The following is a 224,739-nucleotide window of genomic DNA, read 5'->3' on the forward strand; positions in this document are numbered from 1 at the left end:
TTTTGTGCACCCAAAAATGTACGCCTATAGCGCCCTCACCCCTCCGCCCCCATCACCGTGCCGAACGCCGCCCGCGCCTCGAGCTTGGCCTTGGCCAGCCGGGTCTTCAACGCCGTGAAGGTGCGCGCGTGACCGGCCCTCGCCAGCAGGGCCTTGAAGGCCTTGGGCTCGGCGTCCGGATCGCCGCCGTCCTCCAGCGCCACCTTGATCAGTTGCGACAGGTCCTGCTCCAGCCGCCAGGCGGTTTCCAGACAGGCCAGGGCGGCGTCATCTCCCAGGCCCGCCTTGCGCAGCGCGGCCAGGGCGTCGCCGGTGTTTTGGGCCAGCGGCCCGCCCTCGGCGGCGTGTTTCAGCTGCAGAAACTGGGCGACGAACTCGATATCGACCAGCCCGCCAGGGGTCAGCTTCAGGTCCCAGACGCCCTGGCCGGGGCGTTCCTGCTCCATCAGCGCGCGCATCTCCAGCACGTCGGCGGCGGTCTTGATCGGGTCGCGCGGCCGGCGCAGGGCCGCAGCGATCGCCGCCTCGGCCCGGATCTGGAAGGCCGGCGAACTGGCCCACATCACCCGGGCTCGGGTCAGGGCCAGGAGCTCCCAGGTCTCGGCCTCGGTGGCGTAATAGTCCTCGAAGGCGGCGAAACTGACCGCCACCGGCCCCTTGGTGCCCGAGGGCCGCAGCTTCAAGTCCACCTCGTACAGCGTCCCCTCCCCGGTCGGCGCGGACAGGGCCGAGGTCAGGCGCTGGGTGAAGCGGGCATAGAAGCTCTCGGCGCTCCAGGCCTTGATCGACGACATCCCCGCCGGATCTTCGGCTGCGTAGAGGGTCATCAGGTCAAGGTCCGACTTGGCGGTCATCTCGCGCGAGCCGGCCTTGCCCAGGGCCACCACGGCGACCTGACCGGGGAAGGCGCCGCCCAGGCGCTCGGTCTCGGCCAGGGCGGCAGGGGCCAGGCCGCCGACGATCAGATCGCCCAGACCCGCAAAGGCCGCGCCCACGTCGCGCGCGCCGGCCGTGCCGCTCATCACCCGCACCCCGATGCGAAAGCTCTGGTCGCGAAACAGCCGCCGGGCGGCGTTCATCGCGCCCTCATAGTCAGCCGGATCCCAGGCCGCGATCTCGGGAACCGCCATCGGGCCGAAGAAGGCCGGGTCCAACAGGGCGTCCAAGGCCGTCGGCCGCCGGGCCAGGGTGGCGGCCAGGCGCGGAGCGAAGGCCATCACCTCGACGATCAGCTCGAACAGGCGGGGCTGGGCCAGGAACAGCGACTGGATCTGCACGCCGGAACTCAAGGAGGCGAAGAAGTCGGCGAAACGGTTGAAGGCCGTGTCGGGGGCGCCCGTGGCGTTGGCGGCGTCCAGCAGGCGTGGGGCCAGGCGGGTGAACAGCTCGCGCCCGCGCTCGGTGCGGGTGGCGGCGATGCGGCCATGGTGCCAGCTGCGGATGGTGGCGGCTACACGCTCGGGGCTGGGAAAGCCCATGCGTTTCAGCGTGGCCAGGGTCTCGGGATCATCCTCGACCCCGGTGAACACCAGGCTGCCAAAGCGCGAGGACAGTTCCTCTTCGCCGGCGAACAGGCGACCATAGCGGACATTGACGCCCTTCAGGATCCTGCCGACGGCGGCGTCGAACACGCGCAGATGACCCTCGCCCCACAGAGCCGCGACCTTCTTGCGATCGGCGTCGGACTCCGGAAGCTTGTGGGTCTGCTCGTCGGCGATCATCTGAGCGCGATGCTCCAGGGCCCGCAGATCCTGATAGGCGCGGGACAGCCAGGCCGCGTCCTCGGCGGTGACATGGCCGGCCGCCGCCAGGGCCGCCAGGGCGTCCAGGGTGCGCGGGCTGCGCAGATCACTCTGACGCCCACCCAGGATCAATTGCTGGGTCTGGACGAAGAACTCGATCTCGCGGATGCCGCCCCGGCCCAGTTTCAGGTCCGCGCCCTTGGCGGTCAGTCGGTCATCGACCTTGTAGGTATGGATCTGGCGCTTGATCGAATGGATGTCGGCGATGGCCGCGAAATCCAGATTCTTGCGCCAGATGAATGGCTGAAGTTCGGCCAGGAACGCTTCGCCCTGGGCGATGTCGCCGGCCGCGATCCGCGCCTTGATATGGGCGGCGCGCTCCCAGTTCTGGCCGACGGTCTCGTAATATTCCAGGGCCGCGTCGACGGGCATGGCCGGCGGGGTCGAGGACGGGTCGGGGCGCAGGCGTAGGTCGATGCGGAACACATAGCCGTCGGCGGTGCGCTCCTGCAGGATCCGGCCCAGATGGTTGGCGATGCGCACCGCCACGCCCTGGGGCTCGATCCCCTCGGCCACGGGCAGTTTCTCAGGCGCGTAGAAGATCGAAAAATCGATATCGCTGGAATAGTTCAGCTCGAACGCGCCATGCTTGCCCATGGCGATGCAGAACAGGCCCATAGCCGGGCCGGCTTCGGTCTCGCCGATCGCCGTCAGGGCGCCGCGATCCACCTCCAGCCGCACGGCCTGGGCCAGGGCGGCGCGTAAGGACGCGTCGGCGAAGCGGGTCAGGGCCCCGGTCACCGCGTCCAGGTCCCAGACCCCGCCCAGGTCACACAGGGCGGTCAGCAGGTGCAGGTCGGCCTTCAACTCGCGCAAGGCTTTGCGAGCGGTCTCGAAGTCCGGCTCGGCGGCGACCGAGTCAGCGGCGGCCAGGATCGTGGCCAGGCGGTCAAGCGGGTCCGCGTTCAGGATCGAGGGCAGCCGCGCCGCGTCGCGTCTCGCCAGGCCGGCCAGATAGGACGAGGCCGCGAACACCGGGGCCAGGGCCGGCCACGCCGCCTCGACATCGACCGCCGCCGCCTCGCCGACCTTGCGCAGGAGGGTCTCATGGGCCCGTTCGGCCGCCTTGGCGTCAACGATCGGACCACAGCGGGCGAGGCGTTCAAGCAGACGAGTCATGGGCCGCACCGTGGCCCGGCGCGGCCAAGCGAGCAAGGCAGGCGCTTGACGGCTCATTTTACAATTGTAAGCATAGTAATATCGGCGACGACCAACTTGGGTGGGGAAACGCGTGATGCTAGCTGAACTGCTCGCCATGACCCTGATGCGGGCCCAGATCGCGGCGGCGGCGGCGGTCGTGCTGGTCCTGGCCCTGCGGCTGCCCGTCCGGCGCCTGTTTGGCCCGCGCCTGGCCTATGGCCTGTGGGCGATCGTGCCGGCGGCGGCGGCGGCCAGCGCCTTTCCCAGCCTGGCCGAAACACTGGAAGTCGGCGCGCCCGCTGCGCCTCTCGGCTCGGACCTGGCGATGCGACTGCTGATCCTTTGGCTCGGCGGCGCGGCGGCGGCGACCGCTCTTGTCGCCTGGCAGGAGCACGCCTTTCGGCGCCGCGCTGCGCGCGGTCAGGCCGGCCCGGCGGTCATGGGCGTACTGTGGCCCAGGATCGTTCTGCCCGCCGACTTCGCCCAGCGCTTCGAAGCCCGCGAGCGCGAGCTGATTCAACTTCACGAACGGACCCACATCCATCGCGGCGACCCGGTGGCCAATCTGGCTATCGTCGGGTGCCAGCTGCTGGGCTGGTTCAACCCGTTGATCCAGTTGGGCGCGGCCTTCGTCCGCATCGACCAGGAACTGGCCTGCGACGCCACGGTTCTGGCCCTGCGTCGACATATCCGCGTGGACTATGCCAGGGCCCTTTTGAAGGCGCAGATGGCGCAGGGCTCCTCGCCTCTGGCCTGCGGCTGGGCGACCCATCCGCTGGTCTTGCGCGTCAGCCTGCTGAGCCGACGCGAACCCAGCCGCCGCCGCGAGATCGCCGGATTCCTGACCCTGACCGCCCTGGCGGTCGCTGCATTCCTGACGGTGTGGACCGTCGCGCCGCGCGGACTGGACCAGTATGAACTGGCCCCGGTCGCGCCAGAAGGGCCCGCCAAGCTTTAGCCAGCCCGAGCGGCCGCCCGTCCGTAGAGCCCGGCGATCGTCGCGATGGCCGCCTCGGCCTCGGACCGGCTGGCGGTCTCGTTGTCGTCGTTATAGCCCCAGCCCTCGGTCTCGCCGACATACTGCACGACGACACCGTCACGCCGGGGCAAGATCGAGACGTGCTTGTAATAGAGGCCGTAGGTCAACTCGGGCTGCGGCATCAGCCAGGCGATCTGGCCGCGCACCGGCACGATGCTCTCGTCCTTCCACAGCGCCCGCGCGCCATAGCCGGTGCAGTTGACCACCACCGCCTGCTTGAGCACCGCAAGATCGGCAGGAGTATTGAAGGTCATGGTCTCGATCTTGCCGCCGGCCAGCAGATAGTCGGTCATCAGCAGGTGGCCGTATTCGGCGACATTGAACTGCATCGATGAGGCGCGCCGCACATAGGGGGTCGGGAAGGGATGGCTGCCCGGCGCCAGATCTACACCGCGCGGGGTGATGTCACGCACCCGCTCCACATAGTCGACGAACTGCACGCCATTGGGATCATGCGGCGTGGTGCGGCCGGGACCAGGGGCGGTGTCGAACAGGTTGTAGCGGTCGGTCCAGCTCACCGGATCGCCGGCCAGGCCAAGATAGGTCTGATAGGCCTTGTAGGAGGTGCGGCACATCTCCTCCCACTGCGCCTCGAAACCGGGCGCAGTGGCGCCGACGGCCGCGATGCGCGAGTCGGGCGACCAGGTGCCGGTGGCCCGCGCCGAACGCGTATAGGGCAAGCGTTCGCTGGCATAGATGGTGACATTGGCCCCGGCCCGCCGCAGCAGGGTGGCCGTGGTCAGGCCCAGGGCGCCGCAGCCGATCACGGCGATGTCGCGCGCGCCGGTCGACATGGCGTTCTTGGCCGCGATGGTTCCCGAACCCCACGACAGCGACCAGCCGCTGCCGCCATGGCCGTAGTTGTGGACCACCGTCTTGTCGCCGACCGTCTCGACATCCAGGCGCGGGCCAGCCTTGCGGAACGGCCGCAGACAGACGGTGATCTTGGAGATCCGGTCGGGGCGCATGCGGATCGGCGGCAGCGACGGCACGGCGTCGAACGATCCAAGGCCGTTGGACAACGGGCCCGGCCGCATCATCTGGCCCGGCGCGCAGCCGGCCACGCCCATCAACCCCAAGCCGCCCAGACTAGCCAGCAGCCGCCGCCGACTGGTCATCGGATCGATTTGCAAAGTCATGCCGGGCCCCCGCATCTGTATCACCGAACGATATCCTGGACCGCGCCAGCCCAGCGTTCGACCCCTGACGGGCGCGTCATCCGCTGTTGGGCTCGCCGCGCCACTTAAGTGGGCGCCGTGCCTGGCGGAAAGGGTCAGCGGGCGCTCTGACCTCATGCGGTATGAATTTTTAACGCGCCACCTCTAGTGGTGGAGGAACGGGTTCGCCCCATGATCAAAAGAACACTACGGGCGCGGCGTCTGCGATGCTTATGAAAAACGCGGATCTCATCCATTCCAGGTTCGACGATCGGGCTCGCCTGACGCCAGGGGCCCTCGCGATCGCCGGCGGCGAGCGAGCCATCACCTACGGCCAACTGGACGTCCTATCGAACCGGCTCGCCGTCCGGATCAGCCGCAAGGCCGACGGCGGCCTGGTGGCGATCCTCGCCGAGCGCGGTGCGCATGTGGTGGTCGCGGCCCTCGCGTGCGCGCGAGCGGGCAGCCCCTTCGTGATCCTCGACCTGGCCTATCCGGCCGCACGCCTTGGCGAGATGCTCGAGCTCTGCCAGCCCCGGCTGCTGCTCGCGGCCAAGGACGAGGTCCTGGAGGATCTGTCGCAGCTTGGCCTGCCGGGCATCCTCGTCGGTCTGGACCAAGGCCTGCAGGGCAGTTCAGACGTCGAGGGCCTCATCCGAGAGATCTCGCCCGACGACGCCGCCTATCTGCTCTTCACCTCGGGCAGCACTGGCGCGCCCAAGTGTGTGGTCGTGTCACATCGGCCGCTGATCAATTTCGTCGACTGGCAAGCCCGCACCTTCGATCTGGACCAGCGGGACCGCTTCACCCTGCTGTCTGGCCTGTCGCACGACCCGATCCTGCGAGACATCTTCACGCCGCTCAGCCTGGGCGCCTCGATCCACATTCCGACCCAGGCGACCCTGACGGCGCCGGGCGGCCTACACGACTGGTTCCTGAGAACGCGCCCCACCGTCGCCCATATGACGCCTGCGCTAGGTCATCTGCTGACCTCGGTTCGCGACCGAAGCCGGCCGCTGAAAGACCTGCGCTACGTCTTCTGGGGCGGCGATGTGCTGAGACGCGTCACGGTCGAAAGCCTGGCGCGGATCGCGCCCGCCTGTGAGAGCGTCAACTTTTACGGCGCCACCGAAACGCCCCAGGCCGTCAGCGTCTTCCGGACCGCGTCAGCGCCTTGGGACGACAAGGCCCCAATCGGTCAGGCCGTCGATGGCTTTGAAGTCGACATCCGCGCGCCCTCCGGAGCGCGCGCAGGCGACGAGGAGATCGGCGAGATCGTTGTCCGATCCGCCCTGCTGCCGCTGGGCTATGTCGCCAAAGGCCAAAGGCTGTCGACGCGAACCGGTGAACTGCAGACTTACGCAACCGGCGACCTGGGCTATCGCCGCTCTGACGGCCAGATCATGATCCAGGGTCGTGGCGATGATCAGGTCAAGGTCCGCGGCTATCGCGTCGAAATGGCGGAGATCACCGCCGCCGCCCTGAAACTCCCCTATGTCGCCCAGGCGATCACGCTCAATCTCGGCACAACGGATACTCCGCGACTGGGCTGTTTCGTCCAACCCCTGGACGGCGGAGGCGCACTGGACCCCGAGGCGGTCCGCGCCCTGGTGGGGGCCAGCCTCCCCGGCTACATGACGCCGGACGTTGTCACAGTCCTGCCGGCCCTGCCGCTACTGCCCAATGGCAAGATCGACCGCCAGGCCCTGATCGCCGACGAACGTGAAAAACGGATCTCCCCGCCGCTGCCGACGCCCCCTCTGACGCGCGTCGAGGCGACCCTGGTCAAGGACTGGCAAGAGCTGTTTGGGCGTCAGGCCGTCGGCCCCGAAAGCAGCTTCGCTTCATTGGGCGGCGACAGTCTCTCCTATGTGACAGCCTACCTCTCGATTGAGCAGACCTTGGGCGACGTCCCCGATGGCTGGACCACGATGACAATCGCTCAGTTGGCCGCCACCCGGCAAGGTGACGCAAAGCACGGCGTCTTCGCCTGGATCGAGACCGCGATCCTGCTGCGCGCGCTGGCGATCTGCGCCGTGGTGGCCAGCCATTTTCAACTGATCTTCACCGGCGGCAGCGCCACCAGCGCCCTGCTCTGGGTGTCCGGCTACATCTTCGGGACCTTGCAACTCCACGAGATGGAGCACCAGTCGAGCTCAAGGCCGATAGGCCGTCTGCTCAAGGGATTGCTGGCCCCGCTCCTGGCCTATGAGGCCGCCACAGCTCTCCTGAAGCTGATCACCCACGATCCAATCCGCCTCTCCGGCCCGCTGCTCTATACGGATCTGATCGACTATGTCGGGATGCCCACGGCGGGCCCGAACGCCTTTGGCGGGCACGATCTGATCATGTGGTACGTCCATTGCATCGTCCACATCATCCTCATCTATGCGGCGCTGTTCCTGATTTTCAAATACGGGATCAAGGCTGCGCGGCCTGCGCGGGCCGCCGCCGTCGCAGCCGTGGTTCTGGGGCTTATGGGTCGTTTCCTGCTGCCGTTCTTCTTCATCGAAGATTTCGGAAGGGTCGCGCTGAATCCGCTGTCATTCTTCAACCATGCGCCAACAACGCACCTGGCCACCTTCGCCTTGGCGGCGCTCACCGGGCTGACGAGCGATCGCTGGAAGCTCCCCGCCCTGGTCGCGACCGTGGCCTATGCGGCGGTGAGCAGCATCTTCTATGGCGCGGCGGACGCCCTCGCTGTCGCCCCCATCGCCGCGGTGCTGTTCGTCGCTCCAAAGCTGCCCCTGCCCCGCATTCTGTTGACGCCCATCTATCTGGTGGCCGGCGCGTCGTTCTTTATCTACCTGCTCCATTTCAAGCTCTTGGCTGTCTTCACCCACCTCACCAACGCCCATCTGGTCTGGGCCTGGGTCGGCGCGCTGGCGTTCGGCGTGGCCGCCTGGAGCGCGTGGAACTGGGGGCTAAAGACTGTCGGCGGACTGTGGGCGTCCCTTCGAGATGGCAGCGCCCGACGCCCCTTGCCGAACATGAGAACGGGCAAGGCCCAGGCGAGCCGCTAGACCTTAGAGGCTACTCCACCCGCGGCAGCACCAACGCCACCCGTAGCCCCGGCCCAAAGCCGTTATACTCGCCCGGCCCTTCGGCCAGCTCCAACCGACCGCCGTGCGAGGCGGCCACGGCCTGGACCAGCGACAGACCCAGGCCCGCGCCCGGCTCGCTGCGGCTGTTTTCCAGGCGCACGAAGCGTTGGACGACGCGGGCGCGGTCCTCGTCGGGCACGCCGGGGCCTGTGTCGGTGACCGAAAACTCCAGCTCGCCGGAAGAACGGCGCCGAGCGCGCAGCATCACCGCCCCGCCTTCCGGCGTATATTTGATGGCGTTGTCGAGGATATTGGCCAGAGCTTGGGCGATGAACTCGCGATTGCCACGAATATGGAGCGCGGGGGTGATCTCGGCCTTGAAGTCCAGCCCCTTGTCCTCACAGCTGGCCTCGTACAGCTCGGCCATGTCGCTGGCCAGCTCGCTGGAGTCGAAGCTCTTCTGGTCCGGCGCCTGGCCAGCGGCCTGCAGACGCGCAATGGCCAGGACTGCGTTGAAGGTCTTGAGCACCCCGTCAGCGTCCTGCAGGGCGGTTTCCAGCGCCGCCACCGGATCGCCCTTGCCGTTCTCGGCGTCGATGAGGGCCACTTCCATGCGGGCGCGCAGGCGGGTGAGCGGCGAGCGCAGGTCGTGGGCGATGGCGTCGCCAGCGTGGCGCAGCCCCCCCATCAGCCGCTCGATGCGGTCGAGCATGTCGTTGAGGCCCTCGGCCAGCTCGTCATACTCGTCACGGGCCCCGCGCACCTTGGCCCGGGCCTGCAGGTCGCCGGCCTGGACGGCGGCCACCAGATCGACGAGGCCCTGCATGCTGCGCGAGACATTGCGGCTGATCAGCACCCCACCGACCAGACCCAGCAGGATCACAAGCGCCCCCGCACCCCACAGGGCCCGGACGATCTTGCGGACATAGCCCTCGGAGGCGGCCACGTCGGCGCCGACGAACAGCACCTCGCCGCCCTTCAGCCGCTCCTGAACGCCGCGCGCGGCGTTGCGCATCTCGGCGCCGTCCAGATCGACCTCGGTGACCTTGAAACTGGCCCAGCTGGGACCATCGCCCTCGAAATCGTCGAGCGGCGAAGCCTCGATCGAGCCGGAGATCCGCTTTCCGCTCTTGTCGGCCAGGAAGTACAGGAAAGGCCGGTCGCCGGTGGCCCGCTCGACAATGGCCTGGTTCAGCGCATTGATCCCGCCCAGACGATAGGCGGCCTCCAGGCTCTCCATCTCGCGACTGATCTCGGCGTCCGCGCGGCGGTTCACCTCGCCGGCCGTGGCGATGTAGATATAGCCCAGGAACGCACTGGCGGCGGCCGCGAACAGGGCCAGGAACAGCAGGGTCAGCCGGAACGGCGTGGTGCGGAGAAGGCGCGGCAGGCGCATGGGTTAGCTCTTCTGGCCCAACAGGGCGGCGATGTCGCGCCGCCTACGGATCGAGGCGGTAGCCGGCGCCGCGCACGGTTTGCAGCATCGCGCGGTCGAAGCCCTTGTCGATCTTGCTGCGCAGGCGCGAGACGTGCACGTCGATGACATTGGTCTGCGGGTCGAAATGGTATTCCCAGACCTTTTCCAGCAGCATGGTGCGGGTCACCGACTGGCCGGCGTGACGCATCATGAATTCCAGCAGCTGGAACTCACGCGGCTGGAGGTCGATCTCCTTGCCCGCCCGATGGACCGTGCGGTTGATGAGGTTCATTTCCAGCTCGCCGACCTTCAGGGTCGTGGCCACGGCGCCGGTCTCGCGGCGGCGCGACAGGGCTTCAACGCGAGCCATCAGTTCGGGAAAGGCGTAGGGCTTGACCAGATAGTCGTCGGCGCCGGCCTTCAGGCCCACGACGCGGTCGCTGACCTCACCCAGAGCCGACAGGAACAGCACCGGGGTGTTGTCGCCTTCGCGGCGCAGGGTCTCGACCACCTCGACGCCGTCCTTCTTGGGCATCATGCGATCGACGATCAGCACGTCGAAACCGCCCTTGCCGGCCGCTGTCAGACCCGCTTCGCCATCGGCGGCGTGGACGCACTCGTAGCCGGCCTCGGTGAGACCGTGGCTCATCGCGCCGGCGGCCTCGATATCATCTTCGATGATCAGAATACGCATCAGCTACCCCCTCATGCGTCAAACGGACAGAGACGCGACGTTCTCTCGATTCTGTCCGATCGCGCGAACCTTGGCGAGTGGATAGCGTTTTTGCCCCTACCCGTCCCTTAAACCTTCGACAGATATGAAAAGTCCCGCCCCGGAAGCTCCGAAGCGGGACTGATCTTGCTCAAAAGTCAGACGGTCTAGCGTTCGATCTTCAGCGGCACGAACACCGGACGACCCTGGCGGACGATCTTGGCCAGGATGCTGGTGCGGCCTTCCTTGCGGGCCGCCGCGATCGCCGTGGCGACATCACCGGTCGATTTCACCGCCGCGCCATTGACGCTGGACAGCACGTCCCCCTTCACGAGGCCCTTCTCGCCCGCATCGGAGTCCGTCGTGACCCCGGCGATCAGCAAGCCCTTGACGTCGGAGTCGATCTTGTAGGTCGCGCGCGCCGCAGCATCCAGCGGGGCCAGGGTCAGGCCCATAGCCTCGAACTTCTGGGTCTGGGGCTTGTCGGGATTGGCCTGAGCGCCGTCATCCTCTTTGTCGTTGTCATTGGCGTTCAGCGCGCCCTCGGCGGGACGGACGCCAGACTTGACCTCGATCGCACGAGGCTTGCCGCCGCGCAGGATCGACAGGCGGATGGACTCGCCCGGCTTGGCCTTGGCCACTTCGCGGGTCAGCTCCGAGCTGCTCTTGACGTTGACGCCGTTGACGGCGGTGATGATGTCTTCCGGCATCAGGCCAGCCTTGGCGGCCGGGGCGCCCGGCACCAGCTCGGCGATGATCGCGCCCTTGACGTCAGGCATGCCCTGAGCCTCGGCCATCTCTTGCGAGAAGTCCTGGATATTGGCGCCGATATAGCCGCGCACGATCTTGCCGCCGGCGATCAGCTCCTTGGCGGTGGCTTCAGCGACATCGGCCGGAATGGCAAAGCCGATGCCGACCGAACCGCCCGTCGGCGAGAAGATCGCCGTGTTGACGCCGATCACCCGGCCATAGATGTCGAAGCTGGGGCCGCCCGAATTGCCGCGGTTGATGGGGGCGTCGATCTGGATGTAGTCGACAAAGCGCGACGAGCTGTCGCCCAGGTCGCGATTATAGGCCGAGATGATGCCGGCCGTGGCGGTGCCGCCCAGGCCAAAAGGATTACCGATTGTGATCACCCAGTCGCCGACGCGCGCCCGCGCCTGGTTCTCGAAGCTCACGAACGGGAAGTCGGCGCCCTTGGCCTTGGGGTCGATGACCTTGATCACCGCCAGATCGGTGCCTTCGTCGCGACCGACCACGGTGGCCTTCAGCTCGCGACCGTCCTTCATCACCACATTGATCTCGTCAGCGTCGGCGACGACATGGTTGTTGGTGACGATGTAGCCGTCGGCCGAGATGAAGAAGCCCGAGCCGGAGGACTGCTGCTTGGGACCAGTCGGAGCGTCGTCCTCGCCTTCAGCGCCCGGCTTCTGGCCGCGCGGCACGATGTCGAAGCCTTCAAGCCCGGGGATGCGCAGGCGCGGCGCGGCGGCCTTGGACGTCACATTGATCTGGACGACGGCCGGGGACACCTTCTCGAAGATGTCGGCGAAGGACATCGGCGCGCCAGGCGGCGGCGCGAAGGCGGGAACGCCCAGGGTCGCAACCCGGGTCACCGCGGGGGTCTCGGCCGCGCCGGCCGTCCCCATGCGCATGCCCATGCCCGCCAGCGCGGCGGCGGCGACACCAGCGCCCGCGATGGCGCCCACAACGAAACCCGACTTCCTAGCGGTCATCTCTTGTCTTTCCTCATCCACGGCGCCGGGCGCCGGGATCTGTTATCTCAGAACCTAGCGGCGATGACATATCGCGCAATGGTTCTCGAATGCTCTTTTCGTCAAACAGAAGGTGCTTCTTGCGGCGGCTTTTCGGCGCAATCGTGACCATCGCCCTTCAGCAAAGCCGCCAGCCTTCGCTCTTCCTCGGAAGACAGACCCTCAGCTTCGTCGAATTCGACCGCTCCATTGTCGCGCCGTCTGCGCAGCAGCGCCACCATCAGACCGCCGCCAACGGCCAAAATCCCCACGGGAGCCAGCCAGAGCGCCGCATTACCCGCCGAAAACGGCGGCTTCAGCAGCACGAATTCACCATAACGCGATACCAGAAACGCGCGGACCTCGCGATCGCTCCGACCCTGGGCGATTTCCTGACGGACGATTCGCCGCAGGTCGCCGGCCAGATCGGCCTGGGAATCGTCAATCGACTCGTTCTGGCAGACCAGGCAGCGCACCTCGCGGAACAGCGATCGGGCGCGGGCCTCCTGCGCGGGATCGGGCAGACGTTCGCCCGGTTCGGACGCAGCAGCCATGCAGGCGACGGCCGCCAGGGCGGCCAGGGCCGCGCGAAACCCCCTTTGGCCCGAGGATAAACTCCGCGACCGAGGGGACTTCACGACGAAGCCTCCGAAGCCTTGCGCCCGACACCCAGGCGTAGTCGGCGGTCCGACAGCGACACCGCGCCGCCAATCGCCATCAGCAACGGACCCAGGAAGATCAACCGCACCCACGGATTGACATAGGCGCGCACCAGCCAGGCGGGCTTGCCATTTTCACCGGCCCGGCGCTCGCCCAGCACGATATAGAGGTCGTCCAGGCCTTTGGGGCAGATATGCACCTCGGAGGTCGTCTGGCCGCCGGTGGGGTAGAACCGGCGCTCGGGCTGGGCGGCGCAGACCAGACGTCCGGCCTTGTCGGTGATCCGCACCATCCCCCGCTCGGCAAGATAGTTGGGCCCTTCGACCGTGCCGACCTCTGTGAGGGTCAACTCATAGGCGCCCAGTTGAAAGTGCGCGTTCAGGCTCAGGGCCTGGGCCTGCTCGACCCGCCAGGCGGTCTCGAACGACGCGCCCAGAACGAAGACGCCCAGGCCGGCATGGGCCAGGGTCGTGCCCCAGCCGCCGCGCGGCAGACCGACAGCCCGGCGCCACATCTCGGCCAGCGGCGCACCGGGGAACTTCAGACGCTGTGCCAACTCGGTCAGGGCCCCGCAGATCAGCCAGACGCCAAGCGCGACGCCGGCGCTTGCGAGGGCCTTGCGCGGGACGATCAGGCCGTAGGTCACCAGGCCCAGCACGGCGGCGGCGGCCAGGGCCACCCACAGACGGCGGGCCACAGCCGAGGCGTCGCCGCGCTTCCAGGCCAGCAGCGGTCCGGCCGGCAGGATGGCCAGGGCCAGCAGCATCAACGGGGTGAAGGTCAGGTTGAAGAACGGCGGGCCCACCGACACGGCCTCGCCGTCGATGGCCTCGCGGATCAACGGGTAGAGCGTGCCCAGCAGCACAGTGGCCGTGGCGGTCGACAGCACGATGTTGTTGAGCACGATGGCGCTCTCGCGGCTGACCGGCGCGAACAGGCCGCCGGAATTGAGCGACGGGGCGCGGATCGCGAACAGCAGGAAGCCCGCCCCCGCCGCCACGCCCATCATGATCAGCAGCAGCACGCCGCGGGTCGGATCCACAGCAAACGCATGGACGCTGGTCAGCACGCCCGAGCGCACCAGGAAGGCGCCCAGCATCGAGAAGGTGAAGGCCGCCAGGGCCAGGAAGGCGGTCCAGCCCGGCAGGGCGCCGCGCTTTTCCATGACGATGGCCGAGTGCAGCAGGGCCGCGCCGATCAGCCAAGGCATGAACGAGGCGTTCTCGACCGGATCCCAGAACCACCAGCCGCCCCAGCCCAACTCGTAATAGGCCCAGAAGGCGCCCAGGGTGATGCCGATGGTCAGCAGGCTCCAGGCCGCCAGGGTCCAGGGCCGCACCCAGCGGGCCCAGGCCGCGTCGATGCGGCCATCGATCAGGGCCCCCATGGCGAGGCTGTAGACCACCGAGAAACCGACATAGCCGGCGTAGAGGAAGGGCGGATGCACCGCCAGGGCCCAGTCCTGCAGCAGCGGATTGAGCGAGCGGCCCTCGACCGGCGGATCCAGCAGGCGGGTCATCGGGTTGGAGGCGAACACCGTATAGGCCAGGAACATCACGCCCAGCGCACCCTGCACGGCCACCGCATAGGCCCGCAGGCGCGGGGGCAGGCTGGCCCCGAACAGGGCCATGGCCGCGCCATAGCCGGTCAGGACCAGGCACCACAGCAGCATCGAGCCTTCGTGGCTGCCCCAGGCCCCGGCCACCTTAAACAGCATCGGCTTGGCGGTGTGGGAATTGGCCGCCACATTGGCCACCGAGAAGTCCGAGGTTACGAAGGCCCAGACCAGGGCGAGAAAGGTGACCGCCGTCGCCAGAAAAGCGCCGACGGCCGCGCCGCGCCCGGCCCCGGCCAGCATCGGCGAGCGCCGCGCGCCGCCCACTGCCGACAGACCTGTCTGCAGCACCGACAGCATCAGGGCCAGGACCAGGGCGAAGGCGCCCAGTTCAACGGTCATGGCTTGGGCCCCTTGGGCGCATCATAGGTCGGCGGCGCCGCGCCACCCCCGCGCCATTCGCCCTGCTCCTTGAGCGCCTTGGAGACTTCGCGCGGCATGTAGCGCTCATCGTGCTTGGCCAGGACCTGCTTGGCGATGAAGACGCCGCTCTCGTCGAACGATCCCTGGGCCACGATCCCCTGCCCTTCGCGGAACAGGTCGGGCAGGTCGCCGTGGAACTTCACCTTCGCGGTCGCCTTGTGGTCGGCCACCACGAACTCGACATCGCCCCCGGGATGCTTGACGACGCTGCCGGCCTGAACCAGGCCGCCCAGTTGCACCTTGCGGCCGGCCTTGACGTGGGCCTCCAGCGCCTGGGCGGGGGTGTAGAACAGCGAGATGGCGTCGCGCATGCCGTACAGGGCCAGACCCACGGCCAAAGCCAGCACCGGGGCTATGGCCAGCAGGATGGTCAGGCGGCGTCGCGCCTTGCGGGATTTCGGCCAGAAGCTCATTGGCCCATCTTCTTCTGCGGAGGCGTATCGGCGGCCTGGCGCAGGGCGGCCAGGACCTTGGGCTGGCCGGCATAGCGCTGGGTGGCGCTGGCGAGGGCGGCGTCGCGCTTGCCGGTCTCGCCCAGCACAGCATAGGCCCGCACCAGCCGCACCCAGCCGTCGGGGTCATCAGGCGAGGTCGCCAGCCGTGCGGCCAGGCCCTCGACCATGCCCGCGATCATGTTTTGAACCTGGGCGTTGTCCTCCGGCGCGGCGACCGGGGCCGGCAGGCCGCCGGCCTGCTCGACAGCGTCAATCTCGTTGACCAGGGCCACATGACGCGGGTCAGCGGGCGGCAGTTCGGCGGCGATGGCGCGCCAGTCGGCCAGACCGCGCACAACATCGCCATCAGCGATCTTGCCGCGTCCAAGGTGATAGCGGGCGCTGAGGCTGGTGGGGTCGATCTTCAGGGTCTCGCCGAAGGCCAGGCGAGCGTCGGGGCCGATCTGGCCTTTGGCTTCGGCCACGAAGGTCTCGCCCAAAGCGGTCCAGAGATCGGCGCGCCCGGGGGCCAGACGCACGGCGCGCCGCAGAGCCTGCTCGGCGCCGGCCATGTCGCCCGACGCGGCGCGGGCCATGGCCAGGTGTTTCAGCGGCTCGGCGTCCTGGGGCCGCTGGGCGGCGATACTCTCCAGCACTGCGGCGATACGCGGCGGATCCAGTTGGGCCGGATCAGTGTTGCGCCACGCCGCCACCCGGGCGGCGAAGGCCTGGTCGAAAAGACCCGGAGAGCCGATGAAAACATACGCCGCCAGCGCCGCCAGCGGCGCGACGACGGCAGAGGCGACGATGGCCCGGCGCGGTCCTCGACCGTCCTTGGCCCAGGTCTCGCCGGCGTCGGCGGCGGCCAGCAGCCGGCGTCCGGCCTCGGCGCGCGCGGCCTCGCGTTCAGCCTCGTCCAGCAGCCCCTCCTGGGCCAGCCGGTCAATCTCGCCCAGTTGGCGCTTATGGGCGTCAAGTTTTGTCGATGCGCCGTCAGCGGCGCCGGCCCGCGCGGCGCCGCGCAGGATCAGCGCGCCGACCGCGGCCGACAGTCCCGCCGCCGAGATCCAGAACATGATCATGCGCCGCGTGTTAGCCGGAAAGCCGGTCCGCCGTTAGCGAAAAAAGCGCTTAAGGGGCCTGGATGAAAGCTTCGGCCGCACGGGCGCTCCCGCAGCCGTCGCGCGCCAGGGCCGATCGATGAAAGTTGCATAGCCGCAGCCTCCGGATTGAAGGCAGGGTCAACGTCAAGCATGGCCAAATTAGGGGACGGATCAGGCGGCGATCGCTGCGGCCATGCGTCGGCGGACGATCTCGGCTGTCTTGCCGTCACGCGTATAGCCGATGAAGCGCGCGGCCACGTCCAGATATTGCTGGGCGACGGCAGGGTCGCAGTCCTCGCCGGTGCGAGCGGCGTAGAGAACATCCTCGATATATTGGTCCAGCCGACCATTGAGCTTTTCAAGTACCTTGGCCCGCGTCGCGCCGTATCCGCTCTGCGCGGCGCAGGGACGCAGGTGTTCGATAAAGACCAGGATGGCGGTCGCTCGGCCTACCCGCTTCAGGTCCGGCGCCTCGACCAGCTTGGCGACGCCCTTGCCGCCTTTCTTGCCCAGGATCGAGATCGGCCGGGTGGGCAGCGCATCACCCAGCTCCTTGTCGGCGGTGTTCATCCGCAGCTCGACCGCCTGGGCGATCTGCGGCTTGTAGCGGAGCAGTCGCCGGCCCCAGGGACCATCCTTGGCGAGATTGACGGACTGCTCGAACTCGGTGATCTGCAAGGCTGCGCGCTGAGCGGCCCGGGCCGCTTCCAGACCCTTGGCTTCCCCCTTGTCGAGGTCGAAATCCCGGATCAGGTCGATCGTAGCCTGGATATCGACCAGGACCCGCTCGCCAAAGGCGCTGACCTCCGACGAGGCCAGATAGCGATCATTGGGCCGCTCCATGACCGCCGAGATCACCCGCAGGATCCGCCAGTCCTCAGGCAGGTGCGCGGAAAGCATGTCGAACAGGCGTGATCCGGAATCCTCGCGGATGGCGCAGGCGTCGCGATAGGCCAGCCGCGCGGCGGCCCCCCGTTCTTCGCTCATCCGGCTGACCCACTCCGACAGCTTGGGCAGGGCGCTGCGGACGATGTGCGAGATCTCGAGGCAGCGGGTGAGTTCGTCGGTCACGCCCAGCCCCCGGGTAGCGTCGAAAGCTTCCTGCTGGGGATCGCGCAGCCCGTCGGCGGCCAAGCGGAAGAGTTCGTCGAACACTTCGGGCGCCCCCTGTTCGAGGTCCCAGGGATTACATTTGGCGGCGGCTTCTTTGACCTTGTGCGGCGCAACAGCCTTCAGCGCCTTCCAGATCAACGGCAATACGCGGGAGGGAAAGCTGATCTGGGCCACCCCACGCGGGGCGCACAGGGGCACGATCGGTCCCAGCACCGTGTTGCGGACGAACCGCTCGGTGGTTTCGTCCTCGACCAGACCGCGCACCTGCGCCAGCCCGCCTGGACCGCTGACTCCAGACAGCGCCAATTCAAGGCTGCGCAAGGCAGAGTCCGGCGCGGTTTCCACCAGCATCCGAACGATCTGCAATTTATGCGCTGCGATTGCGGCCATGGTCCCCCGCCGGGTCGAAACGACCGACAGCGTCAACCATGTTGCCAACGAGGTTAAAACTTTCCGAAACCCGGCGAAAAAGCCCGCCCGCGCGCGTCAGCTACGGGGCCCGGAAAGATCAAAAACGCCAGAGGTTTAGCGGTCACCGGATCGGTGGCGCTCAACCCGACGGCGCTGCAAGAGCCGCGCCTGACCCGATCCGGACGGAAGATCCCCGCCAAAACGGATACAAAAGATTTAAAAATCAATAGTTTGGAGTATTTTAGATCTGACACGCATAGCCCAGCCGGGAAAAGGCGCTAGGTTTCCGATTGCGGCAGATCCAGCGAAACGCGCAGGCCACCCAGAGCCGATTCACCAAGCGTCACCGAGCCGCCATAGGCGCGCGCCAGTTCGTCGACGATGGAGAGGCCCAGTCCCGAGCCCGGCGTGTGCTCGTCCATCCGCTGTCCGCGTTTGAGGGCGTCACTCCAGCGATCAGGCGGCAGGCCGGGGCCGTCGTCCTCGACTACCAGCGTCCAGCGCCCCGCCTCGGCCGGCGTGGCGACCACCCGCACCTTGCCCTTGCACCACTTGCCGGCGTTTTCCATGACATTGCCGGCCAACTCGGTCAGGTCCTGACGCTCGCCCTGGAAGCACAGGTCCTCGGGACAGCGCCAGTCGATCTCGATGCCCTTGTCCTGAAAGATCCGCTCCAGGGTCACGGCCAGTTCGTCCAGGATCGGCTCGACCGGCGTGCGCTCGCCCACGGTCTGGGAGCGGGCCGCGGCGCGGGCCCGGCGCAGATGGTGGTCGACCTGCTCGCGCATCACCTCGGCCTGGCGGGTCACCACCTCGGCCAGCGGGCCCGGCCGCTGGCTGGCCTCGGTCAGCATCACCGACAGCGGCGTCTTCAGGGCGTGAGCCAGGTTGCCGACATGGGTGCGCTGGCGCTCGACCACTTCCTGGTTGTGGGCCAGCAAAGCGTTCAGCTCGACGGCCAGCGGTTCCAACTCCTCGGGATAGACCCCGGCCAGCCGCTCGGTCTTGCCACGCCGGACCGACGCCACTTCGCGCCGCAGGCTGAACAGCGGCGCCAGACCGAACTGCACCTGCACCACCACCGCCAGGATCAGACCGCCGCCCAGGATCAGCAGCACGATCGCCGTGATGCGCACGAAGCGGTTGGCGTCGGCGTCGATCGGAGAGCGATCCTCGGCCGCGATGAACACGATCGGCGTGGCATGGCCCGGCAGGCGGGCCAGGATCGCCGCCGCCCGCAAGGGCTTGTCCTGCGGACCGGCCATGTCGAAAAACAAGGTCTTACCCGGCGCCGCCACCAGCCGGTCGACCTGCTCGGACGACAGCATCAGGTCGCTATCGAACAGAGAGCGCGAGCGGGCGATCGCCTTCAGGCCGCCCTGATCCAGGGTGTCAAAGATGGTCCAATAGCGCCCGGAATAGACCCGTGTCGCGCGAATATCGGTCAGGAACGGGGCTTTGACCCCGCCCTCCTCGACGCTGGATCCGGCATAGAGATCGTCGGTCAGCATCGACAGCGACTGGTCGAACCGCCGGATACCGGCGTCGCGGAACTGGGCGTTGACGAAGATGCCGGCGGCGATGACGACCATCAGGGTCCAGATCGTCGCCAGCAGGACCAGCCGGAAAACCAGGGAGCTTCGGCGGAGGTTCAACAGCCCCCAGAGGCGCCCCCCGCGCTTCACTCGGTCGCCTCGCCCTCCAGCGGGGTCAGGCGGTAGCCGAGGCCGCGCACGGTCTCGATACGGTCCGAACCCAGCTTCTTGCGCAGCCGGCCGATAAACACCTCGATGGTGTTGGAGTCGCGGTCGAAGTCCTGATCGTACAGATGCTCGACCAGCTCGGTGCGGCCGATCACCCGGCCCTGATGCATCATCATGTAGTGCAGCAGGCGGTATTCCAGCGAGGTCAGGCGCAGGGGCTCGCCATTGACGCTGGCCCGGGCGGCGCGTGGGTCCAGCCGCAGGGCCCCGCACGACAGGCTTGGCGCAGCGTGGCCGGCCGAGCGGCGCAGCAGCGCCCGCAGCCGGGCCAACAGTTCTTCGGTGTGGAAGGGCTTGGCCAGATAGTCGTCGGCCCCGGCGTCGAAGCCGGCGACCTTGTCGCTCCAGGCGGCGCGGGCGGTGAGGATCAGCACCGGCGTGGCGACATTGCCGCGGCGCCAGCGCTCCAGCACAGACACCCCGTCCACCTTGGGCAGGCCCAGATCCAGGATCACGGCGTCATAGGGTTCGGTCTCACCCAGGAACTGGGCCTCTTCGCCGTCACCGGCGTGGTCGACGGCATAACCCGCGTCGCCCAGAGCCAATTTCAGCTGGCGCGACAGGTCGGGATCGTCCTCGACGAGCAGGATACGCATGCAACGAAGCCCTTAATTGGCGCTGAGAATCTGGCCGGTCTCGGCGTCGACGATGTAGTCGATGCGGCGGCCGTCGGTGGTGGCCCACCGGACCCTGTAGTTTCGGCCTTCCAGCCCGGCGTCCAGAACCCGTCCCGGCGTGCGACGGGCGATCTGCTCGATCACCCGCGACAACGGCACCAGGCGGCCGGACTGCACGCCACCGCGCGCCTGATCCGACTGGGCGCGCCAGTCGGCCCCCAGAGAATCCTGACGACGCTGGGCCGACGCCGCGCCCGGCAGGGCGGCGGCGATCGCGGCGGCGACGAGAAGGGCGCGGATCGGTTTCATGCTCTCCGGTCTAAGGGGGCGCGGCTGAATGGAGACTGAACGGCCAGTATATGAACGGGGTGTGGCGTTCTGTCACGTCGCAAGGGACGACGGCGACTTTGTCGGCTCCGTCCAGTCGCCCGCAAAGCAGGCGCGTCTAAACGTCACACCTTCCCCGCCCCTCAGCAATCATCAAGCCACAATTCGACCTTCAAACCCCGTATTTTCAATATATACCCATTTTGGGCATGCGATTTATAGCGCTTTTTTACTCAAGCTTTCAGACCAGATCCGCAAACCTTAACGCCAGCAGATCAATCTATGCTGTACAAATTGCGATATAGGGAAAATAGTATCCTGCGAGCAATACGTTGATCGCAGGATCATCACGCGCCGAACGTCATGTCTCGGCGTCGCCATCTTGGGCGACCTGTTCAGTCTGAACAGCGTGAAACCATCACTCGACGTGCGGGGGCGTCGAAATATTCAAGCCCCCGGGGCCCCGCGGATCGCGCGGCCCGGAGGATCGCGGAGATGAAATTGGAAAATTTCGACGCCAGCCCCGATGACGAAACCTACGAGCCTCTGCCGGAGTTTTCGTCGGCGGACATCGTCAAACTCTACGCCGCCACCTTCCTGCCGCTGTGCGAAGTGATGGTCGGCTCAGGCCTGACCAGCCACGCCCGGATCGCCCAGATGATTTCAACCCATGTCCCCCCTACAGAAAACGGGGCCTGGGCGCAGTTGGCTCGGGCGCTGATGGGGGTTCTTGAACGCGCGCCCGTCGCGCCTCAGAGCGAAAACCTTTCCCAGGCAGAGGCAGAGGCCGAGGCCAGGATGGCGGTCGCCCCGCGCCGCACGCCGCCCCTGATCGTCGTCCCGGGCGGGCGTTCGTGATCACACAGCCGGCGGCCAACGACAACTTCACTCCCCCTGTCGATGAAACGCCGGAAAGCACCCAACGCTTCTGGGCCGCGCGCGACGACCTGCGGCGAGCCACCGCCCACATCCTGGGCTGGATCGACGTCGTCGACACGGGCCGCCGCCAGTCGGTCATCGATGGGCTGGTGTTCTTCACCCTTTGGTCCAGCAACATCGCGCATCTGCCGGTCGAGCCCGCCAGCCGCGACCATGAGTTGGTCGACGACTCTGAACGCCGCCCGGTAACAGCGTCGCAGATCGCCGCCGCGCTGGGCCTGACCTATGAGACCGTCCGGCGCCGGGTTCTGGATCTGGTCACTGAAGGCTTGGTCGACCGGGTGACGGACGGCTTCATCGTGCCCCGCCGCGTCATTCTGCGTCCGGGCATCCTCACCAGCGTGAGGCGGTCGCACGACACCCTGGTGGATATGCTGCGCCAAGCCGATGAAGCGAGCCGCCGCGCCTGAAGACGCGGACTGGCGCTAGACTTGAATAGCGCCTCCTCTGCGGACTCAACTGTCCGCCAGCCAGCGCCCTAGATCGGCATCCGCATGATTTCCTGGTAGGCCGAGATCACCTGATCGCGCACGGCCATCACGGTTTCGAGGCTGGCCTCGGCCGAGGAGATAGCGGTGACCACGTCGACCAGGTCGGCCTTGCCGGCCACCTGCTGGGCGACCTTGGTTTCGGCGGCCCTGGAGGCCTGGGTGACGTCGGTCATGGCTGATTTCAGCAATTGGCCGAAGTCGACGCCCTTGGAGGCCCCGCCTCCGCCAATCGAGCCGATACTGCCGACCGACATGGCGCCTTGCGAGGCGTAGGCCTTGGCGGCGGCGAGCGCGGTGATCATCGGTCAGCCCCTATTTGCGCAGCAGGTCGAGGGTGCGCGATTCCATGGCGCGCGCCGTCTCGATGACATTGAGATTGGCTTCGTAGGCGCGCTGCGCCTCCTTCATGTCCAGGGCTTCGACCAGCGAATTGACGTTGGGCAATTTGACATAGCCCTTGGCGTCGGCGGCCGGATTGCCCGGGTCATATTCGGTCTTGAAGTCGCTCTGGTCGGGATCGACGCGCAGCATCTGTACGCCCTCGGCGCCCTGCACCTTGGTCGGCTTGAACACTGGCACCTGCCGACGATACGGATCGCCGCCCGGGGTGCGCGAGGTGGAGTTGGCGTTGGCCAGGTTCTCGGCGATGACCCGCATGCGCCCTTGCTGGGCGCGCAGGGCCGAGGCCGCCACCGCCATGGTCGCCATTGGATTGGACTTGATCTCGGGCATCGCGGTCGTCCTCAGCTATTGGGCTTGCGCGACGCCATGCGCAGCAGAGAAAGGGACTTCTGGTAGAAACCGACGGCGGCGTCATAGTTCATGCGCGCGTCGGTCATCTTGAGCATCTGGTCCTCGAGGGTCACGGCGTTGCCGTCGAGGGTGGTTTCCGAATCGGCGCCCGCCGTCGCCCGCCAGGCGCTGGGCGGATTGGACGGCGCCATGTGCCCGCTCGATGTGGCCATCATCGGGACGCCATTGGTCGGGGCGATCCGACCACCGCGATAAGGCTGCTGATCCGAGCCCTGGTTCATCAATGAGGCCTGAAAGCTGTAGGGCTTCAGATCGCGCGGCTGATAGCCGGGCGAGTCGGCGTTGGCCACGTTCTGGGCGATGACCTTCTGCCGCTGGGACAGATAGCCAAGCCGGCTCTTGAGCATGCCGAAAAGGGGAATGTCGTCGGGACCCATAACCAACATGGTGAAGAAACAGGGTTAATCGGCCATTAAGGAGCATCAGGCACACCAGTGTCAGCGGGGCTATTCGCCTGCGCCATCTTGTCTCGCTGAACTGGTCGATCCGGGCGTCATGGACATCCTCGAATTCATCCGCGCCATCGCCGCCCTGGCCGTCACCCTGGGCTTGATTGGTCTGGCCGCCTACGCCCTGCGGCGCTTTGGCCCCGACGCCCTGTCGCGCCTGGTCACCTCGCGCCAGATCCGCCGCCTGAAGGTGGTCGAGAGCCTGGCCCTGGACCCCACCCGCCGCTTGGTGATCTTCAGCCTCGACGGCGAAGAGCGCCTGATGCTGCTGGGCGAGGGCAAACTGCTGGACTGGGGTCCCAAGGCCTCGGTTCCTGTCCCCGCCCCGCCCCCGAAGTCCGTTCGCCCTGCCCCGGAGCCCGTGGTCTGATGATCCGCGATCTGTTCAAGACCCTGACCGGCGCCAATCCCGCGGATCTGCGCCGCGCCACCGCGATCTCGCTGCTGGCGGCCCTGGCCACCGTGGTGCTGCCCAATGTCGCCCTCGCCCAATCGGCGATCAATGTGAACCTGGGCACCGGAGCTGGCCTGTCCGAACGTGTCGTCCAGATGGTCGGCCTGCTGACCGTGCTGTCCCTGGCTCCGTCGATCGTGATCATGACCACCTCGTTCGTGCGGATCGTGGTGGTGCTGGGCCTGCTTCGCACCGCCATCGGCATCCAGCAGAGCCCGCCCAACCCGGTGATCATCAGCCTGGCCCTGTTCCTGACCGCCATCGTCATGGGCCCCACCTTCGAGCGGTCTTACGATCTGGGCGTCAAGCCGCTGCTGGACCAACAGATGGAGCTGCCCGAGGCCTTCGAGGCCGCCGGCGGCCCGGTGAAGGCCTTCATGCTCAAGCAGGTCGATCGCGACGACCTGGCGCTGTTCGTGCGCCTGTCCAAGATTCCCAAGCCGAAGACCGCCCAGGACACCCCGCTGAAGGTGGTGACCCCGGCCTTCATGATCTCGGAACTGAAGCGCGCCTTCGAGATCGGGTTTCTGCTGTTCATCCCGTTCCTGGTCATCGACCTGGTGGTGGCCAGCGTGCTGATGAGCATGGGTATGATGATGTTGCCGCCGGCGACCATCAGCCTGCCCTTCAAACTGATCTTCTTCGTGCTGGTCGACGGCTGGCGACTCGTTGCAGGCAGTCTGGTCGAAAGTTTCCAGCGCGGCGCTGCGGGATAAACGTGAAAGCCGAAAGCCGTCGCCATTTTTGGCGTCAGTCACGCATCAAAAAAAGGGGCGAGTCTGCTCAGCACGAGCGGACCGTTAGGGTTGGACGATGAGCGTTTTTGTCCTGGGGTCGATCAATCTGGACGCCGTCGCGCGGGTCGATGACCTGCCGCGCCCCGGCGAGACCGTGTCGGGCCTGTCGCTGGAACTGCTTCCCGGCGGCAAGGGCGCCAACCAGGCCGTGGCCGCCGCGCGCATGGGCGCCCCCACCCGGCTGATGGGGGCGGTGGGTCGCGAAGACAGCGGCCCCGGCCTGAAGAGCACGCTGGCAGGCTACGGCGTGCAGGTGTCCGATGTCGGCGAATTGCAAGGCGTGCCCACCGGCCAGGCCCATGTCTGGGTTGCGTCGAGCGGCGAGAATATGATCGTGGTCACCAGCGGCGCCAACGCCGCGATCACCCCCCAGCATGTCTCCGCCACGCCGCTGGAGGGTCAACGCGTCCTGCTCAGCCAGCTTGAAACACCGCCTCAGGCGGTCGAGGCCCTGTTCCGGGCGGGCGCGGCCAAGGGAGCCTTGCGCATCCTCAACGCGGCCCCGGCCCTGCCCCAGGGCGCGGCGCTGTTCCCGCTGACTGACATCCTCATTCTCAACCAGACCGAACTGGCGACCTATGCCAAGCTCGACCACGAGCCGGTCAAGCTGGAAGACGTGTCGCGGGCCTCGCGCAAGCTGATGAGCCGCCCCGACCAGACGGTGATCGTCACCCTGGGCTCGGCCGGCGTGGCCACTGTGCGCCGCGACGAGGCCTTCCTGATCGAGGGCCGCAAGGTCAAGGCGATCGACACCACCGGGGCCGGCGACTGCTTCTGCGGCGCCCTGGCCGCGGCCCTGGCGTCGCACATGGAGTTGCGCGAGGCGGTCGAGACCGCCAACGCCGCCGCCGCCCTGTCCGTGCAGAAGAACGGCGCCGCGCCGTCGATGCCCAGCCGCAGCGAGGTCGAGGCGTTTCTGGAGGGGTGAGTACTACGTCGCTCTCCCAGGGAGAGCGGGACTTCAGGATCAGGCCGCGCGGATGCCGCTGAAGCCGTGCTCCGAGATCTGTGAGCCGATCACCGCGTCATAGCCCAGGATCATGTCGACATCCTTGCCGTTGCTGGCCAAGGGCAGGCGAAGCCACAGGATCGAGGTATGGGGCGCGCCGCGCCAGGCCATGCTGTGGACCCCAACGCCCGGACGGCGGCCGTCGACAACCTTGTCCAGTTCCTTGCGCCAGTAGTCGGCGGCGGCGGTGTTGTAGACGTCCGACAGGCTCTTGCCGGTGATCTCGCGACCATAGACGCCGTAGAGGCCGGTCCCGGCCAGACGCAGCCGATAATCGCGAGGCTCTCCGACCACATCGATCAGGCTGACCGTGGGCAGCATGCGCTTCATGCCCACGGGGCTCAGATCAGCGCGCGCAGGAAGGCTAGCCCCCCGGCGGAGGGACGCCCAATAGGCGAACATCTCCTGGTGAGCGCGGGCCGCCGTGGCCGATGCGCTCAGCTGCGCGTTCATCTTCAGATTCCTTAACAAGCCGTTGGAATCACGACGATTCACTATCGCTTAAGGAACGAATCGCGGGCAAGTGAAAACAACGTCGCAGCCCCAGAAACCGGTGAAGAGTCAAGCGTGTGACAAATCGGCCGATGGCGCGTCGCTGAGGCAAGCGTTTGATCAGACTCGGCTATTTGCCCGCGCGAGCCGGTTTGCGGCCGCCCTGGCCCAGACCCATCTGCTTGGCCAGTTCCGAGCGCGCCTTGGCATAGTTGGGCGCGACCATCGGGTAATCCTTGGGCAGCCCCCATTTGGCGCGGTAGGCTTCGGGGCTCAGATCGTACTTGGAGCGCAGGTGCCGCTTCAACGACTTGAACTTGAGGCCGTCTTCCAGACAGACCAGATGGTCGGGCGCGATCGAACGCTTGATCGAGACCGCCGGCGCCTTGGCCGCCGCCGGCTCGGCCTCGGCCGCCCCGCCGACTGTCGCCATGGCGCTGTGCACAACCCGGATGAGAGCAGGCAGGTCCGCAGCCGGCACCGAATTGTTGAAGACATAGGCCGACACGATGTCCGCCGTCATCTCAAGCAGGTCCGATTGCTCATCCATGGTGATCCAGCCCGTCGTGATTGTGAATTTTATCTTTCGACCTGATTCCGAAATCAGTCGTGGCGTGGATAACCATAATCGCTGACCACGGCAATATCCGGGAGTTCAGCAAACGCCCGAATTAAACCAAAACAGCGTTCGATCGAGGTCCGAACACATCAAGGGTGAAGGGTTTTTCGCGAAAAGTGCACGGTGATATTTGAACTAGCGTCCAAAATCCCGTGATAGCGCTAGCATGGCTGCGCGCTGCGGCACTGAATATTCGTCCACACCGTCTTCGTCGCCGTCCCGGATCGCCTTCAGCAAAGCAGGAGTCAGGGCCGAGGACAGCGACCAGTTCCAGTATCGCAGCACCGTCTGGGCGCGATCGACGGCGATCATGTCAAACACCGCCATCACCCGCTCCAGCGCTGGCGACAGGGCGCCGTTCGCATCCGTCTCGGGTCGCCTCAGGCCGCGCCAAAGCGCCTTGATGGCGGCGCGGGGCAGGCCCGTGGCCTTGCACAGAATGGCCAGGGGCTCGCCGCCCGGATCGGTGAAGATCTTGGCGCCGGTCATCGGCTTGAGGCCCGACAGATAGGAGATCTCCTCAGCGACATCGCGGGTCATGCCGTTCTGGGCGGCGGCGACGGCGTCGTCGAGACTGTCGAACGGGCTCTTGGCGATAGCGGCGCGATTGCGCTGACGCCGCTCGATGAACTGGAGAGCCTTGCGCGACATCGGGTCCTGCCAGCCCTCCTCCGAGGCCAGGGCGAACAGATCACCTACGGCGTCCTGCAGGATTTCCCGCGAGACGGCGAAGCGTTGCAGGATCAGCTTGCGGGCTTCGAAATCAGCCCACCAGAACATCACATAGGCATGGCTGGGACGCAGCTCGGCACGGCGCAGCAGCAGCGGGACCAGGCGCGGGTTGTCACGCGACATCGCCACCACGGTCTCGGTGGTTTGATGGTTGAAGCGCGCCATTTCATTGCGCAGCAGGGTCTCCACGACCGGCGCCTCGCCCGCCTCCACCAGCGCATCCGTCACCATCTCGCCGACGCCGCGGCGCTGGGCGATCATGCGGCGATGCTCGGTGGTGGCGTGGCGAACGCAGTCGATCAGATCGGCGTCGCCCAAGGTCGGTGAATTTTCCAGAAGGGCGCGCGACACCGAAAGCTCGTCGCGAAGGATCAGGCGCACCAGGGTTCCGGGCATGTCGGCCAGGTTGGCCAGCCGGCGCGCGACCTTCTCACGCTCCTCGGTCACGGCGTCGCGCAGCATTTCGACCAGCAGATCCGCCGTCATCGACCGCTCAAAAGCGTTGACGCGACTGGCCGGCAGGCAAACCACGTCGGCCAGGCGCTTGAGCAGGGCCGCACGCGAACGCCCCAGCGGCTTGGGGGCCCCCAGGTCTTGATGGGCGTCAATCGGCGCGGGTTCGCTCATGGTGCTCCTGGCGCTCAAATCGGTCGCCCTCCCCACCTGATCAGAACGTCCTTAACGTCCGATGAGCGAAAGGGCGACCATGCCAGGATATGGGGACGCCAAGGCGCGATCCAAAGCGCTACCGGAACGGATGCTCGCCCCATTGCGGCCAGATGTCGGGCAGATCGGTAGAGACCTTGTCGGGATAGACCGGCGTTCGCTTCTCCAGGAAGGAGGTCACCCCTTCCTTGGCGTCGGCCGAGGCGCCGCGCGCCTGGATAGCCCGGCTGTCGGCCTTGTGGGCCTCCATAGGGTGATCGGCGCCGGCCATGCGCCACAGCAGCTGACGGGTCAGGGCCACCGACACCGGAGCGCTGTTGTCGGCGATCTCGCGGGCCAGGGCGCGGGCGGCGGGCAGCAGGTCCTCGGGCGCATGCAGCGAGCGGACCAGCCCTCGGTCGAGCGCTTCCTGGGCCCCGAACACCCGGCCGGTGTAGCACCATTCCAGCGCCGTCTGCAGGCCGACCAGACGCGGCAGGAACCAGGACGACGCCGCCTCGGGATTGATGCCCCGGCGAGCGAACACAAAGCCGAACTTGGCGTCGGTCGAGGCCAGGCGAATGTCCATGGGCAGTTGCATGGTCACACCCACGCCCACGGCCGCGCCGTTCACGGCGGCGATGATCGGCTTGAGGCTGTCATACATGCGCAGGGTGCAGCGGCCGCCGCCGTCGCGATAGATGTCGCCGACCTTGCCCTCTTCCCGCTCCAGGGCCTGGGGCGAGGTGCGGTCGAAGGTGGCCCCGCCGGCGCCCAGGTCAGCCCCGGCGCAGAACGCGCGCCCTGCCCCTGTGACGATCACCACCTTGACCGCGTCATCGGCGTCGGTGACGTCGAACACCTCGATCAGGTCCTTCATCATCCGGGCGGTGAAGGCGTTCATCCGCTCGGGCCGGTTCAGGGTGATCGTCGCGATCCCGTCCTCGACGTCGTAGAGCAAGGTCTCGAAGGTGGGCTGCGACATGGGACGGTTCCTCCTGATTTTCACGCAGTCAAACATGCGTTTGAGTCAGGAGCAACGCTCATCGCGACCTATCCGGCGATGCGTGGCAGCCACATCCCCATGAAGGCCCCGAAGATCCCGACGGCGGTGCACAGCGTCAGGATCAGCAGGAAGCCCGCCGTCGCCCAGCGCATCGGCTCGCCCTTCTGGTCGCCGGCCCGCAGATACAGCTCCAGCCCCGCCAGCGGGATCAGATAGCAGCCAAAGGCCAGGAACCGCACGAACGGCCCGTCGAAGTCCTTGCCGATACCGACCGGGGCCTGGTGGATCAGGATCCAGAACATCAGGCTGATCCGGAAGAACCACACGCCGCTGACCAGCAGGAACAGGCGCAGCGCCCAGCGGCGGTGGGCGTCAATGCGCCGGGCCAGGGCCGCGCGCCAGGCCACGACCGCGCAGGCGATGATCAGCAGGCCATTGAGACTGATGCCGACCCGCATCGCCGTCCCGCCGGCCGTACCTCGCGTCCACACCGCATAGAGCCCAGCCATGCTGACGACGATGGCGGTGACCATGTAGATCCGGCCATTCCAGCGATGCAGCCAGGCCGCCCGCCTGCGCAACCAGGGCAGCAGTTGCACCGGTCCGGCCAGGGTGATCAGGACAGCCAGCAACAGGTGGACGCCCAGCACCAGATTTCCCACCGTCCCGCCCGGCCGATAGCCGCCGACCAGAACGTCGTTCCAGGCCTCGAACCGTCCGCCGACCGCAGCCCCGCCATAAAAGGCCGTGACATAGAGCGCGAAGGCCAATTGGCCGATCAGGGCGGTGAAGACCCAGAGCCGGGCCGACAGACGCAAGGCCCGTTCGGCGGCGGGCCCTTGTGCTGGAGCGGTTTGCGTCATGCCTTTTTCCTGGCCCGTCGCCCGGCGACCTGTTGCCAACAGGCTTAGTTGGCGGCCAAGACTTGGGCCATGACGGTTGCGATCGGAAAACATGACCCTGGGATTCAGGCGGATCGGAGCGCGATGAACGGCACGGTCTCGGCGGGCTTCGCCGACCATCTCTGGCGCTTCGCGGTCGCCAACGGCGCCGATCCGAAGGCCCTGGCCGAACGCTCCGGGATCCGGGCGGACGATCTGCGCGACCTCGACCGCCGTGTACCGGTCCGATCCTATGTCGCCCTGATGGGCGCGGCCAAGGCCCTGTGCGACGCGCCGGACCTGGCGCTGCGGCTGGGCGCGACCAGCGACTTTCGCGAGATCTCGGTGGTCGGACTGATCTGCTACGCCGCCCCCACCATGGGCGAGGCGTTGCGAGAGCTGAACCGCTATGGACGACTGGCCATGGAGGTCGACGTCCCGGCCGGCGCCCAACGCTTCCAGGTCACGCCGCGGGACGGCGAACTGTGGATGGTCGACACTCGCACCGATCCGAACGCCTTCCCCGAACTGACCGAGTCCACCTGGTCGCGCTTCATCTGCGAGACGGCGCGGCACTTCCCCGATGCGCCCTTCGCCAAGGCCGTCCATGTCACACATGCCCGCCCGCCCCACGGCGCAGACTATGAGGCCTTGTGGAAGGCGCCGGTCACATTCGACGCCGCCTGGAACGCCATCAGGATAGATCCGTCCTGGCTGGACATCCCGCTGCACAATCCCAGCGGCTACGCCTTTGGCGTGCTCAGCGAGCATGCTGACAGGTTGCTGGCCCAGCTGGAGGGGTCGCGTACCGCGCGGGGGCGGGTCGAGTCCGTCCTCCTACCCATTCTGCACAAGGGCGCGCCGGGCATGGCGCAGGTGGCCGCGCGGCTGGGCCTCAATCGCCAGGCGCTGTACCGCCAGTTGCGCCAGGAAGGCTTGACCTATGAGACCGTGGTCGACGCCTTGCGCCACACGATGGCGCTGCACTATCTGAACGGACGCAAGGTTTCGGTGAACGAGACCGCCTATCTGGTCGGCTTCTCCGACCCCAGCGCCTTCTCGCGCGCCTTCAAGCGCTGGACGGGCGCCAGCCCTCGCGCTGCGAAGGCCGGCTGAAGCGCCTAGCCCCGCTTGACCATCAGCTTGCTGATCGCGTGGACGAAGTTGTTGGGCGCGATCTCCATCTCGCCCGTCGCCTTCAGGTCCGGGAAGCGCGCCAGGATCTGGCGATAGGCTTCTTCCAGCTGGATCTGGGCCACGCGCTTGCCGATGCAGGTGTGGGGGCCGTAGCCGAAGGCGATGTGCTTGGCCGCATTGGGACGGCGCACGTCCAGCTGGTCGGGATTGGGAAACACCTCCGGATCGCGGTTGGCCGCGCCGTAATACATGATCACCTTCTCGCCTTCGCGGATCATCTGGCCATTCAGCTCGGTGTCGGCCGTCGCCGTGCGGCGCATATAGATCACCGGGCTGACCATGCGGATGAACTCGTCGACCGCCCCGCCCATCAGGCTGGGATCGTCGATCAGCAGCTGCTTCTGGTCGGGGAACTCGGTCAGCAGCTTCATCGCGCCCGACAGGGTGTTGCGGGTGGTGTCATTGCCCGCGAACACGATCAGCAGCCACGAGCCGTCCAGATATTCGTCGGCCAGCAGCGCGCCGTCGACCTGGGCCCGGGCGATGGCGGTCATCAGATCCTCCTTGGGATCCTCGCGGCGCTTGAGCAGCATCATCCGGCCGTAGTCGAACATCTCCTCGACGTTGTTGTTGAAGTCCATGACGAACTGCATGAGCTCCAGCGTCGGGGTGATCGGCGCGGCGGCCTGCTGCACGGCCAGGTCCTGGGCCCGCTCCAGATAGTGCATCCAGGTCAGGAACTTGGGGCGGTCCTCAGGCGGCACGCCCAGGATCTCGCACAGGGTGAACAGCGGCAGCACGCTGGAGAAGTGCTCGACCATGTCGATGGTCGCCCCGCCCTCCAGCAGCGGCTCCATGGCGTCCAGCAGCCGGGTGACCTCGCCCTTCACCGCCTCGGTGATCCCGCGCAGATAGGACGGGGTGAAATAGGGCATGTGCTCGCGACGCAGCTGCAGGTGATGCGGCGCGTCCAGATTGATCATGGTGTCCATCGACGCCCGGAACAGCAGGGCGTGACGGCGATCCGGCGCGCCGATGGCCATCAGGATGCCGCCGCGCTGCGAGGAATAGGTGGCCGGATCGCCGTTGACGGCCATCACGTCCTCATGGCGCGTGACCGCCCAAAAGCCCGGCCCGTCCAGGGGCTCGGCGTGCCACATCACCGGCGCCTGCTGCCGCATCCGGGCATAGTCGGCGAAGGGCTGGCCCTTGGTGAAGCGGAAGATGTCGGCCAGGTCCACATCAGGCAGGGTCGGGTAGGTGGTCGCAGCGCCCGGTCCGGCCTTGCCGTCCACCACTGTCTGACTGATCAGGTCCATGCGTCTCTCCCGGGCGCGTTCTTGTTGGACCCGACGATAGCCGAGAAAAACGCCACGCCAACGGCGCCGCGACGGTAACTGACGCAAGGTGACCCTTTGCGTTCGGGCCAGACCCGCGCATGGTGAGTGAACGTCGATCACGCGGAGACACGCGGACGGCCAAAGGGAGGTTGCGATGACCCAGATCATCGAGGCGGATTATATCGTCGTGGGCGCCGGCTCGGCCGGCTGCGTGCTGGCGGCGCGACTGTCGGAAGACGGCCGCTACAAGGTGCTGTTGCTGGAAGCCGGCGGCGATGACCGGCCGACCAAGAACCTCTCGCAGTTCGCCTCCAACCTGATGATCCACATCCCGGTCGGCTACGCCCAGACCCTGAAGGATCCCAAGGTCAACTGGCTCTACACCACCGAGCCCGATCCCGGCACCGGCGGGCGCCAGCACGTCTGGCCGCGCGGCAAGGTGCTGGGCGGCTCGTCCTCGATCAACGCCATGCTGTATGTGCGCGGCCAGCAGGCCGACTATGACGGCTGGCGGCAACTGGGCTGCGAGGGCTGGGCGTGGGACGACGTCCTGCCCTGGTTCCGCAAGTCGCAGAACCAGGAGCGCGGCGGCTGCGACCTGCACGCCACCGGCGGTCCGCTCAATGTCGCCGACATGCGCGACGGCAACGTGATCTCCGACGCCCTGATCGAAGCCTGCGACCAGGCCGGCATCCCGCGCTATGCCGACCTGAACGGCAAGGATCAGGAGGGCGCCACCTGGTATCAGGTGACCCAGAAGAACGGCGCGCGCTGCTCGGCCGCCGTCGCCTATCTGCACCCGGCCATGAGCCGTCCCAACCTGCGGGTCGAGACCAACGCGCTGGCCAGCCAGGTGGTGTTCGAGGGCCAGCGCGCCGTGGGCGTCGAATTTGTCCAGAACGGCCAGAAGCATGTCGCCATGGCCCAGGCCGAGGTGATCCTGGCCGGCGGGGCGATCAACTCACCGCAACTGCTGCAGCTGTCCGGGGTCGGCGCGGGCGAGCTTCTGCGCCAACACGGCATCGCGGTCGTGGCCGATGTCCCCGGCGTCGGCGAGAACCTGCAGGATCACTATCTGACCGGCGTCCGCTATCGCCTCAAGGCCGGGGCCAAGTCGATCAACGCCATGAGCAAGGGTAGCCGGCTGGCCGCCGAGGCGCTGAAATACGTGCTGTTCCGCAAGGGCCTGCTGACCCTGTCGGCGGCGCACGTCGCCGCGTTCTGCAAGTCCCGGCCCGATCTGGCGGGACCCGACATCCAGTTCCACATCCTGCCGGCCACCATGGATCTGGAAAAGCTGTTCAACCAGCAGAAGATGGAACTGGAAGACGCGCCGGGCATGACCATTGCGCCGTGCCAGCTGCGCCCCGAAAGCCGCGGCTGGATCCGCATCAAGTCGGCCGATCCTTCGGTGTATCCGGCCATCTTCGCCAATTACCTGTCCGATCCGCTGGACCAGGAAGTCGCCATCGCCGGACTGAAATGGGCCCGCAAGATCGGCGAGCAGCCGGCCATCGCCCAGTATGTCGATCACGAGATGAACCCCGGTCCGGGCTTCGAGACCGACGAGATGCTGCTGGAATATGCCCGCGCGTCGGGCTCGACCCTCTATCACCCGGTCGGCAGCTGCCAGATGGGGACCGGGCCGATGGCCGTGGTCGACGCCCGGCTGCGGGTGCGCGGCGTCGAGGGCCTGCGGGTGGTCGACGCCTCGATCATGCCACGCCTGGTCTCGGGCAACACCAACGCCCCCACCATCATGATCGGCGAAAAGGGCGCGGCGATGATCCTGCAGGACGCCAGGGCGCTGGTCGCGGCCGCCTAGTTCAATCCGTCAGCTCGAAAGACCTTCCGCATGCACCCCTACCACCACGCCCGCACGCAAGCCGACAAGCCCGCCTACATCATGGCCGGCTCGGGCGAGGTCGTGACCTATGGCCAGCTGGACGCGCGGTCCAACCAGGGCGCCCGGCTGTTTCGCGCCCTGGGCCTGAAGGCCGGCGACGTCATCGCCATCCTGATGGAGAACAACGCCCGGTTCTTCGAGATCGCCTGGGCGGCGCAGCGGGCCGGGCTCTACTATGTCTGTGTTTCGACCAAGCTGACGGCGGCCGAGGCCCAGTACATCCTCGAGGATTGCGGGGCCAAGGTGTTCATCACCTCCACCGCCATGGGGTCGCTGATCGACGAGATCGCGGTGCTGGTTCCAGACCTGACGCTCTACGCCGTCGGCGGCGCCCACGGCCCGTATGCCGATTTCGAGGCGGCGCGGGCGGCCATGCCGGAAACGCCGATCGCCGACGAGAGCGCCGGCTCGGACATGCTCTATTCGTCGGGCACCACCGGCCGGCCCAAGGGGGTCAAGCCGGCCCTGAACGGCGGCCCGATCGACCAGCCCAACGCCCTGCAGATGATGGCCCAGGGCCTGTTCGGCTTCAGCGGCGACAGCGTCTACCTGTCCCCCGCCCCGCTCTATCACGCCGCGCCGCTGCGCTGGTGCATGAGCGTCCACAAGCTGGGCGGCACGGTGATCGTGATGGAGAAGTTCGATCCGGAAGCCGCCCTGGCCCTGATCGAGAAATACAAGGTGACCTGCGGCCAGTTCGTGCCGACCCACTTCGTGCGGATGCTGAAACTGCCCGAAGCGGTCCGCGCCCAGTATGACGTCTCGTCGATGAGGTCGGCCGTCCACGCCGCCGCCCCCTGCCCGGTTCCGGTCAAGGAACAAATGATCGCCTGGTGGGGCCCGGTGATCTTCGAATACTATGCCGGCACCGAGGGCAACGGCTTCTGCTGGATCAATTCCGAGAACTGGCTGAGCCACAAGGGCAGCGTCGGCCAGGCGGTGCTGGGCGAACTGCGCATCTGCGACGAGAACGGCGACCCCGTGCCGCCCCGCACCGAGGGCGGCGTCTATTTCGCCAACGGCCCGGCGGTGAACTATCACAACGCCCCCGACAAGACCGCCGAGAGCTATAACCAGCACGGCTGGACCACCTTGGGCGACGTGGGCTGGGTCGACGAGGATGGCTTCCTCTACCTGACCGACCGCAAGAGCTTCATGATCATCTCGGGTGGGGTGAACATCTATCCGCAGGAGATCGAGAACCTGCTGATCACCCACCCCAAGGTCGCCGACGCGGCCGTGGTCGGCGCCCCGCATGAGGAGATGGGCGAGCAGGTCGTGGCGGTGATCCAGCCCCTGGCCTGGGCCGAGGACCACACGGACCTGGCCGAGGAGCTGATGGCCTTCGCCCGCGCCAACCTCAGCCACGTCAAGTCGCCACGCCGCATCGACTTCATGGCCGAGCTGCCCCGCCATGCCACGGGCAAGCTCTACAAGCGGCTGATCCGGGATGCTTACTGGGCCAAGGACGGCGGCCGGATCACCTGAAGAACCAGGCGCTTCTGGACGCGGTTCTCAATTTTCAGTAGAGCTTGGCCTTGGTTAATCAGCAGACGCCGAATGGACTGCGTTGTATCTGAGGAACCCAAAGTCTCCGGATCGGTTTCCCTAGTCCCAAAGTCACAGTGGTTCCCATGGCAAGTCGTATTCTGGTCGTCGAAGATGAAATCCTGGTCGCCATGGAGCTTGAAGCCACGGCGCAGGATTGCGGCCACCAGGTGATCGGCATCGCACCTGACAGCGCTTCGGCGTTCCGCCTCGCTGATCAGGCCGACATCGCCCTTGTCGACGTGAACCTGCGCGATGGCGAGACGGGACCGGAAATCGGCCGCCGACTGGCCAGCGAATTTGGCGTCACGGTGGTCTTCATGACCGCCAATCCTGATCGCCTGGGACGCGATGTGCCTGGAGCCCTTGGCGTGGTCAGCAAGCCAGTGACTGAAGAAATGACGGCGAATGTCCTGGCCTTCGCCAGCCTGCGTCGCAGCCTGTTCGCCGACACACCCGTGCCGCAACACGTCATGCTTTTCCCGCGCCTCGAAGCCTGCCGGCCCCTGGCCTCGGCGGTCAGAGTCTGGCCCGGCTCAAGACCTTGAACGGGAGACGGATCGTCACGATCAGGCCTGAAGCACGCCAGTCATAGGTGATCTGCCCCCCCAACTGCCCCTCCACGCTGATGCGCGCCAGGTTGGAGCCGAAGCTCAGATGGGTGGGTTCGACAGCCGGCGGACCGCCGCTTTCCGTCCAGATCATTTCATAAAAGTCGCCGGCGTGGCTGGCCACGATTAACACCCGTCCCTCAAGGGTTTTCAGCGCTCCGTACTTTGCAGCATTGGTCGCCAGTTCATGGAAGACCAGAGCCAGGGGCGTCGCGGCGCGATCGTCGATCATCACATCCGCGCCGCCGATCTCGATACGCTCGCCGTCCTTATAGGGGGCGAGCAGATCGTTCAGCATCGCAAACAGCGTCGTCTGGTCACTGTGAGGCCGCGACAGCGCGCTGTGGGGTCGGACATAGTCGTGGGCCCGGCCCAGCGCCGTCACCCGCTCGCGCAGCGCCGTCGCGAAAGCCTTGGCCTCGGGGTAAGAGCGGGTCGACAGATGGATCAGACCCGAGATCACCGAGAAGATGTTCTTGATCCGGTGACTGAGTTCGTTGGCGACGAGTGAACGCTCATCTTCGAGACGCTTGGCGTCATCGATATCGGTGCAGGTGCCGAACCAGCGGACGATCTTTCCCTCAGCATCCCTCAGAGGCAGGGCGCGACCGAGGGCCCAGCGATAGTCGCCGGAATGGTGGCGAAGGCGATATTCGATATCGTAGGGCTCACCACTTTCGAGGGCCTGCCGCCAACGCGCCCAAGCACGCTCCTGGTCATCTGGGTGGAACACCCCCACCCAGCCATCGCCATGGGTGGAGCCCTCGGGAACGCCGGTGAACTCGTACCAGCGGGCGTTGAAATAGTCGGGATCCCCGTTGGGCAGGGTCGACCAGACCATCTGCGGCATGGTGTCGGTCAGCACGGCGAAACTGGCCTGGCTCTTCACCAGCGCCTTCTCGGCGTTGACCTGGTCAGAGATGTCGGCGTTGACGCCGAACCAGCGCTTAACCGCGCCGTTCTCGTCGAAGGTCGGGTTGATGCGTGTCAGAAACGGCCGGAACTCACCCGTCGCCGATCGCAATGGAAAGACCATCTCGAAGGGCTGAGCGGAGGCGATGCTGGCCTGCCAGCGCTCCAGGACCGTCGGCAGAACCTCAGGATCATGGACGGACTGCCAGCCCCACCCCTCCATCTGCTCAGGCGTCGTGCCGGTGTAGTCGTACCAGCGCCGATTGTACCAGATGATGTAGCCATCCGCGTTGGCGGCCCAACACAGCGTCGGCATGTTCTCGGCAAGTGCGCGAAACTCGCTGTGTTCAAAGGGCAAGCGATCGGGGCTTTCTACGGAACGACAGGGCCTAAAATCTGAGTCTACGTCTCAGCCTGGGGACCAGCAAGCAACGCGGGCATGAGCGCAGCACGAGACCTCAAAATGAGTATCCATGGCAAAGGTTCCTCAAACGCGATCTACGCCCCTTCCGGCCATCCCCTGAACGCCCGAGCTTGCCCAACGCGCCCGACCATGGGATCAATCAAACAACTGTTTGCAAAAGATGTGTTTGGGAGAACGCCATGAAACAAGTCGCCTATGCGGATATCGCCGGCCTGGTCGGCCAGGAGATCGGCGTGTCGGACTGGGTCGAGATCAGCCAGGAGCGGGTCAACCAGTTCGCTGAAGCCACCGGCGACCACCAGTGGATCCATGTCGATGTCGAGCGCGCCACCAAGGAGATCGGCGGCCCGATCGCCCATGGCTATCTGACCCTGTCCCTGATCCCCATGCTGGGGGCCGGCATCCTGCACGTCACCGGCGTGACCCGCGGCATCAACTATGGCTGCGACAAGGTCCGCTTCACCGGCATGGTCCGGGTGGGCAAGAAGGTGCGCATGCGCCAGAAGCTGCTGAGCGTCGAGCCCAAGTCCGGCGGCCTGCAGATGAAGAACGAGTGCACCATCGAGATCGAGGGCGAGGACCGCCCCGCCTGCGTGGCCGAGACGATCTCGATCATCTACGGGGCTTGAGGATCGCCGCTCCCCGCCGGGGAAGGACCTGAAACACGATACGGCCGCCGGATCACTCCGGCGGCCGTCTTCAGTTCAGCGGTGGCGGTCAATCAATGCTTGATTGCGTCGCCGACCTTGTCCTGGGCTTGGCCGACCTTGTTCTGGATGTCGCCCTTGGTCTTCTGAAGGGCGCCTTCGGCTTCCATCTTTTCATTGTCCGTGGCCTTGCCGACGGCTTCCTTCACAGCGCCAGCGCCCTTGTCGATAGCGCCTTCCACACGATTGGTGCTCATGGCTCGCTCCTGTTTGAGGTGAATGTCCCCACAAGAACGGAAGCCCACGCCCTAAGGTTCCGGACTTTCTATTGAGACGCGGCCATGGCCGTGGCCGACGCTGCCACAGACTCATCCGCTGCGGCGGGCGCGCTCGACGCGTTCGCGCGTATCCGGGAAACCGGCGCTCTTGGCCGGTCGAGCAGGGCGATGGTTTCGCGGATGAACTTGGCGTGGGTGACGATGCCGATCTCCAGCCGCTCGCCCGACAGTTCAACCTGCTGGGTCAGGATGCCGGCCACGAACTGCACGTCCTGACTCTCGGTCGCGCCGGGCCGGCGATGCGCGGCCTGGGACATGAACACCGGCCCGCCCGAATTGCCGGGGAACACCGAGAAGTCCAGCAGGAAGGTCGGAAAGGCGGCGGCCGGGGCCAGCGGATAGGACGCCACCCGTCCCGACCGCAGGATCGGGAATCCGGCCGGATTGGCCGCCAGGCCGCGCGGAAAGCCCAGGGCCATCATCTCGTCGCCGGGCCCCAGGGCATATTTGCCGAAGGTGTCGTCCTGAGCCAGCCAGGCCAGCGGAATGGCGGCCTTGGCGAACTCCGGCGGGGCGGTGATCACGATGGCCGCGACATCGCGGCCGGGGTGCTGCACCCACAGCGGATGATCGCCGTCGCGGATTTTCAGGGTCTGGGGATCATAGCGCCAGACGCCGTCCGTGGACTGGATGCGATAGCCGATCCTGGCCGAGACCGACGGCATGCGATCAAAGACATGACCGGCGGTGATCAGCAGGGTGCGGGGCTTGCCGGCGGGATCGGTGTCGGCCACCAGAAAGCCCGTGCCGACCGTGCGCGAGCCATCGGCCTGCGGCTGTTCCAACTGAACGGTCGCCTGGATCAGATCGACGGACAGATCCCACGCCATCGTCGCCCCCAATATCGTTACGCGCACCAGCCCTCGCAGGGAACCTCGCCCCGGCGCGCCGTCAGTTTGACCAGACGCGCAATGCCTCGCAAGCTGTCGTTCTGACGCATGCCGCCTGAGGGCGCTTCGTAGGAAAAACGACCATGAACCGCCGTGGGATGATGACGAGCACCGCCGCAATGCTTACTTCCGGCGCAGCCCTCAGTCCTGGAAACTCCATGTCAGCTCCTGCCAGCGCCCGTCCCGTCCCGCCCGTCGCCAAGAAAGAGCCCCAGCGCATCGAACAGCTGGGCCGGGTGCGGACCGACGACTATGCCTGGATGAAGGACGACAACTGGCAAAAGGTGCTGCGCGACCCCAGCCTGATCAAGGCCGACGTCAAGGAGCATCTGACCGCCGAGAACGCCTACACCAAGGCCATGCTGACCTCGACCGAGGCCCTGCAGACGGCGATGTTCGAGGAGATGAAGGGCCGCATCAAGCAGGACGACGCCTCTGTCCCCGCCCCCGATGGCGCGTGGGAATATTACACCCGCTTCGAGACCGGCGCGCAGCATCCGATCCATGCCCGCAAGCCGCGGGCGGGCGGGCCTGAAGAGATCCTGCTCAACGAGGAAGCCGAGTCCAAGGGCAAGGCCTTCTATCAGGTCGGCGCGGCCAGCCATTCGCCCGACCACAAGCTCTATGCCTTCGCCGTCGATGAGCAGGGCTCGGAGGTCTATCGCATTCACGTCAAGGACCTGGCGACCGGCGCGGTGCTGGACAGCCCGGTGGGCAGCACCACCGGCGACTTCTGCTTCTCGCCCGACAGCCAGTGGCTGTTCTGGACCTTCCGCGATGACAACGGCCGCCCGGCGAAAATCTATCGCCGCCCCGCGCGCGGCGGCGCCCAGGATGACGTGCTGATCTATGACGAGCCTGACGAAGGCTTCTTCATCGGTGTGGGCGTGGTCTCGTCCGAAAAGTTCATCGTCATCAGTGGCGGCAATCAGGAGACCAGCGAGAACCTGCTGATCCCGGCCAGCGACCCCACCGCCGCACCCGTGGTGGTCGAACCGCGCCAGGTGGGCGTGCGCTATGAGCTGGACCACTGGAACGATCACTTCGTGATCCGCACCAACGCCGACGGCGCGGTGGACTGGAAGCTGGTCACCGCCCCCGAAGCGACGCCCGGCAAGGCCCACTGGAAGGACTGGATCGCCCACAAGCCCGGCACGCTGATCGTCGGCATGATCGCCTTCAAGAACCATTTCGCGCGACTTGAGAAGGTCGACGCGGTCAATCGTATCGTGGTCACCGCAACAGGCGGCGACGAGCATGTGGTCGGCTTCGACGAGGCCGCCTATGCGCTGAGCCTGGAGGGCGGCTACGAGTACGACACCCCCACCATGCGCTTCGTCTACAACTCGATGACCACGCCCCGGCAGTGGTTCGACTACGACATGGCGGCGCGTCAGCGCACCCTGCGCAAGACCCAGGAAATTCCGTCGGGTCACAATCCCAGCCAGTATGAAACCCGTCGTCTGAACGCCACGGCCAGCGACGGTACAGAGGTGCCGATCTTCATCCTGATGAAGAAAGGCACACCGCTGGACGGCTCGGCGCCGCTGCTGCTGTACGGCTATGGCAGCTATGGGATCTCGATGGAGGCCAGCTTCTCGATCCGGAATTTTTCACTCGTGGATCGCGGCTGGATCTGGGCGACGGCCTGCCCGCGCGGCGGCTCGGAAAAGGGCTGGAGCTGGTTCCTGGACGGCAAGAAAGACAGGAAGAAGAACACCTTCACCGACTTCATCGCCTGCGCCGAGCACCTGCACACAGCCGGTTATGGCAAGCCCGCCAACACCGTGGCCTATGGCGGCTCGGCCGGCGGTCTGCTGATGGGGGCTATCACCAATATGCGGCCCGACCTGTTCTCCGGGATCATCGCGGCGGTGCCCTTCGTCGACGTGGTCAACACCATGAGCGACGTCACCCTGCCCCTGACCCCGCCCGAATGGCCCGAATGGGGCAATCCGCTGGAGGACCCGGCGGCCTATGACTACATCGCCAGCTACAGCCCCTATGACAACGTGTCAGCCAAGGCCTATCCGGCCGTGCTGGCCACCGGCGGACTTTCCGACCCCCGCGTCACCTATTGGGAGCCCGAGAAGTGGGTCGCCAAGCTTCGGCCGGCCAGCACCAGCGGCAACCCCGTTCTGCTGAAGATCAATATGGACGCCGGCCATGGCGGCGCCTCGGGCCGCTTTGATTTCCTCAAGGAGATCGCCTTGGACTACGCCTTCGCGGTGTGGGCCGTGGACAAGGGCTGGGAGACCCAGGCGTGATCACCATCCGCCCCTCCACCGACGCCGACCTGTCGGCCATCACCGCGATCTATAGCTGGAATGTCCTCAACGGCCTGGGCACCTTCGAGGAGGACCCGCCGGCCCAGGACGAGATGGCGCGCCGCCGCGCGGCCTTCCTGGACCGCGGCCTGCCCTATCTGGTCGCCGAGGAAGACGGCGTGGTTCTGGGCTATGCCTATGCTGGCCCGTTCCGCCTGCGGGCGGCCTATCGCTACACCGTCGAGGACAGCGTCTATGTCTCGCCTGACGCCGTGGGCAAGGGCGTAGGCAAGGCCCTGCTGAGCGCGCTGATCGCAGCCTGCGAGACCCTGGGCCTGCGTCAAATGGTGGCGGTGATCGGCGACAGCGGCAACAGCGCCTCCATCGGCCTGCACACGGCGATGGGCTTCACTCAACAGGGGGTTTTCCCCGCGATGGGCTTCAAGTTCGGCCGCTGGGTCGATCTGGTCTGGATGCAGCGCCCGCTTAATGGCGGCGGAACGCGAGATCCGGATGCGCCAGGCTTGGCCCTCAGCGGAGTCTAGCCCGCCACCCTCCCGATATGAGTAGTTCATTCATCCAGCCTGAATAAGGATTTAACTATTATTCGGTTAGGGTGCAGGGCTGCCAGAATAAACGGGCTCAGGGGTAGGGTTTGGCGTCGCCGATCCAACACGTATCGAGGTCTACCGACACGGCCCTGATAAAGGCCTACGTGCCTATAGCACGCGGCTACCTGATCGCCTCCGGCATCTATTACTGCCTGGTCAGCCTCTCGCACCCGTTCTTTGAGACGGGCGCCAATCTGATCATCATCGGCGGGCTGTCGTTGATGGGGGCGGTCTACGGACCGACCGCATGGCGCATCCTGGCCAGGCCCGAGGTTAGCGCCCGGCGCCTGGAAGCGCTGGTTCTCGGCATGAACCTGATCTTCCTGGCCAATGTCACGATCTACCTGAACATCCATTTCGAGCCGCAAAAGCTCGTCTATTTTGTGCTGATGGCGCTGGTGTTCGGGACATCTTCGCCCACTCGTCGCGTGGCGTTTTTCAGCGTCAGCCTGGCGGTGGCCGGCCTGATCTGGATGGCGCGTCATGCCCCCGGCGACCTGATCAATCAGTATGTGTTCGTGGGTCTGGCCGGCACCTTCGCCGCCATCGGCATGTCGAGCCTGATGCGCGGGGCGGTCAGCCGCGAAGTGCGCGCGCGGCTCGCCAGCGACGCGCTGAACGCCGACCTCGAACGCGAGCTGGAGGAAAACCGGCGGCTGCAGGCCAAGACCCAGGCCCTGGCGGTCAGCGCCCACGCCGCCAATCGCGCCAAGACCGAATTCCTGGCCACCATGAGCCACGAGATCCGCACGCCCTTGAACGGCGTCCTGGGTATGGCCCAGATCATGGCCGCGGGCGAACTCGAGCCCGAACAGAAGCGCCATCTGGGAATCATCCGCGCCTCGGGCCAATCCCTGCTGGGCGTGATCAACGCCATCCTCGACATCTCGCGGATCGAGGCAGGCCGGATGGAGATCATCCCCACCCCGTTCGACCTGGACGCCTTTCTCGAAGCCCTGCGCCAGCTTTATGGCGGCCTGGCGAGAGAGAAAGGCCTGTGTTTCACCCTGAACGTCACCGCCGCCGCCTCAGGCTGGCGCATGGGGGACGCGGAGCGCCTGCGTCAGGTGCTCAGCAACCTTATCTCCAACGCCATCAAGTTCACGGAGGCTGGAGGCGTGATCGTCACCGTCGACGGCGACGGCGAGACCCTGACCTTTGACGTCGATGATACCGGTGTCGGCATCCCCGAGAGCCAGCGGGACATGGTGTTCGGCAAGTTTGCCCAGTTGGATGGCTCCAGCACCCGGCGCGCCGGCGGCGCGGGCCTGGGCCTGGCGATCTGCAAGGACCTGGTGACCCTGATGGGCGGCCGGATCGATTTCGCGGCGCTGCCGGGCGGCGGCACGCGATTTGACTTCCAGGTGGCGATGCCGCGGGTCGAGGCCGAGGTCGAGCCTATCGCGGCCCTGCCCATCGCGGCGGTGCGGGACGCCGCCGCCCCCCGAATCCTGGTCGTCGATGACAACGAGACCAACCGAACCGTGTTGCTGACCCTGCTCAGCCACATGGGCGCGGACGCCTGTTTCGCCGCCGATGGCCAGGAGGCGGTGGAGATGTGGCAGCGCGAGCCCTGGGACGCCATTCTGATGGACATCCACATGCCGCGCATGGACGGACTGGAAGCCAGCCGGGCCATTCGCGAAGGCGAAGACCTGGCAGGACGGAAACGCACGCCCATTATCGCTGTCACGGCCAGTGTCTTGACCCACGAGCAGACCCTGTATTCGGACGCCGGGATGGATGGTCTGGTGGCCAAGCCCATCGAGGTCAGCCAACTGGTCGAAACCCTGGCTGGCATTCTGTCGTTCGACGCGCCTGACGAACAAGCGACCCACGGCCGCCTGGCCCAAGCCTGATCTCACCCGCGGAGACCCGGAATCAAAAAGGGGCCGACCCAAAGGCCAGCCCCTTCTGATCTATGACGCCGTAAGGCGTTCTAGGCCTTGCGAGCGCGCGGCGCCTTGGCCGGGCTCTTGGCCTTGCGGCCGCCTTGACCCAGGCCCAGGGCCTTGGCCATGGCCGAGCGCGCTTCGCTATAGGCCGGAGCGGTCGTAGGATAGTCGTTGGGCAGACCCCACTTGGCCTTGTATTCGGCGACGGTCATGCCGTGCGTGGTCAGGTGACGCTTCAGCGTCTTGTAGGGCTTGCCGTCCTCGAAGCTGATCAGCGCGTCGGGCGTGATGCTCTTGCGGATCTGGGCCGGAGAGGCCTTCGTAACGGTCTCGACAACCGGAGCCTCAGGCGAACCAATACCAGCAAGAGCGTCGTGCGTGGCGCGAATTAGAGCCGGGAGATCCGATATCGGCGTGCTGTTATTTGCGACATAGTTGGCCACGATTTCTGCGGTCAGCTCGATGAGCGAGGCTTTGTCTTCCACGATTACGACTCCAATCAGGATTTCATTTGGAGATACACCCCCTAGATCGAAACACAAGTAGTGATGGGGTCAAATTCTGAAAAAGGCGGCTTTTATCGCGATCTCATCTGTTCGCGTCCGCGAAATAGAGGCCGTTGTTCCATAGATCGTCTTCTTCACACCGGCCGTGCAGGCGCGCGTGTCAGCAACTGTATCGAATCGCGACGAAATGTCCCGAGCAGTCGCGACCACTCAACTTTACCATCGCGAAACGATGTTAGCTCGCGCAGCGCGAACAATCCTGCGCGCTGCGCGACACAAGCCGCCGAGGCGTGCTGCGTCCCAAAAAGGATTGGAGAGTGTGGCTGGGGAACTAGGACTCGAACCTAGAACGACGGTACCAAAAACCGCTGTGTTACCATTACACCATTCCCCAGCAGGAACGGCGAGACCCTTCCGGGCCCGACGAGGCGGTGGAGATAGCGCAGGAGTCGGACGGATGCAACGGCGCTTTGAACTTCTTTTTCGCCCCCGATAAATCACGCTTGCGAGGGAACGACCGCGCCTCTATAAGCCGCCCTCCAAGTCGGAGTGTGGCTCAGTCTGGTAGAGCACTGCGTTCGGGACGCAGGGGTCGCAGGTTCAAATCCTGCCACTCCGACCATCTTCTCCCGCATCTAAAACCCGTTGTTTGCCGGATATTCGCCGTCCAGCGGCGCTTTGCACGCTGTTCATTTGTGCGGCGACGCAGCAGGCGCTAGCGTGCGTTGAAATTGGCGACGGGACCTTCGATGAAACAGTTTTTCCTGACCATGGCGGGCGTGTTCGCGGGCCTGCTGCTGTTCGTGGTCGGCGTTCCGTTTTTGCTGATCGTCATGGCCGCCGGCGCGGCCCGGCCTGCTGCGATTCCCGCCCATACCGTCCTGCAACTCGACCTGCGCGGCGGCCTGACCGATCAGGACTCCCGCAACCCCTTCGCGGCCTTCAGCGGCGGCGGCGCTTCGGCGATGTCGATCATCGAGACCCTGCGGCGCGCCGAGACCGACGACAAGGTCAAGGCCCTGCTGGTGCGCCTGCCCGAAGGCGGCATGGCCCCGGCCACGGCCGACGAACTGCGCCTGGCCTTCAAACATTTCCGCTCGGTCGGCAAGAAGCCGATCTACGCCCACAGCCAGGGCCTCTATCCCTCGGGCATGGTGACATCGACCTACATGCTGGGTTCGGCCGCCAGCGAGTTCTGGATGCAGCCCGAGAGCGCCTTCCAGGCCGTCGGCGTCGCCAGCGAGGCGATGTTCTTCAAGCGCTTCTTCGACAAGTACGGCGTCAAGGCCGAGTATGAGCAGCGCTACGAGTACAAGAACGCGGTCAATCCTTACCTCTATAGCGACTACACTCCGGCCCACCGCGAGTCGTCGCTGTCGTGGATGGGGTCGGTGTATCGCTCGGCCCTGACCACGGCGGCCGCCGACCGGATGAAGGATCCCGCAGCGCTGATCCGCACCCTCGAGGCGGGCCCCTACAGCGCCCAGGAAGCCCGGGACAAGGGCCTGATCGACAAGATCGGCCAAGTCAATGACATCGAGACGGCGGTGCTGTCGCGGGCCGGCAAGGGCGCCAAGCTGATCGACTTTGGCGACTACGCCGCGCGCTCCAAGCACACGGCCTCCAAGACCGGTCCCGCCATCGCGGTGATCGGCGCTGAAGGCCCGATCGTCACCGGCACGGGCGGCGGCGGCTCGCCGTTCGGCGGCGAGTCGACAGTCTATTCCGACGATGTCGCCAAGGCGATCTATGACGCCACGGCCGACAAGGACGTCAAGGCGATCGTCTTCCGCGTCTCCTCCCCCGGTGGCTCCGATACGGCCTCCGAACAGATCCTTGCCGCTGTGAAGGCCGCCAAGGCCGCCGGCAAGCCCGTCGTGGTCTCGATGGGCACCTATGCCGCCTCGGGCGGCTACTGGATCAGCAGCCAGGCTTCGGCCATCGTCGCCGAGCCCACCACCCTGACCGGTTCGATTGGCGTCTATGGCGGAAAGTTCGCCCTGGGCGACGCCCTGTCGCGCTTCGGCGTCGACACCCGCGAGGTGCATGTGGGCGGCGACTATGCCGGCGCCTTTGGCACGGGCGAGGGCTTCACCGACGACCAGCGGGCCAAGTTCGCCGGCTGGATGGACCGCATCTATGCCGGCTTCGTCACCCGCGTCGCCGAGGGCCGCAAGCTGTCGCCCGAGCGCGTGCGCGAGATCGCCAAGGGCCGCGTCTGGACCGGCGAGCAGGCCCTGCAACTGGGCCTGGTCGACGAACTGGGCGGCTTCTATCAGGCGGTCGACAAGGCCAAGGCCCTGGCGGGCCTGAAGGGCGATGTCCGCCTCAAGGCCATGGACGGCGGTCAGTCGCCCCTGGAGGCCCTGCAGCGCGCCCTGGGCGTCAGCTCGACCTCGATGAAGACCCTGGCGGCCACGGCCTGGATCCTGGGCGATCCGCGCTCTGAGGCCATCCTCGACCAGATGGCTGCCGCCCGCCTCCGCGCCGCGCCCGGCGGGGCGGCGGTGCTGGCCGATACGCCGGTGCGGTAGACCCGCGATCGACACCGTCCTGGCTTGTGGCGTGAGCCAGGATCATGTCAATCGAGCGCGACCCGGAACCTTGGACCTGTACCCCATGACCTTGAGTGGCAGAGATTTGCTGAAAGCGGCCCTGCAGGCGTCGCAGGCCAATGATCGCGATCGCGCCGCCGCCCTGCTGGTCCAGCTGGACGCCGAGAATCCGCCGCTGGGCGACAGCTGGGGTCCAGTCGCTCGGCTGGCCTTCAGTCTCGGCGAAGTGTCGCTGGCGATCGCCGCGATGCGCCGCTATGTGGCCCTGTCGCCGCACGACAAGGAACGCCGGCTCACCTATGCCGCACTGCTGGCCAGCGCCGGACGGATAGAGGGCGCGATGGAGACCACGCGCGCCTTCCTGCCGCACACCACCATCGACGCCCGGCTCAGGCTGCTTATCGGCACGTGCCGTGCCCAGCTGGGCCAGACGGAGCTGGCGTTCGAAGAGTTGCGGGCGGCGCTCGCGCTGGACCCTTCACCGGGCGTGACGGGCGCGGCCTGGCTGAGCATGGCCGACCTTAAGCGCTTCGAGGCCCAGGATCCCGACATCGCGGCCATGGAGCGCGCGGCCGATGACCCCGGCGTCGTCAGCGCCCTGCTCTATGCTCTGGCCAAGGCCTATGACGACCTGGGCCAGCCGGACAAGGCGTTCGCCACCTATGAGCGCGGAGCCGCCATGGTGCGGCTTCAGCGCCCCTTTGCGGCGCAGGCCTCCAGCGCCTTTGTCGACCAGATCATCGCCAACCAGACCCCGGCCAACCTGGCGGCGCTGCCGCAAAGCGGCGTCCACAGCGACCGGCCGATCTTCGTGCTGGGCCTGCCCCGGTCGGGCACCACCCTGGTCGAGCAAATTCTTGTCAGCCACAGCGGCGTGATGAACGGCGCCGAGTTGAACCTGTTTCGCACCGCGACCATGCCGCTGGGCGACTATTCCCCCCAGGCCATCGCCGCCTTCACGGGCCGCGCCGATGCGGACGCCGCGTGGACCGGCCTGGGTCAATCCTATCTGCACCTGCTCGATGAGCGCTTCGGCCCCGACGGCAAGGTGGTGGACAAGACCCTCAACCACAGCCGGCTGATCGGACTGATCCGCAGCATCCTGCCGGAGGCCCGCTTCATCTGGCTGCGGCGCGACCCGGGCGACACGGCGCTGTCCTGCTTCCGCAGCCATTTCGCCGAGGGGGTCAGTTGGAGCTGGTCCATGGCCGACATCGGACGCCATTTCGCCGATGAGGACCGGCTGTATGCGCACTGGACCAGCCTCTATCCCGACGCGATCCTCACCGTGCCCTACGAGTCGCTGATCGCCGAGCCGGAGGTCTGGATCGACAAGGTCCTGGACCACTGCGGTCTGGCCTTCGAGGCGCCGGTGCGCCACTTCCACCTGACCCAGCGGCCGGTGACCACCACCAGTTCCAGCCAGGTCCGCCAGCCGATCCACGCGCGCTCGGTCGGCGGCTGGCGTCGCTACGCCCAGCAGATGGCGCCGTTTTTCGAGGCCTATGAGGGCCAGGGTCCGCGCTGAACCTTTGATCCGGCGAAAACAAAAAGGGCGTGGAGATGATCTCCACGCCCTTTTTTGTCGCCTGAGGTCGGGCGCAAAGAAAAACGGCGGGCCCGGTGGGGCCCGCCGTCGATCTTGCATCATCGCCTAAGCGACGCCTTGGGCTGGGTTAGAAATCCCAGTCAAAGCCGACGCGAACGTAGCGCGGTTGCTGGTAGGCGGTCGGCGCGCCATAGGCGGCCGTCGTCGTACCGGGCAGCAGGGCCACGGAACCGTTGCTCGCCGTGCCACGCTCTTGCGAATTGATGATCGCCTTGGAGTTGAACACGTTGAACACTTCGGCGCGGAACTGCAGGTTGCCGGGCACCATCGAGAAGGTTTCCGGAACCGTGAAGCGGGCCTGCAGGTCCAGCGTGCTGGTCCAGTCGTTTTCGGAGACCGAACCACGCGGCGTCGAGACCAGAGCGCCGGTCGAAACGTTGCCGGCGCGGCAGTAGAACGACGAGGCGCCGTACACAGCCGCGAAAGCGTCCGTCGGGTGACGGCCAAGGCAACCCAGCTTGTGCGGCGAGCTCACCGCCAGGTTGGCGCCGACCGAAATCATGTCGTTGATCTGGTAGGAGCCGAACACCTTCAGTTGGTGTGCGCGGTGGTTCGGCAGAAGGCCGTAGGAGCCGTCCGTCAGACCGGGTTGGTCGAAGTCTTGCGTCACCGAGGTATCGGTCTGGCCGATATCCGACTTCACAGCGCCTTCGTAGTTGCCCTTGGATTCCGACAGCAGATAGGAGCCTTGCAGGTTCCACTTGCCGTCAAACTCGCGCTCGAACGTGAATTCCAGGCCGATATATTCGCGCTTGACCTGCGGGTAGTTCAGCTCGGCCGACGTGAAGTCGATCGTGCGGCCGTCTGCTTCGCCGTTGACAGCGTCCGAAAGCTTGATCGTCTGCGCCGAACCCGGGTTGATGATCACGTACTGGTGGAAACCGGTCCAGATGTCGTCGCAGCCGGCGATGCCATTCTTGTCGCAATAGGCGAGAACGGCGGCGTCGATAGCGGCGTCTTCAGCGGCGCGGCCCAGTGCGCGGTAGGTCAGCGAGACGCCGGCCTTCCAGAGCGGATTGAACTGACGCTCGAAGCCCAGGATGTATTCGTCCTGATAGGTGGCCTTGAGGTTCTTCGAAACGGTCGCGTCGGTCGGAGTCGGGGTACCATCAGCGGTCACTTCACAGCCGACAGTGCCAACGGCGCCGAACAGGCTGAACGGACAGGCCACCAGGCCAGCCGTGCCACCGCCGGCGACAACCGTGGCTTGCGTTATCTGCGTACCCAGGACCGGGATCTTGGTGACCGGATCGATCGAGGCGACGCGCCACTTTTCGTTGAAGTAGAGCTCAGCGCCGGTCGAGCGATAGGCGGTGTTGGCGGCGACCGGCAGGAAGTAGCGGCCGAACGAACCGAACACCTTGTTCTTGCCGTCGTTCAGCGGATCCCAGCTGAAACCAAGGCGCGGACCAGTGGTGTTCTTCTTGAAGTCGACAAAAGCGGTGCCTGCCGGATCGAAGTTCTGGAACCGGTCGTAACGCACGCCCAGTTGCAGGGTCAGGTTCGAGAGGATGTCCCACGAATCCTGGATGTACATCGCCGAGTTCTCACCCTCGAAAATGCCGCCGTTCCGGAAGGTCGTCACGTCGACATAATCGTCGGTGATCGAGCCGAACGGATCCGCTCCATCGGTGTTGGCGATGCCGTAAGCGTCGTTCGCGCCCGCGTCAAAGTATTCGTACTGCAGACCACCGGTCGGGATCGAGAAGTTGCTGAGGGTCAGCTTTTCCTTTTCATAACCCGCCCGGATGTGGTGCTTGCCCATCAGCTCGAAATACACGTCGCCGTCAACGCGATAGAATTCGCGCTTAGTGTTGATCAGCGAGGTCGAGGTCGAGGTCTGGTTACCGATACGGACCGAGGTGCCGCTGCGGGTGTCGAGGATGTAAGGCGTGACGGTGTCGGACGGCAGCGTGCTGTCGGCGTCTTCGGTGATGCCATAGGCGGCCGAGAGGGTGAACCAGTCGGTGAAGCTGCCGGTGTACTTGGCGACCCAGTTCTGGCCGCCTTGCTCGTACACAGTCGACGACTGTTGAGCGCCGACAGTGTTGGTCGCGCCGGTGAACCCATAGCTGTTGCGGTTGGTGGTGCGCGTCGTGTCGAACCAGGTCAGTTCAACGTGCTGACGATCGGTGATGTAGCCGTCCAGCTTGACGCCCCAGAACGGGTCGTTCGACTTGTCGACCGTGTAGGAGTTGCCCGTCACCGAACCGTTCGTTTTGCTCGTCTTGCGCTGCTGGTTCAGCACGTAGAAGAACAGCCGATCTTCGATGATCGGACCGCTGACTTGGAAAGTCATGTCCTGAAGGTCGCTGGTGACGCGATTGCCCTTCACCAGATAGGTGTCCGGCGAAGAATCTTGCAGCGACTTCGGCTCGTAGTTGCCCGAAACGCTGAAGTGGAAATCGTTGCCGCCCGACTTGGTCACGGCGTTGATGATACCGCCGGTGGCGCGACCAAATTCAGCGGCGTAACCGCCGGTCTTGATCTCAACCGTCTTGTAGAACTCGAACGGAACGGTCGAACCACCCAGATAGGTGTTGAAGTTCGTGATGTTCAGGCCGTTGATGTAGAACGCGTTTTCAGCGGCCGACGAACCGCCGAGGGCGGGTTGGGCGGCGATGCGGGCGCCGCCCGCCGAGTTGGCGTATTGCGTGCCGCGAACCGCGCCGGGCGCCAGCAGGGCGACCGAAGTGATGTTGCGCGCGATCGGGACCTGCTTGGTCAGCGTTTCCAGATCGACGGTCAAGCCCGTGGTGGTGGCCGAGAAGTCGAGTTGCGGGTTGGCGGAACCCGTCACAACCACGGCTTCCACTTCGCCTTCGCCCGCGAGCGAGAAGGAGTAAGCGCTGGAGCCGCCCAGGGCGACGCGGACGTTACCGTCCGAGGTCGACTTGTAGCCGGGCGCGCTGATGGCGACCGAGTAACCGCCGGTGGGGATCAGGGGAACGCGGAACGCGCCGGTCGAATCCGTGGTGAGCTTGCGCTCGAAACCTTGGTTCAGCGACTTGACCACGACGGTGGCGCCGGCGACCGGCGTGCCCGAGGTGTCGTTGACCGTGCCGAGCAGCGTGCCGCTGGAATAGTCCTGAGCGCTGGCCAGGGTCGGAACGGCGGTGGCGACGAGCGTCACGGCCATCGGCGCCGCGATCGACGCGAGGCCGGCCAAAAGCGTCGACGTCAAAAGACGCGCGCGAACGCTACCCTTTGTGGAGTTCATATTCATTATATCCCCTCTAGCGTGAGACAGCGTTCCGGCCGGACAGGCCCCTGAAGAAACTTTTCGTCCGGCGTGCACGGAAATCCGCGCGAACTGCACCACGAGATCACTGGTGTCCCGGAAAACATTTCCCCGGTTGGCGGAGACGTTAGGATCCATGACACTTTTGGGTCAATTGAGATTACAGACCGGTAACCCACATCCCCCTTCGATGTCGCATAATCGCAACACGCTCGCCTTATTGTCGTCACCCTAGCGTCAGCCACTCGCCGCACAAGCGCAAGGTCCGAGCCACGCTCCCAGCAACGCCTTGGATTTGCTGGAATAATTGACGGTAGACAGTTCGCCGAACGAGGCTATTCGCCAAATTGCCGTTGCGGCAAAATCCGCCCAGGCAATCTTGACAATGCCGAAATGCTTTGCGGGTTTCCGCTATAATATCGGTGTTTTCCACCCCATAACGCACAGATGGTCATGAATCGATTTCCACAATTGCGCAGTTTCGAGGCAAAGTTGCACGCGAATGCCCGTTGCAACGGCGCCTCGAGATCATGAAGATGCAGCGCCCGTCACAGCATTTCAGGACGGTCCGTCAGAAGGTTTAGCAAGCATCATGGTTGATTTCCGGCGCGTCACAGAATCCCTCTCCGTCAGCCCGCAGGTCTCCGAGGCCGACATGGCGCGGGCCGCAGCCGAGGGATTCGTTCTGGTGATCAACAATCGTCCTGACGGCGAAGATCCCAGCCAGCCGACCAGCGCCATGATGGAGGCCGCCGCCCGGGCGGCTGGACTGGACTATGTCCATATCCCCGTGCGGGGCGGGCCTGGGCCTGAGCAGATTGATGCTGTGGCGAGCGCCGTCGCGAGCGCGAAAGGACCGATCCTGGCCTTCTGTCGGTCAGGAACCCGATCGATCGTCACCTGGTCGATCGGCCAGATTCTGTCGGGCGCCGCCGACCGGGAAACCCTGGTGCGCCAGGGCGCGGAGGCGGGATACGATCTGTCGGGCGTCTTGCCCGTCTGAAGGCGCTCTGAGGGCCTATGACTGGCGTGCCGGGCCGCCCCTAAAGCGAGACGCGCGCCGCCATGGGCGAGGGTTCAGCCTGACAGCTGGCCAGGACGAACTGAGCCATGATGAGACACAGAATCGCGAAGGCCGCACGCTGGAGCCGTTTCGAGACAAAAATCGCCGCATCCGCCACCATGGCGCGTCCTCCAGAGGTTACTGGAAGGTTCAACCGCAAGACCGGCGCCGGAGACCGTCATGATCCCCTATGTTCGCGAGATCGCTTTTGAGTACGGTCGCTGCGATCAGGTCTCGCCGCTGATCCGGCGCGTGATCGCCCGCAATCCGGGGCCTTTCACCTTTACCGGCACCGGCGTCTATATCGTCGGATCCGGCACGGTCGCGGTGATCGATCCGGGTCCCGAGATCCCCGAACACCTCGACGCCCTGCTGGCGGCGCTGAAGGGCGAGACGGTGAGCCACATCCTGGTCACCCATCACCACCTGGACCACTCTCCCCTCGCCCGCCCCCTGGCCCAGGCCACAGGCGCGGTGATCTACGGCCTTTCCGCCCCGGCCGATCACGGTGAGACCACGGCGGGACTGGAAGAAGGCGCAGACAGCCGCTTCCGCCCCGATGTCGAGCTGACCGACGGCCAGATCTTGTCCGGCCCCGGCTGGACCCTGGAGGCGATCACCACCCCGGGCCACACCTCAAACCATGTCTGTTTCGCCCTGAAGGAGGAGAATGCGCTGTTCAGCGGCGATCACATCATGGGCTGGTCCACCACCGTGATCACCCCGCCCGACGGCGACATGGGCGACTATTTCGCCAGCCTGCAGAAAGTGCGTGACCGGAACTTCGAAACCCTGTGGCCCACCCACGGCGCGCCAGTGCGCGAGGTCGCGCCGTTCGTCGACGCCTATATCGCCCACCGCCGGGCTCGCGAGGTTCAGATCCTTGAAGCCCTGGCCTTGGGCCACACCCAGATCAAGGCGATCGTGCCGATCCTCTATGCGGCCGTGGATCCGCGCCTGCATCCCGCAGCGGCCCTATCGGTGCTGGCCCACATGCTGCAGCTGGTCCGCGAAGGCCGGGTGACCTGCGAGGGCGCGCCCGGCCTTGACGCCGACTATCGAAGGACCTGAGGCCTCAGCGCTTGATCGCCGCCGCCAGACTGTCGATCCGACGGCAGTTGCGGCCCTGATCGGGGCCGCCTTCACGACTGATCGACCGCATGTCCACCCGCGCGCCGGCGGCGTCCGGCCGCACCCGCACGACCAGGTCATCGACCAGGCCATACCAATAGGTGCGGCCCGTGGCCTCAAGTCGTCCATCCATCGGGTCGTCGGTGATCAGGCTCAGGCCTGACGCCAGCACGGCGGCCTTGGCCGCTTCATAGGCGTCGGCGGGCGAACGCTCCAGGACGAGAGGACGCGCCGCCGCGCAGGTCTCGGCATTGACGTCGGCTACCCGGCGGCCCGCGAAGGCCACCGAGCCGACCGGCAGGCTGGGATCGTCCTCGACCGCTTGGGCCGAGCCGCCCCGCGCCGCCAGGGCGGCGTCGGAAAAGCCCAGCGGCGTCTTCCAGTCGGTGGAGACATCGTGCAGCGGCGGCGCCCGACCGCCCAGCCTGTCGACCCCCACCATCGCGGCGATTGTGGCGGCCGTGATCAGCAACACCAGAAGCGCCCGCTTCCACAGCGCAGAGAACCCGGCCATCAGCGCGATGATCAGGCTCAGCACGCCCGTGGCGACGCCCAGAAGCGCCAGCTTGGGCGCCCAGTCCTGGGCCATCACCGTGTAACCGAGCGAAAGATCGAGCAGACCAAGCTTCACGCCCAGCGCGCCCACCGCCACCAGCAAACCCGGAATCAGGGCGATGACCAGGGCGATATCCAGAAAGACCGGCGCCAAGGTCGACGGTCGCCCCGTCTTGGGCTTGGCGACCTTGGGCTTGGCGACGTCGCGCTGGCGCTTGTCGCGCGGCGACAGGGGCATGGCGAAAGGCAGGTCGTCAGCGGCGTCCAACACCGGCGTGGCCACGGGCGGCGGCTCCGCGCCAACGACCGGCTCAGGTTCGGCCAGACGCAGAGGCGGCTCGTCCAGGGTCTCGGGTTCGGGCAAGGGCTCGGCCTGCGCGACCGGCGTCAATTCAGGCTCGATCGCGGCCGGAGCGGGCTCAAACGGAGCCTCCCCGGCCTCAGGCTCCCCCGTGGAGATCGCCTCCGCTTCGGGCAGCGTTTCGACGGGCTCGGGCGCGTAGAGGCGCGCGGCCTGTCCGCCGTCCGCCGCCGCCAGGGTCGGCGTCGCGGCGGCGGCTGTGGGCAGTACGTAGTCCTTCATCCGCTGGCGGATCAGCTTCTTGTCGATCTTGCCGGTCGCGCCCAGCGGGATGTCGTCGACGAACAGAACATCGTCAGGCATCCACCACTTGGCGATCTTGCCTTCCAGGAAGGCCAGAAACTCTTCCTTGGTGGCGGTCTCGCCATCCTTCAGCTTGACCAGCAGGATCGGGCGTTCGTCCCATTTGGGATGGGGCACGCCGATCACCGCCGCCAGCGCCGCCTTGGGGTGGCCGGCGGCAATGTTCTCGATGTCGATGGTGCTGATCCATTCGCCGCCGGACTTCACCACGTCCTTGGCGCGATCAGTGATCTGCATGAAGCCGTGCCCGTCGATCGTCGCGACGTCGCCGGTATCGAAAAAGCCCTCGTCGTCGAGGATCTTGCCGCCGGCCCCGCGGAAATATTCGGCGGCGATGATCGGACCCTTGATCTTCAGATTGCCGAAGCTCTTGCCGTCGTGCGGCAGGCGCTGGCCCGCATCGTCGGTCAGCTTCAGTTCAACGCCAAGCGGCGGGCGGCCCTGCTTGAGGCGATAGGGCATCTGCTGGTCGTAGGGCAGCTTGGACAACTCGTCGGTCATCACCGACAGCGTGCCGACCGGTGAGGTCTCGGTCATGCCCCAGGCATGGACGACCTCGACATCGTAATCTTCCTGGAAAGCGCGGATGATGTGCTCGGGGCAGGCCGCGCCGCCGATCACGACCTTCCGCAACACCGGCAGCTTGGCGCCGGTGTCGCGCAAGTGCTGCAGCAGCATCTGCCAGACGGTCGGCACGGCGGCCGAGAAGGTGACACCTTCGGTGTCGAGCAGCTCATAGATCGAGGCGCCGTCCATCTTGGCCCCGGGCATGACCATCTTGGCGCCGGTGGCGGGCGCCGAGAACGCCACGCCCCAGGCGTTGGCGTGGAACATCGGCACCACCGGCAGGATCACATCGCGCTGCGACAGGCCCATCACGTCGGGTTGCAGGGTAATCAGGGTGTGCAGGAAGTTGGAGCGATGCGAATACATCACGCCCTTGGGATCGCCGGTCGTGCCCGAGGTGTAGCAGAGGCCTGCCGCCGTACCCTCGTCGAAGCCACCCCAGGCGCAGTCGTCGCCGTGGCTGTCGATCAGGGTCTCGAAACAATGGACGCCCTTGAAGTGCGGCGCTTCTCCGGCCGGCGCGAAGTCCGGCATGTGGGCGCCGTCGGTGAAGACCACAACATGCTCGATGCTGGGAACCTTGGGCAGGATCGCCGCAACGATCGGCAGGAAGGTCAGGTCGGTGAACAGCACCCGGTCGCCGGCGTGGTCGGCGATCCAGGCGATCTGTTCGGGAAACAGACGCGGATTGAGCGTGTGGCACACCGCGCCGATGCCCATGATGCCGTACCAGGCCTCCATATGGCGCCCGGTGTTCCAGGCCAGGGTGGCCACCCGGTCTCCGGGCTTGACCCCTAACGACAGCAAGACGTTCGACACACGCTTGGCGCGGTCGCGGATCGCCGCATAGGTGGTGCGCACGATCGGTCCCTCGACCGAGCGCGTGACGACTTCGCGGCTACCGTGCCACTGGGCGGCGTGATCGATGATCTTGTCGACCGTCAACGCCCCGTGCTGCATCAACCCCTGCATCGAACTGGCTCTCCCGAAAGGCTTCTTGTTATGCCCACAAGGCTACCGGGCGTGGCGATCTGACGCAACGCGCCGCGCGCAGAGGGCGAGCCCTTGGCCCCCGCGCCAATCCGCCGCAGATCGCGCAAGCCTCAATTCATGCTTATGGGGTATTCTTTGCACTTCGCCGCTTGGGCCTGATCGAGACGACCAGTTGCATTGGCTGCGCGCACCCTGGACCGATGAACGGTTGGACGAGGTGGCGATGGACACCCATCGCCTGCTGCCGTCGCGCATGCTTTCCGCCCTCATTGTCGCCATCCTCATTGGCAGAGCGCTCGACTGGCGCCTGACCTGCGGCTGGCTGGCCGCCCTGGCCCTGGCGGAAGGCGCCGCTCGCTTTGCGACACGCCGCTTTTCCACGGATGGGCCCGCGTCACCGCGGCTACGCGTCGCCTTCGTCATGGGCGCTCTGCCGATCAATCTGGTCTGGGGCTGGCTGGCCATGAGCCTGTGGCTGTCGACCGCCACGGACCTCAAGCTTGCCGCCGTGTGCATCTGGGTCGGCCAGATTATCTTCACCCAGAACTATCGCCACCAGCCCTGGCCTCTGGTGGCCGCCAGCGCCGTCGTGCCCCTGGCCAGCCTGGTGATCTTTCCCTTCTTCTTCTACGACGCCGCGGGCCTGGGTGCCCAGACCGCCCGCTGGGGCCTGCTGCTGCTCGTCTTCAACACCATCAGCACCATGATCTCCAACCGCGCCGCCGCGCGGCGTCTGGACGAACTGACCCATGGCCTGCGCGAAGAGCGCGAACGCGCCCTGGAGGCCACCCGCGCCAAGTCTACCTTCATCGCTGTCACCAGCCATGAGCTGCGCACCCCGATGAACGGCCTGCTGGGCATGGCCCATGCCTTGTCGCGCTCCGAGCTCAACGGCGCTCAGCGCGAGCAGATCCGCCTGATGATCAAGTCGGGCGACAACCTGATGCAACTGCTCAACGACGTCCTGGACCTATCGCGCATCGAAGCGGGCAAGGTCGAGCTGGTCCCCGCGGCTCTCGACCTGGAAGATATGGTGCGTGAGGTGGTGGACACTTGGCGCGACGTCGCCGTGGTCAAGAACCTGGAGCTCTCGCTGACAATCGACGCCAGCACCCCGCAGTGGATCGAGGGCGACGCCCTGCGTGTGCGGCAGGTGCTGACCAATCTGATCGCCAACGCCCTGAAGTTCGCCGCTTCGGGCGGCGTCTATCTGGAGGTCTCCGCCCGCAAGCCTGCCGTGGACAGCCTCAGAGAGATCGTCTTCGCCGTCCGCGACACCGGCCCCGGCGTGCCGCCGGAGGCCGTCGAGCGCGTGTTCGACAGCTTCACCCAGGCCGACGACACCGTCTCGCGCCGCCATGGCGGGGCCGGCCTGGGTCTGACCATCTCGCGCGCCCTGGCGCGTCAGATGGGAGGCGACCTGACGCTCGCGCCCTCCGAAGCCGGCGCCTGTTTCGTCTTCAGCATCCGCGCTCCGGTGAGCCAGGCTCCCCTGATCCGCGAAGCCGAGAGCGAGACTGACGCTCCGGGTCTGGACACGGTTCGCGTCCTTATGGCCGAGGACAACGCCATAAACCAGCTGGTCATCCAGGCGATGCTGGAAGCCACAGGCGTGTCCCTCACTCTGGTCGACAACGGCCGCGCGGCGCTGGACGCCATGATCTCCGGTAAGTTCGACTGCGTCCTGATGGACATCAACATGCCGGTGATGGACGGCATCACGGCGCTTCAAGCCATCCGCGCCGGCGCGGCCGGACGCCCCGATATCCCCATCATCGCCGTCACCGCCTCAACCATGGCTGGCGATCGCGAGCGGTTCCTGCAGATGGGCTTCAACGACCATCTGGGAAAGCCCGTCAAGCCGGCGGACCTGATCACCGCAATCGTCCGCGCGATCAGCCCCAAACCGTCCAGCGCCGATGCGCTGCATGACGCGGCGTGATCAGCCCATGGTCTCGGCCAGGGTCCGCGCCTCGTCCTCAAAGGCGCTGACCGTGTCCACCCGACGCCAGTCGATCTGACCCGCGTCGCGGCTCAACTGGTTCTCCAGCACCGCAACGTCAGCGTCAGAGGCGTCATTGACCCGGGCCGCGACACGGGCGCGCAACACTTCGGGCGGCGCTTCCAGCCAAACGCCCTGGAACGCGACATCGCAAGACACGGCCAGGGCCTCGGCCCTCGCGCGCTCTTCCGGCTTCATGAACACTGCGTCCAGCACCACCGAACGGCCGGCGTTCAGCGTCAGGGCGGCGTCTGCGAACAGTTGGTCATAGACCCGTGCGCTCATCTCCGGCGTATAGGCCTCGCGCGGCAGGCGCTGCAGCGAGGGCACGCCCCACAAGCGCTTGCGGATCTCATCGGTCCGCAAGACCACCGCCCCCGGCGCAGAACCCAGGCCCGGCGCACAGACGCGGGCGAAGGTCGACTTGCCCGACCCGGACAGACCGCCGGTCGCCACCAGGCTGACGGGCCTGGGCGCCAGGTGCTCCAGCGCCGTGGCCAGATAGGCCCGCGCCGCCTCGTCGTCGCCGGTATAGGCCCAGACGTGGGTGCGCACGGCCGCGCGCACCGACAGCATCAGCGGCAAGGCCGCCAGGCCCGTCCATAGCCCCTGGCCGAAATGCCTCGCCGCTTCATCGAGATAGGCGTTCAGCACCCGGCCGGCGGCGTCGCGGCGACGGCGGAAATCCAGGTCCATCAGCAGAAAGGCCAGGTCGTACTGGATGTCGATATCCGACAGGGTGTCGTTGAACTCGATGCAGTCGAACAGGATCGGCTTCTGATCCTCGATCAGGATATTGCCCAGGTGCAGATCACCATGGCAGTGGCGCGCGAAGCCCTCGGCGGCGCGGGCGTCGAGCAACGGGCCCAGGCGCTCGAGCGCCAGATCAGTCTCGGCGATCAGCCGGTCGACCGCCAGGGCGCCCAGACGCGGCGCCAGACCGCGCAGCAGGTTGGCGTTGGAGCGGATCGTATAGCCCAGGGCGTTCACCCCGCCGCCTTGCGGACGCAGGCTGGCCCCGACGTGGAAGCGCGCCACGGTGCGGCCCAGCGAATCCTCCAGCGCATCGTCGATCGCCCAGGGCTGGGTGGCCAGAACGCCCTGCTCGTCAAAGCGGCGCATCTCCAGCACATGGTCGACGATCTCGCCCGCACCGTCGATCTCGATGCCGCCATCCACAGCGCGGGTCAGACGCCGCACGGCGCGGTAGATGTCAGGCGCAGCGGCGCGATTGAACGCCAGTTCGCGTTCCAGCGCCCAGCGCCGAAGCTCCAGGGTAGAATAATCCAGAAAGCCGAAATCGACGGGACGCTTGACCTTGAAGGCCGCGTCTCCGATCAGGAAAACGCGCGCGCACGAGGTCTCGATGGTGTTTTCGGCCCGCGCCCCGAACCAGGTCGCCACCTCATGCTCGCGCGCGCTCTCAGCGTCCTTGTTCACGCCTGAAATCCTGTTGATGCGCGCTCAAATTCAGGCGCCGGGGTCCCATAACCGAATCTGCGGCCGCCGTCCTCGCCCCTGACTTGCGTCAATCTTCAATACGCGATTAGATTGTAGCTCGTTGAGGGCGACCGGGTTCTGGAAATGCTGATGAGCGCCGGCCTGAGAAGGGCCGAACACAAACGAAGCGACATTCTGTCCGCCGCCCGCGCGCAGTTTCTGCGCGATGGCTATCGGGACGCCGGCATGGAGGGGGTCGCCCGCGCGGCCGGTGTTTCGACCGCTACGCTCTACGCCTATTTCCCCAGCAAGGCAGACCTCTTCAAGGTCGTGGTTCTGGAGTCTGTACGCGATATCGGCGCGCCGGTCTGCGACAGCGTCCACGCCAAGGGCGACGCCCGGGCCCGCCTGCGGGCCTTCGCCAACGCCTACGGAGCCTTTCTGGCCCTGCCCCTGACCCGCGCCATTTTTCGTCTGGTGTCGGCCGAGCGCCGTCGCCTCGAGGAGGTCGCCGACAACGTCTTGCAGAGCGCGCGAGACGACCTGGGCGGTGTGGCCATCAGGCTGATCCAGGACCTTGAACGAACCGGTGAGTTGACCCTCGACAAACCGTCCTGGGCGGCCGGCCAGCTGATGGGCATGATCGATCACGCCACCTTGGTGCTGGGCATCTCGGCCGGCGACCACGCCCAGCCCCAACGCCCCTTGCCGGCGATCTGTGAGGACGCCGTAGAGACCTTCCTGGCGCGGTATGGGACCCGAGCGACGATTTGACTCAGGCGGCCTGTTTCAGGGGAACAGGCGCTGGGTGTTCCAGCCGTCGCCGGCCCGGGCATAGACCAGCCGCTCGTGCAGGCGGAACGGTCGGTCGCGCCAGAACTCGATGACCTGCGGAACGACCCGATAGCCTGACCAATGCGGCGGACGCGGCACCTTGGAGAGGCCAAACTTCAGGCCCATCTCGGCCACGCGTTTCTCCAGGGCCAGACGATCGGGCAAAGGCCGCGACTGGTCGCTCGCCCAGGCGCCGAGCTGGCTGTGGCGCGCCCGGCTGGCGAAATAGGCGTCGGCCTCGGCCGCGCTGACCGGCTCGACCGCGCCGCGGATCCGCACCTGCCGGCGCAGGGATTTCCAGTGAAACAGCAGCGCCGCCTTGGGTTGGCCGGCCAGCTCCTGACCCTTGGCGCTCTGGGTGTTGGTGTAGAAGACAAAGCCCCGGGCGTCGAACTCCTTCAGCAGCACCATGCGCGAGTCCGGCAGGCCCTCGGCGTCGACGGTCGAGACCGCCACGGCGTTGGGATCATTGGGTTCTTTCTTGCCCGCCTCGGCCAGCCATTCGGCGAACAGCGCGAACGGATCGTTCTCGGGCAACAGCGGCAGGGGCGCGGCCTGGGTCACCTGGCGGACATAGTCATCCTCGCTGGGCGAGGCCGGGATCAGGGTGTTGTCGGTCATAGGGTGGATATAGGCTCGCATTTACGTCGCGACCATCGCCCCTTGACCAATCGCTGAGATTATACACTCATGACGCGTCTGGATGCGGAAGACCACCCTTGCGAAAACCCCTGCTCTTCGCCTGGCTTCAGATGATCGGCGCGCTCGCCTTTGCGACAGCCTTCTTCATCTATCAACTGCGGTATGCCCCTTTCAGCAGTCTTGCCGGCATGCTGGAGTCCATCGGTCTCTCGCTTGTAGTGCTTGGCATGGTGGTGGTGGGCTGCGCCGTTCGACTTCGACGCACCCTGCTAGGTCTGACCGATCCGCCTTGGCCGGCGATGACAGCCAAAGGTTTTGTCGGCGTCGTCGTGGTGGCGCTTGCTGTCGCGATCGCCCTCGCCCCAGCGCTGATCGCCACCGTAAAGTCTTAACTTAACGGGTCGTTGACCAAGTGGCGGCAGGGTCGGCGCGATGTCCGTCCGGCCCGCCACCTCCCTGACCCTTTCCGCCGCGCGCGCCCTGCTGGGCGTGGCGCCCGGCGCCGGCGAGCGCGAGCTGCGCGCGGCCTATCGCGAGGCCGCCAAACGCGCTCACCCCGATCGTCCGGGCGGCGACGCGGCCCTGTTTCGCGACGTGCTGGCCGCCTATCGCCTGCTGCAGGACCAGCCGCCGCCGCGCGAGATCCATTTTCCGCCCGCCTGCACCACACCCGCCGCCCACGATCCCGTGCGCCAGGCGACCCTGGAGATCGACGTGGCGACGGCCGTTGCGGGCGGGGCCATGGACCTGGCCATCGACGGCCGGAAACTGCGCCTGAAACTGCCGGCCGGCCTGCGCGAGGACGATAAGGTGCGCGTCGACGGCGTCACCTTCGTGGTCCGCCACAAGAGCGCGCGCGAGGCCCTGATCCGTGGCGACGACCTTTGGCTGACCGGCAAGGTCGACAAGCGCGTCCTGGCCGAAGGCGGCCGCGTCGAGGTCGACACCGCCCTGGGTCCGCGCCTGGCCTGGATCTCGACCAAGGCCGCCTCGCGCGGTCTGGTCCGCCTGCCCGGCCAGGGCCTGCCGGCGCGCGGCGGCCATGCGGCCGGCGACCTGTTCCTGCGGCTGGAAGCCGTTAGCTCCGGCGTCGAAAGCGCCGCCCGCTCGCTGCTCAAGCGCTTCACGGCGGCCTGGGCGGCCTAACCTCTTCCAAACAGACGTTTTACGGCGTTCTATTCTCCCAATCCGCCAGAGCGCGGCCCGGAGGGAAACGCCCATGAGCACGGAAGACCTGCGCGCGCGACGCGAAACCATCGTCCGCGATCACATGGCCGATGAAATCGACCATGCCTGGGACAAGGTGCTGGAGACCTTTCCCCACCCCCACTACGAGATCATCGCCACTGGCGCGGTGCATGACGGCCGCGAGGACGTGCAACGCTACTACACCAGCTCGCGCGAGACCTTTCCCGATCAACGCAACACCCTGCTGTCCCTGCGTCACATCGATGACGGCATCGTCGTGGAGTTCATTCTCGAGGGCACCCAGAAGGGGCCTCTGGGTCCCCTGCCCGCCACCGGCCGGCCGTTCGCCTGCCAGATGACGGCCTTCTTCCTGTTCGAGGACGACACGCTGGTCTGCGAGCGAATCTATTCCGACAGCCTGAGTATCGTACGCCAATTGCTGGGTGGGATGTCGGCGGCCGAGGCCCTGGGCGCGCTGGTGACGGCGGCGAAAACGACCTGAACGACCGGAGCCCGCGCTTCATCGGCGCAGTCCGTAAAATTGATCGCGCGCGATTTAATTTCGCCGCCACTCTTGAATTAATATCGCGCACGATTAAATCGTTCACATGTTAATTCGCAAGGAGCGACCCATGAGCACTCTCTATGAAGCCCGCGCCACTGTTGTCGGCGGCCGCGAAGGCCATGTCCGCAGCGATGACGGTTTGCTGGACCTGCAGCTGTCAATGCCCAAGGCCCTCGGGGGCGCGGAAACCGGTTCCAATCCCGAGCAGCTGTTCGCCGCCGGCTACGCCGCCTGTTTCCAGAGCGCCATGGGCCTGGTGGCCCGCCAGCAAAAGCTGGCCCTGACCAGTTCGCAAGTGACCGGCGTGGTTGGCCTGGTCCCGCAAGAGGTCGGCTTCAAGCTGGAAGTGACGTTGGAAGTCGAAACCCAGGGCCTGTCGCAAACAGACGCCGAAACCCTGGTTGCGACGGCGCACAAGGTCTGCCCCTATTCCAACGCCACTCGGGGCAATATCGACGTCGGGTTCACCGTAAAGGCCGCATGAGCAAGACCCTGCCCAAGCCCGCTCAAGCTCCGGTCGAGGCCCTGCGCCTCGACCGTCAGCTGTGCTTTTCCCTGTATGGCGCGGCCCAGCGCGTAACGCGGCTATATCGTCCGCTGCTCGACGCCCTGGGCCTGACCTATCCGCAGTACCTGGCCATGCTGGTGCTGTGGGAGCAGAGCCCGCGCACCGTCGGGGCGCTGGGCGACGCGCTGGACCTGGATTCCAGCACACTTACGCCCCTGCTCAAGCGCCTGGAAGCCGGCGGCCTCGTGGACCGTCAGCGTGATCCGAAAGACGAGCGCCGGGTGATCATAGCCCTGACCGACAAGGGCCTGGCCCTGCGCGACAAGGCCCTGTCGATCCCGGAGCAGGTGTTCTGTCAGGTCGGCCTGCCGCTGGATGAGCTTGAGGCCCTGCGCGAAAAGCTGAAGACCGTGGCGGTTTAGTCGACCTTCAGCTCGAATGGCGTCGCCGGCAGACGGTTGACGCCATAGAGGTTGAGGATCGGGCTTTCGGCCCAGGCGAAGCGCACCTTGGTCGGGGTGATCCCCGCCGGCGCGGCGATCGTGGCGCTGGCGCCCTCGACGCTCGCCTCGGCGAAGCGGCAGACGCCGGCCGCATCGCACAGTTCGAAACCGGTCGGACGCGCACCACCGAACACCACCAGCGGCTGGTCGAAACTGACCATCACCGTCTGACCCTCGCGCTTGGCCCGCAGCGGCGCGGGGCCGGCGGCGTTCAGGGCCGTCTCGCCATAGGCCAGCTTGCGGGCCAGCAAGGCCAGACGCGCGCCGACCTGCTGCTTGTTGGTCGGGTGGATGTCATAGATGTCGCCCAGGTCGACGGCCGAGGCCATGCCGACCTTGGGGTCCGCCGCCGTCGTCCGCCGCTGCACGTCGCGCAGGGCCGCCCAGCCGGACTCGGCCGGCGCGGACGTGTAGGCGCCGAAACTGGCCAGCTGCACCATCAGGAACGGCAGATCGCCCTGGCCAAACTCGCGCCGCCAGTCGGCGATCAGGGCCGGCATCAAGCGGGCATATTCCGCAGCCTCGGTGACATTGGCCTCGCCCTGGTACCAGGCAAAACCCTTCAGGCCGTAGGGCGCCAGGGGGGCGATCATGCCGTTGTGCAGGGTGGACAGGCCGCTGGCCCCCAGCCACGGGGCGTGGGGCGGCAGGCCGGTGTCGCTGAGCTGGGTCGAGATCTTGTAGCGCCAGCGTCCGCCCAGCGGCGCGAAGCTGCCGTCCTCCAGCTTCAGCCCCTTGGCCGCAGCAGGACCCCAGGCCCCGCCGCCGCCGCCAGCATCGACGACGCGGATGGCGATGACATTGCGCCCCGCCTTCAGCGCGCCCTTGGCCAGGCTGTAATTGCGCGGCGTGTCCCAGCCCTCGCGCGAACCCACCGCCTTACCGTTGACGAAGGTGGTGTCCATGTCGTCGATCGGCCCCAGCATCAGGGTCGCGCCCTGGGCGGCCTGCTGGGCGGTCAGGGTGAGCTCGGCCCGCAGCCAGATCGTGCCGTCGAAGGTCTCCAGACCCGGCGCGGTTTCCCAGAACTTCTCCATCGGCAGCACGCCCCAGGCGCGGTCGTCGAAGTCGGGGCGAGCCCAGGCCTTGGCGTGCGGTTCGGTGCGCGCCGCCCAGGCGTCCAGCATCCCGCCCCAACGGGCCATGCCGGCCTGGGGCGAGCGGGCATAGTCGGCCAGGACCGACAGGCCCTGATCATACGACTTCAGCGCCGTCAGCCCCTCGCGGCTGATCCAGTCCTGAATGATCGAGCCGCCCCAGGTGGCATCGATCAGACCCACCGGAACGCCGGTGGTCTTCTTGATGTCGCGGCCCATGAAGAAGCAGGCGGCGCTGAAGTCGGCGGCGGTGGCCGGTGTGGCGACCCGCCAGACCGCCGCGCCGGGCAGGGCCGAGGTCGGGGCCGGCAGGCTGACCTTGCCGGTCTGCAGCACGCGGATATTGGCGTCGCCCGCCGCCGCGATCTCATACTCACCCCCCATGGCGCGGCGCAGAGGCAGCTCCATGTTCGACTGTCCCGAGCACAGCCAGACATCGCCCATCAGCAGGTCGGTGAGGGTCTGGCTCTCCGCGCCCGAGCGGACCGTGAGGCTCAGGGGCGGGCCCGCTTCGCGGGCCGGCAGCGACGCGGACCAGCGGCCCTGGGCGTCGGCGGTGGCCGAGGCGGCTTGCCCCGACAGGTCGACGGTGACGGTCGCGCTGGGCTGGGCCACGCCCCAGACCCGGATGGGCTGGCCGCGCTGCAGGACCGCGTGGTCGGTGAACACCGGGGCCAGCAAGGGCCCCGCCGAGGCCCCCGTCGCCAGGGCGGCGAAGGCGGCAGTCAGAAGCAGGCGTTTCATGGAGAGCATCCTAAAACTTCTTGTCATCCCGGCCGCAGCGAAGCGGAGAGCCGGGACCCAGGGGCAACCGCAATGCGCCGGCCCCTGGGTCCCGGATAGCCTCATCGAGGCTTCCGGGATGACAAGCGATATTGCTGTTACTGCGCCTTCGCGGGACAGACCGCTCCGGCCGGATCGGTGGTCAGCTTCACGCTCTGCAGCGTGACCTTCAGGGTCCCGGCGGTCGACAGCGCGAACGGCTCGGCGACCTTGGTCACGTCGGTTCCGGCGGCGGCGAAGCACTTGAGCGGCACCTTCAGGCTGGTCCAGGCGCCCGTCGACGCCGCGGCCAGCACAGGTGAAAGGTCAAGCTGGCCAGTCCCGATCGACAGGGTGACCGGCGCCGTGGGCTGAGCATCGACGCGATAGTCGATCATCAGGGCCAGATCGGCATTGGTCTGGAAGGACAGGTCCATCGCCGCGTCGGCGGCCAGGGCCACCGTCGCCGGGACTGAGCCGGAGAAGGTGATCTGGCGACCGGCCTCCTGCACGCCGCCGGCGTCCACCGGGCGGATCTGCACGGCGGTCGTCGGCGTCAGCCGGAAGGCGAACGGCGCGGGCGTCTTGCCGCCCACGAAATAGTTGCTGGTGTTGGTCGAAGCCACCGTCACGCCGGAGACCTCCGACAGCTTGGGCAGGCGAACCTTGTCGCGATAGGTCAGGCCAAAGCCATAGGCGAAGAGCGGGTCATAGGTCTTGTCGCCGCGATTGAGCGAGGTCTGGGTCGCCGACTTGGGCCAGCTGAACGACAGCTTGCCGTGGAAGTCGTTGCGCGGCTTGCCGGCCGCGTCGCCGATGATCACGTCAGCGATCCCGCCGCCTTCCGAGCCCGGCAGCCAGGCGTTGACGAAGGCGTCAGAAGCGTTGAGCTCCGGGTTCACCCACAGGGGGCGCCCGGTCAGGAACACCGCCACCACCGGCACGCCGGCGGCCTTGAGCTTTTTGAGCAGAGCCAGGTCGGTCTTGTCGCCGGCCTGGTATTCCAGGGTCTTCAGATCGCCGACGCCTTCGGCATAGGGCGTTTCGCCAAACACCACGATGGCCACGTCAGGCTTCTTGTCGAACTGGCCGTCGACATTCAGCGACGCCTGTCCGCCGCCGGCCTCGACAGCCTCCTTCAGGCCCGACCAGATCGACTGGGCGTTGGGAAAGTCGCTGTTCTTGTTGTCGGTGCCCTGCCAGGACAGGGTCCAGCCGCCCGACTGGCGACCGATGTCGTCGGCGCCCGAACCAGCGACCAGCACATTGGCCGAGCTCTTGATGGGCAGCACGCCATTGTTCTTCAGCAACACCAGCGACTTGCGCACCGCCTCGCGCGCCAGGGCCCGGTGCTCGGCATTGCCCATCACGCCGTCGCGGTCTTCCCAAGGACGAGCGGTCTTGAAGAGGCCCAGCTTGACCTTGACCCGCAGGATACGGCGCACGGCGTCATCGATCCGCGCCGACGAGATCTCGCCGGATTTGGCCTGGGCGAGCGTGTTGTCGAACAGACCCTTCCAGCTGTCAGGCGCCATGTACATGTCCAGGCCGGCATTGGCCGCCTGCGGACAATTGGTCGGCGTGCAGTCCGCGACCTGGCCGTGGCCGTTCCAGTCGCCGATCACGAAACCGTCGAAGCCCATCTTGCCCTTGAGCACGTCGGTCAGCAGCGTCTTGTTGCCGTGCATCTTGACCCCGTTCCAGCTGTTGAACGAGGCCATCACCGTCATCGTCCCGGCATTGATGGCCGGCACATAGCCCTGGGCGTGCAGGCGGACCAGCTCAGCTTCGCTGATCTGGGCGTCGCCCTGATCGTGGCCGTCATGGGTGCCACCGTCGCCGAGGAAGTGCTTGGCGCTGGCCGCGACGTGGCCGTGCTGCAGCACCTGGCCTTCGCTGACCGCGCCCTGCAGGCCCAGGATCATCTCGCCGGCATATTGGCGGACGATCTCGGGGTCTTCCGAATAACCCTCATAGGTGCGGCCCCAGCGGTCGTCGCGCGGCACGGTGAGGGTGGGCCCGAAGGCCCAGTCAAATCCTGACACCGCTGTCTCTTGCCCCGTAGCGGCGCCGATCCTGCGGATCAGCTCAGGGTCCCGGGTGGCGCCCAGGGCGCTGTTGTGCGGAAACAGGGTGGCGCCCACGACATTGCCGTTGCCGTGCACGGCGTCGATGCCGAACATCAGCGGGATGTGGGTCCCGCCCTGACGCGCGTCGGCGGCCTCGCGGAACGCCCGGACGGTGGCGACCCAGGGCTCTTTGGGCGAGCGGTCGGGCGCGCCCAGGGGCGGCGAGCTGCCGCCGGCCAGGATCGAGCCCAACGGATAGGTCTTCAGATCGTCGGGCGTGATCGAGGCGGTGTCGGCCTGGATCATCTGACCGACCTTTTCCTCCAGCGTCATCTTGGCCATCAGGCTGTCGACGAAGGCTTCGGTTTCGGCGTCGATCAGGCCCTGGCTCTTGGCCGCCGGCCATTGGCTGGGGTGGGTTGCCGCCTTGCCGGTGGGAGCGAAAACAGGCTGGGCGACCGCAACGCTGGTCAGGAGGGTCGTCGCCATCAAAGCGACCGAAAGGGTCCTGGTGTTCATGCTCCCACTTCTCTTCTTTAGATCGCGACACAGCGCGTTGGTGGTACCGGTATCGCAAAGCTCGACGTCGTTCCATACACCGTCTAATTTATGCGACAAATAAGATTAAAGCCGTCTCCCAGAGGGATTCAATGTCGGATTGCACACAGGCGGCGCCTGCCTCGGTCGCTCTGGCGCTTGCTGGCGGCGGCGTCGTGCGCCTGACGCCCGTACAGTAGAAAGCAGACCGATGAGCTTCACCCGACGCGGCGTCATGGCCGCCGCCGCCAGTCTCGCGGCCGCCCCGGCCTTCGCCGCCGGCAAAGGTCCGTTCCAACCCAGCTGGGAGTCGCTGGCTGACGGCTACAAGACGCCGGACTGGTTCCGCGACGCCAAGCTGGGGATCTGGTCGCACTGGGGCCCCCAATGCGTGCCCGAGTTCGGCGACTGGTACGGCCGGCAGATGTATCAGCAGGGCAACCCGTTCTATGAGCACCACCTGAAGACCTACGGCCATCCCGCCGATTTCGGCTTCATGGAGTTCATTCCGCGCTGGAAGGCCGAGAATTGGGATCCCGAGGCGCTGATGAAGCGCTATGTTGCGGCCGGGGCGAAATACTTCATGTCGATGGCCAACCACCACGACAACCTCGACATGTTCGACAGCCGTCATCACGCCTGGAACACCATGCGACTGGGCCCCAGGCGCGACATCGTCGGAACCTGGGAAAAGGTCGCCCGGGCGCACGGGATGAAGTTCGGGGTCTCCAATCACTCGGCCCACGCCTGGCACTGGTGGCAGACGGCCTATGGCTATGACGCCGAGGGCCCGCGCAAGGGTCAGCGCTATGACGCCTTCCAGCTGACCAAGGCCCAGGGGCGCGGAAAGTGGTGGCGGGGCCTGGATCCGCAGGACCTCTATACCGGCCGCAACATGGTCATTCCCGACGGGATCGACAGCATCGCCGCGGCCAATGCCTGGCACGACGCCCATGACGGCGCGTGGATCGAAACCCCGCCGCCCAACAATCCGGCCTTCACCCGCAACTGGCTGCTGCGCCAGAACGATCTGGTCGACCGCTATCGACCCGACCTGGTCTATTTCGACAACTACGCCCTGCCCCTGGGCCAGGCCGGCCTGGACGCCACAGCGCACTACTACAACAACGCCGTGGCGCGCAGCGGCTCGACCGATGTGCTGGTCACCGGCAAGAAACTGTCGCCCCTGCAGCGGCGCGGCATTGTCGAGGACGTCGAGCGGGGCTTCTCAGATCGCCTGCGCCCCGAACCGTGGCAGACCGATACCTGTATCGGCAACTGGCACTATGACCGGCCGCTGTACGAGCAGAATGGCTACAAGTCGGGTCGCGATGTGATCCAGCGGCTGATCGACGTGGTCAGCAAGAACGGTTGCCTGCTGCTCTCCATCCCCCAGCGCGGCGACGGCTCGATCGACGACAAGGAAGAGAAGGTCCTGGCCGACATGGCCGGCTGGATCGCGGTCAATGGCGAGGCGATCTACGCCACGCGCCCCTGGCGGATCTTCGGCGAGGGCCCCACAAGGCTGGTCGAGGGCATGCAGAACGAGGGCGCGGCCAAGCCGTTCGAGGCGGCCGATATCCGCTTCACCCAGAAGGGCGGCGACCTGTTCGCCCTGCCGATGGCCTGGCCGTCGGAGACGGTGACGATCACCAGCCTGGCCACTGACAGGCCGACCAGCACGGGCGAGGTGCGACGCGTGGAGCTGCTGGGCGGCGGCGATCCCCTGCCCTTCACGCGCAGCGCCGACGGCTTGCGGATCGGGCTTCCCGAACGGCGGCCGACCTTCACGCCGGCCTTGAAGATCAGCGGCCCCGGCCTGGTCTGATCGCGAACACGAAAAAAGGGGCGGACACGAAGTCCGCCCCCTCTCAGGTCGCAGCCGTTGGCGCGTACGGGACCTAAAGCGTCCCGTCGGTTCGGCTGTCGTCTTGGCTTAACGGAACAGGCTGAGGATCGACGAGCTCGAGGAGTTCGCGATCGACAGCGCCTGGATGCCCAGTTGCTGCTTGGTTTGCAGCGACTGCAGCTTGGCGCTTTCCTTGGCCAGGTCGGCGTCGACCAGGTTGCCCACGCCGGCGTCGAGGCTGTCTTGCAGCTTGCCGACGAAGGTCAGTTGGGTGTCCAGGCCGGTCGAGTTGGTGCCCAGCGAGGCCAGCTTGTTGGTGGCCGTTTGCAGCGCCGACGTGACCGTGGTGATCATGGTCTTGGCCGAAGCGGCGTTGGTGAACGTCGCGGCGGACAGGCCAAGGCCGGCCAGGTTCAGGGTCTGGGCCGTGACGGTGAAGCCGGAACCATCTTCATTGGAGAGGAAGGTCAGCGCCGTAGTCGAGCCATCCGCGATGCTGATGCCGTTGAACTTGGAGTTGGTCGCCGCCTTCTCGATCTGGTCGCGCAAGGAGGTGAAGTCAGCGAGCAGAGCGTTGAAGCTGGAGGTGTTCAGCGAGGTGTCGGAAGCGGCGAGAGCCTTTTCCTTCATCTTGCCCAGCAGATCGGTGATCGTATCGCCGGCGGCCAGGGCCACGTCGATGGTCGATTGGCCGCGTTGCAGGGAGTCCTTCACCGCATTCAGCGACGAGGCCGTCGCCGACTGGATCTTGGCGGTCGCCCAGATCGCGCCGTTGTCCTTGGCGCTTCCCACCTTTTTACCGGTGCTGATGCGTTGCTGGACGTTCTGGGTTTCCATGCTGGTGGTGTTGAGGTTTTGCAGCGCGATCAGTGCGCCATTGTTCGTGTTGATGCTGTTCAGCGCCATTACGAGGTTTCCTTTTCGGATGTCCCCGGCGTCGTTTTGACTACCGGCAGGCCTTTTGCCCGACCAATAGTATCCAAGAGCATTCTTTCTATTTCATTTAGGACATATCGTCGCAGACTTAATATACAAACGGCTTTTATTAATATTAATAGATGAAAACTTCTGTTAAAAATGCCATAACGAGACGCTCTATACTAACCTCTGGTTAAGCCTGTGGCGTTTAGCCCTGCCCATCCGTTAGGATTAGATTCACCAAAGTCGAAGCCCCAACTCAAGGCAAGGCGAGGTTGAGAAACACGGGCCGCAACGCTCCGGTCCACGAACGCAAAAAGGGCCCGCGCCTATCCGGCGCGGACCCTTTCATCAGCGATCAGGCCTTGAAGCCCCGTCGCGGTGTCAGGCAGACCCGATCCCGACGCCGCTGGGCGATCGGGACCAGACCCGGCCTTCTACTTCTTGCGCGTCACCACGACCGGCTGACCGGCATAGTCCACCGTCGCATCGACCGCATCAAAGTCGGTCGGCTTGGCGCCGCCGCCGATGAAGCGGATCTTGAACACCCGCTGGTCGACCATGCCGTTGAACGAGCCCGAGCGCGCGCCGATGGTCACGCGGCCCGATGCGTCGTCATACGAGATCGGGATGCGGCTGAAGGCGCCGCGCGTGTAGCCGTTGCTGAGGCCGTCGTCCTCGTACAGCTCATAGGTCCCGTTCTTGCCGGTATAGATCACCAGGGTGATCGGCGCGTCTGGCCTTTCCCCGACATACTGCTGCACCACCGTGGTCGGCACGATCGAACCGGCCTTCACGAACAGCGGCATCCGCGACAGCGGGGCGTCAGCCTTGATCGTCTGGCCGCCCGCATGGGCCTTGCCGCTCTCGAAGTCGTACCAGGTCGCGCCCTTGGGCAGGTAGACCTCGCGCGAGCGGGCCTTGAACGCCGTCACCGGGGCGACGAGGAACGACGGACCATAGAGGTACTCGTCATTGACATCCCGCGCCTTCATATCGTCGGGGAAGTCCATGACCAGGCCGCGCATGATGCTGCCGTCGCGGTGATAGGTCTCGCCCGCCAGGGTCAGGGTATAGGGCATCAGGCGGTAGCGAAGCTCGTCGTACCAGGCCAGGGCCTGATAGACCTCGGTGCCCTCGTCAGCGAGGTTGTAGATCTCGCGGAACGGAAATTCGCCGTGGCTGCGGAACAGGGGCGAGAAGGCGCCGAACTGGAACCAGCGCAGGTTCAGCTCCTGCCACTCGGCCCAATGGGCGGGCTCCTTGTTCAGATAGCGATCCTCGACCGAGAAGCCGCCGATGTCAGTGGTCCAGTTGGGAACGCCCGACATCGACAGGTTCACGCCCGCCGAGATCTGGTCCTTAAGGTCGTCCCAACGGGACACCACGTCACCGCTCCACAGGGTCACGCCGTTGCGCTGGATGCCGCCGAAGCCCGAACGCGACAGGATGAAGCTGCGCTTGTCGGGGTTCAGTTCATGCTCGCCCTCGAACACGCCCTGGGTGTGGATCAGGGGGTAGGAATTGAAGAACTCCGCGCCCGGGCCCATCGCCGTGGGGCCCATGCGCAGGGTGCGCTCGGGGATGTCGAGATTGGAGTGCATGTCCGGCTCGTCGGAGTCCATCCACCAGGCGTCGACGCCGAAGCCCTTCAGGCTCTCCTTGACCTGGCGCCAGTAGATGTCGCGCGCTTCCTTGGAATAGGGGTCGTAGAACGAGTTCAGATAGCCGGGGCCCACCCAGTCGAGCGCGCCCTGCTCGATGTTGCGGTGATACATGTGGCCCTTGGCGTCGAGCTCCTTGTAGTGGTCCAGGGTCGGGTAGAACTTCGGCCAGATCGAGATCATGAAGTGGCCGTTCATCCCGTGGATGTCGTCCAGCATCTTCTGCGGGTCGGCGAAGCGGGTTTCGTCGAACTTGTGGCTGCCCCAGGCGTCGTCTTTCCAGTAGCGCCAGTCCATCACGACGTTGTCGATCGGCAGCTTGCGGTCGCGGTATTCCTTCAGAACGCCAACGATCTGATCCTGGGTTTCATAGCGCTGGCGGCTCTGCCAGAAGCCATAGGCCCAGCGCGGCATGGCCACGGCCTTGCCGGTCAGTTCGCGATAGCCGCTGACCACCTGGTCGAGGTTTTCGCCGCTCACAAAATAGTAGTCGATCGCATGAGCCACGTCGGAGGTCATGGTCAGCGACTTCTGCTGGGCCGCCGGGATCGGGTTATTGTGGACCAGGCCGATATAGCCGTCATTGGGGTCCCACTCGACGCGGATCTTATGGCGGGTCCCGGCCTTCATCGGGGCGGTGAAGTTGTGGAACCAGGGGTTCCAGTTCTGCCGCCAGCGGTCGATCGTCAGCTTGCCGTCGACATAGAGCTTGGCGTAGCTGGACGAGTAGAGCTTGAACTTCTGGACGCCGCCGACCGAGGGCTCGACCGAGCCTTCCCAGACCACGGTGGCGCCGCGCACCGGCTTTTTGTCAGGGCCGGTCAGTTCGGCCGGCCAATTGGGCAAGTCCTTCAGATAGCGGTAATTGATGTCGGCCTCGGTCCGGGTCAGCTTCAGCTCGCCCTTGACGTAATATTTGGCCGTGAAACCGCCGGCCTTGCCGTCGGCGTCGAAGATCTTCAGGTCGCGCGAAGCCAGCTCATAGGGGGTCGGATCGCCGAACCGGGTGATGCCGTTGTTTTCCCACAGCAGGCCGTAGTTGCGGCTGGACAGCACGAACGGCACGGCGATGTCGCGGTTGTACTGAGCCAGTTCGACGTCTTCGCCGTTGTAGTTCATCTGGCCGTTCTGGTGCTGACCCAGACCATAGAAGGCTTCATCCGTGTTCGGATTAAAGCGCTGCGTGACGGCGTAGAAGCCTTCGCCATCGATGGTCAGCGGCTTGAAGGCCTGACGGCCCTGCTCGGCCAGAACGGTCTTGCCCGACGCGTCCTTGAATGACACGGCGCCGTCGCTGAGCGCGACTTCCGCAGTGGCCTTGCCTGCCTTGAGCACGACCTTGCCGCCCACGGTCTCGACCGTGAAGCCCGAGGTCTTGGGCGTGGCGGTGACCATCAGGCTGGCCGGAACGTCCAGGCTGTCGGTCGGCGTCGCGGTCACGTGGATAGCCCGGTCGCTCATGACCTGCAGCCGGACGCGCTTGGCCGGACCCGAGGCGGGGCTGACGATCACGCCGTCGGCGGTCTTTTCGAAGCCCGCCTCCAGCGCCAGGGCGGAGGTCGAGGCCGTCAGGGCCAGGGCCAGGCCCAAGGCCAGGCTCCGTCGGTTCAGTTGAAAGGTGCGCATCTTGGGTTCCCCCATGGAGTGTTCTGGTGAGGTGTTCAGTAGGTGGCCAGCTTGACCCGCAGGACCTGCGCGCCGCCGGTGAAGTTGAGGCCGTAATCGGTCTGGTCGCCGTTCCAGAGGCGGTCGAACACCCACTGGCCCTTGTCGAAATGGCCTTCCTCGACCCGGGCCATCAGGAACGGCTTGCCGTCCTTGGCGGCGCGGCCGAACTCGACCCGGGCGTTGCGGCCGGTGACCAGGAATTCGTTGGGCGACAGTTGGGCGACCACAGCGCCGCCATTGGCGCCGGCCGGGTCGACCGGGCGGTCCTTCAGGAAGGTCCAGTCCCAGCCGCCGAACTGCCATTTGCCGTAACGCAGGGTGACGCTCCAGTCGCCCAGGGTGGTCGACTGGGCGGCGCGATCGTCGGGCTCTGATCCGCCCCAGACGGGCTTCTCGAACGACAGCTTGGCCCACTCACGCGCCATCGACCCGAACAGCCGGTAGTTGGCGGCAAAGGCCTCGATCGTCGCGGAATCGATCTTGGCCGCACCGAGCGGATAGTTGGCGTAGCCGGTGAAATCCATGCCGAACGGCGAAAAGCCGATGCCCTGGCGACCCAGGGTGTCGAACATGTAGCGGGCATAGGGAATGGCGTTGCCGGTCTCGGCCACGAACAGGGCGTTGTCTGGCCGGCCGTAATAACCCAGCACTTTGGAATACTTGGCAGATTCCGGCATGTAGATGTCGGGCGAGATCATGTCGATCGAGGGCGCTGCAGCCTTCCAGACATCCAGAACATTGTCGGTCGGTCCGCCGGCGGAATAATCGATGGGATCGGTGACCTTCAGCGGATCGCGCAAGGCTGCGTTGACGTACATCGGCAGCGGCTTGACCGCCTTGCCGGCGGCTGTGACCTGTTCGACGAAGCGCGCGATGAACCAGGCGTGGAAATACTCGTCGGCGTCCTTGCCGAAGGCCTGGCTCCAGGAGCCCGGCTTGGCCTTCATCGCCTTGACCAGGGCGGCGGGCGCGGGACCGTTAAAGACCTTCTGGGCGGCCGGCGAATAGTCGCGCACGCTGCCATAGGTCCCGGTCTCGTTCTCCACCTGGACCATGATCACCGTATTGTCGGGATCGGCGGCCTTCAGGTGGGTCATCAGGGCCACGAAGGCCTTCTTGTCGGCCTCCAGGGTCGAGGCCGCCAGCGGTGACATCGAATAGGACCGCTCGCCGTCCTTCTTGATCAGGCGCGGGAAGCGCTTGTCGTCCAGCTTGACCCATTCGGGGGCGTAGGACGGCGAGGAGTTCTTCCAGGTGCCAAACCACAGCAGAACCAGCCGCACCTTGTGGTTGCGGGCCTGGGTCAGCAGCAGGTCGAGATAGCTGAAGTCGAACTGGCCCTCGGTCGGCTCGATCTGCTCCCAGGCGATCGGGACCTGGACGGTGTTGGCGCCCAGCTGCTGGATGGCGGGCCAGACCTTGTCCATCTGCGAGGGCCAGGCGCTGGAATTATTGACCTGGGCGCCCAGGATCAGGAACGGCGCGCCGTCCACCATCAGGGCGTGGCGCCCCGCCTTCTCGACCAGCCGAGGGATCTCGCCCGCCTGGGCGACACCGCCGAAAAGAACCATCGCCGCAGTGGCGATCAGCGCGGCGCGCGAAAATGTGTAGGGGATCAACCCGGCCATCGTTTCGTCCCGTTGCGTCTGGGGGGCTGCTCGTCCCGAGGGGCGAGCGCCGCGATTTTGATATCGCTACCAGCTATATTTATCAGATGATTGCCCAGCCAAACTGGAAGGCCTTCACCGTCGATCTCGATCTCTCAACCCCATCAGGGGAAAAAATCCGCGCATCGCCGCAGGTGGCGATGCGCGGGAAAAAATGCCGCGCGGCTTCGGGGAGGAGAACCCGCGCGAGGCGCCACGGAGCCAACCAGCTCCCGTCGCGCGACCAACGGACAATCTCAGGCCCGTCAGCGTCGCATGGCCGAACTATAATCATACAAATGCGACCCGCAAGTGAAATGATAGCGGTATCATCTGACGGCCTCTCCAATCTGCTCCGCCTGGCAGGTCGCCGCGATGAACTGGTCATGACTGGGGAGACGCGCGGCCAGATTGTGGATGCCGTTGCGCAGACCCGCGAGCTTTGCCGCCACGTCGGCCAGAGCCGGCGCATCGGCGAGAGGATCATGGTTTTGCGCCTCGATCCCCTGCCCCAGAAAGACCGCCAGCCAGCTGGGATCGGCGAACAGTTGCTCATCAAAGCGCGCAATGCGGGCCCGGCTGCGGAAGAGGTCGATCTTGTGCTGGAGGCTGTCCGGGATCGCCATCGTCCGGCAGTAGTTCCACAGCGGCGAGTCATCGCGCTCGGTGGCGTGATAGTGCAGGATCAGGAAATCCCGGATCTGTTCGTATTCGATCTGGGTCAGGCGGTTATATTCGTCCGCCGTGGCCGCGTCGTGATCCTGAACCGGCAGCAGGGACAGCAACCGGAAGATCCCGGTCTGCACCAGATGGATGCTGGTCGATTCCAGCGGCTCCATGAACCCGCTCGCCAGACCCAGAGCCACGACATTGCGGTTCCAGGACTTCTTGCGGCGGCCGGTGGTGAAGCGCAGCGGACGCGGTTCGCCCAGGGGCGCGCCGTCCAGATTGGCCATCAGGGTCGCGGCGGCGTCGTCGTCGCTGATGAAGCTGCTGCAATAGACATGGCCATTGCCGATGCGGTGCTGCAGCGGGATGCGCCACTGCCAGCCCGCCGCCCTCGCGGTCGACCGGGTGAAGGGCGTCAGCGGACTGATGCTCTCGCACGGCACGGCCAGGGCGCGATCGCAGGGCAGCCAGTGGGACCAGTCCTCATAACCGGTCTTCAGCGCGCCCTCGATCAGCAGGCCGCGGAACCCCGAGCAGTCGATGAAAAGGTCGCCCTCGATCCGCCGGCCGTCCTCAAGCTCCAGCGCGGCGACGAAGCCGTCGTCTGCGCGCAGATCCACCTTGACGATCTTGCCCTCTGTCCGCGTGACGCCCCGCGCCTCGGCATAGACCCGCAGATACTGAGCGTAGAGGCCGGCGTCGAAATGATAGGCATAGCCCAGCCCCGGCACGCCCGGTGGCAGGTCCTTGGGCGGCACGGCGAACTTGCCCATGCGGGCCGCCACGCTGGCCATGGAGTAATCATCAAGCAGGCTGGTGTCGCCGCTCTGACGCAGTCGCATCCAGTAGTGATGGAACGCGACGCCTTCGATTGTCGCGCCGTGCGGACCGAAGGGGTGGAAATAGGTGGCGCCCTTGCGGGACCAGTCCTTGAACTCGATGCCGAGCTTGAAGGTCGCCTGGGTCTTCCGAACGAAATCGAACTCGTCGATGCCCAGAACGCTGTTGAGAAACTGGATCGGCGGGATGGTCGCCTCGCCGACGCCCACTGTGCCGATGTCTTCGGACTCGACCAGCTCCACAGAGCCCACGCGCCCTCTAAGGGCGTGAGCCAGGGCCGCAGCGGCCATCCAGCCAGCCGTACCGCCGCCCACGACAACGAACTTTCGAGGCTTGTGCTCAGTCATGGAGGCCATCTCATGAGGGTCGAGGCGCCGACGCTAGACAACCGCGCCTCAAACACAAAGGCCCCCACCCGCGATCGATCGTGATCAGGCAGGCGGGGGCGATCTGTGCAGGGTGTTCGCGAGACCTAGAAGGCGCCGCGCAGCACCACCGAGTAGCGGCGGTCGGCCACGACCCAGTTGTGGCCGGTCAGACCTTCCTCGGCCTTGCCCGGATAGCTGACCAGGATCTTGGTCCGGGTGTTGGTCAGGTTCACGGCCTGGAAGCCGACCTTCAGGGCTTCATTGACAGAGTAGAAGACCGAGGCGTCCAGCTGACCATAGTCATCATACCAGGCGGGGATGTTGATATTGGCCGCCGTGGTGGTCAGCAGGTACCGCTCGCGCCAGTTATAGGCGAGGCGCGCCGAGACCTTACCCAGGTCATACAGCGCCGCAAGGTTGTAGCTGGTCTTCGACAGCCCTTCGAGCGGCAGCTCGTCACCATGGTCGGTGATATTGCCGACCTGGGTGGTGTCATACGGGTTGGACGCCGCATTGCGCGAGCCCTTGCTGTCGACATAGGTGAAGTTGGCCTGAACACCCAGGCCGCGCAGGGCGCCGGGCAGGAAGTCGTAGTACTGCTGGTAGGCGACTTCGAAGCCTTTGATGGTGCCGTGGCCGGCGTTGTACGGCTGGATCACCTGGACAGTGCGGGTCACACCGTTGTTGGTGAAGTCCATCTCCTGCGAGCCGTTGGTGATGAAGTTGTAGATGTCCTTGTAGAACAGCGTCGCAGAGACGCTGCCGGTCGAGGCGAAATACCACTCATAGGCCAGATCGTACTGGGTCGAGCGCGTCGGCTTCAGGTTCGGATTACCGGCATTGGCCGTGTACTGATAGACGCAGTTGGCCTGTTCGCTGCTGGGGATGGAGCTGCCGCAGGTGGAGCCGGTCAGGTAGCCGTTGGTGGCGCTGATCGTGAAGTTCGGCTGCATCTGCGAAAAGTCAGGACGGACGATCGCCTTGGCCGCCGCGAAGCGGACGAACATGCTGGGCGTGATCTTCAGGCGCACGTTCAGGCTGGGCAGAACGTTCAGATAATCACGGCCGCCGACATAGGAGGTCTTCGACCCGTCGGCGAAGGTGAGGTCTTCGGCCGGCACGGTCAGCTGGGTGTTCTTGTTCAGGACCTGAATGCCCTGACTGGTGCTCTCGGTCTTCACGACGCGGACGCCGAAATTACCGTCGATCTCGCGGCTCTCACCACCGATCGAGACTTCATTGCCAAACCGCAGCAAGGCGTAGGCCGAGAGGGTCTTTTCCTTCTGATGGTTGGTGCTGCCCTTGCCGCCGTCCGCCTCCTGGCTCTCGAAATCACCATTGAAGGGCCGCCAGCTTCCGCCGTTCGCCGCGGCGATCTTGGCGACGATTGCCGAGCCCGTGGCGTAGTCTTTGACGAAAGCGGCGTTCGGCATGACGAACGTCGCAGGAAGCTGCGCGTCGCCGCGGAAATAGTTGTCGAACGGATAGAGGCTGTAGGAGCCCTGATAGTCGGCCAGTTGATCGATCGACGGGGCCGACCAGCTGGGCGCGACGGTGTCCCAGCGGTAGGAGGTCTCGCGCGTGGTGGACTGGCGATAGGTGTTGCGCACGCCGAAGCGGAACGATCGCAGCCAGCCGCCGTCATCGAAGGTATAGGCGCCGTCCAGACGTTCGGCCCATTCGCTGGCCTCGTTGCGGTCGTGGTGGTCCATCACGGCCTGCAGGTAGTAGCTGGCCGGATCCGACGTATAGGCCGGGTCGTTGTTCATCGTGATGACCGGCAGGCTGCCGGTCAGGTCCAGGGTCGCCGGCGAAGCATCGCCGCTCAGCGCGTTGAACGCCGTGAAGTCGACGGTCTTGGTCTTGGCGTAGATGTATTGCAGGTCGCCGGTGAAGGCCCACTTGTCGTTGGGATTGTACTTCACGTTGACCGCATAGTCGGAGGTCACCGAGCTGCGATCAGCGTAACGGGTGTCGATGGTCGACGAGCCCAGGCTGGCGCCGCCCGGCGAACCGGCCAGCGTGCCCTTCGTGAAGTGACCCGAGTCGTCATAGGTGAAGCTGGTGCCCGCAGCCGGGCCATCGCCCGAACCGGGATTGAAGCCCACGGCATGTTCGGACGAAGACGCGAAGGCCGCCGAGCGCAGGAACTGCAGGCTGGCTTCCCACTGGTCATTCGGACGCCATTGCGCCGCAGCGGCGATACCCTTGCGTTCGCGTTCGAAATCCAGGCTGCGATAGCCGAACCCGCCGGGCACGTAGACCGTCTTGCCGGCCACCAGGTCGGTGCGGGCATTGAAGGGGTCAACCGAGATGGTGTCGGTGCGGCTGGACAGCTTGGAGTCCGAGACATCGATCAGGAAGCCCAGCTCGCCGATCTTGGTGTCCCAGCGATCGCTGTAGAGGAACGAGCCGCTCGGCTCCCACTTCTTGGCCAGATCACCAATGCTCATGTCCGCCGAATAGGCCAGAATCCGCTTGGCGGAATCGAACGGCATGCGGGTGCGCAGATTGACCGTGCCGCCCACCCCGCCTTCAACGATGTCGGCCGAAGGGTTCTTGTAGACGTCAACGCCGGCCATCAGCTCGGGCGGGACATCTTCGAAGCTCAAGGAGCGGCCGCTCTTGGCCGAGAAGCTGTCACGACCGTTCAGCTCGCCGCGAACCCAGCTCAGCCCGCGGATCTGAACGCCGCTGCCTTCGACGGACAAGCGGTCGGCGTCACGGCCGTCCGAGGTCCGGCCGATGGTCACGCCGGCGACCCGTTGCAGGGCCTCGGTGACACTGCGGTCCGGAAGGGCGCCGATGTCGGTCGAGGTGATCGAGTCGACCAGTTGCTCGGCGTTTTGCTTCAGCTTCTGGGCCGACTGGATCGACGCACGTTGGCCCGTGACGACGATCTCTTCGACCGTCGAGTCGATGGCTGCGTTTTGCGCAAAGGCCGCAGAAGGCGCGACGGCGCAGAGCACGAGCGCCGAAGCCCCCATCAACATGACTTGGCGATGTGTTTTGGTTAGGCGTTGCATGCCTGTTTCCTTCCCCGCTTGACGACTCATTCCGGCCTTCTTGGGGCCCGGTGAACGTACGCTTCCAGACGGAAATGCGTACGGTTTGAGGTCCGTATAGTCATATAATTGGCATCTTCAAGCCGATTTTGATAGCGCTATCATTTCAAGAGCGACCGCGTTTTCGGCGCCACACGGGAGGTTGGTGGTAGCGCTCCCAGTGCACAAACCCTTGCCTGCCCTCTGGTTTGCGATAATTCATATAATACTATAAATGCCACATAAGCGCTTAAAGGCCGGATCCAGCCGGCGACAGGGATGGCTATGAGTAACGATAAAGCGGGCAAACCCCTGCGCAGCAGCGGGACCTACGGCAAGCTCGATCGCGATGGATTTATCCACCGCAGCTGGATGAAGAGCCAGGGTCTGCCCGACGACGTCTTCGACGGCCGCCCCGTGATCGGCATCTGCAACACCTGGTCCGAGATCACCCCCTGCAACGCAGGCCTGCGCGACATCGCCGAGCACGTGAAGCGCGGCGTCTGGGAAGCCGGCGGCCTGCCGCTGGAGTTCCCCGCCATCAGCCTGGGCGAGACCCAGATGCGGCCCACGGCCATGCTGTTCCGCAACCTGCTGGCCATGGACGTTGAAGAGTCCATTCGCGGCAATCCGATCGACGGCGTCGTGCTGCTGGGCGGCTGCGACAAGACCACGCCGGGTCAGATGATGGGCGCCGCCAGCGTGGATCTGCCCACGGTTGTCATCTCGTCGGGCCCGATGCTGAACGGCAAGTTCCGCGGCAAGGACATCGGCTCGGGCACCGACGTCTGGAAGTTCTCGGAGGCCGTGCGGGCCGGCGAGATGAGCCTGCCCGACTTCATGTCGGCCGAGAGCGGCATGAGCCGGTCACCCGGCACCTGCATGACCATGGGCACAGCCTCGACCATGGCGGCCATCGTCGAAGCCATGGGCATGAGCCTGCCCTACAACGCCACCATCCCGGCCGTGGACGCCCGCCGGGCGGCCATGTCGCACGAGACCGGCCGGACGATCGTCCGCATGGTCCATGACGGCCTGACCATGTCCAAGGTCGCCACCCGCGCCGCGTTCGAGAACGCCCTGCGCGTCCACGCGGCCATCGGCGGTTCGACCAACGCCGTCGTTCACCTGCTGGCCCTGGCAGGCCGACTGGGCGTTGAGCTGACGCTGGAAGACTTCGACGTCCTGTCGCGCGACGTGCCTCTGCTGGTCGACCTGCAGCCCTCGGGCCGGTTCCTGATGGAAGACCTGCACTATGCCGGCGGCCTGCCCGCCGTGATGAAGCAACTGGCCCCGTTCCTGGAGCCTTCCGCCATCACCGTCAGCGGCGCCCCGATCGGCGCACAGTACGACAAGGCCGAAGTCTGGAACGCCGAGGTCATCCGTCCGCTCGACGCGCCGGTGAAGCCCGACAGCGGCATCTGGGTGCTGCGTGGCAACCTGGCTCCTGGCGGTGCGGTGATGAAGCCCAGCGCGGCCAGCCCCGAACTGTGCAGCCACACCGGCAAGGCCGTGGTGTTCGAGACCATCGAGGACTTCCGCGCCCGCATCGACGATCCCGATCTCGACGTCGACGAGACCTCGATCCTGGTCCTGAAGGGCTGCGGCCCCAAGGGCTATCCGGGCATGCCCGAAGTCGGCAACATGCCGCTTCCGCGCAAGATCCTGGAGAAGGGCGTGAAAGACATGGTCCGCATCAGCGACGCGCGCATGAGCGGCACGGCCTTTGGCACCGTGATCCTGCACGTCTCGCCAGAGTCCGACGCCGGCGGCCCGCTGGCCGTGGTGCGCAACGGCGACATGATCACCCTGGATGGTCCCACGCGGACCCTGAGCATCGCCATCTCGGACGAGGAAATGCAGAGCCGTCTGGCCGCCTGGCGCGCCAATCCGCCGCCCCCCAAGGCGACGCGCGGCTACGCCAAGCTCTACGTCGATCACGTGCTGGGCGCTGACAAGGGCGCGGACCTGGACTTCCTGGTCGGATCGTCGGGTTCGGTCGTGACCCGCGAATCCCATTGATGGACCCGTCGATCTCGATCTTCGGCGACTGGGGCACCTCGCGGCTGCGGCTGTATCTGCGCCAGGGCAAGAGCGTGCTGGACCGTCGCGACGGTCCCGGGGTCAGCGCCCTGACCAGGTCGCCCAAGGACACATTCCTGGACCTGGTTGGCGACTGGCGTGAGGCGGGCCCTTCCGGCGCGCTCCTGTGCGGCATGGTCGGCTCGCGCATCGGCTGGGTGGAGGCGCCCTACGCCCCCTGCCCGGCCACGGCGAACGACCTGCGCCAGCGGGTGCTGAAGATCGACGCCGACGGCCTGGCCGTGTCGATCATCCCCGGCCTGTCCTGCGTCAACCCGCTGGGCGGACCCGACGTGATGCGCGGCGAAGAAACCCAGATCCTGGGCGCCTTGGCGCTGGATGCCGACCTTCAGAAGGGCCGCCACCTGCTGGTCCTGCCAGGCACCCACAGCAAGTGGACCGTGGTCGAGGACGGCGCGATCACCGGCTTCCTGACCGCTCCGGTCGGCGAGACCTTCGCCCTGCTGCGCCAGCACTCGACCCTGGCGGCCGGCGTCGCCGCCGACGTCCAGGGCTCGGCCGAGGGCTTCGCCATGGGCCTGGCGCGGATCACCGAACAAGGTCCGGCCCTGCTGCCGCACCTGCTGTTCGAAACCCGCGCCCGGCAGCTGCTGGACAATCTGCCCGCCGCCGACGCCGTGGGCTTCCTGTCAGGCCTGCTGATCGGCGCCGACGCCGCCGCCGCCCGCCAGTGGTTCGGCGACCTGGGCAAGGTCACCCTGGTCGGCGCCCCGGCCCTCAACGCTTTCTACGGTCAGGCCATCGCCGCCCAGGGCGGTCACACCACCGCCGTCGACGGCGACAGCGCCGTGCTGGCCGGCCTCTCCGCCCTGTCGCCCCCAAAGAACAGTGAGTCCCATGTCCTCGCCTGACACCCCGCGCCCGCCCCCGATCGTCGCCATCCTGCGCGGCGTGAAGCCCGATGAGATCGTGGCGATCGCCAAGGCCCTGGTCGACGCCGGCATCCGCGCCATCGAGGTGCCGCTGAACTCGCCGGAACCCCTGGAGAGCATCCGGCTGCTCTGCGAAGCCTATGGCGACGTCGCCCTGTGCGGGGCCGGCACCGTGCTGACGCCGCAGGCCGTCGACGACGTGGCCGCGGCCGGCGGCAAGCTGATCGTCACGCCCAACACCGACCCCGAGGTCATCGCCCGCGCCGTCGAACTGGGCCTGACCGCCATGCCCGGCTTCGCCACGCCGTCGGAGGCCTTCGCGGCGGTAAAGGCCGGCGCCAAGGCGCTGAAGCTCTATCCGGCCAGCAGCTTTGGGCCCAGCCACATCAAGGCGGTCAAGGATGTGCTGCCCAAGGACATCCTGGTCTATGCCGTCGGCGGCGTGGGCGCAGCCAATCTGGAACCCTGGCTCAAGGCTGGCGTGGCCGGCATCGGCGTCGGCGGCGAACTCTATCGTCCCGGCTACGCGCCTGAAGAGGTCGGCCGGAAGGCCGCCGCCCTGATCGCCGCCTGGAACGCCCAGGCCGCCTAGGCCGCCCAAGTCACCGACAGACGACAAGACCAAACAACAAGCCCTTTGGGGGGAAACCGTGCAGACCATCGATTTCGTCATCCTGGCGATCTACGCCGTCGCCATCTTCGGCCTGGCCCAGTGGGTTTCCCGCGACAAGGGCGGCAAGCAGAAGGACTCGACCGACTACTTCCTGGCCGGCAAGGCCCTGCCCTGGTGGGCGATCGGCGCGTCGCTGATCGCCGCCAACATCTCGGCCGAGCAGATCATCGGCATGAGCGGCTCGGGCTACGCCCTGGGCCTGGCCATCGCCTCCTACGAGTGGATGGCGGCCCTGACCCTGCTGATCGTCGGCAAGTTCTTCCTGCCGATCTTCCTGAAGAACAACATCAACACCATGCCGCAGTTCCTGGAGCAGCGGTACGGCCCCAGCGTCCGCAACGTGATGGCGCTGTTCTGGCTGATCCTCTACGTCTTCGTGAACCTGACCTCGATCCTGTGGCTGGGCTCGATCGCCGTCCATACGGTGACCGGCGTCGACCAGATGATGGCGCTGGTGATCATCGGCGTCTTCGCCCTGGCCTATCAGCTGTGGGGCGGGCTGAAGGCCGTGGCCCTGACCGATATCGTCCAGGTGGCCCTGCTGATCACCGGCGGCCTGATCATCGTCTTCCTGTCGCTGAGCAAGATCGGCAACGGCGACCTGCTGGCCGGCTTCAACCAGCTGACCACCCAGTTCCCCGACAAGTTCGACATGATCCTGAGCAGGGACAATCCCCACTACAAGGACCTGCCGGGTCTCAGCGTGCTGTTCGGCGGCCTGTGGGTGATGAACGTCTCGTACTGGGGCTTCAACCAGTACATCATCCAGCGCGCCCTGGGGGCCAAGGACATCGCCGAGGCCCAGAAGGGCATCGCCCTGGCCGCCTATCTGAAGCTGCTGATGCCGGTGATCGTGGTGCTGCCCGGCATCGCCGCCCTGATCCTGGTCCCCGGCCTGGCCAAGCCTGACCAGGCCTATCCGGAGATGATGAAGCTGTTGCCGCCCGGCGTGCTGGGCCTGGTGTTCGCCGCCCTGGTGGCCGCGATCGTCGCGTCGCTGGCCGCCAAGATCAACTCGATCGCCACGATCTTCACCCTCGACGTCTACGCCAAGATCAGGACGGGCTCGAGCGAACGCCATCTGGTCAGCGTCGGCCGGATCACGGCGGTCGTGGCGGTGATCATCGGCATCGTGATGGCCAAGCCGCTGCTGGGCAAGGCCGAGCAGGCCTTCCAGTTCATCCAGGATTTCACCGGCTTCTTCACCCCCGGCATCGTGGTCATCTTCATCCTGGGTCTGTTCTGGAAGCGCGCCACCACCGCCTCGGCCCTGGTCGCGGCGATCGGCGGCGCGGCTCTGTCGGGCGCCTTCTTCGTCGCCGACAAGATGGGCGTGTTCGTGATCCCGTTCATGAACCGCGTGGGCCTGGTGTTCCTGCTGACCCTGGCCGCCGCGATCATCGTCTCGCTGGTCGCGCCCCAGAAGAAAGAGGTCAATGTCGTGTCGCTGGCCGGCGTCAGCTACAAGACCACCCTCGGCTTCAACATCGCCGGGATCGGCGTGATCCTGATCCTGGTCGCCCTCTACGCCACCTGGTGGTGAGTGTGACGCCGCTGGCCGCGTCGGTCGCGGTCAGCGGTGTTGCATGTCGCAGGAGCTCAAGGCGGACCGCCCTGAGATAAAATTGGTCAGACAACCCCGCAGGATCGTTTTATCTGTGTAAACATGGATGGTTCCGGGCTTGATAGAACCACGCTACACGGGATTGATTCCACAGGCGTCCGACTCGCAGGAAAGAAGAATAAAGACGATGCGTACCCAACCTGGCCTCAGTTTGACCTACGGTCTGGTCGAGGCGTTGGGTCAGGCGATTGTCACCGGTGAATATACAGCGGTCGGTTTCCCGACCGAAGGCGAGCTGTCCAAGCAGTTCGGCGCCAGCCGCACCGTCACCCGCGAAGCCGTCAAGATGCTGACCGCCAAGGGCCTGCTCAGCGCCCGGCCCCGCCACGGGACGATCGTTGAACCCGAGGCCAAATGGAATCTGCTGGATCCTGACGTCCTGCGCTGGTTGCTGGAACGCAAGTTCAGCCTTCGCCTGCTGGCCGAGTTCACCGAGATGCGCCTGGGGATCGAGCCTGCCGCCGCCGCCCTGGCTGCGCGAAACGCCGATGAGGCCGGGCTGGAAGACATCCGCAAGGGCCTGCGCCGCATGAAGGCCGCCGCCGAAGGCGAGGACGACCCGCTTTCGGCCGACATCGCGTTCCACATCGCCATTCTGAACGCCACCAAGAACCCGTTCTATCGCGAGCTGGACGAACTGGTGAACACCGCCCTGCGCATCTCGATCCGCTTCACCAACCGCATCAAGGGCCGCACCGCCTCGATCCCCTCGCATGAGGACGTGGCCGAGGCCATCATCGCCCGCGACGCCGACAGGGCGTCCAGCGCCATGCACCAGATCATCGTCGACGTGCTGGAACTGATCCGCGCCGCCTCGCCTTCTACCGAGTCTGAAGCGGCGCGCCGGGGAGCCTGACGAAGGGCTTGCAGGTTTGCCCCTCGCCGGCGATCACGACAATCTATTCGCTATAGTCTTCCAGGACGCCCGCCTTGACCTATGCCGCCGCCGCCAACCGCTATGACGCCATGCCCTACCGCCGCTGCGGCCGCAGCGGGCTGGACCTGCCGGCCATCTCGCTGGGGCTTTGGCAGAACTTCGGCGGCGAGGATGTGTTCGAGACCGGCCGCGCCATCCTGCAGCGCGCCTTCGACCTGGGCGTCACCCACTTCGATCTGGCCAACAACTACGGCCCGCCCTACGGCTCGGCGGAAGAGAATTTCGGACGCGTCATGGCGACCGACTTCAAGGCGCATCGCGACGAGCTGGTCATCTCCACCAAGGCCGGCTGGGACATGTGGCCAGGCCCCTATGGCGGCATCGGCGGGTCGCGAAAGTACCTGATCGCCAGTTGCGACCAGAGCCTCAAGCGCATGGGCCTGGACTATGTCGACATCTTCTATTCCCACCGGGTGGATCCGACCACGCCGCTGGAAGAGACCATGGGCGCCTTGGCCCACCTGCATCGCCAGGGCAAGGCGCTGTATGTGGGGATCTCGTCCTACTCCCCCGAACTGACCCGGCAGGCCCACGCCATCCTCAAGGCCGAGGGTGTGCCGCTGCTGATCCATCAGCCTTCCTATTCGATGCTGAACCGCTGGATCGAGGACGCCCTGCTGGACACGCTCGAGACCCTGGGCGTCGGTTGCATCGCCTTCTCGCCCCTGGCCCAGGGCCTGCTGACCAACAAATATCTGAACGGGGTCCCGGCGGACTCACGGGTCGCCCGGGAGGGTTCGTTCAGCGAAGGACTGCTGACGGCCGACAACCTTGCGCGCATCCAGGCCCTCAACGCCATCGCTCAGAAGCGCGGTCAGAGCCTGGCCCAGATGGCCATTGCCTGGACCCTGCGCGACCCGCGCGTCACCTCCGCCCTGATCGGCGCCCGCACGGTGGCGCAGTTGGAAGACTCTCTGGCCGCGCTCAACACCCTGAGCTTCTCGCCGGAAGAGCTGGCCCAGATCGATCGCCACGCCTCGGAAGGCGGCGTGGATCTGTGGAAGGTGTCTTCAGGTCTCGAGGTCGCCGACCTGCCGACGAAATAGCGCCGGAAGCGCCCTAACACTTGCTCCTGCGCGCACCGCGCCTAAGATCAGGACATGGACAAGGGGGCGAGCTTGGGGGCCGAGACGTCCATCGGCCTGAGTCGACTCACCGAGCGTGAGCGAGAATGCTTGCGCCTTGTCGATCGCCACCTGAGCTCCAAGCAGATCGCCCGCGAACTGGGCCTGTCCAAGCACACGGTCGACTGGCATCTGGACAAGGCCCGGCGGCGACTGGGAGCGCCGGACCGCTATGCGGCGGCGCGACTGATGAGCGACCGCTCGCCCTCACCGCCCCCCTACGACACCCCCCCTCCGATCGGATCAGGGTCCGATCCGTCCCGGCTGGGCGAACCTCCAACCTTGCGGTCAGCTGACCGCATTGAGGAAGGAGCGTTCCATGACCGAATTCACCCCGTATCGACAGGACGTGATCCAACGAGCGGCGCATCTGCACGAGGAGGTGAAGCGCTTTCAACAGACCTGGCCGACCGTGAATTCGGCGCACGACCTGACCCCGCCCTTCACCTGGAGCCAGCTGGAGCGCCAGCTTTCCAGCCTGTCGGCGACCCGGGGCAGCGCGGCGCTGATCAGCGACCTGATGAGCGCCACCCGCAAGCACGCGCCGTTCAAGCCGGCGGAAATGGTGCTGCGGGAAATCCTGTGCATCGCCAGCGCGGTGATGGACGAGACCTTCCCGTCCTCGGACTGCGAGACTTCGTCCTCCTCCCCTTCGGAGGAGGCCCCAATGCGCTAAGAACCCTCCATAGACTGGGCTTCATCGCCGCCGTGATGATCGTGACCGCCCTTGCGTTCGGTTCGATCCTGGCGGGGCTTCACGCCCTGGAAGACCTCACCCGACCATAGCCCCGATCGGGGCCCTACCCGACAATCAACCCTTCAAGGCGCGCCGGCATCGTCGGCGCGGGGAGAGACCTCATGCTCAAAGAACGCCGTCTGGCCGCCGAGACTGTCGCTGAAGCTCTTTTCGCCGCCGAAAAGGCCATCGACGCGGCGATCACCCGCACCGCCGCCCTGGCGGGCCTGATGCCCGCGACCCGTCAGGACGCCCGACTGTCCGCCATGATCGGCCAGGACGCCCTGATGGCCGCGATCCAGACCATGCAGTCCCTGGGTCACGCCCGGGAAGGCATTGTCGATACGCACAAGCATCTGACGACCGCCCAGCGCGACATCGGCCTGTCGGCGGTGTCGTTTGGCAGCGGCGGCAAGAAACCGCCCACGCCCGAAGGACGGCTTGAAATCGTCACGCCCGCCCGCGCGGCTTGAGTCGGGCGCCCGATCGTTCCCTGAACGATCGGGCTAGGCTTTCGAGGTTCGGCGCCCCAGGGTCCGCCCATGGCATTCGACACCCTCTACCAGTGGGCCAGCCTGATCGCCCTCGTCGTGACCTGTGCGGTCGCCGGCTGGCGCGGCGGCTGGCCCGAGCGATCGGCCGCAGCCGCCATGGCCCTGGCCTGGATCGGTAGCGCCGTCTTGCAGCGCAGCCTGCAGCTGTGGGGCCTCCAGACCGGCGTCATGGTCATCGACGGCTTGCTCCTTCTGGTCCTGCTGAGCATCGCCCTGCGATCGGATCGCTGGTGGCCGATGTGGGCCAGCGGCTTCCACGGCCTGGGCGCCTTGCTGCATGTGGCGGTGATGATCGACACCCGTATCTGGGGGTGGGCCTATTATGTGGCCGGCGCCATCTTCAGCTACCTGACCATGCTCGCCCTGTTGGTCGGCGCCCTGGGTCTCCGACGCGCCGCCGCGCGAAGCCCTCTGACCGACTGACGCCGCGTCACAGCAGACAGCCCGGCGTTTTTCTGGTCCGCTCCCAAAAAACACAGGGAGAAACCTCATGGGCGAAGCCTATATCGTCGCCGCCGCGCGCACCGCCGGCGGCCGCAAGGGCGGACGGCTTTCGGGCTGGCATCCCGCCGATCTGGCCGCCGCCGTGCTCGACGCGCTGGTGGACCGGTCCGGCGCCGATCCGGCTCTGATTGAAGACGTGATCATGGGCTGCGTGGGTCAGGCCGGCGAACAGGCCGTCAATATCGCCCGCAACGCCGTGCTGGCCTCCAGCCTGCCCGAAAGCGTGCCCGCCACCTCCGTCGATCGTCAGTGCGGCTCCTCGCAGCAGGCCCTGCACTTCGCGGCGGCCACGGTGATGTCGGGTGCGATGGACATCGTGATCGCCGCCGGCGTCGAGAGCATGAGCCGCGTGCCCATGGGTCTGGCCTCGACCCTGCCCTACAAGAACGGCTTTGGCAGCTACAAGAGCCCCCGCATGGAGGCGCGCTACCCCGACATCCAGTTCAGCCAGTTCGCCGGCGCCGAGATGATCGCCAAGAACTACGACCTGAGCCGCGAGCGTCTCGACGCCTTCGCCCTGACCAGCCATCAGCGCGCCATCGCCGCCACCCGGGCCGGCAAGTTCGCCGCCGAGATCGTGCCGGTCGAAATCACCCTGCCGGACGGCTCGACCGAACAACACACGACGGACGAGGGCATACGATATGACGCCACCGCGGACTCGATCGGCGGGGTGAAGCTGCTGCAGGACGGCGGTCGCCTCACGGCCGCCACGTCCAGCCAGATCTGCGATGGCGCGGCCGGGCTGATGGTCGTCAACGCCCGAGGCCTCAAGGCCCTGGGGGTCGAGCCTCTGGCGCGGATCCACCACATGACCGTCATCGGCCATGATCCGGTGATCATGCTGGAAGCCCCGATCCCCGCCACCGAACGCGCCCTCAACCGCGCCGGCATGAAGATCAGCGACATCGACCTGTACGAGGTCAACGAGGCCTTCGCCTCGGTGCCCACCGCCTGGCTCAAGTCGCTGGACGCCGATCCGGAGCGCCTCAACGTCCATGGCGGCGCTATCGCCCTGGGCCATCCGCTGGGCGGCTCCGGCGCCAAGCTGATGACGACCCTGATCCACGCCCTGGGCGACCGCGGCGGCCGCTATGGCCTGCAGACGATGTGCGAAGGCGGCGGCCTGGCCAACGTCACCATCGTCGAGCGTCTGTAGGATCAGGAGGCGCCCGGCGATGATCACACTGCACCATTGCCGGGACGCCCGGTCCTTTCGGCCCCTCTGGGCGCTGGAAGAACTCGGCCTCGACTACGACCTGAAGCTGCTGCCGTTTCCGCCCCGTTTCCTGGCCCGGGAGTTTCTCGACGAGAACCCGCTGGGCACCATCCCGCTGCTGGTGGATGGCGACACCCGGATGACCGAGTCCGCGGCGATGATCGAGTATCTCTCGATGCGCCACGGCGGCGGCGCGCTGTCGGTGCGGCCCGAGGAGCCCGGCTACGGCGCCTATCTGAACGGCCTGCATTTCGGTGAAGCCACCCTGACCTTCCCCCAGACCCTGGTGCTGCGTTACTCGCGCCTAGAGCCTGAAGAACGCCGCAACCCGCAGGTCGCCGCCGACTATGCCCGCTGGTTCCTGGCGCGCCTGAAGGGGCTGGACCTGATCCTTCAGCATCACGACTACGCGGCGGCCGACCGTTTCTCGGGCGCCGACATTTCAATCGCCTATGCCCTGCTCCTGGCCACATCCCTGCAGCTCTCGGACAATTTTCCGCCCGATGTCGCCGCCTACTGGGCGCGAATGCAGGCCCGGGACGGGTTTCAGCGCGCCCAGGCGGCCCAATCGGGCGCCACACCCTCAATCTGAAACCGCCGATCGATATCGTCTTACGATCATTTAATTCAGCGACCTGAGGTTTGTCGGCTAGAAGGCGCCCTAGGGCTTTCTGAGACAGTCGGGGACGATCGTGGATTACAGGATCAAGGGGCGCGCCATGCGTTCGAGCGGGCTGGTTGTTGTCCTGACCATGGGCGCGATCGCACTGGCCGGCTGCGGCGACGACAAGAAGCCCAAAAAGGTCAAGGCGCCGGCCGGCGCCGTCGCCTCCCAGACCGTCAGCGTCGCCACCGTGGTGTCACAGGCCGTGCCGCGTGAGATCAATGCGACCGGCACGATTTCTCCCTGGGAAGAAGTCGTGGTCGGGGCCGAGACCGGCGGCCTGACCGCCGTGAGCGTCAACGCCGAGGAAGGCCAGACCGTTCAGGCCGGCCAGGTTCTGGTCAAGCTCAACGACACCCTGCTGTCGGCCCAGCTGCGCCAGCAGGAGGCCGCCGTCGCCAGCGCCCGCGCCACCCTGGCCGAGGCCGAAGCGGCCCTTGGCCGCTCACGCGAACTGCAATCCAAAGGCTATCTGTCGCAAGCTTCGCTCGAAACCAGCCTGGCGCGCCAGCAGACCGCCGCCGCCCAGGTCGCCGCGGCCCAAGCGGCGCGGGGCGAAACCGCCGCCCGCCTGGCCCAGACCGCCATCCGCGCGCCCGTCTCGGGCCTGATCAGCCGTCGCAATGTCACCAAGGGCCAGATCGTCAGCACGGGCGCGGAAGTCTTCCGCATCGTCCGCGACGGCCGCCTGGAACTGGACGCCGAGATCCCCGAGACCGACCTGATGCTGGTCAAGGCGGGCATGCCGGCCAGGATCGTGTCCGAACAGGTCGGCGAGACCTCGGGTCGCGTGCGTATCGTCACCTCGGAGGTCAACGCCTCCACCCGCCTGGGCGTCGCCCGGATCGCCCTGTCGACCATGGGCGACTTCCGCCCCGGCATGTTCGCCCGCGCCACCATCCAGGCCGGCGACCAGGCGTCGCTGACCGTGCCCAGCGCCTCGGTGCTCTATCGCGAGAACCGCCCCGGCGTGTTCGTGGTCGACGCCAAGAACCATGTCCACTTCCGCCGTATCGCCATCCTCGCCACCACCGCCAAGAGCATCGCCGCCAGCGGCCTGACGGCGGGCGAGCGCGTGGTGGTGGACGGGGCCGGCTTCCTGGGCGAAGGCGACGCCGTGCGCATCGGCACGTCCACGCCCCAGTCGGCCCGCTAGGAGCCCAGCGCGATGAACAACATCTCATCCTGGGCGATCAAGAACCCGATCCCCGTCATCCTGCTGTTCTTCCTGCTGACCATCGCGGGGATTTCGGGCTTCCGCACCATGCGGATCAACAACAATCCCGACGTCGACCTGCCGTTCGTCGTCGTGACCGCCGTGCGCCCCGGCGCCGCGCCCAGCGAGCTGGAGACCCAGGTCACCCGCCTGGTCGAGGACTCGATCGCGGGCCTTGGCCAGGTGCGCCACATCAGCTCCACCGTCGTCGACGGGGCCTCGACCACCTTCATCGAGTTCGAACTGGGCGTCGACCACGAGCGCGTCACCAATGACGTGCGCAACGCCATGTCCAGTCTGCGCAGTTCTCTGCCCCAGGACATGCAGGAGCCCACGGTCACCCGGATCGACATCTCGGGCGATCCTCTGATCACCTATGTGGTCAAGGCCCCGACCCTGACGCCCGAGCAGCGCAGCTGGTTCGTCGACAATGACGTCAGTCGAACCCTGCTGGCCATCCGGGGTGTCGGCGAGGTCAACCGGCGCGGCGGTGTCGACCGTGAGATCGAGGTCGCCCTGGATCCCGACCGGTTGGCGGCGCGCGGCGTCACCGCCGCCCAGGTCAGCCAGGCCCTGGTGTCGTCCAACGCCGACCTGCCGGGCGGCCGCGTGACCATTTCCGGCTCCGAGCGCGCCATCCGCACCCTGGGCGCGGCCGGTTCGATCGACCAGCTGCGCGATACCCGCATCCCGCTCAGCGCCGGCGGCAATGTCCGCCTTTCCGACCTCGGCACGGTCGAGGACCGCTGGGCCGAACCGCGCTCGCGGGCCCGCTATGACGGCCAGGAAGTCGTGACCTTCAACATGGTCCGCTCGCGCGGCGCCAGCGAGGTGCAGACCGCCCAGAAGATCCGCAAGGCGATCACGGCGCTCGACGCGGCCCATCCCGAGGTCAAGATCGAGGAGATCACCGCCGAGGTCACCTATATCGAGGACAGCTATATCGCCTCGATGGAGGCCCTGATCCTGGGCGCGGTCCTGGCCGTGCTGGTGGTGCTGCTGTTCCTGCGGGACTGGCGGGCGACCTTCCTGGCGGCCGTGGCCATTCCGATGTCGCTGTTCCCGACCTTCGCGGTGCTGGCGCCGATGAACCAGTCGCTCAACAGCATCACCCTGCTGGCCCTGTCGCTGACCGTCGGCATCCTGGTCGATGACGCCATCGTCGAGATCGAGAACATGGTCCGCCATATGCGGGGCGGCAAAACCGCCTATGCGGCGGCCATGGAAGCCGCCGACGAGATCGGTCTGGCGGTCGTGGCCACCACCTTCACCATCGTGGCGGTGTTCGCGCCGGTCGGCTTCATGCCGGGTATTATCGGCCAGTTCTTCAAGGCCTTCGCCCTGGCGGCCTGTATCTCGGTGCTGTTCTCGCTGGTCGTGGCGCGTCTGCTGACGCCGCTGATGGGCGCCTACATGCTCAAGGCCAACCATGATCACGAGGACAAGGACCCCTTCTGGATGGGGCCCTATCTCAGGAGCCTGAACTGGGGCCTGAACAATCGCTGGAAGGTCCTGGTGATGGCCATTCCGATGATGGCCGCCACGGCCTTCCTGGCCACCAAGCTGCCCTTCGAATTCCAGCCGGCGGCCGACCGCGGCCGCGCCCCGTTCTCGGTCCAGTTGCCGCCCGGCGCGACGCTGGATGAGACCGACGCCGTCGTCCAGCGCATGACCAAGGCCCTGCTGGCCAGACCCGAAGTGCTGGGCGTCTATGCCTCGGTCGGCGCCAACAGCGCCGTCAACACCGCCACGCTCAACGCCGATCTGGTCGACAAGAAGGAGCGCATGGGCCAGCAGGAGTTCAGCCGCCTGATGGTCGACCAGTTCGCCGCCATTCCCGGCGCGCGGATCGGCGCGGGCTCCAACAGCGGCGGCGGCCCCAGCGACGGCACCAGCTTCACCCTGCGCCTGCTCAGCGACAACGGGCCCGAGCTGGAAGCCGCCGCGCGCGCGGTCGAGACCCAGATGCGTAACGTTCCGGGCCTGGCGCACGTCGTCAACACCGCCGCCATCGCCCGTCCGGAAATCGTGGTTGAACCGCGCCCGGACCAGGCCGCTCGGGCCGGCGTCTCGGCCGGGGTGATCTCGCAGGCCGTACGCGTGGCCACCATCGGCGACGTCGACCAGAACCTGCCCAAGTACAATCTGGGTGACCGCCAGGTGCCCATCCGCCTGCGTCTGACCCAGAACGCCCGCGAGGACATGGCGGTTCTGAAAACCCTGCAGGTGCCCAGCGCCAACGGGCCGGTGCCGCTCAATTCGGTGGCCGACGTCCGCTTCGGCGCGGGGCCCTCGCAGATCAGCCGTCAGGACCGCTCGCGCGTCGCCACCATCACCGCCGAACTGAACGGCATCGTGGTCGGCGAAGCCAGCAAGCGGGTGCACGCCCTGTCGTCGGTCAAGAATCTGCCCCCGGGCGTCAAGGAAGTGCCGGCCGGCGACGCCGAGTTCATCGCCGAGATGGTCTCAGGCTTCGCCACCGCCCTGATCACCGGCATCCTGCTGATGTACATGGTGCTGGTGCTGCTGTTCCGCAGCTTCGCCCACCCGATCACCATCATGGTGGCCTTGCCCCTGGCGATCGGCGGGGCCTTCGCCCTGCTGGTGCTGGCCCGGTCCAGCTTCTCGATCTCGACCCTGATCGGCATCCTGATGCTGATGGGGATCGCGGCCAAGAACTCGATCCTGCTGGTCGAGTACGCGATCATGGCGATGAAGGACGGCATGACCAAGCGCGAGGCGATCCTGGACGCCGCCCACAAGCGGGCCCGGCCGATCCTGATGACCACGGTCGCCATGGGCGCGGGCATGGCGCCGGTGGCCCTGGGCTTTGGCGCAGATGTCGAGTTCCGGGCGCCGATGGCTATCGCCGTCATCGGCGGCCTGATCACCTCGACCCTGCTGTCGCTGCTGTATGTGCCGGTGGTGTTCGTGCTGATGGACGGCCTGAAAACCCGGGCCGAGCGGCTGATGGGCCGGATCTTCGGCGGGCGGGATCACGGCCATCCGCCGGCCCAACAGTCCTCGCTGATGGACTAAGGCGTTGCGGACCTCGCCCTTCGACAAGCTCAGGGTGAGGTCCAAGACAAACCGTTCAGTAGAAAACCTCACCCGGAGCTTGTCGAAGGGCGAGGGTTTCGGTTCGCCCGAAACTCAGACCCGGGACCGCAGAACGTTCGCGACCGTCGGCGCGAGGCGCTCGGCGACGATCCTGGCGCCGGCCGCATTGGGATGGATGCCGTCCCGCTGCATCAGGCGCGCCACGCCGACGACCCCGGTGATGAAATCGGGCTGGTAGACGACCCCCGTCTCGCGGGCGAGATCCGGGTACAGATTGGTGAATTCCCGCGCATAGGACGCCCCGATCAGCGGCGGAGCGCGCACGCCGGCCAGCACCACCGAGATGTTGCGGGCCTTCAGCTTTTCGATGATGCGGCGAAGATTGGCCTTGGTGGCCTTGGGGTCCGCGCCCTGCAGCAGGTCATTGCCGCCCAGGGCGACGACGCAGGCCCTGGTGTCGGACGCGACGCTGAAATCGACCCGCGCCAGACCCCCGCCGCTGGTGTCGCCCGACACCCCGGCCCCGCGCACCATGGCCCTGACGCCCAGGCGCTCCAGAGCGACCTGCAGCTGCGCCGGCAAGGCGTCACGCGCAGGCAAGCCCAGGCCGGCGGTGATCGAGTCGCCCAGCACCGTCACGACCGGCAGTGTCTCGGCGGCCTGGGCGGTCGCCGACAGGGCGAATATCGCCCCAAATCCAGCAATGGCCCCGCGTCGGGTGGAGCTCGGCCCTGTGATGATCGTCATGAGCGCCTATGTGAGAGTGGGAACCCGCATTTAACGCCAGAAACAAGGACAATTCATGACCGATGACGTCGCGCCGCTCGCCCTGTCGTCGGTGACCCTGACCCTGCCCTCGACGGCGGGCCCTGTGAACATCCTGCGCGGCGTCGACCTGCATGTCGCCGCCGGTGAACGCGTGGCGATCATCGGACCATCGGGATCAGGCAAGTCGTCGCTCATTTCGGTGGCGGCGGGCCTGGAGCGTCCGACCTCGGGAACCGTCAACCTGTTCGGCCAGGACCTGGCCAGGCTGGACGAGGACGGCCGCGCCCGTTTGCGCCGGAGTCGCGCCGCCCTGGTGTTTCAGAGCTTTCACCTGCTGCCCAACATGACCGCCGAGGAGAACGTCGCCGCGCCGCTGGAGATCGCCCGCGCGCCCGACGCCCTGACCACCGCCCGCGACTGGCTGGCCAAGGTGGGGCTGTCGTCGCGCCTGACCCACTATCCGCACCAGCTGTCGGGCGGCGAGCAACAGCGGGTGGCCCTGGCCCGGGCCCTGGCCGCACGGCCGACCCTGCTGTTCGCCGACGAGCCGACCGGCAATCTCGACTCGCGCAATGCCGCCGCCGTCGCCGACCTGATGTTCGACCTGGTCGCGCAATGCGGCGCGGCCCTGGTGATGGTCACCCATGATCCCGTGCTGGCCCAGCGCGCCGACCGCGTGATCCGCATGGCCGACGGCAAGGTCGTCGAACCCCAAGTCGGGATGGACGCGTGAGCCCCCTCTCCTTCCGGCTGGCCGGCCGGGAACTGCGATCCGGCGTCAGGGGCTTTGGCATCTTCCTGGCCTGCCTGGCCCTGGGCGTCGCGGCCATCGCGGCGGCCGGATCGACGGCCGAGGCCTTCCGCCAGGGCCTGGCCTCCCAGGCCCGCGAGATCCTCGGCGGCGATCTGTCGGCCTCGGTCGAGAACCGCGACTTCACGCCCCAGGAACGCGCGGCCTTCGCCCGGCTGGGCACGGTGTCCTATACCGCCCGCGTCCGGGTGATGGCCCAGACCGCCTCGGGCGAGCGACGGCTGGTGGACCTGCGCGGCGCCGACACCCTCTATCCCCTGGCCGGCAAGGTCGAGCTGGAGGGCGCGCCCTCCCTGGCCGAGGCCCTGGCCACGCGCGACGGACTGCCCGGCGCGGCCGTCGAGCCCGCCCTGCTGGACCGTCTGGGCCTGAAGATCGGCGACCGCTTCGAGGCCGGTCCCCTGACCCTGGTCGTGCGCGCCGTCATGATCCGCCAGCCCGACAGCATGGCGCGCGGCTTCGTGCTGGGTCCCCGCGTTCTGGTGCGCGGCGAACTGCTGCCGCCCACCGGCCTGCTGGCGCCCGGCCTGCCCTCGGCCCAGTCGGCGCGCATCGCCCTGAGCGGAACCCAGGACCCGGCCGCTGTCGGCAAGGCGCTGAAGAAAAGCTTCGCCGAGCTCTATATCCGCGATCGTTCCGACGCCGCGCCCGGCGTGCGCAAGCTGATCGACCAGCTGGAATATTTCCTGGGCTTCATCGGCCTGGCCTCGCTGGTCGCCGGCGGTCTGGGCGTGGCCGGCGCGGTGTCGGCCTATCTGGCGACGCGCGAGCCGTCGATCGCCGTGCTCAAGGCCCTGGGCGCGGACGGGGCGCTGATCCGCAACACCTATCTGATCCAGATCGGCCTGCTGGCCGCCCTGGGCGTGGTGATCGGGCTGATCATCGGCGCCGTCGTGCCGCTGATCCTGGGCCGCATCGCCGGCGACGCCCTGCCGATCCCCGCCCTGTTCGCGGTCTATCCCCTGCCCCTGATCAAGGCCGGGGTGTTTGGCCTGCTGGCGGCGGCGGCCTTCTCGCTGATCCCCCTGGCGAGAGCGCGCGCCACCCCGCCCTCGGCCCTGTTCCGCCGCGCCCTGGGCGTGCGCCCGCCGTTTGGCCTGGAGACGATCGGCGCGGCCATCGCCGGCCTGGGCCTGGCCGCCCTGGCCATCGTCACCGCCCCGACCCCGATCGCCGCCGGGATCATGATCGCCGGCGTCGCCGCAGCCTTCGTCGTGCTGGGCGCCCTGGGCCTCGTAGCCGCCTGGCTGGCGGGCCAGGTTCGGGGGCTCACCCGCGGCGCCGTGCGCATCGGCCTGGCCAATCTGGCCGGACCCCGCTCGGCGGCGCGCACCGCCACCCCGGCCATCGGCCTTGGTGTCGCGCTGCTGGCCTGCGTGGTGCTGATCCAGTCGGCCCTGCTGGCCCAGGTGCGCGAGGTCGCGCCCAAGAGCGCCCCGGCCATGGTCTTCACCGAGATCCCCGGCGACCAGGCCGCCGTCTTTGACGCCGAAGTCGCCCGCGCCGTGGGCCCGTTGACCCCGGAAACCTATCTGCGCGCGCCCTTCGCCACGGGCCGGATCACCGCCCTGAAGGGCCAGCCGGTCGACATCAAGGCCATCAAGCCCTCCGAACGCTGGGCCTTCGACAACGACGTCAATCTGTCGGTGTTGGGGCCTGAACCGAAGGACTCCGGCGTCGTCGAGGGGCGCTGGTGGCCAGCCGACTATTCAGGGCCGCCGCAGGTGATCCTGGAGGCCGATCTGGCGCGCGGCGCCGGACTGACGGCCGGAGACACGATCACCCTGTCGGTGCTGGGCCGCGATCTGGACGTCAGGATCGCCGCCCTGCGCAAGATCGAGTTCGGCGCCTTTGGCCCCAACTTCGCGATCATCCTGGACCCCAGGAGCCTGGAAGGCGCGGTGCTGCGCAACATCGCCATCGCCAAGATGGACCGCGCCGCCGAGTCCCGCGTCACCCGGTCCCTGGGTCAGAGCTTTCCGGCCGTCAATGTGATCAGCGTGCGCGAGCAGCTGGAGTCCGCCGCCGGCCTGTTCGACCGCCTGGCCCTGGCCATCCGCGGCGCGGCGGCCGTGGCGGGCCTGGCCGGGCTTCTGGTGCTGGCCGGCGCCATCGCCGCCGAGGCCCGGGCCAGGGCCCGTGAGGCGGCGACGCTGAAGGTGCTGGGCGCAACGCGCACCCAGATCCTCACCGCCTATGTCGTCGAATATGGCGCTGTCGGCCTGATCGCCGGCGCGGCGGGCGTCCTGCTGGGTCTGGCCGCCGCCTGGCCGGTGGTGGTGCTGGTGTTCAAGGCCCAGTGGAGCATCGACTGGGCCGGGGTGATGGCCCTGCTGGCCGGCGCGGCGGGCCTGTCGGCGATCGGCGGACTTCTGGCGGCGGCCCAGGCTCTTGCCCGCCGCCCGGCGCCGGTTCTGCGAGCGGACTGAACGGCTCTTTGCCCCGACCGTCGAATTGATAGGGCGAAAACCGCCATCGGGGCTATCGTGGCGTCATGCACACGAACCTCACGGGCGACGACCGCGTTCTGCTGGACCGCTATATCGAGAGCGTTCTCCTGCGGTTCAGCGACGGCAAGTTCAATCTGGGCGAAACAACCGAGGAGCTGGCCCAGGCCTTCGTCCGGGTTGCGCGCGCCGACCCCGAAACGATCGAGCACATGCGCGGCTTCGTCGAGGCCGGCGACGACGCCTGATCGAGCCCGGCGCCGTAACGGCGCCCGTGCCAAGGTTGGGCGATGAGTCTAGTCTGCGCCCATCATCGTATCCGCCCCAGAACGCGGAACGGTTTCAGGCGTTAGAGGCAGGTCTTCGGGCCGGTCTTCAGGGAGAAAACTTCATGACTCGTCTTCGCCATTCCACTGCGGCTGCGGTCGTTCTGCTGCTCTCCCTGGCCGCCTGCAGCGCGAGCGAGTCCCAGACCCCGGGCCCGGGCTACGGCCCCAATCCCACCTTGCCAGAACCCCGCCAGACCCTGCTGCCGACCGTCAAGGTCGCGCCGGTCAATCGCTGGGCCAACGGCGCGACGCCGATCGCCGCCCAGGGCTTCCAGGTCAAGGCCTTCGCCGACGGCCTGGATCACCCGCGCTGGCTGCTGGTGCTGCCCAATGGCGACGTGCTGGTGGCCGAGACCAACGGCCCGCCGAAGGAAAAGAAGCCGGGCTTCGACATCCGGGCCTGGTTCGAGAAGAAGATCATGGGCAAGGCCGGGGCCACCGTGCCCAGCGCCAACCGCATCACCCTGCTGCGCGACGCCAATGGCGACGGCGTGGCCGAGGTGAAGACCCCGTTCCTGACCGGCCTGAACTCGCCGTTCGGCATGGTCCTGATCGGCGACACGCTCTATGTGGCCAATACCGACGCCGTCGTCGCCTTCCCCTATGCGACGGGCGCGACCCAGATCACCGCCGCCCCGCGCAAGATCGCCGACCTGCCGGCCGGGCCGATCAATCACCACTGGACCAAGAACATCATCGCCAGCCGCGATGGGACCAAGCTGTATGCGACCGTCGGCTCCAACAGCAATGTCGGCGAGAACGGCATGGCCGCCGAAGAGCGTCGGGCCGGCATCCTGGAGATCGACCTGGCCACCGGCGCCAGCCGGGTGTTCGCCTCGGGCATCCGCAATCCCAACGGCATGGGCTGGGAGCCCGTCACCGGCGCGCTGTGGACCGCCGTCAATGAGCGCGACGAGATCGGCAACAACCTCGTCCCTGACTACATGACCTCGGTGAAGGACGGCGGCTTCTATGGCTGGCCCTACAGCTATTACGGCCAGACCGTGGACACGCGCGTGGAGCCGCCGCGCCCGGATCTGGTGGCCAAGGCCATCGCGCCGGACTACGCCCTGGGCAGCCACACCGCCTCGCTGGGCCTGACCTTCTACGAAGCCTCGGCCTTCCCGGACCGCTATCGCGGCGGCGTGTTCATCGGCCAGCACGGCTCGTGGAACCGCAAGCCCCCGGCCGGTTACAAGGTGGTGTTCGTGCCCTTCTCGGGCGGCAAGCCCGCCGGCCTGCCCGAAGACATCCTGACCGGCTTCCTCAATGCCAAGGGCGAGGCCCAGGGCCGTCCCGTGGGCGTCGCGGTCGACACCGCCGGGGCCCTGCTGGTGGCTGACGATGTGGGCAATGTGATCTGGCGGGTGACGTCAGCGCGGTAGGCGCCTCCTAAGGGCAGGGTGATCGCGTAGGGGCATTGTAAAAGAGCTAGCCTTCCTGGGCCTTGTGCCCAGGACCCATGGCGCCGCCGATACGGATTTGGATCTGTGTTCTGGGCCATTCAGCCGCGAACAGGGCCCAAATCGGAGCCAGCCTCAACCATGGGTCCTGGGCACAAGGCCCAGGAAGGCGGGATTCTTAGAGCCCGCCCAAGCTTGAACCGGTCAATCTCCCTTAGGCGAGGCACAGCCTCCCCCCGGGGGAGCGATCCGATGCTTGCACAACAAGACTGACTGGACGTAGGCTGCACTGGTCGCAGGAGCCCGCCATGAAGATCGAACGCCTTCCGCCCGTGATCACCTCGCTGGGGTCGACCAACCACCCCTACATGACCGGGGCGTGGACGCCGCTGCACGAGGAGGTCAACGCCTGGGACCTGGAGGTGCTGGAAGGCGCGATCCCGACCGACATCGACGGCGTCTATCTGCGCAACACCGAAAACCCCGTCCATCAGCCGCTGGGCCGCTATCACCCCTTCGACGGCGACGGCATGGTCCACCAGATCGACTTCAGGGACGGAGCGGCGACCTATCGCAACCGCTTCATCCGCACGCGCTGTTTCGAGGCCGAGCAGGAAGTCGGCGAAAGCCTGTGGGGCGGCCTGGCCGACGGGCCGGGCACCTCGAAACGCCCGGGCTTTGGCGCCCATGGCGGCTTGAAGGACACCGCCAGCACCGACATCGTCGTCCATGCCGGCGAGGCCATCGCCACCTTCTATCAGTGCGGCGAGGCCTATCGCCTGGATCCCCTGACTCTGGAGAATCTGGGCGTCGCCGCCTGGGCGCCGCTGGACGGGGTCTCGGCCCACCCCAAGGTCGATGAAGCCACGGGCGAGCTGCTGTTCTTCAACTATTCCAAGACCGCGCCTTACATGCACTACGGCGTGGTCGACGCCAGCGGCAAGCGGACGGTCTATCAGGCCATCGACCTGCCCGGTCCGCGCCTGCCGCACGACATGGCCTTCACCCGGAACTATTCGATCCTCAACGACCTGCCGGTGTTCTGGGACGCCGCCCTGCTCGAGCGCGACATCCACGCCGTGCGCCTGCACAAGGGCGTGCCATCGCGGTTCGGGATCGTGCCGCGCCACGGCGGCGCGGTGCGCTGGTTCGAGGCCGCGCCGACCTATGTGCTGCATTGGCTGAATGCCTATGAAGACGGCGACGAGATCGTTCTGGACGGCTATTTCCAGGAAAACCCTACGCCCCGTCCGCTGGAGGACGCGCCCGACCGCCACGGCCACCTGATGGCCTATCTGGACGAGCACAGCTTCCGGCCCCGGCTGCACCGCTGGCGGTTCAATCTGAAGACCGGCGAGACCACCGAAGGCCATCTGGACGAGCGCATCCTGGAGTTTGGGATGTTCAATCAGGCCTATGCCGGCAGGCCCTATCGCTACGCCTATTCCACCACCGCCAAGCCCGGCTGGTTCCTGTTCAACGGCTTTGTCAAACATGACCTGGAGACCGGCGAAAGCTGGTCGATCCAGCTGCCCGAGGGCCGCTTCGCCAGCGAGGCCCCGTTCGCGCCGCGCCTCAACGCCAAGGACGAGGACGACGGCTATCTGGTCAGCTTCATCATCGACGAAAATCGGGGAAGCTCGGAATGCGTGCTGATCGACGCCAAGCGCTTCGAGGTGGTCTGCCGCATCGCCCTGCCCCACAAGCTGAGCAGCGGGACGCATAGCGTGTGGGCCGGGCGGGAGCGGCTGCGCGACTAGCCCCCTTCCGCGCCTTCGGCGCTCCTCCCCCATAGGGGGAAGACGAGATCGATCATCCGCCCCCTATGGGGGCGGACGGTCGCGAAGCGACCCGGTGGGGGCCAGTGATCGCCCTCACCCCTTCTTCGGAAACCACGGCACAAACCCCGAGGTCCGCTGCACATAGGCCTCATAGTCCGGCCGCTTCTTGCGCATGCGGCCTTCCACGGTCGGCACGCCGCTCCACTTGGTCAGCAGGAAGGTCATCAGGATCGGGGCCGGCAGGGCCCAGGCGCCCAGACCGGTCTCGGCGGCGATCAGATACAGCCCCCACCAGACGCAGGCGTCGCCGAAATAGTTGGGATGGCGGGTATAGCGCCACAGGCCCTGGTCCATCACCTTGCCGGCGTTTTCAGCCTTGCCCTTGAAGAGGGCCAGCTGGGCGTCGCCGATCGTCTCGAACAGGATGCCGACCACCGCGATGGCGGCGCCGGCGAAGGCCAGGCCGCCCAGCGGCGCGAGCGACATCTGACCCAGCTGCACCGGCAGGGCGATGATATATTGCAGGCCGTATTGCAGGGCGAAAACCAGCAGCAGGGACGCCTTGGCGAAGCTCCAGCCCCGATGCTGTTTGGCGTGCGCCATCATCGTCACATAGCGACGATCCGGCCCGTTCTTGCGCCAGCGCCATAGCAGGTAGCCCCCCAGACGCAGGGCCCAGACGGTGCAGAGCGCTGTCAGCAAAGTCCCGTGCGGCGTCGCCCCGCTCTGTAGCCAGGTCGTCCAGGCGATCAGGGCCATGCCCAGGCCCCACCAGCTGTCGATGAAGCTGACGTCCTTCAGGCGCAGCCCGATGAGCCAGAGCCCGATAAAAGCCACGGCCGAGACGGCGGCGTTGGTCAGCAGGATAGAATCTAGCGAGGGCATGAGCTTCCGAGCATTGTGTTGGAGCAAATACGAGCGGCGCGGTGGAAAAGATCCGCCCCTTGAAGACGCAGGATCTCCAGGATCAGACCCCCACCACGAAACTGACCGTCGTGGTCGTGGAGCCGCCGATGTTCAGGGTCTGCACCGTCCTGGCGCCCTCGACCTGATAGTCTCCGGCGGTTCCGGTGACCTGCTTGAAGGCGTCGAGCGTCATCCGCACGCCGGTGGCGCCCACCGGGTGTCCCGCGCCGATCAGCCCGCCGGACGGATTGATCGGCAGCTTGCCGCCCATGGCGATGTCGCCGGCCTCGATCGCCTTCCAGCTTTCGCCCGGCGCGGTCAGGCCCAGATGGTCGATGGCCATATATTCGGTGGCGGTGAAGCAGTCGTGGGTCTCGACGGCGTCGATCTGGGCGATATCAGCGATCCCGGCCCGGGCGCGGGCGTCCAGGATCGCCCGGCGCACCTGCGGGAACACATAGGGCTGGTCGCGGCTGTTCTCGATCTTGCGGGCATAGCTGATCGGCGCCGACCGGTGCCCCCAGCCCTTGATGCGCGGCAGGCTGTCCAGGGTGATCCCGCGCTTGTCGGCATAGGCCCTGGCGCGAGCCGCCGAGGCCAGGAACACCACCGCCGTGCCGTCGGTGACCTGACCGCAATCCTGCTTGCGGGTGCGGCCCTCGACCACCGGATTGGTCTCGTCCTGCTCGGTGAAGGCTTCTGGACCAAAGCGCCAGTCGCGGGTCTGGGCGTTGGGATTGCGGCGGCCATTGGCGAAGTTGAGTTCCGAGATCGCCATCAGGTGCTCGTACTTCAGCCCATAGCGCCGGTCATACTCCTCGGCGAGGTCCGAAAAGGCCGCCGGCCACAGGAAGCGGGCGTCCTGGAATTCGTGTCCCGCCCAGGCAGCGGCGCCCAGGTTCTCGGCGGCCTTCTGACCGGGGACATTGCGCATCTGCTCGATGCCGACCACGCAGGCCAGATCATAGCGCCCGGCCTCGATCTCGGCCGTCGCCGCCAGGATGGCGACACTGCCCGAGGCGCAGGCCGCTTCGTGGCGGGCGGTCGGCAGACCATCAAACGCCGGGTGGACCTGGCCGAACAGGCCGCCCAGCAGCCCCTGCCCGGCGAACAGCTCGCCGGCGAAGTTGCCGACATGGCCGGTCTCGATGTCTTCGGGGTCGAGCTTGGCCGCGGCCAGCCCCTCGCCGACCACCTCGGCGAAAGCGTCGGCCATCTCGCCGCCCTGACGGCTCCAGTTGGCGGAGAAGTCGCTCTGCCATCCCCCTAGCACATAGACCATGGCGACCTCCCGACCGCTTATCAGTTAGTCTGATTATACAAGTGACAAAGCCGGAGTCCATGGCGTCATTGACAGCCCGCCGCGAAGCGACGCACCAGACCGTATGGTTCAGACCGCCCAGCCCCTCCCGAGGGCTCCGATGCTTGTCCGCAACAGTTCCGCCGCCCGGGCGCTGAACCTGATCGGCGATCGCTGGACCCTGCTGCTGCTCTATGCGGCCTTTATGGGGGTCAAGCGGTTCGACGGCTTCATCGCCATGACCGGCATGGCCCGCTCGCTGCTGACGGATCGACTGGGCCGGCTGGAAACGGCGGGCGTGCTGGAAAAGCGCCTCTACCAGACCCGTCCCCCGCGGTCGGACTACCACCTGACCGCCATGGGCCAGGACCTCTATGACTCGGCCCTGGCCTTGCTGGGCTGGGAAATGCGTTGGCGGTTCGATCCGGATTGCCCGTCGCACCAGATTATCCACAGCCCCTGTGGACAAGCCTTGAGGCCGGTGATGGTTTGCCAGGCCTGCCGGGCTCCGGTGAAGGCGCGCGACATCACCCTGACGCCCGGGCCCGGCGCCGGGCTTGAGCCCGCGCCCCGCGCCCGCCACTCCCGGCGCTCCAGCGACGAGACCTTGGGCGTGACCCTGCATCCGATGCTTGAGCGGTCGATTGAGGTGCTGGGTGACCGCTGGACCGCCCATCTGCTGGCCGCCAGCTTCTATGGCCTGACCCGCTTCAAGGACCTGCAGGCCGAACTGCAGGTGGCGAGCAATATTCTGACCGACCGCCTGAACCGGCTGGTCGAGCGCGGCATGCTGGAACGGCGGCTCTATCAGTCCCGGCCGGAGCGCTGGGACTACAAGCTGACCCCGGAAGGCCGCGACATCTTCCCGTTGATTGCGGCGCTGATGGCCTGGGGCGATCGCTGGCTGGCGGGCGAGGCCGGCGCGCCGGAAATCCTCACCCACGTCTGTGGCGCGCGGCTGGTTCCAGAGATGCGGTGCCAGGCTTGCGAGGGCCCGGTCGACGTCACGACGACGGTTTTGCCAAACTCGGGTCGCTAGGCTTCAGGGCTTCAGTGTCACCAGGCCCAGCTTGGCGAGCCACATCAAGGCGTGCACCCTGTTGGGCTCAAGGCCCTGCGGTCCCCGGACGAGATGGCCGACCGTGCAGGGCTCCCGTGAGGCCATGCGCAGGATCTCGATGATGATCTCGCGGCTCATGGCTTCGGCATTGACGACATAGCGCGCCACGCCCAGCTCCAGGAACATCTCTATCGATTGCCCGCGTTCCACATGCGCCTCGACGCTCCAGGCCTCATCCAGAGTGTTGGTGGGGTAGTCCGCAAACAGACGATAGGGATCGGGCCGCAGGGGCCAGGCGGCCGGAGGCAGGTCGCCTGCCGCCTTGCGCAGCTCGCCCAGGCCCTGGATCATCTGGGCATAGCGCTCGAGGATCACGGGCCAGTCATAGACGTCGCGCGCCCGCGCGCGCCCCGCCGCCCCGAGCTGCTCGCGCAGCTCTCGGCTCTGGGCCAGGTCGACCACCCGGTCGGTCAGGACGGCCAGATCGACCACCGTCGCCATGCTGACCTTGCCGATATAGATGTCGTAGGAGTCCCGCTCCAGCGCATGGCGCTCAGCCAGAGCGTCCCCGACGCCCGCCGGGGGAAGGGTCACCGGGATACGATAGCCGTCCACGCCGTCCCTGATGGTGTCCTTGTAGCCGTCCCAGTCACTGACCAACACGGGAATGCCCGCCGCCATGGCCTCGACGGGGGTCAGGCCAAAGGTCTCCTGGATATTGTCGGGCAGCGAGACAAAGACGTCAGCCGCTTTCCAGGCCATGTCATAGAGATGGCTGTCCTGGCCATCGACCTCCAGGAACCTGGCGCTGGGGGCGAAGACAGCGCGGGCCTGCCTGAAGGCTTCAGCGATCGGGTTGTTCGGGAAAACGCCCGCCTCAACGCACACCAGGGTCTTGCCGGTGCGCTGACAGGCCGCCTCCAGCGCCTGGTAGAAAACGACCGGATTGGCCTTGGCGTGAAATGACAAACGCCCCGCGAACAGAAAGGCGATCTCGTCAGGTCCCAGGCCTAGCGCCTTGCGGCCCTCGGCGCGCTGGGCGTCGGTGCGCTCGAAATCCGGGACATTCACCCCCAGCGGTATGACCGGCAGCGACACAGGGTTGAAACGTGTGGCGCCGGTATGCTCGGAAAACCAGGCCTTCATCTCATCCTGCAGTCGCGTCACCACAGCCAGGGCCGCGCTGGACGTGCAGATCAGCGCATCCCAGGGCTTGAAGGGCGGCAGGATCAACTGGGCGACGCCATCCATCGCTCCAGCGGACGACAGGGTGTGGGTGACGCCCACCAGACTGTAGGCGGCGGGCCCTTGGGTGTTTCTGGCGTGGGCGAGAGGCGCGGTGGGAGGGCTGGGGAAATAGAGGGCGCCCAACGCCTTGAGAGCATCGTCCCCCGGCGCATCCCGCCAGCGCAAACCGCCCTTGAAGCCGTCGCCCTGGAGCTGTTGCAGCATGGCCGGGCCTGAGGCTCGCGCGCCGAAGCCATGGATTTCGGCCGTCGGCCAGCGCCGGGCCAGCCCTTTCATCAGGGCCTTGCCGGCGCTCTGCCGGCCCATGATCTTCTTGTCCGTCGTATAGCCGTCCGCGGCGTAATAGATCGCGAAATTCGGGTTTTTCATCGAGTGAAAGTCTCGCGATCGGAACGCCCGGCGGCGTCCGGGTCGAGCAAAGCTCGACCCAGTTAGAAATATCCGCCGACTCTGTCCAGTGGCGCTCTAGCGCCCCACCATCGCCAGGCCGGCCTCGCTGTAGCGTGCGCCCTCCACGGCCGTTTCGGGAACGGCGGCGGCGATGTGGGCCAGATCATCCGCCGACAGCACGACATCGACCGCGCCGACATTCTCTTCCAGTCGGCTAATCTTGGTGGTGCCCGGGATCGGCGCGATGTCCGGTCCCTGATTCAGAAGCCAGGCCAGAGCCAGTTGGGCGGGCGTGACGCCCTTGGCCTTGGCCAGGACCGTCAGGGCTTCGACCAGGGTCAGGTTGCTGGCCAGGGCCTCGCCCTGGAAGCGCGGCAGGCCTCGGCGAAAGTCGTCCTTGGCCAGGCCCGCATCGCTGGTCAGGGCGCCGGTCAGGAAACCTCGGCCCAGGGGACTGTAGGGCACCAGGCCGATGCCCAGCTCGCGGATCGTCGGCAGAATCTGCGCTTCGACCCCGCGCGTCCACAGCGAGTATTCGCTTTGCAGCGCCGCGACGGGCTGGACCGCATGGGCTTTGCGGATCGTCTCGACGCCGGCTTCCGACAGGCCGAAATGCTTGACCTTGCCCTCGGCGATCAGGTCTCTGACCGTTCCGGCCACGTCCTCGATCGGCACGTTGGGATCGACGCGGTGCTGATAGAGCAGGTCGATGACGTCAACGCCTAGGCGCTTGAGCGAAGCCTCGGCCACTTCGCGAATATGCTCGGGACGGCTGTCGACGCCCACCATGCGGGCCGTGCCGCCGGCGGTCTCGGGCGGGGCGATCTTGAAGCCGAACTTGGTGGCGATAACGATCTTGTCGCGGAAGGGCTTCAGGCCCTCGCCGACCAGTTCTTCATTGGCGAACGGCCCATAGACCTCGGCGGTGTCGAACAGGGTCACGCCCAGCTCGACGGCGCGGGCCAGCACCTTGAAGGTTTCAGCCTTGTCGGGGGCGGGCCCATAGGCCCAGCTCATCCCCATACAGCCCAGACCCAGGGCCGAGACCTCCAGACCATCGCCAAGTTTCCGCGTCTTCATGGGGCAGCTCCTGCTGAGGGATAGTTTGCGTCGAAGGTCGGGGGTGGCCTGGCGACACGAAGAAGATGGGCTCGCGGCCCGTCCAGCATAAGCGCTTGCAGTCTCAACGCACTCCTGAGCAAAATTCAGCAATGGACCATCACCCCCTTCCCGACCTGACCGTCTTCGCCCTGGTGGCCGAACGCCGCAGCTTTCGCGCGGCGGCGCAGGTTCTGGGCGTATCGGCCTCGGCGCTCAGCCACACGATCCGCAATCTGGAAGCCCGACTGGACGTGCGGCTGCTGAACCGCACCACCCGCAGCGTCGCGCCCACCGAGGCCGGCGAGCGTCTGCTGGAACGCCTGAGACCGGCCCTCAACGACATCGATGAAGCCCTGACCGAGGTGGCGCGCTTTCGCGATCGCCCGTCGGGCCGCCTGCGCATCAACATCGCCCGCACGGCCGCACGGATGCTGATGGGACCACGTCTGGGCGGCTTCCTGCGCGCCTATCCTGACGTGCGGGTCGAGATCACCTGCGATGACGGCCTGTCCGACATCGTCGCGGGCGGCTTCGACTGCGGCGTGCGGCTGGGCGAGCGCCTTCAGGCCGACATGATCGCCGCCCCGCTGGGCGGACCGGCCAGTCAGGCCCTGGTGGCCTCGCCGCTGTATCTGGCTGAGCATGGCGCGCCGGTTGCGCCCGAAGACCTCACCCAACACCGCTGCCTGCTGGGCCGCCGCACGACCGGCCAGCCCTGGCCCTGGGAGTTTGAGCGCCAGGGGCGGCTGATCGTGGTCAATCCGCCCGGCGTGCTGGTCAGTGACGAGAACGAGGTCTTGCGCCAGGCGGCGCTGGACGGGGCCGGCCTGGCGTTTCTGTTCCGCGAAATGGTGGCCGACGACATCGCCGCCGGCCGTCTGGTCGCGCTGCTGCCGGATTGGTGCGAGCCCTATCCCGGCTTCTTCCTCTACTATCCCAGCCGCCGCCAGCTCTCGCCGGCCCTGCGGGCGTTCATCGACTGGATGCGGGGCTGAAAAATCAGTGCTCCATGTCGGCTTGAACGTCGCCGGGTCGTCCTTGGATCACCCAGCCGTGGCACGCTCAAGGATCGCCCCATGCCCAAGATCAGCCCGTTCCTGTGGTTCGACACCCAGGCCCAACAGGCCGCCGAATTCTATGTCGGGATCTTTCCCAATTCCCGGATCACCGGCGTCAGCCACTACGGCGCGGCGGGACCCGGACCGGCGGGCAGTGTGATGACCGTGAGCTTCCAGCTGGACGGCCAAACCTTTACGGCTCTGAACGGCGGGCCACACTTCACCTTTGACGAGGCGATCTCGTTCGTCATCGACTGCGATGGCCAGGCGCAGGTCGACCACTACTGGAACGCCCTCACCGCCGACGGCGGCAAGGAAGTGCAATGCGGCTGGCTGAAGGACCGCTTCGGCCTGTCCTGGCAGGTGGTCCCCCGCCAGTTCATCGCCATGATGACCGACCCCGACCGGGCCAAGGCCGGCCGCGTCGCCGCCGCCATGATGCAGATGGTCAAGCTGGACCTGCCGACCCTGCAGGCGGCCTATGACGGTTAGCGCCTAGGGACGGTCGACATTCAGTCAAAACTTCGGCGTTTTGGCCCAGAAAGACCCAAAAACACCGTCTTCCCCGCGAAAGCGGGGAAGACGGTGAGAGTGTAGCGAACATCTGAATGTCGATATGCCTTACGCCTTCTTGACGAACTCGACCCGCAGCACCAGGCCGCGCACCTTCTCGACATTGGCCTCGATCTCGTCGGTGTCGCCGGTCAGGCGGATGTTCTTGACCAGGGTGCCGCGCTTCAGCGTGACGCCGCCCGAGCCCTTGACCTTGAGGTCCTTGATCAGGGTGACGTTGTCGCCGTCGGCCAGGATCGTGCCGTTGCTGTCGCGGGTGACTTCCGACATGGGAACTGTTCCTCGATGAAGCGGATCGCCAGAGGAAATCCACACTGAATTTAGGGGCTTCCTAAAGAGCGCCGGGCCGTGATGCAAGGCGAGCGGTCAGGTCTTTCGCCCCAGCGGGTGCTTGGTCTTGACCACCTGGGCCAGATGGTCGCCCGCCACGTGGGTGTAGATCTGGGTGGTGCCGATATCCACGTGGCCCAGCAGGGTCTGGATGACGCGCAGATCCGCCCCGCCTTCCAACAGGTGGGTCGCGAAGGCATGACGCAGGACGTGCGGGCTGACCTTGTCGCGGTCGATACCGGCCAGGATGGCGGCGTCTTCCAGCAGTTGCGACACCCGCCGCGCGGTCAGCCGGCCCGAAGCTGAGCGCGAGGGAAACAGCCACGGGCTGTCCTTAACGCCCTTTGGCAGGAATTGCACCCTTACCTCCAGATAGGCCTTCACAGCCGTGCGGGCCGGCGCGTTCAGCGGCGCCAGCCGTTCCTTGCCGCCCTTGCCCTTGACCATCAGAAAGGCCGGGTCACGGGCCATGGCCGTCAGCGGCAGGGCCAGCAGTTCGGAGATCCGCAAGCCCGAGGCGTAGAGCAGCTCGATCATGCAGCCCAGGCGCAGGCCCTGGCCCCCGTCCTTGCCGGCCGCCGCCGCGATCAGCGCGTTGACCTCGCCCCGCGACAGCACCTTGGGCAGCGGCCGGCCGCCCTTGGGGGCGACCACCCGGCGTGACGGGTCATCCGCGCGCCAGCCCTCTTCCAGCACAAAGCGATAGAACTGCCGCACCGCCGAGCGTCGCCGCGCCGCGGTGGCGGGCGACAGGCCCCGGGCGCCGAGATCCTGGAAGTAGGCCTCGATCCGTTCGGTGGAGGCCGTGTCCAGATCCTCGCCCGCGCCGCTCAAAAAGGCCCGGGTGTCCTCCAGGTCCTTGCCATAGGCCGTCAGGGTGTTGCGCGCGGCCGCCCGTTCGACGGCCATCATCTCGAGGAAGGCGTCCACCCAGCCGGCGGCGCTCATTTCAGCGGCAAGGCCAGCAGGCCTTCGACCACGACCAGGCGGGCGTCGGCCTGCAGCCCGGCGCGATCCAGCCCCTGAGCGATGCGCGCCCGATCAACGGGTCCGGGTCCGCCGACACCGGCCTCGACGGCGATCGACAGGGCCAGCAAGGCCGCTTCACCCTGCCGTCCGGCGGCCGCCGCGTCATCGATCAGCACCAGGCGGGTCGTTGAAGCGGCGGGTTTGCCCAGATCGAAATTGGCGAACTGCGTCCGGGCAAGAGGTCCCATCACCCCGCCCAGCGAAGCCAGCAGCAAGGCCGCCGGCTGGGCCGGAGACTTGGGTCCGTTCTGGGCGCCGCGCTCGATCAGGCGGTCGAGGGTCTGGCTGTTAGGCTTGCCCGATGCGGCCGAGATCAGGGCGTCAAGAATGGCCAGGTCGGTCGGGGTCGCGCCGGGGATCTTGTCCTGCACCAGGCGCACACGGATCCGCTGGGCGGTGTCCAGATCGCCCGCCGCCAGGGCGGCGCGGGCGAACAGCACCGGGTCCTCCAGCGGCGCCTCGGCCTGGACCAGATCGACGATCGAGGCCCGGCTCACAGCGGCGGTCTCGACAAAGGCGGCCAGGCTCTTGGCCTGACGCAGGAAGGCCAGGGTCGAGGTCTGGACAGCGGTCAGATCCTGGCCCAGCAGCGCCGGAACCGGCAGCACGCTGGCCTTGATCACGCGCTCGATGGCGGGCGAGGCCGTCGTCGCGGCGGCCCGGATGTCCAGGCCCAGTCGGCGCGACAGGGCGTAGTTGATCCCATTGCGCAGATTGGCCGCGCCAGGATCGCCCGACCCGGCCAGCAGGGCGGTCATCAGCCGCCCATAGTCGGCGTCCTTGGTCTGCTGCTGGGCCAGCTGGAAGGTCAACTGAGCGGCGGTCGCCTCGCCGGCCCGGGCCTGGCAGAAGGCGCGCAGTCGCAGCCAGTAGCTTGAACCCCGATCCACCGTCAGGGCGTCACCGATCGCGCAGGCCTTGTCATCCTCGCCGGTGATCAGCGCGGCTTCGGCGGCGGCGAGAGACAGGCCGGCGCTATCGGCGACGCCCGGCGCGCGATCCAGCACCGCATGGGCGCCAGCCGCGTCGCCCAGGGCGATCAGGGCCAGGGCGCGGGCGGCGCCCATCTCGGGATCATTGCCGACGCCGGGGGGGCCGTTGGCGCCGGTCGCCAGGATCCGATGGGCCAGTCGGACGAAGGCCGGCGACAGCGGCTTGGCGCCGAGCTTGGGCAGGACGTCTCGCGCGATCCCGGGCGCGGTGTCCTTCCACAGGTCGGGGCCCAGATCAGGCCCCGGGTCGGTAGGGCCGGCGGGCGTCGAGAACAGATCCGGCGGCGCCAGGGATTGAACCTCGACCTGGGCCAGAACCGGCGCGGCGAACCCGGCGATCAGGGCGGCAAGGACGGGGGCCGCGATGGCCCGGCGATGAAAGATGCGCATGCGAGATTTCATGCTCCGACTATGACGCAAGTCCCCCTATCTTGAAACTTGGGGCGTCCTGAAACTTGGGGCGCCTTCAAACTTGGCGCTTGGGCCCAGCCTCGTGTAAACCCGCGACCGCATCATGACCGTCGATCCTGTTTCCCCGTTTGAGGCCCTGCGCCACCGCACCATCGTCCTGGTGGGCCTGATGGGCGTGGGCAAGTCCAGCGTCGGCCGCCGCCTGGCCACGGCGCTCGACATGCCGTTCCGTGACGCCGACAACGAGGTCGAGCACGCCGCCGGTCGGTCGATCCCGGAAATCTTCGCCAACCTGGGCGAGGCCGCCTTCCGCGACGGCGAGCGCCGGGTGATCGCCCGCCTGCTGGAAGAGCCGCCGCATGTGCTGGCCACCGGCGGCGGGGCCTTCGTCAATGAAGAGACCCGGGCCCTGATCAACCAGCACGCCATTTCGGTGTGGCTGAAGGCCGATATCGAGCTGCTGGCCCGCCGGGTGGGCCGCAAGGACACCCGCCCCCTGCTCAAGGACCGCGACCCGATCGAGGTGCTGGCCGAGCTGGCCGAGGCGCGCTATCCGGCCTACGCCCAGGCCCAGGTGCATGTTCAGACCGGCGACACCCCGCATGCCGTGGCGGTGGACGCCGTCATCGCGGCGCTGCGCAACCGCCAGGACCAGGAGTCGTTTCAACCGTGATCCGCACCGTATCCGTAGGCCTGGGCGACCGCGCCTATGACGTCGTCATCGGCACGGGGCTGATCGATCGCGCCGGCGCCCTCGTCGCGCCGCTGCTCAAGCACAAGCGCACCGCCATCGTCACCGACCCCATCGTCGGCGAGCACCATGGCGAGCGGCTGTCGGCGGCCCTGGAAGCGGCCGGCGTCGCGGTGGACGTGATCGTGATGCCGCCCGGCGAGGAGACCAAGAGCTTCGAGGGCCTGGCCGACCTGTCCGACCGTCTGCTGGCCCTGGGCCTGGAGCGCGGCGATGTGATCGTGGCCTTCGGCGGCGGGGTGATCGGCGACCTGACGGGCTTCGCGGCCTCGATCTACAAGCGCGGCGTCGACTTCATCCAGATCCCCACCACCCTGCTGGCCCAGGTCGACAGCTCGGTCGGCGGCAAGACCGCCATCGACACCCCGCGCGGCAAGAACCTGATCGGCGCCTTCCACCAGCCGCGCCTGGTTCTGGCCGATCTGGACGTCCTGGCCACCCTGCCCGCCCGCGAAATGGTCTGCGGCTATGCCGAGGTGATCAAGTACGGCCTGCTGGGCGACTTCGCCTTCTTCGAGTGGCTGGAAGCCAACGTCGCCGCCGTGCTGGAGCGCGACACCGCCGCCCTGGTCCGCGCCGTCGGCCGCTCGGTAGAGATGAAAGCCGAGATCGTCGCCGAAGACGAGAAGGAAGCCGGCCGCCGGGCCCTCCTGAACCTGGGCCACACCTTCGGCCACGCCATCGAGGCCGAGATGGGCTTTGGCGACACCCTCAAGCACGGCGAAGCCGTCGGTCTGGGCATGGCCCAGGCCTTCCGCTTCTCGGCGCGCCAAGGCCTGTGCTCCAGCCAGGACGCCGTTCGCGCCGAAGCCGCCATCAAGGCCGCCGGCCTCCCCACCCAGATGAGCGATGTGCGGCCTCAGCCGTTCAACGCCGACGCCCTGATCGCCCACTGCGGCCAGGACAAGAAGGCCGAGGGCGGAACCCTGACCTTCGTGCTGGCCCGCGGCATCGGCGACGCCTTCGTCGCCAAGGACGTCGACCGCGCGGCGCTGCGGGCGTTTTTGATCGAGGAAGGGGCGGCGGGTTAGGTCCGCCTTGCGGACGGGCGGCAAGTTCTGGTTCCGCCCCTAGTCGGTTGTCAACGCCGTGCGTCCTTCGAGGCCCGCTGCGCGGGCGCCTCAGGATGAGGCGTTTTTTGGCGACTGAATTCCTCATCCTGAGGTGCGAGGCGTAGCCGAGCCTCGAAGGACGCAGTGTGGCGTCCGATCCCCCCCCCTGAACGGACGATGAGCAGGTCCGCTGAAGGACACTGTCACCCCTAACCTCTAGGCGAAGGCCGCACCTCTCCTATCGGCTCAACGCTTCACGATCGCCAACAGTGCCTCGTTGATGCGGCTCTGCCAGCCAGGCCCCTGGGCCTTAAAATGATCCACGACCGCCTGATCCAGCCGAATGGATACGGGCGCCTTGGTCTGGGCCCTCTGCGGTCCGCGCACCCTGGCCGCTTGCAGGTTTGTGGTGTTTCACAGCAATCGCCAGCGGCGACGCAAAAATTTGACATCCGCCCCTCGCCTCCCCATCTCCCTTTCACCAGAGGCGCATCAAACGCCGATGGACGCCTGAACGCAGGCCTCTAGACCCCGACGCTTTGCGCTCCGGGGCGACGTTGAAAATCTCCGGAACACATCTCCGTCCACAACGAGCCCCTTCGGTTCGCGGCGAGAGGTCCGGGGCCTTCCCCAAGAGATCCGCGTCTGACGACGCTCGCGCCCTATGGCGCGTCCCATCGAGCCCCCGTTTGCCGCCTCGTTTCGAAGGCGCCGGGAGAGGCTCACCCCCACCCAGAAAGCCAACTATAACGACCCTTCCTACCCACATCCAAACCCTGACCACGATCCCCGCGCTGCCCACCATCTATGTGACCGAGGCGGACTACGAGATCCTGTCCAACCTGGCCGAGGCGGTCGCCGACCGCGCCGCCGGCAGCCGCGTGCTGGCCGGCGAAATGGACCGCGCCGTGATCGTCGAGCGCGGCGAAGCGCCCTCCCCGTTCGCGGGCGTCGGCTCGACCGTCGAGTATCAGGATCTCACCAACGGCCAGATCCGCCGCGTGCGCCTGAGCTTGCCACGCGACGCCAGCATCGACGACAATCGCATCTCGGTGCTGACGCCGGTCGGCGCGGCGCTGATCGGCATGACCGCCGGCGAGACCTTCCACTGGACCGATAACGGCCGCATGCGCGCCGTGCGGGTCCTGACCCTCGAAGCCTGAACCGTCAGCTGGGCGGCGCGCGGATCAGCATCCTGGCGCGATCACGCCTATTCGCGCGAGACCATCTCCCCCGGCGGGCCGGCGTAGCGTAGAAGAACGCCATGATCGCTTCCCTGCTGGGCCTCGCCCCCATTGTCATCGTCCTGCTGGCGATCTCGGCCCTGTTCTCGGCCGCAGAGACCTCGCTGACCGCCGCCAGTCGGGCGCGCATGCACCAGCTGGAGCGCGAGGGCGACAAGCCGGCCAAGCGGGTCAACAAGCTGCTCTCCGATCAGGAGACGATGATCGGGGCCGTCCTGCTGGGCAACAACATGGTCAACATCCTGGCCTCGGCCCTGGCCACCCAGGTGCTGACCGCCGCCATTCCCGGCCCGTGGGGCGTGGCCGTGGCCACGGGAACCATGACCGTGCTGGTCCTGGTGTTCGCCGAGGTCTTGCCCAAGACCCTGGCGATCCTGAAGTCCGATGACGTGGCGCGGTTCCTGTCGGGGCCAACCCTCGTGGTGGTCAAGCTGTTCGGTCCGCTGATCTACGGCATCCAGTGGATCGTGCGCCGCACCCTGCGGGTGTTCGGCGTGCGGCTGGACATGGCCGTCGACGTGCTGGCCGCCCACGAAGAGATCCGCGGCGCGGTCGAATATCACCACTCCGAAGGCCTGGTCGAAAGCGGCGACCGGCGCATGCTGGGCGGGGTGCTGGACCTGTCGGACATGGACGTCTCGGAGATCATGGTCCACCGCAAGTCGATGATCATGTGCGACGTCGACCTGCCGCCGCGCGAATTCGTCACCGAGGCGCTGGAAGCCCATCACACGCGCATCCCGCTGTACCGCAACGATCCGGACAACATCGTCGGCGTGCTGCACGCCCGCGACCTGTTGCGGGCCCTGGCGGAGTCCGAAGGTGGCATCGACGGCCTCGACATCGCCTCCATCGTGCGCGAGCCGTGGTTCATCCCCGACACCACCAATCTGAAAGACCAGCTCAACGCCTTCCTCAAGCGCAAGAGCCACTTTGCCCTGGTCGTCGACGAATACGGCGCCCTGCAGGGCCTGGTGACCCTGGAGGACATCCTCGAGGAGATCGTCGGCGAGATCGACGACGAGCACGACACCAGCGTCGAGGGCCTGCGCGGCCAGGCCGACGGCTCGGTGCATGTCGACGGCCATGTCACGGTGCGCGACCTGAACCGCGCCATGGACTGGGACCTGCCCGAAGGCGAAGCCGTCACCATCGCCGGCCTGGTCATTCATGAGGCCCAGACCATTCCCGATCCCGGCCAGACCTTCATCTTCCACCACCACCGCTTCCAGATCCTGCGGCGGCAAAGGAACCAGGTCACCGCCCTGCGGATCAGCGCGAAACTGGACGAAGGCGCCAGCGTCTGACAGCGCGGACTGTCGGGAACCACATTGCCCGCTACGCGTTTGAGCGCTTCGACTAAGCTCGGCCGATGGAGCTTTCACGCCTAGGTTGGGCTCTGAAAAACGACGCTTTAGACAACTGACTAAAGACGTCAGCCCAACCTATGCTAGCCTAGACCCCAGTTTTCACATGAGGCCTCCCCAAGGAGCCTTGGAGCCTTTGAACATGACCAGCCTGTCCGCCCTGAAAGTTCTGGTGGTTGAAGACGAAGCCCTGGTCTCGATGCTCGTCGAGGACATGTTGAGCGACCTGGGCTGCACGGTCATCGGCCCCGCAGCCGAGATCGAGGAAGCCCTCCGCCTGGCCACCACCGGCGAACTCGACGCGGCGCTGCTGGACGTCAATCTGGGTGGCCGGCCGATCTTTCCGGTCGCCGACGCCCTCAAAGCGCGCGGCATCCCCTTCGCCTTCGCCAGCGGCTATGGCGAGGCGGGTCTCTCGGAAGCCCATCGCGGCGCCCTTGTCCTGCAAAAGCCCTTCCGCGAGGCCGACCTGCGCCGCGTGCTTGAAGAACTGGCGGCTCAGACGGCTTAGGGCCCTAGCGGATCAGTTCGCCCAAGAAAAAGGCGAAGCCGCCATAATTGGGTCACGCCGCGCCGACGCCTGAGGCGCTGAAGGACCAAAATCACCCGTTAAAGACGATTTAACGCGCAGCCCCTCCCCCATAACGGGAAAGCGGCCCCTTGCTCCGCAAACCGCAAGGCAAAGCTTGCCTCAAAACTGGCCCTGGTGACCGGTGCTGAACAGGTTTTTGGGGGCATTTTTACCCAAGAACGCCGATACTTGTCATAAATGTGGCGACATTGTCACAATAGGGCGCGCCACTACCACAAAGAGGCCATGTTCTCTTCCGGCATGCGTCAAAGCCGATACGTTTGAAAGTTGAGGAACAGCCCTCTCACCGCAGACGACTCGCGCTGCGGTGTTTTTGACTTTCGAGGACGACACCAAACATGGCGCTGAACACCAAGGTTCTTCTGGCGACGACGATGCTGGGAGGCTTCGCCCTGCTGGCCCCCACCATGACGTTGGCGCAGACCACGCCCGCTGCAGGCGATAGCGTTGAAGAGATCGTGGTCACCGGCTCGCGCATCCGCCGCGACCCGACCAATTCCCCCAGCCCGCTGATCCAGGTTTCGCGCGACCAGCTTCTGGAGTCCGGTCAGACCAACGTCATCGACTTCCTGGCCGACATTCCGGCCCTGTCGTTCTCGGTCACGCCGGAAGACACCACTGGTTCGAACCTGAACGACGGCGGCCTTTCGCTGCTGAACCTTCGGGGTCTCGGATCAGATCGCACCCTGACCCTGGTCGACGGTCGTCGTCACGTCGGGTCCCGGCCTGGCAGCCTGGCGGTCGACGTGGACACCATTCCGCGCCTGCTGATCAAGGACATTGAAGTCATCACCGGCGGCCAATCGGCCGTCTATGGCGCAGACGCCGTTTCGGGCGTCGTCAACTTCGTGCTGCGTAAGGACTTCGAAGGTCTTGAGCTGGATGGTTCGCTGGCCGAGATCAACCAGGACGGACAGCAGGGCAAGCGCCTGTCGGGCCTGCTCGGCCACAACTTCCTTGACGGCCGCCTGAACGTCTACGCCTCGGCCGAATATGACCAGTCGGATGAAGTCCTCGACCGCGATGTCGATTGGCGTCGCGAATCCTGGGCTCTGATCACCACCGACGTGGATCCTAGCTCCAACCGGGACGATGGCGTCATCGACCGCACCCTGATCCGCGGCGCGCGGACCTATATTCGCGGTACGAATTTCGGCGGTATCACCATCCTGGCCACCAGCGTCAAGCCGAGCCCGTCCTATGATCCGGACGTGTCCTTCGCCACCTGCCCGACCAGTTCGTTCTCGGCGAACTGCTTCTCGGTGGCTCCGGCGAATGCGTCCACCAACTCCTTCATCTACGACGGATCTGGCGTGGCTCGCCAACCGACGTTTGGCCCGATCCGCGAAGTCGGCTTCTCCGCCCGGACCAGCAATGGCGGCGACGGTCAAGTCTCGAACACCGAACAGGGCCAAAACAGCCGCTCGCCTGAATCCAAGGCCTGGCGCTATCAGACGGGCTTCAATTTCACCGTCACCGACAGCATCAAGGCGTTCGGCGAATACAAGTACGTCAAGGAAGAGACCTACGACGCCGGCCAACGCGTGTTCCACGACATGAACATCCGCGCGCTTCCGGCAGGCACGGTCGGCGCCATCACCTCCTCGACCGCCTTCGAAATCGGTCTGGACAATGCCTATCTGCCCAACGATGTGCGAACCGCGATCCAGAACAATGTTCGCACCGTCTATAACTCAGCCGGCGTTGTAACGGGCACGGTCGCCGACCCCCGCGCCCAACACAAGCTCTATGGACCGTCCCGCAACCAGTTCAACGAGCGCGAGCTGAACCGCTTCGTGCTCGGCGCCCGCGGTACTGTGGGCGACCTGTCGTTCGTCAAGGACATCGACTGGGAGCTGTCCTACACCTACGGCGAGATGAAGAACTCCAACAAGGAGCGTGGCGTCGACGTCGTTCGCTACCAGGCTTCGGCTGACGCGGTGATCGACACCGCCGGCGTCGTCAACGGCAAGGCCGGCGAAGTCGTCTGCCGCGTGCAACTGCTGAAGGCTCAAGGCAAGGCCGTGCCGGACGCCGTGATCAGCGGCGAGACCTACTCCCGTCAGGGCGACGTCATCAGCAAGTGCGCCCCGACCCGCGTCTTCGGCGACAACGGCTTTACCAAAGAGTCGCTGGACTACATGACCGCCGAGATCCAGGTCACCGACCGCAACCAGCAGCAAGACATGGTGGCCTTCACCTCGGGCAAGCTCTGGGACTTCTGGGGCGCGGGCCCGATCGGCTTCGCCGTCGGCGGCGAATGGCGCAAGGAATTGGCCAGCGGCACCGGTCGCGACCGCGACACCGCCGGCCGCTTCCTGTTCCTCAACACGGGCCCCGATTTCCTGAAGGCCACCTATGACGTCAAGGAAGGCTTCCTCGAAGGCAGCCTGCCGCTGCTGAAGGACTCGATCCTGGGCTATTCGGCCGAACTGACCGGCGCCTATCGCAAGTCGGACTATTCGAACGTCGGCGAGCAGGAAACCCACAGCCTGCAGTTCGCCTATCGTCCGATCCGTTCGCTGTTGCTGCGGGCGACCAAGGGCACGGCGATCCGGGTTCCGAACCTGTCGGAAACCAACGAGCCCTATGGCCAGACCTTCGCCAACGGCTTCTCCGATCCTTGCTCGGCGACGGTGATCAACAACCTCGCGGACCAGACGGTCAAGGCCAACCGCGTCAAGAATTGCGGCGCCCTGTCGACGGCCGCAGGTCTGAACCTCACCTTCAACGACTCCTCGGCGGCGACGGCCTACCTGCCCAACTATGGCAGCGGCGCCGTCACGGGCCTATCGGGCGGCAATCCGTTCCTGGAGCCGGAAACCTCGAAAAGCTGGACGCTGGGCCTGTCCTGGTCGCCATCCTTCTGGCCGGGCCTGAACATCTACGGCGATTATTATGACATCAAGATCGACTCGGCGATCGACTCCGTCACGGCCCAACAAGCCGCAAACCAGTGCGTCAGCGGCGACAACGTCAATGCCGGCGCCTGCGCCACCCAGACCCGCGATCCGACGACCTTCCAGGTCACCAGCTTCATCCAGGGCTCGCTGAACTACGCCGCCCTGACCGCGACCGGGATCGACTTCGGCGCGAGCTATGCGTTCGACCTGCCGGAAACCTTCGGCAAGCAGCCGGGTCGCTTCTACTACACACTCAGCGGCAACTGGCTGCAGACCCAGCACGACTTCACCAACATCGATGATCCGCTGGACTCGACGGATTATGAAAGCACCGTCGGTAACCCCGTGGTGCGTATGAAGCACACCATGACCTGGCGCCCGACGGACGCTCTGGCCTTCACCTGGACGGTCGACTGGCAGTCCAGCCAGGAAATCGAAGACAAGGACGTTCTGGTCGGCAACGCCGATCGCTACGACTCCACCAAGTACCTGACGACCGGCAGCTTCACCGAGCATGGCCTGTCGGCGCGCTGGGACGTCCGCAAGGACGTCACCCTGCGGGCGGGCGTGGTCAATATGTTCGACGCTGAGCCCGCCACCTGGCTGGGCAATACCTCGGACGACAACTTCGACCTGTGGGGCCGTCGCTTCTTCATCGGCTTCAACATCCGCCCCTGGTAAGATCCGGGAACAGGTGTCCAAGTTGAAGGGCGGCTCTTCGGAGCCGCCCTTTTTCTTTGCGCCTAACCCAGATCCCGCGGTCCAAAGCTCTGCGGCAGCAGGTCCCAGAACGCCGTCCGCGCCGTCGGCGCGCCGCCCTGGACGGAGATGATCTCGCAAGTTTCCGACGCGAACTCGGCGATTCGCTGGCGGCAGGCGCCGCAGGGCTGAACCACGGCGTCCGAGCCCGCCCCGATCAACACTTTTTCGATTCGCCGACCGCCGGCCGTCACCATGGCCCCGATCGCGGTCTGCTCGGCGCAGGTGCCCGACGGATAGGCGGCGTTTTCGACATTGACCCCCAGATGGACGTCACCATGCTCGTCGATCACGGCGGCGGCGACGGTAAAGCCGGAATAGCGGGCATAGGCGCGCGCCAGCAGGGTGGGCAAAGTCGCCGCAGCGGCGATTTCGACCGGCTGGGCGGGGGTCTTGATGTCGGCGCTCATGCCATCCCTCTCTGGTTCAGGCTTGAAAAGGCCTGCCGGCGGGATCGCGCCGGAGAGCGAGGCAATCAGTCGCGGGCCCGCTGCGCAAGCCCCATCATCTCGAAAAGGCTCAGCTTTCGCCCGGCGCCCTGGCGACGATCGACAGGGCGTGAACGGGCCCCGCCATTTCCGCGGCCAGCACCTGGTAAACCATGCGCTGGCGGGCCACCCGCGCCTTGCCCGCAAAGGCTTTGGCCTCGATCAGCAGATCAAAATGGCTGTCGCCCGAGCCGGTGTGGCCGGCGTGACCATGGTGGCGGTCGCTTTCGTCCTTCAGCTCCAGCCTTGTGGGCGAAAAAGCCGCCTCGAGCTTGCCTAGAATGCTGTCTGATATCGCGCCCATATCACTCTACTCGCATGTCAATCCTTGAACGGAAATAGCGGAGGCTTACTCTAGGGACCATGAGCGCCGACTTTGAATATCGCCCCAAGTTTTTTGACATCCGCGTCCGCCCGCCCAAGGCCGGTGAGAGCGCGCAGCCTGACGTGCTGGGCCTCAAGCCCGGCGAGAAGCGCTGCGACCACCCCGAGTGCCGCCTGGCCGGATCGGCCAGGGCGCCCAAGGCCCGCAACATGCCCAACGAGCACTACTGGTTCTGCCAGAAGCACGCGGCCGAATATAACAAGAACTGGAACTTCTTCGCCGGCATGAACGAGGCCCAGATCCGCGCCGAGCAGGAGACCGAGAAGGTCACCGGCGGCCGGCCGACCTGGAGCTTCAAGGCCGACAGCCGCTCGCGCGAGGCCGCCGCCATGGCCGCCCGCGACGCCCGCCACGTCGCCGACCCCTTCGGCCTGTTCCGGGCCCAGCAGCGCAAGGCCGAATCAGACCGCGCCGCCGGCGAACGGCATCTGGGCAAGCTGGAGCGCGGCGCCCTGGCCGACCTGGATCTGGACGGCACGGCTGACGCCGCGACGATTCGCACCCGCTACAAGGATCTGCTCAAGCGCTGCCACCCGGACGTGAACGGCGGCGACCGCAGCGCCGAACACAAGCTGCAGCGCGTGATCAAGGCCTACAAGACGCTGCAGAAGGCCGGAATAACCACCTAGACCCGCCACCTCTTGCGGCCTGGCCCGGCTGACGCCATGCTCCGCCCGCGCTCGCGGGGACGGGTGCGAGGGACAGTTGCACCATGACCGACCGCGATTCGGAGCCCAGCCTGATGAGCGCTCCCACGCCGGTGACGCCAACGCCCTTCGGCAAGCCGTGGAGCATCTGGTTCTGGGGCAATCTGAACTCGGCGGCGGGCGCCGCCTTCGCGGTCGCGCCCCATCACACCGCCCACCTGCTGAGGTTTCCGCTGGATCCCAGCGCCGAGCCCTGGGCGCGGGGCTTTGGCCTGATGCTGATCGCCTATTCGGTGGCCTATCACGTGGCGGGCTGGACCGGCGCCCGCACCTATATGCGCGCCTCGGTGGTCCTGCGCCTGGCCTCGCCGGTCGCGCTCAGCGCCCTGGTGTTCAGCGGCTGCCTGCCCAAGGTCTGGCTGGCCATCGGCCTGCTGGACGCGGCCGGCGCGGTCTGGACCTCGGCTGAACTGGCGTGGCGTCCCAAGACCAAGGTCGCCTGATCCTGTCAGTCTGATCCGGCGCACGGCGCCGTTCGGCGTCGCCCCCAGCGCGTCCAGACGACCGCCGCAAGCCAGCAGGCCATGGCCCAGGCCGCGCCCACGCACCAGCCGGCCAGCACGTCGCTGGCCCAGTGGACGCCCAGATAGATCCGGCTGAGGCCAACCAGCAGCGACAGAAACACCGCCGCCCCCAGGGCCAGGGCCTTCAGGCGCTTTTGCGGCGCGAAGCGCGCGGCCAGGCCCCCCAGGGTCAGGAACACCACCGCCGACATCATGGCGTGGCCGCTGGGAAAGCTGGCGTTGACCGCCTCCACCGCGCGATAGTCCAGGTCCGGTCGCTCCCGGCCAAACACCACCTTCAGGCCCTGGCTGATCGCCAGACCCCCGCCGGCCCCGACCAGCAGCAGGACGCCCTCGCCCCAGCGCCGCAGACAGGCCAGCAGCCCAAAGGCCAACAGGATCAGCAGGCCCAGCACGGCCAATGACCCCAAAGACGTGACGTCGATCGCTGCAATATGCAGCCAGTCGGGCCCGATCAGGTCATGCGGATGGCCCGGCGCCCGCAGGGCGTCGAGGATCGCCAGATCCATGGCGTGGGTCTCGCCCTCGGCCACCTCGTCGGCGATCGACAGGAAGGCCAGGCCGCCCAGGGTCAGGATCAGCAGCGCCGCGGTCGCGCCCATCTCACGCCGCGCGATCCCCCACAGGCCTCGCAGATCACGGCGAAGATCAAGGTTGAACAAGAGTTTCATGCCGTCCTAACGCACAAGGGCGGCCGTTGGCCGCGTGGCGGCAAGAGCATCGCCCTGTGTGAACGCGGTCTGCAACCGCCCCCCAACATGAACGATAGCTGACGATGGCCGTTCATGCCCGGGCCACATCGGCCTCAATAAGGTGGGGTCATCGAAAAGGAGACCGCCATGAAGCGTCTTGCCATTACCGCCCTCGCCCTGTCGCTGCTGGCCGGCACCGCAGCCAACGCCGCGGGTCAACGCTACGACGACCGTCGCGATGACCACCGTTACGAACAGAACCGCTATGACAACCGTCATGACCGCCGGGATGATCGTCGGCACGACCGCCGCGACGACCGTCGCGACTATCGCCAATGGTCCAAGGGCCAGCGCCTGGACGCGCGTTATCGCGACAACCGCTACTATGTTCAGGACTATCACCGCCACGGCCTGCGCGCCCCGCCGCGCGGCTATCGCTGGCAGCGCGTCGACGACCGCTACCTGATGGTGGCGGTCGCCAGCGGCCTGATCGCCTCGGTGATCATCGCCGGTCGCTAAAAAATGATCCGGAGAGGGCGTCGCGACGCGGTGCCCTCTTCCCCTCCCCTAGGTCAAGAGGCTAATCGGGTAGCCATGCCCGAGTTCGCCGAAACCAGCTCCGCCGCCGATCCCCTGATCACCCTGGTCCCCGACAAGTGGGTGACGCTCCGCGACGCGTTCGGCGTCGACAGCGACATGAAGGTTCCGGCCTTCAGCCATCGCGACAGCCACGTGCCGGATATCGATCCGGCCTACCGGTTCGACCCGCAGACCACCAAGGCCATCTGCGCCGGCTTCGCCAATGACCGCCGGGTGATGGTCCAGGGCTATCACGGCACCGGCAAGTCGACCCATATCGAGCAGATCGCCGCGCGCCTGAACTGGCCGCTGGTCCGCGTGAACCTCGACAGCCACATCAGCCGCATCGACCTGATCGGCAAGGACGCCATCGTCCTGAAGGAAGGCAAGCAGGTCACCGAATTCCGCGAAGGCATCCTGCCCTGGTCGCTGCAGCGCCCGATCGCCCTGGTGTTCGACGAATATGACGCCGGCCGCCCCGACGTGATGTTCGTGATCCAGCGCGTGCTCGAGGCCGGCGGCAAGCTGACCCTGCTGGACCAGAACCGCGTCATCCGCGCCAATCCCTATTTCCGACTGTTCTCGACGACCAACACCATCGGTCTGGGCGACACGACGGGCCTCTATCACGGCACCCAGCAGATCAATCAGGGCCAGATGGACCGCTGGAGCATCGTCACGACGCTCAACTATCTGGAGCACGACGCCGAAGCCGCCATCGTGCTGGCCAAGAACCCCGGCTATGACACCGTCGAGGGCAAGCGCACGATCTCGGCCATGGTCCGCGTGGCCGACATGACCCGCAACGCCTTCATGAACGGCGACATCTCCACCGTCATGAGCCCGCGCACCGTGATCACCTGGGCCCAGAACGCCGAGATCTTCGACCACGACATCGCCCTGTCGTTCCGCCTGACCTTCCTCAACAAGTGCGACGAACTTGAACGCCCCACAGTGGCCGAGTTCTTCCAGCGGGCGTTCGGGGTGGATTTGCCGGAGTCAGCGGCGCGGGTGAAGGTGGCCTGAGGGCGGATAACGCGAGGGCGGCGGCGGCTCCCGCCGCCGATCCAGCCCAGCCAATGCCGAACGCCCGCCTCGCAAGAGGCGGGCGTTTTGCTTTGGCGTCGAGGTTTGGGGGGGGGAGCCAGCCATCAGCTGGCCGGCTCGCCTTATTCCTTTGGCTCTCCGTGCCGACAGCGGACCTTGCGAGAGTCTCTTCGGGGTGGGGAGCGGGCTGAAAGCAAAAGCCCCACCAGCAACACACTCTTGTCATCCCGGCCGTAGCGCAGCGAAGCGCCGGGACCCAGGGCAGCCGCACTGCGCTGGCTCTTGGTATAGGGCGATATCCGCAAGCTCCTGATCACATAAGATAGAGTCGAGCGACGTTTAAGGCAGCAGGCCGTAGCCGGCGCGCTGCGGTGGCCCCTGGGTCCCGGCGCTCCGCTGCGCTACGGCCGGGATGACAAGGTTTTTGGTGACCTGGTCCAGAGCCGAAGGGAAAGCGGACCTTTCAACCGTCCGCTCAGGGTCGGAAACGGAAATCAGACTACCGCCTGAAACCGGACGTTCGATCGTTGTCCCGCGAGCGGACATCGCTAAGGCTAGAGAAGGGTGACTCGAGGCCCCCTCATCGCCGGACGAAAACGACGTTCCGCGCGCCGCCGGCCCAGGCGCCGAAGCCTGTGACCTTGCCCTCGGCGTCACGGGCGAAGACGAAGGTGGTCACGCCGCGCAGGCGGGTGGTGAAGGCGTCGGCGAAGCTGGGCGCCAGCGGCCACTCGACCGCGAAGCGCTGGCGCATGACCAGGGCGTCGCCTTGCCGGGCCACGGTGATCAAGGTGTCGAGTTCGGCGCTGTAATAGGTCCCGACATAGTCGGCCAGGGCGGCCGCGTCGGTGGCGGCGGGGCGCACGGCGACAAAGGTCTGGGCCTCCCCGGCCCTCGTCAGGCTGAACGCGGCCGCGCCGACGCCCTTGCGGGTGAAGGCGATGACGCCGCCGTCGGCGGACTGGAAGCGGTTCCCACCCAGCGGCGTCAGGGCCTGCGACCCGCCGCGCGTCAGGGTCAGCTGCCCGCCGACCGCCGCCAGCCGCACCAGATCGCCGCGGACAGGATCGCGGAACAAACCCTGATAGGGCGTGAGGTCCCTGGGGGCCTGCGCCGCCGCGACGGCTCTGGGCGCGGAGACGGCGGCCTGAGCCGGAGCGTGGCCGGCGGCAAGCAGGGCCTGCTCGGCAATCCGCTCGCCCAACGCCACGGGGTCGATGCCGCCATTGTTGCACATCACGGCGATGGAGACGCCCTCGTCGGGATAGCGTCCCAGCCAGGTCTTGTAGCCGGCTGTCGAACCGCTGTGCGATACCAGCCGGCGGCCGTGGTCGCGGGTGATTTCCAGGCCCAGGCCATAGTCCAGCGGCGCGCCGCTGCTCAACCGGCCGGGAGTCTGCAAGGCCGCTACCAGGGACGGGCCGCCGGGCAAGGACGAGGGCCTGTCCAGGAAGGCGTTCCACGTCATCAGGTCGCCGACCGTGGTCAGCAGGCCGCCGTTCCCATAGACGCTGGTGAACGGCATGTTGGCGACGAAGCCCGCGTCGGTCGTCGCGTAAGCGCTGGCCCGCCCAGGCACGACGGTGCGAAAGTCCTCGCGCCACTGCGTGTGTCCCATGCCCAGCGGCTGGAACAGGCGCTGGCGGGTGAAGGCCTGCAGGCTGGTCCCGCTGACCCGTTCGACGATCGTCGCCGCCAGGACATAGTTGGTGTTGGTGTAGAGGAACTCTGCGCCGGGCGCGAAGTTGAGCCCCTTCTGGCGCGAGACCAGATCCAGGATCATGGCGTTGGTGTGGACCTGGGCGCCGGGACCGTTGCCGGTCAGGGCCATCAGGCTCCACTGCTCGCGCAGGCCGCTGGTGTGGTTCAACAGATGCCGAATCGTGATCGGCGCGCCGTAGTCCGGCATCTCGGGCAGGAAGCGGCGGATGTCGTCGTCGAGGCTGAGCTTGCCGTCCTGGACCAGCAGCACGACGGCGGCGGCGGTGAACTGCTTGGCCAGAGACCCGGTCTCGATGATCGTCGCCGGGGTCAGGGGCGCGGCGTACTCCAGATCCGCCTGACCGCGCGCCACGATCACCGGCGGCGCGCCGGCCAGGGCTACGCCGGCGACACAGCCCGCGCCGCTCGGATCGATAGACGCGAGGGCCGCGTCGAGGTCGAGCCTGGGTGCGGATTGGGCCTGGGCGAGTGTGGCGGAACCCAGGCCAAGGATGACGCAGGACAGGGCGGCGGCGGTGATGACTGGACGCATGAAAACCTCAATGAACGCCTCAGCCCCTAGAGCTGCGCCACAGAGCCGCCAATGGGCTATCGGCGAAACGCCATCTCCCAGCGGTGAACGACGGTGACGGTGGCTACCCACGGAGCCGACCGGACTGATCCCGGCGCGGGCCTTCTCGGGTCGCTCGGGGGCGTAAATGCCGGGAAGAACGGAATAGGAGACCCCTAAATCTTCACCCCAAACCTCGGCCCCACCGCCATCATCGCCCCATAAAGCCCGATGGTCAGCAGACACCCCGCCCCCAGGGCCGGCCAGAAGCCGAGGCCGCGGCGCAGCAGGGCCGGGATGACCAGGAACATCGGCAGGGACGGCAGGACGTACCAGAAGGTGGCCTCGACATGGCTGGCCATCCGCACGATGTCGCGGGTGTCGCGCCACAGCCAGATCATGCCAAGGATCGAGATCAGCGGCAGCGACGCCACCAGGGCCCCGAAGCCGGGCGACTTGCGGGCGATCTCCGAGATCGCGGCGATGATCATGCCCGACAGGGCGGCCTTCAGGACCAGGTACAGCATCGCCCTATTGTCCTCGCTTGCGCAGATCCAGACAAGACACGGCGTCTGGAACCTTGCTGTATGGCGGTCCGTTGATCCCCCGCCTGTTCCGCCAGCCCTTGCAGAAAGTCCCGACCATGACCGACATCACCTACACCATCGTCGAACACGACGGCGGCTGGGCCTACAAGCTGGGCGACGTGTTCTCCGAGACCTTCACGAGCCATGATCTGGCCCTGCGCGCGGCCAAGCGCGCGGCGGGCGAGCAGCAGGTGGCCGGCGAGACCACCGGCATCGTCTATGAAGACGCGAAGGGCCGCTGGCGTGAAGAGCTGTCGCAAGGCGACGACCGGCCCACGACCCACGTGGTCGACCCGAAATAGCCCCCAAACCGGCGTTTGGCGCCTGACTTGCTCCTGTACAGCTCGAAGAGCCATTTCGAGACAGGGGTCCACGCCAATGTTCGCCAAGAAGAAAGACACCGCCGCACCCGTCGCCTTGCAGGTGATGGAACCGGCGCGCGCGCCGGTCGCGGCCCCTGCCCCCGCGCCGGCGCCGCGTCCCAAGCCCGCCTCGATGATCGCCCAGGGCCTGACCATCAAGGGCGACGTGGTCGGCGACGGCGAGCTGCATCTGGACTGCAAGGTGCTGGGCGACATTCGGGTCGGCAAGCTGATCCTGGGCCCCAACAGCCGCGTCGAGGGGTCGGTCACCGCCCTGGTGATCGAGATCCATGGCCATGTCCTGGGCTGTGTCACCGCCCAGGGCGTGCGCCTGTACGGCACCGCGCGCATCGAAGGCGACATCACCCACGAGCAGCTGGCGATGGAATCCGGCGCCGAGTTCCAGGGCCGCAGCCTGAAGTTCCAGCGTCCGGCGCCCGTCGCCGCCGCGCCGACCCCTGTCCCGCCGATGCCGCAACACGCACCGGTTTTCGCCACGCAAAGTTGATGCTGTTCCGGTCCGTGAGACGATCCGTCGGCTGTGGCCTTCGCGCCACGCCTGGCCAGGTTCGCATCATCGCCCGGAACGCACAGGCTGATCGTGGCTTGTCTCAATCGCGGCCGGCTAGACCGGTCTCATTCAAGGAGCCTTGATCCATGGCTAGCAAACCTCTGACACTGATATCCTCGCCGGCGCGCGACGCCGGCCTTCACATCGCCCCCACGTCCGAGATCTATGATCTGGGCCGCGGCCCCGAGAGCACCGCCCAGCGCGTCAAGCGCCTGCAGGCCGAGGCCCGCACCCTGGCGCGCGAAGAGGCCGAGCGTCTTGATCGCGGCATGATGGACATGGCCGCCCTGGCCGCCGAGATCGTCGCCGGCGGCGAGGTCTATCCCGCCGGCGTCCGCGAACTGGCCAGCCGTCTCGCCGCCGACCTGCCGCAAAAGGCCCAGGGCCTGCGCAGCCTGATCAGCCGCTCGTTCTAGAAGACCCCGCTCTCCCCGCTCGCCCATCGAGGCTCCTCCGCCGGGCGGAGGGACGCGGCGGAGAGGCCTCGCGGCGCTCCCGCCGTCAGTGGTGGGGTGGGGGGGGGGGGGGGGGGACGGCGCGGCGGGCGATGGCGAATCCTAACCCTTCCGAAGATCTTCAGCGCGGGATGCGCGGAAATGTCGCAGGGGTTTCAGACCGTCGCGTCGCCGCCGGCATTGGCCATTTTCCGCAGTCGCCGGGCCAGGTCTTCGGGTCGATCCGCGATCTGGTCGAACAGCGCCTGAACCTCGGCTTCGTGAAAACCGGCGGCCCTCAGGGTGCGCCAGGCGCCGGCCAGAACAGCCTCCGCGATCTCCAGGCGATCCTCGGTCCGCCCGTAATCCCCGCGCTGGATCAGGGCGCCCGAAAGCGGCGCGCGAGGATCGGCGGACGGGATCGTGGCGAAGGACATGACAGGCGCTCCTGAGACTGACGCCTACAATGTTCTCTTTTTGTTCGAATCGACAAGCGAAATCTTGGCGGCGCGAAAAAGCCCCGAAGCGGGCGCTTCGGAGCTTCTCTCACAAACCGGCTGCGGCGGCGGTCCTAGGCTTCAGCGGGCTCGCGTGCGTAAGCAAAGCCCACCCACGCTCAACGCACCCGCCATATAAAGCCTTGTCCTAAAAAGACTTTTACGCTCGCGCTCGGGGCAACCTAGCGACAGACGGTGCGCTCATAGACCACGCCACTGCGGCGATCATAGTCGCGGGTGGTCCAGCAATCCTCGCTATAGCGCCGGCCATAGTAGCGGGGCGGGGGCGGCGGCGGCGGGGCATAGCCGTAGCCATAGCTGCGGTCAGACCGGTCATAGCGGCCGTTGTCGTGATTGCCGCTGGCGATGGCGGCGCCGATCGCCAGACCCAGGACGCCGGCCACGATGGCGGTTTCGGCGCCATTGTTGCCCCGGTGATGATGGCGATCATAGCGCCCGCGCGGGTCGGCCGAAGCGGCGCCGGCGGCGGCGGCGACCATCGAGAACGCGGCCAGGCCGGCGGCCACACGGCCTGTCACAGTGACGATCTTGCGGGCCATCTGACCCTCCCTTTCGTATCCATCCGCCGGCGGCGGACCCTTTTTGATACCGTGAGATCAGTCTCGCGCCGCCTGGCTGAACCGTAGCTGAACAGGATCGCGGCGCGCCGATGGCGCCGGTTTATTCACTCTTTTCCGCCACGGTCCGAGGACCTGCCGGACAAGCTTGTTCGTCGGATCGGTCGGCCAGCGGAGACACTCATGACCACCAACGTGGCGTACACGGCGGGCGAAGCCCTTCAGGTCCTGTCGTTCGAGGTTGGAACCCAGACCTATTGCGTGCCGGTCAACTCGGTGCGCGAGATCCGGGGCGTCACGCCGCCGACCCAACTGCCCGACGCCCCGCCCTATGTGCGCGGCGTGATCAATCTGCGCGGCCAGGTCATGCCGGTCATCGACCTGTCGGCCCGCCTGGGCAAGGGCGTGGCCGAAGACGGTCCGCGTCAGGTGATCATCGTCATCGAAAGCGGCGACGATGTCGCCGGCCTGCTGGTCGACGCGGTCTGCGACAGCTTCACCGTCCCCGCCGACCAGATCAGTCCCCCGCCGTCGATGGGCGAAGAGAACTCGCCGCTGGTCTCGGCCGTGATCACCTCCGACACCGGCATGACGATTCTGCTGGCGGTGGGCTGCATCATCCCCGAGCGCCCGGACGCCATCGCCGCCTGAGGCGCCCCGCCGCCCGACAATCCGAACATTTGTTCGAATAACCCCTTCCGCTCGCCCGCGAGGGGACGATAGTCTCGCCCTAAATCAAGGGAGTGACTGCGAATGAAGGCGGCCGTGCTGCGCGAGGTGGGCCAACCCCTCCAGATCGAAACCGTGTCCATCGCCAAGCCCGGCCCGCGCGAGGTGCTGATCCGCACCAAGGCCGCCGGCGTCTGCCATTCCGACCTGCACTTCGTCGAAGGCTCCTACCCCCACCCCCTGCCCGCCGTGCTGGGCCATGAGAGCGCCGGGATCGTCGAGGCGGTGGGCTCCGAAGTGCGCACCGTCAAGGTCGGCGACCACGTCATCACCTGCCTCAATCCCTATTGCGGCCACTGCGAGGTGTGCCTGACCGGCCACCTGAACCTGTGCATCAGCTCGGAAACCCGACGCTCCAAGACCGATGAACCGCGCCTGTTCCGCGAGGACCTCTCGGGAGCCGGCGACACGAAGATGGCCCAGTTCCTCAACCTGTCATCGTTCGCCGAGATGATGCTGGTGCACGAGCACGCCGTCGTCGCCATCCGCAAGGACATGCCGTTCGACCGCGCCGCCCTGATCGGCTGTTCGGTGATGACCGGGGTCGGCGCCGTGACCCACACCTCCAATGTCCGGCCCGGCGAGACCGTGGCCGTGATCGGCTGCGGCGGCGTGGGCCTGGCCGCCATCAACGGCGCGGCCATCGCCGGGGCCGGCCGGATCATCGCCATCGACCGCATCCCGGCCAAGCTGGAGCTGGCGAAAATCTTCGGCGCCACCGACCTGATCAACGCCGCCGACGGCGACGCGGTCAAACAGGTGCAGGAGCTGACCGGCGGCGGCGTGCATCACAGCTTCGAGGCCATCGGCCTGAAGGCCACCGCCGAGCAGGCCTTCAAGATGCTGCGCCGGGGCGGCACGGCCAACATCATCGGAATGATCCCGGTGGGCGTGAAGATCGAACTGAGCGGCTCGGACTTCCTGGGCGAAAAGCGCATCCAGGGCAGCTTCATGGGCTCCAACCGCTTCCCGGTCGACATGCCCCGGCTGGTGGATTTCTACATGAGCGGCAAACTCAACCTCGACGCCCTGATCTCGCGCCGCATCACGCTGGAAGAGGTCAACTCGGCGTTTGATGAGCTCAAGCGCGGCGAACTGGCGCGCTCGGTGATCGTGTTTGATTGAGGGGGGGGGTGGCGGCGCCCCCTTGAACTCTCTCTTTGAGAGAGGGAGGGGCCCACCGCGAAGCGGTGGGAGGGTGAGAGGTTACACCTTGGCCGGATGGAGCGCCATCAACGTAACCCGAAGGCATAGACCGCGTCGCGTTCGGCCGACGGCCGCACATGGGCCTTCAGGCCCTCGCGGTCGACCACATCGACCGGCGCGGTGAACAGGCCGGCGATGTATTGGGTGATACCGACATAGTCGTAGAGATCGAGCTTCACTGTTACGATCGAGCCCTCTAAGCGGCTTCCGCCAGCATTGTGCGCCTCAAGGCCAACCTGAACGCCAGATCTCTCGCCTGAGGTCGGCCGCGAGTCTCGGCTGCGGCCTGCCGCACCCAAAGCTGGCCGCGTCGCGCCAGACGGTCAGTCCGTCCCTTCACCGACAACAGGATCGGAGAGCTCCGAGCCTGCGGATTCCCCCGCCTCTAACTCGCTTTGCTCTATGTCGTCCTCATAGACGATCGGGGTATAGGCGATGTTGCGGATCTCTGCCCGGGTCAGCAGAACCCTGAGTTTGTTGTCGGCGCGCGGCGTAGGCGTTCGCACAACCCGCCCAGCCTCCTCGACTTTAATGCTGAACAGCTCGGCGTCGGCGAGGACCAAGGAAGAGACCTGCTTGTCTGCATCGAGCGTCACGGACTCCAGGGCCCCCTGATAGCCGACCGCGCCGTGGTCGCTCTCGAACTGGGTTAGGACATAAGCATAGGCACCGCGGCTTTTCTCGATCTGCCAGAACCAGCCATAGAGCGCCGCGCCGACGAGGTCGCTGCGGCCAAGTGGGCTGTCCATGACCCATCGGGTGAAGCAGTAGGTCGCCAGGCTCAAAGAGGATAGCAAGCTAAGGATCCAGGCGAAGGCGCTGGAGGTTGCCAAGCCGTCCGCACCGGCCAGCCGCGAGGCAAGGTAGTAGGGGTTTGGATCGGCGGTCGGCCACCACAAACCGGTCCAGCCTGCAACAACGTGGCAGCCGAGGAAGAAGAGCGCCGCAACAGTGTGGGCCAGAAGGGCACCGCCGGTGACCATAGCCAGGGCCATAATCGAGTTAGGCGGCGGCGGGCTGGCCTCGTGAATGGCGGAGCGGCCGATCGCGTATACTGCAGCCACGAACGCGAAGCCTGGCGCAAGTAGGAACAGCGCCAGGACTAGGTTGTAACTGAACGTCACGACCTAGCCCTCAACGGGCGGAGGCGCGTGAACCGAAGAGAAAGATACCACGCTTGGCAGTCTTCGTCGAAGAAGACGGTGCCTTGGGGCGGGGAATCACGATCGCCCCGTCGCGGGTCCGGGGAGCCTTGGCGATGAACTCGTCCCACGACTGTTCGCCGCGGGCTTGCTTCAGCGCTTCTATGGTCTCGGGTGATGTGACCTTCATGATCAAAATATAGGGCGATCCGGCTCGAAAAGCCAAGGTGCACAAAGGCTTGATCACACCTAGGGGCGCTTGCCACACCCAGGCGATCGCCTCTCCGAGATATGCGAATACGCGACTCCGACGACACGTTACGGCTTTTCATTAATCACCTTGACGTGGTCTGGTATTTTTTGATGCCCTATGATTACCTTGATACCCTTGATGGGGTCAAGAACCCGTGCTAAATACAGACCATGCGATCGTCGAAGAAGTGCGATTGCGGGAGCCCGGATGGCCGAAGACCCTACGATCGACGAGGACAAGGCGTTGCGCGGCAAGGGGCGCGGTAGCCGTTTCTTCGTGCTGGGCCGCGAATCCTGGGCCAGACTCCACACGATCGAGACGCGCAACCGCTTGAACCTCTATGTCGCCTTCCTAGTGCTGCTGGCCGGAACGGGCAGTGACAACCGCACGACAAAATGGTCGGTGAGCGCCTGCGACCAGCATGCGGGCTTGGGCAAGCCACGCGCTAGGATCGCGCTTGAGGAATTGATTGCCGCTGGCCTGGTCGAGCGCGTGGAGGGCGTCTCGCGCCTTACCCCGCAATATCGCCTGCCAAGCGTCGAAGACGACGAAGATCCCATCTTCCTACCCGTGCAGCTCGTCACCGGTTTCGCCGGCGAGGCCTCGGTCCTGCGCCGGGTCCGCGAGACTGGCGACCCGCTCCTGGCACGCATGCTGATCGATCTCTATGGCCTGCTGCAGATCGACGCCGCCTATGGCGTCCCTCTGTCTAACCTGCACAAGGCCGTGAGCGAGGACGAATGCAGCGCGCGCAAGATAGCCGAGGCCGGCATCTTCTCCCTGTGGGCGGTGGAGCTCGGTGAACTGTTGCACGCCGGCGGCGCCTGGACACAGCCCTATCGATCGACTGCGGGATGGACGGCGCTTTGGGAGCGAGTACGCCTACTTGAGAAGATCGGCGCCCTAGTGTTCGAGCCTTGGCTCTACGAGTCCGCAGCCCTCGACGCCGAGCCGATGTTCCCGATCGACTTCGGCGTGCTTTACAGCATCCGCGACGAGGACGAGGTCTCAGCCCTGTCGCGCCTGCTGATGCAGATCGCCGAGCAGATGACCAATGGCCGCGAGTACCTACTTGAGCGCTTCGCCAACTGCCTGATGTCCCCGTTGCCGGCGCACCATCAGGCACCGGCCGTACGCGGCGTGGTCAAGCTCAGGATCGAGGCTGACACCCCCGGCTGCCGCCGGGCTTACGCCATGCGTCAGCGAGTGTTGGACGAACGCACCGCAGCCTATAAACGCTTGCTAACCGATGCCGTCGACGGTCGCTACGACCGCCCGCTCGGAGCGGCACTGTGATCACTATTACCCCTGCACTGCTGGCCGCCACCGCTCCGTTGATCTTCGCATCCCCCGGTTCTGGCCTTGGCCACGGTTCTATTCCACGTGGCATCCAACGCTCGACCACATCACAGGCCTGAGCGCCTGAATGTCTTGTTTCTGGAGCTGCCCCAAGGTCCGATAGTGGCGCTAGTCAGACACGCTGCCAGCCCGCATGTCCCCGTGCCCGCACGGGCATTCACGCCCCTCGCACCCAACAATTTCAACGCCCTAACCGCCCGAGCCAGCGTCACGATGGAAAATCGACGCATCACCCTCCAAAACGCCCGCATACTTCTTCTCGCCCCGCCCCTGGGGAGGCCGTCCAGCTGGCGACCTGACGGGGGGTGGGGGCGGTCGAGCGGGTAGCGCCCGTCGGCCGTCGTCGAAGGCCCGGCGGGGTCTGGCGGAGCGTGGACACCCCTCGAGGACCGTCCCGTGTTGAGGCCAGGCCCGGACCGCCGGGAACACCCTTCGCCGACGCCCGGTGATGCGCGCCAGGCGCGGGCTGAAATCGCCCGCGCGGTCCGGAAGGGTCGCTGTCCCTTCCGCCCGCCGGGGGCCTAGCTACCGGAGCGGATTAACACCCCGCCAATCCCGGCGATGCTCCCGAATAACGGCTACGCGGAGCGCTCCGGCCACGGCCGAAACGGTACTCCTTCTATCCTCATCCGGGCCTGGCCCGGACGCTCCGCCGCCTCCCCGAGTTTTCAGGGGCGCCCTTGCCGGAAAAACCGGCGAGGTTGCGAACCCGTATCTGCGTAACCGCCCTGAGATGACACCGCCCGGCGCCCCGCCTAGGCTGCCGCGCAGCCAGTCAGGGATTCTTGTCGCATGTTCAGTACGCTTGCCCGCTCCACCTCGGTGATCGCCTTCGGGGCGGTGCTGATCGCCGCGCCGGCCATGGCCCGCTCCAAGGCCGATCCTGCGCAAGTGGTGCGTGAACTGGTCGACTCGGCGGCCTTCAAGGCGGCGGCCGCCAAGCTGGACGCCGATTTCGATCGCACGGTGGCCGACATCGTCACCCTGACCGAAATCCCCGCCCCGCCCTTCAAGGAAGCGGCGCGGGCCAAGGCCTATATGGCCATGCTGCAGGCCCACGGCCTGTCGGACGTGACCATGGACGCCGAGGGCAATGTGATGGGCGTGCGGGCCGGCACGGCGACCAAGGGCAAGGGCCCGTTCGTGGTCATCGCCGCCCATCTCGACACCGTCTTCCCCGAAGGCACGGACGTGACGGTCAAGCGCGAGGGGACCCGGCTGATGGCCCCGGGCGTCGGCGACGACACCCGCTCCCTGGCCACCCTGCTGGCCTATCTGCGGGCCATGGACGCGGCCGGCCTCAAGACCAAAAGCGACATCCTGGTCGTCGGCAATGTGGGCGAGGAAGGGCCCGGCGACCTGCGCGGCGTGCGCTTCCTGTTCAACAAGGGCCCCTATAAGGGCCGGATCAGCGCCTTCTTCTCGATGGACGGGTCGGACGCCTCGCGCATCGTCGATCGCGGCACGGGCTCCAAGCGCTATCACGTCACCTTCAAGGGCCCGGGCGGCCACAGCTACGGGGCGTTTGGCGCCGTCAATCCGATGGCGGCCATGGCCAGGAGCGTGGTCGATCTGTACGCGGTCCAGCCCCCCAGCGATCCCAAGACCACCTATTCGGCCAGCGTCACCGGCGGCGGCACCTCGGTCAATTCGATCCCCAACGCGGTGTTCATGGAGTTCGACATGCGCTCGGAGAGCGCCGAGGAACTGGCCAGGCTGGACAAGACCCTGCTGGGCATTCTCGACGCCGCCGTGGCGAGCGAGAACGCCGCCCGCTCGACCCGGTTTGGCAAGATCACCTATGATCCCAAGGTGATCGGCGAGCGGCCGGCCGGCGCCACCCCGCCCGACGCCGCGATCGTGGGCCTGACCGCTGCGGCGATCTCGGCCCTGGGCTTCACGCCGCAGCACGACGCCTCGTCCACCGACTCCAACCTTCCCATGAGCCTGGGCGTCCCCGCCGTGACCATCGGCTCGGGCGGCAAGGGCGGCCGCGCCCACGCCCTGGACGAATGGATCGACGTCGAGAAGAGCGAAAGCCTCAAGGGCATGCAGGTGGGCCTGGCCGCCCTGCTGGCCGTGGCGGGGGTCGATTAGGCGCGCCACCGTCACGCCGGCGCCACGTCCGGCGCCTATAGAGCCGTCATCAAAGCGTATGAATTGAGGTTTCCGTGAGCCAGATCGACCGCCGCCACCTGCTTCTTTCGGCCGCCGGAGCCCTCGCCGCCCATCCCGCCATCGCCCGCGCCATGAGCATCGACGCCGACGTGCGGCGCGGGACCCTGGAAGACGTCGAGCACGTGGTGATCCTGATGCAGGAGAACCGCTCGTTCGATCACTATTTCGGAGCCCTGAACGGCGTTCGGGGCTTTGCCGACCGCTTCCCGATCCCGGTCGCCGACGTCCCGGGCCGGACCGGCAAGACGGTGTGGACCCAGGCCAATGCCGGTGCAGCCGGCGCCGAAAAAGCCGGGGGGCCGCCGCTGATCTCGCCCTTCCCGCTCAACACCGTCCAGACCTTCGCCCATATGCGGGTGGAGGGCACGCCGCACAGCTGGTCCGACGCCCAGACCGCCTGGGACCAGGGCCGCATGGACCGCTGGCCCGAAAGCAAGGGCGCCCACGCCATGGGCTATTTCCAGCGCGAGGATATCCCCTTCCAGTACGCCCTGGCCGACGCCTTCACCCTCTGCGACGCCTATCACTGCGCCACCCAGACCGGCACCAACACCAACCGGCTGTTCCTGTGGAGCGCCACCAACGATCCGGCCGGCACGCACGGCGGGCCGTCGATCTCCAACTCGCACGACAATTTCGCCAGCGAGGGCGGGGCCAAGGACGGCTATCGCTGGAGCACCTATGCCGAGCGCCTGACCGCCGCCGGGGTGACCTGGCGCGTCTATCAGGACATGGCCGACAACTTCACCGACAACCCCATGGCCGGGTTCCAGAGCTTCCGCGACAGCTTTGACGGCAAGCCGGGTTCGGACCCGCGCCTGGCGGCCCTGGGCCTGTCGACCCGCAAGCTGGACGGCCTGCGCGAGGATGTCCTGAACGGGACCCTGCCGCAGGTGTCCTATCTGGTCGCGCCCGCCGCCGATTCCGAACATCCCGGCCCCTCCAGCCCCGCCCAGGGCGCCGACTACACCGCCCGGGTTCTGGACGCCCTGACCGCCAATCCCAAGGTCTGGGCCCGCACCGCCCTGTTGCTGATGTTCGACGAGAACGACGGCTTCTTCGACCACGTCCCGCCGCCGGCCCCGCCGTCGCACGATCCGGCCCGGCCCGGCGCCGTGCTGGGCGGCTCCACGGTCGACACGACCGGCGAATATCACCTGGTGCGCAATCCCACCGAGGCCGAGGCCGAGCGCGACACCCTGATGGGCCGCCCCTATGGCCTGGGCCCCCGGGTGCCGCTGTACGTGATCTCGCCCTGGAGCCGGGGCGGCTGGGTCAACAGCCAGGTGTTCGACCACACCTCGGTGGTCCGGTTCCTGGAAGAGCGGTTCGGCGTCCAGGAGCCCAATATCTCGCCCTGGCGGCGCGCGGTGTGCGGCGACCTGACGACGGCGTTCGACTTCAAGACCCCCAACACCAAGCCCTTTGTCGGCGACCTGCCCGCCACGCTGGAAGAAGCCCGCCGCGCCGCCGCCCTGCCCGGCCGGACCACCCCGCCGACCCCGCCCCTGCCGCTGGTCCCCGTCCAGGCGGCCGGACCTCGCCTGTCGCGGGCCCTGCCCTACAGCCTTGAGGTGGCCGAGAGCCAACGCGACGGCGCCGTCGCCCTGACCTTCGCCAATTCCGGCCGGGCCGCGGCGGTGCTGCATGTCTATGATCGCCTGAGGCTGGACCAGCCGCCGCGACGCTACACCGTCGAGCCGGGCAAGAGCCTGAACGATGTCTGGCCCGCCGGCCGGCATGATCTGTGGATCCTGGGTCCCAACGGCTTCCATCGTCATCTGGTTGGGGGCGCGTCGCTGCAGGAGCCCACGATCGTGGTCGCCAGCGACCTGAAGACGCGGTCCCTGACCCTGACCGTGCGCAATGACGGGCCGACGGCGCGGCGCATGACCGTCACGCCTCAGCCAGCGGGGCCCGCCTGGACCGTGGCGCTCAAGCCCGGCCAGAGCGCCAAACGCGTCTGGTCATTGGCCTCGACGGGCGGCTGGTATGATCTTTCGGCGCGGATCGAGGGCCAGGCCGATTATCTGCGCCGGTTCGCCGGACGGCTGGAGAGCGGCGCGGACTCGTTCACCGACCCGCTGATGGCCGGGCCGGCGGTGATGGAGCCGTCGGCCTAGAGGGCGAGAAAAAGGATCGGCAGAACGGCGCCCGCCGCCAGCAGGATCCAGCCGATCCGCTTGTCGCGGCCATAGGCCAGGGCCATCCACACGCCCAGCAGGGTTGAAACCGCAAGCCCGATGGCGACCACCAGGAAGAGGGCCTTGAGCAGGGTCAGCGAAATCTTGGGCTTGGCTTCGGGCTTGGCTGGTGCGGCGGCGCTGGGGCCTTCGGGCTTGGCCGGCTGGGCGGCGCGCTTGGGCTTCAGCTGGAAGGTCTGCTTCATGTGAACCCGGCCCAGCTTCTCGACCAGCGGGGCGGGTTGATAGGCGCCGTGCGCTTCGTGCAGGCCGTAGAGCTGGTAGGCGCCCGTCACCGCGAACAGCAGGATGCTGGGCGCGATGAACAGGCCCACCCAGCTATGGATCCGGCGGATCAGCGCCAGCCGAAGGGCAGGATTGGCGCGGGGCTTGGCTGGACCGGTCATGAGGCTGCCTTCGAAGGTCTGGATTAACGGTGGCCATGGCCGCCCCCGCGATGGCGCGATCATGACCGATCATTTCGTCGCCGCGAATGATCTGGGTCAACACGTCGATGCGATGCCGCGGCTATCGCAGCTTGGGCGCATCCTGGGTCTTCAGATCGGCCAGGGCCAGCTTGGGGGTGTCCGGGCTGGTCGTGACGGAGCCGCCGTCGGCGAGCATCCGGTCGATCCGCGACTTCTTGGACTTGAAGGCCGCCAGGTCTCTGCCGCCCAGGATCGTGCCCTGGGGAACCTTGGCCCCGATCGGATTGACCCGCTGACCGTTCAGCCAGACTTCGTAATGCAGGTGGGGGCCGGTCGCCAGGCCCGTCGAGCCGACATAGGCCACGACCTGCCCCTGATGGACGCGCGTCCCGGGCTTGATGCCCGGGGCGTAGCGCGAGATGTGGGCGTATCCGGTGTCCCACTGGCCTGAGTGCCGGATGCGCAGCCAGTTGCCGTAGCCGCTCCACCGGCGGGCTTCCAGCACCACGCCATCGCCGGCGGCCAGGATCGGGGTGCCGGTGCCGGCTCCGAAGTCGACCCCCTTGTGGGCGCGGGTATAGCCCAGGACCGGGTGCTTGCGGGTCCCGAAGGTCGAGGTGATGCGAGCGCCGTCGACCGGCGTGCGCAGCAGGAAGCCTTTGATGTTCTTGCCCAGCTCATCAAAGAACTGGGTCTTGCCGTCACGGTCGAAGGCGTAGAAGCGCTGCCCCTTGACCTCGGCATATTCAAGATCACCGGCCTGAACGGTGCGACCGCTTTCAGTGACCTTGCGGTCAAAGATCAGACAGAACTTGTCGCCCTCGTGGATATCGCGAGAGAAGTCGATCTTGTGCGAGAACAGCTTGGCCGCCTCGCTGATCACCGCCGGGGTGCCGCCGATGCCGGCGACACTCTCGTAGAACGAGCCGTTCATTTCACCGCACGCGACCTTGGTCTCGTCGTGAACGACTTCCTCAAGTTCGCGCAGCTTCATCGCGCCATCGAAGGTGCGAGAGACGGTCAGGGTCGAGGACGGGCTGGTGCGCATCGACAGGCCGATCAGGCGGGCCGGGCCGCCCCGCCCGACGCCATTGCCGCGACGCTGGGCGATGGCCGCCTCGAAGGCCATGCCGGCCTTGATATTGACGGTGTCGATCGCGCCCTGAAGCGTGGCGACGACCTGGCGCGCCTCTTCCGGCGCAACACCGGCCCGCTCCACGGCGCCTTCGAGGGTCTCGCCGGGGCGGACCTTGACGGGAATGCTTTGCGGGCGATCAAAGCCCGGCTGAGCCTCGGCGCGAGCAAAGGCCACATGCTGCAGGGCGATCAGGGCGGCCGGATCCAGCGCGGCCTTCACGGGGGTCGGGACGTCGTTGGCCGTCAGTTTCCAGCCCAGGCCCAGAGCAGCCAAGCCGGCGATGGCCGTAAACAGCCGGGGCGCCAGACGCAGAGTCGGGCGTCGCGGATCAAATTCCTGCATCGGTCCCCCATCGGTGTCGATGCCGCGTAAGGTCAAAATGACACGGCTGAGAAGCCCCCCAGCAATCGTCGGGCCGCAAGATGGCGGGAGCCCCCGCCCCCGGCAAGCACTATTCGATGCTTCGGTCCATTTGTCACGGCCAGGGTTGACGAGTTGGCGCCCAACAAGGGCCAAACCCATGATTCAAAAGAAAAACGCCCGCCTTTGGGGGCGAGCGTCTGTCCTTGTTCTGAAGAGTCGCCTCGCACAGATCAGGCGGCGGCGATTTGCTCGTTCGGATCGCGCAGCACATAGCCGCGGCCCCAGACCGTCTCGATATGGTGCTTGCCCTGGGCCGAGGCCGCCAGCTTCTTGCGCAGCTTGCAGATGAAGACGTCGATGATCTTCAGTTCCGGCTCGTCCATGCCGCCATACAGGTGGTTGAGGAACATCTCCTTGGTCAGGGTCGTGCCCTTGCGCAGGGAGAGCAGCTCCAGCATCTGATATTCCTTGCCGGTCAGGTGAACGCGGTTGTTGTTCACTTCGACCGTCTTGGCGTCGAGATTGACCACGATGTCGCCGGTCTTGATGACCGACTGAGCATGACCCTTCGAACGACGGACCACCGCATGGATGCGGGCGATCATTTCGTCCTTGTGGAAGGGCTTGGTCATGTAGTCGTCGGCGCCGCCGGAGAAGGTTTTCACCTTCGTGTCGATTTCCGAAGAACCGGACAGGATCATGATCGGCGTATTCACCTTGCCCACCCGCAGGGTGCGCAGAACATCCAAGCCGCTCATGTCAGGCAGATTGAGGTCCAGCAGAATCAGATCGTAGTCATAGATCTTACCGAGATCGACGCCTTCTTCGCCGAGATCCGTCGTATAGACGTTGAAGCCTTCAGACTTCAGCATCAATTCGATGGTCTGCGCTGTTGCGCTGTCATCCTCGATCAACAGTACGCGCATGAGCCCCTCCACGCCACTTCGTGGCGTTATTCGACGTCCTGGCGGAAGCCGCCTGATTAACCCTGGCTGCACTGTGCAGCCGAGTTAATTTAAGACTGGTTAATGGTGAATGATCCCGTTGGCTGAATGGTTAATCTGATTTGCGAATCGGGTGCAAGCGGTCGCTGAGTCGCGGCGAAATTTGTTCGGGGATGCTTGTTTGAGCCCCGAAAAGGGATTCCCATCCCGCGCGAATTGGGCCTGGGGCCAGCCCCTTCGGCGTTCTCGCCGTCAAGCCTGCTCCAAAGATCCAGCGCCCCCATCGCGACCGCTTCGGCGCCATTGCGGCGTTCTGTCGCTAGGATTTTCGAGAACGCTTCCGCCTTCAGGCGCGCCAACCGCGACAACGCGTCGCGAAGCAAAGGTCAGGCGTCGGCCGCCAGCCAGCCGACCTGACGAAGCCTGGCCACCGAGGCCCGAGACACCGGGGCCCGCAGATCGTTCGAAAGCCGGAGCTTGAGATTGCGGCCGTCGACCTCAACGCCGATCACAGCGGCGCGCGCCACCCACCAGGAGCGATGAACGCGCATCCCTTCCATATCTCCCAGGCCCGCTATCACGCGCTCGAAGGGCCCCGCCACCAATCGAGATCCGGCGACGGTGTAAATACGGACATAGTGGTCTTCCATGCGCAGGCACAGCACCTGGCCCACACCCAGCGGCTCGGCGACCGCGACCTTGGGCGGCAGGGGCGAGCGCCGCGAGCCGGCGCGCGCCGGCGTGCGCACGCGCAGCAGATAGTAGGCGATCACGATCGGCGTCGATATCGCCACGCATTGGCCGTACCAGGCCAGAACCCCAACGATCCCCTCCAGCTCGGGCCAGAGCGCGACAGCCACCCAACGCGACAGCGCGCCCTGGATCAAACTGCCCAGCAGGATGACGGCCGCGACCACGGCCCAGTCCGGCGCACGGATCTTGGGGGCCGAAGCGATCAACAGTCGGGTCAGACAGCCGAACACCACCATCCCGCAGACGATGCTGCCGATCCAATAGGCGATCCGCAGCCCCGGCCCGCCGTTGAAGTAGCTGCCAAACGGCCCCATCAATCCCAGCAAAAGGCCGATCGCCACGGCGACCGCGAGGTCCATTGCCCAGTCGCGGGCGGTCCCCATCAGCGGCGGTTTCGAAGCTTCAGCGATCATGGCCCGACTTATAGCGACCGTTCGCCCAGTCGCGAACCCGTTGGCCCATTCGCGCAATCGGGCTGGCGACCGCCGGCTCGTCGCCGCATCAGCGAGGTCTCGCAACCTTCGAGGTTCTCATGTCGTTTCGCTTTTCCATCTCCGCCCTCGCCCTGGCCGCCAGCCTTGGCGTTTCTCCTGCGCTGGCCGCCAACGCCGGCTTTACGGTCGTCTCGGTCCCCGACCCGCAAGGCGCCCCGATCACGGTGGGCGTCTGGTATCCGACCGAAGCGGCGTCCAAGCCCATGGCCCTGGGCATCGGCGACCAGACGGTGGCTCCCGGCGCGCCGCTGGTGGGCGATCACCTGCCGCTGGTCGTCATGTCGCACGGCAATGGCGGCTTCTTCGGCGGTCATGCCGACACCGCCCAGGCCCTGGCCCAGGCCGGCTTCGTCGTCGCCGCCCTGACCCACACCGGCGACAACTATATGGATCAGAGCAAGGCCACCGACATGGCCAACCGTCCCCGGCAGCTGTCGGTGCTGATCGACTACATGCTGGCCAGCTCGCCGATGAAGGCGGCCATCGATCCGCAGAGCGTGGGCGCGTTTGGCTTCTCATCGGGCGGCTTCACGGTGCTGGCGGCGGCGGGCGGCAAGCCGGACCTGTCGCGTGTGGCGTCCCATTGCCGGGCTCACCCCGACGTCTTCGACTGCAAGCTGAGCGCCGCCCATCCGCTGCCGATGAGCGCCGTACTGCCAACCTGGACCCATGACCCGCGCATCAAGGCCGTCGTCTCGGCCGCTCCAGCCCTGGGATACACCTTCAGAGACATGAGCAAGATCACCATGCCGGTGCAGCTGTGGCGGGCTGCCGAGGATGAGATCCTGCCCGATCCCGAATACGCCTCGGCGGTGAAAGCGGCCCTGCCCCGCCCCCCGGAATATCATGTGGTCCCCAACGCCGGACACTTCGACTTCCTGGCGCCCTGCAACGACCAGGGCCGAGCCACCAACCCCGAGATCTGCGCCAGCGCCGCCGGCTTCGATCGTGCGGCGTTCCACCGCACCTTCAACGCAGCGGTTACGGCGTTTTTCACTGCCAACCTGCCCCTAACACATCGCTAATTTCACGCCTGGTTAACGCTGTCGGTCGAGGATGCAGCCTCACTGCCGAGAACCGATTTGCGTAGCCTGATCGCCGCCATAGAACGTATCGACCCGCTGACCATCTCCGGTCGCGTCGCCGCCGTGAATGGCCTCCTGATCGAGGCTCGCGGCGGTCTGACGCGTCTGGCGGTCGGGGCCCGGGTCGAGATCGACCGGCTGGGTCTGCCGGTCCTGCCGGCCGAGGTTGTGGGCTTCCGTGAAACCCGCGCCCTGCTGATGCCGTTCGGCCCCGTCGAGGGCGTGGCCCCCGGCGCCGAGATCCGCATCATGCCCGAAGGCGCCGCCGTGCGCCCGACCAAGGCCTGGCTGGGCCGGATCATCAACGCCTTCGGCGAGCCGATCGACGGGCTAGGTCCGTTGCCGCAGGGCGAGGTTCCCTATCCGCTGAAGACCCCGCCGCCCCCCGCTCATGCGCGCGGCCGGGTGGGCGAGCGCATCGACCTGGGCGTGCGGTCGATGAACGTCTTCACCACCACCTGCCGGGGCCAGCGCCTGGGCATCTTCGCCGGCTCGGGCGTCGGCAAGTCGGTGCTGCTGTCGATGCTGGCCAAGGAAGCCACCTGCGACGCCGTCGTGGTCGGCCTGATCGGCGAACGGGGCCGCGAGGTGCGCGAGTTCATCGAGGAGACCCTGGGCGAGGAAGGCCTCAAGCGCGCCATCGTCGTGGTCGCCACCTCGGACGAGCCGGCCCTGACCCGCCGCCAGGCCGCCTACATGACCCTGGCGATCTGCGAGTATCTGCGTGATCAGGACCAGGAAGTGCTGTGCCTGATGGACTCGGTCACCCGCTTCGCCATGGCCCAGCGCGAGATCGGTCTGGCCGCCGGCGAGCCGCCGACCACCAAGGGTTATACGCCCACCGTCTTCACCGAACTGCCCAAGCTGCTGGAGCGCGCCGGCCCGGGGCCGATCCGCGCTGACGGCACCACGGCTGCGCCGATCACCGCCCTGTTCACCGTGCTGGTCGATGGCGACGACCATAACGAGCCGATCGCCGACGCCACCCGCGGTATTCTGGACGGCCACATCGTGATGGAGCGCGCCATCGCCGAGCGGGGCCGCTTCCCGGCGATCAATGTGCTGAAATCCATCAGCCGGACCATGCCCGGCTGCCAGTACGAGCACGAGCGCGAAATCGTCAAAGGGGCCCGCCAGGTGATGGCGGCCTACGCCAACATGGAAGAATTGATCCGCATCGGCGCCTACCGCACCGGCGCCGATCCGATCGTCGATCGCGCCATCCGCCTCAACCCGGCGATCGAAGAGTTTCTCAGCCAGGACAAGGATGAGGCCACCAGCCTCGACGACTCCTTCGGACACCTGGCCAGTATTCTTGAAAGTGACCACGGATGACCAAGTGGGCCGCCTCCCTGATCCGCATCTCGAACCATGAGGTCGAGACCCTGCAAAAGCGGCTGGCCGACATCGTCGAAAAGCGCATGGCCGCCGAGATGCGGGTGATGATGCTGGACGCCGAGGCCGAGGCCGAGGCCAGGCAGGCTGAAGGCTCGGCCGAGGCCGGCTGGTACATGATCGGCTACCGCGAAGGCTCCAAGCGCCGTCGGGCCGAAATGCTGGTTCAGATTGAACAAACCCAGATCGAGGAACAGGGCGCCCGCGACGCGCTGTCTCTGGCCTTCGAGGCCCTGAAGAAATACGAGCATGTCGCCGAGGCCGCCAAGATCGCCCAGCTCAAGAAGGCCGGCCAGCTGGAAAACGCGGCGCTGGACGAGTTGGGCTTGCGCCGCACGGCGGCCGGCGGGCGTTAGAGGACGCCCGCGTCCAGTTCGTCCAGATAGAGAAACTCCGGCGCCTTCACGCCGGCGATCCGACGGATCTCGACCAGTTCGGCAGACTCAAAGAAACGCCGAGCCTCGTCATGCGAGGTCCACGTCGAGAAATGGACGATGCGGTTGGCGTCGCTCGCGAATTTCAGAACCTGGAAGCTGCGCTCGCCCGCCTCCCGCCGAATCCGCGCGGCCTCGTCGAACACCCTCTTCCAGGCCTGATAGTCGGCGACCTCGTGAATGATCAGGACGTGGGCCATGACAGGACTTCCTGCGGTCAGTCTTCCTTGGGCTTACGCGTCCGCGACACAGCGGCGTGGTCGGCGTCGCTGGTCTGGCGCAGCGCGCGCAGATCTTCGCTGATCCGGAAGATCGCCACATAGAATTCGCAGAAGGCGCGCCACAGCAGCACCATGGCCCCGGCGACCAGCAGGCCGGCGATCAGCACCGGGAAGGCCAGCAGCAGCGAGCCCATGCCCGGCTCCTTCAGGGCCAGGCCGACAGCCGCCCCGACGACGGAGAAGCCGAACAGGGCCACGACCCCGAGGCCGGCCCAGTAGATCAGGTGAATCACCGGCCCCGTCACGAGTCGATCGAAGGTCAGGAGGTCCCAGAACAGGGCGCTGCTGGATTTGGTCTTCTTGGCCGGAGGCATACGACATACCCGAAATCGGCGAAAAAACCGCCGCCTTGGCGCATCGCTACCAGCGCCAAGGCTGCTCCGCAATGCCAGGGCGGACACAGATTCCACCTCAGCAAGGCGTTGACGCGCCCTGACGCTCGCCAGGGCGTGGCGTCAGGGGCCATCAGGGCGACATCGGGAGAGGCGCAAAGGCGGCCTCAACCCGCGTCAGACCATGCCCACCGTCTTCAAACGCGCGCGCGGGTGGATCTCATTCTGGCTCATCACCACGGTCTGGCCCCGGAACCGTTCGATGATGGACCGAACATAGGGGCGAACGCCCGGGCTGGTCAGCAGGACAGGAGCCTCGCCCTGCAGGGCGGCGCGCTCGAAAGCCTCGCGGACGCCGCGAATGAACTCCTGCAGCCGTGACGGCGCCAGCGCCAACTGCTTGTCATCGCCTGGCCCGATCAGAGCCTCGGCGAAGGCCTGTTCCCACTCGGCCGAGAGGGTGATGATGGGCAGGGCGCCGTCTTCGCCGCGATTGGCCCAGCACAGCTGGCGCGCCAGACGGGCGCGAACCTGCTCGACCAGTTGGGTGACCGAGCTGGTGTGCGGCGCGGCTTCGCCAATGCCCTCCAGGATCTGCGGCAGGTCGCGGATCGACACGCGTTCCTTCAGCAGGGCCTGCAGGATGCGCTGCACCGTCGTGGCGGTGGCCACGCTCGGGATCAGATCGTCGACCAGCTTCTTCTGCCCCTCCGGCAGGTCCTTCAACAGCTTCTGCACTTCCGAATAGGACAGCAGATCGGCCATGTTCTCCTTGAGGATCTCGGTCAGGTGCGTGGTCAGCACCGTGGCCGGATCGACGATGGTATAGCCGCGGAAGGTGGCTTCCTCGCGCAGGTCGTCGGCCACCCAGGTGGCGGGCAGGCCAAAGGCGGGTTCGCGCACATGCTCGCCGGGCAGCTCCACCTGGCCGCCGCGCGGATCCATGGCCATCAGCATACCCAGACGCACCTCGCCGGCCCCGGCCTCCATCTCCTTGATGCGGATCGCATAGCCCTGGTTGGCCAGGCGCATATTGTCGAGGATCCGCACCGGCGGCATCACGAAGCCGAACTCGCTGGCCAGGGTCTTGCGCAAGGCGCGGATCTGGTCGGTCAGACGGCGGCCGTCCAGGTCATTGATCAGGGTCAGCAGGCCATAGCCCAGCTCGATCTTGATGTCGTCTATGGCCAGGGAAGCGCTGATCGGCTCTTCCTCGGGCTCTCCCGCGACGGCCTCCTCCAGCCGGGGATCCAGCGCCGCCGCCTTCGCCCCCGCGTTCATGGACCGGCGGTAGGCCAGGAAGCCCGCGCCCAGCGACAGGGCGGCGAACGGGAAGATCGGCATGCCCGGGATCAGGGCGATCACGCCCGACGAGGCCGACACCATGCCCAGCGCCACCGGGTTCATCGACAGCTGGGTGGTCAGGGCGGCGTTGGCCGACCCCTCGACACCGGCCTTGGACACCACCAGGCCGGCGGCGATCGAGATGATCAGGGCCGGGATCTGGCTGACCAGACCATCGCCGATCGACATCAGGGTGTAGCTGGCGGAGGCCGCGCCGATCGGCATCTTGTGCTGAGCGACGCCGATCAGGATGCCGCCGATCACATTGATGGCGGTGATGATCAGGCCGGCGACGGCGTCGCCCTTCACGAACTTGCTGGCGCCGTCCATGGCCCCGAAGAAGGTCGATTCCTGCTCCAGGTCCTTGCGGCGCTGCTTGGCGGTGTCCTGGTCGATCAGGCCGGTCGACAGGTCGGCGTCGATAGCCATCTGCTTGCCGGGCATGGCGTCCAGGGTGAAGCGGGCGGCGACCTCGGCGATCCGCCCCGAACCCTTGGTCACCACCATGAAGTTCACGACCAGCAGGATGATGAAGACGATGATGCCGATGACGAAATTGCCCTGCATCATCAGCTTGCCGAAGGCGGCGATCACCGCGCCGGCGCCGTCCGCCCCTTCCTGGCCATGGCCGAGGATCAGGCGGGTCGAGGCGATGTTCAGGCCCAGACGATAGAGGGTCGCGACCAGCAGAACGGTCGGGAACGACGTGAATTCCAGCGGTTTGCGGATCAGCACCGCGGTCATCAGGATCAGGACCGAGCCGGTCAGCGAGATCGCCAGCAGCAGATCCAGCAGGAACGGCGGCACCGGCAGGATCAGCAGCACGATGATGCCGACCACGCCCAAGGCCAGGCCCATTTCGCCGCGCAGAATCCCGGCCCACAGCGAACTGGCCGAGGGCATCGCGGAGGCGGTCTTGGGCAGGGCGGCGTCAGCCATTCAAAACTCGGATCCCTTGGAGGGTCTTAAGGCCCTGGTGCGACCAGGCGCCTCTCGCGCATGAAGCGATTTGCGACAGATCGCCAGTTGGTTAATCGAAATTGACCCTGTCGGGCGCCCGGCCAATGGTCGCGGCGCTCAGGGCCCATCCTCAGGCGGCGTGGGTCACCCCGCCTTGCGGCGCAGGCACGGCGATGCCGGCTTCGGAATATTCCTTCAGCTTGTTGCGCAGGGTGCGGATCGAGATGCCCAGGATGTTGGCCGCATGGGTGCGGTTGCCCAGGCAGTGCTCCAGGGTGTCGATGATCAGGTGCTGTTCGACCTCGGCCACGGTCGAGCCGACGAAGGCGCGCGACACGGCGTCGGCGGCCATCTGGGCTCCGCGGGCGACGGCGACATCCGGATTGGGCGCCATCGGCTGGCCGTCCGGCAGGCGGATGGCGAACTCCTCGATCTCCGCGCCCGGCGACAACAGCACCGCCCGGTGCATGGCGTTTTCCAGTTCGCGGACATTGCCCGGCCAGCGATGGCTGATCAGACGACGCTTGGCCTCGGCCGAGATCGGCTTTTCGGCGACGCCGTTGGCGGCCGAGTATTTCTTGATGAAGAACTCGCACAGGCTCATCACGTCGCCCGGACGCTCGCGCAGCGGCGGCAGGCGCAGGTTCACGACATTGAGGCGATAGAGCAGGTCTTCGCGGAACGTCCCGTCCTTCACCGCCTGGGTCAGGTCGCGGTTGCTGGTGGCCAGGATGCGGATGTCGACCTTGACCGGCTTGCTGCCGCCGACGCGGTCAATTTCACGCTCCTGGATGGCGCGCAGCAGCTTGGCCTGCAGGCGGGTGTCCATTTCGCTGATTTCGTCCAGCAGCAGGGTGCCGCCGTTGGCTTCCTCGAACTTGCCGATGCGACGGGCCATGGCGCCGGTGAAGGCGCCCTTCTCGTGGCCGAACAGTTCGCTTTCCAGCAGGTTCTCGGGGATGGCGGCGCAGTTGACGCTGATGAACGGGGCCTTGGCGCGGCGCGACTTGCCGTGGAGGTAGCGGGCCATCACCTCCTTGCCCGAGCCGCTTTCGCCGGTGATCAGGATCGAGGCGTCGGACGGCGCGACCTGGTCGGCCAGGCGGATGACGTTCTCCATCGCCGGATCGCGAACGACCATCGGCCGCTCGTCGTCAGTCACGGCGGCCAGGACCGCGGCGATCAGCTCGGCGTCCGGCGGCAGGGGGATGAATTCCTTGGCCCCGGCCTTGATGGCTGCGGCCGCACGCATCGGATCGGCGTCGACCCCACAGGCCACCACCGGCACCCGGATCCGCTCGGCCTCGTTGGCCGCGATCAGACCGGCGATGTCGAGCGTGTACTCGACCATCAGCAGGTCGGCCCCCTGGCCGGCGCGCAGGGCGTGGGTCGCCTGCTCGATGGTTTCGACGTGCGAAACCTTCGCGCCCGCGTTCATCGCCATCTTCACGGCGACGGAGAGCTGTCCGTTCAGTTTACCAACGACGAGAAGCCGCATGATCTTGTCCTCCTTGACGCGTCAGGCTCAGCCCGCCGCGTCGCCGTCCTTGATGATTTCCGTCATGGTCACGCCCAGGCGTTCGTCGACGACGACCACCTCGCCCCGGGCCACCAGCCGGTTATTCACATAGATGTCGATCGCCTCGCCGACCTTGCGGTCAAGCTCGAGGATGCTGCCCTGACCCAGCTGCAGCAGCTGGGCGACGGACATGTTGGCCCGTCCCAGAACGGCCGAAATATTGACCGGAACATCGAAGACCGGCGCCAGATCGGAGGCGATCTTGTCGCCGATCTCGATGGGGGCCTCCGAGGCCAGCATCTGGCCCCCGAATTCGTCGAGCGTGAGGTTGTCTTCGGCCATAACGATCAGCTTTCGCTAGCGGGAAGCAGGGGTTCGGCGTGGAGTCCCTCGGCGGCGATCGCCGCTTCCAGGGCTTCGGCGACCCGAATGGTCGCCTGGTTGGGATCGAAGGCCGCCCGGCCTTCGCCCCAGTCAAAGGTGAAGGCGGCGGGCGGCATGGCGTTGTCGGCGCGAGCCACGATCTGGCCCGGAAATCCGATCGCCTGAGCGGTCTCTTCCAGGGCCGCCTGAGTGCGCTCGACCAGATCCTCGGACACCCGGACCGTGATGCGCGGCTGGGCCTCGACTTCGCGAGCCAGGGCTGCCAGGGCCGCGCTGGCCGGCGCCTCGGGGAAGCGCTCCAGGGCGGCGTCAGCGATCTTGCGCGCAGCGGCAAGGGCCAGCATGGCCGAGCCCGAGCGATGTTCGTGGGCCACGGCCGTCAAGGTCGAAAAGGCCTCCTGCACGGCGCGGGAGATCTCGCCCAGGGCGTTGGCGGCGTGCTGCTCGGCCCGCGCCACGGCCGAACGCTCGCCCTCGGCATAGGCCTCGACCTTGGCGGCTTCGACTTCTTCGGGCGTGAAGCTGCGCTTCACCCTGGGGGCCTGATAGGCCACGCCGCCGCGATCGTCGAAGACGGTGTCGAAGGCGAAGCGCTTGTGGGGGATGTCGGTCATTCTGCCATCCGCCTCAGTAGATCAGCTCATCATCGCTGCCCGAACCGGCCAGCATGATTTCGCCTTTGGCGGCCAGATCCTTGGCGACCTGCACCATGCTGACCTGGGCCTGATCGACGTCCTTCAAGCGCACGGGGCCCATGCTTTCCATGTCCTCGCGCATGATCTTGGAAGCGCGTTCCGACATGTTGGAGAAGAACATTTCGCGCAGCTTGTCCGAGGCGCCCTTCAGGGCCAGGGCCAGTTGCTCCTTGGGGGTGCCGCGCAGCAGGGTCTGGACGCCGCCCGGATCCAGCTTGGCCAGATCCTCGAACACGAACATCAGGGCGCGGATGCGCTCGGCCGCCTCGCGGTTGCGCTCTTCCAGGGCGGCGATGAAGCGGGCCTCGGTCTGGCGGTCGAAATTGTTGAAGATCTCGGCCATCATCTCGTGGCTGTCGCGCTTGGAGGTGCGCGCCAGGTTGGACATGAATTCGGTGCGCAGGGTCTGCTCGATCTTGTCGAGGATCTCGCGCTGAACCGGCTCCATCCGCAGCATGCGGGTCACGCACTCCAGGGCGAAGTCCTCCGGCAGCGACGACAGAACCCGCGCGGCGTGGTCGGACTTCACCTTGGACAGCACCACGGCGACGGTCTGGGGGTATTCATTCTTCAGATAGTTGGCGAGCACCGCCTCGTTCACATTGCCCAGCTTGTCCCACATGGTTCGACCCGCGGGACCACGGATCTCTTCCATCAGGGCGTCGACCTTGTCGGCCGGCATGAACGACTGCAGCAGGCGCTGGGTCTGCTCGTAGGAGCCCATGATCGCGCCGGTGGAGCTCATCCCCGAGACGAACTCGACCAGCAGGTCTTCCACGACGCTGGCCGACACGGTGCCCAGGCCCGCCATGGCCTGCGAGACTTCCTTGATCTCCTCGTCGTCGAGGGCTTCCCAGATGCGGGTGTGCTCTTCGCCCAGCGACAGCAGCACGATCGCGGCCTTTTCCGGACCCGACAGGTTGGCCACATTCGTGACGGCGTTTTTCATGGCCATCAGGCGGACTCGTGCAGCCAGGTGCGCAGGATCGCCACGGATTCGTCAGGATGCTTGTCGACGAATTCGGAAACCCGCTTGATCGACGAAGCCTTCACCTGACCCTCGATCTTGGCGATGTCGATCCGCTGATCAATGTCGGCGCCGCCCGGGGCGGCCAGAGCGATCGGCTCACCGGACTGGTCGATGATCACTTCCTGGGTCGTGCCGTCCGACAGGGTCACCATGCGCGTCGCCTGGGGCGCGGCCAGGGCAGACTGGGTGGTGGTCTGATACATCATGCTCTTGAGGAAGGGCCGGACCGCGAAGATCAGGATCATGATCGCGACGACCCCCAGGATGCCCAGCTCGACCATGCGCATGATGTCGTTCTTGTCGAAGCCCGCCAGCAAGCCGGCCTTTTCGAGGTTTTGATCCTCAGGCTGCGGGAAGCGGATGTTGGTCACCTTGACCTGGTCGCCGCGCGCGGCGTCGAAGCCGATAGCGGTCTTGACCAGATCTTCCAGCTGGGCGCGCTCTTCCTCGGTGCGCGGCGTATAGGCGCCCGGCTTGCCGTCCTTGCCGGCGGGCGCGTTGACGCCGTCGATGGCCACGGCCACAGCCAGCTTCTTGATCGCGCCCGGCTCGGTCACTTCAGTACGGACCGACTTGGAGATCTCGTAGTTGGTGACGCTATCGTTGGTGTCCGACTTGGAGCCCAGGGCCTGGAACCCGCCCGGCGCCCCGCCGGGAATGTTCTGGGTGGCCGTCACGCCGCTGTTGTCGTCGTTCTTGGTTTCGCTGTTATTGGCCGCACTGGTGCTTTCCGAGCGGATCACCTGGCCTTCGGGGTCGAACTTTTCCTCCTGAACCGTGACCCGGTTCAGGTCGAGTTCGGCGGTGACATTGACCCGCGCCTTGCCGGGGCCCAGCACGCCTTCGATCATGTCCTTGACGGTCTTGGCGATGCGGGCCTCGACCTCGGTCTTGCGATCCTGGGCCAACTGGCCCGCCAGGCTCTCGTCGCTCGAGGCCGACAGGGTCTTGCCGTGCTGGTCGATGACGCTGACCTTTTCCGGCTTCATGCCCGAGACCGAACCGGCGACCAGGTTCTGGACAGCCCGCACCATCTCGGCCGAAGCCTCGCGACCACCGGTGGCGATGGTGACGGCGGCGGACGGCTGCTGGGCGTCTTCCTCGAAAATCTGGCGCTTGGGCAGGACCAGGTGAACGCGGACGCTGCTGACGCCCTGCCATTCCTTGATGGTCCGCTCCAGCTCGCCCTGCAGGGCGCGCTGGCGGTTCAGCTGTTGAACGAAGTCGGTCTGACCCAACGCGTTGTTGGAGTCGAAAATCTCGTAGCCGATCGAGCCGGAGGTCACCAAGCCCTTGCCGGCGACCAGCAGACGGGCCGAAGCGACCTTGTCGCGCGCCACCATGATCGTGGAGCCGTCGCCCTTGGTCTCATACTTCACGCCGGCCTGGTCCAGGGCCTGGGTGACCTGGGAGGCTTCCTTGAGATCCAGGTTGGAATACAGGAGCTCGTTGGGCTCCTTGCCCATGAGCATGACCAGAGCGACCAGAATCGCGACGACGCCGGCGCCGACGCCGATCAGAGCGGCGAGCCGGCCAAAGCCGAATCTCTGTATCGCGCTCAGAAAGCTTTCCACTAAGGCCGATCCCCCAAAAAGCACCCCCGACGGGGACACGCGCCGGTCGCCAGAGACGACCGTTGCTAGGCAGGATTTACCCAGTTCAAGGTAAACGGGGCGTTTACAAACGGCCCTGGGCGCGACCGTTTAAAGCGCCAAAACGTCGCGGCCGCGCCCCCTGAAGGGCGCGGCCGCTCGACATTCCAGGAGGGCGTTCCCAGCTGTGAACAGCCGAAAATCCCTTATCCGTCAGAGCGCGTTGCCCTAGCGGTATTGCTGGAGCCGCGTGGTCCGAAGACCCGCCAGACCGTGCCGGTCGATCGATTGCTGCCAAGCGAGAAATTCCTCGTTGGTCAGTTTATATCGATCGCAGGCCTCGTCGAGCGAGAGGAGACCACCGCGAACGGCGGCCACCACTTCGGCTTTACGCCGGATCACCCAACGCTGGGTTTCCGGAGGCGGCAAGTCGGAGAGAGTTAGAGGCGCGCCGGTCGGACCGATCACGTACTTCTCACCCCGGCTGTTCGTGCGCTGCTGCTGCAACATGGCTTTACGCCTTTCCCACAACCATCACTGTTGAAGGTCACCATAGTCGACAGCCAATAACAGCGACTTAATTCCAATAGTAAAGAAAGGCCTAAACACCCGCCTTCTCCTTAAACACTTTAGTGTGCCGATGTGGAACATAGCTATTAAACCGAGTTAATACCTATGATTATCGCTTAATGCTCAAGAGTTCCTCAAGCATCTGGTCAGCTGTAGTGATGATTTTAGATGAGGCTGAATAGGCTCTCTGCGTCGTGATCAGTCCGGTGAACTCAGTGGACAGATCGACAGTCGAGGCCTCTAGGGTAGAGGGCGCGATAGAACCGGCGCCGCCCTGACCTGGAGTCTTCAGGCTGTAGGTGCCGCTTTCGTTCGTGACGCGGTAAGCATTTCCGTTGACGCCCTTGAGGCCGTTCGGGTTGGAGAAGGTGGCGACGGCCACCTGGGCGATCCGGCGCGTGACGCCGTTGTCGAAAATCGCCGAGACATAGCCTTCGTCGTCGACCTCGATATTGGTCAGGTTGCCGAAGGCGGTGCCGTTGGTGTTCACCGACTGCACGACCGACTGGCTGTTGTACTGGGTCAGGCCGCCGGCGGCGTTGGCCAGGTCGATCTGGATGGTTTGCGAGTCGATACCAAGGCCGTCAGCCCAACGCGGGATCGTCGTACTCGTCGCGCTCGGGTCGGAGGCGCCGATCGTGATCGAGCTGGGATTGGTGCCGCCAAACAGATTACCGACCGAAGACAGCTTGCCGTCGGTGGTGAAGGTGACCCGGCCGCTGCTGATCAGGCCATTGGCGACATTGTCCAGGTCGCCAGGCTTGGTGCGCAGTTCGGCGTACCATTCATTGGGCACATCGCTCTTCAACAGCGACAGGGTGACCGTGCGCTGGCCGCCCTTGGAGTCCGACACCGGGATCTGAATTTCGAAATCCGGCTTCACACCCTTGGTGTTGTCCAGGGCGTAGTCCGACATCGAGTTGGTCGCGACATCGTACAGGCTGCCAGTCTGCAGGTCAGTGGCGTTATTCAAACCCAGCGCGCTGATCAGTGCGGTGGGCGTGCCTGCGCCGGTGCCGCTGACGTCCATCGTTGTGGGCGGAGCGCCGAGCAAGATGCCGGTGCCCGACAACAGAGCGCCGCCGGCGCCGGCCGCGTAAGTTGCCGTGCCGTTGCCGATGACCGAAGTGCCTTTCTTGACTTCGACATTATAGACGTTGGCTGTAGCGGTCGGCGAATACGAGACCGTGTAGTTGTTGGTGCCGCCCCCGGTGTCCGCAATATTGGTCTTGGTAACGCCAAACTTGGACTGGGCCGACAGAGGCTGTTCCGAGCGCAGGTTGGCGTTGACCGCCGCGCGGGTAGTCTTCTCGGCCGTGCCGCCGACCGTGCCGACATTGATCGAGGACAGCTGGGTCAGGTCCGACGGGTCGGGGACGATGTCGCCGGTCACCGGATCGGCCAGCCAGCCCTGCAGATAGAGGCCGGCGTCGTTTCTCAGATAGCCCAGATTGTCGAGCTGGAACGACCCGGCGCGGGTGAAGGAGCGGGTGTCGGCGGCCGTCAGGCCTTCCGGCTTCTCTGTGCCGACGAAGAACCCGGCCCCGGCGATCGACAGATCCAGGTTCGAGGTCGTCGACTGGGTCAGGCCCTGCTGGCTGATGAACTGGTGGGTCAGCGACTTGACGCCGCCGGCGCTGTAGGTCGAGTTCTTGCTCTGGGACGTGACCAGGGTCGAGAAATTGGCGCTGCTGCGCTTGTAGCCAACCGTGTTGACGTTGGCGATGTTGTCCGAGATCGCGGCCAGGGCGGACGAGTTGGCGATCAGGCCCGAGACGCCCGAAAGCATGGCGCTGTTGATGCTCATGACGAAATTCCTGCGTTGAAAGTCAAATGACGGAGAGGTTCAGCGCGGTTTGCGTTTGGGCCTGGCAGGAACCGTTCCTGGCGAGCCGCGTCGGCGTCATTCTGACGCCCTGTGCAGGTGGGGTTAGGCCGCGACCGCCGTTTCGGGCGTCGTGGTCGTGGGGGTTGTTGTGGTTGTTGTGTCGGTGTTCGCGGCCGTGGCGGGAGGCGTGGCGGCGGCCGGCGGATTGGTGACGCCGATCACCAGGTCCAGGGCGACCTGGGTTCCGTTGATGGTCAGCATGGTCTTGCCGGTGGAATTGTCGACGGCGGTGACGATGCCCTGGATGCGGCCGGCCGACTTTGTGCTGATCGCCTTGCCGTCCGCGGCCGTGGCCGTGACCTTGGCCGTATAGGCCCCGCCGTCCTCGAGCTGGACGCCACTGTCGTCCTTGCCGTCCCACTCATAGGTGTGGGCGCCGCTCTTCAGATCGTCAGGATGAATCGTGCGGACGACCTTGCCGGCCGCGTTGGTGATCTCGACCTTCACGCTCGTCGCCCCACCGGCCTGACTATAGACGAAGGTGGCCTTGTTATCCTTGAGGGTGGAGGTCGCGGTCTCGGCCGTCACCAGCTTGTCCATCATGCCCACCGCCTCGGACAGACCCGAACCGGTGTTCATGCCGACCAGCGCAGCGAGCAGGTCATTGGTGACCAGTTGCTGCTCGACGCCCGTCATCTGGGTGATCTGGCTGGTCATCTGCGTCGTGTCGGTCGGCGAGAGCGGATCCTGATTTTTCAGCTGGGTGGTCAGCAGCTTCAGGAACGTCTGCTCGTTGGTGGCGAGCGACGTGCGCGAGTTGTTGATCTTGTCGACCGCATTGGTGCTCGTCGTCACCGACGAGACGTTGGCGTTGTTGATCTGGGCGTAGGTCGCAGACGTGGAGGTCATGTCGAAAGCCTCTAGATACGAATGTCCAGACCGCTGTCGGGAGCCATGCGAAGGCCCGGCAGCAGGTCTGAAGGGGAAAGGATGATCGGGTCGACGGTCTCGGCGGTCTTGAAGGCCTTGCCCGACCAGGCCCGGCGGCCGTCTTCGCCGCCGTTGAAATTGAAGAAGCCGTTCTGGCCGTTCTGACCGCCGCCCTGGCTCGACACGTCGAAACGCAGGGCGTTTTCCTCGACCGTAAAGCCGGCCTGCGAGAGCGCCTGGCGCAGCTCGCCGGACTTGCCCCGCAGTTCGGCGGCCGCCTGGGCGGTGTCGAAGGCCATGGACGCCGTCAGCGCGCCGTGGCGGCCGATCTCGATGCGCACATCAACCTTGCCCAGGCCTTCCGGCGTCAGGGCGACGTCGAAGCGCGTGGTCTGGGCGTCCAGCTTCTTGAGGATCTCGGCCGACAGCTGGGCCACCGTTTCGGGCGAACCCCGCGTTTCGGCCCTCAGGGGCGCCGGAGCGACCGCAGCGGCGGCGATCGTGGCGGCGGCGGGCTGGGAGAGCGTCGGAGCGTCCGGCGTCGCGGCGGCGTCGCCGACGGCGGCCACCAAGGTTTCGGCGGAGGACTGGCCCTGGCCTTGCGAACGGGTCTCGCCCTGACCGGCGCCGGACTGCTGGTCGGACACCGCGCCGACAGTGACGCCTGCGATTTTCACAGGCTCGCCGTCCGGCGAGGCGGCCGGTTCGCTCGTGGCCGTCTTGACCGCCGAGGTTGTCACCTTGACGACCGGCGCGCTTGCGACCTGAGCGATCGTCGGTGTGGCGTCAGCGGCGTCAGGCGCGGCCTCGACGACCGGCGGCGCGTCAACCGGCGCCGGCTCGACCGGCGCGACGACCGGAATGGGTGCGGCGGCGACCACCGGGTTCGCCACGGGCGTCGCAACCGGCGAGGCCGCCTTGGCGGCGGGCTTGGCCGGCTCGGCGACCGGCGCAGCGGCGGCTTCCAGCGCGGCGGCGTCAAGGCCCAGGTCGTCGGCCGGGATCGGCGCGTCGAGCACCGCGGCGTCTGGAATTTCGATGGTGGCGGACGCGGCCTGGGCGGCGGTCTGCGCATTGGGCGCGACGGGCGACACGACGGGCGGCGTCGCAGGCTTTTCGGCCGGGGTCGCCGCGGCGGTGACGGTTGGCGCCGACGCTCCGGCGTCGAGCTTGGCGGCGGCTTCCAGAGCCAGTTGCGCCGCGTCAGAGACGGCATCGGCTTGCGGCGCAACCAGAAGATCTGACGCTGCGGACGCGGTAGCGGCGGCGGCGGCGGCGTCGACTACGGCTTCTGCAGACTGCCCGGCGGCGGCGGCGACCAGGGCGACGGCGTCCGTCCCCGCAACGACCGGGGCGACGGGGGCGGGTTCCTGTTGCGGCGTCATGGCGGCCAGAAGGGTTGCAGCGGCGAGGGCCGCGGCGTCCGCCTGGGCGAGCGCCGCGGCCTTCTCGGCGTCGGCGGCTTCCGCTTCGGCCTTGGCTGCAGCCTCATCGACCTTGCCTGCGACCTGGTCGGCGTCGCCGGGGGCTTTGTCAGCCTTGTCGGGCTGGTCTGGCTTGTCAGCCTTGGCGGCCGTCTTGCTGGAAGCCTTGTCGGCGCTCTTGGCCGGCTCCTTGGGCGACTTTTCCGACGCGGTCGGAGCGGACTTGGGCTCGTCATTTGCCGCCGCAATGGCGAGGATCGAGTCAAAGCCGTCGGCGCCCATGCCGCCGGCTGACGGGGTGGGGCTGGCGGGCAAGAGAGCGGCAGAGGCGGCGATCACGGTCATTCGTGTCTCGGTCCGGTTTGCGCGGCGGTTCATGACGAACGCGCCTTAGGTCGAACCCTCCTCAGCAACCTGCGGGCCAAGTCGCAAATCGAAAGCCATCTCTCTGATTTTATTGACTTTAAGATCTTGTTTACGGATCAAAATCGGTCTGTCAGCGGCGTTTTTTGCCGAGTCGAATGGCGCTGCGAGGGCTTGAGTTGCCGCGTCGCCGGGTCGCGCCCCGACTTGGCGCCCTCCTTGCGCATGACAACCTGCCGACTAACCGGCGACAGAAAGAAACCGCCATGAATTCCAATGGCTTGGCACATTTCGAGGGCGATGGCCCCTCACCCGCCCGGCAGTTTTCGCCGGGCAAGGGCTCGTCGCGGGGTTCGCGGATTGCCGAGCTGACAGGAGTGACCGCATGTCTTTGACCGCCATCATGAATACGGCGACTTCAGGGATGATGGCGGCCCAGACGGGCCTGCGGGTCGTCTCGGACAACATCGCCAACGTCAATACCCAGGGCTATGTCCGCAAGACGGTCTCCCAGTCGAACCTGATCTCCAACGGCATGGGGGTCGGCGTCAATATCGACGCGATCAAGCGCGCCACCGACCGGTTCCTGCAATCGGCCAGCCTGAACGCCGTATCCGACTCATCCGCCGCCTCGACACTGGCCTCTGTGCTCAACACGGCGCAAAATCTGTTTGGCGACCCCAGCGGCGAGAACAGCTTCTTCGGCGGCCTGGATGACATCTTCTCGGCCTTTTCCAAGGCCTCCGATGATCCCACCTCCAACCTGCAGCGCACCCAGGCCCTGGTCAGCGTCGACAGCTTCCTCAGCGAGTCCGCCCGGATCACCTCATCGCTCTCGAGCCTGGGCAAGGATGTCGACCATCGCGTCTCCTCGGCCGTCGATCAGGTCAATGATCTCCTGCAACAGATCAACGCCCTGAACACCGATATCAGCCGGGCCAAGATCACCGGCACCGACGCCACGGGCTCGGAGAACGTGCAGAGCGGCCTGATCGACGATCTTTCGAAGCTGATGGATATCCAGGTCAGCCTCCGCTCGAACGGTGGCGTGATCATCCGCTCGACCGAGGGTCTCAACCTGGCCGGCGACGGCGCGGGGGTGGTCTCCTATCAGACCTCGAGCACAGCGTCGGGCTTTCTGCAGGTGATCCAGGCGGGCGGCGGCAGCACGCCCGTGGCGCTCAACATTTCAAGCGGCGAACTCAAGGGTCTGCTGGACCTCCGCAACACCGAGCTGCCCAACCTCTCCGACCAGCTGGGCGAATTCACCAGCCGCGCGGCCGACGAGTTGAATCGCGCCTCCAACGCCGCCTCATCGGCGCCGGCCCCCGCCTCCCTGACCGGACGGAATACGGGCCTGGATGCGGCGAGCGCGGTGAGCGGCTTCACCGGCAAGACCACCGTGGCCATCGTCGACAACACGGGTTCGATCCAGGAACGGGTCGAAATCGATTTCGATCTGGGCACGATGACGGTCAACGGGGTCGCCGGTCCAACCTTCACCAGCGCCAATTTCGTCACCCAACTGAACACCGCCCTGGGTGGTCTGGGCTCGGCGTCGTTCAACAACGGGGCGCTGACCCTCAGCGCGACCGGCACAAACGGCGTCGCCGTCGCCGACGACCCCACGACACCGTCAAGCAAGACGGGCAGAGGCTTCAGTCACTTCTTCGGCCTCAACGACATCGTCAAGACCAGCGGGTTCTCACCGTACGAGACCGGCCTTACCGCGACGAGCCCGCATGGCTTCACGGCGGGCGACGTTATCTCCATGCGCATCACCGATGCGGAAGGCGGACTAGTTCGCGACGTCAATATCGTCGTTCCCAGCGGGGCCACGATGCAGGACCTTCTGGACACCCTCAACGCCCGCAACGGCGGCGTGGGCCTCTATGGGAGCTTTGCCCTCGACGCCAAGGGCCAGATGAGCTTCTCCGCCTATCCCGGTTCGTCGGTCAGCCTTTCGGTGTCATCCGACAACACGGCGCGCGGCGTGGGCGGCCCCTCCTTCACCGAGTTGTTCGGCGTGGGACCGGCCGAGCGCAGCACCAGGGGCGAGCGCTTCACCGTCAATCCGGCGATGGACGAGAATCCCAACCTCCTGCCCTTCGCCCAGCTGAATCTCGCCGCCCTGCCCGGCGAAAACGCCCTGGCCGTCGGTGACGGCCGCGGCGCCCTGGCCATCGCCAAGTCCGGCGACGCCACGACCAGCTTCTCCGCCGCCGGCGCCGGCGCGGCCAGCAAGACCACCGTCCTGCGCTATGCCGCCGACTTCGGCGGTCTGATCGCGCGCAAGGCCGCCAACGCCGCCAGCCGCAGGGACTCGGCCGAAGCGGTCGCCATCGAGGTCGACACCCAGCGCCAGTCGCAGGAGGGGGTCAATCTCGACGAGGAACTGGTCAATCTGACAACCTATCAGCAGGCGTTCAACGCCTCCGCCCGCCTCATCCAGGCGTCCAAGGACATGTTCGATGTCCTCAACAACATGCTGGGATAAGCCATGACCCGCGTTTCCACCGGCTCAAACTACAGCGTCATGACCAGCAATCTGATGCGGGCTCAGTTTCAGCAGAACACGCTCGGCGAACAGGTCTCCAGCCAGAAGGTCGCCAACGATCTGAAGGGCTACGCCAAGAACGCCGAGGTTCTGACCGCGATGCGCAGCACCCAGACCAAGGTCGAGGGGCTGATCGACCAGACCAAGCTGATCTCAAACCGCCTGGACATCCAGGAGGGCGGGATCAATCAGATCGGCGAAGCCACCAAGACCGCTCGCGAAGCCATCGCCAACGCCATGGCGGCCGGCAACGCCCAAACCTTGATGCAGCAGTTGCAGTCCGCCTTCAGCAACGTCGTACAGGGGGTCAACACCAAGTCGAACGGTCACTATGTCTTCGCTGGCGGCCAGACCGACACCATGCCGACCACGGCCGCCACCCTGGCCGACCTGACCGCCGCACCGAGCACCGCCAGCCTCTTCCAGAACGACCAGTACATCGTCACCAACCGCGTCGACGAGCACATCAGCGTCGCCACCGGTATTCTCGGCGACGATCTTGGAACCAAGGTGTTCGACGCCTTCAAGGACATTCAAGCCTATGTCGAGGCCAATGGACCCTTTACCGGCACCCTGACCAGCGCCCAGACCAATTTCCTGCAGAGCACGCTGTCCACCTTCGATACGGCCTATAGCGACGTGATCAACATTCAGGGCAAGAACGGCGTGGTTCAGAAGCGGTTCGAAACCGCCCAGACCGACCTCCAGGACCAGGCCGACACCCTGACCGGCATGGTCGGCGGCATTGTCGATGTCGACATGGCCAAGGCCGTCACCCAGCTCCAGGCCGCCCAGGTCGCCGTGCAAGCCGCCGCCCAGGTTTTCTCCAGCCTGCAGGCCTCTTCGCTGCTGAACGTGCTCAAGTAGCCGCCGGCGGGAAAGCCGCCGCGCCCCGCGCCTCGTAAAACCATCGTCGAAGCGCTATATGGCCGCGATGGACGCCGACACGACCCTCTTCGACCATGCCCTGTCCGACCGCGCGGTCGCCATGGCCCGCGACGCCGTAGGCCTGCCTGCCGGCGCGCGCGTCGTGGTGGCGATGTCGGGCGGCGTGGACTCCACGGTGACCGCCGCCCTGCTGGCCCGGGCCGGTTACGACGTCGTGGGCGTGACCCTGCAGCTCTATGACCATGGCGCGGCGATCGCCAAGAAGGGCGCCTGCTGCGCCGGCCAGGACATTCTGGACGCCCGCATGGCCGCCGAGCGGATCGGCATCCCCCACTATGTCCTCGACTACGAAAGCCGGTTCAAGGAACAGGTGATCGAGGAGTTCGCCGACGCCTATCTGCGCGGCGAGACGCCCATCCCCTGCGTGCGCTGTAACCAGACGGTCAAGTTCCGCGATCTGCTGGACGTGGCCCGCGACCTGGGCGCCGAGGCCATGGCCACCGGCCACTATGTCCAGCGGGGCCAGCCCGCCGGCGCCAATCGTCCTCAGCTGCGCCGGGCGGGCGATCCGTCCAAGGACCAGAGCTATTTCCTGTTCGCCACCACGCGCGAGCAGCTGGACTTCCTGCGCTTCCCGCTGGGCGACATGCCCAAGAGCGAGGTGCGGCGCGTGGCGTCCGAACTGGGTCTGGCCATCGCCGACAAGCCCGACAGCCAGGACATCTGCTTCGTCCCCGAGGGCAAGTACACCACGGTGATCGACAAGATCCGGCCGCACGGCGCCCTGCCCGGCGACATCGTCCACATGGACGGCCGCGTGCTGGGCCAGCACGAGGGCGTCACCCGCTACACGATCGGTCAGCGCCGGGGTCTGAACATCGCCGTCGGCGATCCGCTGTTCGTGGTCCGCATCGACGCCGACCAGCGCCAGGTCATCGTCGGCCCGCGCGAGGCGCTGCTGACCGCGTCTCTGGTGCTGAAGGAAGGCAACTGGCTGGGCGGTCAGGACAGTCTGGAAGCCGCGGCCGAAGCCGGCCAGCCCGTCCTGGCCCGCGTGCGCTCGACCCGCGAACCCGTGCCGGGACGCCTGGCGTTGGCGGAAGGCGAACTGCGCGTGGTGTTCGACACCCATGAAGAGGGCGTCGCGCCGGGTCAGGCGTGCGTGCTGTACGACCCCGCCGATCCCGACCGGGTTCTGGGCGGCGGCTTTATCGCCTCGACCGTGCGGGCGCCGCTGCCAGTCTAGCCCAGCCCTTGCAGGCCGTCCTCGTCGAACCAGATCCGGGCCGCACGCTGCTTTGCGGAGGGTCTGGCGCGCTTGCGGGCGATCATCCTGGCGGATTCTTCCGCCAGATAGCCCGCGACCTCAGCGGCGGGCATGGGTCGGGCGAAGTGGTAGCCCTGCATGACCATCGCGCCGAGCGAAGCGACCTTGTCGAACTGCTCCTGGGTCTCGACGCCCTCGACGATGCAGTCGATCCGCAGGTTGCGGCACAGCTGCAGGACGGTCTTGACGATGTCCTCGCTGGGCCCGTGGTGACCGATGTCGGCGACGAAACTGGCGTCGATCTTCAGCTTGTCCAGAGGCAGCAGGCGCACATGGCTGAGGCTGGAATGGCCGGTGCCAAAGTCATCCAGGGCCGTATGGGCGCCCAGGCCGTGGAAGGTCAGCAGGGCGGCGCGGGCCTGATCAAAGTCGCAGACGATGGCGGTCTCGGTGATCTCGAAATCGATGCGGTGCGGCGCCACCTGGCTGTCGAGCACGATGTCGACAATGCGGCTGACGGTCTCCATCGAGGCGATGTCTCGGGCCGACAGATTGATCGACACCCGCATGTCCATCGGCCAGGCGCGAACGGCCGCCAGGGCCTTGGCGACCAGGACGCGGGTGATCTCGACGATCTGGCCCGAGCGCTCGGCGGCGTCGATGAACACCGTCGGCGGAACCTCGCCGAGCTCCGGGCTGGTCCAGCGCGCCAGCGCCTCGAAGGCGATCGTCCGCTTGGCGCCGATATCGACGATGGGCTGGAAGTAGATCTGCATTTCCGCGTCAAGATTGGCGTGACGCAGGGCCTGCTCCACACGGGCCAGTTCGCGGATATCGGCCTCGTGCCGCTCGTCGAACACCACGGCCGATCCCTTCAGGTTCTGCTTGGCGTGATAGAGCGCGTAGTCCGCGCGTTCGAACAACTGCTCGCTGGTCTCGCCGCCCATCGGGAAGGGGCAAAAGCCGATGGATCCCCCGATCTGGGCCGTGACGCCCGGCAGACTGTAGGGCGCGCGCAACTGGTCCAGAACATCGCGCCCCAACGCCTTCAGGGCCTCGGGAGTCATCGGCGCGTCGATGATCAGGCCAAATTCGTCGCCGCCCAGTCGCGCCACGAACAGGGCGGGGTCCGCGAAGGCCTGGAGTCGCCGGCCGACCTCGATCAGCAGCCGATCGCCGGTCGCGTGACCGAAAGCGTCGTTGATCAGCTTGAACCCGTCCAGGTCGACGACGCCGACGATCAGACCGTGATTGGCCAGGGCGGCGTGCGCCACCTGGGCGTCCAGTTCAGTGAAGAAACGGCGGCGATTGGGCAGCCCGGTCAGGCTGTCGAGATTGGCCAGACGATCGTTCTCATCGCTGAGCCGCTGGGCCTGCAGCGCCTTTTCGATCAGGGCGCCGCGCGACTCCACCAGATCGGCGAACTCCCTGTAGTGGATCAGCAGGATGACGATCATGGCGGCGGCGACCACCAGCACATTGATCGAGATGGCCTGGAAGACCGGCTTGCCGGTCAGGCCAAAGAACAGGACCATCGGCCCCAAAACGAAGACGGTGACGACCAGCGCCGCCGCCCGCAGATGCATCAGGCAGAAGATGCAGGCGATCACCGTAATGGCCATATAGAAGGCCACATGGCTTTGCTGATAGGCGTCGCCATACCGATAGAGCGACAGGGACCAGGCCGTGAAAGCGATCGCCATCATGGCGGCCGTGCTGATCGTTCCGCGCAGCATTCGGGCCGCTTGGGCGGGAGTCATGCCGGTCTTGCGCAGTCGACGCCAACCGAAGACCCGAAACGCGCTGGCCGCCGCCAAAGCCAGCGGGCCGCCTAGGGTCAATGCCAGCGGCGCGGCGTGGAAGTGCGTAATCCCCAAGGCGAACGCATTGACCAGCACAACCAGATACATCATCGGCACCTGGCGCGAAAACGCCGTCGCCTGGGCGATCAGAAGCTCCGGACGATCCTGACGGATCGCGAAGACCGACGCCACCTTCTTTACAAACGCCATCAATGCCTGCCCCCGGCCTCGAATCACTTTGCAGGGCAAGCACTAAATATTCGGTAAGCTTGACTTGGTCTTGGGCGCGGCCGTTTGGCGCACGCGCCCCGGCCGAAGATCGGGGCCTATTCGGCCGCGATCTTTCCGGCTTCCAGCGCTTCGCCGACGGTCTGGCAGCTCTCATGCGCCACGCGCCGCAGATCGCGAGGGTCCAGGATCTCGCCACAGGCCTCGCAGGCCATGCGCGGATGGAAGTCATGGCCGCAGGTCTTGTGCACGAAATGCACGGGCCCGTTTCCAGCCCCATAGACGTGCCGGTCGCCCCATTCCGCCATGGTCAAGAGCACGGGACTAAGATCCAGTCCCTTGGCGGTCAGCACATATTCCTGGCGCGGCGGGCGTTCGGAATAGCGCTGCCCCTCCATCACCCCATGGGCGACCAGGGTCTTGAGCCGCGAGGCCAGAACATTGCGGGCGACGCCCAGGCGCTCCTGCCACTGCTCAAAGCGCTTCACGCCCTGAAAGGCGTCGCGAAGGATCAGCAAGGTCCAGGGATCGCCGACAATCTCGAGGGTGGCGGCGATGCTGCAGCGTTCGTTGGTATAGTCAGCGGTACGGCCCATTTCGCAAAGGTGAGACGTTCCGCCGGGGAAAGCAAGAGAGCGTTGCGTTTAAGGATGAACGGACATAGGTTTTCTATTACAACTGACCACCTCGGTTGCGCCTTGGGAGGCGATGATCGATCCTCGCCGGATGGTCTCGCCTCCCCTTTCCGCACGCGACTTGCGTCTCGGCGCATGGAACGGGTCTATGGCGCCGCCAAACCTCTGATCATCACCTCCTCCGGAGACCCTGCATGTCCGCGCCAGATCCTGTCGTCATCGTCTCGTTCGCCCGCACGCCGATGGGCGGCTTCCAGGGCGCGCTGGGCGGGGTGAAGTCGACCGCCCTGGGCGCCGCGGCGGTCAAGGCGGCCATCGACCGCGCCGGGGTTTCGGGCGATCTGGTCGAGCAGATCTTCATGGGCTGCGTTCTGCCCGCCGGCCTGGGCCAGGCCCCGGCGCGGCAGGCGGCGGTGGGAGCGGGCCTGCCGCTGTCGGTCGAGGCCACCACGGTCAACAAGATGTGCGGCAGCGGCATGCAGGCGGCGATCATGGCCCATGACGCCCTGGCGGCCGGCAGCGCCGACATCATCGTGGCCGGCGGCATGGAGAGCATGACCGGCGCGCCCTATCTGATGACCAAGCATCGCGGCGGGGCCCGCATCGGCCACGACCAGCTCCTGGACTCCATGTACCTGGACGGCCTGGAGGACGCCTATACGCCCGGCAAGCTGATGGGGGCCTTCGCCGAGGACTCGGCGGCTGCCTACCAGTTCAGCCGCGAGGCCATGGACGACTATGCGACAAAGGGCCTGATGAAGGCGCGTCACGCCATCGAGAGCGGAGCCTTCAAGGCCGAGATCACCCCGGTCACCGTCACCACCCGCAAGGGAACCGAGGTCGTCGCGCAGGACGAGCAGCCGCTGAAGGCTGACCCGGCCAAGATCCCCACCCTGCGCCCGGCCTTCAGCCGCGACGGGACGATCACGGCGGCCAATTCCAGCTCGATCAGCGACGGCGCCGCCGCCCTGGTGATGACCCGGGAAAGCGTCGCCAGGCGTCTGGGCCTGCCGATCGTCGCCCGCGTCGCCGCCCACGCCGCCCACGCCCATGAGCCGGGCCTGTTCACCACCGCCCCGGTTCCGGCCATGCGCAAGGCGCTGGCCAAGGCCGGCTGGAGCGTCGCCGATGTCGATCTGTGGGAGGTCAATGAAGCCTTCGCCGTGGTCGCCATGATCGCTCAGCAGGAGCTGGGCCTTGATCCGGAGAAGCTCAACATCAACGGCGGGGCCTGCGCCCTGGGCCACCCGATCGGCGCCTCGGGCGCACGGATCCTGTGCACCCTGATCGCCGCCCTGCAGGCGCGCGGCGGCAAGAAGGGCATGGCGTCCCTGTGCATCGGCGGTGGCGAGGCCACGGCCATGGCTATTGAGCTGGTTTAGTCGATAAGGGTGATCCTCCCCTTTTCCGGGAGGATCACATTCAGCGATCCGGGCGTTGCCTCACCATGACCGACACCTTCCGCCAGAACACCGCGCTCAGCCGCTACGAACTGGAGACCGACGGCCTGCTGAGCTATGCCGACTATCGGCGCAGCGGCGAGCGGCTGATCATCCCCCATGTCGAGAGCGATCCGGCCCTGCGCGGCCAGGGCGCGGCCGCGCGGCTGATGGCGCACATCGTCCTGACCGCCCGCGAGGAAGGCCTGATGATCACCCCGCTGTGCTCCTATGCGGCGGCCTGGCTGCGCCGCAACGAGCCCGACCTGATCGCCTAGGGCGGATTTCGCATCCAAATTTCCCGTCTCCCCGGCGAAGGCCGGGGCCCAGATTCAGCCTGAGCGGTTTGGGATGATGCGCCTTCTGACGGCGCCCAAAAGCCTGCCTCCCCGGGTTCGATCTGGACCCCGGGCATTCGCCGGGGAGACGGAATAAATTGAACTATTTGGGAGTAGTCATAGCGACTGGGACCGGACTCTCGAAGCTCCCGGCAGGCCCTGGGAACACCACCGGGCTTTCCCAGCCGTCGGCCGAGACCGACGAAACCCCGAAGAACCAGTCGTCGATGACCACGTCCTTGAGCACGGCGCTGGTCCCGGTCGGGACCCAGCGGCTGTAGCGCCAGCTCGGCTCGGTGGTGCCGCGCCACCAGACGCGGTAACCGGCCGCGCCGGGCGTCGGCGTCCATGAGACCTTGGTGTCGGGACTGACCGCGCCCTCGATCTTGACGCCCGACGGCGGGGCCGGGGCTGAGGCCAGGGCGGCCATGGCCACCACGTTCAGCCGCGTCACCTGGGCCAGATAGGCGAAATCGACGCCCTCGATCACATCGCCATAGGCCTTGCCGTTCTCGGTGCGCAGGTCCTGGTGCTGGCGGTCATAGTTCTCGGCGGCTTCCGTGACCCGCACGGCCGGATAGCCGGCCTCCAGCACAGGAACCTGATCGCCGCCCCGGCCAAAGCGGTCGGTGCGATAGACCATCACCACGTCGAAATTGTTCAGATAGCGGTCGGCCAGGCCATCGAGAAAACGGGCCAGGTTGCGCGAGGGGCTGTCGACCTCGCCGCCATTATAGCGCCTGCGGTTGGCCTGCTCGGGGGTCTCGACCGCCTTGGTGCCTTCGGAGAACACCCGCACCTGGGTGTTGTTCATCACCCCGCTCTGGCCGCGACTATTGCCGACGATGTCGTTGTTGAGGTCGGCCTCGACCTTCCAGCCCTGGGCGCGGGCGTAGTCGGCCAGGATCTTGCCGCCCAGCAGCCCCTGCTCCTCGCCCGACAGCACCGCGAACACCAGGGTGGCCGGGAACCTTCGCTTGGACAGCACCCGCGCCGCCTCGATCACCGCGGCCACGCCCGAGGCGTCGTCATTGGCCCCGGGGGCGTCGCTGGTGAAGTCCATGACATCGGTCACCCGGCTGTCGATATGGCCGGCGATCAGGATCACCCGGTCCGGATCGCTGGTCCCCTTCTGGATGGCCAGGACGTCCATCACCTCAGTGGGGGTGGGCACGCGCCTGCCGGTCACCGTGTCGGACGGCGTCACGAGGGTCAGGCAGCCGCCGCAGTCCTTGCCGATCGTCTCGAACCGGCTCTTGGCCCAGCGCCGGGCCGCGCCGATGCCGCGCGTCTCCGAGACGGTGTCCGACAGGGTGTGGCGGGTGCCAAACCCCACCAGTGACCGGATGGTGCTTTCCAGCGCCTTGGCGTCGACCTCGGCGGCCACGCTCCGCAGTAGCGGCTGGTCGGTGGAGGGCGCGGGCGCTTCCGCCGCGAAGGCGGGGGCCGTCAACAGCAGACCTGTCACCAGAAAGGGCGCGGCGAGGACGAGGGACAAACGCATGGCGACTCCGGAACGGCGAGGGCCAGACGTTGCCGCCGCCAGGCCCTTCCGGCAAGGGCCTGGCCCGGAGCGTCGGCGCGGACCTGCGCCCGCGCCGACGGCCTCATCTAGTTGAGCACCATCACCACCACGCGGCGGTTCTGGGCGCGGCCGGCGCGGGTGTCATTAGCCGCCACGGGCGCGTCGGCGCCGTAGGAGATGGTCGCCATGCGGTTCAGCGCCACGCCCTGCAGGCTGAGGAACTTGCGCACCGCCTCGGCCCGCTTGGCGCCCAGGTCCTGATTATAGGCCGGCGATCCGGACCCATCGGTGTGGCCCTGGATCTCCAGATAGACGTTCTTGTTCTCGGCCTTCAGGCGTTCGGCGAGGGCGCCCAGCTGCTGCTGGGCCTCGGGCGACAGCTGGGCGACATTGACCGGGAACTTCACCGAGTCGTCGCTGAGCACCACCGCATACATGAACTTGCCCTCGGCCAGCTTGCCGGCGGCCGTGGCGCGCTCCAGGGCTTCGCGAGACGTCCTGTCCAGCTCGCCCAGCCGGGCCTCATGCTGGTCGACCCGGGCGTCGACGGCCCCGACCTGGGTGTTGACATAGGTCTTGGTGGCGCAACCGCTCACCGCCAGGCCGGTCAGGACCAGGCCGGTAACGGCGGCCATCTTCAGGGATCGGATCATCATGCTTGAGGTCTCGCGGTTGTTGGGCGACGCGCCGAAACGCGCCGGACCCCGAACCCGCCAGCCCATAGAGGCCAAAACTAGGCCGCTTCTGGGCCGCTTTGGCGCCAAGCTTGAGCCTGGGAATCCGTGACCTTAGTCACCGCGCGCAAGTACGGACGGCGCGATCTGGTTCCCCGATTTTTTTCTAGGATTCCGCGCCCAGCCAGTCGGCGAATGCTCGCATGGCGGACGTGGGCTGGCGCGATTTCAGCCAGGTCAGCCAGTAGCGCCCGGCGCTGACCTCCAGGGCGAAGGGCCGAACCAGACGGCCCTGCTGCAGGTCGCGCTCGAACATCATCGGCGGCGCCAGGGCTACGCCCACGCCCTGCAGGGCGGCTTCCACCATCACCCACGAGGAGTCGAACACCGGTCCCCGAATGGCCGGCGGCGTGACCCCGGCGGCGGCGAACCAGTCGGGCCAGTCGGCGGTGCGATAGCTGCGCAGCAGGGTCTCGCCGGTCAGGGCGGCGGGTTCGACCAGCCGCTCGGCGATGGCCGGCGCGCACAGCGGGCTCATCGGCGCCTCGAACAGCGGCAGGGCTTCGGTGCCATGCCAGGCCCCGTCGCCGAACCGCACCGCGCAGTCCAGGCCTTCGCCGGCCAGGTCGGTGCGGTTGTTGTTGGTGAACAGCCTCAGGTCGATGAAAGGATGGGCTTCGCGAAAGGCCGGCAGGCGCGGCAACAGCCAGCCCACCGCGAAGGTGCCCACCGCCCCGACGCTGAGCACCTCCAGCACCCGCCCGCCCTCGAACCGGCCCAGCACGTCGCCGATGCGCTCGAACGCGTCGCGCAGGGTGGGCAGCAGGGCCAGGCCCTCGTCGGTCAGGGCCAGGCCGCGCGGCAGGCGGCGAAACAGGCTGACGCCCAGCCGCTCTTCCAGTCCCTTGACCTGATGGCTGACGGCCGCCTGGGTCACGCACAGCTCGATGGCCGCCCGGGTGAACGACAGGTGCCGGGCCGAGGCTTCGAAAGCCCGCAGGGCGTTCAGCGGCAGGTGCGGACGGGTCATGACAAGCCAAAAGTTTTTCTAGGGTCTATGCCAAACTATCGTCGTTTGCGGCGGCGGTCACGGCCAAGCATTTTCCGGCCCATGGAGGACCTGATGCTGAACCGCAGAACGCTTTTGACCACCCTGGCGCTTGCCCAGACCCTGGCCCCGGCCCTGCCCGCCTGGGCGGCCGCGCCGGGCAGAGACCTTAACGCATCTATGGCCCAGCTGGAAAGGCGCAGCGGGGGGCGGCTGGGCGTGGCGGCCCTGGACCTGGAGACCGGCCGCCGGTTCGTTCACCGGGGCGACGCGCGGTTCCGGATGTGCAGCACCTTCAAGATGCCGCTGGCGGCCCATGTGCTGCGCCGCGTCGACCAGGGCCGCGAGAGCCTGGGCCGCCGCATCATCTATGACAAGACCGCGCCGGTCGGTCATTCGCCGACCACCGAGAAACACGTCGGCGACGGTCTGACGGTGGGCCAGCTGTGCGAGGCGACCATCACCGTCAGCGACAACGGCGCGGCCAATCTGCTGCTCGACGCCGTGGGCGGCCCCAAGGCCCTGACCCGGTTCCTGCGGTCGCTGGGCGACACCGTCACCCGCTGCGACCGCTATGAGCCCGCGCTGAACACCGGCGCCCCCGACGATCCGCGCGACACCACCAGCCCGACCGCGATCCTGGAAACCTGGCGGACCCTGCTGGTCGGCGACGCCCTGTCCAAGGCCTCGCGCACGCAGCTGACCGACTGGGTGGTGGCCAACCAGACCGGCGACAAGCGCCTGCGGGCTGGCCTGCCGCGCGGCTGGCGGGTGGGCGACAAGACCGGCAATGACGGCAAGGCCATCACCAACGACATCGGCATCGCCTGGCCGGCCCAGGGGCGCAAACCGATCCTGATCGCCGCCTTCCTGGATCGGTCTTCGCCCCATGACGATGTCCGTAACGGCGTCCATGCCGAGGTGGCGCGCCTGCTGGTCGGCGCGGGCTTCGGCGCCTGAGCGGAAAAGTTATCCACAGGGGCGCCGACGGCGGAGTCCTTGGACCTCACCGGCCGACAGCAGACCTTTCGAACGCCGGACAAGGGGTGGGGAGCGGAGGTCACCCTTACCCGTTCTCCCCGGCGAAGGCCGGGGCCCAGATCGAACCCCGAGCGCTTGTTGCGCTTGGTCAGGTCAGAAGGCGCATCATCCCTAGACGCTCAGGCTGAATCTGGGCCCCGGCCTTCGCCGGGGAGACGGATGAAAAAGGGGCCCGGCGTAGACTTTCTCAAACGCCCGCAACGGCTCGAAACCAGACGCTCGACCATCGGCTGGGAGCGGACATTGTGCAGCGCCATCCCCGCTCTATCCCCGCTTTCGAAAAATCAAACCCTCATAAATTCAACGCTCTATAAAAATCTCACCCAAACTTATCCCCGGTGCTCAGACTGGCCGCATCCTAAGGGCATGAGCACCCAGACCTCCGATCCGCGCCAATGGTGCGATGACTTCCAGATCAGGCTGATGGCCGCCCTCGACGCGGCCTGGCGCATCGCCGAGACCAGCAAGGACCCGGCCGAGATCGCCAAGGCCCTGGCGAAAGCCAAGCTGTGCGGCCAGTTCGCCGCCACGGCCCGCAAGATCGCCGCCATGGTCCCGGCCCTGCCGCGCCGAACCGCGCCCGCAGCGGGCCTTGCGGAGCCAGCCCCCCTCCCCGCCGACCCGCCCGTCTCGCAGGCCGACATCGCCCGCACGGCCCTGGAACGGCTGAAGGCGGGCGGCGGCCGGCGGGGACGGCTCTAGCGAGGCCCGGCTAGGGCGCCGGCGCCGACACGCCGGCCTTCGTCTGCGCCACCGGCTCAAGCAGGCCGTCGGGCTTGTAGCGGAGGCGTTCCACGGTCACGGCGCGCCGCCCGATGGCGCCGTTCTGGTCGCCGATCGTCAGGGCCGCATTGTGCAGGAAAATGTACCAGTCGCCTTTGAACTGGACGATGCCGGGATGGATGGTGAAGCTGTATTGGCCCGACCCGGTCAGCTCGCCGCGATAGGTCCACGGCCCGGTGATGGCCGGCGCGGTGGCGTAGGAGACGTGCTCGTCGCGCTGGGTGGCGCGGTCCAGCGACGCATAGGTCAGGTAGTACAGGTCGCCCCGCTTGTGCAGCCAGGGCCCCTCTTCGAAATGCGGCGGCGTGATTTCCGTGATCGGGCCGTCCAGCTCGATCATGTTGGGCTTCAGCCTGGCGATATAGGCCTGGCGATTGCCCCAGGCGATCCAGGTGGTCCCGTCGTCATCGGTGAACACCGTGGGGTCGATGTCTTCCCAGCTGTGCGTGCCCTTGGGCGTCATCTCGTTGGAGATCAGGGCCGACCCGCGCGCATCGACGAAGGGGCCCGTCGGCCGGTCCGAGACCGCCACGCCGATGGCCTTGCCGGGATGCGTCGCGTCATGCTCGACAGCGGCGTAGAAGTAGAACTTGCCGTTCTTCTCAATGGCCTGCGACGCCCAGGCGTCCTTCATGGCCCATTTGAAGTCCGTCGCCTTCATGATCGGCGGATAGGCCGTCCAGGTCTTCATGTCCGTGGTCGAATAGACCAGCCACTCGCGCATGTTGAACATTTCGTCGCGCTGGGCCTCGTCGTGGCCGACATAGAGAAACAGCCGATCCCCAACGACCAGGGGCGCGGGGTCGGCCGTGAACCTGTCGCGCACAATGGGGTTGGCGCCGGGCTCAGCCGCCTTCGCCTCAGGGGCCCCGGACGGGCCGCCGACCAGCATCGTCGCCGCCAGCGCAAGCGCAATCCCCGCCAAACCCATTGTCCTGATCCTCCCACTGTTGGCTCAAGAATTACTCAGACAAAACTCTCCGTCAATCGATCACACCGCATGAGCGCGGGTCAGTCGACCTGTATCGGAACAACCTTGAGCGAGCCGGTTGAGCGATCTCGGCTTTCAACCCCTGTTGCGCAAAGCGATCTGTTAGCGCTACCATTTGTCAGACATGAAGCTCTGTCGCGGCATGCGTCATCGAGACCAAAAAAAGTAAAAAGGGAGAAATGCCTATGAGACGCCCTGATTTAACCTGGACCAAAGGCCCTGCGCGGTCCCTCCGCGCGAGCCTGGCGGCCATGGCCCTGACGCTGGCCGCAGCCGGCGGCGCCCAGGCCCAGAATGACAAGATGACCCCCATCGCCGTCCCGGCGCAGCCCAATGCGATCACGCTGGATACCGGCGTCCTGCCGGGCGCGACCGCGGCGGAATCCTGGCACAGCCAATATAATAGCGTCTTCGCCCGCAATGTGACGGTCGCCACCCTGACGCCCTTCCTGCCCCATCCGGCCAAGGCGACCGGCGCGGCGGTGATCGTCGCCCCCGGCGGCGGCTTTCGCACCCTGTCGATGGAGAACGAAGGCTGGGACGTGGCCCGCGCCCTGGCCGACAAGGGCGTCGCCGCCTTCGTGCTGAAATATCGCCTGAACCCGACGCCGGCGGACATGCCCGGCTTCGAACGGTCAATGAGCGAGATGTTCTCGGCCACCGCCCAGAGGCCCCGGCCCGATCCGCAGGCCGCGATGGCGGGCCTGGCGCCGCAGATCGCCGACTCGCGGGCGGCGTTCGCGCTGGTCCGCAAGCGGTCGGCCGAATGGAAGGTCGATCCGGACCGGATCGGCATGGTCGGCTTTTCCGCCGGCGCGATGCTGACCCTGGCCACCACCCTGGCCGACAACGACGCCAAGCCGGCCTTCATCGGCCTGATCTATGGCCCCCTGACGGCGGTCACCCCGCCGGCCGACGCCCCACCGATGTTCGTGGCCCTGGCGGCCGACGATCCGTTCTTCGCCAACAGCGGCTTTGGCCTGATCGACAGCTGGCGCACCGCCAAGCGCCCGGTGGAATTCCATCTCTATGAGCGGGGCGGCCATGGCTTTGGCATGTACCCAAAGACCACCACCAGCACCGGATGGTTCGACGCCTATGTCCGCTGGCTGGGCATGCACGGGATGTTGAAGCCGAAGAGCTAGGGGCGCTGAGACGGGCGCTCCAAGGGAACGCCCGTCTCAAGTCAGAGCCTGAGCGATGGCCCTTGCCTGCCACAAACCGCTCGAAATTCTCAATATAGACGCTGAGCGATATCTTCCTGGCTGCCCAGTTCCGCCATGCGGTCACGATACAGATTCACGAGCGTATCAAAATCTGCGGCGCTGGCGTCGCGCCGCTCCAACCATGCACGTTGCGCGGCGATCAATTCGTCCGGAGCTTCAGACCCCTTGAGGAGGGCTCGATAGCGTTCGGCTAACGCAACATCCGCCTTTGACAACTCCTCACTCTCGCAGATCGTCACGAGCACATCGGAGTCCGCCTTGGCGCAGTCAAAACTTGGACTGAAGGTCGCCTCGACCTGCGGGGCTTTTGGAACCGGCGCTTCGGCTTTTCTCGCCGACTTTGGCGCGTCGTCTTGAGTGGCCTGTGTCGGGGGTATCGGGGCCGGCGATTTGGTTCCCGTCTTACCCATTGACCCAATAGCGCCAATGACCACGAGACTCGCCAGTCCTATGAAAAAGAGGGAAGTCCATCCTCCTCGACGAGTTTGACGAAGTTGAACCGTTCCTTCTGTTACGGGCGATGAGCCCGCCCCGCCTTCGCCAGCTGGTGGAGGCGGAGGTGGAGGCGGAGGAGAATATTGTCGGCGCGCTTCAGATTCTCGGTCGGCAGAAAATATCGACTCATCGTAACGAGCACGAGATTCTGGGTCACGCAGGACAGCATAGGCTTCATTGATCTTCGCTGTCCGGGCATTGGCCGTCGCAACGTCGCCCTTATAGACATCAGGGTGATAGCGCTTGAGGAGCGCACGATAGACCCCCTCAATCGCGATATCTTCGGCCTCTGGCGTTACGCCTAGAATATCGTAGTAGCTCTTCAAGATACCCCCGCGTTCAGGAGATAAACTTGCCCGGACCCCGCAAGCTGGACAATGGGTAGCACAACTTTCTCGGCTATGATCTAAAAGTGCAACGCGGGAGAATTCCTATGCACTGGCGGTTCTTTAGACGCATACGCATACTGCCAAATGTGTGGCTCAACTTCAGCAAGAGCGGCGTTTCGATGAGCATGGGCGTTCGCGGCCTAAGGGCAACGCTGGGTCATAAGAACACCAGGCTGACGGTGGGCCTGCCGGGTACCGGACTTTCAGCAACACATCTGTCGCCCCACGCTCCTGAAAATCCGAGAATTGACGACGGCCGCCGTCTTTTGGACCGAGCCTTAGGCGGCGATTGATTTTCGGGCGATTGCACCACCGACCCACCCGACAATACCTGCTGCGATTGTCGCCCCCAAACTGGCCGCGATACGCGCGGCATTGTCGCCCTCAATCCCGAACATCAGCCGCGAGAGGCTAAAACCCTCCGCAGCCTGCGGGGCCTGATCTACAAAGATAAAAACGAACACGGCGATGAATGCGATAAGCGCAACCCGCGCCGCGACCAAGCCAGCGTGAATGGCAAGCCAGGCGTTTATCCGGGCTTCTAGGTCTCCTTTGAGCGTATCAAGAGTGGCCGAGATCTGGCTGTACTGAGCCTCAATCTGATCCAAAGCGGTATTGAGGTTGCGGCCCTTCAAGTTGCGGGCGTCGAAACGCTTGTTATCGACCCGCCGCAACAGGCCATCAGCCTCCCCCTCTGCATAAAGATCGGAGTGAGACCGTTGGAGACCTGCCAACTCGGCCTCGTAAGCCGTCACCCTCGCACGTTCTCTGCTGCTGATCAGATCTGCGGCCTTGGACACACCGCCGAAGCGCCGCGCGCGGATCTCACTGAATATAGACCAGCCGGCAATAGCAAAAGGACCGAGAAAGGCCACCGCCGCCACGACCAAGCCAACGACTATGAGAATTCCACCGCCTTGACTACTACGGCGCCGCGCCATGCATCCCCTCCCCGGAAGCTAGACCATGACGAGCTAGTCATCCCGGAGTGCCGATTGCAACAGGAACAGAGCGAAAGCTACAGACTACGGCTAGCCCCCCCTCTCCCGCGCGCGCGCGAGGGAGAGGGGGCCTCAACCCTACTGCAGAACAGCCCGGCCGAAGGCCAGCTGGCCGTCCTTGACGCCGACGGCGATCACGCCGCCGTCTTCCAGTTCGCCGGCCAGCAGACGCCGGGCGATGGGGTCGATCAGTTCCTTCTGGATCACCCGCTTCAGCGGCCGCGCCCCGTAGACCGGGTCATAGCCCTTGTCGCCCAGCCAGGTGAGGGCCTCGGCGTCGAGGGCCAGGCTCATGCGGCGGTCGGCCAGCATCTTTTCCACCCGCTGCAGCTGGATGCGGACGATGTCGGTCATGTTGGCTCGGTCCAGCCGCTTGAACAGGATGATCTCGTCGATCCGGTTGAGGAATTCGGGGCGGAAGTGGCCGCGCACCGTGTTCATCACCATCGGCCGCACGGCCTCGACATCCTCGCCGTCTTCCTGGTTGGCCAGGAATTCGGAGCCGAGATTGCTGGTCATGATGATCAGGGTGTTGCGGAAGTCGACCGTGCGGCCCTGGCCGTCGGTCAGGCGACCGTCGTCCAGCACCTGCAGCAGCACGTTGAAGACGTCCGGGTGGGCTTTCTCCACCTCGTCGAACAGCAGCACCTGATAGGGCCGGCGGCGCACGGCCTCGGTCAGGGCCCCGCCCTCGTCATAGCCGACATAGCCGGGGGGCGCCCCGATCATGCGGCTGACCGAGTGCTTTTCCATGTATTCGCTCATGTCCAGCCGGGTGATGGCCGCCTCGTCGGCGAACATGAACTCGGCCAGGGCCTTGGTCAGCTCGGTCTTGCCGACCCCGGTAGGACCGAGGAACAGGAAGCTGCCGATCGGCTTGGACGGATCCTGCAGACCGGCCCTTGCCCGCCGGACGGCGTCCGACACCGCTTCCAGGGCCTCGTCCTGGCCGACCACGCGGCTGCGCAGGGCGGTTTCCATCTGCAGCAGCTTTTCGCGCTCGCCTTCCAGCATCTTCTCGACCGGCACCCCGGTCCAGCGGCTGACCACGGCGGCGATCTGCTCGGCGTCGACCACCTCGGGAGTGAGCGACTTCTGCACCTCGCCCTCGTGCGACTCGTCCTGCTCCAGACGGCGTTCCAGGGCCGGGATCTCGCCGTACTGGATCTGACCGGCGCGGGCGAAGTCGCCGGCGCGCTGGGCGGCGGCCAGGTCGGCGCGCAGACGGTCGAGGGCCTCGCGGGTCTGGGCCGCGCCGCCGACCTTGTCCTTTTCCGCCTTCCAGCGGGCGGTCATGGCGTCGGACTGACCCTGCAGGTCGTCGATCTCGTCTTCCAGTTTTTCCAGACGCTGCCGGGAGGCGGGGTCGGTTTCCTTGGACAGGGCCTCGCGCTCGATCTTCAGCTGCACCAGGCGCCGGTCGATCTCGTCCAGCTCCTCGGGCTTGGAGTCGATCGCCATGCGCACGCGGCTGGAGGCCTCGTCGATCAGGTCGATGGCCTTGTCGGGCAGGAAGCGGTCGGCGATGTAGCGGTTGGAGAGCGTGGCGGCGGCGACGATGGCGCTATCGCTGATGCGCACCCCGTGGTGGACCTCGTACTTCTCCTTCAGGCCGCGCAGGATCGAGATGGTGTCCTCCACCGTCGGCTCGCTGACGAACACCGGCTGGAAGCGACGGGCCAGGGCGGCGTCCTTCTCGACGTGCTTGCGGTACTCCTCCAGCGTGGTGGCGCCGACGCAGTGCAGCTCGCCGCGCGCCAGGGCGGGCTTGAGCAGATTGGAGGCGTCCATCGCCCCCTCGCTCTTGCCGGCCCCGACCAGGGTGTGCATCTCGTCGATGAACAGGATGATCGAGCCCTCGGCGGCCGTGACCTCGCCCAGCACCGCCTTCAGGCGCTCCTCGAACTCGCCGCGATATTTCGCGCCGGCGATCAGGCTGCCCATGTCCAGGGAATAGAGCTTCTTGTCCTTCAGGCTCTCGGGCACGTCGCCATTGACGATGCGCTGGGCCAGGCCTTCGACGATGGCGGTCTTGCCGACGCCGGGTTCGCCGATCAGCACGGGGTTGTTCTTGGTGCGGCGCGAGAGCACCTGGATGGTGCGGCGGATCTCTTCGTCGCGGCCGATCACCGGGTCGATCTTGCCGTCGCGGGCGGCGGCGGTCAGGTCGCGGGCGTAGCGCTTGAGGGCCTCATAGCCTTCCTCGGCATTGGCGCTGTCGGCGGTGCGGCCCTTGCGGATGGCGTTGGCCGCGTCTTCCAGGGCCTTGGGCGAGGCCCCCGCGTCCTTGAGGACCTTGGCGGCGTCGGCGCCTTCCTTGGCGATGGCGATCAGCAGGCGCTCGGTAGTGACAAAGGCGTCGCCGGCCGCCTTGGCGCCCTTTTCGGCCTCGGCGAACACCCGGGCGGTGTCGGGCTTCATATAGAGCTGGCCGCCGGCCCCATCGACGCGGGCGGTCTTGGTCAGCAGGGCCTCGGTGGCGGCGTCCACGGCGTCGGGCCGGCCGCCGGCGCTCTGGATCAGGGCGCGGCTCAGGCCGTCCTTCTCTTCCAGCAGCACCTTGAGCAGGTGCTCGGGCGCGAACTGCTGGTGGCCACGGGCCAGGGCCAGGCTCTGGGCCGACTGGACGGCGGTCTTGGCGCGGTCGGAATACAGGTCGATGTTCATGATGTCCCCAAACTAGGCGGATCTCGTCGCGTCGCCTTGATCAAGCACAACGCGTGGTGACTGGGGATGTAGGTGTGGCGATTTGGACACACAAGGGGCGGCGGCCGTAACGGCGCCATGGGCCGCACGATGCTTTAGCCTGCGGAGGCGACCCGCTCGATTTGTAGCTGAAGACTGCCTTTGTTGTTCCAGTAGAATCCTCGGGCGTCATTGGCGAAGACAAACAGTCGTCCGCCGGTCGTGAACACACGCTCGGAAGCTGCGCCGATGGCGAACGCCTGGGCGTCATCCTGGTCCAAGGCGCCGCAAAGGGCGAACCAGCCGGCGTCCCGCACGCGGCGCCAGCGGCGGGCGGGGTTCATCCAGGGCCGCTCATAGCCCGCAGGACCGCTGTCGATGAAGGCGTCCTTCCAGGTTCCTGAAGCGGCGAAGCGCAGGACATCGCCCGCCGTCACATCGACGCCCGTGTCGGTCCAGTAGGGCTTGGCGAAAACCTGCATGTTCATCCTTCCGACGAGACCGGGCCCGCCCGGCGATCCTGGCGTCTTCAAAGCCGGCCCGGTCCAGGTTCCCCCGCCGCGCCGCCGCCTCGCGTCATGGATCCGGAGGCAGGAACGAGAACACCTTGTCGATCGGCCGACGCGGAATGATCACCTCAATGAAGTGCGTGCGGTTCCGGAACAGCCGCGCATCAAGGTCTTCACGGACAGCGATATCCTTGGCGTGAAGCTTGATCTCGCCCTTGGCCTTGTCGGTCCTGGAGTCGAAGTACTTGATGTTGCGGCCCAGAGGCGCCGCCGACAGGCTGACGGCCAGCACATTGGCCTTGTCGTAGAAGATCTCCAGCAGATCGGTATGGTCGATGTACAGGTTGCGATAGGCCGGATGGATCGAATTGGTGTGCACCGACTCCAGCACGTCACGGTGGAAGGTGATCACCCCCTTGCCGTTGCGAGCGCTGGGCTCGCCAAATTCCAGGAAATAGTCCCCCACCAGATTTCCGTAATCGTCCCGCACCATCACGTTCAGCTGCAGATAGCGATGGAAGTGCTTGGGATCGGGGCGATCCAGATGGCCAAAAACCGTGTCGATCTGCGCGGTGTTGGTGGCCAGGTCCGCGGTCTGGTCGCTAATCGCCTGCCATTCTGTGGCGATTGTCGCGTAGTCCGTGGCCGACGCGCAGTTCAGGGCTTGCAGGATCAGCTGACGCAGCCGGTTGGCGTAGGGGGGCATGGCGTCGCCATCCTGCTCGGGATGGGTGATTTCGCCATGGTCGCGCTCGGGCAACACCGCCAGGGGCGTCGGCGCTGCAAGGCGGCTGCGCCAGGGCGTGACCACCGGCGCCGCGCTGTCGAGGCTGAAATCGAAGGTCAGGCCCACGGCGTTCAAATCGCCGGCGCAGACCCGAACCGTGCCGTCCGAGCCATTTTCGTTGACGATCTGCTGAAGCCCGGAATCGTAGGCCCGCGTGCCGATGATCACGAAGGGCCAGACGCCGTCCGGTCCGAACGGCCCGCTGAGATCGGTCTCACCCGGCGCCGCCAGAAGATCCTGCCGCGACAGCGTCCATTGATAGGGCGAGGCCAATTCCAGAGCTCGAAGCATCGCCTCCCCGGTCTCCAGGCGGTTGCTCAGCCCCTTGGTGATCCGGCCGATCATGCTCTTGCCCACCGCGGCGAGTTTGGAGCCGAAATTGGCCGGCGCCAGCATGACCAGACGGCGGACCGGCGGTTTGACGCCGGCCTTGTGCAGATTGACCATCCATTGTCGCGCAACGAGCGCGCCGGTGGAGTGGACGATGAGGTCGAAGGGCTTGCTGAGCTTTCCGTCGCGCAACAGACCCTGGATCACCACGTCCATGCGCTTGGCCACATCCTCCACCCGAACGTCGTCGTCCATGGAGATGTAGTTGCCCAGGAAAACGTCCTGCGTCGAAAAGCCGTTGGCGGCCAGAAACTGGCGCAATGGTCGGAAGGACTCGCCCTTGTCGCTCCAGCCGTGGAGGATAGCGATGCTTTTCATGGTTGAGTCCACCGACAACTTCGCCTGAGCAAGGGTGGACTCAAAGAACAGCGATATTCAAGATGCTATCGCGCCTTGACCCATTTTTCAGGGTCGCTGGCGTGCCGCGTCAAACCGTCTTAGAGGCCTGAAACGCCGCTCGGCCTCGCCGCGCTACCAGCCCTTGCTGGAGAGGTAGGCCTCCAGCCCGGCGATGCGCGTGGCGTCCGAAGGGTGGGTGGAGGCGAGTTCCGGCTTTCCGCCGCCGCCCTGGGCCTGCATCTTGCGCCACAGCACCACCGCCTGGCGGGGGTCATAGCCGGCGCGCTGCATGTAATCGACGCCCAGGCGGTCGGCCTCCAGCTCGTGCTTGCGCGAGAACGGCAGCAGGAACAGGTACTGGCTGGCGTCGCCGCCATATTCGCTCAGGCCCCGGCCGATGTCCGACGACGAACCGACCGCCGCTCCGGCCACGCCCAGCAGCAGCTTGGAGGTCATGGTCTGGGAATAACGCTCGGCGGCGTGCTGGGCGACGACGTGGCCGGCCTCGTGGCCGATCACGGCGGCCAACTGGTCGTCATTGTCCACCAGGTCGAGCAGGCCGGTGGTCACCCCCACATGGCCGCCGGGCAGCACGAAGGCGTTGGGAGCCTCGTCGATCAGCACCGCATAGTCCCACGGCCGGTTGTTCAGCCCGGCCGCCGTCACCACCCGCTGGCCCACCGCCTGCACGCGGGCGTTCTTGCGCGGTTCGCTGGACAGGTTGCCGGTGCGCAGGGTGTTGGCCCAGGCCTTCTCCCCGGCCGAGGCCAGGCCGGAATCGTTGACGATCAGCAGCTGGTCACGCCCCAGATCGGCGTTATAGGCGCAGCCGGCCAGCGGGACGGCGACGGCCAGGGCGGCGAGGGCGGCGAATACGGGACGGCGCAAGTCGAGGCTCCGGCGGAGAAGTGTTTCCATCGTGATACACAACAGCCGACGGCAAAGCTCAAGCGCTCTGACGCTCGCGCGGCCCTCAGGACCGCGAGAGCCCGCCTATGACTCTGGCCAGATGCCGGGGATCTATCGGTTTGGAGAGGATCGGCGCATCCCGCAGATCGGCTCTGACGCCCTGCTCGCCATAGCCCGTCACGAAGGCGAAGAGCACGCCCCGCTCGCGCAGGATCTCGGCGGCGGCGAATGAGGTGTCTCCGTCCAGATTGACGTCCAGCAGGGCGAAATCGATGGTCTCGGTCCGCGCGGCGATCACCGCCTCGGCGGCCGACATCGCCGGACCGACGACGGCGCAGCCCAGGTCGCCCAGCAGGTCTTCGACCAGCATGGAAACGAACAGTTCGTCCTCGACCACCAAAACCCGAAGGGCTTCAGGCCGCGCCGCGGATGAATCGTCCGGGCTCACCCGGCTTTGGAAGGTTGGCGCTGATCGTGCAGACGACGCCGCTCGGCGGATAGTCGAGACGGACATCCCCGCCCAACTCCCGCGCCAGGCCCCCGGTGATAAGGCGACTGCCGAAACCCTGGCGGCTCGGTGTGGAGATCGTAGGGCCATCGATTTCTTCCCAGCGGAGGTTCAGGCGTCCGTCATCAGCGTCGGTGGTCTGCGCCCAGGACAGGACAATGCGTCCCGGCTCAATGGACAGCGCCCCGTACTTGGTGGCGTTGGTCATCAGTTCGTGCAGGGCCATCGACAGCGACAGAGCCACCTTCGGCGGCAGCCGAACCGAAGGCCCGGTGACCCTGAAGCGCGCTTCGTCGCCATGCGACTGGATCAGCGAGGCCACGACGTCGGTCAGATCCGCGCCGTCCCAGCTTTCGTGGGTCAGGATATCGTGGGCCCGCGCCAGGGCCAGCAGCCGGGTGGTCAGGGACTCCCGCGCATCCAGCAGGTCGGAGGCGTTGCGCAGGGTCTGGCCGGCCACCGACTGCACCGTGGCCAGGGTGTTCTTGACCCTGTGGTTCAGCTCGTTGAGCAGCAGGCGCTGCAGTTCCTCGGCGCGCTTGCGCTCGGTGACATCGCGCATCACGCCGGTGAAATAGCGTGTGCCGCCGTCGCGCCATTCCGCGATCGACAGCTCCAGGGGGAAGGTCGCGCCGTCGCTGCGCAGGCCCAGGACCTCGCGGCCGATGCCGATGATCCGGCGCTCGCCGGTTTCGCGATAGCGGCCCAGATAGCCGTCGTGGGCGGCATGGTCGGGCTCAGGCATCAGCACGCGCACATTGCGTCCGATGATCTCGGCGGCGGCATAGCCGAACAGTCGCTCGGCCGCGGGATTGAAGGCCTCGATGCCGCCGAGTTCGTCGATGACCACGATCGCGTCAACCGCCGTATCGACAATGGCCCTGTAACGGGCCTCGACCGCGATGGCAGCCTTTTCGCTGCGATCTCCTTCGAGTGTCATCTTGGTCGTTCCGGTCATGGCCGGCCCCCCTGCTGGGGAAGCCTATCGGCGAAAAACAGGTGCGACCAGACTAAAACGGGCCCTGCGGCACGATGACCTTAAAGACAAAAAGGGAGCCGCTTGCACGGCTCCCTTTCAAAACTCTGTCGAAACCGCCGCAGACTAGGCGTCGTCGGAACCCGATCCGGCGGGCGCGCCCTCGGCACCTTCGAAGCTGCGCGGGGCGCGGCGACGACGGGGCTTCTTGACCTCTTCGCCCCCTTCGCCAGCGACGGCGGCCGGCGCCTCGGCGGCCGACGAGCGACCCAGGAAGGCCGGCGCGTGGCTGACGTCGCCGTCCTGGCCGCGCAGCATGGGCGAGCTTTCGCCGCCCGAGGCTTCACTGGTCAGGGGCGTGGCGCGGGGTTCGATTACGGCCAGCGGATCGCGGTCGCGCGGGGCGCGGTCACGACGCGGGGCGCGCTCACGGCGCGGCGCTTCGGCCTGCGGCTCGACAGCCGCTTCAGCCGCAACGGCGGGGCGGTCTTCACGGGGACGATCATCGCGCGGGCGATCATCGCGGAAACGTTCTTCGCGCGGACGATCGTCACGGGGACGGTCGTCGCGGGGCCGGTCATCACGGGGACGGTCGTCGCGAGGGCGATCATCACGAGGACGGTCGTCGCGGGGACGGTCGTCGCGGTCACGCCAGCGGTCGCGGCGGCCCTGACCCTGGCCCTGACCTTGATTGCCCTGATTGTCGTAGCGGTCGCGGCTTTGCCCATCGCGACTCTGGTTGTCGCGGCTCTGGTTGTCGCGCCCCTGATTGTCACGGGGACGGTCGTCGCGCGAGCGGTTCTCGTAGCGGTCGCGCGGACGATCGTCGCGCTGGCCGTCGCTGTCGCCGCCGTCGTTGTTGTTGGTGTCGGCCGGCGCCTCGGCGGTCTCGGTATTTTCTTCGGGCTCGGCCTCGAAATCGATCTCGTAGGCCGAATAGGCGTCCTTGCCGATGATGTCGCTGACCGCCCGATTCGGCTGGATGGCGCGCAGGACCCGGAAATAGTGCTCGGCGTGCTGCAGGTAGTTCTCGGCCAGAACCCGGTCGCCGGACGACGTCGCGTCGCGCGCCAGCTGCTGGTATTTTTCATAAACGCTCTGGGCCGCGCCGCGCACCTTGACGCCTTCTGGGCCGTTCGAATCGAAGGCCCGGTTGGCGTTGTGCTGCTGAGGCTTGCCGCCGGTATTGCCGCCGCCGCGATTATTGCGGCCGCGCTGGCGCTTCATGCCCTTGAAATCTCTCATGGTCTCTTTTGAACCTGTCCGAAGGTCAGTCTCAGCTGATCATCCGGTCTTGCTGGTCTCTAGGCGGGCGAACCCCAAAAGGTCTCGAGACACTGGTTTCCGTAGAGCCCCCGTCCTGGTCTGGCGCGGCGACCGGCTTGAGACCGTGCGCGCCTGCCGGAGGAGCTTTACGACCGTGATGAACGATCGCTTTTCCCGTCACCCGGCGTTTTGGAAGGAGACCCCTATCGTCTAGCCTCTCATGAAAGGCTTTCCAAGGGATTTTTCACCCCGATCACCACGCGGTCGTGTGTCGACAGATCCTTGATCGTCCGAACGTCGCTGGCGCCGGCCTCGCGGAACAGGGCTTCGACATCGGCCGACTGGTCATAGCCGATCTCGACGGCGAACATCCCGGCCGGCTTGAGCACCCGCAGAATCTCGGGCGCCAGCTGGCGATAGGCGTCTAGGCCATCGGGGCCGCCATCCAGGGCCAGGCGCGGTTCGTGGTCGCGAACCTCCGGCTCCAGGGTCTCGATGATGTGGCTGGCGATATAGGGCGGGTTGGAGACCACCAGGTCGAAACCGGCGTCGCCCAGGCCCGCCGTCCAGTCGCCGCGCAGCAGGGCGCAGCGAGTGTTGAGGTCCAGACTGGCGGCGTTCTCGCGGGCCACGGCCAGGGCGTCTTCGGAAACATCCACGCCCAGACCCTTGGCGGCCGGCCGCTCGGCCAGCACCGCCAGCAGGATCGTGCCCGAGCCGACCCCCAGATCCAGCATGTTGAAGGCCATGTTTTCCGGGAAGGCCTTGAGCACCTCGTCGACAATGACCTCGGTCTCGGGACGCGGGGTGAGGACGTTCTTGTTGACCTGCAGCAGGATCTTCCAGAACCCCTTGCGACCGATGATGTGGCTGACCGGCTCGCGGCGGGCGCGGCGGGTCAGATAGTCGTCCAGCGTGTCCCACTGCTCGGTGGTCAGCATCCGGTAGGGATCGGTGACGATCTCGGTGCGGGTGACATCGGCGGCCACCTCCAGCATCAGCCGCGCATCGATGGCGGGTTGATCTATGCCGGCGTCCTTCAGACGCTCCTTGGCGGCGGTCCAGGCTTTGACGAGGGTGAGGCTCATGGATGCTCAGATAGCGCGTCGGCGACAAAAGCGCGAGATTGAGAACGATACCCGTTTTTGGTACTTTCTCGGACGCAAGGCGAGGCCCCCATAAGCGAGACCCCATGAGCAAGAACACCTCGGTCAGTCTGGGCGACCATTTCCAGGATTTCATCGCCGAGAAAGTCGGCGAAGGCCGCTACGGTTCGGCCAGCGAAATGGTGCGCGCGGGCCTTCGATTGCTCGAGGACCGCGAGATCCGCTTGGCGCGGTTACGCGCGGCCTTGCTGGAAGGCGAGCAAAGCGGGTTCGCTGAAGACTTTGATATCGACGCCTTCATCGCCGAGAAGGCGAAAGAGGAAGGTCTCGAATAGTGAGCGCCTTCAAGCTCTCATCAAGAGCTCAGCGTGATTTCGACGAGATCTGGGATTATTCCAAAGGCAAATGGGGCGGGCGGCGCGCGCTGGCCTATCTACGCCAAATTCGCATCGCGATCGCGATGGTCGCGGCCCATCCCGACCTCGGCCCGGTTTCCGAAGATCTAGACGGGGGTTATCGAAAGCGGGCTGTGGGCTCCCACGTCATCTTCTATGTTTCTCGCGGTGATCAAACAGAGATTGTCCGTATTCTGCATCAGAACATGGATGTCGAAAGCCACTTGCCCTGAGGTCGTCACCTCACCGCCACCCCATCCCCCTCCGCCACCTGCCCGCCCTCGGTGACGTTGAGATAGATCCCGCAATCCTTGTGGCCGTAGTGGTCGAACAGGGCCTTGACCAGTTCGATGTCGCGCTCGCCGGTGGCCGGATCCACATGGGTGGCGGCGCAGCGGACGATGGGTTTCAGCACCTGGGCGGTCGCGCCGCCGATCGTCAGCGTCCGCCCGGTCCAGTCGTTCTCGACCCAGGCCGGCCAGCCCTCGACATAGAGATTGGCGCGAAAGCGCAGCGGGTCGACCGGGACGCCCAGCTTGGCTTCCAGATCGCGCACGCTGGCCAGATTGATGATTGAAACATAGCCCGAGCGGCTGTCCATGAAGCGATAGTCGCCGGGGCCCTCCACCACCCGCAGCGGCCCCCGGAGGTCGTCGCCCAGCAGGTCGGTCAGCCAGGCCTGCAGCCCCGCGCGCCCCTCGCCCGACCGCAGGTCGCCGGCGAAGTCGGGCCGGCCGTCGGCGGTGGCGCGGAACACCCCGGTCGCGTCGTCATAGGCCGTGCGGGCCCGGGCGACCGCGGGGATCTTGGCCAGCACCGTGAACTTCATCTTCGAGATGTGCTCCGGCGCGGCGGGATCGAAGCCGCTGGGGCCGTCCTCCACCGCAAAAAGCCGGTCGCAGGGGAAACAGGCCCCGGTCGTCAGATCGGCCGACGCCAGGCGCTCCGGCGTGAATCCCTTGACGGGGTGGCGGTAAAGAGCGGCGATGCGAGCGGTCATGAGGCTAAACTCCGCGACGACTCGCGCCAAGGCAAGGCTTTGGACGGGAACCGGCGCCGCCCTCAGGCTTTCGTGATCCGGGAGGCCAGCCTTGAAGCCAGACACCAAGCCGCAACGGCCGATCCGATCCTGGCTCGCCTCACGCCCCTATGGGTTGGCGCCGTGGATCGTGCTGCTGGCCCTGACGCCCTTCGTCTTCCGGCCCAAGGCCACTGTCATCCACGAACCGCCGCCCGGCCTGTCTGAAGACCGCCTGCTGCCGCCCGACCATTTCGACGCCGTCGAGCCGATGCGCGGCCGCGCGGCCAAGCATCCCAAGGCCATTCCCCTGCTGGGCTGGCGCGACATCCTGTGGCGCACCGGACGCGAAATCGCCGTCGACCGCCTGCCCGTCGTCGCCGGGGGCGTGACCTTCTTCACCCTGCTGGCCCTGTTCCCGGCCATCGGCGCCTTCGTGTCGCTGTATGGCCTGTTCGCCGACGTGACGGCGGTGGAGGGACAGCTGAGAGAAATGTCGGGGATCTTCCCCCCCAGCGTCATTCGCGTCATCGGCGAGCAGATGCTGCGCCTGGCCAGCCAGGAACAGACCAAGCTGGGCGTGGCCTTTCTGATCAGCCTGCTGCTGTCGATCTGGAGCGCCAACGCCAGCATGAAGACGCTCTTCGACGGGCTGAACATCGCCTATGACGAGGTCGAAAAGCGCCATCTGGTGGCGCGCACGGCCCTGTCCTACCTGTTCACCTTCTGCGGCGTGCTCTACGCCGCCGCGGCCGTCATGATCCTGGTCGGCGCCCCGATCCTGCTGACCCAGGCCCGTCTGTCGGCCCTGGTGGAGATCTGGGCGCCGATCCGCTGGATGCTGGTGTGGCTGATGACCGCCATCGCCTTCGCCATCCTCTACCGCTTCGCCCCCTGCCGGGCCCTGGCCCGCTGGCGCTGGGTGGCGCCGGGCGCCCTGGTGGCGGCCGGAGGCTGGCTGGTCGGGTCGCTGGGCTTCTCGGTCTATGTCAATCGCGTCGCCCACTATGACGACACCTATGGCCCGCTGGGCACGGTGATCGCCTTCATGGTCTGGACCTGGTTCTCGATCATGATCGTGCTGGTCGGGGCCGAGCTGAACGCCGAGATCGAACATCAGACCGCCATCGACTCCACCACCGGCCCCGAACAGCCGATGGGCCGGCGTGGCGCGGTCATGGCCGACACGGTGGGCCTGGCGTTCCATCCCTGGGAGATGATCAAGCGCGAAACCGGCATGATGCGTGGCCTCGCCCTGGGGGTCTGGGGACGGCTGCGCCGGCGCTGAAGCGGCCCTTACGCTCTCCCCGGCCTTCGCTGGGGGAGCGGGGAAGATGAGCTTGGAAAATCGCGTCCGCCATGGCTAGGTCCGCGCGCGTTTTTCCGGAGCTCCACATGCTGCTTGTCGTCGCCAAGGACCACGATCTTTCCGCCGTGGCCGACCTGGTCAACCAGGCCTATCGCGGCGACGAGGCCCAGAAGGGCTGGACGACCGAGGCGGCCTTCATGGGCGGTGCGCGCACCGATGAAGCCGGCCTGCGCGCCGACCTGACCGCCAAGCCCGGATCGGTGATCCTGACCCTGCGCGACGAGGACGGGGCCAAACCGTTCGGCTGCGTGTGGCTGGAGCCCCTGCCCGGCGATGTCTGGCTGCTGGGCATGCTGGCCGTGGATCCTGGTCGTCAGGACGGCGGGATCGGCCGCGCCCTGATCGAGGCCGGCGAGGCCTATGTGAAGGCCCGGGCCGGCAAGATCCTGAGGATGACGGTGATCGACATCCGCGACACCCTGATCGCCTGGTACGAGCGCCGCGGCTTCCACCGCGCCGGCGTCGAGCCCTTCCCCTATAACGACCGCCGCATCGGCGACACCAGCGGCGAGCTGACGTTCGTGGTGATGGAGAAGGCGGTTTAGGCCCTGACCACAAGCTTCTCGAGGATCAGCTGGGCCGCGTTCACCCGCTCGCCGCCCGGCTCCATGACTTCCAGATGCACGTGGTCGGTGATGCCGCGATAGTGGCCCTGCAGGCTCTCGGCCGCGCCGATGGGCTGGCCCAGGCGGACGGCCTGGCCGACCTCGACCTCCGGGCTCACATAGAAGGCGCGGGCCACATAGCCCAGGGCGGGATTGGTGATCTCGACGAACTTCAGATCTGTCGAGCCGGCATAGGCGTAGCCGATCTTGGTGACATAGCCCGAGATCGGCGCGCGGACGTTCTGGCCGGCCACGGCGGTGTAGTCGACGCCGTCGTGGCTGCGCGAGCCGCCGTCGCGGCGGGCCCCGAACCGGCCGTCGCCGAAGTCGTCATGGCCGCGCGGGGCCGCGCCGGTCGGGTTGGCGAAGTCGGGCGCACCGTCGCCGTCGACATCGGCGCCGCTCCAGACCAGCGCAAGACGGACGGGGCGTTGCGGCTTGGCGGTCATCTCGTTCAACAGACGTCGGACGATCGGCGGCGGACTGTGGCGAGCGACCTCTGGATTTTCCATCGCCGCCACAGCCATGGGCGCGAACACCACCGCCAGACCGAGCGCGCACCGCGCCAGAGGGGGGAAGTGCTTTGCCACCGATGCTTGCATGAAATAACCTTGAGTCTGCGCGGGATCGATCTTCGAAATCGAACGTTGCGCGGATCTATTGTCCGGATATGGCAAAGAGAAGGCAGACCTGGCACAGCGAGGTTTTGCGCCGGCTTACTGCCAAGTTTTGCTGACGCGAACCGTGAATGCTCTAGCTTTGGATAGCTGAGCTATAGATATCTTGCCGTCCCGGACCCAGCGAAGCGGAGCGCCGGGACGAAAAGTCTCCAATGTTAGCCCGCAATCAGCGCCGCGCGCTCGGCGGGGGTGATGTGCCGCCAGGTTCCCTCGGGCATGTCGTCCAGGGTGATGGGCCCCACGCGGACGCGGAACAGGTCGACGACCTTCAGCTCCAGCAGCTCGCACATCCGGCGGATCTGGCGATTGCGGCCTTCCTGCAGGACGATGCTGAAGCGCTGATCGGAGATCATCTCCACCCGGGCCGGGCGCAGTTCGCGGCCGTCCAGCTCGAGGCCAAAGCGCAGAAGCTCCAGCTTCTCATCGCTGATCTCGCCCATCACGGCGACGCGGTATTCCTTTTCCAGCTCCGACTGCGGGCCGATCACCGCCTTGGCCACCACGCCGTCTTCCGACAGCAGCAGCAGGCCGCGCGAGTCCTTGTCCAGACGCCCGATCGGCGGCAGCAGGTCGCCGCTGCCGGGAATGGGCCCTTCGCCGATCCACAGATTCTGACGGGTCAGCAGGCGGGCGGCGGGAACCTCGCCGGCCTCGGGCTGGGACGAGACGAAGCCGACCGGCTTGTGGATCAGCACCGTCAGGCTGGATTCCAGCTTGTCGGTCGCGCGGTCGGCCAGGACCAGGGTCTGGCCCGGCAGGATCTTGCGACCCACATCCTCGACCACCGCGCCGTCGATCGACACCAGGCCGTCGGCGATCAGGGCTTCGGCCTCGCGGCGTGAGCAGACCCCGCTCTGGGCCAGCCACTTGTTGACGCGCTGGGGCGCGTCTTCGTCATAGGTGCGGATGAAGGCCATCAGGCGTAGCCATCTTCCAGGGTGGCCAGGCGCGCGGCCTGGTCCTCGGCGATCAGCGGCTTGATGATGTCGTCCAGCGCGTCGCCCTCCATCACCTTGGGCAGGTTGTAGAGGGTGAGGTTGATGCGGTGATCGGTCACCCGGCCCTGCGGGAAGTTGTAGGTGCGGATGCGCTCGGAGCGGTCGCCGCTGCCCACCTGACCCTTGCGGGCGTCGGAGCGGGCGGTGTCGAGGGCCTCGCGCTGCATGTCATACAGGCGCGCCTTGAGGTTCTTCATCGCCCGGGCGCGGTTCTGGTGCTGCGACTTCTCTGACGACGTCACCACCACGCCGGTGGGCAAGTGGGTGATGCGCACCGCCGAGTCGGTCTTGTTGACGTGCTGACCGCCGGCCCCGGACGAGCGGTAGGTGTCGATGCGGATGTCGCTTTCGTTGATCTCGATCTCGACATCCTCGGCCTCGGGCAGCACCGCGACGGTGGCGGCCGAGGTGTGGATGCGGCCTTGCGCTTCGGTGGCCGGCACGCGCTGCACGCGGTGCACGCCGCTCTCGAACTTCCAGCGGCCGAACACCCCGTCGCCGGTGACCGAGGCGATGATTTCCTTGAAGCCGCCCATCTCGCCCTCGGAGATGCTGTCGACCTCGACCTTCCAGCCCTGCAGCGTGGCGTAGCGCTGGTACATGCGAAACAGGTCGCCGGCGAACAGGGCCGCCTCGTCGCCGCCGGTGCCGGCCCGCACTTCAAGAATAGCGGACGCGTTCTCGTCCTTGTCCTTGGGGGCCAGCATCAGGGCCAGCTCGCGCTCGAGATGGGGCAGCTTCTCGTCCAGGGCCTGGATCTCGTCACGGACCATGGCGGCCATGTCAGGGTCGCCGGCCATCTCGTCCAGCTCGGCGCGCTCGGCGGCCAGCTTGGCCAGGGTCTGCACGGCCTCGGCCACCGGCCGCAGTTCGGCGTGCTCCTTGGAGAGCTTGACGATCTCGGATCCGTCGGTGGCGGCGCCCATCCGGGCCTCCACTTCGCGGAAACGGTCGAGAACCTGGTCGAGGCGGGCCTGGGGCAGTCGCAAGGGGTGACGTCACATGTCTGAAAGGATCGGGCGGCTTCTGTACCCCCCCAAGCGCCTGACGTCACCCCGGCGCGGATGCGGCCCTTTGGGATAGATCCGGGTTTTGAGGATCGTGGCGTCGCCGATCGCCGACATCTTCCCCCTCTGAGGCAGGACGACCGCAGATGGGAGATCGGCGAGGTCAAGCTTGGACGGGGCTCTAGAAAATCCTGCCTTCCTGGGCCTTGTGCCCAGGACCCATGTTTGAGGCCTGTTGTGACCTCGGCTTGGCGCACGGCTGAACGTACCAGAATACAGACCTCAACTCAGGTCAGCGGTGGCATGGGTCCTGGGCACAAGGCCCAGGAAGGCAAACTTTTTTGATCCCAATCCCATGCGATAGACCGCCCCTCCGGGAAAGGATGATCGCGAAGCGGTCAGGAGGGGAAAGCTGCAAAGCGCCCCCGATGCAAACCCGACCTCAGCCCCCATCTAGGACCTGACGGCCAAGCTGGCCCTCGCCCCCTGGAGTTCGCCCATGCCTTCAATGTATCGCGCCACCGTCCCGGTGATGGTCCGTGGCCTGAAAATCCTGACGACCCTGCTGGAAAAGGGCGAGGCCCACGGGGCCGCCGCGGGCCAGGACCCGGCAGACCTGACCGGCGCGCGTCTCGCGCCCGACATGCTGACCCTGACCGGCCAGATCCAGCGGGTCTCGGACACCGCCAAGGCCGCGATCGGCCGGCTGACCGACATCACCCCGCCGCCCATGCCCGATGACGAGGTCAGCTTCGCCGACCTGAAGGCCCGCCTGGCCAAGACCATCGCCTTCCTCGAAAGCGTCGCACCGGACGCCTTCGACGGCGCCGACACGCGCGAGGTCACGCTGAAGGCGGGCGCCTTCGAGGCCAAGATGAGCGGCGAGGACTGCCTGCTGAACTTCGCGCTGCCCAACTTCTATTTCCACCTCACCACCGCCTACGGGATCCTGCGCCATCAGGGCGTGGCCGTCGGCAAGCTGGACTATCTGGGTTCGATGGGCTGAGCCGCGACGCCCTCCCCGCCGGTCGGCGGAGAGGGCGAACGACCGGCTATTGCGGGAGCCGCGCCTCGTACTCGGCGCGCAATCCGCTCCACTTGCTCCAGAACGGTCCCGGGTCGCGCCCGGCCATCTTGGCGGCCAGGACATCCAGATGCGCGTGCCAGCCGGCGCTGACGCTGAGCAGGTTCTGACGATCCGGCAGGCGGCGGTGGGTGACGGTCAGCAGCACCTCGCCGCCCTTCGGCTCCAGTTCAAACGTCACCTCGCCATTGTTCCAGCCGAAGGCCAGCAGGCGCGGCGGCTCGATCCGGGTGACCGTGCTGGTCATGCTGTGCTCGCCCGACATGCCGTCGGGGCGCTGCTCGACCTGGCCGCTCAGCTCGTCATTGCGCCAGGTCAGCTGCACCTCGCCGCCGACCTCCAGGACCATCGGCCCGGCGGCCAGCCACTGCCGGCGCAGGTCGCTCTGCGTCATATAGGCCCACACCCGCTCGACCGGGCCCGGCAGAAGCCGCTGGATGCGCACGGTCATGGGTTCGATCTGGACGCCATAGGCGTCCAGGGTCGCTAGGTCAGTCATCGCCATCTCCTTCTGATTTTGGCGGGGCTTTGCGGGAGTCCTCTTGCCGGAGCAGGCCCTCGAGAATGTCGAGGCGGCCGGTCCAGAAGCGCTGGTAGAAACCGATCCAGTCGTGCGCGCCTTCCAGCGGCTGCGCCTCCAGGCTGCACACATGGGTGCGACCCGTCACCCGCCGCCGCACCAGGCCGGCACGCTCCAGCGCCTTGACGTGCTTGGAGGCCGCCGCCAGCGACATCGAAAACGGCGCGGCCAGCTCGCCGACGCTGCGCTCGCCCTCGGCGAGGCTGCGCAGCATCCGCCGGCGGGTGGCGTCGCCGAGAGCGTGAAAGACGGCGTCGAGCCGGGGCGTTTCTAATTCAACCATGTGGTTGAAGATGAAGGCGCGACCCTGGATTGTCAACTAGATGGTTGAATATTATTCTGCGGGGTCTGGATCGCCGTGACCAATCGCCGACAGCCCGCCGGCGTTCTCGATGTCGAAGCGGATGACCAGGCCCTGCTCGATCCGGAAGACATGCCGGACGGTCTCATCGAGCAACAGCTTGCCCGCGAGGTCGCGCACCACCTGGCGGACCTCCACCGCGGTCACGCCGTCGTCTCGCGCGCGGACCGACAGGGGCTGGATTTGCGGCGTGATCGTCGCCCACTGCCGGGTCCAGTAGGCCCGGACGGCCTCGCGCCCCCGCACATGTCCGCCGTCCATGCCGTTCGCCCAGGCGACGTCTTCGGCGAGGGACGTCAGAACCGCCGGAATGTCCCGCCGATTGAAGCCCTCATAGAGCTGCCGCACCAGGGATTCGTCTTTGCTCATCGCTGGCTCCTTCATCGCGCGGGTTGCGCGCGCTCGCCTGACCTATGTATATAGGGACCTATGCATTTACATAGCTGCCTATGCAAGAGGCTCGCGACATGAAGTTCGAGGTGCTGTCCACGCCGGGACATCTGATCAGTCTGGCGGCGCGGGGGTTCGTCCGCCTGAGCGAGGCGCGCCTGAAACCCATGGGCTTCGGCGTGGGCCACCTGCCGGTGCTGGTCGCGCTTCAGGAGGGCCGGGCCGACACCCAGCGCGACCTCGCGCGGTTCGCCAAGATCGAGCAGCCTTCCATGGCCCAGATGTTGGCGCGCATGGAGCGAGACGGCCTCATCGAGCGCCGGCCCGACGCCAGGGACGGACGCACCAGCCGTATCGCGCTGACACAAGCCGCCCAAGAGCGTTTGCCGGAGGCCCGCGCCGCGCTGATCGACGGGAATCGCGAGGCGTTGAACGGCTTCACCGACGCGGAAGCCGCTCAGCTTGTCAGCCTGCTGACGCGGGTGATCGCCAATCTCGACCGCATCGCCAGCGCCGAAGCGCCGGCGGGCGGGCCCTAGGAAGGCCTTTCGCCGCCTGTCGCGGCGGGGATGACGAGAGGTTACCGCGAATTCATCCGGCGAGCGGATTTGCGCCTAGCCCCGCTACGCTTGTAGCGCTACACATGTAGCGTCATCAGCCTGCGGAGACCCGCCGTGATTGAAGCCTTGCCACGACGCGAAAGAGAGGTGTTCGAAACCCTCTGTCGCCTGGAAGCCAGCACGGCCGCGGGCCTCCGCAGCGCCCTGTCCGATCCGCTCAGCGACTCCGCCGTGCGCACCCTGCTGTCGCGCCTGGAGGCCAAGGGCCTGGTCACGCGATCGGCCGGCCGCGACGGCTTTCTCTACAGCCCCGCCCAGCAGACCCAGGCCGTCGCCGCCGGCGCGCTGCAGCGGATGATCGACACCTTCTTCGCCGGCTCGGCGGCCAGCGCCGCCACCGCCCTGCTGGGTCTGGGCCAGAAGCTGACCCCCGAGGAGGCCGCCGCCCTGGAACAGGTCATCGACCAGGCCGTGGAGCGCAAGCCATGACTGTCGCCCTGCTGCTGACCCTGCTGGTCAAGTCCAGCCTGATCGCCGGGGCCGGCCTGGCCGCCGCCCGGTTCCTGACCCAGCGCCCCCTCGACAGGGTGGAGATCCTGCGCGCCACGGTCTGCCTGCTGCTGGCCCTGCCGGTGATCATCAACGCCCTGCCGGCCATCAACCTGGCCCTGCTGCCGGCGACGGCGCCCGACCTTTCGACCGTGGCCGCGCCGCCGGTCGAAGGCCTCGCCGCGACGCCGGCCCCCGTCCTGGCGTGGCCGCCGTCCGCCCAGCTGCTCGGCTGGCTGTGGCTGCTGGGCGCCGCCGCCGTCATCGGCCGACTGCTTCTGGGCGTGCGGACCCTGAACCGCTGGACCCGACAGGGCCAGCCGGTGACCTGCCCCGCCTGGCTGGCCCCGATCGACCACCTGCAGGCCGCCGACCGCCCCGGACTGGTCTGCAGCGACCGGCTGAGCGGCCCGCTCAGCTGGGGCGTCGCGCCCGGCTTCATCCTGGTGGATCCCGACAGCCTGGCCCAGCCCCAGGCCGCGCCGGCCATCCTGGCCCATGAGCTGGCCCATCTGCGGCGCCATGACTGGATCTTCCTGGTGCTGTCGCGGCTGACCCTGGCGCTGTTCTGGTTCAACCCGCTGGTCTGGCGCCTGCATGCGGTGCTGGTCGAGCGATCCGAAGAAGCCGCCGACGCCGTCGCGCTCGAGACCGTCGATCGCACGCTTTACGCCCGGGCCCTGGTTCGCCTGGCCGCCCATCCCCCGTCCCGCCCCCATTCCGCCGCGCGCGTCGCCATCGCCATGGCCGCCGACGCCCGAACGCTGAAGACAAGGATCGCCTGCATCATGACCCACGCCCCCGCGCGCCGCCGCCCCCTGACAGTGGCCCTGACCGTCGTCGCCCTGGCCGCCGTCGCAACGCCGCTGGCGGCGCTGGGCGTCAGCCGCCAGGCCTGCGTCGAGCCGCCCCCGCCGCCGCCTCCCCCGCCGAGCGCATTCCCCGAACCGCCGGCGCCGCCCGCACCGCCAAGCGCCTTCTTCGAGCCGCCCGTACCGCCGGCCCCGCCGGCCCCACCGGAACCGGTCGAGACCCTGGCCCTGGCCCCGCCCGAGCCCCCTGCTCCGCCCGCTCCGCCCGCTCCGCCGCCCGCGCCGCCCCCAGGCGTCGCTTACAGCTACTACCGCGTCGCCACGCCCGCCGAGCGAAAGGCCGCGACCGAAGCCCGCGCTCAGGCCGATGAGGCTCGACGCCAGGCTGACCGGGCCCGGATCCAGGCTGACCAGGATCGCCGACAGGCCGAGCAGGCTCGCGTCCAAGCTGATCAGGCCAGGGTCGAGGCGGAAAAGGCGCGCGTCTTCGGCGAGCGCGCCCGCGCCGAGGCAGGACGCCAGATGATCAAGGCTCGCGCCCAGATGGCCCAAGGCGTCCGGCAGATGCGGGACAGCGCCCAGGACCTGCGCGCCGAAGCCGTCCGCCTGCGCGATCCCGCCTACCGCGCCCGCCAGATCGCCGACAACCGCGCGCGCGGCAATATCGTCACCGACGCCGAACTGCTCGACGTCGCCCGCCGCATGCCGGCCCAGGCCGACCAGATGGACCGTCAGGCCGATCAGCTGGCGCGGGAGGCGGGCAAGGCCAGCTAGGGCTTGAGCCCGGCCGCCGCGCGCCCTCAGAACCCCGCCTTGACCTCAACCGCCACCACATTGCGCGGCGAGCGCGAGGGGCGCAGGTCGCCGTCGACCACCACGCGGTAAGGGCCCTCGCGGGCGTCCAGCGGATGGCCGTTGACCGTGTCGGCCAGGATCACCGGATTGGCGCGATAGACGGGGTCGGTCTCGGCGATCGACAGGATGCTGGTGAAGCCGTCCGAGGCGCGCAGCACCACCACCTGGTTCAGATACCGCCCCATCAGCCGCTCGCCCGCCACGACGCCGGCCTTCAGCAGGGCCTCGTGCAGCACGGCGCCCTCATAGGTGACGGCCTGGCCCTTGACGGTGATCGTCGCCTTGGCACGCGGCAGGGCCGCCACCTCGGCGGGGGTGAGCACCACCGAGTCGCGTCCGGCCACCGTCACCTTGAGATCCTGGGCCAGGACAGGCGAGGCGATGAGGGCGAGGGCGGCCGCGAGGGCGAGGAGGATGCGCATCCGGTCAGGGTGGCGCACCGCCCGCCCCCTGTCACCCCGCCTTCAGCTCGGTCATCAGCGGATACAGCGAGGCCACCAGTAGCAGGGCCATGGTGACATTGAAGGTCCGCAGCACGGCCGGACGATCCAGATAGCCCCGCAGACCCTGGCCAAAGCCGGCCCAGGCGGCGCTGCACGGCACGCCGCACAGCATGAAGGTTCCAGCCAGGATCAGGGCGGTCAGACTGCCGCTGCCCTCGGGCGTATAGGTGGTGGCCGCGCCCAGGGCCATGGCCCAGGCCTTGGGGTTGAGCCACTGGAAGCCGGCCGCCTGCAGGAAGGTCATCGGCCGGCCGGCGGCGGCCTTGTCGCTGATCCCCCTGGCCGTGGCGATCTTCCAGGCCAGCCACAGCAGATAGGCGGCGCCGACCCAGCGCAGCACCTCGTGCAGCACCGGCGCGGCTTTGAACACGCCCGACAGGCCCCAGCCCATCGCCACCACCATCACGCCCAGGCCGGCGCTGATCCCCAGGATGTGCAGGATCGTGCGGCGAAAGCCGAAATTCGCGCCCGAGGCCAGCAGCATCATGTTGTTGGGCCCGGGCGTGCCGGCGGTGGCGAAGGCGAACAGGACGAAGGCGAACAGCAGATCAGGGGTCATGGCGAGACTCCGGTTGGAATGTCACCGTGATGTTCTTGATTGATCCATGAGTCAAAACAAGTATTGTCATTGTGACAATTACGGAGCCGCCATGTCCGCCTGGACCCCCACCCTGATCGATGGCGACGCGCCGCTGTATGAGCGCCTGGTCGAGGCCCTGCGCGGCGACATCGCCTCGGGCGCCCTGGCGGCCGGCGCGCGCCTGCCGCCGCAGCGCGACCTGGCCCACCGCCTGGGCCTGGGCCTGGGCACGGTCACCCGCGCCTATGTCGAGGCCGAGAAGGCCGGGCTGGTTCAGGCCCATGTGGGGCGCGGCAGTTTCGTGCGCGGCGGGGCGAACGCCGGTCCTGTCCGGGCGGCCGAGAGCGGCCTGATCAATCTGGCCCAGAACATCGCCCCCGGCGCCCCGGCCCAGGCCCGCCTGGCCGACACCCTGGCGCGGCTGAAGCGCCGCGGCGACCTGCTGGACCATCTGGCCTATTCGCCGCCGGCCGGGATGGAGGTCCAGCGCCGGGCGGGGGCCGCCTGGCTGGCGCGCACCGGCGGCCTGACCGACGCCGACTGGACCCGCCTGATCGTCTGCGCCGGCGCCCAGCAGGGCCTGACCCTGGCCTTTGGCGCGGTGGCGCGGCCGGGCGATACAGTGCTGTGCGAGGCCTCGACCTTCTATGGCGTCAAGGCCCTGGCCGAGTACATGGGCTATGGCCTCAGGGGCCTGGCCATGGACGCCGAGGGTCTGCGGCCCGACGCCCTGGACGAAGCCGCCGCCACCGGCGCCTACAGGGCCGTGGCCCTGCAGCCCACCCTGCAAAACCCCACCGGCCGGATCATGAGCGCCGGCCGCCGGGCCCAGATCGTCGCCGTGGCCCGCAAGCACGACCTGATGATCATCGAGGACGACATCTATGCGGTCTATGCGCCGGACGCGCCGCCGCCGTTCGCGGTGCTGGCCCCCGAGCGCACCTTCCACGTCTCGGGCGTGTCCAAGTCCCTGGCTCCGGGCCTGCGCACCGGCTTTCTGGTCACGCCGCCGGGCGATCCTCTGGACCGCGTGCTGCGCGCGGTGAGGGCCCTGAGCTACGCCCCGCCCAGCTTCGGCGGCTTGATCGCGACCCAGTGGATCGAGGACGGCACGGCTGATGCGATCGTCTCAGAGATCCAGGCCGAGATGACCGCCCGTCTGGCCGTGGCCCGCGACAGTCTCGGCGGCGCGATGGAAGTCCCCGTATCGCCCAGCGCGCCCCACGTCTGGCTGCCGATGAGCGAACTGGACGCCGAACGGCTGGCGGGCCGGGCCCTGCGCGGCGGCGTCGAGCTGACCCCGCCCTCAGCCCCGGTGGTCGCGCCCGGCCTGACCACGGGCGTGCGCCTGTGCCTGGGCGCGGCCCGCGACCGGCAGGATCTGGAGCGCGGCCTGCGGATCGTCGCGGCGGCGGTGGCGGATGTGGACGAACGCGCGCGGGCGGTGATCTAGACTCCGGCTCGCCGACGCGATTGCCGCGGGAAATCGACAAGAGCCGCCTGAGCCAGATCGACTATTCATCGACGACATAACGATCAGGAGCTCTTCCATGGCCACCGCCACCGCCCGCATCAGCGACGCCCACTACGCGACCGCCATCACCACCGGCCGCCACGCCCTGACCGCCGATGAGCCTGAGCGCAATGGCGGGGCGGATGTCGGCCCCGCGCCCTTCGACCTGTTGCTCGCCTCATTGGGGGCCTGCACCGCCATGACCCTGAAGATGTACGCCGAGCGCAAGACCTGGCCGCTGGAGGCCGCTGAGGTTCGCCTGCACTATCACGGCGGCGAGACCCCGCCCCGGATTGAGCGCGTGCTGGTCCTGAGCGGCCCGCTGGATGAGGCCCAGCGCGCGCGTCTGGCCGACGTGGCCGAACGCACGCCGGTGACCCTGGCGATCAAGGGCGGCGTACCGATCCAGACGTCGCTGAGCGCTGATTAGTAAAGCAGGACCTTGACCACGGCCGAACCGTCGGGAAGCGGCGAGACGACCTTGACCATCACCTGGCTGTCCTTGGCCAGCCAGAAGCGGGTCGGTGGAAAGTCAGAGCGATTGTAGTCGGTGGTCATCACCCAGCAGTCGACCTTGCCGCCGGCCGGCGTGGTCAGAACGTCAGAGCCCGTGACCTTGAAGACATAGGGCGCGGGGTCGCCGCCGCCGGGGTGCAGGAAGTTGATGCTGGCCTCGTAGCCGTCCTTCAGCGGCAGGGCCTGCAACAGCTCCATGTCGGTCTCGAAATTGAAGGTGCGCTGCGGCGCGGCGACGTCATAGGCCTTGGCGGCGTTGTCGGGCAGATCGGCCAGGCCCGTGACCCGATCGGCGGTAAAGGCGAAACCCTCGACCTTGGTCTGGCCGTCCTTGGTGGAGCGGCGCACATGGGTCAGCGGCGCGAACGTCCCGACCTCGAACCAGGAGTCCAGCGTCTTGGCGGCCGGTGTCGTGGCGCCGTCCCAGTGCTGGACGATGTGCAGACGGGTCTGGCCGTCCTTGGGCTCGAAGCGAATCTCGCGGGTCCAGATGTCGGCCGGCGTGAAGGTTTCGCCGGTCTGCTTGTAGCGCAGATAGCGATGGACCCCGGGCTTGATCCTGTCGAAACGGGCCAGGGGTTGGCCGACCGGCACGGGGGTGACCTCGGCGCGCGCCGAGACGGCGGCGAAGCTGACGAGCAGAGCGAGCGCGGATGCGGCGGCGAGCGTTTTCATGACGACTCCGGAGACGGGAGGCGGCACCAGGCACCGCGCCGCTCGAAGGCTCCAGTTAAGTCGTCGTAATGAGCGGCCTACTCCGCCGCGAGCGCTTCGGCGTCGGCGGCGGCTTTCAGCTGCGCGGCGCGCTGTTCGACCAGCTCGACGATGTGCTCGATCATGCCGTCATTGGACTGTTTGTGGTCGGGCTTGCCGGCCATGTAGATCATGCCCGAACCGGCTCCGCCGCCGGTAAAGCCCAGGTCGGTCATCAGGGCCTCGCCCGGACCATTGACCACGCAGCCGATGATCGACAGCGACATCGGCTGGCTGATGTGGGCCAGGCGCTGCTCCAGGGCCTCCACCGTCTTGATGACGTTGAAGCCCTGACGGGCGCAGGACGGGCAGGCGATGATGTTGACGCCGCGGTGGCGCAGGCCCAGCGACTTGAGGATGTCGAAGCCGACCTTGATCTCTTCGACAGGGTCCGCGGCAAGAGAAACGCGAATTGTGTCGCCGATGCCGGCCCACAGCATCGAGCCGATGCCGATCGACGACTTGACCGTGCCGGTGCGCAGGGCCCCCGCCTCGGTGACGCCCAGGTGCAGCGGGCAGTCGATGCGCTCGGACAGCTGATGATAGGCCGCCACCGTCATGAACGGGTCGGACGCTTTCACACTGATCTTGAACTCGTGGAAGTCGTGATCCTGCAGGATGCGGGCGTGGTTGAGGGCGCTCTCGACCATGGCGTCGGGGCACGGCTCACCGTACTTTTCCAGCAGGTCGCGCTCCAGCGAGCCGGCATTGACGCCGATCCGCATCGAACAGCCGTGGTCGCGGGCCGCCTGGATGACGTCGCGCACCCGGTCGGGGCTGCCGATATTGCCCGGATTGATCCGCAGGCAGGCCGCGCCGGCCTGGGCCGCCTCGATGCCACGCTTGTAGTGAAAATGGATGTCGGCCACGAGCGGCACCCGGGCCTCGCGGGCGATGGTCTTGAAGGCCGCCGTGCTGTCGGTGTCGGGGCAGCTGACCCGAACGATGTCGGCCCCGGCCTCTTCCAGCTGACGGATCTGCTCCAGCGTCGCGGCGGCGTCGCTGGTCAGGGTGTTGGTCATCGACTGCACGGTGATGGGCGCGTCGCCCCCCACCTCGACATTGCCGACACGGATCTTGCGCGACACGCGGCGCGTGATCGAACGCCAGGGGCGAAGGTGGGTGTGATCTGCAGCCATGGCGGCAATCTAAGGCTTTTGCGGACGGAACCCAAGGGCGTCCTTGGTCTCAAGCCCGCTTGTCAGCCGATTTCACGCCCTTGAGTATCCGCAAGGACGCCGGGGCCCGGACCTCAGCCGGCGGGCTGAGCCGGCGGCTTGATCAGCTTGCCCAACGCCGTGGTCTTGGCGGTGAGACGGCCGGTCATCACGCCGCCTGAATAGACGTCGAAATTCGCCGGATCGGAGACGTCGACGGACAGGCCCATCGGGCGCGGCGCGCTGAAGGCTTCGCCGGCGCTGAGCTGGCGGGCGAAATAGACCGAGCCGTCGGCCCCGCGCACCACCAGGGTGCCGCCCTTGCGGGCCAGGAGCACCACGCCCGAATTGTCGGCGGCGAGACCGCCATAGACCGCGCCGCGAGGCTTGAACGGCGAGCCCAGGGCGGCGACATGGGCCGCGTCGACCACGGTCTCGCCTGAGGCGGCGGCGGCGCGGGCCTTGCTGGCGGCATTGGCGGCGTCAGCCGAGCCGCCATTGGCGGCGGCGTCGTCGAGACCGGGGGTCTTGTAAGGCTCAGGCGTGGTGGACTCGACCGGGGCCGGCAGGGGCGCGCCCAGCGACACCGCCGAACCGGCCGGGGCCGAAGCCGAGCTCGGGGCCGAAGCATTGGCGGCGACCTGGCTGACGGGAACGTCCTTTTCCATGGCGCGACGCGCCACGTTCCACAGCAGGATCGCGCCGACCAGCAGCATGCCGGCGGCCAGCACCAGGGCCAGGCGCGGATCGCGTTCGTGACGCACGCCGACCGGGGCGCGCAGCGGCTCGCCCTCATCGGGCACGTCGTTCTTGAAGCGCAGCACGGCGGCCTCGCCGTCCAGGCCCAGCAGATTGGCGTAGGCGCGGACATAGCCGATGGTGAACGGACGCGAGGGCAGCTCTTCCAGCCGCAGCTCTTCAAGCGCGTCGATATAGCTTTGACGGATGCGCGTGGCGTCGGCCACGTCCTGGGGGGTCAGCCCGCGGAAGGTGCGCGCGGCGCGCAGGGCGGCGCCGATATCAGCGCCCTCGTCGACCGATGGCTGGCCGACCGCCACGAAGCCCTCATCGGGTTCGACGTCGGAAACCAGATGCAAGTGTCTCACACTGCCCGTATCCAGCGCCATGTCGGCCCATTCACCCCAAAAAAATCGCGTAACGCGCGAGCGTTACGCCCCACCCTGCTCCGTATGGCACGAAGCGTTTAACAATTCATTGTGGATATCAAAGTAAGTCACGGGATTCAATGCACTAAGCGGCCAAGCTTGGTTAAGAGGCCGGATATCACACCGCGACGTAAAGCTTTCGCGCGAGGGTTTCGATCTCTCCCCGGAGCGATCCGGCCGAGCCTTTCAGCAGGGCTTCGACATTGCGGCGGGCGGCTTCACGGTCGCACGACAGCACCATCTGCTTGACCGGACCGATGCCGGCCGGCGGCATCGACAGGCGATCAAAGCCCAGGGCCACAAGGGCGAAGGCCTCCAGCGGCCGCCCCGCCATCTCACCGCACACCGACACCGGCGTCCCCGTGTCGGCGCAGGCCTGCTGGATGGTCTTCAAGGCCCGCAGCGCCGACGGCGACAGCGGATCATAGCGATCCGCCATCTTCGGATTGCCGCGATCGGCGGCGAACAGGTACTGCATCAGGTCATTGGTGCCGACCGACACGAAGTCGGTCATCGGCAACAGTGCGTCCAGATGCCACAGCAGCGACGGCGCCTCGATCATCGCCCCGACGTCCAGACGGGCCGGCGCCGGACGGCCGCGCTTCAGGGCCCAGGCCACTTCCAGATCGACAAAGGCGCGGGCGGCGCGGAACTCGTCCACATTGGCCACCAGCGGGAACATGATCCGCAGCTCGCGGCCCTTGGAGGCCTTGATCAGGGCGCGGATCTGCATGCGCAACAGGGCCGGACGGTCCAGACCCATGCGGATGGCGCGCCAGCCCAGGGCCGGATTGTCCTCGCGCTCCATCTCCATATAGGGCAGCAGCTTGTCGCCGCCCAGGTCCAGGGTGCGGAAGGTCACCGGCATGCCGTTGGCGGCTTCCAGCACCTTTTCGTAGAGCGCGGTCTGGGCCTCCAGGCGCGGCATCTCCTCGGCGACCATGAACTGGAACTCGGTGCGGAACAGGCCGATGCCCTCGGCCCCGGTCTCGCCCAGAATGTCCAGATCGACGGCCAGGCCGGCGTTCATCAGCAGGGTGATCTTGCCGCCGTCCTTGGTGAAGGCGGGCGTGTCGCGCAGCCTTGCGAACTCGGCCTTGCGCTGGGCGCGAACCTCCATCCGGGCCTGCAGCGACTTGACCACGTCGGGACGCGGGCGAAGCCAGGCCTCGGCGGTTTCGGCGTCGACCACAACGGGGTCGCCCTCGCTGACCCGGTCGCGCAGGCCGGCCAGGCGACCCACGCAGGGGATGTCCAGCGCCCGGGCGACGATGCCGGCGTGGCTGGCGGCCGAGCCTTCCTCCAGCAGGATGCCCTTGAGCTTGGTGCGGTCATATTCCAGCAGGTCGGCGGGACCCAGGTTCCGCGCGATCAGGATGGCGTTGTCGGGCAACTGGCGCACGGCGTGCACATCGCCCGACAGGTGGCGCAGCAGCCGGTCGTTGAGGTCTTCCAGATCGTGCAGACGTTCGCGCAGATAGGGATCACGCGCCTGGCCCAGGCGGGCGCGGTGCTCGGAGCGCACGCGCTCCACCGCCGCCTCGGCGGTCAGGCCTGAACGCACGGCCTCTTCCAGGCCGCGATTCCAGCCACGGTCGTGGGCGAACAGCCGGTAGGTGTCGAGCACCTCATAGGAGGCGCCGACCAGGCCGCCCTGGCCGTCCAGCATCTCGTCGATCTGGCTCTGCAGGGCGGTGATCGCCACCTGCAGCCGAGCCTCTTCGGCCACGGGATCGTCAGCCAGCAGTTGCTCGGGCGCCACCGGCTGCTCGTGCAGCACGGCCACGCCATAGGCCAGACCCTCGGCGAAGCGCGCGCCCTTCAGCCGCTCGGGCTTGTGGGGCGCGATCTCGACGTCTTTCAGCTCGTCCAGGCCCAGCAGTTCGCCGGCGCTGACCATCTCGGCCAGGACCATGGCGATGATCTGCAGGTCCTCGACCTCCTCGTCGCCATAGACCCGCTCGGTGCGGTTCTGGACGACCAGCACGCCGATCGAGCGGCCGCCGCGCAGCAGGGGCACGGCCAGGAAGGCGTGATAGGGATCTTCGCCGGTTTCCGGGCGATAGGCGAAGGCCGGGTGGTGCGGCGCGTCCGACAGGTTCAGCGGCCGGCCCAGACGCATGGTCTCGCCGACCAGGCCCTCGCCGGGCTTCATGCGGGTGACGTGGACGGCTTCAGGAGCCAGGCCTTCGGTGGCGAACAGTTCCAGATCGCCAGAGGCCCGGCGCAGATAGATCGAGCAGACCTCGGCCACCATCGAGATGGCGATGGTGCGCACCACCATGTCGAGCTTGGCCTGGGCGGGGCCGCCTCCGGCCATGGCCTCGCGAATCTGCCGAAGCAGACTGCGGGGTCCTCGAACGGCGATGCCGGATGCCGCCATGAGCTGTTGCGCTCTCCCTCTGTCCGCAGCGATCTAACCCGACTCAAACCAACAGGGGTTAAGAAGCCGCTTGCGCTCTCAGCGCGCTATAGCAGATTTCGCGCGCCTGACAGCGGTCAGCGCCCTCCGAGGCAAAGATTGTCTCGCCCGGCACGCGAAAAAGCGCCGCCCTGCAAGAAAGGGCGGCGCAAGTCTTCGCCATAGGATCGGGATCAGGACCTAGCGGCGGTTGTCGTGGCCATAGCGGGCGTCGTAGCGCGTATTGTAGCTGTTCTGGCCGTAGCGGTTGTCGCCATGCTGGCCGTAACGGGTGTCATAGGCGTTCTGGCTGTAGCGGTTGTCATAGCCGCCTTGGCCATAGCGCTGATCGCGGACCTGATAGCCCTGACCGTAGCCGTTATAGGTCGGACGGCTCTGATAGCTGTTGCTGTAGCGACGATCGTTCTTGTCCGTGCCCGACGAGGCGCCGATGGCGGCCCCGGCGATGGCGCCGATCGCGATGCCGCCCTTGTCGCCCTTCGACAGGGCCGCGCCGGCGATGCCGCCGATCAGGGCGCCGAGGATGGCCTTTTCGGTCTTGTCGCTCTTCTGGTTGTGACGCTCACCCGCGAAGGCGCCCGAGGCGGGAACGATCATGGCGGCGGCGACAGCGGCGGCGATCAGGGTCTTGGAAACGGTCTTCATGGCGTGGCTCCCTTCGAGAAGCGTCGCTAGGTCCGGATGTCCGGTGCGGCGCTGTTGGGACCTTTGTCGCAAACGGCGCTTGAACCCGATCTGAACGGCGACGTTCAGGTTCCGGTCATGTTGCCCTCATAGTCCGTCTTCCCGGCGAATGCCGGGATCCAGATCGAGCCCGGAGAGGTTGGCTGGCCTGGTCAGGCCTCAGGGCGCATCATCCCAAGACGCTCAGGCTGGATCTGGGCCCCGGCTTTCGCCGGGGAAACGGAGAAACGGAAACTCTTAAGCCGCCGCTGGCCGGTGCAGCGACACAGACCACAGCACCCCGGCCAGCATCAGGGCGATGGCCAGGCTTTCCAGCGGCCGGGGCCAGCGGGCCTCGTGAAGAAAGCCGTACAGCAGGGCGAACAGGGTCTCGAACACGATCAGCTGGCCCGACAGGCTGAGCGGCAGCAGCTTGCTGGCCGCGTTCCACAGACCGTTGCCGATCACCGAGGCGCCCAGGGCCACGGCCAGGCTGACGCCCCAGAACAGGGCCCAGGCGCTGGAGTCGTGGGCCGCCCCGGCCAGGGCGAAGGCCGGGACGATCAGCGCCAGCGACAAGGCGCCGGTGACCACCCCAGTCAGCAGAGACCACTCATGGCTGTTGAACTGCGGCGTCGCCGCCAGCCGGCGGGCGTTCCACACGGCGTAGAGCGTCCAGCAGGCCAGGGCCAGGACCGCGCCCATCACGCCCAGGATCAGGCGCGGAACCGGCGCGCCGTCGCCGCTGCGAAACACGTCGACATTGATGCAGACGACGCCGGCCGCCAGCATCGCCAGCGGCGCGGCCAGCCGGCGCAGCGGCACGCCCTCGCCCGGTCTGGCCCCGACCAGGGTGACGGTGACCGGCAGCAGGCCGATGATCAGCGACGCCGCCGCCACCCCGGCGTTCTGCACCGCCACGGCCAGGCCGACATAGTAGATCAGATTGCCCAGCAGGCTCAGCCCGGCCAGATCGCGCCAGTCCTTGCCGGTCATGCGGCCAAACACCGTGCGCGCCGCCGGGGCCAGCAACACCAGCGAGGCCAGGCCATAGGCCAGATAGCGCCCGGCGGTCATCTGCAGCGGCGTGAAGTCGGCCAGCAGCAGCGGCGCCAGGAACACCCCGCCCCAGAAGGCGCCGGCGATCAGGCCGCACGCCAAGCCTAGCAGGAGGTTGCGCGGGTGGGTCATGGTTTCCGGGCTATCAGGCGACGCGGCGGCTGGCGCGGCGAAAACACCCGAAACCGGGACGAAATCGCGCTTTTGCCTGCGACGGAACCGCCGGACCGCGTCGTTTAGGGTGCAGTTGTTCGCGTCCCATCGCCTGGAGTCCGCCATGACCGCTCGCGCCGTCGCCCTGCCCGCCCTGCTGGCGGTCGCCCTGACCTTCAGTCTGGTCGGCGACGGCCTGGCCCAAGGGCGGTTCCAGGGGCCGCTGCGCAAACGGATGGCCCAGCGCCTGGAGGCCAAGCGCGCCCAGGAGGAACGCCCGATCGACCTGGCGACCATCGCCCCCGGGGCCCGCAAGATGACCGTGGCCTATGGCGGCGATCCGGCCCAGCAGATGGACGTCTATCTGCCGCCGGCTGCGGCCGGAACGTCCCTGAGCGGCGCTCCGGTCATCGTCATGGTCCACGGCGGGGCGTGGAAGATCGGCGACAAGGCCAATACCAGTTCGATCGAGAACAAGCTGAAGTTCTGGCTGCCCCGGGGCTACATCCTGGTCAGCGTCAACTACCGCATGCTGCCCACGGCCATGGCCTATGAGCAGGCCAAGGACGTGGCCCAGGCGCTGGACCTGACCCAATCGCGCGCCAGGACCTGGGGCGGCGATCCCGACAAGATCATCCTGATGGGCCACTCGGCCGGGGCCCATCTGGTGGCCCTGCTGTCGTCGGCCCCGTCGATGGTGAAGCACAGATGGGGCGGCACGGTGGTGCTGGACTCCGCGACGATGAAGGTGTCCGAAACGATGAAGGGCCGGCATCCGGCCTTCTATGACGAGGCGTTTGGAACCGACCCGGCCCAGTGGGCCAAGGCCTCGCCGATGGACCAGTGGACCCCGAACGCCGTGCCGATGATGGCGGTCTGTTCCACCCGCCGCCCCGACAAGCCGTGCGACGACGCCCGCGCCTTCCAGGCCCTGGTCCAGCGCAATGGCCGCGACATGCCCGTCCTGCCCCAGGACCTGACCCATGCCGACATCAATCGCACCCTGGGCCTGCCGGGCGCCTACACCACCGCCGTGGACGCCTTCATCCGGGCGCGGCTGGGGCCCCCAAACTAGAGCAAGGCGCGTGAAATCAGACTCACGCGCCTTGCTCTAGATTTTTGTTTTCGCATCGTTCTTGCGGAAAACCGGCGTCCACTTTTCCCCACGATGCTTTTGGGCCCCAACCGACGCTCAACCCCGATCCGGGTTTACTCCCCCGCGCCGCGCCCTAAGGTCGCCGGATCACAAGCTCGAGGGGCGTCCATGTTGAAACTTGTCTCCGAGCGCTGGCTTCTGGCCCTGTGCCTGCCTCTGGCCCTGCTGGGCTGGAGCCCTCACGCCCTGGCCGCCCCTTGCGCCGTGGGCGCGCCAGGGGTCACCGAACGGGTCGCGCTGGGCCAGACAGGCCGCCCCTTGCTGCTGCACAGGCCCTCGGGCCTCAAAGCCGCCGCCCCGGCCCCTTTGCTGATCCTGCTGCATGGCAGCGGCGGGACCGGCGCCCAGATGCTGAAGGCCTCGAAACTGGAGGCCACATCGGACCGCTCAGGGTTCATCGTGGTCGCGCCCGACGCGGGCATTGCGGCCGGCCGGGGCTTCGTCTGGAACATCCCCGGCGTGCCCACCATCACCGGCAAGATCCCGGACGCCTCCGACGCCGACGACGTGGCCTATCTGGCCCAGATCGTCGACAGCCTGGCGGAGGACGGCTGCGTCGACCGCGCGCGGGTCTATGTCACCGGCCTGTCGGGCGGCGGGCGCATGGCCTCCTGGCTGGGCTGCGTGGACGCCGGGCGCTACGCCGCCATCGCCCCGGTGGTCGGGCTGCGCGCCGGCAATCCCCGGGGGGACAATCCGCAGGAGCCCGATCCAGCCACCTGCACGCCCGACCGCCCCATGCCGGTGATCGCCTTCGCCGGCGACAAGGACACGGTCAATCCCATCGAAGGCGGGGGCGCAGGCTATTGGCAATATACCCTGCACGCGGCCGAGCAGCGCTGGGCGGCGCTCAACGGCTGTCAAAACGCTCCGACCACGCAGTGGGTCGCGCCCGGCGTCTATGAAGAGCGCTATTCCGGATGTCGCAATCAGGCCGACGTCGTGGGCCGGGTCACCGTGGGCGGCGTCCACACCTGGCTGGCCGACAACGACGCCCTCTGGGCCTTTGTGTCGCGCTATCGCCGCGACTGAGGCGCCTCAGCCGTGCCCCGGCTGGGCCAGGGGTTCGGAGGCATCCTCGACCAGACGGCGAGCCTGTTCCAGGGCCGCGTCGATATCGTCCTCGATGAACGCGACCTCAAGATCGGTCAGGGGGTGCGGCGCGGCGATGGTCTCGCGCAGATAGGCGCGCTTTTCGGCTTCGGTCATCGACCACCAGCCCACGGTATGGCCTTCCTCGATCACCGCGTCGCCCATGGCCAGCAGGTCGTCGGTGTCGAAGATCGGCTGACCCGGCTTTTCCGGGAACCATTGGCCATCGTCCGGCAGGGCCTGGTCCAACTGCTTGAGCAGCTTGGCCAGCCACGGGCTGATCAGCAGGGGCTTTTCATAGCCGTCACCGAACTTGGCGCGCAGCAGCAGATCATAGATCAGCTCCAGCCCCTCCTCGCCTTCGAAGGTGACGGTCTTGGCGGCGGGATCGAACTTGAAGACGTCGGACATGGGGGACTCTCGGGGGCTGCGCGCCTTCATAACGTCGGAACACGACGTCTAGGCAACTGCAAAGCGGTGCGTCCTTCGAGGCCCGCTAAAGCGGACGCCTCAGGATGAGGGAATTTAAACAACCTATCCTCATCCTGAGGTGCGAGCCACGGGCGAGCCTCGAAGGACGCACCGCGGCTCAGCAAATCAGAGCTGATCCAGCCCGTACACCGCGTGCAGGGCGCGGACGGCCAGTTCGGTATAGGCGGAGTCGATCAGCACGCTGATCTTGATCTCCGAGGTCGAGATGACCTGGATATTGATGTTCTTCTCGGCCAGAGCCGCGAACATCGACTGGGCGACGCCGGCGTGGCTGCGCATGCCCACCCCGATCACCGACACCTTCGAGACGTCCTCGTCGATGGCCACGGCCTCGAAGCCGATCTCCTGGCGGGCGGCCTCGACGATCTCGACGGCGCGGGCGGCGTCGCGCTTGCCGACCGTGAACTCCATGTTGGCGGTCGCATTGGTGCGGGCCCGCGACTGGACGATCATGTCGACATTAACGTTGGCGTCGGCCAGACGGCCGAAGATCTGCGAGGAGACGCCCGGGTGATCGGGCAGGCCCAGCAGGGTGATCTTGGCTTCGTCGCGGCTATAGGCGACGCCCGAGACGATGCGCTTTTCCATGATTTCTTCCTCGTCGCAGACGATCGTACCTTGGCCGGGGGCTTCCCCGGGTTCGACGAAACTCGACAGCACCCGCAGCGGGACGCGATGGGCCATGGCCATCTCGACCGAGCGGGTCTGCAAAACCTTGGCCCCCAGCGAGGCCATTTCCAGCATTTCTTCGTAGGAGATCTTGGCCAGGCGCGTGGCCTTGCGCTCGATCCGCGGGTCGGTCGTATAGACCCCGTCCACGTCGGTATAGATGTCGCAGGCGCCCTTGACGGCGGCGGCGATGGCCACGGCGCTGGTGTCCGAACCACCCCGGCCCAGCGTGGTGATGCGGCCATCGGACGTCACGCCCTGGAAGCCGGCGATCACGGCGATCTGGTCGGCCGCGAAACAGGCCTCCAGATTGGCCGGCGGGATATCCTCGATACGGGCGCGGCCGTGAGCGGTGTCGGTCAGGATCGGCACCTGCCAGCCCAGGAACGAGCGGGCGTCCAGGCCCATATTGCGCAGGGTCATGGCCAGCAGGCCGGCGGTGACCTGTTCGCCCGACGCGACGATGGCGTCGTATTCGTCGTCCGACTCGGGCAGGCCCGGCGCGGCGCGGCCGGCGCCGTCGGTCCAGGCGACCAGTTCATTGGTCTTGCCCGACATGGCCGAGACCACCACCGCCACCTTCTTGCCGGTCGCGACCTCGGCGGCGACCAGACGGGCCACCCGCCGGATGCGCTCCAGGTCGGCCACCGAAGTGCCGCCGAACTTCATCACCAGACGAGACACGCCCTACCCCTCGAAACCTAAGGTCAATTCTTGCGTCGCGGCGGCCACAACCTCGTCGGCCGCGCAAGCCCCGGCCTTCTAGCGGCGAGGACGCGCAACGGCAATGTCGCCAATGCGTCTTTTTCGTCACGGCAGGGCGGCAATTGACTCCCCGGCGCAACCTGACTGACTATCTATCTGTCGAAATTCACGCCGGAGGGTCGCCGTGACGGTCCCGATAACGCCTGAACTCGAGAGGCTGCTCGCCGGCCAGAAGACCGTGGCCGGAAAGATCCGCGCCCTGGCCGCCGCCGGCTACCCCCGCGCCGAGATCGCCCGGATGCTGGGCAAGCGCTACCAGCATGTGCGCAACGTGCTGGAGGAGCCGAAGGCGGCGAAGGCTGCGGCCCAGCCCGCGCGGCAAGGCCTGGCCGAAGGCGACGCCGGTGCGTTCGTTCATGACCGGCCCAAGACCTATCGTCTTGAGGTCAGGAACGGGTCGGTCACCTTGCCGCCTGAAGTCCTCGAAGCGCTCGGCGCGGGGCCGGACGGGGTGATCGTCGCCGAGCTGGAAGGCGAATTCTTCAAGATCGTCAGCGTTCAGGAATCCGTGCGCCGAATCCAGGCGCGGCTACGTCCCTATGGGCGACCGGGCGTCTCGGTCGTGGATGAGCTCATTGCCGACCGTCGCCGCGAGGCCGCCAAAGACGATCGCGAATACGACGAAGGGCGCGTGCGGAATCGCCGTGATGACTAGGGTCGTCCTGGATTCTTCGGCGATCCTGTCTGTATTTCTCGAAGAGCTCGGCCGTGAGGTCGTGGTCAGTCATTTTTTCCAGGCCCTCACCTGTTCAGTGAACCTGACAGAGGTCGTCACCAAGATGATTGATGAGGGGGTCTCGCTGTCTGATATCGACGACACCGTATCGGGGTTGTGTGGCCGCATCATCGACTTCGACCGCGAGCTCGCCATCCAGGCCGGCCGCCTCCGCGCCGACACCCGCCACAAGGGTCTCTCGCTGGGCGATCGCGCCTGTCTGGCCCTGGCGATGCGCGAGAAATTGCCGGTGATGACCGCCGATCGGGCCTGGAGCGATCTGGACCTTCCGGTCGAAGTGGTGCTGATACGCTGACCATGACCCAGACCGACACCGCCGCCCCCTCCTGGAGCATCGACCCCGCCGACGTCGCGCGGTTCTCGGCCATCGCCGCCGAGTGGTGGGACCCCAAGGGCAAGTTCGCGCCGCTGCACGTGTTCAATCCCTGCCGGCTGGCCTTCATTCGCGAGCAGGCGCTGGACCGCTTCGGGCGCGACAGCAATGCGCGCGCACCGTTCGAGGGCCTGACCCTGCTCGACATCGGCTGCGGCGGCGGCCTGCTCAGCGAACCGATGGCGCGGCTGGGCTTTGGCGTCACCGCCATCGACGCCTCGGAAAAGAACATCAAGACCGCCGCCACCCACGCCGCCGAACAGGGGCTGGAGATCGGCTATCGGCCCGCCACCGCCGAACAGCTGCTGGCCGAAGGCGCGGGTCCGTTCGACGTGGTGTTGACCATGGAGGTGATCGAGCATGTCGCCGATCCGGGCGCCTTCCTGCGCACCTGCTCGCAGTTGCTCAAGCCCGGCGGGCTGATGATCGTCGCCACCCTCAACCGCACCCTGAAAGCCCTGGCCCTGGCCAAGATCGGCGCGGAATATGTGCTGCGCTGGGTGCCCGCCGGCACCCACGACTGGAAGCAGTTCCTCAAACCCGAAGAGCTGCGCGCCTTCCTGGCCGGCGAGCCGGTGCAGATGCAGGGCCCGTTCGGCGTCACCTACAATCCGCTGAGCGGCCGCTGGAGCCGCTCCAGCGATTGCGACATCAACTACATGATGACCGTCACCCGGGACTGATGTAATCTTGGGTTGCGCAAACCCTGGAGTGGCCGATGTTCCTGCCTTTGCTGGTCCTTCTGGCCTCCAGCCTGCCCGGCCCGATCCATGGCGACTTCGATCATGATGGCCTGGCGGACACGGCCCAGATCAGCCGGACCGGGCGTGACGTCTATCATCTGGAAATCACCCGGGGCGCGGCGCCGGGCCAGCCCGTCCGCCTGCCCCTTCATCTTTCGCCGCCGGACTATTTCAAGCTGGCCCCCGCCCAGAACGGCGTGGCGACGGCCTGCGGCAAGGGCCTGGGTCCGCAAGGACAGCCCTGCCCCCGTCCGAAGGTCGATCTGCGGCAGGGCGATCTGCTGTTCGGCTCTGCCGAAGCCTCGGAGGCGGCGGTTCTCTGGAACGGCCAGACATTCCAGATCCAGTGGCTGAGCGACTGAAGGGCTGAGCGCCAAGCGGAACCTTCACCCTCGCCGAGGCTTTCCTCGGCACAGGAACACGTGAAGGATTGGCGGCCCGCGGGGCGAGGACGTCGGTTCGACCCATCGAACGGAGACATCCATGACCCTCAACAAGCATATCGCCATGCTGCTGGCGACCACCATCGCCTGCGGCTCGGCTGTCGCGCCGGCCCTGGCCCAAGGCACCGGACAGTCCGCCAGCGCCCAGGCCAACTATCAGGATCGCCTGGACAACTACCGCGACCAGCGCGTGACCTACGACAACCAGATGGCCGACTACGACGCCAAGCAGCGCGCCTATGAAAAAGACCGCGCCAAGTACGACCAGGCCCGTCGCGACTATGACCGTCGCTATGGCGCGGGAGCCTATGACCGCCGCTATCCGCAATACGCCACCCGCTATTCCACGCCGACCTATCGCGACAGCGCCGCCTATCGCGCCGAGCAGGCCGCCTTCGAGCGCGACCGTGCGACCTATGAGCGGGACCGCCGCAACTATGACCGCCGCTACGGCGTCGGGTCCTATGATCGCCGCAACCCGACCCTGGCGGCCCGCTTCGACATTTCCGGTCGCGGCTATGCCAATACCGGTTCCTACGACGCCCAGCGCGAACAGTATGACCGCGACCGCGCCGCCTATGAGCGCGCCCGGATCGACTATGACCGTCGCTATGGCTCAGGCGCGTATGATCGCCGCTATCCGCAATATGCGCCCCGCTACAGCGCGCCCTATGCCGGCAATTACAGCGCCAACACCTCGTACACCGAGCCTTGCCGTCAGGATCCCAAGAAGAACGCCGTCATCGGCGGTGTGATCGGCGCCCTGGCCGGCGGCGTCGTCGGCTCCAACGCCGCCGCCCGCAACGCCAAGCCGGAAGGCACGGTTCTGGGCGCCCTGGTCGGGGCCGGCATCGGCGCCGCCATCGGCAACGCCTCGAACAACAGCCAGGCCAACGCCAGGTGCGACACCCGCGGAACCTACTGGACCTATGACGAGACGGTTCCGTATCGCGAGAACGTCTATAACGGCGGAACCTATACCAGCCGCGGCGACGCCCGCTGCCGCCTGGCCCCGGCCCCGACCGAGTACAATGGCCGCACCGAGACCCGCTATGTCCGCGTGTGCCCTGACGTCGACGGCCGGTTCCGAGTCGAAGGCTAAAACCTGGCGGGCGTGAGGCCTTCAAAAAGCCTCGCGCCAAGCTCTACTGTCGGGATCCTGACCTTGAGCGAACCAAACCGCGATCCGCGCGTTTGCTCGACCGGGGCAATTAGAGATTCAAATCGGAGGACGCCATGCGCGCCCACACTAAAGCTATTATCGCCGCCATTACCCTCAGCTTCTCCATCTCATCCGTGGCCGTCACCGCCGCTGAGGCCCAGCAAAAGCACAAGGGCGAACGCTATCGCGTCACCGTCTGCGACAAGGTCAAGGGCAAGAAGGGCACCGTCATCGGCGGCCTTACGGGCGGCGCGCTCGGCGCGGCCGTGGCCGGTAACGGCGCCAAGACCGAAGGCGCGATCCTCGGTGGCGTCGTCGGCGCGGTGGCCGGCAACCAGATCGCCAAGAGCAACGAGAAGAAGAACCGCAAGTGCCACTATGAGTACCGCTACCGCTAGGCCACTGACCTAGCGCCAGACAGAACGCCCCGGTGAAACCCGGGGCGTTTTGCGTTTCGGGACGAGCGGCGGGTCTTGACGACGCCCCCTCACGCCGAAATTCTGGCGTCTGTCGGACATCGGCCTGGGCGTGCGTCCTTGGGACGGCCCACAGCCAGGAACCGCTCCATGAGCCCCACCCTCACCGCTTTCAAGAGTTCGCCCGATCGCGGGCGGGGTCTGGCGCGCGACATGCCGGTGCGCTGGGCGCTGGAGGAAGTGGGCCGGCCCTATGACGTTCGTCTCGTCACCTTCGATGAGCTGAAAACCGCCGCCCATCGCGCGCTGCAGCCGTTCGGGCAGATCCCCTCCTACGAGGACGGCGATCTGGCCCTGTTCGAGTCCGGCGCCATCGTGCTGCACATCGCCCAGAGCCATGCGGGTCTGCTGCCCGACGCGCCGGGCGCCCGGGCCCGCGCCATCACCTGGATGTTCGCCGCGCACAGCACGCTGGAGCCGCCGATCGTCGAGCGCAGCATGGCCCTGATGCTGGATCGCGACAGGCCCTGGCACGCCGAGCGCCTGCCCCTGCTGGAGCAGCGCGTCCGCGACCGGCTAAACGCCCTGTCCGCCCGCCTGGGCGACGCCGACTGGCTGGACGGCGGCTTCAGCGCCGGGGACCTGCTGATGATCAGCGTGCTGCGCCGGCTGAACGGGTCAGGCCTGCTGGAGGACTGTCCCAACCTGATGGCCTATGTCGCCAGGGGCGAAGGGCGGCCGGCGTTCAAGCGCGCTTTCGCCGATCAGCTGGCGGTGTTCAACGCGGCGTCGGACGCGGCGTCATCGCCGGGACTCAGTTGATCTCGGTCTTCTTGGGCGCAGGCGGCGGCAGGGGCGCGACCTTGACGCCGTCCTCGATCAGGGCCTTGGCCTCGGCGGGGGTGGCCTGGCCGTAGATGCCACGCTCTTCAGACTTGCCCTCGTGGATGGCGCGGGCCTCCTTGGCGAAGGCGTCGCCGACATTGTCGAAATTATCCTCGACGTGGCGGCGCACCTCGCCCATCGCCGTCATCATCATCTCGCGCATCTTGGGATCGACGGACGGGGCGGCGGCCTGGGCCTTGGTTCCGGCCACGGCGGGCGACATGATCTGCTTGGACACCGCGTGCGAGTTGCAGACCGGGCATTCGACGAGGCCGCGCGCGCTCTGGTCGTCATAGTCCGACGACGAGCCGAACCAGCCTTCAAAGGCGTGGTCCTGGTCGCAGTGAAGCGCGTACTTGATCATGATCTGAAAATGGGGTGGGTCACGGCCCGGTAAAGGCGCGGGCGTTCTTGAGGGCGGGGATGGCCGCGCGCGCCTTGGGCGCGGCGTCCAGGTCGAGATCGGCCACAAGCACGCCGGGCTGATCATGGTCAAGCTGACCGATCACCTCGCCCCACGGCCCGACGATGATCGAGTGGCCCCAGGTGCCGCGGCCGTCCTCGTGCAGACCGCCCTGGGCGGGGGCCAGCACGAACGACCCGGTCTCGATGGCCCGGGCCCGCAGCAGGATCTCCCAATGGGCCGCGCCGGTCGGACGGGTGAAGGCGGCCGGGACCGTCAGGATGGTCGCGCCCTTCAGGGCCAAGGCGCGATAGAGGGCGGGAAAGCGCATGTCGTAGCAGATGCTCAGGCCCAGCACGCCCAGCGGCGTCTCGACCACCACCGCCCGGTCGCCGGGCTCATAGGTGGCCGACTCCCGCGCGGTCTCTCCCGTGGGGAGGTCGACATCGAACATGTGCAGCTTGTCATAGGTGGCCACGATCGAACCGGTCGGGTCGATCACCGCCTGACGGTTGGCGGCTTTACCGTCCTCGCGCCTCACCAGGGCCGAGCCGATGTCGATCCAGACGCCCAGCTCGGCGGCCAGGTCGCGCAGGCCGCGCACGACGCGGTCGTCCTCCAGGCTCTGGAGGGCCGGCAGCAGCCGGGCGCGGTCCTTCTGCAGGACATTGGTCCCCTCGGGCGTCACGATCAGCTGCGCGCCCTGGCCAGCGGCCTCCCGCACCAGCGGCGCCACATGGGCCAGGGCCGCCGCATGGTCGGCCGGGGTCCGCGTCTGGATCAGGCCGACACGCAGGGTCATGCGCTGAGCAGGGCGTCCAGCTTGCCGGCCCGCTCCAGGGCCATCATGTCGTCGCAGCCGCCGATATGCTTCTCGCCGACGAAGATCTGCGGGAAGGTCGTGCCGCCGGAGCGGTCCATCATTTCCTTGCGCAGGGCCGGGTCCATGCCGGCTTCGATTTCCGTGAAATCGGCGCCCTTGTCGCCCAGCAGCTTCAGGGCGCGGGCGCAGTAGCCGCAGAACGGGCGGGTATAGATGGTGACCTTGGCCATGGGATCTCAAATCTCTCCTTCTCGACCCTCATATAGGACGGGCCTGGATTTCTGTAACGCGCGCGACGACCGCAAGGGTCACTTCCGCCGCTCCGGCCGCTTTTAACGCCCGCGCGCAGCCCTCGGCTGTGGCCCCGGTGGTCAGAACATCATCGACCAGCACGATCCTGCGACCGATCACCCGGTGGCGATGCGACTCAGGCACGACAAAGGCGGCGGCCACATTGCGTCGCCGCCCCGAGGCCGACTTGCCACCCTGGCTGTCGGTGTCGCGCCGCCGCACCAGGGCGTCGGGCAGATAGGTCGCGCCGCTCAGTCTCGCCAGGGGGCGGGCGATCTCGGCGGCCTGGTTATAGCGCCGGCGCAGCAGGCGGCCCGGATGCATCGGCACCGGGGCGATGGCGTCGGCCTCGTCCAGAAGCGGGGCGGCGGCGCGCGACAGCCAGCGGGCGAACAGGCCTGACAGATCGGTGCGGTCGGCGTGCTTGAGCTTGAGGATCAGGTCACGCGAATGTTCATCATAGACGCAGGCGGCCCGGGCCCGCGAAAACGCCCGGGGCCGCGCCTGGCACGGCGGACAGTGCTGGACCTCGCCGCTGTCGAACGGCTGGGCCAGGCCGCAGCCGTCGCAGACCGGATCATCCAGAAAGGTCACTCGGCTCCAGGCCTGGGCCGACAGTCCGCCGCTCAGGGCCGGGTCGCCCTCCAGAGTGCGCGGCGGCAGGACCACATCCAGCAGGCCGCGGCCCAGGGCGATAAAACGCGGACCGCCTTTCCATAACCGCTGCAAGTCGCCATGTTCCGCGCTCATGACCGCCTCGCCTCTCCTTTTCGACCGCGCCCTTCACAAGGCCCGCCTCGACCGCGCCGCGCCCGACTATGTCAGCGCCGACTTCCTCAAGCGCCGAGCGGCCGAGGATGTCGTCATGCGGCTGGAAACGATCCTGCGACGCTTTCCGGTCGCCGTCGATCTGGGATCGAGAAACGGCGCTTTCTCGCGGGCCCTGGCGGCCAGCGACGCGGCCGAAAAGATCGACGTCCTGTTCGAGACCGACCTGTCGGCCCGCATGCTGGCGGGACGCGGCGGCCTGCGCGCCGTGGCCGACGAGGAGCGCCTACCGTTCGGCGATGACAGCCTGGATCTGGCGGTCTCGACCCTGGCCCTGCACTGGACCAATGACCTGGTCGGGGCCCTGATCCAGATCCGCCGCGCCCTGCGCCCCGACGGCCTGTTCATCGGCGCCCTGTTCGGCGGCGCCACCCTGACCGAGCTGCGTCAGGTGCTGCTGCAGGCCGAGGACGAGATCAGCGGCGGCGTGGCCCTGCGCGTCTCGCCCTTCGCCGACGCCATCGACGCGGCGGGCCTGCTGCAGCGGGCCGGCTTCGCCCTGCCGGTGGCCGACGTCGACCGGGTCAAGGTGCGCTATGGCCATCCCATCGAGCTGTTGCGGGACCTGCGCCGCATGGGCGAGACCAGCGTGCTGCTGGACCGCTCGCGCAAGCCGCTGTCGCGCCGCGTGCTGGCCCGGGCCATGGCGCTGTATGTCGAACGCTTCGCCGAAGCCGACGGCAAGGTGCCGGCGACCTTCGAGATCGTGGCGGTGACGGGATGGGCTCCGCATGAGAGCCAGCAAAAGCCCCTGCGCCCCGGCTCGGCCAAGATGCGGCTGGCCGATGCGCTGGGAACCACCGAACAGTCGGCGAGGGATCACCCCAGAAACGTGGAATAGTCCTGATAGGGGGCCTTCACGAAGATCACATCCACGACGC

208 protein-coding genes, 2 tRNA genes and 4 pseudogenes (1 of these 214 only partly in view) are annotated in these 224,739 nt (G+C 66.8%); 102 read left to right on the forward strand and 112 right to left on the reverse strand.

What is annotated here, in order from left to right:
- Positions 1-35: 35 nt before the first annotated feature.
- A complete protein-coding gene (locus ACW18B_RS18735; protein ID WP_492048512.1) occupies positions 36-2,921 on the reverse strand; it encodes a bifunctional [glutamine synthetase] adenylyltransferase/[glutamine synthetase]-adenylyl-L-tyrosine phosphorylase in 2,886 nt (961 codons plus the stop codon).
- Between the two features lie 115 nt (positions 2,922-3,036).
- Between ACW18B_RS18735 and ACW18B_RS18740 the strand changes: the two genes are divergently transcribed.
- On the forward strand, positions 3,037-3,900 hold the full coding sequence (locus ACW18B_RS18740) for a M56 family metallopeptidase (RefSeq protein WP_492051787.1): 864 nt from the start codon (positions 3,037-3,039) through the stop codon (positions 3,898-3,900).
- Here ACW18B_RS18740 and ACW18B_RS18745 read toward each other — a convergent pair.
- Positions 3,897-5,120 carry an FAD-dependent oxidoreductase gene (locus ACW18B_RS18745; protein WP_492048513.1) on the reverse strand — a complete coding sequence of 408 codons (1,224 nt, stop codon included), beginning with the start codon at positions 5,118-5,120 and terminating at the stop codon, positions 3,897-3,899. The genes ACW18B_RS18740 and ACW18B_RS18745 overlap by 4 nt on opposite strands.
- 245 nt (positions 5,121-5,365) lie before the next feature.
- On the opposite strand from ACW18B_RS18745, the gene ACW18B_RS18750 reads away from it, so the two are divergent.
- Positions 5,366-8,161, forward strand: coding sequence for an AMP-binding protein (locus ACW18B_RS18750; protein WP_492048514.1), 2,796 nt, complete (start codon positions 5,366-5,368; stop codon positions 8,159-8,161).
- Between the two features lie 10 nt (positions 8,162-8,171).
- On the opposite strand, the gene ACW18B_RS18755 is transcribed toward ACW18B_RS18750, so the two are convergent.
- The 11 genes from ACW18B_RS18755 to ACW18B_RS18805 form a co-directional block, all read right to left on the reverse strand.
- A complete protein-coding gene (locus ACW18B_RS18755; RefSeq protein WP_492048515.1) occupies positions 8,172-9,578 on the reverse strand; it encodes a sensor histidine kinase in 1,407 nt (468 codons plus the stop codon).
- A 43-nt stretch (positions 9,579-9,621) separates the two neighbouring features.
- Positions 9,622-10,293, reverse strand: a complete 672-nt coding sequence (locus ACW18B_RS18760) for a response regulator transcription factor (protein ID WP_492048516.1) — start codon at positions 10,291-10,293, stop codon at positions 9,622-9,624.
- Between the two features lie 185 nt (positions 10,294-10,478).
- Positions 10,479-12,047 (reverse strand): Do family serine endopeptidase, encoded by a 1,569-nt coding sequence (locus ACW18B_RS18765; RefSeq protein WP_492048517.1) that lies wholly within the window; start codon positions 12,045-12,047, stop codon positions 10,479-10,481.
- A gap of 101 nt (positions 12,048-12,148) precedes the next feature.
- Positions 12,149-12,703: a cytochrome c-type biogenesis protein gene (locus ACW18B_RS18770; RefSeq protein WP_492048518.1), complete on the reverse strand. Its 555-nt coding sequence runs from the start codon at positions 12,701-12,703 to the stop codon at positions 12,149-12,151.
- Complete coding sequence (locus ACW18B_RS18775; protein ID WP_492048519.1) at positions 12,700-14,682, reverse strand: heme lyase CcmF/NrfE family subunit; 1,983 nt, start codon at positions 14,680-14,682, stop codon at positions 12,700-12,702. Before ACW18B_RS18775 ends, ACW18B_RS18770 begins: the two co-directional genes overlap by 4 nt.
- The gene (gene ccmE / locus ACW18B_RS18780) at positions 14,679-15,176 is read right to left on the reverse strand and encodes a cytochrome c maturation protein CcmE (RefSeq protein ID WP_492048520.1); all 498 of its coding nucleotides are present in this window, start codon (positions 15,174-15,176) and stop codon (positions 14,679-14,681) included. Before ccmE ends, ACW18B_RS18775 begins: the two co-directional genes overlap by 4 nt.
- Complete coding sequence (gene ccmI / locus ACW18B_RS18785; RefSeq protein ID WP_492048521.1) at positions 15,173-16,279, reverse strand: c-type cytochrome biogenesis protein CcmI; 1,107 nt, start codon at positions 16,277-16,279, stop codon at positions 15,173-15,175. Before ccmI ends, ccmE begins: the two co-directional genes overlap by 4 nt.
- A 192-nt stretch (positions 16,280-16,471) precedes the next feature.
- Complete coding sequence (locus ACW18B_RS18790; protein WP_492048522.1) at positions 16,472-17,764, reverse strand: hypothetical protein; 1,293 nt, start codon at positions 17,762-17,764, stop codon at positions 16,472-16,474.
- Positions 17,765-18,102: 338 nt separating this feature from the next.
- Positions 18,103-19,479, reverse strand: a complete 1,377-nt coding sequence (locus tag ACW18B_RS18795; RefSeq protein WP_492048523.1) for an ATP-binding protein — start codon at positions 19,477-19,479, stop codon at positions 18,103-18,105.
- Positions 19,480-19,505: 26 nt separating this feature from the next.
- Positions 19,506-20,183, reverse strand: coding sequence for a response regulator transcription factor (locus ACW18B_RS18800; protein WP_492048524.1), 678 nt, complete (start codon positions 20,181-20,183; stop codon positions 19,506-19,508).
- 12 nt (positions 20,184-20,195) lie between these two features.
- Complete coding sequence (locus ACW18B_RS18805; RefSeq protein ID WP_492048525.1) at positions 20,196-20,513, reverse strand: PepSY domain-containing protein; 318 nt, start codon at positions 20,511-20,513, stop codon at positions 20,196-20,198.
- Between the two features lie 513 nt (positions 20,514-21,026).
- Here ACW18B_RS18805 and ACW18B_RS18810 point away from each other — a divergent pair.
- A complete protein-coding gene (locus tag ACW18B_RS18810) occupies positions 21,027-21,389 on the forward strand; it encodes a hypothetical protein (RefSeq protein WP_492048526.1) in 363 nt (120 codons plus the stop codon).
- Positions 21,386-21,880, forward strand: coding sequence for a hypothetical protein (locus tag ACW18B_RS18815; RefSeq protein WP_492048527.1), 495 nt, complete (start codon positions 21,386-21,388; stop codon positions 21,878-21,880). Before ACW18B_RS18810 ends, ACW18B_RS18815 begins: the two co-directional genes overlap by 4 nt.
- 68 nt (positions 21,881-21,948) lie before the next feature.
- Here the strand turns inward: ACW18B_RS18815 and fliE are convergent, their stop codons facing one another.
- Genes fliE through flgB form a run of 3 tightly spaced genes read right to left on the reverse strand, consistent with a single transcriptional unit; the run spans position 21,949 to position 23,151 of the window.
- Positions 21,949-22,263, reverse strand: coding sequence for a flagellar hook-basal body complex protein FliE (gene fliE / locus ACW18B_RS18820; RefSeq protein ID WP_492048528.1), 315 nt, complete (start codon positions 22,261-22,263; stop codon positions 21,949-21,951).
- Positions 22,264-22,273: 10 nt separating this feature from the next.
- On the reverse strand, positions 22,274-22,693 hold the full coding sequence (gene flgC / locus ACW18B_RS18825) for a flagellar basal body rod protein FlgC (RefSeq protein WP_492048529.1): 420 nt from the start codon (positions 22,691-22,693) through the stop codon (positions 22,274-22,276).
- An 11-nt stretch (positions 22,694-22,704) separates the two neighbouring features.
- On the reverse strand, positions 22,705-23,151 hold the full coding sequence (gene flgB / locus ACW18B_RS18830; protein WP_492051789.1) for a flagellar basal body rod protein FlgB: 447 nt from the start codon (positions 23,149-23,151) through the stop codon (positions 22,705-22,707).
- A 118-nt stretch (positions 23,152-23,269) separates the two neighbouring features.
- On the opposite strand from flgB, the gene ACW18B_RS18835 reads away from it, so the two are divergent.
- The 3 genes from ACW18B_RS18835 to ACW18B_RS18845 all read left to right on the forward strand — a co-directional run bounded on the left by ACW18B_RS18835 (position 23,270) and on the right by ACW18B_RS18845 (position 25,402).
- Positions 23,270-23,593, forward strand: coding sequence for a flagellar biosynthetic protein FliO (locus ACW18B_RS18835; RefSeq protein WP_492048530.1), 324 nt, complete (start codon positions 23,270-23,272; stop codon positions 23,591-23,593).
- Entirely contained in the window at positions 23,593-24,393 is an 801-nt protein-coding gene (fliP, locus tag ACW18B_RS18840) for a flagellar type III secretion system pore protein FliP (protein WP_492048531.1), read from the forward strand. Before ACW18B_RS18835 ends, fliP begins: the two co-directional genes overlap by 1 nt.
- 97 nt (positions 24,394-24,490) lie before the next feature.
- The gene (locus ACW18B_RS18845; protein WP_492048532.1) at positions 24,491-25,402 is read left to right on the forward strand and encodes a ribokinase; all 912 of its coding nucleotides are present in this window, start codon (positions 24,491-24,493) and stop codon (positions 25,400-25,402) included.
- A gap of 39 nt (positions 25,403-25,441) precedes the next feature.
- Here ACW18B_RS18845 and mopJ read toward each other — a convergent pair whose 3' ends face one another.
- From mopJ to ACW18B_RS18870, 5 genes are all read right to left on the reverse strand, one after another.
- Positions 25,442-25,942: a motility/cell cycle regulatory protein MopJ gene (mopJ, locus tag ACW18B_RS18850; protein WP_492051791.1), complete on the reverse strand. Its 501-nt coding sequence runs from the start codon at positions 25,940-25,942 to the stop codon at positions 25,442-25,444.
- Positions 25,943-26,105: 163 nt separating this feature from the next.
- Positions 26,106-26,525 (reverse strand): Ros/MucR family transcriptional regulator, encoded by a 420-nt coding sequence (locus tag ACW18B_RS18855; protein WP_492048533.1) that lies wholly within the window; start codon positions 26,523-26,525, stop codon positions 26,106-26,108.
- Positions 26,526-26,729: 204 nt separating this feature from the next.
- Entirely contained in the window at positions 26,730-27,953 is a 1,224-nt protein-coding gene (locus ACW18B_RS18860; RefSeq protein WP_492048534.1) for a DUF2336 domain-containing protein, read from the reverse strand.
- A 118-nt stretch (positions 27,954-28,071) separates the two neighbouring features.
- The gene (locus tag ACW18B_RS18865) at positions 28,072-28,956 is read right to left on the reverse strand and encodes a crotonase/enoyl-CoA hydratase family protein (protein ID WP_492048535.1); all 885 of its coding nucleotides are present in this window, start codon (positions 28,954-28,956) and stop codon (positions 28,072-28,074) included.
- Positions 28,957-29,024: 68 nt separating this feature from the next.
- Positions 29,025-29,840 (reverse strand): DUF2306 domain-containing protein, encoded by an 816-nt coding sequence (locus ACW18B_RS18870; RefSeq protein ID WP_492048536.1) that lies wholly within the window; start codon positions 29,838-29,840, stop codon positions 29,025-29,027.
- A gap of 123 nt (positions 29,841-29,963) precedes the next feature.
- Between ACW18B_RS18870 and ACW18B_RS18875 the strand changes: the two genes are divergently transcribed.
- A complete protein-coding gene (locus tag ACW18B_RS18875) occupies positions 29,964-30,974 on the forward strand; it encodes an AraC family transcriptional regulator (protein WP_492048537.1) in 1,011 nt (336 codons plus the stop codon).
- A gap of 5 nt (positions 30,975-30,979) precedes the next feature.
- Here the strand turns inward: ACW18B_RS18875 and ACW18B_RS18880 are convergent, their stop codons facing one another.
- Positions 30,980-32,314: a cytochrome P450 gene (locus ACW18B_RS18880; RefSeq protein WP_492048538.1), complete on the reverse strand. Its 1,335-nt coding sequence runs from the start codon at positions 32,312-32,314 to the stop codon at positions 30,980-30,982.
- A gap of 175 nt (positions 32,315-32,489) precedes the next feature.
- On the opposite strand from ACW18B_RS18880, the gene ACW18B_RS18885 reads away from it, so the two are divergent.
- The 3 genes from ACW18B_RS18885 (at position 32,490) to ACW18B_RS18895 (ending at position 36,337) form a co-directional block, all read left to right on the forward strand.
- The gene (locus ACW18B_RS18885; RefSeq protein ID WP_492048539.1) at positions 32,490-34,160 is read left to right on the forward strand and encodes a GMC family oxidoreductase; all 1,671 of its coding nucleotides are present in this window, start codon (positions 32,490-32,492) and stop codon (positions 34,158-34,160) included.
- Between the two features lie 30 nt (positions 34,161-34,190).
- Complete coding sequence (locus ACW18B_RS18890) at positions 34,191-35,729, forward strand: acyl-CoA synthetase (protein ID WP_492048540.1); 1,539 nt, start codon at positions 34,191-34,193, stop codon at positions 35,727-35,729.
- A gap of 146 nt (positions 35,730-35,875) precedes the next feature.
- Positions 35,876-36,337: a response regulator gene (locus tag ACW18B_RS18895; protein ID WP_492048541.1), complete on the forward strand. Its 462-nt coding sequence runs from the start codon at positions 35,876-35,878 to the stop codon at positions 36,335-36,337.
- On the opposite strand, the gene ACW18B_RS18900 is transcribed toward ACW18B_RS18895, so the two are convergent.
- Positions 36,309-37,670, reverse strand: a complete 1,362-nt coding sequence (locus ACW18B_RS18900) for a sensor histidine kinase (RefSeq protein WP_492048542.1) — start codon at positions 37,668-37,670, stop codon at positions 36,309-36,311. The genes ACW18B_RS18895 and ACW18B_RS18900 overlap by 29 nt on opposite strands.
- Before the next feature lie 245 nt (positions 37,671-37,915).
- On the opposite strand from ACW18B_RS18900, the gene ACW18B_RS18905 reads away from it, so the two are divergent.
- Entirely contained in the window at positions 37,916-38,365 is a 450-nt protein-coding gene (locus ACW18B_RS18905; RefSeq protein ID WP_492048543.1) for a MaoC family dehydratase, read from the forward strand.
- A 75-nt stretch (positions 38,366-38,440) separates the two neighbouring features.
- Here ACW18B_RS18905 and ACW18B_RS18910 read toward each other — a convergent pair.
- Both ACW18B_RS18910 and ACW18B_RS18915 read right to left on the reverse strand, forming a co-directional pair.
- Positions 38,441-38,640, reverse strand: a pseudogene (locus tag ACW18B_RS18910) (CsbD family protein).
- A gap of 68 nt (positions 38,641-38,708) precedes the next feature.
- Positions 38,709-39,551 carry a trypsin-like serine peptidase gene (locus ACW18B_RS18915; RefSeq protein ID WP_492048544.1) on the reverse strand — a complete coding sequence of 281 codons (843 nt, stop codon included), beginning with the start codon at positions 39,549-39,551 and terminating at the stop codon, positions 38,709-38,711.
- Positions 39,552-39,694: 143 nt separating this feature from the next.
- Here ACW18B_RS18915 and ACW18B_RS18920 point away from each other — a divergent pair, with 143 nt between their 5' ends.
- The 3 genes from ACW18B_RS18920 to ACW18B_RS18930 all read left to right on the forward strand — a co-directional run bounded on the left by ACW18B_RS18920 (position 39,695) and on the right by ACW18B_RS18930 (position 44,348).
- Complete coding sequence (locus ACW18B_RS18920) at positions 39,695-41,878, forward strand: S9 family peptidase (RefSeq protein WP_492048545.1); 2,184 nt, start codon at positions 39,695-39,697, stop codon at positions 41,876-41,878.
- Positions 41,875-42,423 carry a GNAT family N-acetyltransferase gene (locus tag ACW18B_RS18925; protein WP_492048546.1) on the forward strand — a complete coding sequence of 183 codons (549 nt, stop codon included), beginning with the start codon at positions 41,875-41,877 and terminating at the stop codon, positions 42,421-42,423. The genes ACW18B_RS18920 and ACW18B_RS18925 overlap by 4 nt, the downstream gene beginning before the upstream one ends.
- A gap of 170 nt (positions 42,424-42,593) precedes the next feature.
- Positions 42,594-44,348 carry an ATP-binding protein gene (locus ACW18B_RS18930; RefSeq protein WP_492048547.1) on the forward strand — a complete coding sequence of 585 codons (1,755 nt, stop codon included), beginning with the start codon at positions 42,594-42,596 and terminating at the stop codon, positions 44,346-44,348.
- A gap of 80 nt (positions 44,349-44,428) precedes the next feature.
- Here the strand turns inward: ACW18B_RS18930 and ACW18B_RS18935 are convergent, their stop codons facing one another.
- On the reverse strand, positions 44,429-44,869 hold the full coding sequence (locus ACW18B_RS18935; protein ID WP_492048548.1) for a Ros/MucR family transcriptional regulator: 441 nt from the start codon (positions 44,867-44,869) through the stop codon (positions 44,429-44,431).
- 341 nt (positions 44,870-45,210) lie between these two features.
- Positions 45,211-45,284, reverse strand: a tRNA-Gln gene (locus tag ACW18B_RS18940).
- Positions 45,285-45,435: 151 nt separating this feature from the next.
- Between ACW18B_RS18940 and ACW18B_RS18945 the strand changes: the two genes are divergently transcribed.
- The 3 genes from ACW18B_RS18945 (at position 45,436) to ACW18B_RS18955 (ending at position 48,973) form a co-directional block, all read left to right on the forward strand.
- Positions 45,436-45,512, forward strand: a tRNA-Pro gene (locus tag ACW18B_RS18945).
- Positions 45,513-45,639: 127 nt separating this feature from the next.
- A complete protein-coding gene (gene sppA, locus ACW18B_RS18950) occupies positions 45,640-47,424 on the forward strand; it encodes a signal peptide peptidase SppA (RefSeq protein ID WP_492048549.1) in 1,785 nt (594 codons plus the stop codon).
- An 85-nt stretch (positions 47,425-47,509) separates the two neighbouring features.
- On the forward strand, positions 47,510-48,973 hold the full coding sequence (locus tag ACW18B_RS18955) for a tetratricopeptide repeat-containing sulfotransferase family protein (protein WP_492048550.1): 1,464 nt from the start codon (positions 47,510-47,512) through the stop codon (positions 48,971-48,973).
- Positions 48,974-49,121: 148 nt separating this feature from the next.
- On the opposite strand, the gene ACW18B_RS18960 is transcribed toward ACW18B_RS18955, so the two are convergent.
- Positions 49,122-52,193 carry a TonB-dependent receptor gene (locus ACW18B_RS18960; protein WP_492048551.1) on the reverse strand — a complete coding sequence of 1,024 codons (3,072 nt, stop codon included), beginning with the start codon at positions 52,191-52,193 and terminating at the stop codon, positions 49,122-49,124.
- A 694-nt stretch (positions 52,194-52,887) separates the two neighbouring features.
- Here ACW18B_RS18960 and ACW18B_RS18965 point away from each other — a divergent pair.
- Positions 52,888-53,298 carry a TIGR01244 family sulfur transferase gene (locus tag ACW18B_RS18965; RefSeq protein WP_492048552.1) on the forward strand — a complete coding sequence of 137 codons (411 nt, stop codon included), beginning with the start codon at positions 52,888-52,890 and terminating at the stop codon, positions 53,296-53,298.
- Positions 53,299-53,338: 40 nt separating this feature from the next.
- On the opposite strand, the gene ACW18B_RS18970 is transcribed toward ACW18B_RS18965, so the two are convergent.
- Entirely contained in the window at positions 53,339-53,479 is a 141-nt protein-coding gene (locus ACW18B_RS18970; protein ID WP_492048553.1) for a hypothetical protein, read from the reverse strand.
- Between the two features lie 59 nt (positions 53,480-53,538).
- On the opposite strand from ACW18B_RS18970, the gene ACW18B_RS18975 reads away from it, so the two are divergent.
- Positions 53,539-54,429, forward strand: a complete 891-nt coding sequence (locus tag ACW18B_RS18975) for an MBL fold metallo-hydrolase (protein ID WP_492048554.1) — start codon at positions 53,539-53,541, stop codon at positions 54,427-54,429.
- A gap of 4 nt (positions 54,430-54,433) precedes the next feature.
- Here ACW18B_RS18975 and ACW18B_RS18980 read toward each other — a convergent pair whose 3' ends face one another.
- A complete protein-coding gene (locus ACW18B_RS18980) occupies positions 54,434-57,247 on the reverse strand; it encodes a long-chain-fatty-acid--CoA ligase (protein ID WP_492048555.1) in 2,814 nt (937 codons plus the stop codon).
- A 244-nt stretch (positions 57,248-57,491) separates the two neighbouring features.
- Between ACW18B_RS18980 and ACW18B_RS18985 the strand changes: the two genes are divergently transcribed.
- The gene (locus ACW18B_RS18985) at positions 57,492-59,210 is read left to right on the forward strand and encodes an ATP-binding protein (protein ID WP_492048556.1); all 1,719 of its coding nucleotides are present in this window, start codon (positions 57,492-57,494) and stop codon (positions 59,208-59,210) included.
- On the opposite strand, the gene ACW18B_RS18990 is transcribed toward ACW18B_RS18985, so the two are convergent.
- Complete coding sequence (locus ACW18B_RS18990; protein ID WP_492048557.1) at positions 59,211-60,710, reverse strand: bifunctional aminoglycoside phosphotransferase/ATP-binding protein; 1,500 nt, start codon at positions 60,708-60,710, stop codon at positions 59,211-59,213. It lies immediately after the preceding gene.
- A gap of 150 nt (positions 60,711-60,860) precedes the next feature.
- Between ACW18B_RS18990 and ACW18B_RS18995 the strand changes: the two genes are divergently transcribed.
- Positions 60,861-61,484, forward strand: coding sequence for a TetR/AcrR family transcriptional regulator (locus ACW18B_RS18995; RefSeq protein ID WP_492048558.1), 624 nt, complete (start codon positions 60,861-60,863; stop codon positions 61,482-61,484).
- A gap of 15 nt (positions 61,485-61,499) precedes the next feature.
- On the opposite strand, the gene pdxH is transcribed toward ACW18B_RS18995, so the two are convergent.
- Positions 61,500-62,165, reverse strand: coding sequence for a pyridoxamine 5'-phosphate oxidase (gene pdxH / locus ACW18B_RS19000; RefSeq protein ID WP_492048559.1), 666 nt, complete (start codon positions 62,163-62,165; stop codon positions 61,500-61,502).
- Positions 62,166-62,263: 98 nt separating this feature from the next.
- Between pdxH and ACW18B_RS19005 the strand changes: the two genes are divergently transcribed.
- The 5 genes from ACW18B_RS19005 (at position 62,264) to ACW18B_RS19025 (ending at position 64,869) form a co-directional block, all read left to right on the forward strand.
- Complete coding sequence (locus tag ACW18B_RS19005; protein ID WP_492048560.1) at positions 62,264-62,578, forward strand: hypothetical protein; 315 nt, start codon at positions 62,264-62,266, stop codon at positions 62,576-62,578.
- Between the two features lie 40 nt (positions 62,579-62,618).
- On the forward strand, positions 62,619-63,332 hold the full coding sequence (locus ACW18B_RS19010) for a DnaJ domain-containing protein (protein WP_492048561.1): 714 nt from the start codon (positions 62,619-62,621) through the stop codon (positions 63,330-63,332).
- Between the two features lie 73 nt (positions 63,333-63,405).
- Positions 63,406-63,876 (forward strand): ester cyclase, encoded by a 471-nt coding sequence (locus ACW18B_RS19015; protein ID WP_492048562.1) that lies wholly within the window; start codon positions 63,406-63,408, stop codon positions 63,874-63,876.
- Between the two features lie 130 nt (positions 63,877-64,006).
- On the forward strand, positions 64,007-64,423 hold the full coding sequence (locus ACW18B_RS19020; RefSeq protein ID WP_492048563.1) for an organic hydroperoxide resistance protein: 417 nt from the start codon (positions 64,007-64,009) through the stop codon (positions 64,421-64,423).
- Positions 64,420-64,869 (forward strand): MarR family winged helix-turn-helix transcriptional regulator, encoded by a 450-nt coding sequence (locus ACW18B_RS19025; protein ID WP_492048564.1) that lies wholly within the window; start codon positions 64,420-64,422, stop codon positions 64,867-64,869. Before ACW18B_RS19020 ends, ACW18B_RS19025 begins: the two co-directional genes overlap by 4 nt.
- Here the strand turns inward: ACW18B_RS19025 and ACW18B_RS19030 are convergent.
- The gene (locus ACW18B_RS19030) at positions 64,866-66,791 is read right to left on the reverse strand and encodes a sialate O-acetylesterase (RefSeq protein WP_492048565.1); all 1,926 of its coding nucleotides are present in this window, start codon (positions 66,789-66,791) and stop codon (positions 64,866-64,868) included. The genes ACW18B_RS19025 and ACW18B_RS19030 overlap by 4 nt on opposite strands.
- A gap of 12 nt (positions 66,792-66,803) precedes the next feature.
- On the opposite strand from ACW18B_RS19030, the pseudogene ACW18B_RS19035 reads away from it, so the two are divergent.
- Positions 66,804-66,887: pseudogene (locus ACW18B_RS19035) on the forward strand (hypothetical protein); the annotation flags it as partial.
- 41 nt (positions 66,888-66,928) lie between these two features.
- On the opposite strand, the gene ACW18B_RS19040 reads toward ACW18B_RS19035, so the two are convergent.
- Positions 66,929-69,397, reverse strand: a complete 2,469-nt coding sequence (locus ACW18B_RS19040) for a glycoside hydrolase family 3 protein (RefSeq protein ID WP_492048566.1) — start codon at positions 69,395-69,397, stop codon at positions 66,929-66,931.
- 229 nt (positions 69,398-69,626) lie between these two features.
- Here ACW18B_RS19040 and ACW18B_RS19045 point away from each other — a divergent pair, with 229 nt between their 5' ends.
- On the forward strand, positions 69,627-71,243 hold the full coding sequence (locus ACW18B_RS19045; RefSeq protein WP_492048567.1) for an alpha-L-fucosidase: 1,617 nt from the start codon (positions 69,627-69,629) through the stop codon (positions 71,241-71,243).
- A gap of 108 nt (positions 71,244-71,351) precedes the next feature.
- On the opposite strand, the gene ACW18B_RS19050 is transcribed toward ACW18B_RS19045, so the two are convergent.
- The 5 genes from ACW18B_RS19050 to ACW18B_RS19070 all read right to left on the reverse strand — a co-directional run bounded on the left by ACW18B_RS19050 (position 71,352) and on the right by ACW18B_RS19070 (position 82,063).
- Positions 71,352-72,170, reverse strand: coding sequence for a flagellin (locus ACW18B_RS19050; RefSeq protein ID WP_492048568.1), 819 nt, complete (start codon positions 72,168-72,170; stop codon positions 71,352-71,354).
- A gap of 449 nt (positions 72,171-72,619) precedes the next feature.
- On the reverse strand, positions 72,620-75,472 hold the full coding sequence (locus tag ACW18B_RS19055; protein WP_492048569.1) for a glycoside hydrolase family 31 protein: 2,853 nt from the start codon (positions 75,470-75,472) through the stop codon (positions 72,620-72,622).
- Between the two features lie 35 nt (positions 75,473-75,507).
- Complete coding sequence (locus ACW18B_RS19060) at positions 75,508-77,085, reverse strand: DUF5597 domain-containing protein (protein ID WP_492051793.1); 1,578 nt, start codon at positions 77,083-77,085, stop codon at positions 75,508-75,510.
- Positions 77,086-77,489: 404 nt separating this feature from the next.
- Positions 77,490-79,016, reverse strand: coding sequence for a tryptophan halogenase family protein (locus tag ACW18B_RS19065; protein ID WP_492048570.1), 1,527 nt, complete (start codon positions 79,014-79,016; stop codon positions 77,490-77,492).
- A 125-nt stretch (positions 79,017-79,141) separates the two neighbouring features.
- Positions 79,142-82,063: a TonB-dependent receptor gene (locus ACW18B_RS19070; RefSeq protein ID WP_492048571.1), complete on the reverse strand. Its 2,922-nt coding sequence runs from the start codon at positions 82,061-82,063 to the stop codon at positions 79,142-79,144.
- Positions 82,064-82,366: 303 nt separating this feature from the next.
- Here ACW18B_RS19070 and ACW18B_RS19075 point away from each other — a divergent pair, with 303 nt between their 5' ends.
- The 15 genes and pseudogenes from ACW18B_RS19075 to ACW18B_RS19145 all read left to right on the forward strand — a co-directional run.
- Positions 82,367-84,103 carry an IlvD/Edd family dehydratase gene (locus ACW18B_RS19075; RefSeq protein ID WP_492048572.1) on the forward strand — a complete coding sequence of 579 codons (1,737 nt, stop codon included), beginning with the start codon at positions 82,367-82,369 and terminating at the stop codon, positions 84,101-84,103.
- Positions 84,103-85,035: a 2-dehydro-3-deoxygalactonokinase gene (locus tag ACW18B_RS19080; protein WP_492048573.1), complete on the forward strand. Its 933-nt coding sequence runs from the start codon at positions 84,103-84,105 to the stop codon at positions 85,033-85,035. The genes ACW18B_RS19075 and ACW18B_RS19080 overlap by 1 nt, the downstream gene beginning before the upstream one ends.
- The gene (locus ACW18B_RS19085; RefSeq protein ID WP_492048574.1) at positions 85,022-85,648 is read left to right on the forward strand and encodes a 2-dehydro-3-deoxy-6-phosphogalactonate aldolase; all 627 of its coding nucleotides are present in this window, start codon (positions 85,022-85,024) and stop codon (positions 85,646-85,648) included. Before ACW18B_RS19080 ends, ACW18B_RS19085 begins: the two co-directional genes overlap by 14 nt.
- Before the next feature lie 58 nt (positions 85,649-85,706).
- Positions 85,707-87,272, forward strand: coding sequence for a sodium/sugar symporter (locus ACW18B_RS19090; RefSeq protein ID WP_492048575.1), 1,566 nt, complete (start codon positions 85,707-85,709; stop codon positions 87,270-87,272).
- Positions 87,273-87,480: 208 nt separating this feature from the next.
- Entirely contained in the window at positions 87,481-88,209 is a 729-nt protein-coding gene (locus tag ACW18B_RS19095; protein WP_492048576.1) for a FadR/GntR family transcriptional regulator, read from the forward strand.
- 110 nt (positions 88,210-88,319) lie between these two features.
- Positions 88,320-89,336 carry an L-glyceraldehyde 3-phosphate reductase gene (mgrA, locus tag ACW18B_RS19100; protein WP_492051794.1) on the forward strand — a complete coding sequence of 339 codons (1,017 nt, stop codon included), beginning with the start codon at positions 88,320-88,322 and terminating at the stop codon, positions 89,334-89,336.
- A gap of 54 nt (positions 89,337-89,390) precedes the next feature.
- A pseudogene (locus ACW18B_RS19105) lies at positions 89,391-89,591 on the forward strand (helix-turn-helix domain-containing protein); the annotation flags it as partial.
- 142 nt (positions 89,592-89,733) lie between these two features.
- Positions 89,734-90,090 (forward strand): hypothetical protein, encoded by a 357-nt coding sequence (locus tag ACW18B_RS19110; protein WP_492048577.1) that lies wholly within the window; start codon positions 89,734-89,736, stop codon positions 90,088-90,090.
- 182 nt (positions 90,091-90,272) lie between these two features.
- Positions 90,273-90,623 (forward strand): hypothetical protein, encoded by a 351-nt coding sequence (locus ACW18B_RS19115; RefSeq protein WP_492048578.1) that lies wholly within the window; start codon positions 90,273-90,275, stop codon positions 90,621-90,623.
- 69 nt (positions 90,624-90,692) lie between these two features.
- Complete coding sequence (locus tag ACW18B_RS19120; protein WP_492048579.1) at positions 90,693-91,127, forward strand: hypothetical protein; 435 nt, start codon at positions 90,693-90,695, stop codon at positions 91,125-91,127.
- A gap of 67 nt (positions 91,128-91,194) precedes the next feature.
- Positions 91,195-92,367 (forward strand): acetyl-CoA C-acetyltransferase, encoded by a 1,173-nt coding sequence (locus ACW18B_RS19125; RefSeq protein ID WP_492048580.1) that lies wholly within the window; start codon positions 91,195-91,197, stop codon positions 92,365-92,367.
- 19 nt (positions 92,368-92,386) lie between these two features.
- Complete coding sequence (locus tag ACW18B_RS19130) at positions 92,387-93,019, forward strand: glutathione S-transferase family protein (protein WP_492048581.1); 633 nt, start codon at positions 92,387-92,389, stop codon at positions 93,017-93,019.
- 127 nt (positions 93,020-93,146) lie between these two features.
- On the forward strand, positions 93,147-94,247 hold the full coding sequence (locus ACW18B_RS19135; protein WP_492048582.1) for an efflux RND transporter periplasmic adaptor subunit: 1,101 nt from the start codon (positions 93,147-93,149) through the stop codon (positions 94,245-94,247).
- Positions 94,248-94,259: 12 nt separating this feature from the next.
- On the forward strand, positions 94,260-97,346 hold the full coding sequence (locus tag ACW18B_RS19140) for an efflux RND transporter permease subunit (protein ID WP_492048583.1): 3,087 nt from the start codon (positions 94,260-94,262) through the stop codon (positions 97,344-97,346).
- Positions 97,347-97,358: 12 nt separating this feature from the next.
- Positions 97,359-97,445, forward strand: a pseudogene (locus tag ACW18B_RS19145) (hypothetical protein); the annotation flags it as partial.
- A gap of 15 nt (positions 97,446-97,460) precedes the next feature.
- Here ACW18B_RS19145 and ACW18B_RS19150 read toward each other — a convergent pair.
- The gene (locus tag ACW18B_RS19150) at positions 97,461-98,114 is read right to left on the reverse strand and encodes an arylesterase (protein WP_492048584.1); all 654 of its coding nucleotides are present in this window, start codon (positions 98,112-98,114) and stop codon (positions 97,461-97,463) included.
- 55 nt (positions 98,115-98,169) lie between these two features.
- Here ACW18B_RS19150 and ACW18B_RS19155 point away from each other — a divergent pair, with 55 nt between their 5' ends.
- The 5 genes from ACW18B_RS19155 to ACW18B_RS19175 all read left to right on the forward strand — a co-directional run bounded on the left by ACW18B_RS19155 (position 98,170) and on the right by ACW18B_RS19175 (position 104,885).
- Positions 98,170-98,868 (forward strand): ABC transporter ATP-binding protein, encoded by a 699-nt coding sequence (locus tag ACW18B_RS19155; protein WP_492048585.1) that lies wholly within the window; start codon positions 98,170-98,172, stop codon positions 98,866-98,868.
- A complete protein-coding gene (locus ACW18B_RS19160; RefSeq protein ID WP_492048586.1) occupies positions 98,865-101,375 on the forward strand; it encodes an ABC transporter permease in 2,511 nt (836 codons plus the stop codon). The genes ACW18B_RS19155 and ACW18B_RS19160 overlap by 4 nt, the downstream gene beginning before the upstream one ends.
- A 65-nt stretch (positions 101,376-101,440) precedes the next feature.
- Positions 101,441-101,641, forward strand: a complete 201-nt coding sequence (locus ACW18B_RS19165) for a hypothetical protein (RefSeq protein ID WP_492048587.1) — start codon at positions 101,441-101,443, stop codon at positions 101,639-101,641.
- A gap of 143 nt (positions 101,642-101,784) precedes the next feature.
- A complete protein-coding gene (locus tag ACW18B_RS19170; RefSeq protein WP_492048588.1) occupies positions 101,785-103,107 on the forward strand; it encodes a PQQ-dependent sugar dehydrogenase in 1,323 nt (440 codons plus the stop codon).
- 326 nt (positions 103,108-103,433) lie between these two features.
- The gene (locus ACW18B_RS19175; protein WP_492048589.1) at positions 103,434-104,885 is read left to right on the forward strand and encodes a carotenoid oxygenase family protein; all 1,452 of its coding nucleotides are present in this window, start codon (positions 103,434-103,436) and stop codon (positions 104,883-104,885) included.
- A gap of 114 nt (positions 104,886-104,999) precedes the next feature.
- Here the strand turns inward: ACW18B_RS19175 and ACW18B_RS19180 are convergent, their stop codons facing one another.
- Both ACW18B_RS19180 and ACW18B_RS19185 read right to left on the reverse strand, forming a co-directional pair.
- Positions 105,000-105,791, reverse strand: a complete 792-nt coding sequence (locus ACW18B_RS19180) for a DUF1295 domain-containing protein (RefSeq protein WP_492048590.1) — start codon at positions 105,789-105,791, stop codon at positions 105,000-105,002.
- An 82-nt stretch (positions 105,792-105,873) separates the two neighbouring features.
- Entirely contained in the window at positions 105,874-107,094 is a 1,221-nt protein-coding gene (locus tag ACW18B_RS19185) for an acetyl-CoA acetyltransferase (RefSeq protein ID WP_492048591.1), read from the reverse strand.
- Positions 107,095-107,233: 139 nt separating this feature from the next.
- On the opposite strand from ACW18B_RS19185, the gene ACW18B_RS19190 reads away from it, so the two are divergent.
- A complete protein-coding gene (locus ACW18B_RS19190) occupies positions 107,234-108,151 on the forward strand; it encodes a winged helix-turn-helix transcriptional regulator (protein WP_492048592.1) in 918 nt (305 codons plus the stop codon).
- Positions 108,152-108,154: 3 nt separating this feature from the next.
- On the opposite strand, the gene ACW18B_RS19195 is transcribed toward ACW18B_RS19190, so the two are convergent.
- Positions 108,155-109,789, reverse strand: a complete 1,635-nt coding sequence (locus ACW18B_RS19195; RefSeq protein ID WP_492048593.1) for a glycosyltransferase family 4 protein — start codon at positions 109,787-109,789, stop codon at positions 108,155-108,157.
- Positions 109,790-109,885: 96 nt separating this feature from the next.
- Positions 109,886-110,890 (reverse strand): aldo/keto reductase, encoded by a 1,005-nt coding sequence (locus ACW18B_RS19200; protein ID WP_492048594.1) that lies wholly within the window; start codon positions 110,888-110,890, stop codon positions 109,886-109,888.
- A 131-nt stretch (positions 110,891-111,021) separates the two neighbouring features.
- Between ACW18B_RS19200 and ACW18B_RS19205 the strand changes: the two genes are divergently transcribed.
- Entirely contained in the window at positions 111,022-111,906 is an 885-nt protein-coding gene (locus ACW18B_RS19205) for a LysR family transcriptional regulator (protein ID WP_492048595.1), read from the forward strand.
- Positions 111,907-111,987: 81 nt separating this feature from the next.
- Entirely contained in the window at positions 111,988-112,461 is a 474-nt protein-coding gene (locus ACW18B_RS19210; protein ID WP_492048596.1) for a VOC family protein, read from the forward strand.
- A 129-nt stretch (positions 112,462-112,590) separates the two neighbouring features.
- On the opposite strand, the gene ACW18B_RS19215 is transcribed toward ACW18B_RS19210, so the two are convergent.
- From ACW18B_RS19215 to ACW18B_RS19225, 3 genes are all read right to left on the reverse strand, one after another.
- Positions 112,591-112,812 (reverse strand): alkylphosphonate utilization protein, encoded by a 222-nt coding sequence (locus ACW18B_RS19215; RefSeq protein WP_492048597.1) that lies wholly within the window; start codon positions 112,810-112,812, stop codon positions 112,591-112,593.
- Between the two features lie 96 nt (positions 112,813-112,908).
- Positions 112,909-113,820, reverse strand: a complete 912-nt coding sequence (locus ACW18B_RS19220) for a site-specific tyrosine recombinase XerD (RefSeq protein WP_492048598.1) — start codon at positions 113,818-113,820, stop codon at positions 112,909-112,911.
- The gene (locus ACW18B_RS19225) at positions 113,817-115,283 is read right to left on the reverse strand and encodes a hypothetical protein (protein WP_492048599.1); all 1,467 of its coding nucleotides are present in this window, start codon (positions 115,281-115,283) and stop codon (positions 113,817-113,819) included. The genes ACW18B_RS19220 and ACW18B_RS19225 overlap by 4 nt, the downstream gene beginning before the upstream one ends.
- Positions 115,284-115,407: 124 nt before the next feature.
- Here ACW18B_RS19225 and ACW18B_RS19230 point away from each other — a divergent pair, with 124 nt between their 5' ends.
- Together ACW18B_RS19230 and aroB are read left to right on the forward strand one after the other, a co-directional pair.
- Positions 115,408-115,977: a shikimate kinase gene (locus ACW18B_RS19230; protein ID WP_492048600.1), complete on the forward strand. Its 570-nt coding sequence runs from the start codon at positions 115,408-115,410 to the stop codon at positions 115,975-115,977.
- A complete protein-coding gene (gene aroB, locus ACW18B_RS19235; protein WP_492048601.1) occupies positions 115,974-117,086 on the forward strand; it encodes a 3-dehydroquinate synthase in 1,113 nt (370 codons plus the stop codon). The genes ACW18B_RS19230 and aroB overlap by 4 nt, the downstream gene beginning before the upstream one ends.
- Positions 117,087-117,353: 267 nt before the next feature.
- Here the strand turns inward: aroB and ACW18B_RS19240 are convergent, their stop codons facing one another.
- A complete protein-coding gene (locus ACW18B_RS19240; protein ID WP_492048602.1) occupies positions 117,354-117,494 on the reverse strand; it encodes a BrnA antitoxin family protein in 141 nt (46 codons plus the stop codon).
- Positions 117,495-117,916: 422 nt separating this feature from the next.
- Here ACW18B_RS19240 and ACW18B_RS19245 point away from each other — a divergent pair, with 422 nt between their 5' ends.
- From ACW18B_RS19245 to ACW18B_RS19260, 4 genes are all read left to right on the forward strand, one after another.
- Complete coding sequence (locus tag ACW18B_RS19245) at positions 117,917-118,270, forward strand: GreA/GreB family elongation factor (RefSeq protein WP_492048603.1); 354 nt, start codon at positions 117,917-117,919, stop codon at positions 118,268-118,270.
- 101 nt (positions 118,271-118,371) lie between these two features.
- Complete coding sequence (locus ACW18B_RS19250; RefSeq protein WP_492048604.1) at positions 118,372-119,658, forward strand: HlyC/CorC family transporter; 1,287 nt, start codon at positions 118,372-118,374, stop codon at positions 119,656-119,658.
- Positions 119,659-119,860: 202 nt separating this feature from the next.
- Positions 119,861-120,229 carry a response regulator gene (locus tag ACW18B_RS19255; RefSeq protein ID WP_492048605.1) on the forward strand — a complete coding sequence of 123 codons (369 nt, stop codon included), beginning with the start codon at positions 119,861-119,863 and terminating at the stop codon, positions 120,227-120,229.
- A gap of 419 nt (positions 120,230-120,648) precedes the next feature.
- On the forward strand, positions 120,649-123,894 hold the full coding sequence (locus tag ACW18B_RS19260) for a TonB-dependent receptor domain-containing protein (RefSeq protein WP_492048606.1): 3,246 nt from the start codon (positions 120,649-120,651) through the stop codon (positions 123,892-123,894).
- A 62-nt stretch (positions 123,895-123,956) separates the two neighbouring features.
- On the opposite strand, the gene cdd is transcribed toward ACW18B_RS19260, so the two are convergent.
- Together cdd and ACW18B_RS19270 are read right to left on the reverse strand one after the other, a co-directional pair.
- Positions 123,957-124,382 (reverse strand): cytidine deaminase, encoded by a 426-nt coding sequence (gene cdd / locus ACW18B_RS19265; protein WP_492048607.1) that lies wholly within the window; start codon positions 124,380-124,382, stop codon positions 123,957-123,959.
- A gap of 109 nt (positions 124,383-124,491) precedes the next feature.
- Positions 124,492-124,764, reverse strand: a complete 273-nt coding sequence (locus ACW18B_RS19270; protein ID WP_492048608.1) for a BolA family protein — start codon at positions 124,762-124,764, stop codon at positions 124,492-124,494.
- Positions 124,765-124,823: 59 nt separating this feature from the next.
- Here ACW18B_RS19270 and ACW18B_RS19275 point away from each other — a divergent pair, with 59 nt between their 5' ends.
- Positions 124,824-125,474: a J domain-containing protein gene (locus ACW18B_RS19275; RefSeq protein ID WP_492048609.1), complete on the forward strand. Its 651-nt coding sequence runs from the start codon at positions 124,824-124,826 to the stop codon at positions 125,472-125,474.
- 83 nt (positions 125,475-125,557) lie between these two features.
- Positions 125,558-125,995: a hypothetical protein gene (locus ACW18B_RS19280; RefSeq protein WP_492048610.1), complete on the forward strand. Its 438-nt coding sequence runs from the start codon at positions 125,558-125,560 to the stop codon at positions 125,993-125,995.
- Between the two features lie 5 nt (positions 125,996-126,000).
- Here ACW18B_RS19280 and ACW18B_RS19285 read toward each other — a convergent pair whose 3' ends face one another.
- Positions 126,001-126,747 (reverse strand): phosphatase PAP2 family protein, encoded by a 747-nt coding sequence (locus tag ACW18B_RS19285; RefSeq protein ID WP_492048611.1) that lies wholly within the window; start codon positions 126,745-126,747, stop codon positions 126,001-126,003.
- A gap of 168 nt (positions 126,748-126,915) precedes the next feature.
- Here ACW18B_RS19285 and ACW18B_RS19290 point away from each other — a divergent pair, with 168 nt between their 5' ends.
- Both ACW18B_RS19290 and cobS read left to right on the forward strand, forming a co-directional pair.
- Positions 126,916-127,287: an RcnB family protein gene (locus ACW18B_RS19290; protein WP_492048612.1), complete on the forward strand. Its 372-nt coding sequence runs from the start codon at positions 126,916-126,918 to the stop codon at positions 127,285-127,287.
- Positions 127,288-127,362: 75 nt separating this feature from the next.
- Positions 127,363-128,373 carry a cobaltochelatase subunit CobS gene (gene cobS, locus ACW18B_RS19295; protein ID WP_492048613.1) on the forward strand — a complete coding sequence of 337 codons (1,011 nt, stop codon included), beginning with the start codon at positions 127,363-127,365 and terminating at the stop codon, positions 128,371-128,373.
- A gap of 601 nt (positions 128,374-128,974) precedes the next feature.
- On the opposite strand, the gene ACW18B_RS19300 is transcribed toward cobS, so the two are convergent.
- The gene (locus tag ACW18B_RS19300) at positions 128,975-130,648 is read right to left on the reverse strand and encodes a serine hydrolase (RefSeq protein ID WP_492048614.1); all 1,674 of its coding nucleotides are present in this window, start codon (positions 130,646-130,648) and stop codon (positions 128,975-128,977) included.
- Positions 130,649-130,842: 194 nt separating this feature from the next.
- Positions 130,843-131,193: a DUF3147 family protein gene (locus tag ACW18B_RS19305; protein ID WP_492048615.1), complete on the reverse strand. Its 351-nt coding sequence runs from the start codon at positions 131,191-131,193 to the stop codon at positions 130,843-130,845.
- 116 nt (positions 131,194-131,309) lie between these two features.
- Between ACW18B_RS19305 and ACW18B_RS19310 the strand changes: the two genes are divergently transcribed.
- From ACW18B_RS19310 to ACW18B_RS19320, 3 genes are all read left to right on the forward strand, one after another.
- Positions 131,310-131,555 carry a DUF2188 domain-containing protein gene (locus tag ACW18B_RS19310; protein WP_492048616.1) on the forward strand — a complete coding sequence of 82 codons (246 nt, stop codon included), beginning with the start codon at positions 131,310-131,312 and terminating at the stop codon, positions 131,553-131,555.
- A 76-nt stretch (positions 131,556-131,631) separates the two neighbouring features.
- Positions 131,632-132,123, forward strand: a complete 492-nt coding sequence (locus tag ACW18B_RS19315) for a bactofilin family protein (RefSeq protein ID WP_492048617.1) — start codon at positions 131,632-131,634, stop codon at positions 132,121-132,123.
- A gap of 149 nt (positions 132,124-132,272) precedes the next feature.
- On the forward strand, positions 132,273-132,602 hold the full coding sequence (locus ACW18B_RS19320) for a hypothetical protein (RefSeq protein WP_492048618.1): 330 nt from the start codon (positions 132,273-132,275) through the stop codon (positions 132,600-132,602).
- A gap of 194 nt (positions 132,603-132,796) precedes the next feature.
- Here ACW18B_RS19320 and ACW18B_RS19325 read toward each other — a convergent pair whose 3' ends face one another.
- Together ACW18B_RS19325 and ACW18B_RS19330 are read right to left on the reverse strand one after the other, a co-directional pair.
- Positions 132,797-133,057, reverse strand: coding sequence for a hypothetical protein (locus ACW18B_RS19325; protein WP_492048619.1), 261 nt, complete (start codon positions 133,055-133,057; stop codon positions 132,797-132,799).
- A gap of 242 nt (positions 133,058-133,299) precedes the next feature.
- Positions 133,300-133,677, reverse strand: coding sequence for a hypothetical protein (locus tag ACW18B_RS19330; RefSeq protein ID WP_492048620.1), 378 nt, complete (start codon positions 133,675-133,677; stop codon positions 133,300-133,302).
- A 201-nt stretch (positions 133,678-133,878) separates the two neighbouring features.
- Between ACW18B_RS19330 and ACW18B_RS19335 the strand changes: the two genes are divergently transcribed.
- The gene (locus ACW18B_RS19335) at positions 133,879-134,346 is read left to right on the forward strand and encodes a chemotaxis protein CheW (protein ID WP_492048621.1); all 468 of its coding nucleotides are present in this window, start codon (positions 133,879-133,881) and stop codon (positions 134,344-134,346) included.
- Positions 134,347-134,448: 102 nt separating this feature from the next.
- A complete protein-coding gene (locus ACW18B_RS19340) occupies positions 134,449-135,549 on the forward strand; it encodes a Zn-dependent alcohol dehydrogenase (protein WP_492048622.1) in 1,101 nt (366 codons plus the stop codon).
- Between the two features lie 107 nt (positions 135,550-135,656).
- Here ACW18B_RS19340 and ACW18B_RS19345 read toward each other — a convergent pair whose 3' ends face one another.
- The 3 genes from ACW18B_RS19345 to ACW18B_RS19355 form a co-directional block, all read right to left on the reverse strand.
- Positions 135,657-135,809: a hypothetical protein gene (locus ACW18B_RS19345; RefSeq protein ID WP_492048623.1), complete on the reverse strand. Its 153-nt coding sequence runs from the start codon at positions 135,807-135,809 to the stop codon at positions 135,657-135,659.
- 144 nt (positions 135,810-135,953) lie between these two features.
- Positions 135,954-136,754 carry a hypothetical protein gene (locus ACW18B_RS19350; protein WP_492048624.1) on the reverse strand — a complete coding sequence of 267 codons (801 nt, stop codon included), beginning with the start codon at positions 136,752-136,754 and terminating at the stop codon, positions 135,954-135,956.
- A gap of 10 nt (positions 136,755-136,764) precedes the next feature.
- Positions 136,765-137,019 carry a hypothetical protein gene (locus ACW18B_RS19355; protein WP_492048625.1) on the reverse strand — a complete coding sequence of 85 codons (255 nt, stop codon included), beginning with the start codon at positions 137,017-137,019 and terminating at the stop codon, positions 136,765-136,767.
- Between the two features lie 213 nt (positions 137,020-137,232).
- On the opposite strand from ACW18B_RS19355, the gene ACW18B_RS19360 reads away from it, so the two are divergent.
- The 3 genes from ACW18B_RS19360 (at position 137,233) to ACW18B_RS19370 (ending at position 142,685) form a co-directional block, all read left to right on the forward strand.
- A complete protein-coding gene (locus tag ACW18B_RS19360) occupies positions 137,233-138,321 on the forward strand; it encodes a hypothetical protein (RefSeq protein ID WP_492048626.1) in 1,089 nt (362 codons plus the stop codon).
- Positions 138,322-139,176: 855 nt separating this feature from the next.
- Positions 139,177-140,481: a M20/M25/M40 family metallo-hydrolase gene (locus tag ACW18B_RS19365; RefSeq protein WP_492048627.1), complete on the forward strand. Its 1,305-nt coding sequence runs from the start codon at positions 139,177-139,179 to the stop codon at positions 140,479-140,481.
- A gap of 74 nt (positions 140,482-140,555) precedes the next feature.
- Positions 140,556-142,685: a phosphocholine-specific phospholipase C gene (locus ACW18B_RS19370; RefSeq protein ID WP_492048628.1), complete on the forward strand. Its 2,130-nt coding sequence runs from the start codon at positions 140,556-140,558 to the stop codon at positions 142,683-142,685.
- On the opposite strand, the gene ACW18B_RS19375 is transcribed toward ACW18B_RS19370, so the two are convergent.
- The 4 genes from ACW18B_RS19375 to ACW18B_RS19390 all read right to left on the reverse strand — a co-directional run bounded on the left by ACW18B_RS19375 (position 142,682) and on the right by ACW18B_RS19390 (position 146,784).
- Complete coding sequence (locus ACW18B_RS19375; RefSeq protein ID WP_492048629.1) at positions 142,682-143,152, reverse strand: hypothetical protein; 471 nt, start codon at positions 143,150-143,152, stop codon at positions 142,682-142,684. The two genes, ACW18B_RS19370 and ACW18B_RS19375, sit on opposite strands and share 4 nt — an antisense overlap.
- 121 nt (positions 143,153-143,273) lie before the next feature.
- Positions 143,274-144,653, reverse strand: a complete 1,380-nt coding sequence (locus ACW18B_RS19380; RefSeq protein WP_492048630.1) for a M23 family metallopeptidase — start codon at positions 144,651-144,653, stop codon at positions 143,274-143,276.
- Positions 144,654-144,904: 251 nt separating this feature from the next.
- Positions 144,905-145,600 (reverse strand): response regulator transcription factor CtrA, encoded by a 696-nt coding sequence (ctrA, locus tag ACW18B_RS19385; RefSeq protein ID WP_492048631.1) that lies wholly within the window; start codon positions 145,598-145,600, stop codon positions 144,905-144,907.
- A gap of 404 nt (positions 145,601-146,004) precedes the next feature.
- The gene (locus tag ACW18B_RS19390) at positions 146,005-146,784 is read right to left on the reverse strand and encodes a LytTR family DNA-binding domain-containing protein (protein WP_492048632.1); all 780 of its coding nucleotides are present in this window, start codon (positions 146,782-146,784) and stop codon (positions 146,005-146,007) included.
- A gap of 119 nt (positions 146,785-146,903) precedes the next feature.
- Between ACW18B_RS19390 and ACW18B_RS19395 the strand changes: the two genes are divergently transcribed.
- Genes ACW18B_RS19395 through ACW18B_RS19405 form a run of 3 tightly spaced genes read left to right on the forward strand, consistent with a single transcriptional unit; the run spans position 146,904 to position 149,701 of the window.
- Positions 146,904-147,890 carry an alpha/beta hydrolase family protein gene (locus ACW18B_RS19395; protein WP_492048633.1) on the forward strand — a complete coding sequence of 329 codons (987 nt, stop codon included), beginning with the start codon at positions 146,904-146,906 and terminating at the stop codon, positions 147,888-147,890.
- Positions 147,891-147,947: 57 nt separating this feature from the next.
- A complete protein-coding gene (gene fliI / locus ACW18B_RS19400) occupies positions 147,948-149,285 on the forward strand; it encodes a flagellar protein export ATPase FliI (protein ID WP_492048634.1) in 1,338 nt (445 codons plus the stop codon).
- Positions 149,282-149,701: a flagellar export protein FliJ gene (locus tag ACW18B_RS19405; RefSeq protein WP_492048635.1), complete on the forward strand. Its 420-nt coding sequence runs from the start codon at positions 149,282-149,284 to the stop codon at positions 149,699-149,701. The genes fliI and ACW18B_RS19405 overlap by 4 nt, the downstream gene beginning before the upstream one ends.
- Here the strand turns inward: ACW18B_RS19405 and ACW18B_RS19410 are convergent.
- From ACW18B_RS19410 to ACW18B_RS19465, 12 genes are all read right to left on the reverse strand, one after another.
- Positions 149,698-149,979 (reverse strand): antibiotic biosynthesis monooxygenase, encoded by a 282-nt coding sequence (locus ACW18B_RS19410; protein WP_492048636.1) that lies wholly within the window; start codon positions 149,977-149,979, stop codon positions 149,698-149,700. The genes ACW18B_RS19405 and ACW18B_RS19410 overlap by 4 nt on opposite strands.
- A gap of 17 nt (positions 149,980-149,996) precedes the next feature.
- A complete protein-coding gene (locus tag ACW18B_RS19415) occupies positions 149,997-150,374 on the reverse strand; it encodes a DUF4282 domain-containing protein (RefSeq protein ID WP_492048637.1) in 378 nt (125 codons plus the stop codon).
- Between the two features lie 195 nt (positions 150,375-150,569).
- Positions 150,570-152,675, reverse strand: coding sequence for a flagellar biosynthesis protein FlhA (gene flhA, locus ACW18B_RS19420; protein ID WP_492048638.1), 2,106 nt, complete (start codon positions 152,673-152,675; stop codon positions 150,570-150,572).
- 151 nt (positions 152,676-152,826) lie between these two features.
- Positions 152,827-154,194: a sigma-54-dependent transcriptional regulator FlbD gene (gene flbD, locus ACW18B_RS19425; RefSeq protein ID WP_492048639.1), complete on the reverse strand. Its 1,368-nt coding sequence runs from the start codon at positions 154,192-154,194 to the stop codon at positions 152,827-152,829.
- Positions 154,195-154,221: 27 nt separating this feature from the next.
- Positions 154,222-154,557 carry a flagellar motor switch protein FliN gene (fliN, locus tag ACW18B_RS19430; protein WP_492048640.1) on the reverse strand — a complete coding sequence of 112 codons (336 nt, stop codon included), beginning with the start codon at positions 154,555-154,557 and terminating at the stop codon, positions 154,222-154,224.
- A gap of 5 nt (positions 154,558-154,562) precedes the next feature.
- Positions 154,563-155,213, reverse strand: a complete 651-nt coding sequence (locus tag ACW18B_RS19435; protein ID WP_492048641.1) for a FliH/SctL family protein — start codon at positions 155,211-155,213, stop codon at positions 154,563-154,565.
- A 13-nt stretch (positions 155,214-155,226) separates the two neighbouring features.
- Positions 155,227-156,249: a flagellar motor switch protein FliG gene (fliG, locus tag ACW18B_RS19440; RefSeq protein ID WP_492048642.1), complete on the reverse strand. Its 1,023-nt coding sequence runs from the start codon at positions 156,247-156,249 to the stop codon at positions 155,227-155,229.
- A complete protein-coding gene (gene fliF, locus ACW18B_RS19445) occupies positions 156,249-157,898 on the reverse strand; it encodes a flagellar basal-body MS-ring/collar protein FliF (RefSeq protein ID WP_492048643.1) in 1,650 nt (549 codons plus the stop codon). The genes fliG and fliF overlap by 1 nt, the downstream gene beginning before the upstream one ends.
- Positions 157,899-158,144: 246 nt before the next feature.
- Positions 158,145-158,426 (reverse strand): CtrA inhibitor SciP, encoded by a 282-nt coding sequence (gene sciP / locus ACW18B_RS19450; protein ID WP_007675208.1) that lies wholly within the window; start codon positions 158,424-158,426, stop codon positions 158,145-158,147.
- A gap of 169 nt (positions 158,427-158,595) precedes the next feature.
- A complete protein-coding gene (gene flgE / locus ACW18B_RS19455) occupies positions 158,596-160,293 on the reverse strand; it encodes a flagellar hook protein FlgE (RefSeq protein WP_492048644.1) in 1,698 nt (565 codons plus the stop codon).
- Positions 160,294-160,416: 123 nt separating this feature from the next.
- Complete coding sequence (locus ACW18B_RS19460; protein ID WP_492048645.1) at positions 160,417-161,223, reverse strand: flagellar hook assembly protein FlgD; 807 nt, start codon at positions 161,221-161,223, stop codon at positions 160,417-160,419.
- Between the two features lie 11 nt (positions 161,224-161,234).
- Positions 161,235-163,013: a flagellar hook-length control protein FliK gene (locus tag ACW18B_RS19465; protein ID WP_492048646.1), complete on the reverse strand. Its 1,779-nt coding sequence runs from the start codon at positions 163,011-163,013 to the stop codon at positions 161,235-161,237.
- A gap of 403 nt (positions 163,014-163,416) precedes the next feature.
- Between ACW18B_RS19465 and flgK the strand changes: the two genes are divergently transcribed.
- From flgK to mnmA, 3 genes are read left to right on the forward strand one after another with little or no spacing between them, the layout of a single operon-like run.
- Positions 163,417-165,528: a flagellar hook-associated protein FlgK gene (gene flgK / locus ACW18B_RS19470; RefSeq protein ID WP_492048647.1), complete on the forward strand. Its 2,112-nt coding sequence runs from the start codon at positions 163,417-163,419 to the stop codon at positions 165,526-165,528.
- Between the two features lie 3 nt (positions 165,529-165,531).
- Positions 165,532-166,455: a flagellin gene (locus ACW18B_RS19475; RefSeq protein WP_492048648.1), complete on the forward strand. Its 924-nt coding sequence runs from the start codon at positions 165,532-165,534 to the stop codon at positions 166,453-166,455.
- A gap of 58 nt (positions 166,456-166,513) precedes the next feature.
- Positions 166,514-167,722 carry a tRNA 2-thiouridine(34) synthase MnmA gene (gene mnmA, locus ACW18B_RS19480; RefSeq protein ID WP_492048649.1) on the forward strand — a complete coding sequence of 403 codons (1,209 nt, stop codon included), beginning with the start codon at positions 166,514-166,516 and terminating at the stop codon, positions 167,720-167,722.
- Here mnmA and ACW18B_RS19485 read toward each other — a convergent pair.
- Positions 167,719-169,755: a putative bifunctional diguanylate cyclase/phosphodiesterase gene (locus ACW18B_RS19485; RefSeq protein ID WP_492048650.1), complete on the reverse strand. Its 2,037-nt coding sequence runs from the start codon at positions 169,753-169,755 to the stop codon at positions 167,719-167,721. The genes mnmA and ACW18B_RS19485 overlap by 4 nt on opposite strands.
- 116 nt (positions 169,756-169,871) lie before the next feature.
- Positions 169,872-170,369, reverse strand: coding sequence for a winged helix-turn-helix transcriptional regulator (locus ACW18B_RS19490; protein ID WP_492048651.1), 498 nt, complete (start codon positions 170,367-170,369; stop codon positions 169,872-169,874).
- 233 nt (positions 170,370-170,602) lie between these two features.
- Here ACW18B_RS19490 and ACW18B_RS19495 point away from each other — a divergent pair, with 233 nt between their 5' ends.
- Together ACW18B_RS19495 and ACW18B_RS19500 are read left to right on the forward strand one after the other, a co-directional pair.
- Positions 170,603-171,790 (forward strand): acetyl-CoA C-acyltransferase, encoded by a 1,188-nt coding sequence (locus tag ACW18B_RS19495; RefSeq protein WP_492048652.1) that lies wholly within the window; start codon positions 170,603-170,605, stop codon positions 171,788-171,790.
- Between the two features lie 65 nt (positions 171,791-171,855).
- On the forward strand, positions 171,856-172,125 hold the full coding sequence (locus tag ACW18B_RS19500; RefSeq protein WP_492048653.1) for a GNAT family N-acetyltransferase: 270 nt from the start codon (positions 171,856-171,858) through the stop codon (positions 172,123-172,125).
- Between the two features lie 163 nt (positions 172,126-172,288).
- Here the strand turns inward: ACW18B_RS19500 and ACW18B_RS19505 are convergent, their stop codons facing one another.
- From ACW18B_RS19505 to ACW18B_RS19515, 3 genes are all read right to left on the reverse strand, one after another.
- Entirely contained in the window at positions 172,289-173,689 is a 1,401-nt protein-coding gene (locus tag ACW18B_RS19505) for a M20/M25/M40 family metallo-hydrolase (RefSeq protein WP_492048654.1), read from the reverse strand.
- A gap of 107 nt (positions 173,690-173,796) precedes the next feature.
- The gene (locus tag ACW18B_RS19510) at positions 173,797-174,363 is read right to left on the reverse strand and encodes an OmpA family protein (RefSeq protein WP_492051796.1); all 567 of its coding nucleotides are present in this window, start codon (positions 174,361-174,363) and stop codon (positions 173,797-173,799) included.
- Between the two features lie 187 nt (positions 174,364-174,550).
- Positions 174,551-175,414: a LysR family transcriptional regulator gene (locus ACW18B_RS19515; protein WP_492048655.1), complete on the reverse strand. Its 864-nt coding sequence runs from the start codon at positions 175,412-175,414 to the stop codon at positions 174,551-174,553.
- 93 nt (positions 175,415-175,507) lie between these two features.
- Between ACW18B_RS19515 and bla the strand changes: the two genes are divergently transcribed.
- Positions 175,508-176,392 (forward strand): class A beta-lactamase, encoded by an 885-nt coding sequence (gene bla / locus ACW18B_RS19520; RefSeq protein ID WP_492048656.1) that lies wholly within the window; start codon positions 175,508-175,510, stop codon positions 176,390-176,392.
- 447 nt (positions 176,393-176,839) lie between these two features.
- Positions 176,840-177,175 carry a hypothetical protein gene (locus tag ACW18B_RS19525; RefSeq protein ID WP_492048657.1) on the forward strand — a complete coding sequence of 112 codons (336 nt, stop codon included), beginning with the start codon at positions 176,840-176,842 and terminating at the stop codon, positions 177,173-177,175.
- A 10-nt stretch (positions 177,176-177,185) separates the two neighbouring features.
- Here the strand turns inward: ACW18B_RS19525 and ACW18B_RS19530 are convergent, their stop codons facing one another.
- Positions 177,186-178,187, reverse strand: coding sequence for a glycoside hydrolase family 43 protein (locus tag ACW18B_RS19530; RefSeq protein ID WP_492048658.1), 1,002 nt, complete (start codon positions 178,185-178,187; stop codon positions 177,186-177,188).
- A 311-nt stretch (positions 178,188-178,498) separates the two neighbouring features.
- Between ACW18B_RS19530 and ACW18B_RS19535 the strand changes: the two genes are divergently transcribed.
- The gene (locus ACW18B_RS19535) at positions 178,499-179,392 is read left to right on the forward strand and encodes an alpha/beta hydrolase (protein WP_492048659.1); all 894 of its coding nucleotides are present in this window, start codon (positions 178,499-178,501) and stop codon (positions 179,390-179,392) included.
- Positions 179,393-179,481: 89 nt separating this feature from the next.
- Here ACW18B_RS19535 and ACW18B_RS19540 read toward each other — a convergent pair whose 3' ends face one another.
- A complete protein-coding gene (locus ACW18B_RS19540) occupies positions 179,482-180,294 on the reverse strand; it encodes a DnaJ domain-containing protein (protein ID WP_492048660.1) in 813 nt (270 codons plus the stop codon).
- 107 nt (positions 180,295-180,401) lie between these two features.
- Here ACW18B_RS19540 and ACW18B_RS19545 point away from each other — a divergent pair, with 107 nt between their 5' ends.
- A complete protein-coding gene (locus tag ACW18B_RS19545) occupies positions 180,402-180,650 on the forward strand; it encodes a DUF4236 domain-containing protein (protein ID WP_492048661.1) in 249 nt (82 codons plus the stop codon).
- Here ACW18B_RS19545 and ACW18B_RS19550 read toward each other — a convergent pair.
- From ACW18B_RS19550 to prmC, 9 genes are all read right to left on the reverse strand, one after another.
- On the reverse strand, positions 180,636-181,298 hold the full coding sequence (locus ACW18B_RS19550; protein ID WP_492048662.1) for a hypothetical protein: 663 nt from the start codon (positions 181,296-181,298) through the stop codon (positions 180,636-180,638). The two genes, ACW18B_RS19545 and ACW18B_RS19550, sit on opposite strands and share 15 nt — an antisense overlap.
- Positions 181,299-181,436: 138 nt before the next feature.
- The gene (gene clpB / locus ACW18B_RS19555) at positions 181,437-184,025 is read right to left on the reverse strand and encodes an ATP-dependent chaperone ClpB (RefSeq protein ID WP_492048663.1); all 2,589 of its coding nucleotides are present in this window, start codon (positions 184,023-184,025) and stop codon (positions 181,437-181,439) included.
- Between the two features lie 134 nt (positions 184,026-184,159).
- The gene (locus ACW18B_RS19560; protein WP_492048664.1) at positions 184,160-184,525 is read right to left on the reverse strand and encodes a hypothetical protein; all 366 of its coding nucleotides are present in this window, start codon (positions 184,523-184,525) and stop codon (positions 184,160-184,162) included.
- 94 nt (positions 184,526-184,619) lie between these two features.
- Entirely contained in the window at positions 184,620-186,047 is a 1,428-nt protein-coding gene (locus tag ACW18B_RS19565; RefSeq protein WP_492048665.1) for an esterase/lipase family protein, read from the reverse strand.
- A 153-nt stretch (positions 186,048-186,200) separates the two neighbouring features.
- Positions 186,201-186,986, reverse strand: a complete 786-nt coding sequence (locus ACW18B_RS19570) for a M48 family metallopeptidase (RefSeq protein ID WP_492048666.1) — start codon at positions 186,984-186,986, stop codon at positions 186,201-186,203.
- Positions 186,987-187,041: 55 nt separating this feature from the next.
- Positions 187,042-187,374, reverse strand: coding sequence for a response regulator (locus ACW18B_RS19575; RefSeq protein WP_492048667.1), 333 nt, complete (start codon positions 187,372-187,374; stop codon positions 187,042-187,044).
- 16 nt (positions 187,375-187,390) lie between these two features.
- Positions 187,391-188,425, reverse strand: coding sequence for a sensor histidine kinase (locus tag ACW18B_RS19580; protein ID WP_492048668.1), 1,035 nt, complete (start codon positions 188,423-188,425; stop codon positions 187,391-187,393).
- 162 nt (positions 188,426-188,587) lie between these two features.
- Complete coding sequence (locus ACW18B_RS19585; RefSeq protein ID WP_492048669.1) at positions 188,588-189,706, reverse strand: DUF4167 domain-containing protein; 1,119 nt, start codon at positions 189,704-189,706, stop codon at positions 188,588-188,590.
- Between the two features lie 239 nt (positions 189,707-189,945).
- Positions 189,946-190,815, reverse strand: coding sequence for a peptide chain release factor N(5)-glutamine methyltransferase (prmC, locus tag ACW18B_RS19590; RefSeq protein WP_492048670.1), 870 nt, complete (start codon positions 190,813-190,815; stop codon positions 189,946-189,948).
- 104 nt (positions 190,816-190,919) lie between these two features.
- Here prmC and ACW18B_RS19595 point away from each other — a divergent pair, with 104 nt between their 5' ends.
- Together ACW18B_RS19595 and ACW18B_RS19600 are read left to right on the forward strand one after the other, a co-directional pair.
- Positions 190,920-191,168: a type II toxin-antitoxin system ParD family antitoxin gene (locus ACW18B_RS19595; protein WP_492048671.1), complete on the forward strand. Its 249-nt coding sequence runs from the start codon at positions 190,920-190,922 to the stop codon at positions 191,166-191,168.
- Positions 191,168-191,461, forward strand: coding sequence for a type II toxin-antitoxin system RelE/ParE family toxin (locus tag ACW18B_RS19600; RefSeq protein ID WP_492048672.1), 294 nt, complete (start codon positions 191,168-191,170; stop codon positions 191,459-191,461). The genes ACW18B_RS19595 and ACW18B_RS19600 overlap by 1 nt, the downstream gene beginning before the upstream one ends.
- A 5-nt stretch (positions 191,462-191,466) precedes the next feature.
- On the opposite strand, the gene ACW18B_RS19605 is transcribed toward ACW18B_RS19600, so the two are convergent.
- Positions 191,467-192,228 (reverse strand): MOSC domain-containing protein, encoded by a 762-nt coding sequence (locus tag ACW18B_RS19605; protein ID WP_492048673.1) that lies wholly within the window; start codon positions 192,226-192,228, stop codon positions 191,467-191,469.
- 91 nt (positions 192,229-192,319) lie between these two features.
- On the opposite strand from ACW18B_RS19605, the gene ACW18B_RS19610 reads away from it, so the two are divergent.
- Together ACW18B_RS19610 and ACW18B_RS19615 are read left to right on the forward strand one after the other, a co-directional pair.
- Positions 192,320-193,534, forward strand: a complete 1,215-nt coding sequence (locus tag ACW18B_RS19610; protein WP_492048674.1) for a YihY/virulence factor BrkB family protein — start codon at positions 192,320-192,322, stop codon at positions 193,532-193,534.
- 107 nt (positions 193,535-193,641) lie between these two features.
- On the forward strand, positions 193,642-194,160 hold the full coding sequence (locus ACW18B_RS19615; RefSeq protein WP_492048675.1) for a GNAT family N-acetyltransferase: 519 nt from the start codon (positions 193,642-193,644) through the stop codon (positions 194,158-194,160).
- Here the strand turns inward: ACW18B_RS19615 and ACW18B_RS19620 are convergent.
- From ACW18B_RS19620 to prfA, 3 genes are all read right to left on the reverse strand, one after another.
- On the reverse strand, positions 194,157-194,822 hold the full coding sequence (locus ACW18B_RS19620) for a peptidoglycan DD-metalloendopeptidase family protein (RefSeq protein WP_492048676.1): 666 nt from the start codon (positions 194,820-194,822) through the stop codon (positions 194,157-194,159). The genes ACW18B_RS19615 and ACW18B_RS19620 overlap by 4 nt on opposite strands.
- Before the next feature lie 233 nt (positions 194,823-195,055).
- Positions 195,056-195,817, reverse strand: coding sequence for a pseudouridine synthase (locus ACW18B_RS19625; protein ID WP_492048677.1), 762 nt, complete (start codon positions 195,815-195,817; stop codon positions 195,056-195,058).
- Entirely contained in the window at positions 195,817-196,887 is a 1,071-nt protein-coding gene (gene prfA / locus ACW18B_RS19630) for a peptide chain release factor 1 (RefSeq protein WP_492048678.1), read from the reverse strand. Before prfA ends, ACW18B_RS19625 begins: the two co-directional genes overlap by 1 nt.
- Before the next feature lie 517 nt (positions 196,888-197,404).
- On the opposite strand from prfA, the gene ACW18B_RS19635 reads away from it, so the two are divergent.
- Positions 197,405-197,911 (forward strand): DUF1993 domain-containing protein, encoded by a 507-nt coding sequence (locus tag ACW18B_RS19635; protein ID WP_492048679.1) that lies wholly within the window; start codon positions 197,405-197,407, stop codon positions 197,909-197,911.
- Positions 197,912-197,957: 46 nt separating this feature from the next.
- Here ACW18B_RS19635 and ACW18B_RS19640 read toward each other — a convergent pair whose 3' ends face one another.
- Genes ACW18B_RS19640 through ACW18B_RS19650 form a run of 3 tightly spaced genes read right to left on the reverse strand, consistent with a single transcriptional unit; the run spans position 197,958 to position 199,299 of the window.
- Entirely contained in the window at positions 197,958-198,488 is a 531-nt protein-coding gene (locus tag ACW18B_RS19640; protein ID WP_492048680.1) for an SRPBCC family protein, read from the reverse strand.
- Positions 198,481-198,888, reverse strand: coding sequence for an ArsR/SmtB family transcription factor (locus tag ACW18B_RS19645; RefSeq protein ID WP_492048681.1), 408 nt, complete (start codon positions 198,886-198,888; stop codon positions 198,481-198,483). Before ACW18B_RS19645 ends, ACW18B_RS19640 begins: the two co-directional genes overlap by 8 nt.
- A gap of 15 nt (positions 198,889-198,903) precedes the next feature.
- On the reverse strand, positions 198,904-199,299 hold the full coding sequence (locus tag ACW18B_RS19650) for a nuclear transport factor 2 family protein (protein ID WP_492048682.1): 396 nt from the start codon (positions 199,297-199,299) through the stop codon (positions 198,904-198,906).
- 80 nt (positions 199,300-199,379) lie between these two features.
- On the opposite strand from ACW18B_RS19650, the gene ACW18B_RS19655 reads away from it, so the two are divergent.
- From ACW18B_RS19655 to ACW18B_RS19665, 3 genes are all read left to right on the forward strand, one after another.
- The gene (locus ACW18B_RS19655; RefSeq protein WP_492048683.1) at positions 199,380-199,859 is read left to right on the forward strand and encodes a MarR family winged helix-turn-helix transcriptional regulator; all 480 of its coding nucleotides are present in this window, start codon (positions 199,380-199,382) and stop codon (positions 199,857-199,859) included.
- 168 nt (positions 199,860-200,027) lie between these two features.
- Positions 200,028-200,369: a BlaI/MecI/CopY family transcriptional regulator gene (locus ACW18B_RS19660; protein WP_492048684.1), complete on the forward strand. Its 342-nt coding sequence runs from the start codon at positions 200,028-200,030 to the stop codon at positions 200,367-200,369.
- Entirely contained in the window at positions 200,366-202,015 is a 1,650-nt protein-coding gene (locus ACW18B_RS19665) for a M56 family metallopeptidase (protein WP_492048685.1), read from the forward strand. Before ACW18B_RS19660 ends, ACW18B_RS19665 begins: the two co-directional genes overlap by 4 nt.
- A 26-nt stretch (positions 202,016-202,041) precedes the next feature.
- Here ACW18B_RS19665 and ACW18B_RS19670 read toward each other — a convergent pair whose 3' ends face one another.
- Positions 202,042-202,536, reverse strand: coding sequence for a molybdopterin-dependent oxidoreductase (locus ACW18B_RS19670; protein ID WP_492048686.1), 495 nt, complete (start codon positions 202,534-202,536; stop codon positions 202,042-202,044).
- 13 nt (positions 202,537-202,549) lie between these two features.
- Positions 202,550-203,158 (reverse strand): LysE family translocator, encoded by a 609-nt coding sequence (locus ACW18B_RS19675; RefSeq protein WP_492048687.1) that lies wholly within the window; start codon positions 203,156-203,158, stop codon positions 202,550-202,552.
- A gap of 91 nt (positions 203,159-203,249) precedes the next feature.
- On the opposite strand from ACW18B_RS19675, the gene ACW18B_RS19680 reads away from it, so the two are divergent.
- Both ACW18B_RS19680 and ACW18B_RS19685 read left to right on the forward strand, forming a co-directional pair.
- A complete protein-coding gene (locus ACW18B_RS19680) occupies positions 203,250-204,632 on the forward strand; it encodes an aminotransferase-like domain-containing protein (protein WP_492048688.1) in 1,383 nt (460 codons plus the stop codon).
- A gap of 97 nt (positions 204,633-204,729) precedes the next feature.
- Complete coding sequence (locus ACW18B_RS19685) at positions 204,730-205,122, forward strand: OsmC family protein (protein WP_492048689.1); 393 nt, start codon at positions 204,730-204,732, stop codon at positions 205,120-205,122.
- On the opposite strand, the gene ACW18B_RS19690 is transcribed toward ACW18B_RS19685, so the two are convergent.
- The 6 genes from ACW18B_RS19690 to ACW18B_RS19715 all read right to left on the reverse strand — a co-directional run bounded on the left by ACW18B_RS19690 (position 205,119) and on the right by ACW18B_RS19715 (position 212,560).
- Positions 205,119-205,883 carry a DUF3108 domain-containing protein gene (locus ACW18B_RS19690; RefSeq protein WP_492048690.1) on the reverse strand — a complete coding sequence of 255 codons (765 nt, stop codon included), beginning with the start codon at positions 205,881-205,883 and terminating at the stop codon, positions 205,119-205,121. The genes ACW18B_RS19685 and ACW18B_RS19690 overlap by 4 nt on opposite strands.
- A 77-nt stretch (positions 205,884-205,960) precedes the next feature.
- Positions 205,961-207,100 carry a flavodoxin-dependent (E)-4-hydroxy-3-methylbut-2-enyl-diphosphate synthase gene (gene ispG, locus ACW18B_RS19695; protein WP_492048691.1) on the reverse strand — a complete coding sequence of 380 codons (1,140 nt, stop codon included), beginning with the start codon at positions 207,098-207,100 and terminating at the stop codon, positions 205,961-205,963.
- 113 nt (positions 207,101-207,213) lie between these two features.
- Positions 207,214-208,245: a helix-turn-helix domain-containing protein gene (locus tag ACW18B_RS19700; RefSeq protein WP_492048692.1), complete on the reverse strand. Its 1,032-nt coding sequence runs from the start codon at positions 208,243-208,245 to the stop codon at positions 207,214-207,216.
- A gap of 157 nt (positions 208,246-208,402) precedes the next feature.
- Positions 208,403-210,667, reverse strand: coding sequence for a phosphoenolpyruvate--protein phosphotransferase (gene ptsP, locus ACW18B_RS19705; RefSeq protein ID WP_492048693.1), 2,265 nt, complete (start codon positions 210,665-210,667; stop codon positions 208,403-208,405).
- Positions 210,668-210,886: 219 nt separating this feature from the next.
- Complete coding sequence (locus ACW18B_RS19710) at positions 210,887-211,351, reverse strand: glycine zipper 2TM domain-containing protein (protein WP_492048694.1); 465 nt, start codon at positions 211,349-211,351, stop codon at positions 210,887-210,889.
- A 276-nt stretch (positions 211,352-211,627) separates the two neighbouring features.
- The gene (locus ACW18B_RS19715) at positions 211,628-212,560 is read right to left on the reverse strand and encodes a DMT family transporter (protein ID WP_492048695.1); all 933 of its coding nucleotides are present in this window, start codon (positions 212,558-212,560) and stop codon (positions 211,628-211,630) included.
- A gap of 145 nt (positions 212,561-212,705) precedes the next feature.
- Here ACW18B_RS19715 and ACW18B_RS19720 point away from each other — a divergent pair, with 145 nt between their 5' ends.
- Together ACW18B_RS19720 and ACW18B_RS19725 are read left to right on the forward strand one after the other, a co-directional pair.
- Entirely contained in the window at positions 212,706-213,656 is a 951-nt protein-coding gene (locus tag ACW18B_RS19720; RefSeq protein WP_492048696.1) for an alpha/beta hydrolase, read from the forward strand.
- Positions 213,657-213,845: 189 nt separating this feature from the next.
- Entirely contained in the window at positions 213,846-214,769 is a 924-nt protein-coding gene (locus ACW18B_RS19725; protein WP_492048697.1) for a CE1 family esterase, read from the forward strand.
- Between the two features lie 6 nt (positions 214,770-214,775).
- Here ACW18B_RS19725 and ACW18B_RS19730 read toward each other — a convergent pair whose 3' ends face one another.
- The gene (locus ACW18B_RS19730) at positions 214,776-215,240 is read right to left on the reverse strand and encodes a hypothetical protein (RefSeq protein WP_492048698.1); all 465 of its coding nucleotides are present in this window, start codon (positions 215,238-215,240) and stop codon (positions 214,776-214,778) included.
- A 186-nt stretch (positions 215,241-215,426) separates the two neighbouring features.
- On the reverse strand, positions 215,427-216,674 hold the full coding sequence (locus tag ACW18B_RS19735) for an aspartate kinase (RefSeq protein WP_492048699.1): 1,248 nt from the start codon (positions 216,672-216,674) through the stop codon (positions 215,427-215,429).
- A gap of 205 nt (positions 216,675-216,879) precedes the next feature.
- On the opposite strand from ACW18B_RS19735, the gene ACW18B_RS19740 reads away from it, so the two are divergent.
- From ACW18B_RS19740 to ACW18B_RS19770, 7 genes are all read left to right on the forward strand, one after another.
- Entirely contained in the window at positions 216,880-217,410 is a 531-nt protein-coding gene (locus ACW18B_RS19740; RefSeq protein WP_492048700.1) for an AbrB/MazE/SpoVT family DNA-binding domain-containing protein, read from the forward strand.
- Positions 217,403-217,786: a type II toxin-antitoxin system VapC family toxin gene (locus ACW18B_RS19745; RefSeq protein WP_492048701.1), complete on the forward strand. Its 384-nt coding sequence runs from the start codon at positions 217,403-217,405 to the stop codon at positions 217,784-217,786. The genes ACW18B_RS19740 and ACW18B_RS19745 overlap by 8 nt, the downstream gene beginning before the upstream one ends.
- A 2-nt stretch (positions 217,787-217,788) precedes the next feature.
- Positions 217,789-218,547 carry a bifunctional 2-polyprenyl-6-hydroxyphenol methylase/3-demethylubiquinol 3-O-methyltransferase UbiG gene (gene ubiG / locus ACW18B_RS19750; RefSeq protein ID WP_492048702.1) on the forward strand — a complete coding sequence of 253 codons (759 nt, stop codon included), beginning with the start codon at positions 217,789-217,791 and terminating at the stop codon, positions 218,545-218,547.
- 35 nt (positions 218,548-218,582) lie between these two features.
- Positions 218,583-218,969 (forward strand): hypothetical protein, encoded by a 387-nt coding sequence (locus tag ACW18B_RS19755; protein ID WP_492048703.1) that lies wholly within the window; start codon positions 218,583-218,585, stop codon positions 218,967-218,969.
- A 121-nt stretch (positions 218,970-219,090) separates the two neighbouring features.
- Positions 219,091-220,152: a YMGG-like glycine zipper-containing protein gene (locus ACW18B_RS19760; protein ID WP_492048704.1), complete on the forward strand. Its 1,062-nt coding sequence runs from the start codon at positions 219,091-219,093 to the stop codon at positions 220,150-220,152.
- A 134-nt stretch (positions 220,153-220,286) separates the two neighbouring features.
- The gene (locus ACW18B_RS19765) at positions 220,287-220,610 is read left to right on the forward strand and encodes a glycine zipper 2TM domain-containing protein (protein ID WP_492048705.1); all 324 of its coding nucleotides are present in this window, start codon (positions 220,287-220,289) and stop codon (positions 220,608-220,610) included.
- Between the two features lie 168 nt (positions 220,611-220,778).
- On the forward strand, positions 220,779-221,450 hold the full coding sequence (locus ACW18B_RS19770; RefSeq protein ID WP_492048706.1) for a glutathione S-transferase family protein: 672 nt from the start codon (positions 220,779-220,781) through the stop codon (positions 221,448-221,450).
- Here the strand turns inward: ACW18B_RS19770 and ACW18B_RS19775 are convergent.
- The 4 genes from ACW18B_RS19775 to ACW18B_RS19790 are packed head-to-tail and all read right to left on the reverse strand — an operon-like array spanning position 221,443 to position 223,780.
- Positions 221,443-221,877, reverse strand: coding sequence for a DUF1178 family protein (locus tag ACW18B_RS19775; protein ID WP_492048707.1), 435 nt, complete (start codon positions 221,875-221,877; stop codon positions 221,443-221,445). The genes ACW18B_RS19770 and ACW18B_RS19775 overlap by 8 nt on opposite strands.
- A gap of 19 nt (positions 221,878-221,896) precedes the next feature.
- The gene (locus ACW18B_RS19780; RefSeq protein WP_492048708.1) at positions 221,897-222,718 is read right to left on the reverse strand and encodes a carbon-nitrogen hydrolase family protein; all 822 of its coding nucleotides are present in this window, start codon (positions 222,716-222,718) and stop codon (positions 221,897-221,899) included.
- Positions 222,715-222,969 carry a glutaredoxin 3 gene (gene grxC, locus ACW18B_RS19785; protein WP_492048709.1) on the reverse strand — a complete coding sequence of 85 codons (255 nt, stop codon included), beginning with the start codon at positions 222,967-222,969 and terminating at the stop codon, positions 222,715-222,717. The genes ACW18B_RS19780 and grxC overlap by 4 nt, the downstream gene beginning before the upstream one ends.
- 28 nt (positions 222,970-222,997) lie before the next feature.
- Positions 222,998-223,780: a ComFC family protein gene (locus tag ACW18B_RS19790; RefSeq protein WP_492048710.1), complete on the reverse strand. Its 783-nt coding sequence runs from the start codon at positions 223,778-223,780 to the stop codon at positions 222,998-223,000.
- Between ACW18B_RS19790 and ACW18B_RS19795 the strand changes: the two genes are divergently transcribed.
- The gene (locus ACW18B_RS19795) at positions 223,779-224,699 is read left to right on the forward strand and encodes a methyltransferase domain-containing protein (protein WP_492048711.1); all 921 of its coding nucleotides are present in this window, start codon (positions 223,779-223,781) and stop codon (positions 224,697-224,699) included. The genes ACW18B_RS19790 and ACW18B_RS19795 overlap by 2 nt on opposite strands.
- Here ACW18B_RS19795 and ACW18B_RS19800 read toward each other — a convergent pair.
- On the reverse strand, positions 224,678-224,739 hold the end of the coding sequence (locus tag ACW18B_RS19800; RefSeq protein ID WP_492048712.1) for a type II toxin-antitoxin system RelE/ParE family toxin. 256 nt of this gene lie beyond the right edge of the window; only the last 62 of its 318 coding nucleotides appear in the window; its start codon lies beyond the right edge, outside the window — the gene reads right to left on this strand; its stop codon occupies positions 224,678-224,680. The genes ACW18B_RS19795 and ACW18B_RS19800 overlap by 22 nt on opposite strands.

It is taken from the genome of Caulobacter sp. FV2ps19, from assembly GCF_058681035.1.

Bases quoted from the DNA above. Each gene is read 5' to 3' on its own strand.
- ACW18B_RS18735 (WP_492048512.1), bottom strand. From the start codon at position 2,921: ATGACTCGTCTGCTTGAACGCCTCGCCCGCTGTGGTCCGATCGTTGAC.
- ACW18B_RS18740 (WP_492051787.1), top strand. From the start codon at position 3,037: ATGCTAGCTGAACTGCTCGCCATGACCCTGATGCGGGCCCAGATCGCG.
- ACW18B_RS18745 (WP_492048513.1), bottom strand. From the start codon at position 5,120: ATGACTTTGCAAATCGATCCGATGACCAGTCGGCGGCGGCTGCTGGCT.
- ACW18B_RS18750 (WP_492048514.1), top strand. From the start codon at position 5,366: ATGCTTATGAAAAACGCGGATCTCATCCATTCCAGGTTCGACGATCGG.
- ACW18B_RS18755 (WP_492048515.1), bottom strand. From the start codon at position 9,578: ATGCGCCTGCCGCGCCTTCTCCGCACCACGCCGTTCCGGCTGACCCTG.
- ACW18B_RS18760 (WP_492048516.1), bottom strand. From the start codon at position 10,293: ATGCGTATTCTGATCATCGAAGATGATATCGAGGCCGCCGGCGCGATG.
- ACW18B_RS18765 (WP_492048517.1), bottom strand. From the start codon at position 12,047: ATGACCGCTAGGAAGTCGGGTTTCGTTGTGGGCGCCATCGCGGGCGCT.
- ACW18B_RS18775 (WP_492048519.1), bottom strand. From the start codon at position 14,682: ATGACCGTTGAACTGGGCGCCTTCGCCCTGGTCCTGGCCCTGATGCTG.
- ccmE (WP_492048520.1), bottom strand. From the start codon at position 15,176: ATGAGCTTCTGGCCGAAATCCCGCAAGGCGCGACGCCGCCTGACCATC.
- ccmI (WP_492048521.1), bottom strand. From the start codon at position 16,279: ATGATCATGTTCTGGATCTCGGCGGCGGGACTGTCGGCCGCGGTCGGC.
- ACW18B_RS18790 (WP_492048522.1), bottom strand. From the start codon at position 17,764: ATGCTGGTGGAAACCGCGCCGGACTCTGCCTTGCGCAGCCTTGAATTG.
- ACW18B_RS18800 (WP_492048524.1), bottom strand. From the start codon at position 20,183: ATGCGTATCCTGCTCGTCGAGGACGATCCCGACCTGTCGCGCCAGCTG.
- ACW18B_RS18805 (WP_492048525.1), bottom strand. From the start codon at position 20,513: ATGAAACCGATCCGCGCCCTTCTCGTCGCCGCCGCGATCGCCGCCGCC.
- ACW18B_RS18810 (WP_492048526.1), top strand. From the start codon at position 21,027: ATGAAATTGGAAAATTTCGACGCCAGCCCCGATGACGAAACCTACGAG.
- fliE (WP_492048528.1), bottom strand. From the start codon at position 22,263: ATGATCACCGCGCTCGCCGCCGCCAAGGCCTACGCCTCGCAAGGCGCC.
- flgC (WP_492048529.1), bottom strand. From the start codon at position 22,693: ATGCCCGAGATCAAGTCCAATCCAATGGCGACCATGGCGGTGGCGGCC.
- flgB (WP_492051789.1), bottom strand. From the start codon at position 23,151: ATGGGTCCCGACGACATTCCCCTTTTCGGCATGCTCAAGAGCCGGCTT.
- ACW18B_RS18835 (WP_492048530.1), top strand. From the start codon at position 23,270: ATGGACATCCTCGAATTCATCCGCGCCATCGCCGCCCTGGCCGTCACC.
- fliP (WP_492048531.1), top strand. From the start codon at position 23,593: ATGATCCGCGATCTGTTCAAGACCCTGACCGGCGCCAATCCCGCGGAT.
- ACW18B_RS18845 (WP_492048532.1), top strand. From the start codon at position 24,491: ATGAGCGTTTTTGTCCTGGGGTCGATCAATCTGGACGCCGTCGCGCGG.
- ACW18B_RS18855 (WP_492048533.1), bottom strand. From the start codon at position 26,525: ATGGATGAGCAATCGGACCTGCTTGAGATGACGGCGGACATCGTGTCG.
- ACW18B_RS18860 (WP_492048534.1), bottom strand. From the start codon at position 27,953: ATGAGCGAACCCGCGCCGATTGACGCCCATCAAGACCTGGGGGCCCCC.
- ACW18B_RS18865 (WP_492048535.1), bottom strand. From the start codon at position 28,956: ATGTCGCAGCCCACCTTCGAGACCTTGCTCTACGACGTCGAGGACGGG.
- ACW18B_RS18870 (WP_492048536.1), bottom strand. From the start codon at position 29,840: ATGACGCAAACCGCTCCAGCACAAGGGCCCGCCGCCGAACGGGCCTTG.
- ACW18B_RS18875 (WP_492048537.1), top strand. From the start codon at position 29,964: ATGAACGGCACGGTCTCGGCGGGCTTCGCCGACCATCTCTGGCGCTTC.
- ACW18B_RS18880 (WP_492048538.1), bottom strand. From the start codon at position 32,314: ATGGACCTGATCAGTCAGACAGTGGTGGACGGCAAGGCCGGACCGGGC.
- ACW18B_RS18885 (WP_492048539.1), top strand. From the start codon at position 32,490: ATGACCCAGATCATCGAGGCGGATTATATCGTCGTGGGCGCCGGCTCG.
- ACW18B_RS18890 (WP_492048540.1), top strand. From the start codon at position 34,191: ATGCACCCCTACCACCACGCCCGCACGCAAGCCGACAAGCCCGCCTAC.
- ACW18B_RS18895 (WP_492048541.1), top strand. From the start codon at position 35,876: ATGGCAAGTCGTATTCTGGTCGTCGAAGATGAAATCCTGGTCGCCATG.
- ACW18B_RS18905 (WP_492048543.1), top strand. From the start codon at position 37,916: ATGAAACAAGTCGCCTATGCGGATATCGCCGGCCTGGTCGGCCAGGAG.
- ACW18B_RS18915 (WP_492048544.1), bottom strand. From the start codon at position 39,551: ATGGCGTGGGATCTGTCCGTCGATCTGATCCAGGCGACCGTTCAGTTG.
- ACW18B_RS18920 (WP_492048545.1), top strand. From the start codon at position 39,695: ATGAACCGCCGTGGGATGATGACGAGCACCGCCGCAATGCTTACTTCC.
- sppA (WP_492048549.1), top strand. From the start codon at position 45,640: ATGAAACAGTTTTTCCTGACCATGGCGGGCGTGTTCGCGGGCCTGCTG.
- ACW18B_RS18955 (WP_492048550.1), top strand. From the start codon at position 47,510: ATGACCTTGAGTGGCAGAGATTTGCTGAAAGCGGCCCTGCAGGCGTCG.
- ACW18B_RS18960 (WP_492048551.1), bottom strand. From the start codon at position 52,193: ATGGCCGTGACGCTCGTCGCCACCGCCGTTCCGACCCTGGCCAGCGCT.
- ACW18B_RS18965 (WP_492048552.1), top strand. From the start codon at position 52,888: ATGGTTGATTTCCGGCGCGTCACAGAATCCCTCTCCGTCAGCCCGCAG.
- ACW18B_RS18970 (WP_492048553.1), bottom strand. From the start codon at position 53,479: ATGGTGGCGGATGCGGCGATTTTTGTCTCGAAACGGCTCCAGCGTGCG.
- ACW18B_RS18975 (WP_492048554.1), top strand. From the start codon at position 53,539: ATGATCCCCTATGTTCGCGAGATCGCTTTTGAGTACGGTCGCTGCGAT.
- ACW18B_RS18980 (WP_492048555.1), bottom strand. From the start codon at position 57,247: ATGCAGGGGTTGATGCAGCACGGGGCGTTGACGGTCGACAAGATCATC.
- ACW18B_RS18985 (WP_492048556.1), top strand. From the start codon at position 57,492: ATGGACACCCATCGCCTGCTGCCGTCGCGCATGCTTTCCGCCCTCATT.
- ACW18B_RS18995 (WP_492048558.1), top strand. From the start codon at position 60,861: ATGAGCGCCGGCCTGAGAAGGGCCGAACACAAACGAAGCGACATTCTG.
- pdxH (WP_492048559.1), bottom strand. From the start codon at position 62,165: ATGACCGACAACACCCTGATCCCGGCCTCGCCCAGCGAGGATGACTAT.
- ACW18B_RS19010 (WP_492048561.1), top strand. From the start codon at position 62,619: ATGTCCGTCCGGCCCGCCACCTCCCTGACCCTTTCCGCCGCGCGCGCC.
- ACW18B_RS19015 (WP_492048562.1), top strand. From the start codon at position 63,406: ATGAGCACGGAAGACCTGCGCGCGCGACGCGAAACCATCGTCCGCGAT.
- ACW18B_RS19020 (WP_492048563.1), top strand. From the start codon at position 64,007: ATGAGCACTCTCTATGAAGCCCGCGCCACTGTTGTCGGCGGCCGCGAA.
- ACW18B_RS19025 (WP_492048564.1), top strand. From the start codon at position 64,420: ATGAGCAAGACCCTGCCCAAGCCCGCTCAAGCTCCGGTCGAGGCCCTG.
- ACW18B_RS19030 (WP_492048565.1), bottom strand. From the start codon at position 66,791: ATGAAACGCCTGCTTCTGACTGCCGCCTTCGCCGCCCTGGCGACGGGG.
- ACW18B_RS19040 (WP_492048566.1), bottom strand. From the start codon at position 69,397: ATGAACACCAGGACCCTTTCGGTCGCTTTGATGGCGACGACCCTCCTG.
- ACW18B_RS19045 (WP_492048567.1), top strand. From the start codon at position 69,627: ATGAGCTTCACCCGACGCGGCGTCATGGCCGCCGCCGCCAGTCTCGCG.
- ACW18B_RS19050 (WP_492048568.1), bottom strand. From the start codon at position 72,170: ATGGCGCTGAACAGCATCAACACGAACAATGGCGCACTGATCGCGCTG.
- ACW18B_RS19055 (WP_492048569.1), bottom strand. From the start codon at position 75,472: ATGCGCACCTTTCAACTGAACCGACGGAGCCTGGCCTTGGGCCTGGCC.
- ACW18B_RS19060 (WP_492051793.1), bottom strand. From the start codon at position 77,085: ATGGTTCTTTTCGGCGGTGTCGCCCAGGCGGGCGAGATCCCTCGGCTG.
- ACW18B_RS19065 (WP_492048570.1), bottom strand. From the start codon at position 79,016: ATGACTGAGCACAAGCCTCGAAAGTTCGTTGTCGTGGGCGGCGGTACG.
- ACW18B_RS19070 (WP_492048571.1), bottom strand. From the start codon at position 82,063: ATGCAACGCCTAACCAAAACACATCGCCAAGTCATGTTGATGGGGGCT.
- ACW18B_RS19075 (WP_492048572.1), top strand. From the start codon at position 82,367: ATGAGTAACGATAAAGCGGGCAAACCCCTGCGCAGCAGCGGGACCTAC.
- ACW18B_RS19080 (WP_492048573.1), top strand. From the start codon at position 84,103: ATGGACCCGTCGATCTCGATCTTCGGCGACTGGGGCACCTCGCGGCTG.
- ACW18B_RS19085 (WP_492048574.1), top strand. From the start codon at position 85,022: ATGTCCTCGCCTGACACCCCGCGCCCGCCCCCGATCGTCGCCATCCTG.
- ACW18B_RS19095 (WP_492048576.1), top strand. From the start codon at position 87,481: ATGCGTACCCAACCTGGCCTCAGTTTGACCTACGGTCTGGTCGAGGCG.
- mgrA (WP_492051794.1), top strand. From the start codon at position 88,320: ATGCCCTACCGCCGCTGCGGCCGCAGCGGGCTGGACCTGCCGGCCATC.
- ACW18B_RS19110 (WP_492048577.1), top strand. From the start codon at position 89,734: ATGACCGAATTCACCCCGTATCGACAGGACGTGATCCAACGAGCGGCG.
- ACW18B_RS19115 (WP_492048578.1), top strand. From the start codon at position 90,273: ATGCTCAAAGAACGCCGTCTGGCCGCCGAGACTGTCGCTGAAGCTCTT.
- ACW18B_RS19120 (WP_492048579.1), top strand. From the start codon at position 90,693: ATGGCATTCGACACCCTCTACCAGTGGGCCAGCCTGATCGCCCTCGTC.
- ACW18B_RS19125 (WP_492048580.1), top strand. From the start codon at position 91,195: ATGGGCGAAGCCTATATCGTCGCCGCCGCGCGCACCGCCGGCGGCCGC.
- ACW18B_RS19130 (WP_492048581.1), top strand. From the start codon at position 92,387: ATGATCACACTGCACCATTGCCGGGACGCCCGGTCCTTTCGGCCCCTC.
- ACW18B_RS19135 (WP_492048582.1), top strand. From the start codon at position 93,147: ATGCGTTCGAGCGGGCTGGTTGTTGTCCTGACCATGGGCGCGATCGCA.
- ACW18B_RS19140 (WP_492048583.1), top strand. From the start codon at position 94,260: ATGAACAACATCTCATCCTGGGCGATCAAGAACCCGATCCCCGTCATC.
- ACW18B_RS19150 (WP_492048584.1), bottom strand. From the start codon at position 98,114: ATGACGATCATCACAGGGCCGAGCTCCACCCGACGCGGGGCCATTGCT.
- ACW18B_RS19155 (WP_492048585.1), top strand. From the start codon at position 98,170: ATGACCGATGACGTCGCGCCGCTCGCCCTGTCGTCGGTGACCCTGACC.
- ACW18B_RS19165 (WP_492048587.1), top strand. From the start codon at position 101,441: ATGCACACGAACCTCACGGGCGACGACCGCGTTCTGCTGGACCGCTAT.
- ACW18B_RS19170 (WP_492048588.1), top strand. From the start codon at position 101,785: ATGACTCGTCTTCGCCATTCCACTGCGGCTGCGGTCGTTCTGCTGCTC.
- ACW18B_RS19175 (WP_492048589.1), top strand. From the start codon at position 103,434: ATGAAGATCGAACGCCTTCCGCCCGTGATCACCTCGCTGGGGTCGACC.
- ACW18B_RS19180 (WP_492048590.1), bottom strand. From the start codon at position 105,791: ATGCCCTCGCTAGATTCTATCCTGCTGACCAACGCCGCCGTCTCGGCC.
- ACW18B_RS19185 (WP_492048591.1), bottom strand. From the start codon at position 107,094: ATGGTCTATGTGCTAGGGGGATGGCAGAGCGACTTCTCCGCCAACTGG.
- ACW18B_RS19190 (WP_492048592.1), top strand. From the start codon at position 107,234: ATGCTTGTCCGCAACAGTTCCGCCGCCCGGGCGCTGAACCTGATCGGC.
- ACW18B_RS19195 (WP_492048593.1), bottom strand. From the start codon at position 109,789: ATGAAAAACCCGAATTTCGCGATCTATTACGCCGCGGACGGCTATACG.
- ACW18B_RS19200 (WP_492048594.1), bottom strand. From the start codon at position 110,890: ATGAAGACGCGGAAACTTGGCGATGGTCTGGAGGTCTCGGCCCTGGGT.
- ACW18B_RS19205 (WP_492048595.1), top strand. From the start codon at position 111,022: ATGGACCATCACCCCCTTCCCGACCTGACCGTCTTCGCCCTGGTGGCC.
- ACW18B_RS19210 (WP_492048596.1), top strand. From the start codon at position 111,988: ATGCCCAAGATCAGCCCGTTCCTGTGGTTCGACACCCAGGCCCAACAG.
- ACW18B_RS19215 (WP_492048597.1), bottom strand. From the start codon at position 112,812: ATGTCGGAAGTCACCCGCGACAGCAACGGCACGATCCTGGCCGACGGC.
- ACW18B_RS19220 (WP_492048598.1), bottom strand. From the start codon at position 113,820: ATGAGCGCCGCCGGCTGGGTGGACGCCTTCCTCGAGATGATGGCCGTC.
- ACW18B_RS19225 (WP_492048599.1), bottom strand. From the start codon at position 115,283: ATGCGCATCTTTCATCGCCGGGCCATCGCGGCCCCCGTCCTTGCCGCC.
- ACW18B_RS19230 (WP_492048600.1), top strand. From the start codon at position 115,408: ATGACCGTCGATCCTGTTTCCCCGTTTGAGGCCCTGCGCCACCGCACC.
- ACW18B_RS19250 (WP_492048604.1), top strand. From the start codon at position 118,372: ATGATCGCTTCCCTGCTGGGCCTCGCCCCCATTGTCATCGTCCTGCTG.
- ACW18B_RS19255 (WP_492048605.1), top strand. From the start codon at position 119,861: ATGACCAGCCTGTCCGCCCTGAAAGTTCTGGTGGTTGAAGACGAAGCC.
- ACW18B_RS19260 (WP_492048606.1), top strand. From the start codon at position 120,649: ATGGCGCTGAACACCAAGGTTCTTCTGGCGACGACGATGCTGGGAGGC.
- cdd (WP_492048607.1), bottom strand. From the start codon at position 124,382: ATGAGCGCCGACATCAAGACCCCCGCCCAGCCGGTCGAAATCGCCGCT.
- ACW18B_RS19270 (WP_492048608.1), bottom strand. From the start codon at position 124,764: ATGGGCGCGATATCAGACAGCATTCTAGGCAAGCTCGAGGCGGCTTTT.
- ACW18B_RS19275 (WP_492048609.1), top strand. From the start codon at position 124,824: ATGAGCGCCGACTTTGAATATCGCCCCAAGTTTTTTGACATCCGCGTC.
- ACW18B_RS19280 (WP_492048610.1), top strand. From the start codon at position 125,558: ATGACCGACCGCGATTCGGAGCCCAGCCTGATGAGCGCTCCCACGCCG.
- ACW18B_RS19285 (WP_492048611.1), bottom strand. From the start codon at position 126,747: ATGAAACTCTTGTTCAACCTTGATCTTCGCCGTGATCTGCGAGGCCTG.
- ACW18B_RS19290 (WP_492048612.1), top strand. From the start codon at position 126,916: ATGAAGCGTCTTGCCATTACCGCCCTCGCCCTGTCGCTGCTGGCCGGC.
- cobS (WP_492048613.1), top strand. From the start codon at position 127,363: ATGCCCGAGTTCGCCGAAACCAGCTCCGCCGCCGATCCCCTGATCACC.
- ACW18B_RS19300 (WP_492048614.1), bottom strand. From the start codon at position 130,648: ATGCGTCCAGTCATCACCGCCGCCGCCCTGTCCTGCGTCATCCTTGGC.
- ACW18B_RS19305 (WP_492048615.1), bottom strand. From the start codon at position 131,193: ATGCTGTACCTGGTCCTGAAGGCCGCCCTGTCGGGCATGATCATCGCC.
- ACW18B_RS19310 (WP_492048616.1), top strand. From the start codon at position 131,310: ATGACCGACATCACCTACACCATCGTCGAACACGACGGCGGCTGGGCC.
- ACW18B_RS19315 (WP_492048617.1), top strand. From the start codon at position 131,632: ATGTTCGCCAAGAAGAAAGACACCGCCGCACCCGTCGCCTTGCAGGTG.
- ACW18B_RS19320 (WP_492048618.1), top strand. From the start codon at position 132,273: ATGGCTAGCAAACCTCTGACACTGATATCCTCGCCGGCGCGCGACGCC.
- ACW18B_RS19325 (WP_492048619.1), bottom strand. From the start codon at position 133,057: ATGTCCTTCGCCACGATCCCGTCCGCCGATCCTCGCGCGCCGCTTTCG.
- ACW18B_RS19330 (WP_492048620.1), bottom strand. From the start codon at position 133,677: ATGGCCCGCAAGATCGTCACTGTGACAGGCCGTGTGGCCGCCGGCCTG.
- ACW18B_RS19335 (WP_492048621.1), top strand. From the start codon at position 133,879: ATGACCACCAACGTGGCGTACACGGCGGGCGAAGCCCTTCAGGTCCTG.
- ACW18B_RS19340 (WP_492048622.1), top strand. From the start codon at position 134,449: ATGAAGGCGGCCGTGCTGCGCGAGGTGGGCCAACCCCTCCAGATCGAA.
- ACW18B_RS19360 (WP_492048626.1), top strand. From the start codon at position 137,233: ATGGCCGAAGACCCTACGATCGACGAGGACAAGGCGTTGCGCGGCAAG.
- ACW18B_RS19365 (WP_492048627.1), top strand. From the start codon at position 139,177: ATGTTCAGTACGCTTGCCCGCTCCACCTCGGTGATCGCCTTCGGGGCG.
- ACW18B_RS19375 (WP_492048629.1), bottom strand. From the start codon at position 143,152: ATGACCGGTCCAGCCAAGCCCCGCGCCAATCCTGCCCTTCGGCTGGCG.
- ACW18B_RS19380 (WP_492048630.1), bottom strand. From the start codon at position 144,653: ATGCAGGAATTTGATCCGCGACGCCCGACTCTGCGTCTGGCGCCCCGG.
- ctrA (WP_492048631.1), bottom strand. From the start codon at position 145,600: ATGCGCGTACTGTTGATCGAGGATGACAGCGCAACAGCGCAGACCATC.
- ACW18B_RS19390 (WP_492048632.1), bottom strand. From the start codon at position 146,784: ATGATCGCTGAAGCTTCGAAACCGCCGCTGATGGGGACCGCCCGCGAC.
- ACW18B_RS19395 (WP_492048633.1), top strand. From the start codon at position 146,904: ATGTCGTTTCGCTTTTCCATCTCCGCCCTCGCCCTGGCCGCCAGCCTT.
- ACW18B_RS19405 (WP_492048635.1), top strand. From the start codon at position 149,282: ATGACCAAGTGGGCCGCCTCCCTGATCCGCATCTCGAACCATGAGGTC.
- ACW18B_RS19410 (WP_492048636.1), bottom strand. From the start codon at position 149,979: ATGGCCCACGTCCTGATCATTCACGAGGTCGCCGACTATCAGGCCTGG.
- ACW18B_RS19415 (WP_492048637.1), bottom strand. From the start codon at position 150,374: ATGCCTCCGGCCAAGAAGACCAAATCCAGCAGCGCCCTGTTCTGGGAC.
- flhA (WP_492048638.1), bottom strand. From the start codon at position 152,675: ATGGCTGACGCCGCCCTGCCCAAGACCGCCTCCGCGATGCCCTCGGCC.
- flbD (WP_492048639.1), bottom strand. From the start codon at position 154,194: ATGCGGCTTCTCGTCGTTGGTAAACTGAACGGACAGCTCTCCGTCGCC.
- fliN (WP_492048640.1), bottom strand. From the start codon at position 154,557: ATGGCCGAAGACAACCTCACGCTCGACGAATTCGGGGGCCAGATGCTG.
- ACW18B_RS19435 (WP_492048641.1), bottom strand. From the start codon at position 155,213: ATGACCGACATCCCCCACAAGCGCTTCGCCTTCGACACCGTCTTCGAC.
- fliG (WP_492048642.1), bottom strand. From the start codon at position 156,249: ATGGCCATGAAAAACGCCGTCACGAATGTGGCCAACCTGTCGGGTCCG.
- sciP (WP_007675208.1), bottom strand. From the start codon at position 158,426: ATGTTGCAGCAGCAGCGCACGAACAGCCGGGGTGAGAAGTACGTGATC.
- flgE (WP_492048644.1), bottom strand. From the start codon at position 160,293: ATGAGCATCAACAGCGCCATGCTTTCGGGCGTCTCGGGCCTGATCGCC.
- ACW18B_RS19460 (WP_492048645.1), bottom strand. From the start codon at position 161,223: ATGACCTCCACGTCTGCGACCTACGCCCAGATCAACAACGCCAACGTC.
- ACW18B_RS19465 (WP_492048646.1), bottom strand. From the start codon at position 163,013: ATGACCGTGATCGCCGCCTCTGCCGCTCTCTTGCCCGCCAGCCCCACC.
- flgK (WP_492048647.1), top strand. From the start codon at position 163,417: ATGTCTTTGACCGCCATCATGAATACGGCGACTTCAGGGATGATGGCG.
- ACW18B_RS19475 (WP_492048648.1), top strand. From the start codon at position 165,532: ATGACCCGCGTTTCCACCGGCTCAAACTACAGCGTCATGACCAGCAAT.
- mnmA (WP_492048649.1), top strand. From the start codon at position 166,514: ATGGCCGCGATGGACGCCGACACGACCCTCTTCGACCATGCCCTGTCC.
- ACW18B_RS19485 (WP_492048650.1), bottom strand. From the start codon at position 169,755: ATGGCGTTTGTAAAGAAGGTGGCGTCGGTCTTCGCGATCCGTCAGGAT.
- ACW18B_RS19490 (WP_492048651.1), bottom strand. From the start codon at position 170,369: ATGGGCCGTACCGCTGACTATACCAACGAACGCTGCAGCATCGCCGCC.
- ACW18B_RS19495 (WP_492048652.1), top strand. From the start codon at position 170,603: ATGTCCGCGCCAGATCCTGTCGTCATCGTCTCGTTCGCCCGCACGCCG.
- ACW18B_RS19500 (WP_492048653.1), top strand. From the start codon at position 171,856: ATGACCGACACCTTCCGCCAGAACACCGCGCTCAGCCGCTACGAACTG.
- ACW18B_RS19505 (WP_492048654.1), bottom strand. From the start codon at position 173,689: ATGCGTTTGTCCCTCGTCCTCGCCGCGCCCTTTCTGGTGACAGGTCTG.
- ACW18B_RS19510 (WP_492051796.1), bottom strand. From the start codon at position 174,363: ATGATCCGATCCCTGAAGATGGCCGCCGTTACCGGCCTGGTCCTGACC.
- ACW18B_RS19515 (WP_492048655.1), bottom strand. From the start codon at position 175,414: ATGACCCGTCCGCACCTGCCGCTGAACGCCCTGCGGGCTTTCGAAGCC.
- bla (WP_492048656.1), top strand. From the start codon at position 175,508: ATGCTGAACCGCAGAACGCTTTTGACCACCCTGGCGCTTGCCCAGACC.
- ACW18B_RS19525 (WP_492048657.1), top strand. From the start codon at position 176,840: ATGAGCACCCAGACCTCCGATCCGCGCCAATGGTGCGATGACTTCCAG.
- ACW18B_RS19530 (WP_492048658.1), bottom strand. From the start codon at position 178,187: ATGGGTTTGGCGGGGATTGCGCTTGCGCTGGCGGCGACGATGCTGGTC.
- ACW18B_RS19535 (WP_492048659.1), top strand. From the start codon at position 178,499: ATGGCCCTGACGCTGGCCGCAGCCGGCGGCGCCCAGGCCCAGAATGAC.
- ACW18B_RS19545 (WP_492048661.1), top strand. From the start codon at position 180,402: ATGCACTGGCGGTTCTTTAGACGCATACGCATACTGCCAAATGTGTGG.
- ACW18B_RS19550 (WP_492048662.1), bottom strand. From the start codon at position 181,298: ATGGCGCGGCGCCGTAGTAGTCAAGGCGGTGGAATTCTCATAGTCGTT.
- clpB (WP_492048663.1), bottom strand. From the start codon at position 184,025: ATGAACATCGACCTGTATTCCGACCGCGCCAAGACCGCCGTCCAGTCG.
- ACW18B_RS19560 (WP_492048664.1), bottom strand. From the start codon at position 184,525: ATGCAGGTTTTCGCCAAGCCCTACTGGACCGACACGGGCGTCGATGTG.
- ACW18B_RS19565 (WP_492048665.1), bottom strand. From the start codon at position 186,047: ATGAAAAGCATCGCTATCCTCCACGGCTGGAGCGACAAGGGCGAGTCC.
- ACW18B_RS19570 (WP_492048666.1), bottom strand. From the start codon at position 186,986: ATGGAAACACTTCTCCGCCGGAGCCTCGACTTGCGCCGTCCCGTATTC.
- ACW18B_RS19580 (WP_492048668.1), bottom strand. From the start codon at position 188,425: ATGACACTCGAAGGAGATCGCAGCGAAAAGGCTGCCATCGCGGTCGAG.
- ACW18B_RS19585 (WP_492048669.1), bottom strand. From the start codon at position 189,706: ATGAGAGATTTCAAGGGCATGAAGCGCCAGCGCGGCCGCAATAATCGC.
- prmC (WP_492048670.1), bottom strand. From the start codon at position 190,815: ATGAGCCTCACCCTCGTCAAAGCCTGGACCGCCGCCAAGGAGCGTCTG.
- ACW18B_RS19595 (WP_492048671.1), top strand. From the start codon at position 190,920: ATGAGCAAGAACACCTCGGTCAGTCTGGGCGACCATTTCCAGGATTTC.
- ACW18B_RS19605 (WP_492048673.1), bottom strand. From the start codon at position 192,228: ATGACCGCTCGCATCGCCGCTCTTTACCGCCACCCCGTCAAGGGATTC.
- ACW18B_RS19615 (WP_492048675.1), top strand. From the start codon at position 193,642: ATGCTGCTTGTCGTCGCCAAGGACCACGATCTTTCCGCCGTGGCCGAC.
- ACW18B_RS19620 (WP_492048676.1), bottom strand. From the start codon at position 194,822: ATGCAAGCATCGGTGGCAAAGCACTTCCCCCCTCTGGCGCGGTGCGCG.
- ACW18B_RS19625 (WP_492048677.1), bottom strand. From the start codon at position 195,817: ATGGCCTTCATCCGCACCTATGACGAAGACGCGCCCCAGCGCGTCAAC.
- ACW18B_RS19635 (WP_492048679.1), top strand. From the start codon at position 197,405: ATGCCTTCAATGTATCGCGCCACCGTCCCGGTGATGGTCCGTGGCCTG.
- ACW18B_RS19640 (WP_492048680.1), bottom strand. From the start codon at position 198,488: ATGACTGACCTAGCGACCCTGGACGCCTATGGCGTCCAGATCGAACCC.
- ACW18B_RS19650 (WP_492048682.1), bottom strand. From the start codon at position 199,299: ATGAGCAAAGACGAATCCCTGGTGCGGCAGCTCTATGAGGGCTTCAAT.
- ACW18B_RS19655 (WP_492048683.1), top strand. From the start codon at position 199,380: ATGCAAGAGGCTCGCGACATGAAGTTCGAGGTGCTGTCCACGCCGGGA.
- ACW18B_RS19665 (WP_492048685.1), top strand. From the start codon at position 200,366: ATGACTGTCGCCCTGCTGCTGACCCTGCTGGTCAAGTCCAGCCTGATC.
- ACW18B_RS19675 (WP_492048687.1), bottom strand. From the start codon at position 203,158: ATGACCCCTGATCTGCTGTTCGCCTTCGTCCTGTTCGCCTTCGCCACC.
- ACW18B_RS19680 (WP_492048688.1), top strand. From the start codon at position 203,250: ATGTCCGCCTGGACCCCCACCCTGATCGATGGCGACGCGCCGCTGTAT.
- ACW18B_RS19685 (WP_492048689.1), top strand. From the start codon at position 204,730: ATGGCCACCGCCACCGCCCGCATCAGCGACGCCCACTACGCGACCGCC.
- ACW18B_RS19690 (WP_492048690.1), bottom strand. From the start codon at position 205,883: ATGAAAACGCTCGCCGCCGCATCCGCGCTCGCTCTGCTCGTCAGCTTC.
- ispG (WP_492048691.1), bottom strand. From the start codon at position 207,100: ATGGCTGCAGATCACACCCACCTTCGCCCCTGGCGTTCGATCACGCGC.
- ACW18B_RS19700 (WP_492048692.1), bottom strand. From the start codon at position 208,245: ATGGCGCTGGATACGGGCAGTGTGAGACACTTGCATCTGGTTTCCGAC.
- ptsP (WP_492048693.1), bottom strand. From the start codon at position 210,667: ATGGCGGCATCCGGCATCGCCGTTCGAGGACCCCGCAGTCTGCTTCGG.
- ACW18B_RS19710 (WP_492048694.1), bottom strand. From the start codon at position 211,351: ATGAAGACCGTTTCCAAGACCCTGATCGCCGCCGCTGTCGCCGCCGCC.
- ACW18B_RS19715 (WP_492048695.1), bottom strand. From the start codon at position 212,560: ATGACCCACCCGCGCAACCTCCTGCTAGGCTTGGCGTGCGGCCTGATC.
- ACW18B_RS19720 (WP_492048696.1), top strand. From the start codon at position 212,706: ATGACCGCTCGCGCCGTCGCCCTGCCCGCCCTGCTGGCGGTCGCCCTG.
- ACW18B_RS19725 (WP_492048697.1), top strand. From the start codon at position 213,846: ATGTTGAAACTTGTCTCCGAGCGCTGGCTTCTGGCCCTGTGCCTGCCT.
- ACW18B_RS19730 (WP_492048698.1), bottom strand. From the start codon at position 215,240: ATGTCCGACGTCTTCAAGTTCGATCCCGCCGCCAAGACCGTCACCTTC.
- ACW18B_RS19745 (WP_492048701.1), top strand. From the start codon at position 217,403: ATGACTAGGGTCGTCCTGGATTCTTCGGCGATCCTGTCTGTATTTCTC.
- ubiG (WP_492048702.1), top strand. From the start codon at position 217,789: ATGACCCAGACCGACACCGCCGCCCCCTCCTGGAGCATCGACCCCGCC.
- ACW18B_RS19755 (WP_492048703.1), top strand. From the start codon at position 218,583: ATGTTCCTGCCTTTGCTGGTCCTTCTGGCCTCCAGCCTGCCCGGCCCG.
- ACW18B_RS19760 (WP_492048704.1), top strand. From the start codon at position 219,091: ATGACCCTCAACAAGCATATCGCCATGCTGCTGGCGACCACCATCGCC.
- ACW18B_RS19765 (WP_492048705.1), top strand. From the start codon at position 220,287: ATGCGCGCCCACACTAAAGCTATTATCGCCGCCATTACCCTCAGCTTC.
- ACW18B_RS19770 (WP_492048706.1), top strand. From the start codon at position 220,779: ATGAGCCCCACCCTCACCGCTTTCAAGAGTTCGCCCGATCGCGGGCGG.
- ACW18B_RS19775 (WP_492048707.1), bottom strand. From the start codon at position 221,877: ATGATCAAGTACGCGCTTCACTGCGACCAGGACCACGCCTTTGAAGGC.
- ACW18B_RS19780 (WP_492048708.1), bottom strand. From the start codon at position 222,718: ATGACCCTGCGTGTCGGCCTGATCCAGACGCGGACCCCGGCCGACCAT.
- grxC (WP_492048709.1), bottom strand. From the start codon at position 222,969: ATGGCCAAGGTCACCATCTATACCCGCCCGTTCTGCGGCTACTGCGCC.
- ACW18B_RS19795 (WP_492048711.1), top strand. From the start codon at position 223,779: ATGACCGCCTCGCCTCTCCTTTTCGACCGCGCCCTTCACAAGGCCCGC.
- ACW18B_RS19790 (WP_492048710.1), bottom strand. From the start codon at position 223,780: ATGAGCGCGGAACATGGCGACTTGCAGCGGTTATGGAAAGGCGGTCCG.